Source organism: Streptomyces sp. NPDC107454, assembly GCF_055582885.1.
Map to the genome: position 1 here is coordinate 56372 of NZ_JBVJPA010000008.1, position 230686 is coordinate 287057.

General features: G+C 70.1%; 199 protein-coding genes, 3 tRNA genes, 3 pseudogenes and 1 riboswitch (2 of these 206 cut by a window edge). Of the genes and pseudogenes, 90 read left to right on the plus strand and 115 right to left on the minus strand.

The genetic code is table 11. The features are described from left to right. The 3 genes from ACZ69M_RS21100 to ACZ69M_RS21110 form a co-directional block, all read left to right on the plus strand. Window positions 1-130, plus strand: the end of a protein-coding gene (locus ACZ69M_RS21100; RefSeq protein WP_470051801.1) for a hypothetical protein. 761 nt of this gene lie to the left of the window's left edge; only the last 130 of its 891 coding nucleotides appear in the window; its start codon lies beyond the left edge, outside the window; the stop codon is at window positions 128-130. Between the two features lie 235 nt (window positions 131-365). Next, complete coding sequence (locus ACZ69M_RS21105) at window positions 366-1583, plus strand: ABC transporter ATP-binding protein (protein ID WP_470051803.1); 1218 nt, start codon at window positions 366-368, stop codon at window positions 1581-1583. Then, a complete protein-coding gene (locus ACZ69M_RS21110) occupies window positions 1580-2425 on the plus strand; it encodes an ABC transporter permease (protein ID WP_470051805.1) in 846 nt (281 codons plus the stop codon). Before ACZ69M_RS21105 ends, ACZ69M_RS21110 begins: the two co-directional genes overlap by 4 nt. A 39-nt stretch (window positions 2426-2464) precedes the next feature. Here ACZ69M_RS21110 and ACZ69M_RS21115 read toward each other — a convergent pair whose 3' ends face one another. Next, window positions 2465-2797, minus strand: coding sequence for a hypothetical protein (locus ACZ69M_RS21115; protein ID WP_054233208.1), 333 nt, complete (start codon window positions 2795-2797; stop codon window positions 2465-2467). A gap of 220 nt (window positions 2798-3017) precedes the next feature. On the opposite strand from ACZ69M_RS21115, the gene ACZ69M_RS21120 reads away from it, so the two are divergent. After that, window positions 3018-4046 (plus strand): LLM class flavin-dependent oxidoreductase, encoded by a 1029-nt coding sequence (locus ACZ69M_RS21120; protein WP_470051807.1) that lies wholly within the window; start codon window positions 3018-3020, stop codon window positions 4044-4046. Between the two features lie 257 nt (window positions 4047-4303). Here ACZ69M_RS21120 and ACZ69M_RS21125 read toward each other — a convergent pair whose 3' ends face one another. Next, window positions 4304-4696 (minus strand): SCO5389 family protein, encoded by a 393-nt coding sequence (locus tag ACZ69M_RS21125; RefSeq protein WP_067369067.1) that lies wholly within the window; start codon window positions 4694-4696, stop codon window positions 4304-4306. Window positions 4697-4940: 244 nt separating this feature from the next. On the opposite strand from ACZ69M_RS21125, the gene nucS reads away from it, so the two are divergent. Beyond that, a complete protein-coding gene (nucS, locus tag ACZ69M_RS21130) occupies window positions 4941-5612 on the plus strand; it encodes an endonuclease NucS (protein ID WP_060901300.1) in 672 nt (223 codons plus the stop codon). Window positions 5613-5708: 96 nt separating this feature from the next. Here the strand turns inward: nucS and ACZ69M_RS21135 are convergent, their stop codons facing one another. From ACZ69M_RS21135 to ACZ69M_RS21150, 4 genes are all read right to left on the minus strand, one after another. Further along, a complete protein-coding gene (locus ACZ69M_RS21135) occupies window positions 5709-8273 on the minus strand; it encodes an ATP-binding protein (protein WP_470051809.1) in 2565 nt (854 codons plus the stop codon). Between the two features lie 270 nt (window positions 8274-8543). Then, window positions 8544-8867: an STAS domain-containing protein gene (locus ACZ69M_RS21140; RefSeq protein ID WP_030596935.1), complete on the minus strand. Its 324-nt coding sequence runs from the start codon at window positions 8865-8867 to the stop codon at window positions 8544-8546. 213 nt (window positions 8868-9080) lie between these two features. Continuing rightward, a complete protein-coding gene (locus ACZ69M_RS21145; protein ID WP_470051812.1) occupies window positions 9081-9929 on the minus strand; it encodes a 3-hydroxyacyl-CoA dehydrogenase family protein in 849 nt (282 codons plus the stop codon). A gap of 117 nt (window positions 9930-10046) precedes the next feature. Further along, on the minus strand, window positions 10047-10787 hold the full coding sequence (locus ACZ69M_RS21150; RefSeq protein ID WP_470052439.1) for an RNA-guided endonuclease InsQ/TnpB family protein: 741 nt from the start codon (window positions 10785-10787) through the stop codon (window positions 10047-10049). 253 nt (window positions 10788-11040) lie between these two features. Between ACZ69M_RS21150 and ACZ69M_RS21155 the strand changes: the two genes are divergently transcribed. Continuing rightward, entirely contained in the window at window positions 11041-11613 is a 573-nt protein-coding gene (locus ACZ69M_RS21155; RefSeq protein ID WP_067369052.1) for a cob(I)yrinic acid a,c-diamide adenosyltransferase, read from the plus strand. Here the strand turns inward: ACZ69M_RS21155 and ACZ69M_RS21160 are convergent. Next, window positions 11610-12164, minus strand: coding sequence for a hypothetical protein (locus ACZ69M_RS21160; protein ID WP_470051814.1), 555 nt, complete (start codon window positions 12162-12164; stop codon window positions 11610-11612). The genes ACZ69M_RS21155 and ACZ69M_RS21160 overlap by 4 nt on opposite strands. 152 nt (window positions 12165-12316) lie before the next feature. Here ACZ69M_RS21160 and ACZ69M_RS21165 point away from each other — a divergent pair. From ACZ69M_RS21165 to ACZ69M_RS21175, 3 genes and pseudogenes are all read left to right on the plus strand, one after another. Beyond that, window positions 12317-13575: pseudogene (locus ACZ69M_RS21165) on the plus strand (sensor histidine kinase). Next, window positions 13572-14213, plus strand: a complete 642-nt coding sequence (locus ACZ69M_RS21170) for a response regulator (RefSeq protein WP_095852570.1) — start codon at window positions 13572-13574, stop codon at window positions 14211-14213. The pseudogene ACZ69M_RS21165 and the gene ACZ69M_RS21170 overlap by 4 nt, the downstream one beginning before the upstream one ends. 108 nt (window positions 14214-14321) lie before the next feature. Further along, the gene (locus ACZ69M_RS21175) at window positions 14322-16160 is read left to right on the plus strand and encodes a glycosyl hydrolase family 18 protein (protein ID WP_470051816.1); all 1839 of its coding nucleotides are present in this window, start codon (window positions 14322-14324) and stop codon (window positions 16158-16160) included. 70 nt (window positions 16161-16230) lie between these two features. Here the strand turns inward: ACZ69M_RS21175 and ACZ69M_RS21180 are convergent, their stop codons facing one another. The 26 genes from ACZ69M_RS21180 to ACZ69M_RS21305 form a co-directional block, all read right to left on the minus strand. Further along, on the minus strand, window positions 16231-16677 hold the full coding sequence (locus ACZ69M_RS21180) for a DUF2550 domain-containing protein (RefSeq protein ID WP_402035830.1): 447 nt from the start codon (window positions 16675-16677) through the stop codon (window positions 16231-16233). 129 nt (window positions 16678-16806) lie between these two features. Beyond that, window positions 16807-17181, minus strand: coding sequence for a F0F1 ATP synthase subunit epsilon (locus tag ACZ69M_RS21185; protein WP_470051819.1), 375 nt, complete (start codon window positions 17179-17181; stop codon window positions 16807-16809). Between the two features lie 163 nt (window positions 17182-17344). Continuing rightward, a complete protein-coding gene (gene atpD / locus ACZ69M_RS21190) occupies window positions 17345-18781 on the minus strand; it encodes a F0F1 ATP synthase subunit beta (RefSeq protein WP_470051821.1) in 1437 nt (478 codons plus the stop codon). Next, the gene (locus ACZ69M_RS21195; RefSeq protein WP_403699363.1) at window positions 18781-19695 is read right to left on the minus strand and encodes a F0F1 ATP synthase subunit gamma; all 915 of its coding nucleotides are present in this window, start codon (window positions 19693-19695) and stop codon (window positions 18781-18783) included. Before ACZ69M_RS21195 ends, atpD begins: the two co-directional genes overlap by 1 nt. 21 nt (window positions 19696-19716) lie before the next feature. Beyond that, on the minus strand, window positions 19717-21306 hold the full coding sequence (gene atpA / locus ACZ69M_RS21200; protein ID WP_470051823.1) for a F0F1 ATP synthase subunit alpha: 1590 nt from the start codon (window positions 21304-21306) through the stop codon (window positions 19717-19719). 124 nt (window positions 21307-21430) lie between these two features. Next, window positions 21431-22255 (minus strand): F0F1 ATP synthase subunit delta, encoded by an 825-nt coding sequence (locus ACZ69M_RS21205; protein ID WP_470051825.1) that lies wholly within the window; start codon window positions 22253-22255, stop codon window positions 21431-21433. Then, a complete protein-coding gene (locus ACZ69M_RS21210) occupies window positions 22252-22800 on the minus strand; it encodes a F0F1 ATP synthase subunit B (RefSeq protein WP_168495588.1) in 549 nt (182 codons plus the stop codon). Before ACZ69M_RS21210 ends, ACZ69M_RS21205 begins: the two co-directional genes overlap by 4 nt. Before the next feature lie 39 nt (window positions 22801-22839). After that, on the minus strand, window positions 22840-23076 hold the full coding sequence (locus ACZ69M_RS21215; protein WP_143628119.1) for an ATP synthase subunit c family protein: 237 nt from the start codon (window positions 23074-23076) through the stop codon (window positions 22840-22842). A gap of 76 nt (window positions 23077-23152) precedes the next feature. Then, window positions 23153-23923, minus strand: a complete 771-nt coding sequence (atpB, locus tag ACZ69M_RS21220) for a F0F1 ATP synthase subunit A (RefSeq protein ID WP_143652209.1) — start codon at window positions 23921-23923, stop codon at window positions 23153-23155. A gap of 273 nt (window positions 23924-24196) precedes the next feature. Beyond that, window positions 24197-24634, minus strand: a complete 438-nt coding sequence (locus ACZ69M_RS21225; RefSeq protein ID WP_403699367.1) for a hypothetical protein — start codon at window positions 24632-24634, stop codon at window positions 24197-24199. A gap of 284 nt (window positions 24635-24918) precedes the next feature. Then, the gene (locus tag ACZ69M_RS21230) at window positions 24919-26301 is read right to left on the minus strand and encodes an MraY family glycosyltransferase (RefSeq protein WP_470051827.1); all 1383 of its coding nucleotides are present in this window, start codon (window positions 26299-26301) and stop codon (window positions 24919-24921) included. 126 nt (window positions 26302-26427) lie between these two features. After that, entirely contained in the window at window positions 26428-27669 is a 1242-nt protein-coding gene (locus ACZ69M_RS21235; RefSeq protein ID WP_470051829.1) for a serine hydroxymethyltransferase, read from the minus strand. A gap of 112 nt (window positions 27670-27781) precedes the next feature. After that, window positions 27782-28447: an arsenate reductase/protein-tyrosine-phosphatase family protein gene (locus ACZ69M_RS21240; protein ID WP_054233230.1), complete on the minus strand. Its 666-nt coding sequence runs from the start codon at window positions 28445-28447 to the stop codon at window positions 27782-27784. Continuing rightward, on the minus strand, window positions 28444-29091 hold the full coding sequence (locus ACZ69M_RS21245) for an L-threonylcarbamoyladenylate synthase (protein ID WP_054233231.1): 648 nt from the start codon (window positions 29089-29091) through the stop codon (window positions 28444-28446). Before ACZ69M_RS21245 ends, ACZ69M_RS21240 begins: the two co-directional genes overlap by 4 nt. 53 nt (window positions 29092-29144) lie before the next feature. Next, window positions 29145-29990: a peptide chain release factor N(5)-glutamine methyltransferase gene (gene prmC / locus ACZ69M_RS21250; protein WP_054233232.1), complete on the minus strand. Its 846-nt coding sequence runs from the start codon at window positions 29988-29990 to the stop codon at window positions 29145-29147. A 122-nt stretch (window positions 29991-30112) separates the two neighbouring features. Beyond that, window positions 30113-31189 carry a peptide chain release factor 1 gene (gene prfA / locus ACZ69M_RS21255; protein ID WP_266628644.1) on the minus strand — a complete coding sequence of 359 codons (1077 nt, stop codon included), beginning with the start codon at window positions 31187-31189 and terminating at the stop codon, window positions 30113-30115. A 137-nt stretch (window positions 31190-31326) separates the two neighbouring features. Next, window positions 31327-31548 (minus strand): 50S ribosomal protein L31, encoded by a 222-nt coding sequence (gene rpmE / locus ACZ69M_RS21260; protein WP_033323852.1) that lies wholly within the window; start codon window positions 31546-31548, stop codon window positions 31327-31329. A 180-nt stretch (window positions 31549-31728) separates the two neighbouring features. Further along, complete coding sequence (locus ACZ69M_RS21265) at window positions 31729-32868, minus strand: LCP family protein (protein ID WP_470051832.1); 1140 nt, start codon at window positions 32866-32868, stop codon at window positions 31729-31731. A gap of 208 nt (window positions 32869-33076) precedes the next feature. Then, complete coding sequence (locus tag ACZ69M_RS21270) at window positions 33077-34939, minus strand: trypsin-like serine protease (protein WP_470051834.1); 1863 nt, start codon at window positions 34937-34939, stop codon at window positions 33077-33079. Window positions 34940-35065: 126 nt separating this feature from the next. Beyond that, window positions 35066-37123, minus strand: a complete 2058-nt coding sequence (gene rho, locus ACZ69M_RS21275; protein WP_470051836.1) for a transcription termination factor Rho — start codon at window positions 37121-37123, stop codon at window positions 35066-35068. A 389-nt stretch (window positions 37124-37512) separates the two neighbouring features. Next, window positions 37513-38442 (minus strand): homoserine kinase, encoded by a 930-nt coding sequence (gene thrB / locus ACZ69M_RS21280; protein ID WP_054233236.1) that lies wholly within the window; start codon window positions 38440-38442, stop codon window positions 37513-37515. Between the two features lie 403 nt (window positions 38443-38845). Then, on the minus strand, window positions 38846-39904 hold the full coding sequence (gene thrC / locus ACZ69M_RS21285; protein ID WP_190172741.1) for a threonine synthase: 1059 nt from the start codon (window positions 39902-39904) through the stop codon (window positions 38846-38848). Between the two features lie 6 nt (window positions 39905-39910). Further along, window positions 39911-41209, minus strand: coding sequence for a homoserine dehydrogenase (locus ACZ69M_RS21290; protein ID WP_470052441.1), 1299 nt, complete (start codon window positions 41207-41209; stop codon window positions 39911-39913). Between the two features lie 263 nt (window positions 41210-41472). After that, window positions 41473-42864 (minus strand): diaminopimelate decarboxylase, encoded by a 1392-nt coding sequence (lysA, locus tag ACZ69M_RS21295; RefSeq protein ID WP_470051839.1) that lies wholly within the window; start codon window positions 42862-42864, stop codon window positions 41473-41475. Between the two features lie 17 nt (window positions 42865-42881). Then, window positions 42882-44159: an ArgS-related anticodon-binding protein NrtL gene (gene nrtL, locus ACZ69M_RS21300; protein WP_470051841.1), complete on the minus strand. Its 1278-nt coding sequence runs from the start codon at window positions 44157-44159 to the stop codon at window positions 42882-42884. A gap of 380 nt (window positions 44160-44539) precedes the next feature. Then, the gene (locus ACZ69M_RS21305; RefSeq protein WP_470051843.1) at window positions 44540-45013 is read right to left on the minus strand and encodes a response regulator; all 474 of its coding nucleotides are present in this window, start codon (window positions 45011-45013) and stop codon (window positions 44540-44542) included. A 231-nt stretch (window positions 45014-45244) separates the two neighbouring features. Here ACZ69M_RS21305 and ACZ69M_RS21310 point away from each other — a divergent pair. Next, window positions 45245-45316 (plus strand) — tRNA-Arg (locus ACZ69M_RS21310). A 595-nt stretch (window positions 45317-45911) separates the two neighbouring features. Here ACZ69M_RS21310 and ACZ69M_RS21315 read toward each other — a convergent pair. From ACZ69M_RS21315 to ACZ69M_RS21340, 6 genes and pseudogenes are all read right to left on the minus strand, one after another. Further along, window positions 45912-46058, minus strand: a pseudogene (locus tag ACZ69M_RS21315) (IS1380 family transposase); the annotation flags it as partial. Window positions 46059-47342: 1284 nt separating this feature from the next. Next, on the minus strand, window positions 47343-47651 hold the full coding sequence (locus ACZ69M_RS21320) for a site-specific integrase (RefSeq protein WP_470051845.1): 309 nt from the start codon (window positions 47649-47651) through the stop codon (window positions 47343-47345). A 406-nt stretch (window positions 47652-48057) separates the two neighbouring features. Further along, window positions 48058-48318: a hypothetical protein gene (locus ACZ69M_RS21325; protein WP_470051847.1), complete on the minus strand. Its 261-nt coding sequence runs from the start codon at window positions 48316-48318 to the stop codon at window positions 48058-48060. 790 nt (window positions 48319-49108) lie between these two features. Beyond that, window positions 49109-49939, minus strand: coding sequence for an oxidoreductase (locus ACZ69M_RS21330; protein ID WP_470051849.1), 831 nt, complete (start codon window positions 49937-49939; stop codon window positions 49109-49111). Between the two features lie 57 nt (window positions 49940-49996). After that, entirely contained in the window at window positions 49997-50872 is an 876-nt protein-coding gene (locus ACZ69M_RS21335) for an NmrA family NAD(P)-binding protein (RefSeq protein WP_470051851.1), read from the minus strand. A gap of 454 nt (window positions 50873-51326) precedes the next feature. Continuing rightward, window positions 51327-52754 carry an MFS transporter gene (locus ACZ69M_RS21340; protein WP_470051853.1) on the minus strand — a complete coding sequence of 476 codons (1428 nt, stop codon included), beginning with the start codon at window positions 52752-52754 and terminating at the stop codon, window positions 51327-51329. A 110-nt stretch (window positions 52755-52864) separates the two neighbouring features. Here ACZ69M_RS21340 and ACZ69M_RS21345 point away from each other — a divergent pair, with 110 nt between their 5' ends. Further along, complete coding sequence (locus tag ACZ69M_RS21345) at window positions 52865-53491, plus strand: TetR/AcrR family transcriptional regulator (RefSeq protein WP_470051855.1); 627 nt, start codon at window positions 52865-52867, stop codon at window positions 53489-53491. Between the two features lie 37 nt (window positions 53492-53528). Here the strand turns inward: ACZ69M_RS21345 and ACZ69M_RS21350 are convergent, their stop codons facing one another. Next, window positions 53529-54191 (minus strand): TetR/AcrR family transcriptional regulator, encoded by a 663-nt coding sequence (locus tag ACZ69M_RS21350; RefSeq protein ID WP_470051857.1) that lies wholly within the window; start codon window positions 54189-54191, stop codon window positions 53529-53531. Between the two features lie 384 nt (window positions 54192-54575). Here ACZ69M_RS21350 and ACZ69M_RS21355 point away from each other — a divergent pair, with 384 nt between their 5' ends. The 4 genes from ACZ69M_RS21355 to ACZ69M_RS21370 all read left to right on the plus strand — a co-directional run bounded on the left by ACZ69M_RS21355 (window position 54576) and on the right by ACZ69M_RS21370 (window position 58902). Continuing rightward, window positions 54576-55913: an MFS transporter gene (locus ACZ69M_RS21355; RefSeq protein WP_470051859.1), complete on the plus strand. Its 1338-nt coding sequence runs from the start codon at window positions 54576-54578 to the stop codon at window positions 55911-55913. Continuing rightward, window positions 55910-57469, plus strand: coding sequence for an MFS transporter (locus ACZ69M_RS21360; protein WP_470051861.1), 1560 nt, complete (start codon window positions 55910-55912; stop codon window positions 57467-57469). The genes ACZ69M_RS21355 and ACZ69M_RS21360 overlap by 4 nt, the downstream gene beginning before the upstream one ends. A gap of 248 nt (window positions 57470-57717) precedes the next feature. Beyond that, on the plus strand, window positions 57718-58203 hold the full coding sequence (locus ACZ69M_RS21365; RefSeq protein WP_470051862.1) for a DUF2269 family protein: 486 nt from the start codon (window positions 57718-57720) through the stop codon (window positions 58201-58203). A 195-nt stretch (window positions 58204-58398) separates the two neighbouring features. Continuing rightward, the gene (locus ACZ69M_RS21370; protein WP_470051864.1) at window positions 58399-58902 is read left to right on the plus strand and encodes a hypothetical protein; all 504 of its coding nucleotides are present in this window, start codon (window positions 58399-58401) and stop codon (window positions 58900-58902) included. Window positions 58903-59161: 259 nt separating this feature from the next. On the opposite strand, the gene ACZ69M_RS21375 is transcribed toward ACZ69M_RS21370, so the two are convergent. Both ACZ69M_RS21375 and ACZ69M_RS21380 read right to left on the minus strand, forming a co-directional pair. Then, window positions 59162-59665, minus strand: coding sequence for a CAP domain-containing protein (locus ACZ69M_RS21375; protein ID WP_470051866.1), 504 nt, complete (start codon window positions 59663-59665; stop codon window positions 59162-59164). Window positions 59666-60107: 442 nt separating this feature from the next. Next, window positions 60108-60947, minus strand: a complete 840-nt coding sequence (locus ACZ69M_RS21380) for a patatin-like phospholipase family protein (RefSeq protein ID WP_470051867.1) — start codon at window positions 60945-60947, stop codon at window positions 60108-60110. A 207-nt stretch (window positions 60948-61154) separates the two neighbouring features. Here ACZ69M_RS21380 and ACZ69M_RS21385 point away from each other — a divergent pair, with 207 nt between their 5' ends. The 8 genes from ACZ69M_RS21385 to ACZ69M_RS21420 all read left to right on the plus strand — a co-directional run bounded on the left by ACZ69M_RS21385 (window position 61155) and on the right by ACZ69M_RS21420 (window position 77293). Continuing rightward, window positions 61155-62753, plus strand: a complete 1599-nt coding sequence (locus ACZ69M_RS21385; RefSeq protein WP_470051869.1) for a M1 family metallopeptidase — start codon at window positions 61155-61157, stop codon at window positions 62751-62753. A 370-nt stretch (window positions 62754-63123) separates the two neighbouring features. Beyond that, window positions 63124-65082 carry an N-acetylmuramoyl-L-alanine amidase gene (locus tag ACZ69M_RS21390; RefSeq protein WP_470051871.1) on the plus strand — a complete coding sequence of 653 codons (1959 nt, stop codon included), beginning with the start codon at window positions 63124-63126 and terminating at the stop codon, window positions 65080-65082. A 929-nt stretch (window positions 65083-66011) separates the two neighbouring features. Next, window positions 66012-68594: a Pls/PosA family non-ribosomal peptide synthetase gene (locus tag ACZ69M_RS21395; RefSeq protein WP_470051873.1), complete on the plus strand. Its 2583-nt coding sequence runs from the start codon at window positions 66012-66014 to the stop codon at window positions 68592-68594. Further along, window positions 68591-71839, plus strand: a complete 3249-nt coding sequence (locus ACZ69M_RS21400; protein ID WP_470051875.1) for a non-ribosomal peptide synthetase — start codon at window positions 68591-68593, stop codon at window positions 71837-71839. The genes ACZ69M_RS21395 and ACZ69M_RS21400 overlap by 4 nt, the downstream gene beginning before the upstream one ends. A 93-nt stretch (window positions 71840-71932) precedes the next feature. Continuing rightward, window positions 71933-72937 carry a TauD/TfdA family dioxygenase gene (locus ACZ69M_RS21405; protein ID WP_470051877.1) on the plus strand — a complete coding sequence of 335 codons (1005 nt, stop codon included), beginning with the start codon at window positions 71933-71935 and terminating at the stop codon, window positions 72935-72937. Further along, a complete protein-coding gene (sbnB, locus tag ACZ69M_RS21410; protein WP_470051879.1) occupies window positions 72934-74028 on the plus strand; it encodes a 2,3-diaminopropionate biosynthesis protein SbnB in 1095 nt (364 codons plus the stop codon). The genes ACZ69M_RS21405 and sbnB overlap by 4 nt, the downstream gene beginning before the upstream one ends. A 157-nt stretch (window positions 74029-74185) precedes the next feature. Beyond that, complete coding sequence (gene sbnA / locus ACZ69M_RS21415) at window positions 74186-75271, plus strand: 2,3-diaminopropionate biosynthesis protein SbnA (protein ID WP_470051881.1); 1086 nt, start codon at window positions 74186-74188, stop codon at window positions 75269-75271. A 261-nt stretch (window positions 75272-75532) separates the two neighbouring features. Continuing rightward, window positions 75533-77293, plus strand: a complete 1761-nt coding sequence (locus tag ACZ69M_RS21420) for a beta-ketoacyl-[acyl-carrier-protein] synthase family protein (protein ID WP_470051883.1) — start codon at window positions 75533-75535, stop codon at window positions 77291-77293. A gap of 76 nt (window positions 77294-77369) precedes the next feature. On the opposite strand, the gene ku is transcribed toward ACZ69M_RS21420, so the two are convergent. Continuing rightward, window positions 77370-78464, minus strand: a complete 1095-nt coding sequence (gene ku / locus ACZ69M_RS21425) for a non-homologous end joining protein Ku (RefSeq protein ID WP_470051885.1) — start codon at window positions 78462-78464, stop codon at window positions 77370-77372. 196 nt (window positions 78465-78660) lie between these two features. Between ku and ligD the strand changes: the two genes are divergently transcribed. After that, complete coding sequence (ligD, locus tag ACZ69M_RS21430; RefSeq protein WP_470051887.1) at window positions 78661-79527, plus strand: non-homologous end-joining DNA ligase; 867 nt, start codon at window positions 78661-78663, stop codon at window positions 79525-79527. Between the two features lie 100 nt (window positions 79528-79627). Here ligD and ACZ69M_RS21435 read toward each other — a convergent pair whose 3' ends face one another. Next, window positions 79628-80431 carry a nuclease-related domain-containing protein gene (locus ACZ69M_RS21435; protein WP_403699451.1) on the minus strand — a complete coding sequence of 268 codons (804 nt, stop codon included), beginning with the start codon at window positions 80429-80431 and terminating at the stop codon, window positions 79628-79630. A gap of 97 nt (window positions 80432-80528) precedes the next feature. On the opposite strand from ACZ69M_RS21435, the gene ACZ69M_RS21440 reads away from it, so the two are divergent. From ACZ69M_RS21440 to ACZ69M_RS21475, 8 genes are all read left to right on the plus strand, one after another. Next, window positions 80529-81035, plus strand: a complete 507-nt coding sequence (locus ACZ69M_RS21440) for a protein-tyrosine phosphatase family protein (protein WP_079065052.1) — start codon at window positions 80529-80531, stop codon at window positions 81033-81035. Window positions 81036-81236: 201 nt separating this feature from the next. After that, complete coding sequence (locus tag ACZ69M_RS21445; RefSeq protein ID WP_470051889.1) at window positions 81237-82013, plus strand: hypothetical protein; 777 nt, start codon at window positions 81237-81239, stop codon at window positions 82011-82013. Then, entirely contained in the window at window positions 82010-83347 is a 1338-nt protein-coding gene (locus tag ACZ69M_RS21450; protein WP_470051891.1) for an ATP-binding protein, read from the plus strand. The genes ACZ69M_RS21445 and ACZ69M_RS21450 overlap by 4 nt, the downstream gene beginning before the upstream one ends. A 101-nt stretch (window positions 83348-83448) precedes the next feature. Further along, window positions 83449-83946 (plus strand): SH3 domain-containing protein, encoded by a 498-nt coding sequence (locus tag ACZ69M_RS21455; protein ID WP_470051893.1) that lies wholly within the window; start codon window positions 83449-83451, stop codon window positions 83944-83946. 80 nt (window positions 83947-84026) lie between these two features. Continuing rightward, complete coding sequence (locus ACZ69M_RS21460) at window positions 84027-85421, plus strand: FtsW/RodA/SpoVE family cell cycle protein (protein ID WP_470051895.1); 1395 nt, start codon at window positions 84027-84029, stop codon at window positions 85419-85421. Next, window positions 85418-86872 (plus strand): penicillin-binding transpeptidase domain-containing protein, encoded by a 1455-nt coding sequence (locus tag ACZ69M_RS21465; RefSeq protein ID WP_470051897.1) that lies wholly within the window; start codon window positions 85418-85420, stop codon window positions 86870-86872. The genes ACZ69M_RS21460 and ACZ69M_RS21465 overlap by 4 nt, the downstream gene beginning before the upstream one ends. Window positions 86873-87002: 130 nt before the next feature. After that, the gene (locus tag ACZ69M_RS21470; protein WP_470051899.1) at window positions 87003-88073 is read left to right on the plus strand and encodes a permease; all 1071 of its coding nucleotides are present in this window, start codon (window positions 87003-87005) and stop codon (window positions 88071-88073) included. Next, complete coding sequence (locus tag ACZ69M_RS21475) at window positions 88070-88795, plus strand: TIGR03943 family putative permease subunit (protein ID WP_470051900.1); 726 nt, start codon at window positions 88070-88072, stop codon at window positions 88793-88795. The genes ACZ69M_RS21470 and ACZ69M_RS21475 overlap by 4 nt, the downstream gene beginning before the upstream one ends. 15 nt (window positions 88796-88810) lie before the next feature. Here the strand turns inward: ACZ69M_RS21475 and ACZ69M_RS21480 are convergent, their stop codons facing one another. Both ACZ69M_RS21480 and ACZ69M_RS21485 read right to left on the minus strand, forming a co-directional pair. After that, entirely contained in the window at window positions 88811-89719 is a 909-nt protein-coding gene (locus tag ACZ69M_RS21480; protein WP_470051902.1) for an ADP-ribosylglycohydrolase family protein, read from the minus strand. A 69-nt stretch (window positions 89720-89788) separates the two neighbouring features. Beyond that, a complete protein-coding gene (locus ACZ69M_RS21485; RefSeq protein ID WP_470051904.1) occupies window positions 89789-90895 on the minus strand; it encodes a ferritin-like domain-containing protein in 1107 nt (368 codons plus the stop codon). A 150-nt stretch (window positions 90896-91045) separates the two neighbouring features. On the opposite strand from ACZ69M_RS21485, the gene ACZ69M_RS21490 reads away from it, so the two are divergent. The 4 genes from ACZ69M_RS21490 (at window position 91046) to ACZ69M_RS21505 (ending at window position 94309) form a co-directional block, all read left to right on the plus strand. Then, window positions 91046-91975 carry an AurF N-oxygenase family protein gene (locus ACZ69M_RS21490; RefSeq protein ID WP_470051906.1) on the plus strand — a complete coding sequence of 310 codons (930 nt, stop codon included), beginning with the start codon at window positions 91046-91048 and terminating at the stop codon, window positions 91973-91975. A gap of 83 nt (window positions 91976-92058) precedes the next feature. Next, entirely contained in the window at window positions 92059-92784 is a 726-nt protein-coding gene (locus ACZ69M_RS21495) for a TetR/AcrR family transcriptional regulator (RefSeq protein WP_470051908.1), read from the plus strand. Between the two features lie 25 nt (window positions 92785-92809). After that, entirely contained in the window at window positions 92810-93118 is a 309-nt protein-coding gene (locus tag ACZ69M_RS21500) for a hypothetical protein (protein WP_352046030.1), read from the plus strand. Between the two features lie 102 nt (window positions 93119-93220). Next, window positions 93221-94309, plus strand: a complete 1089-nt coding sequence (locus tag ACZ69M_RS21505) for a C40 family peptidase (RefSeq protein WP_470051910.1) — start codon at window positions 93221-93223, stop codon at window positions 94307-94309. Window positions 94310-94324: 15 nt separating this feature from the next. On the opposite strand, the gene ACZ69M_RS21510 is transcribed toward ACZ69M_RS21505, so the two are convergent. Genes ACZ69M_RS21510 through ACZ69M_RS21530 form a run of 5 tightly spaced genes read right to left on the minus strand, consistent with a single transcriptional unit; the run spans window position 94325 to window position 99999 of the window. After that, a complete protein-coding gene (locus ACZ69M_RS21510; protein WP_470051912.1) occupies window positions 94325-95578 on the minus strand; it encodes a styrene monooxygenase/indole monooxygenase family protein in 1254 nt (417 codons plus the stop codon). Window positions 95579-95602: 24 nt separating this feature from the next. Beyond that, a complete protein-coding gene (locus tag ACZ69M_RS21515) occupies window positions 95603-96277 on the minus strand; it encodes a GTP-binding protein (protein WP_470051914.1) in 675 nt (224 codons plus the stop codon). After that, entirely contained in the window at window positions 96258-96665 is a 408-nt protein-coding gene (locus tag ACZ69M_RS21520) for a DUF742 domain-containing protein (RefSeq protein ID WP_075028888.1), read from the minus strand. Before ACZ69M_RS21520 ends, ACZ69M_RS21515 begins: the two co-directional genes overlap by 20 nt. Further along, window positions 96662-97165, minus strand: coding sequence for a roadblock/LC7 domain-containing protein (locus ACZ69M_RS21525; RefSeq protein WP_054236699.1), 504 nt, complete (start codon window positions 97163-97165; stop codon window positions 96662-96664). The genes ACZ69M_RS21520 and ACZ69M_RS21525 overlap by 4 nt, the downstream gene beginning before the upstream one ends. Beyond that, complete coding sequence (locus ACZ69M_RS21530) at window positions 97162-99999, minus strand: sensor histidine kinase (protein WP_470051916.1); 2838 nt, start codon at window positions 99997-99999, stop codon at window positions 97162-97164. The genes ACZ69M_RS21525 and ACZ69M_RS21530 overlap by 4 nt, the downstream gene beginning before the upstream one ends. A gap of 413 nt (window positions 100000-100412) precedes the next feature. Between ACZ69M_RS21530 and ACZ69M_RS21535 the strand changes: the two genes are divergently transcribed. Then, a complete protein-coding gene (locus ACZ69M_RS21535) occupies window positions 100413-101201 on the plus strand; it encodes a hypothetical protein (protein ID WP_470051917.1) in 789 nt (262 codons plus the stop codon). An 18-nt stretch (window positions 101202-101219) separates the two neighbouring features. Here the strand turns inward: ACZ69M_RS21535 and ACZ69M_RS21540 are convergent, their stop codons facing one another. Both ACZ69M_RS21540 and ACZ69M_RS21545 read right to left on the minus strand, forming a co-directional pair. Continuing rightward, window positions 101220-101669 carry a MarR family winged helix-turn-helix transcriptional regulator gene (locus tag ACZ69M_RS21540; RefSeq protein WP_470051919.1) on the minus strand — a complete coding sequence of 150 codons (450 nt, stop codon included), beginning with the start codon at window positions 101667-101669 and terminating at the stop codon, window positions 101220-101222. Window positions 101670-101681: 12 nt separating this feature from the next. Further along, entirely contained in the window at window positions 101682-102200 is a 519-nt protein-coding gene (locus ACZ69M_RS21545) for a MarR family winged helix-turn-helix transcriptional regulator (RefSeq protein ID WP_470051921.1), read from the minus strand. A 289-nt stretch (window positions 102201-102489) separates the two neighbouring features. Between ACZ69M_RS21545 and ACZ69M_RS21550 the strand changes: the two genes are divergently transcribed. Next, window positions 102490-103317, plus strand: a complete 828-nt coding sequence (locus ACZ69M_RS21550) for a lysozyme (protein ID WP_470051923.1) — start codon at window positions 102490-102492, stop codon at window positions 103315-103317. A gap of 62 nt (window positions 103318-103379) precedes the next feature. Here ACZ69M_RS21550 and lon read toward each other — a convergent pair whose 3' ends face one another. Both lon and ACZ69M_RS21560 read right to left on the minus strand, forming a co-directional pair. Beyond that, window positions 103380-105800 carry an endopeptidase La gene (gene lon, locus ACZ69M_RS21555; protein ID WP_470051925.1) on the minus strand — a complete coding sequence of 807 codons (2421 nt, stop codon included), beginning with the start codon at window positions 105798-105800 and terminating at the stop codon, window positions 103380-103382. Between the two features lie 992 nt (window positions 105801-106792). Next, window positions 106793-107719, minus strand: coding sequence for a rhomboid-like protein (locus ACZ69M_RS21560; RefSeq protein WP_470051927.1), 927 nt, complete (start codon window positions 107717-107719; stop codon window positions 106793-106795). 395 nt (window positions 107720-108114) lie between these two features. On the opposite strand from ACZ69M_RS21560, the gene ACZ69M_RS21565 reads away from it, so the two are divergent. The 5 genes from ACZ69M_RS21565 to ACZ69M_RS21585 all read left to right on the plus strand — a co-directional run bounded on the left by ACZ69M_RS21565 (window position 108115) and on the right by ACZ69M_RS21585 (window position 115306). After that, entirely contained in the window at window positions 108115-108792 is a 678-nt protein-coding gene (locus ACZ69M_RS21565) for a spermine/spermidine synthase domain-containing protein (protein ID WP_470052443.1), read from the plus strand. A 113-nt stretch (window positions 108793-108905) separates the two neighbouring features. After that, window positions 108906-109643 carry a response regulator transcription factor gene (locus tag ACZ69M_RS21570; protein ID WP_054236710.1) on the plus strand — a complete coding sequence of 246 codons (738 nt, stop codon included), beginning with the start codon at window positions 108906-108908 and terminating at the stop codon, window positions 109641-109643. Window positions 109644-109729: 86 nt separating this feature from the next. Continuing rightward, on the plus strand, window positions 109730-110833 hold the full coding sequence (locus tag ACZ69M_RS21575; RefSeq protein ID WP_470051929.1) for a HAMP domain-containing sensor histidine kinase: 1104 nt from the start codon (window positions 109730-109732) through the stop codon (window positions 110831-110833). A 282-nt stretch (window positions 110834-111115) separates the two neighbouring features. Next, window positions 111116-114946 (plus strand): multifunctional oxoglutarate decarboxylase/oxoglutarate dehydrogenase thiamine pyrophosphate-binding subunit/dihydrolipoyllysine-residue succinyltransferase subunit, encoded by a 3831-nt coding sequence (locus ACZ69M_RS21580; RefSeq protein ID WP_470051930.1) that lies wholly within the window; start codon window positions 111116-111118, stop codon window positions 114944-114946. A gap of 177 nt (window positions 114947-115123) precedes the next feature. After that, window positions 115124-115306 carry a DUF6104 family protein gene (locus ACZ69M_RS21585; protein WP_005312030.1) on the plus strand — a complete coding sequence of 61 codons (183 nt, stop codon included), beginning with the start codon at window positions 115124-115126 and terminating at the stop codon, window positions 115304-115306. Window positions 115307-115333: 27 nt separating this feature from the next. Here the strand turns inward: ACZ69M_RS21585 and ACZ69M_RS21590 are convergent, their stop codons facing one another. After that, complete coding sequence (locus ACZ69M_RS21590; protein ID WP_470051932.1) at window positions 115334-116161, minus strand: hypothetical protein; 828 nt, start codon at window positions 116159-116161, stop codon at window positions 115334-115336. A gap of 233 nt (window positions 116162-116394) precedes the next feature. Between ACZ69M_RS21590 and ACZ69M_RS21595 the strand changes: the two genes are divergently transcribed. Both ACZ69M_RS21595 and ACZ69M_RS21600 read left to right on the plus strand, forming a co-directional pair. Then, window positions 116395-117270 (plus strand): DUF4097 family beta strand repeat-containing protein, encoded by an 876-nt coding sequence (locus ACZ69M_RS21595; RefSeq protein WP_470051934.1) that lies wholly within the window; start codon window positions 116395-116397, stop codon window positions 117268-117270. Between the two features lies 1 nt (window position 117271). Continuing rightward, complete coding sequence (locus ACZ69M_RS21600; protein ID WP_470051936.1) at window positions 117272-118336, plus strand: PadR family transcriptional regulator; 1065 nt, start codon at window positions 117272-117274, stop codon at window positions 118334-118336. 106 nt (window positions 118337-118442) lie between these two features. On the opposite strand, the gene ACZ69M_RS21605 is transcribed toward ACZ69M_RS21600, so the two are convergent. The 4 genes from ACZ69M_RS21605 to ACZ69M_RS21620 all read right to left on the minus strand — a co-directional run bounded on the left by ACZ69M_RS21605 (window position 118443) and on the right by ACZ69M_RS21620 (window position 121780). After that, on the minus strand, window positions 118443-119009 hold the full coding sequence (locus tag ACZ69M_RS21605) for a Clp protease N-terminal domain-containing protein (RefSeq protein WP_054236716.1): 567 nt from the start codon (window positions 119007-119009) through the stop codon (window positions 118443-118445). Further along, window positions 119009-119218: a helix-turn-helix domain-containing protein gene (locus tag ACZ69M_RS21610; protein WP_010984411.1), complete on the minus strand. Its 210-nt coding sequence runs from the start codon at window positions 119216-119218 to the stop codon at window positions 119009-119011. Before ACZ69M_RS21610 ends, ACZ69M_RS21605 begins: the two co-directional genes overlap by 1 nt. Window positions 119219-119372: 154 nt before the next feature. Continuing rightward, on the minus strand, window positions 119373-120338 hold the full coding sequence (locus ACZ69M_RS21615) for a zinc-binding dehydrogenase (protein WP_099920701.1): 966 nt from the start codon (window positions 120336-120338) through the stop codon (window positions 119373-119375). A 167-nt stretch (window positions 120339-120505) separates the two neighbouring features. Continuing rightward, window positions 120506-121780: an NAD(P)-dependent malic enzyme gene (locus ACZ69M_RS21620; RefSeq protein WP_470051938.1), complete on the minus strand. Its 1275-nt coding sequence runs from the start codon at window positions 121778-121780 to the stop codon at window positions 120506-120508. 543 nt (window positions 121781-122323) lie between these two features. Here ACZ69M_RS21620 and ACZ69M_RS21625 point away from each other — a divergent pair. Genes ACZ69M_RS21625 through ACZ69M_RS21635 form a run of 3 tightly spaced genes read left to right on the plus strand, consistent with a single transcriptional unit; the run spans window position 122324 to window position 125043 of the window. After that, complete coding sequence (locus tag ACZ69M_RS21625; protein WP_470051940.1) at window positions 122324-123283, plus strand: ABC transporter substrate-binding protein; 960 nt, start codon at window positions 122324-122326, stop codon at window positions 123281-123283. A gap of 33 nt (window positions 123284-123316) precedes the next feature. Continuing rightward, complete coding sequence (locus tag ACZ69M_RS21630) at window positions 123317-124246, plus strand: amino acid ABC transporter permease (RefSeq protein WP_266431582.1); 930 nt, start codon at window positions 123317-123319, stop codon at window positions 124244-124246. Beyond that, window positions 124243-125043, plus strand: coding sequence for an amino acid ABC transporter ATP-binding protein (locus ACZ69M_RS21635; RefSeq protein ID WP_470051942.1), 801 nt, complete (start codon window positions 124243-124245; stop codon window positions 125041-125043). Before ACZ69M_RS21630 ends, ACZ69M_RS21635 begins: the two co-directional genes overlap by 4 nt. A 59-nt stretch (window positions 125044-125102) precedes the next feature. On the opposite strand, the gene ACZ69M_RS21640 is transcribed toward ACZ69M_RS21635, so the two are convergent. After that, entirely contained in the window at window positions 125103-125495 is a 393-nt protein-coding gene (locus ACZ69M_RS21640; protein ID WP_470051944.1) for a hypothetical protein, read from the minus strand. A 315-nt stretch (window positions 125496-125810) separates the two neighbouring features. On the opposite strand from ACZ69M_RS21640, the pseudogene ACZ69M_RS21645 reads away from it, so the two are divergent. Next, window positions 125811-126077 (plus strand): annotated as a pseudogene (locus ACZ69M_RS21645) (hypothetical protein); the annotation flags it as partial. Window positions 126078-126564: 487 nt separating this feature from the next. Continuing rightward, window positions 126565-127194, plus strand: a complete 630-nt coding sequence (locus ACZ69M_RS21650) for a CGNR zinc finger domain-containing protein (RefSeq protein WP_470051946.1) — start codon at window positions 126565-126567, stop codon at window positions 127192-127194. On the opposite strand, the gene sodX is transcribed toward ACZ69M_RS21650, so the two are convergent. Continuing rightward, window positions 127098-127532 carry a nickel-type superoxide dismutase maturation protease gene (sodX, locus tag ACZ69M_RS21655; protein WP_470051948.1) on the minus strand — a complete coding sequence of 145 codons (435 nt, stop codon included), beginning with the start codon at window positions 127530-127532 and terminating at the stop codon, window positions 127098-127100. The two genes, ACZ69M_RS21650 and sodX, sit on opposite strands and share 97 nt — an antisense overlap. 144 nt (window positions 127533-127676) lie before the next feature. Here sodX and sodN point away from each other — a divergent pair, with 144 nt between their 5' ends. From sodN to ACZ69M_RS21685, 6 genes are all read left to right on the plus strand, one after another. Beyond that, window positions 127677-128072, plus strand: coding sequence for a superoxide dismutase, Ni (sodN, locus tag ACZ69M_RS21660; protein WP_004983535.1), 396 nt, complete (start codon window positions 127677-127679; stop codon window positions 128070-128072). A 110-nt stretch (window positions 128073-128182) separates the two neighbouring features. Further along, the gene (locus tag ACZ69M_RS21665) at window positions 128183-128434 is read left to right on the plus strand and encodes an MmyB family transcriptional regulator (protein WP_470051951.1); all 252 of its coding nucleotides are present in this window, start codon (window positions 128183-128185) and stop codon (window positions 128432-128434) included. Then, a complete protein-coding gene (locus tag ACZ69M_RS21670; protein ID WP_054228117.1) occupies window positions 128431-128856 on the plus strand; it encodes a helix-turn-helix transcriptional regulator in 426 nt (141 codons plus the stop codon). The genes ACZ69M_RS21665 and ACZ69M_RS21670 overlap by 4 nt, the downstream gene beginning before the upstream one ends. A gap of 9 nt (window positions 128857-128865) precedes the next feature. Next, on the plus strand, window positions 128866-129282 hold the full coding sequence (locus tag ACZ69M_RS21675; protein WP_403699554.1) for a VOC family protein: 417 nt from the start codon (window positions 128866-128868) through the stop codon (window positions 129280-129282). A gap of 113 nt (window positions 129283-129395) precedes the next feature. Next, window positions 129396-130250, plus strand: coding sequence for an ATP-grasp domain-containing protein (locus ACZ69M_RS21680; RefSeq protein WP_470051953.1), 855 nt, complete (start codon window positions 129396-129398; stop codon window positions 130248-130250). Between the two features lie 20 nt (window positions 130251-130270). Beyond that, window positions 130271-131029, plus strand: a complete 759-nt coding sequence (locus ACZ69M_RS21685) for a VOC family protein (protein WP_470051955.1) — start codon at window positions 130271-130273, stop codon at window positions 131027-131029. A gap of 56 nt (window positions 131030-131085) precedes the next feature. Here ACZ69M_RS21685 and ACZ69M_RS21690 read toward each other — a convergent pair whose 3' ends face one another. The 6 genes from ACZ69M_RS21690 to ACZ69M_RS21715 form a co-directional block, all read right to left on the minus strand. Next, window positions 131086-131418, minus strand: coding sequence for a DUF952 domain-containing protein (locus ACZ69M_RS21690; RefSeq protein WP_470051956.1), 333 nt, complete (start codon window positions 131416-131418; stop codon window positions 131086-131088). Window positions 131419-131449: 31 nt separating this feature from the next. Continuing rightward, the gene (locus ACZ69M_RS21695) at window positions 131450-131863 is read right to left on the minus strand and encodes a YciI family protein (RefSeq protein ID WP_470051958.1); all 414 of its coding nucleotides are present in this window, start codon (window positions 131861-131863) and stop codon (window positions 131450-131452) included. Window positions 131864-131884: 21 nt separating this feature from the next. Continuing rightward, window positions 131885-132169, minus strand: coding sequence for a hypothetical protein (locus ACZ69M_RS21700; protein ID WP_470051960.1), 285 nt, complete (start codon window positions 132167-132169; stop codon window positions 131885-131887). A 96-nt stretch (window positions 132170-132265) separates the two neighbouring features. After that, window positions 132266-132877: a GNAT family N-acetyltransferase gene (locus tag ACZ69M_RS21705; protein WP_470051962.1), complete on the minus strand. Its 612-nt coding sequence runs from the start codon at window positions 132875-132877 to the stop codon at window positions 132266-132268. 225 nt (window positions 132878-133102) lie between these two features. Further along, window positions 133103-134149, minus strand: a complete 1047-nt coding sequence (locus tag ACZ69M_RS21710) for a family 2 encapsulin nanocompartment cargo protein polyprenyl transferase (protein ID WP_470051964.1) — start codon at window positions 134147-134149, stop codon at window positions 133103-133105. Between the two features lie 167 nt (window positions 134150-134316). Beyond that, a complete protein-coding gene (locus ACZ69M_RS21715; RefSeq protein WP_352045997.1) occupies window positions 134317-135723 on the minus strand; it encodes a family 2B encapsulin nanocompartment shell protein in 1407 nt (468 codons plus the stop codon). A 242-nt stretch (window positions 135724-135965) separates the two neighbouring features. On the opposite strand from ACZ69M_RS21715, the gene ACZ69M_RS21720 reads away from it, so the two are divergent. The 3 genes from ACZ69M_RS21720 to ACZ69M_RS21730 all read left to right on the plus strand — a co-directional run bounded on the left by ACZ69M_RS21720 (window position 135966) and on the right by ACZ69M_RS21730 (window position 137982). After that, window positions 135966-136199, plus strand: a complete 234-nt coding sequence (locus ACZ69M_RS21720; protein WP_470051966.1) for a hypothetical protein — start codon at window positions 135966-135968, stop codon at window positions 136197-136199. Window positions 136200-136379: 180 nt separating this feature from the next. After that, window positions 136380-136970 (plus strand): N-acetylmuramoyl-L-alanine amidase, encoded by a 591-nt coding sequence (locus ACZ69M_RS21725; protein WP_352045996.1) that lies wholly within the window; start codon window positions 136380-136382, stop codon window positions 136968-136970. Between the two features lie 55 nt (window positions 136971-137025). Continuing rightward, window positions 137026-137982: a 1-aminocyclopropane-1-carboxylate deaminase/D-cysteine desulfhydrase gene (locus ACZ69M_RS21730; RefSeq protein ID WP_470051968.1), complete on the plus strand. Its 957-nt coding sequence runs from the start codon at window positions 137026-137028 to the stop codon at window positions 137980-137982. Window positions 137983-137998: 16 nt separating this feature from the next. On the opposite strand, the gene ACZ69M_RS21735 is transcribed toward ACZ69M_RS21730, so the two are convergent. Then, complete coding sequence (locus ACZ69M_RS21735; protein WP_470051970.1) at window positions 137999-139594, minus strand: Na+/H+ antiporter; 1596 nt, start codon at window positions 139592-139594, stop codon at window positions 137999-138001. 61 nt (window positions 139595-139655) lie between these two features. Between ACZ69M_RS21735 and ACZ69M_RS21740 the strand changes: the two genes are divergently transcribed. The 3 genes from ACZ69M_RS21740 to ACZ69M_RS21750 all read left to right on the plus strand — a co-directional run bounded on the left by ACZ69M_RS21740 (window position 139656) and on the right by ACZ69M_RS21750 (window position 141682). Beyond that, on the plus strand, window positions 139656-139916 hold the full coding sequence (locus tag ACZ69M_RS21740) for a UBP-type zinc finger domain-containing protein (RefSeq protein WP_352045992.1): 261 nt from the start codon (window positions 139656-139658) through the stop codon (window positions 139914-139916). 261 nt (window positions 139917-140177) lie between these two features. Then, window positions 140178-140591 (plus strand): ATP-binding protein, encoded by a 414-nt coding sequence (locus tag ACZ69M_RS21745; RefSeq protein ID WP_054228129.1) that lies wholly within the window; start codon window positions 140178-140180, stop codon window positions 140589-140591. Beyond that, window positions 140588-141682 carry an RNA polymerase sigma factor SigF gene (locus ACZ69M_RS21750; RefSeq protein WP_470051973.1) on the plus strand — a complete coding sequence of 365 codons (1095 nt, stop codon included), beginning with the start codon at window positions 140588-140590 and terminating at the stop codon, window positions 141680-141682. The genes ACZ69M_RS21745 and ACZ69M_RS21750 overlap by 4 nt, the downstream gene beginning before the upstream one ends. Before the next feature lie 127 nt (window positions 141683-141809). Here ACZ69M_RS21750 and ACZ69M_RS21755 read toward each other — a convergent pair whose 3' ends face one another. Beyond that, on the minus strand, window positions 141810-142259 hold the full coding sequence (locus ACZ69M_RS21755) for a hypothetical protein (RefSeq protein ID WP_470051974.1): 450 nt from the start codon (window positions 142257-142259) through the stop codon (window positions 141810-141812). 158 nt (window positions 142260-142417) lie between these two features. On the opposite strand from ACZ69M_RS21755, the gene ACZ69M_RS21760 reads away from it, so the two are divergent. Both ACZ69M_RS21760 and ACZ69M_RS21765 read left to right on the plus strand, forming a co-directional pair. Beyond that, complete coding sequence (locus ACZ69M_RS21760; protein WP_470051976.1) at window positions 142418-143386, plus strand: diacylglycerol/lipid kinase family protein; 969 nt, start codon at window positions 142418-142420, stop codon at window positions 143384-143386. 319 nt (window positions 143387-143705) lie between these two features. Continuing rightward, window positions 143706-143963, plus strand: a complete 258-nt coding sequence (locus ACZ69M_RS21765; protein WP_006380970.1) for a WhiB family transcriptional regulator — start codon at window positions 143706-143708, stop codon at window positions 143961-143963. A 221-nt stretch (window positions 143964-144184) separates the two neighbouring features. On the opposite strand, the gene ACZ69M_RS21770 is transcribed toward ACZ69M_RS21765, so the two are convergent. Beyond that, window positions 144185-145651 (minus strand): sensor histidine kinase, encoded by a 1467-nt coding sequence (locus tag ACZ69M_RS21770; RefSeq protein ID WP_352045988.1) that lies wholly within the window; start codon window positions 145649-145651, stop codon window positions 144185-144187. Between the two features lie 467 nt (window positions 145652-146118). After that, window positions 146119-147195, minus strand: a complete 1077-nt coding sequence (locus ACZ69M_RS21775; protein ID WP_470051979.1) for an SIS domain-containing protein — start codon at window positions 147193-147195, stop codon at window positions 146119-146121. Window positions 147196-147475: 280 nt separating this feature from the next. Here ACZ69M_RS21775 and nagB point away from each other — a divergent pair, with 280 nt between their 5' ends. Further along, complete coding sequence (gene nagB, locus ACZ69M_RS21780; protein ID WP_470051981.1) at window positions 147476-148261, plus strand: glucosamine-6-phosphate deaminase; 786 nt, start codon at window positions 147476-147478, stop codon at window positions 148259-148261. A 101-nt stretch (window positions 148262-148362) separates the two neighbouring features. On the opposite strand, the gene ACZ69M_RS21785 is transcribed toward nagB, so the two are convergent. The 4 genes from ACZ69M_RS21785 to ACZ69M_RS21800 form a co-directional block, all read right to left on the minus strand. After that, complete coding sequence (locus ACZ69M_RS21785; RefSeq protein ID WP_470051983.1) at window positions 148363-149874, minus strand: glycoside hydrolase family 3 protein; 1512 nt, start codon at window positions 149872-149874, stop codon at window positions 148363-148365. 9 nt (window positions 149875-149883) lie between these two features. Continuing rightward, window positions 149884-150732: a carbohydrate ABC transporter permease gene (locus ACZ69M_RS21790; RefSeq protein WP_352045984.1), complete on the minus strand. Its 849-nt coding sequence runs from the start codon at window positions 150730-150732 to the stop codon at window positions 149884-149886. Beyond that, the gene (locus ACZ69M_RS21795; protein ID WP_470051985.1) at window positions 150729-151715 is read right to left on the minus strand and encodes a carbohydrate ABC transporter permease; all 987 of its coding nucleotides are present in this window, start codon (window positions 151713-151715) and stop codon (window positions 150729-150731) included. The genes ACZ69M_RS21790 and ACZ69M_RS21795 overlap by 4 nt, the downstream gene beginning before the upstream one ends. 913 nt (window positions 151716-152628) lie before the next feature. Next, the gene (locus ACZ69M_RS21800; protein WP_470051986.1) at window positions 152629-153915 is read right to left on the minus strand and encodes an extracellular solute-binding protein; all 1287 of its coding nucleotides are present in this window, start codon (window positions 153913-153915) and stop codon (window positions 152629-152631) included. A 425-nt stretch (window positions 153916-154340) separates the two neighbouring features. Here ACZ69M_RS21800 and ACZ69M_RS21805 point away from each other — a divergent pair, with 425 nt between their 5' ends. The 9 genes from ACZ69M_RS21805 (at window position 154341) to ACZ69M_RS21845 (ending at window position 165779) form a co-directional block, all read left to right on the plus strand. Continuing rightward, window positions 154341-155105: a GntR family transcriptional regulator gene (locus ACZ69M_RS21805; RefSeq protein ID WP_054228140.1), complete on the plus strand. Its 765-nt coding sequence runs from the start codon at window positions 154341-154343 to the stop codon at window positions 155103-155105. A 116-nt stretch (window positions 155106-155221) separates the two neighbouring features. Next, a complete protein-coding gene (locus ACZ69M_RS21810; RefSeq protein ID WP_371645112.1) occupies window positions 155222-155503 on the plus strand; it encodes a DUF3311 domain-containing protein in 282 nt (93 codons plus the stop codon). Further along, on the plus strand, window positions 155500-157110 hold the full coding sequence (mctP, locus tag ACZ69M_RS21815; protein ID WP_470051989.1) for a monocarboxylate uptake permease MctP: 1611 nt from the start codon (window positions 155500-155502) through the stop codon (window positions 157108-157110). Before ACZ69M_RS21810 ends, mctP begins: the two co-directional genes overlap by 4 nt. 220 nt (window positions 157111-157330) lie before the next feature. Beyond that, window positions 157331-157837, plus strand: coding sequence for a GNAT family N-acetyltransferase (locus ACZ69M_RS21820; protein ID WP_470051991.1), 507 nt, complete (start codon window positions 157331-157333; stop codon window positions 157835-157837). A 52-nt stretch (window positions 157838-157889) separates the two neighbouring features. Further along, window positions 157890-158028, plus strand: a riboswitch (cobalamin riboswitch). Window positions 158029-158148: 120 nt separating this feature from the next. After that, entirely contained in the window at window positions 158149-160548 is a 2400-nt protein-coding gene (locus ACZ69M_RS21825; protein WP_470051993.1) for a ribonucleoside-diphosphate reductase subunit alpha, read from the plus strand. Next, window positions 160548-161561 (plus strand): ribonucleotide-diphosphate reductase subunit beta, encoded by a 1014-nt coding sequence (locus ACZ69M_RS21830; protein ID WP_470051995.1) that lies wholly within the window; start codon window positions 160548-160550, stop codon window positions 161559-161561. The genes ACZ69M_RS21825 and ACZ69M_RS21830 overlap by 1 nt, the downstream gene beginning before the upstream one ends. Before the next feature lie 390 nt (window positions 161562-161951). Then, window positions 161952-164033, plus strand: coding sequence for a putative Ig domain-containing protein (locus ACZ69M_RS21835; RefSeq protein WP_470051997.1), 2082 nt, complete (start codon window positions 161952-161954; stop codon window positions 164031-164033). A 107-nt stretch (window positions 164034-164140) separates the two neighbouring features. Next, the gene (locus ACZ69M_RS21840; RefSeq protein WP_470051999.1) at window positions 164141-164599 is read left to right on the plus strand and encodes a hypothetical protein; all 459 of its coding nucleotides are present in this window, start codon (window positions 164141-164143) and stop codon (window positions 164597-164599) included. A 217-nt stretch (window positions 164600-164816) separates the two neighbouring features. Beyond that, window positions 164817-165779 (plus strand): GlxA family transcriptional regulator, encoded by a 963-nt coding sequence (locus ACZ69M_RS21845; protein ID WP_470052001.1) that lies wholly within the window; start codon window positions 164817-164819, stop codon window positions 165777-165779. A 47-nt stretch (window positions 165780-165826) separates the two neighbouring features. Here the strand turns inward: ACZ69M_RS21845 and ACZ69M_RS21850 are convergent, their stop codons facing one another. From ACZ69M_RS21850 to ACZ69M_RS21895, 10 genes are all read right to left on the minus strand, one after another. Further along, the gene (locus ACZ69M_RS21850) at window positions 165827-167197 is read right to left on the minus strand and encodes a bifunctional albaflavenone monooxygenase/terpene synthase (RefSeq protein ID WP_095852678.1); all 1371 of its coding nucleotides are present in this window, start codon (window positions 167195-167197) and stop codon (window positions 165827-165829) included. Further along, a complete protein-coding gene (gene cyc1, locus ACZ69M_RS21855) occupies window positions 167194-168279 on the minus strand; it encodes an epi-isozizaene synthase (protein ID WP_470052445.1) in 1086 nt (361 codons plus the stop codon). Before cyc1 ends, ACZ69M_RS21850 begins: the two co-directional genes overlap by 4 nt. Window positions 168280-168588: 309 nt before the next feature. Beyond that, window positions 168589-169239: a peptide deformylase gene (gene def, locus ACZ69M_RS21860; RefSeq protein WP_470052003.1), complete on the minus strand. Its 651-nt coding sequence runs from the start codon at window positions 169237-169239 to the stop codon at window positions 168589-168591. A 127-nt stretch (window positions 169240-169366) separates the two neighbouring features. Beyond that, window positions 169367-170347 carry a tetratricopeptide repeat protein gene (locus ACZ69M_RS21865; protein WP_054228149.1) on the minus strand — a complete coding sequence of 327 codons (981 nt, stop codon included), beginning with the start codon at window positions 170345-170347 and terminating at the stop codon, window positions 169367-169369. A 153-nt stretch (window positions 170348-170500) separates the two neighbouring features. Next, window positions 170501-171781 (minus strand): HD-GYP domain-containing protein, encoded by a 1281-nt coding sequence (locus ACZ69M_RS21870; RefSeq protein WP_470052005.1) that lies wholly within the window; start codon window positions 171779-171781, stop codon window positions 170501-170503. Beyond that, window positions 171778-173229 carry an HD-GYP domain-containing protein gene (locus ACZ69M_RS21875; protein WP_470052007.1) on the minus strand — a complete coding sequence of 484 codons (1452 nt, stop codon included), beginning with the start codon at window positions 173227-173229 and terminating at the stop codon, window positions 171778-171780. Before ACZ69M_RS21875 ends, ACZ69M_RS21870 begins: the two co-directional genes overlap by 4 nt. A gap of 155 nt (window positions 173230-173384) precedes the next feature. Next, window positions 173385-173687, minus strand: a complete 303-nt coding sequence (rsrA, locus tag ACZ69M_RS21880) for a mycothiol system anti-sigma-R factor (RefSeq protein WP_054228151.1) — start codon at window positions 173685-173687, stop codon at window positions 173385-173387. Beyond that, on the minus strand, window positions 173684-174367 hold the full coding sequence (sigR, locus tag ACZ69M_RS21885) for an RNA polymerase sigma factor SigR (RefSeq protein WP_054228152.1): 684 nt from the start codon (window positions 174365-174367) through the stop codon (window positions 173684-173686). The genes rsrA and sigR overlap by 4 nt, the downstream gene beginning before the upstream one ends. A gap of 255 nt (window positions 174368-174622) precedes the next feature. After that, window positions 174623-175255: an alpha/beta hydrolase family protein gene (locus ACZ69M_RS21890; RefSeq protein ID WP_470052447.1), complete on the minus strand. Its 633-nt coding sequence runs from the start codon at window positions 175253-175255 to the stop codon at window positions 174623-174625. Window positions 175256-175268: 13 nt separating this feature from the next. Beyond that, window positions 175269-176084 (minus strand): SOS response-associated peptidase, encoded by an 816-nt coding sequence (locus tag ACZ69M_RS21895; protein WP_470052009.1) that lies wholly within the window; start codon window positions 176082-176084, stop codon window positions 175269-175271. 50 nt (window positions 176085-176134) lie between these two features. Between ACZ69M_RS21895 and ACZ69M_RS21900 the strand changes: the two genes are divergently transcribed. The 4 genes from ACZ69M_RS21900 to ACZ69M_RS21915 all read left to right on the plus strand — a co-directional run bounded on the left by ACZ69M_RS21900 (window position 176135) and on the right by ACZ69M_RS21915 (window position 179773). Further along, a complete protein-coding gene (locus tag ACZ69M_RS21900; protein ID WP_470052011.1) occupies window positions 176135-176857 on the plus strand; it encodes a M50 family metallopeptidase in 723 nt (240 codons plus the stop codon). 79 nt (window positions 176858-176936) lie between these two features. Beyond that, window positions 176937-178277, plus strand: coding sequence for a 3-phosphoshikimate 1-carboxyvinyltransferase (aroA, locus tag ACZ69M_RS21905; RefSeq protein WP_054228155.1), 1341 nt, complete (start codon window positions 176937-176939; stop codon window positions 178275-178277). A 16-nt stretch (window positions 178278-178293) separates the two neighbouring features. Continuing rightward, complete coding sequence (rsgA, locus tag ACZ69M_RS21910) at window positions 178294-179304, plus strand: ribosome small subunit-dependent GTPase A (protein WP_470052014.1); 1011 nt, start codon at window positions 178294-178296, stop codon at window positions 179302-179304. 145 nt (window positions 179305-179449) lie between these two features. Continuing rightward, on the plus strand, window positions 179450-179773 hold the full coding sequence (locus ACZ69M_RS21915) for a DMT family transporter (RefSeq protein WP_067368647.1): 324 nt from the start codon (window positions 179450-179452) through the stop codon (window positions 179771-179773). A gap of 105 nt (window positions 179774-179878) precedes the next feature. On the opposite strand, the gene ACZ69M_RS21920 is transcribed toward ACZ69M_RS21915, so the two are convergent. Next, the gene (locus ACZ69M_RS21920) at window positions 179879-180484 is read right to left on the minus strand and encodes a TetR/AcrR family transcriptional regulator (protein WP_470052016.1); all 606 of its coding nucleotides are present in this window, start codon (window positions 180482-180484) and stop codon (window positions 179879-179881) included. Between the two features lie 233 nt (window positions 180485-180717). On the opposite strand from ACZ69M_RS21920, the gene hisN reads away from it, so the two are divergent. Then, on the plus strand, window positions 180718-181518 hold the full coding sequence (hisN, locus tag ACZ69M_RS21925; RefSeq protein ID WP_403697193.1) for a histidinol-phosphatase: 801 nt from the start codon (window positions 180718-180720) through the stop codon (window positions 181516-181518). A gap of 158 nt (window positions 181519-181676) precedes the next feature. Further along, the gene (locus tag ACZ69M_RS21930) at window positions 181677-182069 is read left to right on the plus strand and encodes a CBS domain-containing protein (protein WP_067368643.1); all 393 of its coding nucleotides are present in this window, start codon (window positions 181677-181679) and stop codon (window positions 182067-182069) included. A 100-nt stretch (window positions 182070-182169) separates the two neighbouring features. Here the strand turns inward: ACZ69M_RS21930 and ACZ69M_RS21935 are convergent, their stop codons facing one another. Next, complete coding sequence (locus ACZ69M_RS21935) at window positions 182170-183639, minus strand: catalase (protein ID WP_470052019.1); 1470 nt, start codon at window positions 183637-183639, stop codon at window positions 182170-182172. 135 nt (window positions 183640-183774) lie between these two features. Between ACZ69M_RS21935 and ACZ69M_RS21940 the strand changes: the two genes are divergently transcribed. Then, a complete protein-coding gene (locus ACZ69M_RS21940) occupies window positions 183775-184191 on the plus strand; it encodes a Fur family transcriptional regulator (RefSeq protein ID WP_470052021.1) in 417 nt (138 codons plus the stop codon). A gap of 113 nt (window positions 184192-184304) precedes the next feature. Here the strand turns inward: ACZ69M_RS21940 and ACZ69M_RS21945 are convergent. The 4 genes from ACZ69M_RS21945 to ACZ69M_RS21960 all read right to left on the minus strand — a co-directional run bounded on the left by ACZ69M_RS21945 (window position 184305) and on the right by ACZ69M_RS21960 (window position 190175). Further along, a tRNA-Met gene (locus ACZ69M_RS21945) sits at window positions 184305-184378 on the minus strand. A gap of 493 nt (window positions 184379-184871) precedes the next feature. Continuing rightward, entirely contained in the window at window positions 184872-186695 is a 1824-nt protein-coding gene (locus tag ACZ69M_RS21950; protein ID WP_470052023.1) for a tetratricopeptide repeat protein, read from the minus strand. A 265-nt stretch (window positions 186696-186960) separates the two neighbouring features. Further along, window positions 186961-187034 (minus strand) — tRNA-Met (locus tag ACZ69M_RS21955). A gap of 144 nt (window positions 187035-187178) precedes the next feature. Beyond that, window positions 187179-190175, minus strand: coding sequence for a UPF0182 family membrane protein (locus ACZ69M_RS21960; RefSeq protein ID WP_470052449.1), 2997 nt, complete (start codon window positions 190173-190175; stop codon window positions 187179-187181). Window positions 190176-190338: 163 nt separating this feature from the next. Here ACZ69M_RS21960 and ACZ69M_RS21965 point away from each other — a divergent pair, with 163 nt between their 5' ends. Then, window positions 190339-190881 (plus strand): PPA1309 family protein, encoded by a 543-nt coding sequence (locus ACZ69M_RS21965; RefSeq protein ID WP_403697147.1) that lies wholly within the window; start codon window positions 190339-190341, stop codon window positions 190879-190881. 93 nt (window positions 190882-190974) lie between these two features. On the opposite strand, the gene ACZ69M_RS21970 is transcribed toward ACZ69M_RS21965, so the two are convergent. The 4 genes from ACZ69M_RS21970 to ACZ69M_RS21985 all read right to left on the minus strand — a co-directional run bounded on the left by ACZ69M_RS21970 (window position 190975) and on the right by ACZ69M_RS21985 (window position 194384). Then, window positions 190975-192072: a YlbL family protein gene (locus tag ACZ69M_RS21970; protein ID WP_470052025.1), complete on the minus strand. Its 1098-nt coding sequence runs from the start codon at window positions 192070-192072 to the stop codon at window positions 190975-190977. A gap of 84 nt (window positions 192073-192156) precedes the next feature. Beyond that, window positions 192157-192363 carry a hypothetical protein gene (locus tag ACZ69M_RS21975; protein ID WP_470052027.1) on the minus strand — a complete coding sequence of 69 codons (207 nt, stop codon included), beginning with the start codon at window positions 192361-192363 and terminating at the stop codon, window positions 192157-192159. Window positions 192364-192513: 150 nt separating this feature from the next. Continuing rightward, window positions 192514-192975, minus strand: a complete 462-nt coding sequence (locus tag ACZ69M_RS21980) for a molybdenum cofactor biosynthesis protein MoaE (RefSeq protein WP_054228166.1) — start codon at window positions 192973-192975, stop codon at window positions 192514-192516. A 293-nt stretch (window positions 192976-193268) separates the two neighbouring features. Further along, entirely contained in the window at window positions 193269-194384 is a 1116-nt protein-coding gene (locus ACZ69M_RS21985) for an SDR family oxidoreductase (RefSeq protein WP_470052029.1), read from the minus strand. A 191-nt stretch (window positions 194385-194575) separates the two neighbouring features. On the opposite strand from ACZ69M_RS21985, the gene ACZ69M_RS21990 reads away from it, so the two are divergent. Together ACZ69M_RS21990 and ACZ69M_RS21995 are read left to right on the plus strand one after the other, a co-directional pair. After that, window positions 194576-196006: a zinc-dependent metalloprotease gene (locus tag ACZ69M_RS21990; RefSeq protein WP_470052031.1), complete on the plus strand. Its 1431-nt coding sequence runs from the start codon at window positions 194576-194578 to the stop codon at window positions 196004-196006. Further along, window positions 196003-196530, plus strand: a complete 528-nt coding sequence (locus ACZ69M_RS21995; protein ID WP_470052033.1) for an NUDIX hydrolase — start codon at window positions 196003-196005, stop codon at window positions 196528-196530. Before ACZ69M_RS21990 ends, ACZ69M_RS21995 begins: the two co-directional genes overlap by 4 nt. A gap of 128 nt (window positions 196531-196658) precedes the next feature. On the opposite strand, the gene ACZ69M_RS22000 is transcribed toward ACZ69M_RS21995, so the two are convergent. The 4 genes from ACZ69M_RS22000 to ACZ69M_RS22015 all read right to left on the minus strand — a co-directional run bounded on the left by ACZ69M_RS22000 (window position 196659) and on the right by ACZ69M_RS22015 (window position 200533). Then, window positions 196659-197414, minus strand: coding sequence for an AIM24 family protein (locus tag ACZ69M_RS22000; protein ID WP_470052035.1), 756 nt, complete (start codon window positions 197412-197414; stop codon window positions 196659-196661). 16 nt (window positions 197415-197430) lie between these two features. Then, window positions 197431-198111 carry an AIM24 family protein gene (locus tag ACZ69M_RS22005; RefSeq protein ID WP_168495351.1) on the minus strand — a complete coding sequence of 227 codons (681 nt, stop codon included), beginning with the start codon at window positions 198109-198111 and terminating at the stop codon, window positions 197431-197433. Window positions 198112-198122: 11 nt separating this feature from the next. Further along, window positions 198123-199799 (minus strand): TerD family protein, encoded by a 1677-nt coding sequence (locus ACZ69M_RS22010; RefSeq protein WP_470052037.1) that lies wholly within the window; start codon window positions 199797-199799, stop codon window positions 198123-198125. 137 nt (window positions 199800-199936) lie between these two features. Further along, window positions 199937-200533: a M48 metallopeptidase family protein gene (locus ACZ69M_RS22015; protein ID WP_352045935.1), complete on the minus strand. Its 597-nt coding sequence runs from the start codon at window positions 200531-200533 to the stop codon at window positions 199937-199939. Window positions 200534-200750: 217 nt separating this feature from the next. On the opposite strand from ACZ69M_RS22015, the gene ACZ69M_RS22020 reads away from it, so the two are divergent. Beyond that, a complete protein-coding gene (locus ACZ69M_RS22020) occupies window positions 200751-201932 on the plus strand; it encodes a TOMM precursor leader peptide-binding protein (protein ID WP_470052039.1) in 1182 nt (393 codons plus the stop codon). Further along, entirely contained in the window at window positions 201925-203301 is a 1377-nt protein-coding gene (locus tag ACZ69M_RS22025) for an ABC1 kinase family protein (RefSeq protein WP_470052041.1), read from the plus strand. The genes ACZ69M_RS22020 and ACZ69M_RS22025 overlap by 8 nt, the downstream gene beginning before the upstream one ends. Window positions 203302-203341: 40 nt before the next feature. On the opposite strand, the gene ACZ69M_RS22030 is transcribed toward ACZ69M_RS22025, so the two are convergent. The 5 genes from ACZ69M_RS22030 to ACZ69M_RS22050 all read right to left on the minus strand — a co-directional run bounded on the left by ACZ69M_RS22030 (window position 203342) and on the right by ACZ69M_RS22050 (window position 207231). Then, window positions 203342-203566 carry a hypothetical protein gene (locus ACZ69M_RS22030; RefSeq protein ID WP_129592095.1) on the minus strand — a complete coding sequence of 75 codons (225 nt, stop codon included), beginning with the start codon at window positions 203564-203566 and terminating at the stop codon, window positions 203342-203344. Between the two features lie 117 nt (window positions 203567-203683). Continuing rightward, window positions 203684-204007, minus strand: coding sequence for a hypothetical protein (locus ACZ69M_RS22035; protein ID WP_054228177.1), 324 nt, complete (start codon window positions 204005-204007; stop codon window positions 203684-203686). Continuing rightward, window positions 204004-204372 (minus strand): WhiB family transcriptional regulator, encoded by a 369-nt coding sequence (locus ACZ69M_RS22040; RefSeq protein ID WP_467978037.1) that lies wholly within the window; start codon window positions 204370-204372, stop codon window positions 204004-204006. The genes ACZ69M_RS22035 and ACZ69M_RS22040 overlap by 4 nt, the downstream gene beginning before the upstream one ends. Window positions 204373-204547: 175 nt before the next feature. Next, a complete protein-coding gene (locus ACZ69M_RS22045; protein ID WP_470052044.1) occupies window positions 204548-204871 on the minus strand; it encodes a hypothetical protein in 324 nt (107 codons plus the stop codon). 164 nt (window positions 204872-205035) lie between these two features. Next, window positions 205036-207231 carry an ATP-dependent DNA helicase UvrD2 gene (locus ACZ69M_RS22050; protein ID WP_470052046.1) on the minus strand — a complete coding sequence of 732 codons (2196 nt, stop codon included), beginning with the start codon at window positions 207229-207231 and terminating at the stop codon, window positions 205036-205038. A gap of 226 nt (window positions 207232-207457) precedes the next feature. On the opposite strand from ACZ69M_RS22050, the gene ACZ69M_RS22055 reads away from it, so the two are divergent. After that, window positions 207458-207700, plus strand: coding sequence for a mycoredoxin (locus ACZ69M_RS22055; protein ID WP_054228181.1), 243 nt, complete (start codon window positions 207458-207460; stop codon window positions 207698-207700). Window positions 207701-207829: 129 nt separating this feature from the next. Here ACZ69M_RS22055 and nudC read toward each other — a convergent pair whose 3' ends face one another. The 5 genes from nudC to ACZ69M_RS22080 all read right to left on the minus strand — a co-directional run bounded on the left by nudC (window position 207830) and on the right by ACZ69M_RS22080 (window position 218151). Then, complete coding sequence (nudC, locus tag ACZ69M_RS22060) at window positions 207830-208780, minus strand: NAD(+) diphosphatase (RefSeq protein WP_470052048.1); 951 nt, start codon at window positions 208778-208780, stop codon at window positions 207830-207832. A gap of 119 nt (window positions 208781-208899) precedes the next feature. Further along, on the minus strand, window positions 208900-210312 hold the full coding sequence (locus ACZ69M_RS22065; protein WP_470052050.1) for a dipeptidase: 1413 nt from the start codon (window positions 210310-210312) through the stop codon (window positions 208900-208902). 10 nt (window positions 210313-210322) lie between these two features. Continuing rightward, window positions 210323-213928 carry a UvrD-helicase domain-containing protein gene (locus ACZ69M_RS22070; protein ID WP_470052052.1) on the minus strand — a complete coding sequence of 1202 codons (3606 nt, stop codon included), beginning with the start codon at window positions 213926-213928 and terminating at the stop codon, window positions 210323-210325. 141 nt (window positions 213929-214069) lie between these two features. Beyond that, window positions 214070-217483, minus strand: a complete 3414-nt coding sequence (locus tag ACZ69M_RS22075) for an ATP-dependent helicase (RefSeq protein ID WP_470052054.1) — start codon at window positions 217481-217483, stop codon at window positions 214070-214072. A gap of 302 nt (window positions 217484-217785) precedes the next feature. Then, window positions 217786-218151, minus strand: a complete 366-nt coding sequence (locus ACZ69M_RS22080; protein ID WP_470052056.1) for an MGMT family protein — start codon at window positions 218149-218151, stop codon at window positions 217786-217788. Between the two features lie 186 nt (window positions 218152-218337). Between ACZ69M_RS22080 and ACZ69M_RS22085 the strand changes: the two genes are divergently transcribed. The 3 genes from ACZ69M_RS22085 to ACZ69M_RS22095 all read left to right on the plus strand — a co-directional run bounded on the left by ACZ69M_RS22085 (window position 218338) and on the right by ACZ69M_RS22095 (window position 224463). Further along, window positions 218338-221136 carry a lysylphosphatidylglycerol synthase transmembrane domain-containing protein gene (locus ACZ69M_RS22085; protein WP_470052058.1) on the plus strand — a complete coding sequence of 933 codons (2799 nt, stop codon included), beginning with the start codon at window positions 218338-218340 and terminating at the stop codon, window positions 221134-221136. Between the two features lie 99 nt (window positions 221137-221235). Beyond that, window positions 221236-222780, plus strand: a complete 1545-nt coding sequence (locus ACZ69M_RS22090) for an alpha/beta hydrolase (RefSeq protein ID WP_470052060.1) — start codon at window positions 221236-221238, stop codon at window positions 222778-222780. Window positions 222781-222915: 135 nt separating this feature from the next. Then, window positions 222916-224463 (plus strand): alpha/beta hydrolase, encoded by a 1548-nt coding sequence (locus ACZ69M_RS22095; protein ID WP_470052062.1) that lies wholly within the window; start codon window positions 222916-222918, stop codon window positions 224461-224463. 239 nt (window positions 224464-224702) lie between these two features. Here the strand turns inward: ACZ69M_RS22095 and moeZ are convergent, their stop codons facing one another. The 5 genes from moeZ to ACZ69M_RS22120 all read right to left on the minus strand — a co-directional run. Next, complete coding sequence (gene moeZ / locus ACZ69M_RS22100; protein ID WP_168510986.1) at window positions 224703-225881, minus strand: adenylyltransferase/sulfurtransferase MoeZ; 1179 nt, start codon at window positions 225879-225881, stop codon at window positions 224703-224705. A 63-nt stretch (window positions 225882-225944) separates the two neighbouring features. Continuing rightward, complete coding sequence (locus ACZ69M_RS22105) at window positions 225945-226694, minus strand: spherulation-specific family 4 protein (RefSeq protein ID WP_470052064.1); 750 nt, start codon at window positions 226692-226694, stop codon at window positions 225945-225947. Continuing rightward, window positions 226682-227641 carry an NAD-dependent epimerase/dehydratase family protein gene (locus ACZ69M_RS22110; protein ID WP_054228192.1) on the minus strand — a complete coding sequence of 320 codons (960 nt, stop codon included), beginning with the start codon at window positions 227639-227641 and terminating at the stop codon, window positions 226682-226684. The genes ACZ69M_RS22105 and ACZ69M_RS22110 overlap by 13 nt, the downstream gene beginning before the upstream one ends. Before the next feature lie 156 nt (window positions 227642-227797). After that, the gene (locus tag ACZ69M_RS22115; RefSeq protein WP_470052066.1) at window positions 227798-228979 is read right to left on the minus strand and encodes a hypothetical protein; all 1182 of its coding nucleotides are present in this window, start codon (window positions 228977-228979) and stop codon (window positions 227798-227800) included. Continuing rightward, a protein-coding gene (locus tag ACZ69M_RS22120; protein ID WP_470052068.1) for a DUF3492 domain-containing protein crosses the window boundary here: on the minus strand, window positions 228979-230686 show its 3' portion. 35 nt of this gene lie beyond the right edge of the window; the window shows 1708 of its 1743 coding nt (coding positions 36-1743); its start codon lies off the right edge, out of view; its stop codon occupies window positions 228979-228981. Before ACZ69M_RS22120 ends, ACZ69M_RS22115 begins: the two co-directional genes overlap by 1 nt.

The window sequence follows — 230686 nt, forward strand, 5'->3', positions numbered from 1 at the left end:
GCTGGTCTTCGGTGAGGAGGGCTGGGTACTGCCGCAGACGGACTTCCTGCCGTACGTCGACGACACGTCCGAGCTGCGGCTGTACGACGATCTGCCGCCGCTGGACGACTCACTGCCCCGTCGGGCGTGAGGCGTGTTCGGTATCGGGTGCGGAGGTTCCGTTTCCAGCCTGACCAGGCAGGACGGGTACCTGACAAAGGTAGGGTGCGGGTAAGGCCCCAGGTAAGAGCGTTCTCCCGCCCGTCCCCCGCGTGACCTGCACATTTTTACTTCCTCTTGAGTGGAACCGTCAGCGCCCCGCTATCCTCCTAACCCTTACGGGGGCGTGCGCCCCGACGTCCTGAACCTTTCGATGGGTGCGGAGCATGATCGAGGCAGTCGGCCTGACGAAGCGCTACGGCGCCAAGACGGCCGTGTACAACCTTTCCTTCCAGGTGCGGCCGGGTGCCGTCACCGGCTTCCTCGGGCCCAACGGCTCGGGCAAGTCCACGACGATGCGGATGATCCTCGGCCTCGACAACCCCACCTCGGGGCAGGTCACCATCGGCGGCTTCCCCTACCGCAAGCTGCCCAACGCCCCCCGTCAGGTCGGCGCGCTCCTCGACGCCAAGGCCGTGCACGGCGGCCGGCACGCCCGCAACCACCTGCTCTGCCTCGCCCAGCTGTCGGGCATCCCGGCCCGCCGGGTCGACGAGGTGCTCGGCGTGGTCGGGCTGCAGGACGTGGCCAAGAAGCGCTCCAAGGGCTTCTCGCTCGGCATGGGACAGCGGCTCGGCATCGCCGCCGCGCTCCTCGGCGACCCTCAGGTGCTGCTCTTCGACGAGCCGGTCAACGGTCTCGACCCCGAGGGCATCCTCTGGGTCCGCAACCTGATGAAGGCGCTCGCGGCGGAGGGCCGCACCGTCTTCGTCTCCTCGCACCTGATGAGCGAGATGGCGCTGACCGCCGACCACCTGATCGTGATCGGCCGCGGTCAGCTGCTCGCCGACCAGAGCATCAAGGACTTCATCTCGCACAACTCGGCCGACTTCGCCCGGGTCCGCACCCCGGAGACCGAGCCGCAGCAGCGCGAGAAGCTGACCGCCGCGCTCACCGAGGCGGGCGGCCAGGTGCTGCCCGAACAGGACGGCGCGCTGCGCGTGACGGGCCTGCCGTTGCCCCGCATCAGCGACCTCGCGCACTCCGCCGACGTACGCCTGTGGGAGCTCTCTCCGCACCAGGCCTCGCTGGAGGAGGCGTACATGCGGATGACGCAGGGCGCTGTCGACTACCGCTCGACCATCGACCAGAAGGCCGGGCTCCAGCAGGAGCTGCCGCCGGGTGCCATGCCGCCGCAGCTGCCGGTCGCGGGACAGGGCCAGCCGGGCTGGTACGCACCGCCGCCGCCCCAGCAGGGCGGGCAGCCGTTCGCGATGCCCCAGGGCGCCCCGCAGGCGGGTCCCTACGGCGCTCCGGGCGCCCCGGGTGCGCCGGGTGCCGCGGACGTCAACCCGTACGCCCAGCCCGCTCCCCAGACCCCCGCGCCCCCGGCGCCGGCCGCTCCCGCCACCCCCGACCTGACCAAGCCCGAGGACGCCCGATGAGCACGCCCCCGCCCCCGATGCCGCAGCAGGCCGCCGCTGCCCCCACCTGGCAGGCGGCGCCCGGCACTTCGTACAGCTCGCCGATCCCGGTCACCCGCACCCACCTCGGCCACGCGCTCACCTCCGAGTGGACGAAGATCAAGTCGGTGCGCTCGACGCTCTGGACGCTCGGCATCTTCCTGCTCCTGGTGGTCGGCATCGGCTTCCTGGTCGCCGCGCAGACCCACGACTCCGACTTCACCGACGTGCCGTACACGATCCCGGCCTTCTTCGGGCTGATCCTGGGCCAGATCTGCCTGATCACGCTGGGCGTCCTGGTCGTCTCCTCCGAGTACGGCACGGGCATGATCCGCACGACGTTCACAGCCTCGCCGCAGCGCCACCGGGTGCTCACCGCCAAGTTGATCATCTTCTTCGCGGTGGCGTTCGCCGTCTCGGTGTTCTCCATCGGCCTGGTCGGCCTCATGACCTCGGCCATGCACAGCGGCTCCTCGAACGTCTCGTGGGGCGGCACGGTCGTCAAGGGCGCACTGTACGTCTCACTCCTCGGCGTCCTGTCCCTCGCGGTGGGCTCGATGCTGCGGCACTCGGCGGGCGCGATCACCACGATGCTCGGCGTCGTGCTGGTGCCCGCGATCCTGCCCGCCTTCCTGATGATGTCGCAGAGCATGCGCACGATCGGCGAGAAGATGCAGGAGTACGCCGCTCCCAACGCCCTCGCCAGGATGTTCGCGCTGGACAACGAGAGCAGCGGCGGCGGCGCGCAGCTCGGCCTGCTCGCCGGGGTGACGGCGGCGGCGATCGCCGGCGCGTACGTGCTGCTGGAGCGCCGGGACGTGTGAGTCCGCTCCGGGCCGAAGTGGCCCAGAACCCGAAGTGGCCTAGAACCTGGGCGCGTTACGGGACCGCTGCACCCTTGAGGTGCGGCGGTCCTTCGCGTTCCAGCAGGCCTTGTGCCAGTGGCGGCGCTCGTCGACGCCCGAGTGCTCCGGCCAGGCCACCACGTGCGGGACGCCGGAGGGGATCATCTGGTCGCAGCCCGGGCAGCGGTAGGTCTTGCCCTCGGCGCTGGCGCCCGCCACATGACGCACGCTCCACTCCTCGCCCTGCCAGCTCTCCGTGGACTGCCAGCCGCCGTACCGCCCGGAGCGGTCGTCCTCCGCGCTCCGGTCGGAGGGGTCGGAACCCTTGGGACGGTTGCGACGCGGGGACACAGGACACCTCACGGAGCTATACAGGGAGCAGGGTCTGCTCCAGCCTACGCGGAGCAGACAGGGGTAGCCGTACCTCACCAACCCCCTCAGATCGCCCTCCCGTCGGCTCATTCTGCAGACAATCCGCAAATCTCTCCGACAGGCCGTGTCCTCGGCACGTGTCGGGCGGTTATGCCGGTGGGGGAGCTCCGCGTCGGAGCCGAGGAAGCAGGAAAGCACCATGCACGTTGGAAGTTTTGTACTGGCGGCCCAGTTCCCGGGCCAGGGCCAGGGGGAGGCCCTGCACCGCGCGGTGCGCACGGCCGAGGTCGCCGAAGAGGCCGGGCTCGACGCGGTGTGGCTGGCCGAGCACCACTTCGTGCCGTACGGGACGTGCCCGTCGGCGGTCACCCTGGCCGCCCTGCTGCTGGGCCGCACCAGCCGCATCCGCGTGGGTACGGCGGTGAGCGTACTGCCCACCGTCCACCCCGTCGCCCTCGGCGAGCAGACCGCGCTGCTGCACGTGACGTCCGGCGGCCGTTTCACCCTGGGCGTGGGGCGGGGCGGGCCCTGGGTGGACCTGGAGGTCTTCGGCGCGGGCCTGGAGGCATACGAGAAGGGGTTCCCTGAATCACTCGATCTGCTGGTGCGCTGGCTGCGCGAGCCGTCCGTGGAAGCGCGGGGCGAGCGGTTCAGGTTCCGCGAAGTGCCCGTCGTGCCCCGGCCGTCGGAGTCACTGAGCGGCTCCCCCGGCCCCGAGGTCGTCGTCGCGTGCACCTCGCCTGCGAGCGTGCGGCTCGCCGCCGAGCGGGGGCTGCCGATGCTCCTCGGTATGCATGTCGGTGACGAGGAGAAGGCCGAAATGGTATCCCTGTGGCGACAGTTGGCGCGTGTGGCAGGCCGTTCGACGGACGAGATCCTCGGCGCGGCCCATGTGTCGGCCGGCGTCTGCCAGATCGCGGACCGGCGCACCGACGCCGTCGAGACACTCCTCAAGGCGATGCCCGGCTGGCTGAGGCAGGGGCTGGACGCGCATGTGACGGTCGACGGCCGCGCCCGCGGGATGCGGGACCCACTGGCGTACACGGAACTCCTGTGCGGGCTGCACCCGGTGGGCACGCCGCGCCTGTGCGCCGACCGTCTCGCGGCCACCTCGGAGCGCACCGGCATCTCCCGCTTCGCCCTCCTCGTCGAGGGCTCCGGCGACCTGGCGGCGACAGAGGAGAACGTCCGACGGCTCGGCTCCGAGGTACTCCCCCACCTCGGCTGAGACAGGTCACCGCGGACGGCGTGGGCCCGGGAGAGGGTGCGGGCGCCCTGGGCCCACCAAGGGTCTCCAGGGCCCCACAACCGACTTTGTCCCGCCCCGCGGCCCGGACAACCCGGTCTCCCTGACCCGACGCACACACCCACCCACCCACGATCCGCGTCCCGCCGTCGGCCCGGGGATCCGGGGGAGCCTGCCGCCCCGTACAGATGCACCTCCCGCGTACAGAGCGGCAAGCAATGCGGCATCAAGGCGTCACGTCAGCAGTCTCGGAACTCCGGCGACTGATTCAGCAGCTGACTGCGCACCGAGGTGAAGCGTGCCAGTGTGTCGTCCACTGAGGTGTCCAGTGGGAACACCGCCACCCGATGGCAGTTCTGGAAGGCCAGCCGCACACCGAAGTGCCGCTGCAGCGCGCCGCGTATCGCGTCACTCGCGAGCGCACGCAGCAGCTGGCCACGCGCCTGCTCGTCCGGCGGAGGCGTCTGGTTGTCGGCGAAGTTGCCGCCGTCCACCTTCAGCTGGGCCACCAGGGAGCTGATCATCTCCCATGCGTAGGGCAGGGAGGTCCGGACGCAGTCGACGAATTCTGCTTCGTCGACCTCGCCTCGCTCGGCCTTCTCGAGTAGGGCCGGTGAGACGTCGAGCGACATGGGTTCTCCTCTCGCACCCCCAGACCTCGGGGGTTGCCGGACAGGTAAGGGACATTCGCGATGTCGAACACTCTGAGTACACGCATCGCGACCTCCCGTTTATACGGTAAGCAACGTACGGTGACGGCACCAGGAGAATGCGCACATAGCGAACTCCCAGTAGGCCCACAATCAGCCACGACCGAACAGGCGTCTTCCAGGGCGAATCGCGTGGACCTCCGCCCGTCGAGTAGCGTTGCGGACCATGCGTCTCGTCATTGCCCGCTGCTCCGTTGACTACGCGGGCCGGCTCACCGCCCATCTCCCGTCGGCCCCCCGTCTCATCCTGGTGAAGGCGGACGGCAGCGTCTCGATCCACGCTGACGACCGGGCCTACAAGCCCCTCAACTGGATGTCGCCGCCCTGCACCCTGAAGGAGGGCTCGGGCGACGAGGAGGGCGTCTGGACCGTCATCAACAAGGCGGGCGAGAAGCTCATCATCACGATGGAGGAAGTCCTCCACGACTCCTCGCACGAACTCGGCGTGGACCCCGGCCTGATCAAGGACGGCGTGGAAGCGCACCTCCAGGAGCTCCTCGCGGACCGCATCGAAACGCTCGGCGAGGGCTACACGCTCATCCGCCGCGAGTACATGACGGCCATCGGCCCCGTCGACATCCTGTGCCGCGACGGCGAGGGCCAGACCGTCGCCATCGAGATCAAGCGCCGCGGCGAGATCGACGGTGTGGAGCAGCTCACCCGCTACCTGGAGCTGCTCAACCGCGACCCGCACCTCGCGCCGGTCCGCGGCGTCTTCGCCGCCCAGGAGATCAAGCCGCAGGCCCGCGTCCTCGCCACGGACCGCGGCATCGGCTGCACGGTCCTGGACTACGACGCGCTGCGGGGCATCGAGGACGACAAGCTGCGGTTGTTCTGATTCGAACGACTTTGACTCAATCGGCCATGTAGTTCACCGGTCAGAAGTGAGGGCCGGGTCCGAAATCGGACCCGGCCCTCACTGTTGTCGTGGTGCTCAGATCACCGAACCACCGGGCGAGCCGGCGGCGCTGCTGCTCGCGGGCACGCTCGCCGCACTGCTCTGCGGCGCGCCGGCGGTGGTGCTCGCGGGGACGCTGGAGGCGGGGCCGCTGGCGGTGTCGGTGGTGGACGGCGTCGTCGACGGAGTGGGGGTCGGAGTGGGTGTCGGGGTGGGTGTCGGAGTAGGTGTCGGCGTCTGGGTCGGCGTCTTGGACGGCGTCTGCGAGGGCGTCTTGGACGGGGTCTTGGACGGCGGCTTGGAAGTCGACTTGGACGGCGACGTCGACGTACCCCCGCCCCCCTTCGTCCCACTCGGGCTGCCGGAAGGCCGCCCGCTCGTACCCGTCGGCGGCGTCGGGTCGTCCGACGTCCCGTACGTGCCGTCGGGGCCCGGATCCGTCGGCGTGGTCACCACGCCCGCGTCGCCGCTGTCCCCGCCACCCTTCTTCGCCTTGTCGGCGCCGAGGCTGTCGTCCTGGCCGCCCTGGCTGGCCGAGGGGTTGACCCCGACCTTCTCGGACGGGTTGTCGGTGTTGTTGTTCGAGGTCGCGCCGAGCGTCACCACGGTGCCGAGCACCGCGACGAGCAGCGCGCCCGCGCCCGCGGCCACCAGGTTGCGCCGGGTGCCGGCCACCAGACGACTGCCCACGCCCATGCCCACGCGCTTCGACGCCGGACCAGGTTCGGCCCGGTTGGTGACCAGAGTCGAGGGCTCCCCGACCGGAGCGGAGAGCACGAACGCGGCCGGTACGCCGCCGGGCGGCGACGCCGACTCCTCGTGCCGCGCGTCGGGCACCTCCTCGCCCGCCGCCGTGCGCCCGCCGGGCAGTACGGCCCCGGAGCGGTCGGCGACCAGCGCGAGGGCCCGGCGGCCCGCGACGGTGCCACGCTTGTCGGCGAGGGCACCGCGCAGCCCGATGGAGGACTCCAGCTCGGCGCGGGCCCGGTCCAGCTGACCGCCGCAGAGCGCGAGGATGCCCAACTCGTGGTGGAAGTAGGCCTGTTCGCCGACCTCGCCGGCGAGCCGGGAGGCCTCCGCGCCGGAGCGCAGCGCGCGCTCCCAGGCGTTCCAGTTCAGTCCCGCGGCGAAGGCGGGCGCGGCCGTGCGGGCCAGCTGCACGGCGACGCTCTCGTCCTGCTCGTCGGCCGGGACCGTGGTGAGCGGGACCAGGACGGTGAGGGCGGCGAGCACAGCGTCGGCCTCGGCGCAGACTCTCTCCGGGGTGACCGAGGGGTGTCCGGCCCACCAGGTGTAGTGCTGGGCCGCGGTGCGGGCCTGCTCCTCCAGCCCGTCGGCGTATCCGGCGGCCTCCAACTGGGCCTGCACACCGGCGGCGAGCCGGTAACGGGAGCCGACCGGGGAGACCAGCGCGCAGCCCGCCAGTTCGGCGAGCGCGGCGTCGGCGTGGGTGTCGTCCACGAGGGCGGGCAGATGCGTCTGGTGCGGCACCTCACCGCCGAGCGCGATGGCGAAGCGCAGAGTTGCGCGGGCCGACCCGCTCAGGCGGGAGGCGAGCAGCGCGGCGGGCGCGGCCCCCTCGGCGAGCGAGGGCAGCGGTACGTCGTGGCCGTCGGCGGCCTCGAAGGGCGCGTCGACCGGCAGGTCGACCGGGGCGTCATGGAAGACGCCGAAGTCGTCGAAGGCGTTCTCCTTGGCCTGCAGCTTGTCGCGCTGTCGCAGCAGGGCGCCGGCCTGCATGAAGCGCAGCGGCAGACCCTCGGACTCGAACCAGAGGTCGCCCGCCCAGTTCGCCTCGTCCTCGGTCAGCACGCGTCCGACGGTCCGCTCCAGGAGCTCGAGGCCGCCGCTGCGGTCGAGTCCGCCGAGGAAGACCTCTTCGAGGAGGGAGTCGGTGGAGGGCGCGGGGACGTCGGGGGTCGCGGCGATGGCGAAGGCGCACTCGGGGGTGGCATCGAGGAGTTCGTCGAGCGCGGTGCCGCCGATCTCCACGTCGTCGAGGACGACGACCGCGCCGATCCCGTGGACGAGTTCGAGCAGTTCGTCCCGTTCGGGACGGTACAGGGGCGCGTTGTAGACGGCGGCGAACAGGTCGTACAGCAGGTCGGTCGCCGTGCGCCGGTATCCGGAGAGGCGGACGACGCCGTCGGGGGCGAGGTCCGCGCAGTCGTCGGCGACGGCGTCGAGCAGGCTGGTACGGCCGGAGCCGGCGGGGCCGGTGAGGCGTACGGAGCGCCCGCGCGCCAGCAGGCGGACGAGCCGCTCGCGCTCCTCCTGGCGCTCCAGGAGCGGCAGTCGGGGCTGGGCGGGGCCCGGCGGTACGGGCGGCAGGGCGGCGCGGGCCAGATCGGCTCGCTCGGCGGCGCTGAACTTCGTGGGCCGCTGCGGTCGCTCTCCCGGCGGGCAGACCTCTATCTCGCTGCCGTCGACGGGATTGACCGTGAGCAGGAAGTCGCCCGAGACGAGTTGGACGGTACGGGCGAGTGCGGGTGTGTGCTGACCCAGGTCGGCGGTGAGCGCATCACGCGGTGGGCGCGAGCGAGGCGCCTGGCCGTCGTCGTCATGGCCGTAGTCTTCGGGTCCCCGGTTGTTCGGGTCCATGTTCCAAGCCCCCCAAAAGCGTCGTGTGCGGATCTTGTCGCCGGGAGTCCGGTGACAAGGACCCAGGCCCCTCCCGGCCTTGCTGCACACCGCGCTGTCGCTTCTGGTCCGGTGCCCGCTCGTAGGGTTTCGGGTGGCGGGCAGCCGAACCCTAAACCTTCGCACAGTATCTCCGACAGGCCGGGGTACCGCGCCGTCCGAGACGTCACAGTCTCGTGAGGATTGTGCGCGAGATGCGATTCGTACGCCGCTCAGGAGGCGTACGCCGGGTCACACCCGGGGCAGTGACTCGACTCCGATGCCGCCCTCGATCGCGAGGATCCGGTGCAGCCGGGTGGCCACCAGCAGGCGCTGCATCTGCGGTGGTACGCGGCGCAGCACGAGCCGCCGGCCGCACCGCCCGGCCCTTCGGTGGGCCCCCATGATGACACCGAGGCCGGTGGCGTCCCAGGAGTCCAGCTCGGACAGGTCCAGCACCAGGTCGCCGACTCCGTCGTCGACGGCCGAGTGCAGGACCGTACGGGCGTCCGCCGCGCTGCGTACGTCGAGGCGGCCCCCGACGACCAGCTCGGCGTGGTCGCCCCTGATGTACATATGCGCTCCCCGAGAGTGCGTCTCGTGCTCTGCGTCAGTCTCTCTGCGTCAGTGTCGGTGTCAGTCCGCGTTGTGCGTGTGCACCGTCTGACTGGCTTGAGGCCGCAGAGGTTGCCGTCTGTAAGCGAACCGATACCGAATTCACCTCATGGGGTGACACCCCAGAGGCACGTGCGGTTTCCGTGACGGGTGATGCTGGATGACTCGCTTGATTCAGTGCTTGTAGAAGCCCTGCCCGCTCTTGCGCCCGATGTCACCGGCGTCAACCATCCGGCGCATCAGCTCCGGCGGGGCGAACTTCTCGTCCTGGGTCTCGGTGTAGATGTTGCCGGTGGCGTGCAGGAGGATGTCGACGCCTGTGAGGTCGGCCGTGGCGAGCGGGCCCATGGCGTGGCCGAAGCCCAGTTTGCAGGCGAGGTCGATGTCCTCGGCGGTGGCCACGCCGGACTCGTACAGCTTGGTGGCCTCGACGACGAGCGCCGAGATGAGACGGGTCGTCACGAAGCCGGCCACGTCACGGTTGACGACGATGCAGGTCTTGCCGACGGACTCGGCGAACTCCCGTGCGGTGGCGAGGGTTTCGTCGCTCGTCTTGTAGCCGCGCACCAGTTCGCACAGCTGCATCATCGGTACGGGCGAGAAGAAGTGGACGCCGACGACCCGCTCCGGGCGCTCGGTGGCCGCGGCGATCTTGGTGATCGGGATGGCGGAGGTGTTCGAGGCGAGCACGGTGTCGTCCCGCACGATCTTGTCGAGCGCGCGGAAGATGTCGTGCTTGACCTCGAGCTTCTCGAAGACGGCCTCGACGACGATGTCCGCGTCCGCGGCGGCGTCGAGATCGGTGGTCGCGGTGATCCGGCCGAGCGCGGCATCGGCGTCGTGCGCCTCCAGCCTGCCCTTGCCCACGAACTTGTCGTACGAGGCCTTGATGCCGTCGAGGCCTCGCGTGAGCGCCTCGTCGGTGACATCCCGCAGAACGACGTCCCAGCCCGCCTGCGCGGACACCTGGGCGATACCGGACCCCATGAGCCCGGCTCCGATGACGGCGAGCTTCCCTGCCACTGTGCGACTCCCCTGACGCGGTGTATATGTCTGCCTCTCGGGCGGACACTAGCGCTCGTGAGGGCCTGTGTGACGGGTAAGTAATGCGTGTCACGGTCTCACGCCGTGAGACGGTCGTCACGTCTCGACCGACGGACTTGGCGATCCTCCCCCGACCGAAGCCAAGGGGATTCTGACCTCAGCGGTCGGTGCGCCAATTCCTTGCGGTTCAGCGCTGGTTGGCGCTTCACGGACCGGCTGACGCCGAGGTCTCCACGCCCTGTGACCCGCATGCCCGCGGGCCAGTGTGTTCTTCGCGCCGACTGCGTCAGCGTGCTCCTTGTGACCGCAGGCGGTGCACACGGACTTCGCTTGGCTCTTGCGATTGTCCGGATGCACATGCCCGCAAACAGGGCGCGTCGTCGACGTATGAGCGGGATTCACCGTGCGCACCGTGGCACCGGCGCGTCGGGCACGGTTGCGCATTGCCAACTCGAAGGAATGCCACCCTTTATCCAGAATGGCGCGATTGAGTCCGGACTTCTGGCGAATCCTGACACCGGGCTCCGCCACGGATCCCCTGGCAGTGGCGGTCGTGGCCGCGGTATTGAGGTCTTCGAGGACCACGAGGGCATTGCCGTCCACGATCTGACGGGCGCTCTGTGCATGGAAGTCCCGGCGACGGTCGCGGCCCCTGCGCATGATGACCCTCATCCTCGCCCGGCATGCTCTTCGCCTCGTGGATCCCTTCCCGGTGCGGGCAAGCTGTCGCTGGAGACGCCGGTACCGCGCGGCCTCGCCCGGGGAGCCGAAGCCACGGTCAAGGAACTGACCGTCGCTGGTGGCGGCCAGAACGCCAACTCCCCGGTCCACACCCATCCGGCCGCGCTCCAGCGACACCGCGGGCGCCTTCACGCCATCCTCCACCAGAAAACTCTGCGACACGCTTTATCCAAGTCCCGGAGCGTCCGCTGAAGGATGTGGGACGGCGCGGCCTTCAGCCAGGAGTGCTCGACCTTCGCCCCGGCCACCTCACGGGCCTGCTGCACACCTGAGAGGAACGGTGCAGAGAGGCCGAAGCAGTGCTCGGTCACACGTCGTCCCCCCTCGAGAGACCGTCTAAATTGGCCCCATGGTCAATCTGACGCGCATCTACACCAGGACCGGCGACCAGGGCACCACCGCTCTCGGGGACATGAGCCGGGTCGCCAAGACCGATCCCCGGATCTCGGCCTACGCGGACGCCAACGAGGCGAACGCGGTCCTCGGAACGGCGATCGCACTGGGCGGCCTCGACGAGGAGGTCGTCGCGGTCCTCACCCGGGTGCAGAACGACCTCTTCGACGTCGGCGCGGACCTGTCGACCCCGGTGGTCGAGGACCCGAAGTTCCCGCCCCTGCGCGTCGAGCAGTTCTACATCGACAAGCTGGAGGCGGACTGCGACCGCTTCAACGACGAGCTGGAGAAGCTGCGCTCCTTCATCCTGCCCGGCGGCACCCCGGGCGCGGCACTGCTGCACCAGGCGTGCACGGTCGTACGCCGCGCCGAGCGGTCGACATGGGCGGCGCTGGAGGTCCACGGCGACATCATGAACCCGCTGACCGCCACCTATCTGAACCGGCTCTCCGACCTCCTGTTCATCCTGGCCCGCACCGCGAACAAGGAGACCGGGGACGTGCTGTGGGTCCCCGGCGGCGAGCGCTAGCCGCCGGTCCGGCCCTGGGTGACCGGGGCGCGTTTGGGCCAGAGCAGATACGTGAGGGCGATCAGGCCGTGGAGCCCCACCGCCCGTAGCGCCACCCACTGGAAGGCGCGCAGCGACGAGGTGTCGCCGGCGCCCACGAACCAGACCGCGCCCTGGAGGAGGGCGCACGCGACGGTCGCCGCGAGGAGGGTGCGCAGCCACAGGCGGCCCTCGTGCGCGGCCCGGGGCAGGCCGAAGCGCGGGGGCTTCGGCGGGGGCGGGCCACCGGCCAGGCGGTGGGCGGCGTGACCGTCCAGCCGGCGGATGGTGTAGTGGCCGTACGCGACGGTGAAGCCGATGTAGAGCGCGGCCAGGCCGTGTTCCCAGCTCGGCTCGGCGCCGTTTCTGAGGTCGATCGCCGTCACCACGAAGAGCACCACCTCCAGCAGCGGCTCGCACAGCAGCAGGGCCACACTCGTGCGGCGCAGCCCCAGCAGATAGCGCACGGCGAGGCCCGCGGCCAGCAACAGCCAGAAACCGGCCTCGCACGCGACGATCAACCCGACGATCACGGTTCGCTCCTCTCGGTCACCCCTCCAGGCTCGCGTCCGGGGCGGCTCGGATCGTCATCGGCGGTGACGAAGTCCCGGTACATCGAAAGATGCAGTTCCGGACCCTTCCCGGGGATCAGGCGGTGAGCCGGTGCGCCGTGTTGGATGGAGTCATGGCCATGCGACTCCCCCGCCCGCACCGCGACGACGTACGCATCGCGGTCGGTGGACTCCTCGGCGGACTCCTCCTGTGGGGCCTCGGCCTGTTTCCCCGGCGACCGGACGACGCGCTCGTCCTCTGGTCCGGGAACTGGAACGCCCTGGTGCCCCTCGTGGTCACGGCGGCCTGCGAGCTGCTGCGGCGTACCCGGCCCCGCCCGGCCCTGCTGATCGGCACCGCCGCGCTGACGGTCGACACCATCACGCGGGGCAACGTGGCCACCGTCGTGATGTTCACGGACCTGGTGTACGCGGCCGTCCTGTACGGCACCCCCGCCTCCGCCCGGCGCATCCCCTGGATCACCGGGCTGCTCACGGTGGCCGGTGCGGTGGTGCCCGCCGCGCTCTGGCGCGTTCCCGGGGCCCTGCTGATCGGCGTCGGTATCGGCGTCGTGGCTCTGGCGCCCGCAGCCACCGGCTGGGTGGTCCGTAACCACCGCGACACCGCCGTCGCCGAACGACTGCGCGCCGAACAGACCGCCCTGCTCGCCGAGATGGACCGCGCCCAGGCCGTCGCCGCCTGGGGGTACCCCCTGCTCGAAGAGCTTGGGGGAGGGCCCGGATGGCGCGGGAGTTGCACGACATGGTGGCCAACCATCTCTCCGCGATCGCGATCCACTCCACGGCCGCGCTCTCCATCGGCGACCCGAACACGTCCAAGGACGCGCTCACCGTCATCCGTGAGAACAGCGTCGAAGGGCTCGCCGAGATGCGCCGGCTGATCGGGATCCTGCGCGACGGCAGCGGTGACCGCGAGCCGTCCGCCGCCCCCACCCTCGACGGCCTCGGCTCCCTGGTGGCCGGCGCCCGCACCAACGGACTCGACGTCACGCTCACCACCGAACACGGCAAGGTGCCCGCCCCGGTCGAACTCGCCGCGTACCGGATCGTCCAGGAGTCGCTGACCAACGCCCTCAAGCACGCGCCCGAGGGCCATGTCACAGTGACGCTCACCCAGCGCGGCGGCCGGCTCGCCATCGCGGTGACCAGTCCGTACGGCGGTCCGAGCGGCCCCCGCGCCCCCGGTTCCGGCGCCGGTCTGGTGGGGATGCGGGAGCGGGCCGACCTGCTGGGCGGCAGCTTCGAGGCGGGGCCCGAGCCCGCCCCCGACCGCGGGAACGTCAAGAACGGCAAGGCTGGGAAAGACGGCGAGGACGGTGCGATCTGGGCCGTACGCGCCACTCTGCCCCTCGTCCAAGGAGAACCCGAATGATCCGCGTGCTCGTCGCCGAGGACCAGTCCGCCGTACGGGCCGGGCTCGTCCTCATCCTGCGCAGCGCGCCCGACATCGAGGTGGTCGGCGAGGCCGCGGACGGCGAGCAGGCGGTCGCGCTCGCCCGCGAACTCCGCCCGGACCTGGTTCTGATGGATGTGCAGATGCCCCGGCTCGACGGGGTGTCCGCCACCCGTCAGGTCGTCGCCGAGCAGCTCGCCGATGTGCTCGTGCTCACCACCTTCGACCTCGACGAGTACGTCTTCGGGGCGCTGCGCGCGGGCGCCTCCGGGTTTCTGCTGAAGAACACGGAGGCGAGGGACCTGCTGGTGGCGGTGCGGACGGTGGCGAGCGGCGAGGGGCTGATCGCCCCGGCCGTGACGCGTCGGCTGATCGCGGAGTTCGCCGCGAAGCCGGTACGGGAGCCGAGCGCCGACCCGGCCGTGCTCGACGCGCTGACGCGCCGGGAGCGGGAAGTGCTGTCCTGCCTGGGTGAGGGGCTCTCCAACGCGGAGATCGCGGGGCGGCTGGACATGGCGGAGGCGACGGTGAAGACGCACGTCAGCCGTCTGCTGGGGAAGCTGGAGCTGCGGAGTCGGGTCCAAGCGGCCGTCCTTGCCCAGGAGTTGGGGGTCTGACTCACCTCGTGGGCGCACTGGTCCAGACCTATTGACCTATGGTCCAGACCTTTCTATTCTCGCCGCACTGCGCTTGGTCATGCCCCCGACACCTCGAGGAGGCGCAGCATGCGCTTCAGAACCAGAGTCCGACAGCGAACCGTGGCAGGACTCACCACCCTGCTGCTTCCGCTCGCCGCCCTCGTCGGGCTCGCGAGCCCCGCCTCGGCAGCCACCTCCGCCACCGCCACGTACACCAAGACCCAGGACTGGGGTACGGGCTTCGAAGGCAAGTGGACGGTCACCAACACCGGTACCACCAGCATCAGTTCCTGGACGATCAACTGGGACTTCCCCTCCGGTACGTCCGTCACCTCGGCCTGGGACGCGGACGTCACCTCCTCCGGCACCCACTGGACCGCCAAGAACAAGTCCTACAACGGCACCCTCGCCGCGGGCGCCTCCGTCTCCTTCGGCTTCAACGGCGCCGGCACAGGATCTCCGTCCAACTGCACGCTCAACGGCGGCAGCTGTGACGGCGGCACCACCGTCCCCGGTGACAACCCGCCGAGCGCGCCCGGCACCCCCACCGCCTCCGCGATCACCGACACCTCGGTGCAGCTCTCCTGGAGCGCGGCCACCGACGACAAGGGCATCAAGAACTACGACGTCCTGCGCGGCGGCACCAAGGTCGCCACCGTGACCACGACCTCGTACACGGACACCGGTCTGACCGCAGGCACCGACTACTCGTACACCGTCCAGGCCCGTGACACCGCCGACCAGACCGGTCCGGTCAGCGGCGCGGTCGCCGTGCACACCACCGGTGGCGGCACCACCCCGCCGCCCACCGGCAACGCCGTCAAGCTCGGCTACTTCACCGAGTGGGGCATCTACGGCCGCAACTACAACGTCAAGAACCTGGTGACGTCCGGCTCGGCCGCCAAGATCACACACATCAACTACGCCTTCGGCAACGTCACCAACGGCCAGTGCGCGATCGGCGACTCCTACGCCGACTACGACAAGGCCTTCACCGCCGACCAGTCGGTCAGCGGCGTCGCCGACACCTGGGACCAGCCGCTGCGCGGCAACTTCAACCAGCTGCGCGAGCTGAAGGCCAAGTACCCGAACATCAAGATCCTCTGGTCCTTCGGCGGCTGGACCTGGTCCGGCGGCTTCGCCCAGGCCGCGGCGAACCCGGCCGCCTTCGCCCAGTCCTGCTACAACCTGGTCGAGGACCCGCGCTGGGCCGACGTCTTCGACGGCATCGACATCGACTGGGAGTACCCGAACGCCTGCGGTCTGTCCTGTGACACCAGCGGTTCCGCGGCCTACAAGAACCTGATGCAGGCCCTGCGCGCCAAGTTCGGCACGGGCAACCTGGTCACCGCGGCCACCACGGCCGACGGCACCTCCGGCGGCAAGATCGACGCCGCCGACTACGCGGGCGCCTCACAGTACGTCGACTGGTACAACGTGATGTCGTACGACTTCTTCGGAGCGTTCAACGCACAGGGCCCGACCGCCCCGCACTCCCCGCTCACCTCGTACAGCGGCATCCCGACGCCCGGCTTCACCACGGCCGACGCGATCGCCAAGTTCAAGGCGAAGGGCGTGCCCGCGAGCAAGCTGCTGATCGGCATCGGCTTCTACGGCCGCGGCTGGACGGGCGTCACCCAGGACGCGCCGGGCGGCACGGCCACGGGGCCGGCGCCGGGAACGTACGAGCAGGGCATCGAGGACTACAAGGTGCTGAAGACGTCCTGCCCGGTCACCGGCACGATCGCCGGGACGGCGTACGCGCACTGCGGCAGCAACTGGTGGTCCTACGACACCCCGGCGACCATCGGCACGAAGATGGCCTGGGCCAAGAGCCAGGGCCTGGGCGGCGCGTTCTTCTGGGAGTTCAGCGGAGACACCAGCAACGGCGAACTGGTGAGCGCCCTCACCGGCGGGCTCGGATAGCCGCCGGGCGACGCTGGCTCTCCCCCGGACTTCGTCCGGGGACCCCCAACCAGCGAGTGAACGTGGCCTGTCAGGCCACGTTCACTCGCTGTCCGGGCGGGGCTGCCTCCAGCCACGCGAGGAAACCGGTCAGCGCGTCCTCGCTCATCGCCAGTTCAAGTCGGGTGCCCCGGTGCACACAGGCCAGGATGATCGCGTCGGACAGCAGGGCGAGCTCCTCCTCGCCGTCCGGGGTGCGACGGCCGGCCACCTCGATCGCCGAACGTTCCAGGACGCGGCGCGGGCGGGGGGAGTACGAGAAGACGCGGTACCACTCGATGCGGTCGCCGTTGTAGCGGGCGACGCCGTAGCCCCAGCCTTTTCCGTTGGGGTCGCCCTTCTCCGGCACGTCCCAGCGCAGGCTGCAGTCGAAGGTGCCCCCGGAGCGCTGGATCAGCCGGCGGCGGAGGCCGAAGACGAACAGCCCCACCACCACGAGCGCCACTACCAATCCGCACACAGTCAGAGCGAGGACCATCGACACCGACCTCCTCGTCTCCTAGGTAACGGAAAAGAAAAAACCTCCGCATTTGCCTCAGCCGCGGCGGGGTCCGGAGTGATCCGGTCCCCGCCGCGGCTGAGGCAAAGCATCACACAGCGCGGCGACTCAGCGCGCCGACACCGCCCGCAGACGGACGTCCGCGCGGCGCTCGGCGGAGGCATCGCCCTCCGCCTTCGCGCGCTCGAGCTCCCGCTCCACGCGCTGGACGTCGATCTCGTCCGACAGCTCGGCGATCTCGGCCAGCAGTGACAGCTTGTTGTCGGCGAACGAGATGAAACCGCCGTGCACCGCGGCGACGACCGTTTCACCATCACTCGTACGGATGGTCACCGGGCCCGACTCCAGCACACCGAGCAGCGGCTGGTGACCGGGCATGACGCCGATGTCGCCGGACGCGGTACGCGCGACGACCAGGGTGGCCTCGCCGGACCAGACACTGCGGTCCGCGGCGACGAGCTCGACGTGCAGCTCAGCAGCCAAGGTGGGCTCCTCGGGTCACCACCCGGCATGGCCGCCGGGTGTTGGGTCAAAGTCTAATGGGCGTACGGAGGGGGACGGGACGCGCCCCGCGAGGTGCGGTCCCGTCCCCCTCCCTTACGAACACGAGTTCCTCAGGAACCGGAGTCCCTCAGGTACGCGAGATTCAGGAGACGCCGAGCTCCTTGGCGTTGGCCTTGAGGTCCTCAATGCCACCGCACAGGAAGAACGCCTGCTCCGGGAAGTGGTCGTACTCACCGTCGATGATCGCGTTGAAGGCCACGATCGACTCGTCCAGCGGGACGTCCGACCCGTCGACGCCGGTGAACTGCTTGGCGACGTGGGTGTTCTGGGACAGGAAGCGCTCCACGCGACGGGCACGGTGGACAGTGAGCTTGTCCTCCTCGCCCAGCTCGTCGATACCGAGGATCGCGATGATGTCCTGAAGGTCCTTGTACTTCTGAAGAACCGACTTGACGCGCATCGCGGCCGCGTAGTGGTCCGCCGCGATGTAGCGGGGGTCCAGGATGCGGGACGTGGAGTCCAGCGGGTCCACGGCCGGGTAGATGCCCTTCTCGGAGATCGGACGGGAGAGCACCGTCGTCGCGTCGAGGTGGGCGAACGTGGTGGCCGGGGCCGGGTCGGTCAGGTCGTCCGCGGGGACGTAGATCGCCTGCATCGAGGTGATCGAGTGACCACGGGTCGAGGTGATGCGCTCCTGGAGGAGACCCATCTCGTCGGCCAGGTTCGGCTGGTAGCCCACCGCGGAGGGCATACGGCCGAGCAGGGTCGAGACCTCGGAACCTGCCTGCGTGAAGCGGAAGATGTTGTCGATGAAGAACAGCACGTCCTGGTTCTGGACGTCACGGAAGTACTCCGCCATCGTCAGACCCGCGAGAGCCACGCGCAGACGGGTGCCCGGGGGCTCGTCCATCTGACCGAAGACAAGCGCGGTCTTGTCGATGACGCCCGAGTCCGCCATCTCTTCGATGAGGTCGTTGCCCTCACGGGTGCGCTCACCGACACCGGCGAACACGGAGACACCGTCGTGGTTGTTGGCGACGCGGTAGATCATCTCCTGGATGAGCACCGTCTTGCCGACGCCGGCACCACCGAACAGACCGATCTTTCCACCCTTGACGTACGGGGTGAGAAGGTCGATGACCTTGACGCCGGTCTCGAACATCTCGGTCTTCGACTCGAGCTCGTCGAAGCGCGGGGCCTTGCGGTGGATGGACCAGCGCTCGCCGTCGTACTTCTCGTCGGAGTTCAGCACCTCACCGAGGGTGTTGAACACCTTGCCCTTGGTGAAGTCACCGACCGGGACGGTGATGCCCGTGCCGGTGTCGGTGACCGCGGCCTGGCGGACCAGACCGTCGGTGGGCTGCATGGAGATCGTGCGGACCAGGCCGTCACCCAGGTGCTGGGCGACCTCCAGGGTCAGCGTCTTCTTCTCGCCGTCCTTGGCCGGGTCGGCCACCTCGACGTGAAGGGCGTTGTAGATGTCCGGCATCGCGTCGACGGGGAACTCCACGTCGACGACCGGGCCGATGACCCGGGCGACGCGGCCCGTGGCAACGGCCGTCTCAGAAGTCGTCGTCATTACTTGTCACTCCCCGCGGTCGCGTCGGCAAGGGCTGCGGAGCCACCGACGATCTCGCTGATTTCCTGGGTGATTTCGGCCTGGCGGGCCGCATTGGCAAGACGGGAGAGCGTGGTGATCAGGTCTCCCGCGTTGTCGGTCGCCGACTTCATCGCGCGGCGGGTGGCGGCGTGCTTGGAGGCAGCCGACTGGAGCAGCGCGTTGTAGATACGGCTCTCGACGTACCGGGGCAGCAGGGCGTCGAGGACGTCCTCCGCCGACGGCTCGAACTCGTACAGCGGAAGGATCTCGCCCTTGGGCGCCTCTTCCGCGACCTCTTCGAGGCGCAGTGGCAGCAGGCGGCCGTCGACCGCAGTCTGCGTCATCATCGACACGAACTCGGTGTAGACGATGTGGAGTTCATCCACGCCGCCGTCCGCCGTCGCCGTTTCGATGGCCTCGATGAGCGGCGCCGCAACCTTCTTGGCGTCCGCGTAGGTGGGCTCGTCGGTGAAACCCGACCACGACTCCACGACCTTGCGCTCGCGGAAGTGGTAGTGGGCCAGACCACGGCGGCCGACGATGAACGTGTCGACCTCCTTGCCCTCCGCCTCGAGACGGGCGGTCAACAGCTCCGCCGCCTTGATGGCGTTGGAGTTGAAGGCGCCGGCCAGTCCGCGGTCGCTCGTGAGGAGCAGCACCGCGGAACGGGTCGCCGTCTCCGCCTCCGTGGTCAGCGGGTGCTTGGTGTTCGAGCCGGTGCCGACCGCCGTGACCGCGCGGGTGAGCTCGGTCGCGTACGGCGCGGAGGCCGCCACCTTGCGCTGCGCCTTGACGACGCGCGAGGCGGCGATCATCTCCATCGCCTTGGTGATCTTCTTGGTCGCGGTGACGGATCGGATGCGACGCTTGTAGACCCGGAGCTGGGCTCCCATGAGTCAGGTCCCTTCCTTACGTCACTTGGCCGCGGCCGGAACGTCTTCGCCGAGAAGCTTGCCGTCCGAGGTCTCGAACTGCTTCTTGAAGTCCGCGATGGCGTCCGCGATGGCGGTGAGGGTGTCGTCCGACATCTTGCCGCCCTCCTTGATGGAGGTCATGAGTCCCTGCTCCTTGCGGTGCAGGTACTCCAGGAGCTCCTTCTCGAAGCGACGGATGTCGACGACCGGCACCTCGTCCATCTTGCCGGTGGTACCGGCCCACACGGAGACGACCTGGTCCTCGGTGGCCATCGGCTGGTACTGAGCCTGCTTGAGCAGCTCGACCAGCCGCTGACCGCGCTCCAGCTGCGACTTCGACGCGGCGTCCAGGTCGGAACCGAAGGCGGCGAACGCCTCCAGCTCGCGGTACTGGGCGAGGTCCAGACGGAGTCGGCCGGAAACCTGCTTCATCGCCTTGTGCTGGGCGGAGCCACCGACGCGGGAGACCGAGATACCGACGTTCAGGGCCGGACGCTGGCCGGCGTTGAACAGGTCGGACTCCAGGAAGCACTGGCCGTCGGTGATCGAGATGACGTTGGTCGGGATGAACGCCGACACGTCGTTCGCCTTGGTCTCGACGATCGGCAGACCCGTCATCGAACCGGCGCCCAGCTCGTCGGAGAGCTTCGCGCAGCGCTCCAGCAGACGGGAGTGCAGGTAGAAGACGTCACCGGGGTAGGCCTCGCGCCCCGGCGGACGGCGGAGCAGCAGGGACACGGCGCGGTAGGCGTCGGCCTGCTTCGAGAGGTCGTCGAAGATGATGAGGACGTGCTTGCCCTCGTACATCCACTGCTGGCCGATGGCCGAACCGGTGTACGGCGCAAGGTACTTGAAGCCGGCCGGGTCGGACGCCGGGGCGGCGACGATGGTCGTGTACTCCAGCGCGCCGGCCTCTTCGAGGGCGCCACGCACGGAGGCGATGGTCGAACCCTTCTGACCGATGGCGACGTAGATGCAGCGGACCTGCTTCTTGGTGTCGCCCGAGCGCCAGTTGTCGCGCTGGTTGATGATCGTGTCGACAGCCAGCGCGGTCTTGCCGGTCTGACGGTCGCCGATGACCAGCTGACGCTGGCCACGGCCGATCGGGGTCATCGCGTCGACGGCCTTGTAGCCGGTCTCCATCGGCTCGTGCACCGACTTGCGGACCATGACGCCCGGGGCCTGCAGCTCGAGGGCGCGGCGGCCGGTGGTCTCGATCTCGCCGAGGCCGTCGATCGGGTTGCCGAGCGGGTCGACGACGCGGCCGAGGTAGCCCTCGCCCACGGCGACGGACAGCACCTCACCGGTGCGCTGCACCGGCTGGCCCTCCTCGATACCGCTGAACTCGCCGAGGACGACCGCACCGATCTCGCGCTCTTCCAGGTTCAGCGCGAGACCGAGGGTTCCGTCCTCGAACTTCAGCAGCTCGTTCGCCATCGCCGAGGGAAGGCCCTCGATCTTGGCGATACCGTCGCCGGCGACGGTGACCGTACCGACCTCCTCGCGCGAGGCCGCGTCCGGCTTGTACGACTGGACAAAGTTCTCCAGCGCGTCCCGGATCTCCTCCGGCCGGATCGTGAGCTCCGCCATCTGGGTTCCCTGCTCTCCTTGTTGGGCCCGAAGTTTTCTTGGGGGGTCTGGGGTCAGCCCCCAGGAATCCTCTGCACGGCCCAACCAGGGCCGTAAGTACTACGTGGTTACGCGTATTGAGTTGCTACTGGCCGACGATGCGGCGGCGCGCGTCCTCGAGTCGGTCCGCGACGGCACCGTCGATGATCTCGTCGCCGACCTGCACCCGGATCCCGCCGACGACCTCGGGGTCCACGTCGAGGTTGAGGTGCATCGGGCGGCCGTAGAGCTTCGCCAGAGCGGCGCCGAGGCGCTGCTTCTGTCCGTCACTCAGCGGGACCGCCGAGGTGACGACAGCGACCATGCGGTTACGGCGCTCGGCGGCGAGCTTGGACAGGGAGTCGAGTCCCGCCTCCAGGCTACGTCCCCGGGGCGCGGCCACAAGGCGCGTCACCAGGCGTTCGGTGGTCGGCTTGGCCCGGCCGCCGAGCAGGCTGTGCAGCAGCTCGCTCTTGGCCGCCTTCGAGGCGGTGCGGTCGGTCAGCGCGGAGCGCAGCTCGGTGTTCGAAGAGACGATCCGACCGAAGCGGAACAGTTCGTCCTCGACGTCGTCGAGCGCGTTCGCCCGCTGGGCCGCCGTGAGGTCGGCGATGCTCGCCAGCTCCTCCAGCGTGTCCACCAGGTCACGCGGCTGCGACCAGCGCGAGCGCACCAGGCCGACCACCAGGTCCGCGGTCGACCCGCCGACCTGGCCGCCGAGCAGGCGCTGGGCCAGCTCGGCCTTGGCCTCGCCCGGCTGCGCCGGGTCGGTCAGGACCCGACGCAGCGACACCTCGCGGTTGAGCAGCGCGGTGACGGCGGCCAGCTCGTCGGCGAGCTGGACCGCGTCCACGGACGTCGAGTCCGTCAGCGCATCGAGACGCTCACGAGCTGCAGCGAGGGCCTCGCGGCTTGCTCCGTGTGCGGTCATCGAGTCGCCTCGGCCTTCTCCTCGAGCTCGTCGAGGAAGCGGTCGATGACGCGGCTCTGCCGGGCGTGGTCCTCGAGGGACTCACCGACGAGCTTGCCGGCCAGGTCGGTGGCGAGCTTGCCCACGTCCTGACGCAGCGCCTGCGAGGCGGCCTTGCGGTCGGCCTCGAGCTGCGAGTGACCGGCGGCGATGATCTCCTCGCGCTGCCGCTGGCCTTCCGCACGCATGTCGGCGATGAGCGTGGCGCCCTGCTCCTGCGCCTCCTGGCGCAGCCGCGCGGCCTCGTGCCGTGCCTCGGCGAGCTGGGCCTTGTACTGCTCCAGCACGCTCTGGGCTTCGACCTTCATGGCGTCGGCCTCTTCGATACCGCCTTCGATCGCCGCGCGGCGCTCTTCCAGAACCTTGTTGATGTTCGGGAGGAGCTTCTTCCAGAAGAAGAAGAACACGATGGCGAAGGCGATGGCGCCGACGAGCAGCTCGGGGCCGGCCGGGATGAGCGGGTTCTGCTTCTCCTCGGCCGCCAGCTGTACCAGGTTGGCGATCACATCAGTGCCTTTCGTCGATTCGTGTCAGTAAGGGGTGAATTACTGACCGAAAACGAACGGCATGACGATGCCGATGAGGGCGAGCGCCTCACAGAAGGCGAAGCCGAGGATCTGGTTGGCGCGGATCAGGCCGGCAGCTTCGGGCTGACGGGCCAGGGCCTGGGTGCCGTTGCCGAAGATGATGCCGACGCCGACGCCGGGGCCGATGGCGGCGAGGCCGTAGCCGACGGAACCGATCGAACCGGAGAGAGCGGCGAGGGTCTCAGTGGCAGCCATGCTGATTCTTCCTTCTCTTTCTTGGACCGGCGGGGGTTGGCCACCGGACGTTCTGGGGCTTTCGGGGGGCGGTGACTCAGTGGTGCTCGGCGAGCGCGCCCTGGAGGTACGAGCAGGCCAGCAGCACGAAGACGTACGCCTGGACGGCCTGCACGAAAAGCTCGAAGAGGATCATGATGACGGTCATCACGAACGAGACGCCGGCCGCGGGGATCATGTAGCTGTTCAGCAGGTACCAGGAGGCGACCGTGAACATGACCAGCATCAGGTGGCCGGCGAACATGTTGGCGAAGAGTCGGACCGCGTGCGTGAAGGGCCGGACGATCAGGTTCGAGAAGAACTCGATGACCATGACGAGGGGCAGCACGCCGCCGAGCGACTTGTCATAGCCGGTGATGTTCTTGAAGAAGCCGACGAAGCCGTGGCGCTTGAACGTGACCGAGACCCACATGATCCAGACGATCGCGGCGAGCACCACCGGGAAGGCGAAGACCGACGAGACCGGGAACTGCGCCAGCGGGATCACGGACCAGATGTTCATGATCCAGATGAAGAAGAACAGCGAGACCATGATCGGGACGTACTTCTCGCCCTCGCGCTTGCCGAGCGTCTCGTAGACGATGCCGCGGCGCACGAAGTCGTAACCGGCTTCACCGACCATCTGCAGCTTGCCCGGGATCACCTTCGCCTTGCCGAACGCCGCCCAGAAGAAGGCGACGACGACGATCGAGGTGAGCAGGGCGAGCAGCATCACCTTGTTGAACTCGAACCCTCCCACCGTGGCGATCGGCTTGAAGAGGAACGAGTGCAGGCCCGGAGCCGGAAAGCCACACCCGTTGTCGGACATGATCCGACAGCTCCAGTCAAAGGCGAGCTGGGTCTGGTCAGCACTCACCACGGGCTCCTTCGGCGTGACGCATAGGTACGGCAACCTCGTTGTGTCGGCGCGGCGCGCAGCCGCGGTTCGGCACTGGACTGGTGTAACGAATGTGGGGGCGGCTGTGGGGCATCAAGCCTCGCGATTGAGCAGGCGTCAGCTCAGATGCCCGCGCCCGCGATGCCGCAGTTGGCACCGGACGATAGCAGGATCTCCCACATGGCTTTATCCCACCCCTACCCCTCACGACGAGGACCCTGATTTCTCGGGCTTCTCGCTCTTCTCGGGTTCGGGGTCGACATAGAAGATCTTGGCCTTCATGTGCGCCCGCGCCTGCGCCGCCATCCACACGACGGTCGCGAGGACGAGGCCGACCGCGAACGCCTTGGGGTTGAACAGAGACGTGTTCTTGAAGAGTGCCACGAAGATCAGGAGCAGCAGGAGCTGGGCGACGTAGAGCATCAGGCCCATGGCCTGGAACAGCTGCGGGAGCGTTTTTGCCGTCCACTGCAGGACGTAGAGGCCGATCCCCATGAAGAGGATGGCCAGCAGTGTGCCGATGCCCGCGCCGAGCGCGCCTTTGCCACCCGCGACCACGCCACTGACGGCGACGGCGATCGCGCCGACAGCCGCTGTGGGGACAGCGGTGTGCAGTAGGTTCCGGGCGTCATTGGACGGCATGGCGGCAACTCCGCTTGCTTCGGGGGCAGGGTGTCGTCATGGACGAGCGTAGTCCCGGGCTGAGAGAGAACCTCACGCCAAGGGGCCGTCTCACTACGGTCCTTCGGCTCTATCCCGGGTTCTCGTGAACCGTATCACAAACTATTTGATGCGGTCTTTACCTAGAAGGTGTGCTCGCTGTCACACATGAGACTGAACCTGCGCGTTTGTGCAATATCGAGGGCAACTTGTCTGGTATTGACGCGGTTTGCCGAAGATCCCTCTTGCAGGATTCTTACTTTGCGTCAGCGTGAAGATTCGGCTTTGCGCCCCTCCAGGAAGCGCGCACGGGGCCCAATTGCCGTCGCTCCGTTGACTCCTGAGACACCCGTGGTGACCGGCGAACGGTGTTCGCGGACGCCCTCTTCCCGCTCCTGGGCCGCCTTCTCGTGGGACGTCCGCTCCTCGTACGCGACGGAGGCCACGGCCGCCTCCGCCTCGGCCGCCAGGGCGACCCTGCGACGGCGGCGGTAGCGCGGCGGCACCAGGTTCTCGGCCCAGCGCGGGGCACGCGGCGTGAAGCGCGGCAGCAGGAGCAGTACGAGACCCACCGCGCTGAGCGCCGCGATGCCGAGCACGATCCACATGGACGCCGAGTTCACCGAGAAGGCGAGCGCCCCGAAGGCGATCAGCGCCGACCAGAAGTACATGATCAGGACGGCCCTGCTGTGCGAGTGGCCGACCTCCAGGAGGCGGTGGTGCAGGTGGCCGCGGTCGGCGGCGAAGGGCGACTGGCCACGCCAGGTGCGCCGCACGATGGCGAGCACCAGGTCGGCGGCCGGGACCGCGATGATCGTCAGCGGCAGCAGCAGCGGGATGTACACCGGCACCGTCTGGTGCACGGTGTTGCGCTCCGAACCGGAGAACAGGTTCATCGCGTCCGGGTCGATCTGCCCGGTGATGGAGATCGCGCCGGCAGCCAGCACCAGGCCGATCAGCATCGAGCCGGAGTCACCCATGAAGATCCGGGCGGGGTGCATGTTGTGCGGCAGGAAGCCCAGACACATGCCCATGAGGATCGACGCGAAGAGGGTCGCCGGGGCGGCGGCCTCGATGCCGTAGCTGTACCAGATGCGGTACGCGTACAGGAAGAACGCGGCGGAGGCGATGCACACCATGCCGGCGGCGAGACCGTCGAGGCCGTCGACGAAGTTCACCGCGTTGATGGTGATGACGACCAGCGCCACGGTGAGCAGGGTGCCCTGCCACTGGGTCAGCGCGACCAGGCCGACGCCGGGGATGGGCAGCCACAGGATCGTCAGACCCTGCATGACCATCACGCCCGCGGCGATCATCTGGCCGCCCAGCTTGATCAGGGCGTCGATCTCGAACTTGTCGTCCAGGACACCGATCAGCCAGATCAGCGCGGCGCCGGAGAGCAGTGCGCGGGGCTCGTTGGAGTCCGAGAAGACCGCGTTGAGGTTCCGCAGATGGTCGGCGACCAGCAGACCGGCACACAGGCCGAAGAACATCGCGATGCCGCCGAGCCGCGGTGTGGGTTCCCGGTGCACGTCACGTGCCCGGATCTGCGGCATGGCTCCGGCCACGATCGCGAACTTCCGTACCGGCCCTGTCAGCAGATACGTCACCGCGGCCGTGATGCAGAGCGTCAGCAGATATTCACGCACGGGCTTCCCCACAGGTCTCGCTGGCCATCTCAGCCCCACACCCTAGCGATGCACGCATATGGTTGGGGACTTCCGGGTAGCGACGATGGTTGCACGAGTGGCTGTGCACACGTGTGCGTGTACCCCTCACTCGTCCGGATAGGGCGGAAATCTCCCGGCCAGATCCTTTACTTCTTCACGTGCCCGCTTGCTGTCGGCCTCGTCCCGCAGCACCGCCGCGAACAACTTCGCGACCTGCGACATCTCCGCCTCGCCCATCCCCTGCGTGGTCACCGCGGCCGTGCCCAGGCGCAGGCCGCGGGCGTCGCCGTGGGGCAGCGCGCAGGTGTCGAGGACCATTCCGGCGGCGGCCAGACGGCCACGCGCGCTGCGTCCGTCGAGACCGAGCGGAGCGGTGTCCGCGGTGAGCATGTGGGTGTCGGTCCCCCCGGTGGTGAGGGCGAGGCCCTCCGCGGCCAGCCCCTCGGCCAGCACCTGGGCGTTGGCGACCACCTGACGCGCGTACGCCGCGAACGCGGGCGTCGCGGCCTCGCCGAACGCGACGGCCTTGGCGGCGATGGTGTGCATCTGGGCGCCGCCCTGGGTGAAGGGGAAGACGGCCCGGTCGACCCGCTCGGCCAGCTCGCCGCCACAGAGGATCATGCCCCCGCGGGGGCCGCGCAGGACCTTGTGCGTGGTGGCGCAGACGACATCGGCGTACGGCACCGGACTGGGCGCCACTCCCCCGGCGACCAGGCCGATGGGGTGGGCGGCGTCGGCGATGAGATAGGCGCCGACCTCGTCGGCGATCGCCCGGAAGAGCGCGTAGTCGATGTGCCGGGGGTAGGAGATCGCCCCGCAGACGATGGCCTTCGGCCGGTGCGTACGGGCCAGCGCGCGCACCTGCTCGTAGTCGATGAGCCCGCTCTCGGCCTCCACCCCGTACCCGACGAAGTCGAACCAGCGGCCGGAGAAGTTCGCGGGCGACCCGTGCGTGAGGTGGCCGCCGAACGGCAGCCCCATGGCCAGGACGGTGTCTCCCGGCCGCAGCAGGGCGGCGTACGTGGCGAGGACGGCCGAGGATCCGGAGTGGGACTGCACGTTGGCGTGCTCGGCGCCGAAGAGGGCCTTGGCGCGCTCGACGGCCAGGCGCTCGGCGACGTCGACGATCTCGCAGCCGCCGTGGTGGCGGGCGCCGGGATATCCCTCGGCGTACTTGTTCGCCAGCGGCGACCCGAGGGCGGTCAGCACCGCCTTCGAGGTGAAGTTCTCGGCCGCGATCAGCTGGAGCGTCGTCGACTGCCGCGCCAGCTCCCCCATCAGGATCTCGGCGAGCTCCGGGTCCTGCAGACGCAGAACATCCGCTTCCAGCGTTTGTGTGACCGGCATGGTGGACTCCGGGCCTCGGCGGGGTGCGCTACGTCCAATGTAGAACCGGGACCGGTGGGACGCCCGGTATTACGGCCTATCGGGCGCTCCACGAGAAAACGCCCACAACGGCCTACGCCCGCGCCCGCACCCCCGTCAGCGCCGTCACCACCGGATCCAGTGCCTCGTTGATCTCGTCGCCGATCGAGCGGAAGAACGGCAGGGGCGCGCCGTACGGGTCGAAGACCTCGTCCGCCTCCGCCGTCGGAGCCAGCAGCCACCCGCGTAGAGCGGCGGCGGCCCGCACCAGGGCACGGGCACGCTCGACCACACCGTCCTCCAGGGGCGGGAGGGTCGCCGGGTCTATGGCACGGACCAGCCTGGTGAACTCCTTCAGGGTGAAGGTGCGCAGGCCCGCGGAGTGGCCCATGGAGATGACCTGGGCGCGGTGGTCGCGGGTCGCGGTGAGGACCAGGTCGGCCCTGATGACGTGGTCGTCGAGGAGCTCGCGGCCGACGAAGCCGGAGGGATCCGCGCCGAAGTCCGCGAGGACCGTCTCGGCGTTGGCCTCCATGGGGGCGCCCTCGTGCCCCCAGGTGCCGGCGCTCTCGACGATGAGTCCGCCCCACAGGGGGTCGCCCAGCCGGTCCGCGAGGGCATGGCGGGTCAGCCGCTCGGTGATCGGCGAGCGGCACACGTTGCCGGTGCTGACGTGGAGGATGCGGAAGGACCCCCTGGGGGACCCATTGGTCCCCGTGATCCCCGTGCCTATGCCACGCCCCGCGTCAGGGGCTGTCAATTCGCCACCTCGAGGTCGGGTACGACCTTCCGGAGCTCCTCCGCCGACAGGGCACCCGCACGCAGCAGGACCGGCACCTTGCCGGTGACGTCGACGATCGAGGAGGGAACGTTGCCGGGGGTCGGACCGCCGTCCAGGTACACGGAGACGGAGTCGCCGAGCATCTCCTGCGCGGCGTCACAGTCCTCCGGCGCCGGGTGGCCCGTGAGGTTCGCGGAGGAGACGGCCATCGGGCCGACCTCCGTCAGCAGTTCGATGGCGACCGGGTGCAGCGGCATACGGATGGCCACCGTGCCCCGGGTGTCCCCCAAGTCCCACTGCAGGGACGGCTGGTGCTTGGCGACGAGGGTGAGCGCGCCCGGCCAGAACGCGTCGACGAGCTCCCAGGCCATCTCGGAGAAGTCCGTGACGAGACCGTGCAGGGTGTTCGGGGAGCCGATGAGGACGGGCGTGGGCATGTTGCGGCCCCGGCCCTTGGCCTCAAGGAGGTCGGCGACGGCTTCCGAGGTGAACGCGTCGGCGCCGATGCCGTACACCGTGTCCGTCGGGAGGACCACCAGCTCGCCACGGCGGACGGCGGACGCGGCCTCACGCAGACCGGTGATGCGGTCGGTCGCGTCGTTGGTGTCGTATCGCCGTGCCATTTAGCGGGCCTCCTCGTACACGTACTGCTGGCTGGGGGTCACGATGCGCGCGCTCACGGCATCGCCTTGCGGGCGGTCGCGAACCGCGGCCGGTTGTTGAGGTCCGGGTGATCGGCCGCGTCGGCCCAGCCCCGCTCCTCGGTGAAGATCCACGGCACCTGCCCGCCCTGGGTGTCGGCGTGCTCGATGACGACGACACCGCCGGGGCGCAGCAGCCGGTGCGCGGTGCGCTCGATGCCACGGATGAGGTCCAGTCCGTCCTCGCCCGAGAACAGGGCGAGTTCGGGATCGTAGTCCCGGGCCTCCGGCGCCACGTACTCCCATTCCGTGAGCGGGATGTACGGCGGGTTGGAGATCACCAGGTCCACCTGGCCGTCGAGGTCCCTGAAGGCCTCCAGGGCGTCTCCCTGGCGCAGGTCGACCCTGGACCCCTCGACGTTCTTGCGCGTCCACTGGAGGGCGTCCTCGGACAGCTCCACGGCGTGTACACGGGAGCGCGGGACCTCCTGCGCGAGCGCGAGCGCGATGGCGCCCGAGCCGGTGCACAGGTCGACGATCAGCGGCTCGACGACATCCATCGCGCGGACGGCGTCTATGGCCCAGCCGACGACGGACTCCGTCTCCGGACGCGGGACGAACACCCCCGGGCCCACCTGGAGTTCCAGATAGCGGAAGTAGGCGTGGCCGGTGATGTGCTGGAGCGGCTCGCGGGCCTCGCGGCGCGCGGTCACCTCCCAGTAGCGGGCGTCGAAGTCCACGTCCTTGACGGTGTGCAGCTCGCCCCGCTTCACGCCGTGCACGAAGGCGGCGAGCTCCTCCGCGTCGTTGCGCGGCGAGGGCACGCCGGCGTCGGCCAGCCGCTGGGTGGCCTGGGCCACTTCCGCGAGCAGCAGGTTCACGCTGGTCCTCCGGGGCTGAGCTGTTGTCGTACGGCTTGACGAGCAGGGCTTACAGGTACGGCCTCACACAGCTGCGTCCGGCCGTCCGGCCGTTGCGCCGTTCGGCCGTCCGCCGTTCCGCCTTACGCGGCCGCGAGCTTCGCGGCCGAGTCGGCGTCGACGCACGCCTGGATCATCGCGTCGAGGTCCCCGTCGAGCACCTGGTCCAAGTTGTACGCCTTGAATCCGACGCGGTGGTCCGAGATGCGGTTCTCCGGGAAGTTGTACGTACGGATCTTCTCGGAGCGGTCGACGGTGCGGACCTGGCTGCGGCGGGCGTCCGCGGCCTCACGCTCCGCTTCCTCCTGCGCCGCGGCGAGGAGCCTGGAGCGCAGGATACGCATCGCCTGCTCCTTGTTCTGCAGCTGGCTCTTCTCGTTCTGGCAGGAGGCGACGACTCCGGTCGGAATGTGCGTGATGCGCACCGCGGAGTCGGTCGTGTTGACGGACTGGCCGCCGGGGCCCGACGAGCGGTAGACGTCGATGCGCAGGTCGTTCGCGTGGATCTCGACGTCGACCTCCTCGGCCTCGGGCGTGACCAGCACACCGGCCGCGGAGGTGTGGATACGGCCCTGCGACTCGGTCGAGGGCACCCGCTGCACGCGGTGCACCCCGCCCTCGTACTTCAGGCGCGCCCAGACACCCTGACCGGGCTCGGTGGCACCCTGGCCGCCCTTGGTCTTCACGGCGACCTGGACGTCCTTGTAGCCGCCGAGCTCGGACTCGGTGGAGTCGATGATCTCGGTCTTCCAGCCGACGCGCTCGGCATAGCGCAGATACATGCGCAGCAGGTCGCCGGCGAACAGGGCCGACTCGTCGCCGCCCGCGCCCGCCTTGATCTCGAGGATGACGTCCTTGTCGTCGCTGGGGTCGCGCGGGACCAGCAGCAGGCGGAGCTTCTCGGTGAGCTCCTCGCGCTGCTTCTCCAGTTCCTTGACCTCTGCCGCGAAGTCGGGGTCGTCGGCGGCGAGCTCCTTCGCCGTGCCGATGTCGTCCCCGGTCTGCTTCCAGGAGCGGTACGTCGCGACGATCGGGGTCAGCTCGGCGTAGCGCTTGTTCAGCTTGCGCGCGTTGGCCTGGTCGGCGTGGACCGACGGGTCAGCGAGCTTCTTCTCCAGATCGGCGTGCTCGCCGATGAGTTCCTCGACCGCCTCGAACATCTCCGGCTCCAATGGACTGTCCCCAGCTCCATCATGGGCTCAGGGACGTAGGTAAGACGAATGTGGGGGCTGCACCGCAAAGCGCCGGTCCCGGCGCCCCCGTGCCGGGGACGCCGAAGACCGGCGCTGTGGGCTCGCTACTTCTTGGCAGCGGCAGCCTTGCCGAAGCGGGCCTCGAAGCGGGCCACGCGGCCACCGGTGTCGAGGATCTTCTGCTTGCCCGTGTAGAACGGGTGGCACTCGGAGCAGACCTCGGCGCGGATGGAGCCGCTGGAGATCGTGCTACGGGTGGTGAACGACGCGCCACAGGTGCAGCTGACCTGCGTCTCGACGTACTCGGGGTGGATGTCGCGCTTCAAGGTGTCTCCTAGTTTCGGGAGGGCGCCGGGTCGCCACCGCGGGATGCGGGTGCGTGAACCGGAGCCGACGTACCAGTCTGCCAGGACTGGCGCCATCCCCCAAAACCGGGGGCTCGGGCGATCTATTCCCGAGCCTGTGTACGGGGCTCGTACGGGCCCCTGCGGGGCCTGGGTACGGGCTCAGCTCGAACTGACGACGCCCTTCGCGGTGCCCGTGGCCGTGCCCTTCGTGGCCACCCGCGGGATCGTCCGGTCGTTCTTCAGGGCGGTCCACACCAGCTTCGCCTTGGCCTTGTCGACGAGGACGCGGTTGGCGTCCGCGCTGTCGTACTGGACCGGCATCGTCACCATGTTCATGTTCGACGAGCTGATGCCCTTGAGGCCGTTGGCGAAGGACGCGAGGTTCTTGACCGTGCCGAGGTCGGAGTCGGTCGTGACGGTCTTGGTCGCGGTGTCGGCGAGGTCGTACAGCTTGGTGGGGCTGGACAGCACGCCGATGTGCTTGACCTGGTTGACCAGGGCCTTGATGAACGCCTGCTGGAGCTGGATGCGGCCGAGGTCGGAGCCGTCGCCGACGCCGTGCCGGGTGCGGACGAGGCCGAGCGCCTGCTGTCCGTCGAGGGTGTGCGTGCCGGCGGTCAGGTTCAGATGACTGTCGGGGTCCTTGATGTTCTTGGTGGTGGTCACCCGGACACCGCCGAGGTCGTCGATGAGCTTCTGGAAGCCGCTGAAGTCGACCTCGATGTAGTGGTCCATGCGGATACCGGACATGGATTCGACGGTCTTCACCGCGCAGGCGGCACCGCCGGTGGAGTACGCGGAGTTGAACATCACGCTGGTCGCGGCGTCGTGGGTGACGCCCTTGGCGTCGGTGCAGGAGGGGCGCGGGACGAGGGTGTCGCGGGGTATGGAGACCACGCTGGCCTTCTTGTGGCCCTCGTATATGTGCACGATCATCGCCGTGTCCGAGCGGGCGCTGCCGTCGTCGGTGCCGCCGCCGAGCTTCTTGTTGCTGCCGGAGCGGGTGTCGGAGCCCAGGACCAGGATGTTCTCGGAGCCGTTGTCGACCTTCAGCGGCCGGTCGGTACCGAGGGCCTGGTTGATGTCCACGGTCTTGATGTTGCCGTTGAGCTTGAAGTACAGGTACCCGGCGCCGGTGCCCCCCAGCACCACGATGCCCGCGGCGGTCCAGGCCGTGATGAACAGGGCCTTGCGTCGCGTGCTGCGCGGCTTGCGGCGGCTGCCCTTCTCGCGGCGAAGCGGGGCGCTCGTTCCCGGATCACCCGGTGTGCCGGGTTCCGGCATGCTCTCGGCAGGCATGTGCTCCTCTTGTCCTCGTTGCGGTCGGTTACCCCCTGTTTTCAGGGCCAATCCCGGGCCGGTGCGCCATGTGGTGCCTCATGGTCGCTCCGTACGGTCAGACGGGGAAACTCGGGCAAGGGTTGCACAACGCACTGCGCCCACCGCGTGGCGCGATGGGCACAGTGCGTGATGGGCGAGTTCGGGGAAACCCCGCTCACCTGCGGCTTCAGCCGAAGATGTCGTACTGCTTGAAATCAGTGCCGATCTTGATGGCTGTGGCGAAGATCTCGCTGGTCGCCTTGCCGGTACCGGGGTAGAGGTACAGCGTGCCGGCGGGCGTACGGGCCAGGAAGTCCGCCTTGCCGTCACCGGTCACGTCGCCCACCGCGTCGAAGGCGTTGTAGCCGGCCCAGGTGCGCACCTTGATCCGGCTGGAGAACGCGCCGGAGCCCGCCTTGCCGGTGCCCTTGAAGAGATAGACGTACGAGCCGGTCTTGCTGCGCGCGATCAGGTCGGCCTTGCCGTCGCCGGTGAAGTCGCCGTGGGCGCGCAGGGAGTTGTACTGGTTCCAGCCGGAGCTCACCTTGACGCGGGCCGAGAAGGTGCCGTTGCCCTTGCCCGGGTAGATCCACAGGACGCCGCCGGAGTCGACCGAGAGCAGGTCGGGCAGGGCGTCACCGGTGACGTCGCCCGGGGCGACGACGCGGGTGCGGGTCTTCCAGTCGCTGAAGAGCTTGGTGTCGGCCCACTTGCCCGTGGACGGCAGGTAGTGCCACCAGTGGATGTCGCCGTTGGAGGTGTGGCGCTCGACGACGTCCTGGTAGCCGTCCCGGTCGAGGTCGGTCTGCAGGACGACGTTCGACGTGCTCCAGCCGCCCCACGACTGCCGGGCGCCGAACGAGGTGCCGTTGGAGTCCTTCTCGTACAGCGTCTTGGTGGAGGAGTTGCGGACGAACAGGTCGGCCTTGTGGTCACCGCTCAGGTTCGTGTCGTCGACGCGCGGGTAGGCGGCACCGACGTACGAGCTGACCTTGGTGAAGACGCTGTACGCGCCCTTCTCGACGCAGTCCACCACGCCCCAGGAGACGACGCCCACGATGCGGCCGCCCACGATCAGCGGGCCGCCGGAGTCGCCGTTGCAGGCCAGGGTGGTGCCGTTGTCGCTGCCGGTCGCGGGGTTGCCCGCGCAGACCATGTGGCCCTTGATGAACTCGCCGCCGTAGTAGCCGCCGCACGTGGCGTCGGACTTGATGGGCAGCGTGGCCGTCTTCAGGGTCTCGGAGATGTCCTGGGTGGTGGAGGAGGTGCGGCCCCAGCCGTAGAGCGTCGCCTTGGTGCCGGAGGCGTACGAGGCGGTGTCGCCCGACGTCGTCATCCGGATCGGCTTGGCCTTGACGGGCCCGTCCAGCGTGAGGACCGCGATGTCGTTGTCGATGGTCGACGCGTTGTACGAGGGGTGGTTCCACTGCCGCGACACGAGGCTGACGGTGCCGCCGTGCAGATCGGTTCCGTCTGCCGAGGGCAGCTGGGAAGTGCCGGTGACGACGGCGCCGTGGGCCTTCCAGTCGTAGCCCTTGACGCAGTGCGCGGCGGTGAGGATCTTCGTCGGCGAGACGACGGAGCCGGCGCAGAAGAAGCCGACGTCGTCGCTGGTGCTGCTGGTGCCCTTGTCGTCGGAGTACAGGAGCTGGGCCATCCACGGGGCGGTGGTGATGGTGGTCGTGGTGCCGCCGATGATCTTCGGGTCGACGGAGGCGCCGCTCGTGTTCGCGCTCGTGCCGGTGGTCGCGGTCCTGCCCGTACCTGTACCCGTACCCGTGCTGGCGCCGACGCCCGTGCTCGTGCTAGGGGAGGACTTCGTCGTCGGCTGTCCGGCCGTGCCGTCACTCGCGATGGCCCTGGCGATCCGCTTCTCCAGCGTGGCCAGGCTCGGCGAGGTGCCGGTCGTCCTGGCGAGCGGAGCCGGCTGCGCGGAGGCGGCGTTCGCCGACGACATCAGGAGCGCACCCCCGACGGCCGCGGCCAGGGTGGCCGCCGCGACGGGCACGGCGATGCGTATCCGGCGTCTGTGACGACCGCGCCCGGACATGGACGTATCCACTCAAGTCCCCCCTGAGACTCATACGTTGAAAGAGAGCGCGATCGTACATGCGTCCCAGGCAGCACAAAGGGCCGCCCCCGTCACCGGGAGCGGCCCTCAGCTGTGCGGATGTCGTCAGTCGTTGCCCGGCATCGGCGTCGTCTTCTGGATCTGCAGCAGGAACTCGGCGTTCGACTTCGTCTGCTTCATCTTGTCGAGCAGCAGCTCGATCGCCTGCTGCTGGTCGAGCGCGTGCAGCACGCGACGCAGCTTCCAGGTGATGGCGAGCTCGTCGCTGCCGAGCAGGATCTCTTCCTTACGGGTACCGGACGCGTCGACGTCCACCGCCGGGAAGATGCGCTTGTCGGCGAGCTTCCGGTCGAGCTTGAGCTCGGCGTTGCCGGTGCCCTTGAACTCCTCGAAGATCACCTCGTCCATGCGGGACCCGGTGTCGACGAGCGCGGTCGCGAGGATGGTCAGCGAGCCGCCGTCCTCGATGTTGCGTGCGGCACCGAAGAAGCGCTTCGGCGGGTAGAGCGCAGTCGAGTCGACACCACCGGACAGGATGCGGCCGGAGGCCGGGGCCGCGAGGTTGTACGCACGGCCCAGACGCGTGATCGAGTCGAGCAGGACGACGACGTCGTGGCCCAGCTCCACGAGGCGCTTGGCACGCTCGATGGCGAGCTCGGCGACCGTGGTGTGGTCCTCGGCCGGGCGGTCGAAGGTCGAGGAGATGACCTCGCCCTTCACCGACCGCTGCATGTCGGTGACCTCTTCCGGACGCTCGTCGACCAGGACGACCATCAGGTGGCACTCGGGGTTGTTGTGCGTGATCGCGTTGGCGATCGCCTGCATGATCATGGTCTTGCCGGTCTTCGGCGGGGCCACGATCAGACCACGCTGGCCCTTGCCGATCGGCGCGACGAGGTCGATGATGCGGGTCGTCAGCACGCCCGGGTCCGTCTCCAGGCGGAGGCGGTCCTGCGGGTAGAGCGGCGTCAGCTTGTTGAACTCCGGGCGGCCTCGGCCGTGTTCGGGCGCCATGCCGTTGACGGAGTCCAGGCGCACGAGCGCGTTGAACTTCTCGCGGCGCTCGCCCTCCTTGGGCTGGCGGACCGCGCCGGTGACGTGGTCACCCTTGCGCAGACCGTTCTTGCGGACCTGGGCGAGGGAGACGTACACGTCGTTCGGGCCCGGCAGGTAGCCGGACGTACGGATGAACGCGTAGTTGTCGAGGATGTCCAGGATGCCCGCGACGGGAATCAGGACGTCGTCGTCGGCGAGCTGCGGCTCGTTGGTGGCGAACTCGTCGCGGCCACGACGGCCCCGACGGTCGCGGTAGCGCCCGCGACGGCCGCGACGGCCGCCCTCGAAGTCGTCGTCGTCCTGCGGGCCGTTGTCACGCTGCTGGCGGTCCTGACGGTCCTGACGGCCGCCGCCCTGCTGCTGACGGTCCTGCCGGTCCTGGCGCTGCTGGCCGGCACCGCCCTGGCCCTGGCCCTGACCCTGGCCCTGCTGCTGCTCGTCGCCCTTGCCACCGCGGCGGTCACGGTCACGGCCGCCCCGCTCGCGGTCGCCACGCTCGCCGCGGTCACGGCGGTCCCGGCGGCCCTGCCGACCGTCGACGCCGTCACCGGCATCGGTCCTGGTCTCGGCGGGGGCCTCGACGACGGCGGCCTTCGGCTCGCTCTTCGCCTCGGCGGTGACCGTCTCGGGGCTGCCGGCCTCGGCCACGGCACGGCGACGGCGGCGCTCACCCGCGGGGGCGTCGTCGCTGGCCGGCTGGCCGGGGATCTCGATCTGCTGCTGGGCCACGGCCTTCTCGGCCGCGGGCTTCTCGGCGGCCTTCTTCTCGGCGGCCGGAGCGGCGTCGTCGCCGGTACGGGCCTTGGAGGTGGCCCGGCGCTTCGGCTTGGTCTCGGTGGCGGCCTCGGCGGTCTTCGCCGGGGCACCCCCGCCCGCCTGCGCCTCCTTGATGACCTCGATCAGCTGGCTCTTGCGCATCCGCGCGGTGCCCCTGATACCGAGGCCGGACGCGACCTGCTGCAGCTCGGCCAGCACCATGCCATCGAGGCCGGTACCGCGGCGCCGCCGGGAGCCGGCACCGGAGGCAGGCGCGGCAGAGGCGTCCGTGGCGGGCGCGGCAGCGGTCTCCTCGACACGTGCGCCCATCAGATCGGTGGTGTCGCTCACGAAGGGTCCTTCCCTGGAGCGGACGTCGGCCTGTCTGGCTCGGCGACCGGTTGTGCTGTCCGGCATTGGTCCTTGCTGTGTGGACCGTGCCGGGGCGGTGGTCCGCCAAAGAGGCGGAAGACATATCTGGTGATGACGATTCCGGAGCCGTGGCACTGAATTGCGGTGTCATCGGCACGGTCACGCCGGTTTCCGGAGCGTGCTCAGCACTGCTCAGCGCATAGCACCCAATGCATGGCACAAAGCAGTTTGGGAGGCTCCCGGAAGAATGGTTGTCCCGGACGGGGACACGAAGCACCTCGCCATGGTGGGGTCGGGTGCAGACTTGAGGTTAACACTACCGGATCCAACAAACATTCCCCCTCTCCAAATCCGGCAACCGCGCGCTATTAATGGACGCCCGCCGGGGCGAGCGGCAGGACGCACGCCCCCGCCTCGTCGAGGTCCAGCCGATTGGCGGCCCAGCCCTGACCTGCGAGATGAGCGACCTTGTCGGCGGATTCCTCGTCGGCCAGCGCGAGGACAGTGGGGCCCGCGCCGGAGATCACCGCGGGGATGCCGTCGGCCCGCAGCCGCTCCACCAGCGCCGCGCTCTCCGGCATGGCCGGGGCGCGGTACTCCTGGTGCAGCCGGTCCTCGGTGGCGGGCAGCAGCAGCTCGGGGCGCCGGCTGAGGGCCTCGACGAGCAGTGCGGCCCGGCCCGCGTTGGCGGCGGCGTCGACGTGCGGAACGGTGCGCGGCAGCAGACCGCGCGCGGTCTCGGTGAGAACCGGCTTTCCGGGAACGAAAACCACCGGAACGATGGAATCGGCAGGGTCCATCCTGATCGCCCGCGCGGCTCCGGCCTCCATCCAGGAGAGCGTGAATCCACCCAGCAGACAGGCCGCGACATTGTCGGGATGGCCCTCGATCTCGGTGGCGAGCTCAAGAAGCGCGGTGTCGTCGAGTTTGCTGTCGCCGCCTATGGTCACGGCGCGCGCGGCGACGATTCCGGCGCAGATGGCGGCCGAGGAGGAGCCGAGACCCCGCCCGTGCGGAATGCGATTGGCGCAGACGATCTCGAGGCCGCGCGGCTGTCCGCCCAGCAGATCGAAGGCGGTGCGCAGGGAGCGTACGAGGAGGTGGTTCTCGTCGCGGGGCAGCGTCTCGCTGCCCTCACCTGCGATGTCGATGTGCAGCCCGGAGTCGGCCACCCGGACGACCACGTCGTCGTACAGCCCCAGTGACAGGCCGAAGGCGTCGAAGCCCGGCCCGAGGTTGGCGCTGGTGGCGGGGACGCGCACCCGGACGGCGGCGGCGCGGAACGCTGGACCGGCCATCGCTCGATGACTCTCCTTGAGCTGCGTGATGTACGAGATTTTCGATGTGCTGCGAGAGGAACTGCGTGTTTCGGATGAGCTCTGATGAACTGCGAGAGGGACTGCGATACGTACGGAAGACCCGGAGACCGCAGTGACTGTCCTGACTGCACTGACGGCGCGGCACCGCGGCATATGCGGCGGGCGGGTTTGGTACAGCCTATCGAAGGAAGGTTCTGTGGCGACATAGGGCGCACAGGAGGCGCACGATGCGTGTCGTAAGCCCCCCGTGCACCCCCTGTCGGGTTGCGGTAGGGGTGACCTTGGCGGCGGCCGGATTTCGCCAACTTCTGGCGCAATCCGCCCGCCGCTGATGGCCTCTGACAGGCCCCGACGGCTTTTGGCGGATGTGCGCCAGGCGGCTTTACGCCAGTCCGAGCCGCTCCGCCGCCGTGGCCGCGTCCACAGGAACGGTAACCGGCTGCGGGGCGCCCGCAACGGCCCAGTCCGGATCCTTGAGCCCGTTTCCAGTGACCGTGCAGACGATCCGCTGGCCGGGGTCGACCTTGCCCTGCTCGGCGGCCTTCAGCAGACCGGCGACCGACGCGGCGGACGCGGGCTCGACGAAGACGCCCTCCTGCGCGGCCAACAGCCGGTAGGCGCGCAGGATCTCACGGTCCGTCACCTCGTCGATGAAGCCGCCGGACTCGTCCCGCGCGGCCAGCGCGAACTTCCACGAGGCCGGGTTGCCGATGCGGATCGCCGTGGCGATCGTCGACGGGTCCTTGACGACCTCGCCGCGCACGATGGGCGCGGAACCGGAGGCCTGGAAGCCCCACATGCGCGGGGTGCGCCCGGCGATGCCGTCGGCGGCGTACTCCGTGTAGCCCTTCCAGTACGCGGTGATGTTGCCCGCGTTGCCCACCGGCAGGACATGGATGTCGGGCGCGTCGCCGAGCATGTCCACGATCTCGAAGGCGGCGGTCTTCTGCCCCTCGATGCGCACCGGGTTGACCGAATTGACCAGCGCCACGGGGTAGTTGTCGGACAGCGAGCGCGCGAGCGTCAGGCAGTCGTCGAAGTTTCCGTCGACCTGGAGGATCTTCGCCCCGTGCACGAGGGCCTGGCCCATCTTGCCGATGGCGATCTTGCCCTGCGGGACGAGCACGGCACACACCATGCCCGCACGCACGGCGTACGCGGCGGCGGAGGCGGACGTATTGCCGGTGGAGGCGCAGATGACAGCCTTCGCGCCCTCCTCCTTGGCCCGGGTGATGGCCATGGTCATACCGCGGTCCTTGAAGGACCCGGTCGGATTGGCGCCCTCCACCTTCAGGTGGACCTCGCAGCCCGTGCGCTCGGAGAGCACCTGCGCGGGCACGAGCGGCGTACCGCCCTCACGAAGCGTCACGACCGGCGTGCTGTCGGACACCGGAAGCCGGTCCCGGTACTCCTCGATGATTCCGCGCCACTGGTGGGTCATTGCTGGTTACTCTCCTTCAACCCGCATGATGCTGGCGACACCCCGCACGGTGTCGAGGCTGCGCAGCGCCTGCACGGTCCCGTTCAGGGACGCGTCGGACGCTCGATGGGTGACGACGACGAGAGAGGCCTCGCCGCCTCCGTCTTGTCGTCCTTGCTGGCGCACCGTATCGATCGATACGCCGTGCTCGGCGAAAACGGTGGCCACCTGGGCGAGAACACCAGGTTTGTCCGCCACGTCGAGGCTGATGTGGTAGCGCGTCACGACCTCGCCCATGGGCGAGACGGGCAACTGGGTGTACGCGGAGTCGCCGGGCCCGGTGGCGCCGCTGAGCTTGTTGCGGCAGACGGCGACGAGGTCACCGAGCACGGCGGAGGCGGTCGGGGCGCCGCCGGCGCCCGGCCCGTAGAACATGAGCTGCCCGGCGGCATCCGACTCGACGAACACCGCGTTGTACGCGCCGCGCACGGAGGCGAGGGGGTGGCTCAGCGGAATCATCGCCGGATGCACGCGCGCCGTCACCGATCCCCCGTCCGCCGCCCGCTCACAGATGGCGAGCAGTTTGATGGTGCAGCCCATCTCCTTCGCCGAGGCGAAGTCGGCGGCGGTGACCTCGGTCATGCCCTCGCGGTACACGTCGTCGAGGCGCACACGCGTGTGGAAGGCGATTCCGGCGAGGATGGCGGCCTTGGCGGCCGCGTCGAACGCCTCGACGTCGGCGGTCGGATCGGCTTCGGCGTACCCGAGCGCGGTGGCCTCGTCGAGGGCTTCCTGATAGCCGGCCCCGGTGGAGTCCATCTTGTCGAGGATGAAGTTCGTCGTCCCGTTGACGATCCCCATCACCCGGTTGATCTTGTCACCGGCGAGGGACTCGCGCAGCGGCCGGATCAGCGGGATGGCGCCGGCGACGGCGGCCTCGTAGTAGAGGTCCCGGTTGTTCGCCTCCGCCGCCGCGTGCAGGTCTGCCCCGTCCTGGGCGAGGAGCGCCTTGTTGGCGGAGACGACGGAGGCGCCGTGCTCGAAGGCGGTGGTGATGAGGGAGCGGGCGGGCTCGATACCGCCGATGACCTCGACGACGACGTCGATGTCCCCGCGTTTGACGAGGGCGGTGGCGTCGGTGGTGACGAGTTCGGGATCGATGCCCTCGCGCACCTTGGAGGGCCGGCGGACGGCCACGCCCGCCAGCTCGACGGGGGCCCCGATCCTGGCCGCGAGGTCGTCGGCGTGCGTCGTCATGATGCGCGCCACCTCTGAGCCGACAACCCCACAGCCCAGCAGCGCCACCTTCAGCGGACGCGTACGCATCATCCGACCTCGTTTCCTCATACCGTCTACGGTTCGACCAGTCTCACTCACCGGACGGGAGTTTCTATCCCTGGTCCGGATCGTGAGACATCTATTTCATTTTTCCGACAGTCGGCGGCAGGAGATCTTCCACCTGCGCCGACCGTCCCTTCCGACCTGGCCCAGCCGGTCATTGCGACCTCGATCAGCCGGTCATTGCGACCTAGCCCACCCGGTCGTCCCGACCTCGACCAGCCTCGGTCATTCCTCCCTCGACCGGCCGGTCATCCGACGTCGAGACGCAGGAGGTCCTCCTCCGTCTCCCGGCGGACGATCACCCGGGCCTCGCCGTCGCGCACGGCGACGACCGGCGGGCGCAGCGCGTGGTTGTAGTTGCTGGCCATGGACCGGCAGTAGGCACCCGTGGCGGGTACGGCGATGAGATCGCCGGGGGCCAGGTCGGAGGGCAGGAACGCGTCCTTGACCACGATGTCGCCACTCTCGCAGTGCTTGCCGACGACGCGGACGAGCATGGGCTCGGCGTCGGAGGTACGCGAGACGAGGGAGACGCTGTACTCGGCGTCGTACAGCGCGGTCCGGATGTTGTCGGACATGCCCCCGTCGACGGAGACGTACGTCCGCAGCCCTTCGAGCTGCTTGATGGTGCCGACCTCGTAGAGCGTGAAGGCGGTGGGCCCGACGATGGCCCGCCCCGGCTCGACCGAGATCCGAGGCGTCCGCAGCTTCGCGGCCTCGCACTCCCGCGTGACGATCTCGCCCAGCGCCTTCGCGATCTCGTGCGGCTCGCGGGGATCGTCGTCACTCGTGTACGCGATGCCGAGACCACCACCGAGGTCGATCTCGGGCAGCTCGACCCCGTGCTCGTCACGAACGGCGGCCAGCAGCGACACCACCCGCCGGGCGGCGACCTCGAACCCGGCCATGTCGAAGATCTGCGAACCGATGTGCGAGTGGATGCCCACGAGCTCGAGCCCGTCGAGCGCGAGCGCCCGCCGCACCGCCTCCGCGGCCTGCCCGTCGGCCAGCGCGATCCCGAACTTCTGGTCCTCGTGGGCGGTGGCGATGAACTCGTGGGTGTGCGCCTCGACCCCTACGGTCACGCGGATCTGCACCCGCTGCCGCTTGCCGAGGGACTGCGCGATGTGGGCGACGCGGACGATCTCCTGGAAGGAGTCGAGAACGATCCGCCCGACCCCGCTCACGATGGCGGTGGTGATCTCTTCCTCGGACTTGTTGTTGCCGTGGAAGGCGATGCGGTCGGCGGGCATCCCGGCCGAGAGGGCGGTGGCGAGCTCACCGCCGGAGCACACGTCGAGGTTGAGCCCCTCCTCGTGCAGCCACCGCACGACGGCGCGCGAGAGGAAGGCCTTCCCGGCGTAGAAGACATCGGCGTCGTGCCCGAAGGCGGTCCGCCAGGCACGGGCACGATCGCGGAAGTCGGCCTCGTCGACGAAGTAGGCGGGGGTGCCGAACTCCTCGGCGAGTCGGGTGACTTCCATCCCACCGACACGGAGGACGCCGTCGTCCGTACGGCTGACGGTGTGCGCCCAGACCTTGGGGTCGAGGGCGTTGAGGTCGGCGGGCGGGGCGCTGTAGTGGCCCTCGGTGAGGACATCGGCGTGACGGGGCCCGGCGGGGTGTGCGGAACGGCTCATTTTTCTCTCACAGACGGTCACAGATAGTCAGGGGCGCTGATGCCGAGCAGGGACAGGCCGCCGGCCAGCACCGTCCCGGCGGCTTCGGCGAGCGCGAGCCGGGCGCGGTGGGCGGCCGAGGGTTTCTCGTCGCCGAGCGGCAGCACGGTGTGCTGGAAGGCGAGAAGGGCGTCGGCGGTGATGACGAGGTGCCGGGCGAGCCGGTCGGGCGCGCGGTGCAGGGCCGCCTGCGTCAGCACGGCCGGATACCCGGCGAGCGCCCCGACGAGCTGGTCGCCGCCGGGTACGTCTTCGGATACGTCACCGGGGTCGCCGGTGCAGCCGAGCGCGGCGGCGTTACGGGTGAGGGCCCGGGTGCGGGCGTGGGCGTACCGGACCCGGAAGAGAGGGTTGCTCTCCCGCTGAAGCAGGTGATCGGCGCTGATCCGCGGCCGGTCGTGGCACGCGGGGTGCAGCAGGGCCCACCGCGCGGCGTCGGGGCCGAGGGGGGTGGGGTCTTCGGGGGCGGGGGTGGGGCGGAGGGTTGTGGTCCGGGGGTGGTGGGGGCGCGGGGGGGCGGCGGCGTGGGGTGCGTTGGTGTGTGGGGGCTCGGCGTCGGGTGCGTTGATGTGTGGGGGCTCGGCGTGCGAGGGCTCAGCGCCCGCTGACTTGGCCTGCGAGAGGTCGGTGCTCGCGGGCTCGGTGCGCGAGAGGTCGGGGCGTACCGGCTCGGTGCGCGAGAGGTCGGGGCGTACCGGCTCGGTGCGCGAGAACTCGGGGGCCGCCGACCCGGGGGGCGCTGACCCGGGGGGCACCGACCCGGGAGCCTCCGACTCGGCACGCGAGGGATGGATGTGGTGCACCTCCGCACGGCCGCCCTGGGTGGCCACGATCCGTACGAGCGTGTCGGCGACGACTTCGGCCCGGATGTCGTACGGGACCCGGAGGGGGACGATCTGCCCGGCGAGGACGTCGCCGTGTCCATAGGCGTCACGTCGGCGCTGGATCTCCCGTACGAGAGAGGCGCCCGCGCCATCCCCCAGCCGAATGTTGAGGAACCCCGGCCCGGTGATCGCGACGTCGGCGACACCTTCGCTGCGGGTGAGGTGGGGCCGCAGGATCTCCGCGACCTGCCGTGCCGGCCGCCCGGCGGGTCGCGCCAACTGCAACGCGATGTTCGTGGCGTAGTCCCCGCACCCGCCCGGCCCCGGCGGCGTCACCACCGCCCGCACCGGCACGACCACGCTCAGCTCCCCCTCGTCCACGGCACGACGCACCGCGCGCAGGACGGTGCGGGAGAGCTCGACGGGGGTCACGGGACAAGCGTAGGGGAGGAAGGGGGTGGGTAGGCGACTCCGTTTAGCAAGGGTCCGGGATGTGGACGGGGTACGGAGGGCGAGGGTGTTCTCACTGGCGAGGGGGGAGTGACCGTCCACGTCGTCGAGTGTCGACCGTGGTGTCGGAGCAGGGGGAACGACGTGGACGGGGTAGGGGGCACGGCAACCCGGACGGAGTGAAGGGACACCGACGAAGTAGGACCGGAGCAGCACGACGACCGCATCCGAGCGACAACCCCCTCCCCCTCACGCAACACCGATCACAGATCACCGATCACAGATCACCGACACACGGGCGGGCACGCGCCCGCAGGGCCGACCACCGCCGGCTCCTCACCCCTCAGCGGCGCGACGCCCGCTCAATGACCGGCGCGCTGGGCCTCCTCGGCCCCGAGCTCCTCGACACCAAGCTCATCGGGACCGAACTCCTCCCCGCCAAAAGCACCGCCACCACCGGCCGCAGTCCCGCTCCCACTCCCCCGCCGCTCCATCAACTCCCGTACGAGCCGCACGAGTTCGGCAGGTTCGAAGGGCTTGGCAAGAAAGGCGTCAACGCCGACGTCGAGCCCGCTCTCGACCTCGTACTGCGTACAGGCACTGACGATGGCGAGGGGAAGATTCCGGGTCCGTGGATCGGCACGCAGCCGGGCGGCGGTACGCAATCCGTCGAGCCGAGGCATGACCACATCCAGGGTCACCACATCGGGCCGCACGTGATGCACGACGTCCAGGCATTCGGCACCGTCGGCCGCGGTCACGACCTCGATGCCCTCCAGCTCGAGGTTGACCCTGATCAGCTGCCGGATGACCTTGTTGTCGTCCACAACAAGCACCCGACCGGACGCGCCTGGCACAACTCGAGAGTAGGTCCGCGCCCACCGCGCCGTCCGGGTTTTCCCCACTTCCACCCCCGTGCGGGGGTCCCGACCACCCCAAGGACGCCCCTCGCGGACGCGTCCACTCCCCCTCCCTCGAACACCGCCCCGCCCCCACATAAACCCATGCCGGCCCCCCACGAAAGAGCTGGTAGGGTTCTACCCGTCGCCGCGAACAGCGCCCGACACGCCCCCGTAGCTCAGGGGATAGAGCAACGGCCTCCGGAGCCGTGTGCGCAGGTTCGAATCCTGCCGGGGGCACTCGCCACACAGCCAGCAAGAAACAAGCGCCGAGCTGGGCGGATGCCGACATGAGAGAGCGGGAGTCAGTCTCACTGGCTCCCGCTCTTTCTCATTGCCTCTCAGTGTCCACGCGCCATCTGCGATACACGCGACACACTCGCGTGTGGACGCCACGTGGCGGCGGCAGGATGCGGGTATGCCCAAGCCGAAGAGCTTCGCTGCGTGGTTGAAGTCCCACGCCGATCAAGGCAACGCCATTGGTGATCTCGCCTGGGGCGTCTCGCGATCCCGACTGGCCCTCGCGCAAGGCCTTGCCGGGTCGGCGCGCCTACCTTGAAGAGCGTGGCGCTATTTCGGCCGCCGTAGAGACACTCGAACGTGCGTGGACTCAGTACGAGCAGTACAAAGCCGCTCGAGACAAATGACGGCGGCCCGCCCCTTCACGGCTGACCTCGGTCTTTCGTGACGGCTCGTTGGTCCATCTGGCGGGCCGTTTCGGCTTGTTGGGCTGGAAGTGGGCAGGGTGAGGGCCCGGCTGCCGCGTCGGATGGGCGCCGGGTTCCACGGTTTCGGTGGGGTGGTCCAGGTTCGTCGGTACCGGTGGATCTGCTGGTCAACGGGGGTTCGGGAGGGCGTGCAGCCGTTCGCTCGCGTCCGTGATGAGGTCGGTCCGGGGCCAGTGGGCCGCGAACCTCGGGCGCTGTCGGCGGGCGGTGGTGACGAGTTGGGCCGCGGTGGAGAACAGCCGCAGGCGCAGGCGCTCACCTGCGGGCAAGCCTTGACCGACGGGCCTCGCGCCCGACTGAACGGCGTTGCTACCTGGGCACCAGGACTACACCGTTTTTCCCGTTTCTTCCGTGGCGCCCCCTCCTCCCATCGCCCCCCTCGTCCCCATCGATCCCGTCTCTCCCGGCCCGCCCGTCCGTCCCCTTTCTGCCCGGCGGACCGGTGGGGCCGGGCGGACCGGGGGGACCCGCGCGGCCTGGCGGACCGGAAGGGCCCACCTCGACGCCATGCGTCTGGGGCTCGACATTCCGTGCCCACATATCGTCGATCTGCAATTGATGGGCGACTAGCGCGCCCGACTGCGCGACAAGCGCGACGATCAGGGCGGCACCAAGCACGTGGGGGCGCCACTTAAGCAGTTTCTCTTTTACGTTTCTCACATTATCCCTCACGCTACGTGATGGAAAGATGTAGATGGCAATGAGTGGACAAGGCTGTCTCCCTCGTCGCGAGACTGGCCCAGAGCGACCCCGAACGCCGCGAGCTTGTCGATCACCGCGCAGAGGCACTCAAGCCCGTCATCGAGGCGAAGCACGAACGAGGGTGAGCGCCGCCCATAGCCCCGAGGCGGCACGCTCGCGGACGCGTTCCCGACGCGCGGCATACGCGCTCGTCCGCGGGGTACCGGTGCTGATTCCGCGATTCGTCGCGTATTGCCGACCGCAACCGCAAGTTTCCCCGTCCGGTTATACGCTGGTTGAACATCCAGGCGTGGCGGAGGAAATACCCAAGAAAACCCCCTCCTTGATGTCCCCATGGTGACCGCGGGGCTCAGCTGTGCTGGGTGACGGTGACAGTAGGCCTTGGGGTGGCAACAGCGTCCTTGCCGTCCTTGCCGTCCTTGCCGTCCCTGCCGTCCCTGCCGGGCCTCCCCTCCTGCCCGTTCCTCCCCTCCTGCCCGTTCCTCCCGTCCTGCCCGTTTCTTCCTGCCGGGCCAATAGGGCCGGCCGGACCCGACGGGCCTGGCGGGCCGGAGGGGCCGGCTACGACGTTTTGCGTCTCGAGGTCGACGTGCTGTGTCCGCAGATTGTCGATCTGCGTGTCCTGGGCAATGAGCGCAGCCGACTGCACGACGAGCGTGGCGATAAGCATCGTGCGGAGCACAAGGGGGCGTGGGGGTCTACGCATACGCATACGCAGCATTTCGTTTATCTTTCTCACGTCATCTCTCACGCTGTGTGACGGCGAAAGTGTAAAAGGCCAGGCGTCGGAGAAGGTGAACCTCCTCGCCGCGTGTCCGTTTCGGGACGACCGCCGGCTAGGCCATATCGCCGTCTTTTCCCAGCGCCTTTGTGATCTTCGCATTAGCTGCTTCTTCGTGGCTATCGATGCAGCCGTGGTAGCGGCGGTGGATCACCTCGGGAGAGTTGCCGAGCCGCCGGGTCACCTCGGCGATCGGCACCCCCGAATTCAGCCACCGTGTGATGCACGCGTGGCACAGGTCGTACGGGCGCCCGGCCAACGGCGAGTCGACGCGGTCAGGTGGGAGTGCGTACTCCCGAGCTTCCTCCCACACCCGCCAGTAGGTGGAAAAGCCGACCACTCCCCCGCGCTCGTTGCCGGACACGCGCCCTTCTTTGGCGGTGCCGAAGGTCTCCAGTGAGCCCGGAGGATCGCCACGAGGGCAGGCGGGACAGGCGCCGGTCGGTCGCTCTTGGCCTCCCGCGCCCTGAGCCCACGGCGGTCGTGGCGTTCCCCGGAATCGGTTCATTGCTTCCCGGAGGCGGGACGTGTCTCCCGGAGTGGGGGTGTGCCCCATCCTGCGTCCGGGAGGTGGCAGTCAGACCGCCTCAGCCCGACCGCCTCAGCCGGACGCAGTCCCGCGTAAGCCGGACGCAGTCCCGCGTAGTACAGGACGGGGCAGAAGGCCACCAAACGCTCCCACGGCACCGATCCCACGACCCGACGCAGGAGATGCCGCGAGCAACTGACGGGTCTGCAGGGCGTTCACGAGGACACGCGGGTCCACCACCTCATGGGAGCCGACGTGCTTCCGGCGCGCGCTGAAGTGGGTTCCCCGAGAGGTCCCCCGCGACCACCGCGTGTTCGAGAGCGGTGTTCAGGGCCCGGCGGCGGCGCCTGTACGTGTCGCCCGCCACCGGGGTGCCGTCCAGCTTGTACCCGAGGCGGTACGGCACGTCCTCGGACACCTCGGGGTCGGCCAGGTCGACGGCCGAACGGCCCGCCGTCGTGAGCCAGTCATGCGGGGCTTTGAGGTGGGCCGGTGGATCCACTCCCGCATTCGCGGGAACGATCCCTCACCGGAAAGCCAACCGCAATTGCTCATCCGAGGGAACGCCGTCCCCACGCTTGGCCATGCTCAGAGAAACGGCCGCAAGGCCGTCCGCCGTACCCTCTCGGGTCTTGGCTGCGCTCGTACGCCACCGCCCGGCGACATATTTCCGGCAGAACTCGAACCACCGCAACGGCGTCTTTTCTTCTGAGAATTCTGCCGCTTCCGCTGCCGTGCGAACTTCGGACTCAGGCAGTCCGCTTGCAATCTCGAAAGCCTCGCCCCGGCGCATAGCCCGCCGCAATTCCGAGCGCCGGTCCACCAGCTGTTTCCACCCTGCCGAAGGTTCGCAACACTGTCCTGACGATCCTTGAGCCGAGCCAAACGGGTGAGCCGAGTCCGACACACCTGCGACACACTCTGTGCCGCTGGATTCCACGAAAGGGGAATCGGTCGGCCACCCCGCCGACAGCGGTGAGTAGGAAGATCCAGCCGACCCCGGCTTCGCCGGGGAATGGAAGCGGACCAGGCAAGGGCGGCTGAGCACCCGCCGGCACCCGGTGCCCGCCCCAGTGGCGGCGTGGCCGCGGCCGAGCACGACTTCACCCTCGCAGCGTAAGCACCAGCTGTCCAAGATCAGGGGGAACTTCACCTTGTTGCGGCCCCCTATGCCGACGAGCCCCGGTTCCGGGGCCTCGATCAGCTCCCCGCGATCGAAGCGCGGCCGAAGGTCCTGGTCCTGAGTGGCTTCGGACCTTGGTGGCGGGGAAGACGGATTCAGGGGTGTTGTCCTAGTCGTGATCGGTGGCGACGGCGACGTGGCGCCAGGCGTCCATCTCCCTGCGGAAGGTGCCCAGTTTGGCGTCGAAGGCTTGCAGGGTGTCGGCTCCGAGCGGGAGGCGCAGGGGCGGCTCGGGGGCCGCGGCGATCTCTACGATGGCGCGGGCGGCCTTGGCCGGGTCGCCGGGCTGGGCGTGGTTCAGGCTCGCGACGGCTGCACGCATCGCGCCGACGGTGGGCGCGTAGTCCTCGATGGTGTCGGGGCCGGTGTGCAGGCTGGCGGGGTCGAGGAAGTCGGTGCGGAAGAAGCCCGGCTCCACGAGCGTCACATGAATGCCCAGGGGCGCCAGTTCGGTGTGGAGGGTCTCGGTGAAGCCCTCGACGGCGAACTTCGTGGAGGCGTAGATGCCCCAGCCCGGCGCGGTGGCGAAGCCCACGATGGAGCTGATGTTGATCACGTGGCCGGAACGCTGGCGGCGCAGTACCGGCAGTACGGCGCGCTGGACGGCGAGCGGGCCGAACACGTTGGTCTCGTACACCGCGCGGACCGCGACGTCGTCGGACTCTTCGACGGCGGCGAGGAGTCCGGTGCCGGCGTTGTTGACCAGGACGTCGATCCGGCCGAGTCGCTCGACCGCCGTGCGGACGGCCGCTTGGATGCTCTGGTGGTCGGTCACGTCCAGCGACACGGGGAGCAGCGCGTCGCCGGCGTCGGGAAACTGCTCGCGGACGGTTTCGGCCTTCCGCGCGGTCGCGACCACCTGGTGGCCGGCGGCGAGGGCGGCACGGGTGATTTCCCGGCCGAAGCCCCGGGATGATCCGGTGATGAACCAAACGCTCATTGTCTTCTCCAGTGTTCAGGCAGTGGGCAGGTGTGTTCAGGCAGTGGGCAGGAGTGTTCAGGCAGTGGGCAGGTCGAAGGCCGCGCGGTTTTGGGCGATGAAGTCCTCGACGTCGAGGGGGTCGCTGCCGCCGATCGCCTTCACGAGGTCGTTGGTGCCGGCGAAGACGCCGTTGCGGTAGTCGACGGCCACGGCGAGCAGGTGCTGGATCAGGTGGTCAGGCGCGCCGCGCCCGCTCAGGATGGCGGCGAATTCGTCGAGTTCGATGGGGACGTAGGTGACTTCACGGTCCAGCGCCCGTGACATCTTCTCGGCGATCTCGTAGTGGTTGAGTTCCTCGGCTCCGTACAGCGGATAGATCTGGCCGGCGTGCGGGGCAGGGTCTTCCAGGATGGCCGCGATCACCTTCGCCTGGTCGCTCTCCGCGATGGGGGCGTGGCGTCCGTCGGCGAACGGCAGGCGCAGTTCGCCCGTCCCGTCGGCCCAGGTGTCGACCAGCCACGACGTGAAGAAGGTCGGGCGGATGTGGGTGACGGGGACCAGGGCGTGGTCCAGGACGCGTTCGGCGACCCAGTGCTGGCGTGCCGCGTTGCTGGCGGTGGTGCGGCGGGCGGAGACCTGCGACATGTTCACGATCGCCTGGACGCCGTTCTCCTCCGCCGCCTGAGCCACGTTCGCGCTGGCGTCCATCAGGCCGGGGCGGATCGGATAGGTGAAGTACAGGGCGTCGATCCCCTTGGTCGCCTGGGCCAGGGAGTCCAGGTCGAGGACATCGCCTTCCACGACGTCCGCTCCGAGGGCGGCGAGCCGCTCGGCGCGCCCGTCGAGGCCCCGTACGAGTGCGCGGACGCGGTGACCGCGCTGGAGCAGGAGTTCGGTGGTGTGGCCGCCGGTCTTGCCGGTGGCCCCGATCACGAGGAGGTTGCGTTCCATGATGGTGATCTCCGTTTCTTGAGAGGGAGTTGGTGAGGGGGAGTTGGTGAGGGGGAGTTGGTGAGGGGGAGTTGGTTCCTCAGGGAGAGCTGGTTCTTCGGGGAGAGCTGGTTCTTCGGGGAGAGGTGGTTCTTGAGAGGGAGCTGGCGGGAACTCCAGCGTCAGTCCTTCGAGCGGGCCTCGCAGAAGATGAGTGGGGCGGTGCGATGCCCGTCCGGCAGGAGGGTGTGGTTGCGGACCCGACCCGAGTGACCGTGCCCCTGTGGCCAGCCCCACCCGCGTGGCCGCGGCCCTGCGGTCAGCCCGACCCGAGCGACCGCGACCGTGCGGTCAGCCCCACCCGAGCGACCGCGACCGTGCAGTCAACCCCACCCGAGCGACCGCGACCATGCGGTCAGCCCCACCCGAGTGACCGCGACCCAGCCGTCGCAGCCCCGTAGCCGCGGCCCAGTGCTCAGGGTGCCCGGCGGGGCCGGAGGGCGAGCAGCGCGGTGGCCGCGGCGATTCCGGCGCCGGCCTGGACGGACCAGGCGTGGTCGAACCCGGTGGTCGTGGCCTGGGGGGTGAGAGCGACGAGCAGGGCCACGCCCACGGCGCTGCCGAGCTGGCGGCTCATGTTGAGTACGGCGCTACCGGTGGTGGCGCGCTCGGCGGCGAGGGTGTCGGCGGCGGCGAACAGCGGCGCCTGGGCCAGACCGCCGGCCAGGCCGACCAGGATCAGGCCCGGGAACATGCCGCCCCAGTAGTCGGGGGTGGTGTGCACGGCCGCGAGCCAGTAGGCGGCGGCGAGTGCCATGGCCAGCATGCCGGTCACGGCGGGGGCGGTGCGTCCGAAGCGGCGCTGGATGGGTCCGGCGTTCATCGCGAAGGCGATCGAGGCCAGGGGGGCCGGGGCGATGGAGACGCCTGCGCGCAGCGGGCTGAAGTGCCAGACCTCCTGCATGAACAGGGCCGTGCTGAGCAGGACGATGGCGAAGCCGACGGAGAACAGGAACAGGGCCACGGTGGCGGCGGTGAACGGCCGGCCGGCGAACAGCCGCTTCTCGATCACCGGCGCCTTGGCGCGCAGGGTGCGCTCGACGGTCGCGGCCCCGGCCAGGGCGGCCGCGGCGAACAGGACCACGGTGCGGATGTCCGTCCAGCCCCACCCCGGTCCCTGGACGGTGGCGAGCACCAGCAGGCTCACGGCCAGCGGCAGTACGAGGGCGGAAGCCAAGTCCGGCAGTGCGGCGCCCTTGGGCCGGCGCACCTCGGGCAGCAGCAGCGCGCCGGCGACGAGGGTGGCGATGCCGATGGGAACATTGATCAGGAAGATCCACCGCCAGTCGAGGGTGACGAGCAGCCCACCGACGGGCGGGCCCGCCGAGGCCGCGATCGCGCCCACGCCCGCCCACAGGCCGACCACCAGGGTGTGCCGGTGCTTGGGGAAGTTCGGGTAGAGCAGGCCGAGCGAGGTCGGCACGATCATCGCCGCGCCGACGGCCTGGAGAGCCCGGGCACCGACCAGCACGCCGAGACTCGGTGCGGCGGCCGCGACGGCGGAGGTGAGGGTGAAGAGCGTCACTCCGGACAGCAGCATCTTCTTGCGCCCCCAGTGGTCCGCGATCCGGCCCGCGGGCACCAGCACGGAGGCGAACACGATCGCGTAGGCCGACAGCACCCACGACACGCTCGCGACGCCCGTGTCCGGGAACGACCGGCCGATCCCGTCGAGGGCGACGTTGACGACGAAGAAGTCGAGCTGTGCCATGAAGGCGACGGCACCCAGCACCGCCATGATGCTCCAGCGGCGCGGGTGACCCGCCTCGGTGACGGCGGGCGCCGGGGCCGGGCCGGTGTGCGGTGTCGTCGCGACCGCCTGCGGTGCAGCCTGTGTGGACATCCTGTCCGCCTCCCGAGAGGAATGGGCTTGACAGCCCTTTTTTGGTCTCCCTCCAGGAGACATCCCACGGAATGGGTTGTCAAGCCCCTTTTTGCGGTACGGTGGTCACCATGAGCACAACCAGCGAGACGCCGGGCCAGAAGCTGACCGCCAAGGGCCTGGCCACACGCGAACGCATCGTCAGGGCGGCCGCCGAGCTGATCTACGAACACGGCGCACAGAACACCAACAACGAGCAGATCCGGGAGGCCGCCGGAGTCAGCGGCTCGCAGCTGACGCGCCACTTCCCCACCAAGGAGTCCCTGGTGCGCGCGGTGCTCGCCTGGCAGGCCGACACCATCGTCGCCCGCCACCAGGCACCCGAGCTGGGCGAGCTGGACAGCTTCGCCGCCCTGCGCCGGTGGGCCGATTCCTACATCGCCTCGCAGGACATGCTGAGCGGCGGCTGCACGTTCGGCTCCCTGGCCGCCGAGGTCGTCAAGACCGAGCCCTCCCACCGGGACGCGGTGGCCGAAGGCTTCGAGCGGTGGCAGGGGCTGTTCAAGCGCGGCCTGAGCAAGATGCGCGAGCGGGGCGAACTGCGGCCGGAGGCCGACCCGGCCGCGCTGGCCCACCTGCTCGCCGCCGCGTTCCAGGGCGGAGCGCTGCTGGACCAGGCGGCCGGCGAGTCCTCACCCCTGCGTGACGCGCTGTACGGGGCCCTGGCCTACGTCGAGTCGTTCGCCGTAGAACGCTGACCGTACCGCGGAGGACCGACCCTCAAGCAAGCAGCGCTCAGGAAGCGTCGGAGACGACTGGGCGGGGCGTCTGCTGAGACGAGCTGGGCGCCTGCTGGGACCGGGCCCGTGCCGTGAGCGGGAGTCCTGCGAATGCCTGATCGGCAACGCGCTCCAGCGCGACCGCGTCGAGCCCGGCCCTGGCCAGTACTTCCATGCCCCGGTTGACCGCCATGAGCAGTTGGCTGATCTGGGGGGCGTCCGCCTCGGGATCGAGGTCGCCATGCCGCTGCGCAGCCTGAACACACCCGGTCAGTGAGCCTTCGATTCTCGTGAGGGCCTGCCTGACGCGTGCAGCGGCCCGCGGATCGTGGTCGACTCCCTCGACGACGAAGCCGGTCACCATACAGCCGAGCCGGTCGGGGTCATCGTGCACACATCGCGCCGACTGCACGAGATATGCGTGCAGCCGTTCCAGCGCGGCGTCATCGGGGCCTTCGAGTACGGCTGCCCAGGCGGTCTCCGTGCGGTCGCAGTACGCCTGCAGCGTCCGCAGGTACAGCTCGCTCTTGCCGCCGAAGGCGGCGTAGAGGCTGCCGCGGCCCAGCCCGCCCGCCTTGGCGATGTCGTCAACGCTGGTACCGGCGTATCCGGTACGGCGGAACTGTCGCTCGACGGCCTGTACGACCTTGTCCTTGTCGAATCCCGGTGGGCGCCCCATGGGGGCCAGCCTACAGGCCGCACGAGCGTTCTTGACATTCCGTTCCACAAGTTCTTACGGGTTGCCGACAGAGCGGTCCAGAACTCTGGCGTCCGTTACTCACGGCATCCCCGTCGAAGCCGAAGCCCGCCAGGCGCCCCATGGGGCCGGTCCGCAGCCCATGCGCGCATTCTTGACATGTCGTTCCAGAACTTCATAGGGTTCTTGACAAGGCGGTCCAGAACTCTGCCGCCTATCACTCACGGCACCCCTCGAAGCCCAGGAACGGACAGAACACGCATGTCTTCGCAAGATCAGATGGCCCCTGCGGTAGCGCTGAAAGCGCAGAGGGGAGGCGGGGGCACGTCGAACGCACGGCCGGCTCTCATCCTCGCCGTGCTGGCCATGGCGAGTTTCCTCGGCCAACTCGACGTATGGATCACCAACGTCGGTCTGCCGAACATCGGGCAGGGCTTGGGTTCGACCTCTTTGTCGGACCTGAGCTGGGTGCTCAACGGCTACGCGATCGTCTTCGCCGCCCTTCTCGTCCCCGCGGGGCGGCTCGCCGACCGCTTCGGCCGCAAGAGCGGCTTCCTTCTCGGCATGGCCGTCTTCGTGGCGGCGAGCCTCGGGGCGGCGCTGTCCGGCGACGTATGGGTGCTGGTCGTCTTCCGTGCCCTTCAGGCGGTGGGCGCCGCCCTGCTGACTCCCGCCAGCCTCGGCCTGGTGTTGACGAGCGCCCCCGCGGACAAGGTGGAGCGGTATGTCAAGGTCTGGTTCACCGCGGGTGCGCTGTCCGGGGTGTGCGGACCGATTTTCGGCGGGCTGCTGGTCCAGGTCTCCTGGCGGTGGCTGTTCCTGGTGAACATTCCCATCGGACTGCTCGCCATCGCGCTCGCCGCCCGGCTCGTGGCCAACGTCAGGCACGAACAAGACGCCCGCGTACCCGACCTGCTCGGCGGCGTCCTGCTGATCGTCGTGGTCGGCGCCCTGGCTCTCGGCGTGGTGAAGGCACCCGACTGGGGCTGGTCGGACACCCGGGTCATCACGTCTCTGGCCGTGGCAGTGGTCGGGCTGATGGCGTTTCTGTTCCGCTCGTCACGGCACCAGGTGCCCGTGGTCGACCTTTCTCTGTTCCGTGACCGGATCTTCGCCTCGGCGAACCTCGCCGGCATGCTGCAACTGGCCTCGTTCGCCAGCCTCCTGCTGTCGACGATCCTCTGGCTGCAGAACCACTGGCACTACTCCGCCATCAAAACCGGATGCGCCAGTCTTCCCGGCCCGCTCAGCTTCGCGCTGGCCGCTACCGCCAGTGAAACCCTCCAGCGCCGCTTCCGAGTCCCGGCCGGTGTCATCGCCGCGGTCGGCAGTGCGATCGCCTCTGTCGGCATCCTGCTCTTCGCCGTTCTCCTGCACAATGACCCGAACTACGCTTCCGGAATCCTCCCGGCCTGGCTGCTCTTCGGGTTCGGCACCGGATTGGCGCTCCCGACCGTCGTCTCCTCCGCGACGGTCGGTCTGCGCCCGGAGCAGGCCGCTACCGGCAGCGCCGTCGTGACCATGGCAACTCAGATCGGCTCGGTCGTCGGCATCAGCATCCTGGTCGCCATGCTCGGCACCGCCTCCGGTGGAGCCTCTCTGGAGACCTATCGACACGCGTGGTTGGTGGCGATGGCCCTCATGGCCGCCGCGGCTGTGGTGTCGCTGGGCGTATCGCAGAAGAGGGCGGTGGCAGTCCGATGACCATGTCCGTTCCGGCTCAGGCTTCCCGCGCCGCGGCCCCCGGCAGCGGGCGCTGGCTCGGCCTTCTGGTGGTCTGCCTCGGCGTCATGATGGCCTTCGTCGACGTCACCTCCACGATCTCGGCCCTGGGCGACATACAGAGCGACCTCCACGTCACCGCGAGCACGCTGGTATGGATCACCAGCGCGTACAGCCTTGCTGTCGTGAGCTTCGTGATGTCCGCCGGGACCTTCGGCGACCTCGTGGGGCGTCGACGCGTGTTCCGCCTGGGTGCCGCCGTCTTCCTGACCGGCAGCGTGTTCGCCGTGTTCGCCGACAGCGCCGGCATGCTCATCACCGCACAGGCGATCGCGGGCCTCGGCGGCGCGGCCGTGTTGCCGACGAGCCTGGCGATCGTCAGTGCCACCTTCACCGACCCGCACGAGCGCACCGCCGCGATCGGCATCTGGGCCGCGTGCTCCGGAGTGGGCCTGGCCATCGGCCCGATCCTCGCCGGAGCCCTGCTCGAACACTTCTCCTGGCACGCCGTCTACATCGCCAACATCGTCATCGCCGGCCTGGCCCTCCTCCTGACCCCGGTCTTCGTGGCCGAGTCCAGACACGCCACGCGCAAGCCCGATCTTGCGGGCCTTGTCCTGGGCACAGTGGTGACGGCCTCGGCCACCTACGCGATCATTCAGGGTGGCTCCACCGGATACACCAAGGCGCCGATCATCACCATGTATGTGGTCTTCGCCGTATCTCTGTTCATGTTCGTAACCGTGGAACTCCGTCACCCCGATCCCATGCTGGACCTGAGGCTCTTTCGGAGCGCTTCCTTCTCGGCCGTCATGGGCGTGGCCGCTGTCAGCGTTTTCGGACTGGTCGGTGTCGCCCTGCTCAGCGTGCTCTACATGGAACGTGTGGGACTGACCAGTCCCCTCGACGTCGGCGTGCGCCTGCTGCCGCTGTTCGGAACGTTCCTCCTGGTCACCGTGGTGACCGCCCGGGTGCTGGTGCACCGGGTCGGCTTCACCCTCTTGATCACCGCGGGTCTGGTCCTCATCGGAGCCGGGTCCCTCGCGCTGCTCGCGACCGATGCCTCGGGAAGCTACGGGGCGATGTGGCCCGGACTGCTCGTGGCGGGCATCGGAGCGGGCCTGCTGACGGCGCCTTCGACGGCTGCCGCGGTCAACAGTGTCCCGCCCCAACAGGAGGGCATGGCGGCAGCGGCGGTGAACATGGCTCGTCAGCTGGGAACCGTGCTCGGCCCCAGTGTGCTCGGAACCGTCGTCACCAGTCGCTTCCCCCGGAACCTGCATGACCGTCTCGTCGAGGCAGGCATCCCCTCGCCGCAGGCGGACCGGATCGTGGAGGGCGCGTCACACGGCGGCGGCGCGACGAGCCTCCCCGCGTCCCTCGCCCGCGTGGTGGGAACGGCGGTACCGAGGGCGTTCACCGACGCCGTGCACCTGGGCAACGTCATAGGCGGAGTCGTACTGATCGTCATGGCCGTGCCTACGGCGCTGTTCGTCCGCCACAAGGTTCACAGTCCCCGGACATCCGCCGAGGCATAAGCGGTACGTCAACGGGACGGTGTGAGGCGCCCACAGGACTTCCGTCCGCGCAACCTCCCCCCGAACAGCCGGTGTTGATCGTTGAGCACAGCCATCAACACCGGCACCGCCCGCGAACCGAGCACCGGTCGAACGGACGGCCGGACCTCCGGGCGACGCCGCGATCAATCGTCGGGCCACTTCGAACCAGACCGAAACCGTGCGCCTGACGCCCCGCGTCAGCGTGCGCGCGAAAGGGAGACACCGGCATGGCCAAAATCCTGCTCAGCATCCACGTGCTGGCGGCGATCCTGCTCATCGGACCGGTCACCATTGCGGCGAGCTTGTTCCCGCGTTCCGCACGCCAGGCACTGGCCGACGGACCCGGGCAGCAATCGGCCGAGGGATCGGTCCGACTGCTGCACCGGATCTGCCGGGTCTACTCGGTGGTCGGAATATCCGTACCGGTCTTCGGTGTCGGCACCGCCGAGGTGATGGGCGTGATGGGCAGCGCCTGGCTCATCGCCTCCATGGCTCTGACAGCGGTGGCCGCCGTCCTGCTGGGCATCGCGGTGCTCGGCATCCAGGACGACGTGGTCACCGAACTCGACAGGCCCGAACGGACGCCGACCGCCACGCAGGCCCTGATCGCCCGGCTGCCCCGCTTGTCGATAATCACCGGCCTGTTCGCCCTCGCCTGGCTGATCGTGGTGGTCCTGATGATCGTCCGCCCCGGCTCGACGACAGGCGCATGACGGCTCGGCCACCGCAGCGCACCCCGGCGCTGCCGATGGCTGTTGACGCGGTCGCGTGCTGTTCAACAGCGCACGATCTCTCCGGCGATACCGTTGACGCCTCGGCGGACGGCTTTCGTCAAAACCGGATCCGGACTGGGCTACGGCATCATCGGCAACGGACGTCGACGACTCGCCCTGTGGTCGAATACGGGCGTGTCCCTTGACGCCATCGATGCCGTGAACTGGTCGGCGATACCCAACCCGACCTGGCACCAGTGCGACGATCCTGAGCGTGTCGCTCACGCGTTGCGGCTGCTGACGGTGTCCACCACCGCCAACCAGACAGGCGACGCGGCGGCCCTCCTCGCCGGCGGTGGCTTCGTCTGCGGCCACGCCGCCATGGTGTTCCCGGCAGCCTACGCGGCCACTCCGATCCTGCTGGACCTCGTTGAAAACGGCCGACGGCCGTCTGTCAAGGACGCGGCCGTCGGGCTCCTGTCCGAGGCACTGGACTCTTTCCCGGCCGCCGGCCACAACCGCGTGGACACTCCCTATGGCACCGGCGTCCCGCTCTGCTGCGCCATGGCGCGGCACATACGCGGTCATCACGATGTCCTGCTCGCCCACGGACGCGGCGGCAAAAGCCTCCTGGCGGAGGCGGAGCGTCACTGGCGGCTGACCATCGAGGAGATCGAGCCCAGTCCGATGGCACCCTGATCGCCCTCGCCGTCCTCGAAGGCGCACCCTTCGACACACCGGCCGAGGCCCAACCGCACACCCCGCCGTTCCTGCGACCCGCTCCGGCGGTCCGTATCGACACCCTCGCGACCGATGCCACCGGCGCCACGTGCGTCCAGCTCACGCGACCGCCGTCCGGCTCGCTGCCCGTGGGCTCAACTCTTTACCCGGCTGAATGCGGCCTCCGCGAACACTGAAGCTCGGGCGAGACGTGTATTCACGGCTGCCGCACACAGCGTCAGGGTGCGTACTGGCACACCGTGATCGAGCCGGTGGGAACGCCGCTCTTGGTGCCGCAGCCGATCTTCCCGTACCTCTCGCTGATCATGTTGTAGTAGTGACCCCATTTCTTGTAACCGGGGCTGTTGGTGTCGTGGTTGGGGTCGGCGTCGTAGGCGCTCTTCTCCGAGGCCCATCGCCCCGTGGCCTGGGTCGCCGAAGAGGAGGATATGTTTTCGGCGGCGTTGCTGATCGGGCCGTGGTGCAGGCTGCCGCCCTCGGTGGACGCCGGGTTGTCGGCCCAGGCCTGGGCCGCCTTCGCGAGCGAGTCGTCCCAGGTCAATGCCGACTGACCGGCCTGCTGGCGCACGCTGTTGGTCTCGGAGACGATGGCCTGCTGATCGGACGGGCTGACCTCGGAGACGGTCGCGGATGCGCCCGTCGTCAGTACCGTGCCACCGGTCAAGAGCGCTGCCGCGACGAGGGTCGCGGCGCGACGGTGCAGCAGAGTGGGGTTCTTCATTGCGACTCCCTGGTCGCAGGAAAAACAGCAGCGCCGAAAAGGCCTGCTGGGGAGTGTCGGCGTGGAGGACGGCTGCCACGGAAGCGAGCCGCACCGCCGACTCATACCGTGGCTGAACAGCCATCGGCGACAACGTGGTCTCGTCGGCGGCCGCATGGCCGCATTCGGTACGACCAGCCTATGCCCGGGGCGCCCGTGCAGCGACCGGGAGACAGCGACAGGGGGCCAGGGGTTGTGGGTTCACCTGCCGCCGCGGCGAGGCGTCAACGTCGTGGAGGGGGGCGAAAAGCCAAGTAGCAACTCGGGTGCGGTCGCGGTGAGTTCAGTGGGTACGGCGTCACATTCAGCTCGGCCGCCGCGTCACGCAATCGTCCTGCCCCGAGGCCCAGTTGGCTTCGGGCGACCGCAGTCTCCCGACCCGGATCTCGCACCCGGTCGAGGCTCAGCCGTGCCAGACGGCTCGGACCTCTTCGGCGTACTCGGCCGCCTGGCGTAGGCCTGCCTGGGCCGCGCCCGGAATGCGGGACGCGTCCAGCGCGTTGCGGCCGAACGCGCGGCGGGCCGCTCGGTCCGGGACCAGCAGGGCGGCCCGGGTACCGCCCGCATCGAGGGAGGCCACCTGATCGAAGGCGCTCGGGGTCGCGCCCGGCACGTCGGGGACCGGGGCCAGGACCACAACCCGTCGGCAGTCGTGCACCAAGTCGGCGTTGGTCGTGGAACGTACGCCCCCGTCCATCCAGCGGCCCGTCCCGATCGTGATCGGCGGGAACAGCGGTGGCAGTGCGCACGTGGCCGACATCGCCGTCACCAGGTCGACGCCGCTGTCGGCGCTGAAGCCGGTCGGTTCGCCGGTGAGCGCATCCACCGCGAACAGCCGCACATGCCGCTCCGGCCAGTCCTGAACCGGCAGTTGGGGGCGGATCGCGTCGAACACGTCGGCCTCCGTCACGTCGCGCACGTTCAGGGAGAGCCGGCCCAGCCGCTTGACCACGGTCGCCGGATCGCGCGAACCGAGCGCCGCCCACAGGTACTTGACCGTCATGAAGAAGGTGAAGTCCACCTCCATCATGGCTCGCTTCCGGGCGACCTGGACCTCGTACAGGTCGGCGGGCGCCGCTCCCACGGCCAGTTCCACGGCGAGCAGCGAGCCGGCCGACGTGCCGGCGAGCACGTCGGCACCCCCGAGCTCCAGCCCGGCGTCGGCCAGCCCCGCCAGCATGCCGACCTGCCATGCGTACGCGGTCAGGCCGCCCCCGCCCAACACCAGCGCCGTGTCCGCCACGTCCACCCTCCCCACCAACGGGGACCGATCCCCGTTTCTCGCTCCGACGCTAGCACGTAACCGGGGAGCTATCCCCGTTTCTGATGGCGCACCCCATCGCGGTGACCAGCCGCAGTACCCGCACGAGGCGACCGGCCATGAGGTGACCGACGAGGACGTGAGCCGAAATAGTCGGTTATGAGCTGATCCTGCTGACATAGTGCGGCCATGGAGATCCACGACCCCCGGCAGTCGAGTCAGTCCCGTGGCCCCCGGGGTCTCCGTGGCCTCCCGGGCCCCCGCACCCGCCGAACGGCCCTCCTCCTCGCCCTCACCGGCGCCGTCGGGATCGGCGGTGCCGTCGTCCTCGTCGGCGCCCTCCCCCATGGAGACCACCCCTCCCCCGCCCGCCCGGGCACCCTCCCCACCACCGCCCCCTCCAGCACCACCGCCTCCGCCGGATCACCCGGTGCCCCGGGTATCGGCGACCCGCTTCTGCCGCTCGACGGCAACGGGGGGTACACGGTCAGCCGCTACACGCTCGCCTTCGACTGGCGGGCGCCCAGGACGCGCTTCGACGCCAGTACGACCATCGGCGCGAGCGCCACGCAGGCACTGTCCCGCTTCGACCTCGACTTCGCGGGCAACACGCTGCACTCGGTCACCGTGGACGACGTACCGGCGAGGACCGTGCGCGACGGTGACGAACTCGTCGTCACACCCGCGAAGCCGATCCCCAAGGGCGGCGCGTTCACCGTGCGGGTCGCCTACACCGCCGACCCGACACAGCGAAGGCACCGCGGCGACGCGATCGGAGACTACGGCTGGGTGCCCACGCCCGACGGCACCGTGCTCTATCCGCAGCCCGACGGGGCCAAGATGATCTTCCCGGCGAACGACCATCCGAGCCTGCGGGCGCCGGTCACCTTCCTCATCACCACTCCACCGGGTGTCAGCGCGGTCGCCAACGGGCGGCTCGTCGAGCGCGCCCCGCGGCCCGACGGACGGGTCCTGTGGACGTACGACTCCGAGCAGCCGGTCGCGGCGCAGCTGGTGCAGATGGCGATCGGAAAGTTCACGTTCGTCGAGAGCACCGGTCCACACGGGCTGCCCGTCCGGGACGTGGTCCCCGGTGACCTGGTCGCCGAGACCAAGGCCTATCGCGCACTCACGCCCGAGCACCTGGCCTGGCTGGAACAGCGGCTCGGCCCGTACCCCTTTCGCCGTTACGGCGTGCTGGTGGGGGACACCGACCTGCCGGTGGCGCTGGAGACGCAGTCGCTGTCCCTTGTGCCGAAGGGCGACCTACAGGGTGACCGGGTCGACGCCGAGCGCGACCTCGTACACGAGCTGACCCATCAGTGGACCGGTGACAGCGTGGCCATCCGGCGGTGGTCCGACCTGTGGCTGAGCGAGGGTCACGCCCGTTTCTACGAGCGTCTCTACTCCGAGGCGCACGACGGCGACAGCATCGAGTCCGCGATGCGGGCGGCGTACGAGCAGCACGGCCAGTGGCGTCACGACGACGGGGCGCCCGCCGAACCCCGCACGGGGGCGGCCCTGTTCAAGCAGGTGCGGTACGACGGCTCGGCGCTCGTGCTCTACGCCCTCCGGGAGAAGGTCGGCGAGGAGGCCTTCGAGAAGATCGAGCGGTCCTGGGTGACGAAGTACCAGGGGCGGGCGGCCGGTACCCAGGACTTCGTCGCGCTGGCGTCCGAGGTCGCGGGCGAGGACCTGAAGCCGTTCCTGACGCCGTGGCTGTACGGGGACCGCACCCCTCCCATGCCGGGACACCCCGACTGGCAGGTGGACCCGGTCCAGGACTGAGCCGTCACCTCCCCCCCCCCCGTACGGCGGCACTCCCGCGCCTCGTACGGCGGCACTCCCACGCGCCCCGCACGACGGCTCCCACGCGCCCCGTACGACGGGACTCCCGCGTGCCGCGGCGGGCTCGCGTCGACTCCCCGCCGGGGCGGACGTTCTGCCGCCGACCGGGTGGCCTCTGCCGGGTGGCTGGGCCACACCAGTGACGCTTGGCGCGACGGGGCGTGTCGGGCACGGAAACGTACGGGGGGTGATGCAGAGGGCAACTCCTTTGTCCTGATTGCGACGAGCATGATTGGAGACCCTTGCGATGAGAAGACGTGTCGCCCCCCGTGTCCCCAACTCCCCACGTGAGCACCGCCGTACAGTCCGCATGACCGCCTCCGCGGCGCTCCTGATGCCGCTGCTGGCCGGCCCGGCGGCGTGCGCCGGAGGGACATCGGCCGACCGCCAGCTTCAGAACGTCTTCACGGACGCAGCGAACGAATATCACGTGCCGCGCAGTGTGCTTCTGGGCGTGTCCTACCTGCAGTCGAGATGGGACGCCCGGCCGGGCACCCCGAGCGTCGTCGGCGGCTACGGGCCGATGCACCTGGTCGACGCCCGCCAGGCCAAGGGCAAGTCCCCGACACCGGCTCCGTCGGAGTCGCACCGCGGAGGCACCCAGCCGCCCGCGGCCGCGGCGGGGTCCTCGGCCTCGCCCGCGGCGGGCTCCCCGGGCGGACACTCCGCGCAGCCCGCGGACCTGCGCCGGGCCGCCGGCCTGATCGGAGCCCCGGTGGCGCGGCTGCGGACCGATGCCGAGGCCAACGTACGCGGAGGTGCGGCGCTCCTCGCGGAGACACAACGGCAGCTCGGCAAACCGCTCAGCGCAAACCCGGCGGACTGGTGGGAGGCGGTGGCACGCTTCCCGGGGACCGGCGACACCGCGTCGGCGGCGGAGTACGCGAACAACGTCTTCGCGGTGATCCGCAAGGGCGCGCACCGCACCACCGACTCCGGACAGCAGGTCACCCTCCCCGCCAGCCCGGGCGTACACCCCCGCACCCCTCACCCCGAGGCGGCACGGCGGCCCAAGGAGGTCGAGTGTCCCGCGGAGCTGACCTGTGACTGGCTCGCCGCGCCGTACGTCGAGTACGACGACAACGGCGACTACGGCAATCACGACCTGGCCGACCGGCCCAGGGACCAGAAGATCGAGTACATCGTCATCCACGACACGGAGGCGGGCCTGCCGTCCATGCGTCAGACCGTGCAGGATCCGACGGAGGCGTCCTGGCACTACTCGATCCGCTCCAAGGACGGCCATGTCACCCAGCACATCCGGACCAAGGACGTGGCCTGGCACTCCGGGAACCAGTTCGTGAACGCCCGTTCGATCGGCATCGAGCATGAAGGTTTCCTCAGGCAGCCCGACGCCTGGTACACGGAGCAGATGTACCAGTCCTCGGCCAAACTGGTGCGCTACCTGGCGAAGAAGTACGACATCCCGCTCGACCGTCAGCACATCTTCGGGCATGACAACGTGGCGGCGCCGACCACCTCGAGCATCCCCGACATGCACGACGACCCCGGTCCCTTCTGGGACTGGCGGCACTACTTCGACCTCCTCGGCGCGCCCCTGCGTGCCACGGCCGGGCCCGACAGCGACCTGGTGACCGTGCTGCCGGACTTCGCCACCCACAAGCCGCTCTTCACGGGGTGCACCAAGAGCGGTGTGAAGTGCGCACCGCACGGCTCCAGCGCCGTCCGCCTGCACACCGAGCCGGACGAGCACGCGCCACTGATCCAGGACCCGGGCCGGCGCCCCGAAGGCGAGGACTCCACGGAGGACGTCAACGACCTGGGGTCCCGGGTCTCCGCCGGCCAGACCTACGCGGTCGCCGGACGCAGCGGCGACTGGACGGCGATCTGGTACCAGGGCCACAAGGCGTGGTTCAAGAACCCGAAGAACCATCCGACGGCCGTCGGCGCGAGCGGCCGGTTCGTGACTCCGAAGGAGGGCCTGAGCGAGATCCCGGTGTTCGGGCGCGCTCTCCCGGAGGAGGAGGCCTACCCGGAGGGAGTGGAACAGCAGTCCGCGTCCCCGCTCCCGTACACCCTCCTCGCGGGCCAGCGGTACGTGGCGCAGTCTCGGCCTGTCGGTTCTTATATCGACAGATCGACCTTCAGTGACACACCGAGCCTGGTGGTGACGGGGCGCGAGGAGTACTACGAGATCCAGTTCGGCCACCGGATCGCCTACGTCCGCGCGAGCGACGTGGACCTGGTGCGTGTACCCGGCAAGGAGAAGGCGCCGTCGGGACACGCGGCGCCCCCCGCTGGGCAATAGAGCTGAGCCATAAAGGGGTCCCAGTCCGAGCCGGAGGCATCCACGTGGACGCCTCCGGCTCAGGCATACGTGGGGTGCCGAGCGGCTCGGAGGCACTCGGGTGCCCGGACGCTCAGACGTGCTGGGGTACCCGGCGGCTCGGACGTGACGGGGTACCCCGCGGCTCGGACATGACGGGGTACCCGGCGGCTCGGACGACGTGACGGGGCACCCCGCGGCTCGGACATGACGGGGTACCCGGACGCTCAGACGTGCTGGGGTACCCCGCAGCTCGCACGGCGTGACGGAGTGCCCGGCGGCCCCGGCGTGACGGAGTGCCCGGCGGCCCCGGCGTGATGGGGTGCCCGGTGGCAGTTCTCTTCGTGGGCGCCCCCGCGCCCTCTCCTCGCGCCCGTGAACGGCCGCAGGCCCGGCCGCGCCGCGCCCCTCCTCCATATCTCCACAGATTTCCGCGCCTCCACCGATCTCCACGTCCTCGCGGATCTCCGCCCGCCCAGAGCCTCCACGTCCGCGTCCCGACCCCGTCGGTGGCGTCTCCGCCCGCCCTTCCGGATCAGATACACGCCACTCGTACGCAGTAAGGCGAATCCCGTGCGCAACTCCTCGTCGGCCCGTCGATCGGGATCACGGAGGAGGGGTGAAAACGGGTGTCGACCGCTCTGTGCCGCGGGCATCGGACGTCAGCAACGAGAACCCCCTGACGCCGTCGAAGGCCAGTGCCATACCGACACGATCCGGTTCGAGTGGCAGCGCCACGGATGGGCGGCTAAGACTGAGGCAACGGTCCTGTGACCGGGCCGGTTTTGTCACCGGACAACAGATCCCGACCTCATGGCCTCCGGATTACTTGCTCCGGCCATTGAAAAGCGCGCGTGCAGGGCGTCGGCCGTATTGACAGGCTGCGTTCGAAAGTTCCTCAAGGAGCTCTTATGGAGGAGAAGTCCGTCGAAGTCCTGACGCCTGATCCGGGTGAATCCTCACTCGACAAGCGTGAGTGCACCGGACCGAAGAGCGACATCGAGAAGGAGCTCGCCGAGGTGTTGGCCGGCGTCATCGACGTCGAACGAGTATCGGTCGAGAGTCACTTCTTCAACGACCTCGGCGCCAACTCATTGGTGATGGCCCAATTCTGCGCACGAATCAGGAAGCGGCCGGATCTCCCCTCGGCGTCGATGAAGGACATCTACCGGCACCCGACGATCCGAAGCCTGGCGACGGGGCTCGCGGACGCCGAACCGCTTCCGGTGGAGCCGTCGGTTCCGGCGCCGGCCACGGTGGTGACGCGGGCCGGAACGGCGTTGTACGTCCTCTGTGGAGCGCTTCAGTTCTTGTTCTTCATGGGATATTCCTTCCTCGCCGCAATTGTCGCCGACCGGGGCTACGGATGGGTGTCCGCCGGTTCGAACGCGTTCGGCATCTATATGCGATCGCTCGTCTTCGGCTCCATCGGTTTCGTCGCTCTGTGCACCTTCCCGATCGTGGCGAAATGGATTCTCGTCGGCAGGTGGAAACCGCGCGAGTTCCCGATCTGGGGCCTGACGTATCTGCGCTTCTGGACGGTCAAGGCGCTGATCCACGCCAACCCGATGATCTTCTTCGTCGGCAATCCCCTGTACGTGCTGTACCTGCGCGCCCTGGGCGCGCGGATCGGCAAGGGGGTCACGATCCTCTCCCGCCAGACTCCGGCCTGCCCCGACCTGCTCACGATCGGTGCCGGAACGTTGATCCGCAAGGACTCGTTCTTCCACTGCTACCGGGCGCACGCAGGGCGTATCCAGACGGGCCGGGTCACCCTGGGCCGGGACGTGTTCATCGGCGAGAAGACCGTGCTCGACATCGACACGTCGATGGGCGACGGGGCGCAGCTCGGCCACACGTCCACGCTGTACAGCGGCCAGACGGTCCCGGCCGGTCAGCAGTGGCACGGATCCCCGGCACAGCCCACCGAGCACGACTACGTGAGGGTCGAATCGACCGCGTGCGGCACACTGCGCCGGGTCGGCTTCGGCTTCGTCACCCTGCTTCAGGTGTTCTTCCTCTACGTGCCGCTGATGGTCGGGGGCGCGTACATGCTGATCGATCTGATTCCGGCGCTGCACGACCGGCTGGGCCCGGGTTCGGTGGGCTTCACCTCACCGGGTCTCTACGGCGACGCACTGGCGCTGTCCTTCGTGCTGTTCTTCGGCTTCGTCGTCTTCGGCCTGGCGGTGCTGTTCACCCTTCCGCGCCTGCTGAACCTGGTCATCAAGCCGGAGAAGGTCTATCCGCTGTACGGCTTCCACTACTCGACGTTCCGCGCGATCGGGCGCATGACCAACATCAAGTTCTTCAAATGGCTGCTCGGTGACAGCTCCTTCATCGTCTACTATCTGCGCGGCCTCGGATACGACTTGTCCCGGATCGAACAGACCGGGTCGAATTTCGGCACGGAAGTGCAGCACGAGAGCCCGTATCTGTGCTCGGTCGGCAGCGGCACGATGGTCGCCGACGGGCTCTCCATCATCAACGCGGACTATTCGAGCTCCTCTTTCCGGGTGTCCAAGGCCTCGATCGGACCGCGCAACTTCATCGGGAACAACATCGCCTATCCGTCGGGAGCCAGGACGGGCGAGAACTGCCTCCTCGCGACGAAGGTGATGATTCCGCTCGAAGGCGAGGTGCGCGAGGGGGTGGGTCTGTTGGGCTCGCCGTGTTTCGAGATTCCCCGGACGGTCGAGCGCGACTCACGGTTCGACCATCTCCGCAGCGGCGAGGAGTTCCGTCGCAGTCTCGCCGCAAAGAATCGTTACAACCTCCGCTCGATCGCCCTGTTCCTGATGGTGCGGTGGATCTACTTCTTCGTCCTCACGGTGGTCGCTCTCGCCGATGTCGATCTGTACGACTCGTACGGTCATGTGCTGATCGCCGCGTTCCTGGTGTTCAGCCTTGCTTTCACGCCTTTCTACTTCGTGCTGGTGGAACGCAGTATTGCCGCATTCCGCGGACTGCAACCGCAATTGTGTTCCATCTACGAACCGTACTTCTGGTGGCACGAGCGCCTTTGGAAGGTGCCGGAGAACTACCTCAACATCTTCAACGGGACTCCTTTCAAGAGCCTGATCTGGCGGATGCTGGGCGTTCGAATCGGCAGCAGGGTCTTCGACGACGGGTGCCACCTGACGGAGCGGATGCTCACCACCATCGGGAGCGACTGCACGCTCAACGCGGGAAGCAAGATCCAGTGCCATTCGCAGGAGGACGGCACCTTCAAGTCCGACCGCAGCACGATCGGCGCCGGCTCCACGCTCGGTGTCGGCGCCCACGTCCACTACGGCGTGACGATGGGCGACGGCGCGGAGCTCGCCCCCGACTCCTTCCTCATGAAGGGCGAGGAAGTCCCGGAGCGCGCCCGGTGGGGCGGAAATCCGGCGGCCGAAACGCGCGAGGCCCCCTATCAGCCTGCCGCACTGGCGTACGACGCACAGCGTGACCGTTCCGGCCTGCAGGCCCAGTCACACGGGAAGATGCGATGAGAGTGCAAGTGGAAGCCGATCGGGAGTTCTGGCGCGGTCAGCTCGTGGCCGGAGGGTTCACCGGGGTGCCGCGGTGGACGCCCCAGCCGGTGGCGGGCGTCGCCGACCACGAGACGACGGTCCCGGAGGACATCATTGGACCGCTGCGCGGGCTCGCGCAGGACCTGGCGGTACCGCTCGACTCGGTATTGCTGACCGCGCACGCCAAGGTGCTCGCCGCGCTGTCCGGTGAGCGCGAGGTCGTGTCCGGCTATGTCCCCGCCGACGGCGGCCGACCGTTGCCCTGCCGCCTGACGACCGAACCCCCGACGTGGCGGAAGCTGCTGCTGAACGCCCATCGGGCCGCGTCGGAGCTGTTGTCGCACAAGGACTTCCCGGTCGACGACCTCAGGCGCGAACTGGGCCTGACCGAAGCGCCGTTCGAGGCCGTCTTCGATCCGGGCGGTGTGGGCGGTGACCTGGCCGAGGACACCGTGATGTGGATCGGGTTCTCGTGGCGGGACGACCGGCTCGTGCTGCGGCTGCGGTACCGGACCGACGTACTCGACGCGGACTGCGCCGCCCGGATCGCCGGTTACCACGTCACCGCGCTCGCCCGGATCGCCGTCGGTCCGGATGCCGAGCACGGACGGCAGATCCTGCTCTCCGCCGAGGAACTCCACTTCCAGCTCGAAGGGCTCGCCGGACCCCACCGGGAGCTGCCCGACCGCCGCATGCACGAGCTGTTCGAACAGCGGGTGCGGGAACACCCGGACGCCGTCGCGGCCGTACACGGTGAACGGCGATGGACCTATCGCGAACTCAACGCCCGGGCCAACCGGCTGGCACGCGCGCTGCTGGCGCGCGGGCTGCGCCGCGAGGGCGTGGTCGCGGTGGTGACCGAACGCAACCTGGACTGGCCGGCCGCCGTGCTGGCGGTCTTCAAGGCCGGGGGGGTGTACCTGCCCATCGAGCCGCACTTCCCGGCCGGCCGCATCGCCACCACCCTCACTCGCGCCGAGTGCGCCCTCGTGCTGACCGAGCACGGCAGCACCACCACCCTCGACCAGGCCCTGGAGTCCCTGCCCGGGGTCGGGAAGGTCCTCATCGACGCGGCCTACGCGGAGGACCACGCCGACGACGATCCGGGCGTGCCCGTAGCAGCGGACCAACTCGCCTACATCTACTTCACTTCCGGCTCCACGGGTGAGCCGAAGGGCGCGATGTGCGAGCACGAGGGGATGCTCAACCACCTCTACGCCAAGATCGACGATCTGGGACTCGGCGAGGGACAGGTGGTCGCGCAGACCGCGCCCCAGTGCTTCGACATCTCGCTGTGGCAACTCGTGTCGGGGCTCCTGGTCGGCGGGCAGACCCTGCTGGTGGAGCAGGAGGTGATCCTCGACGTCCAGCGGTTCGTCGACAAGATCGTCGAAGGCCGGGTCGCCGTCCTCCAGGTCGTGCCCTCGTACCTGGACGTCGTCGTGTCCTGTCTGCGGCAGCACCCCCGCGAGCTGCCGGACCTGCGATGCGTGTCGGTCACCGGCGAGGCGTTGAAGAAGGAGCTCACGGAGCGCTGGTTCGCCGTCCAGCCCGGGATCAAGCTGGTCAACGCCTACGGGCTGACCGAGACCTCGGACGACACCAACCACGAGGTCATGGACCGGGCGCCGGAGCGCATCCTGCTCGGCCGCGCGGTCAACAACGTGCGCGTCTACGTCGTCGACGAACACCTCACCCCGGTGCCGCTCGGCGCCCCCGGTCTGATCGTGTTCTCCGGCGTCTGCGTCGGCCGCGGGTACATCAACGACCCCGAGCGCACCCGGCAGGCCTATCTGGCCGATCCACACCGTGAGGGCGCCCGGCTCTACCGGGGCGGCGACTACGGCCGCTGGCAGCCCGGGGGCAAGCTGGAGTTCCTCGGCCGCCGGGACACCCAGGTCAAGATCCGTGGCTTCCGGATCGAGATCGGCGAGATCGAGAACACCCTGTTGCGGGTGCCGGGGGTGCGCGACGGCGCGGTGGTCGTCGCCGAGCGGGCCGATCAGAGCAAGCACCTGGTGGCGTTCTACTCGGGCCCGCGGGCCCTCGACGGCGACGCCCTGCCGGCCCGGCTCGCCGAGTCGCTGCCCGAGTACATGGTCCCGTCGGCCTTCCACTGGCGCGAAAGCCTGCCGCTGACCGCCAACAGCAAGATCGACAGGAAGACCCTGCAGGCGCTCGCCGGCGAGCTCGACGTGGTCCAGGACGACTACCACGCGCCGACCACACCGACCGAACACCGGCTGGCGGCCGCCTGGGCGAAGGTTCTCGGCGTCCCACAGGACCGGATCGGACGCAGCGACCACTTCTTCGACCGCGGCGGCACCTCCCTCTCGGCGGTGAAGCTCGCGATCACCCTGGATCGTGCGGTGTCCCTCAAGGACGTCACCCGTCACCCGGTCCTCGCCGACCTGGCCTCGCTGGTAGACGGCAGGTCACAGCGGCGCCCCGGGCTGCTGCACCCGCTGTCGGAATCGGACGACGCGCGGGGCGGGGCCCTGGTGTGCTTCCCGTACGCCGGCGGCAACGCGGTGAACTTCCAGCCGCTGGCCAGGGCGCTGCCACCCGGCGGGCCCGCCGTCTACGCCGTCGAGCTGCCCGGTCACGACGTGGCCGCCGACCGCGAACCGTTCGCACCGATGGAACAGGTCGTCGAACAGGTCGTCGACGAGATCGTCCGGCGTGGCCTGACCAGGATCCTGCTGTGGGGTCACTCCTCGGGCGCCGCGCCGGCCGTGGAGACGGCCAGAAGGCTCCAGGAGCGCGGGGTGGACGTCCAGCGGGTGTTCCTCGGCGCGCAACTGCTCGGCGACGCCGCCCGGCGGCGCGCCGCCATCGACGAGCTGACGCAACTGAGTGACGCCGCGATCGCCGCGAAGCTGAGCGCGGCGGGCGGGTACACCGAACTCGGCGAGCTGGACGCGCGGCACGCCGAGCACGTGGGTGCCGCCTACCGGCACGACTGCGTGTCCGCACACCGCTGTTTCGCCGACCTCCTGGACAACCCGCCGACGCCGAAGCTGTCCGCTCCGGTCACCGTGGTCGTCGCCGCCGACGACCCGAGCACGGCGGACCACCCGCACCGCTACCGCGACTGGCAGCTCCTGGCCGAACAGGTCGACCTGCACGAGCTCGCCGACGGCGGCCACTACTTCCCGCGCACCCGTCCGGCCGACGCGGCACAGGCCGTTCTGCGCGCCGCCGAACTGTTCGCTCCTTCCTGAGTGACAACTGACAGGTGACAACCGACGAATGACAACCGACGAGTGACTGACCCGAGTGACAACCGACTGAGTGGCTACGGAAAGGAAACCGAGATGTCGTCCACTTCCACGGCGTCGATGGTCGACGTGGAACTGCAGCCCGGCAGACCTCCGCTTCTGCGGGCCGAGGTCACCGGTGGCGCGGCGGGCTGGACCGCCGCGCACCGGGACGCGCTGCGCACCGTCGTCGCCGAGCACGGCTGCGTTTTGGTCCGCGGTCTCGGGCTGCGCGACGCGGCCGAGACCAGTGCTGTCTTCTCGAAGCTCGCCACCGGCCTGATGACCGAGAAAGAGGTCTTCGCACCGCGACGGACCTACTCCGACGGCGTGTACTCCTCGACGAAGTGGCCGCCGAACCAGCCGATGTGCATGCACCACGAACTGAGCTACACGCTCGAGTTCCCCAGCCTGATGATGTTCGCCTGCCTGAGCGCGCCCACCGACGGAGGGGCGACCGCGGTGGCCGACGCGCCGACCGTGCTCGAAGCGCTGCCCGCCGAGCTGACCGGGCGGTTCGAGCGCGAGGGCTGGCTGCTCACCCGCAGCTACAACGACGAGATCGGGGCGTCCGTCGCCGAGGCGTTCGGCACCGAGGACCGAGGTGCCGTCGAGAGCTACTGCCGCGCCAACGCCATCGCGTTCGAATGGCAGCCGGACGGCGGGCTGCGCACCCGGCAGCGCCGCAGCGCCGTGGTGCGCCACCCGGTCACCGGCCGCCGCTGCTGGTTCAACCAGATCGCGTTCCTCAACGAGTGGACGATGGCCCCCGAGGTCCGTGAGTACCTGATGGACGTCTACGGGGCCGACGGGCTGCCGTTCAACACCCGCTTCGGCAACGGCGACCCGATCGGCGAGGACGTCGTGGAGCTGCTCAACAGCGTCTACGAGGCCCACACCGCACGCGAACCGTGGCAGGCCGGCGACCTGATGCTCGTCGACAACATCCGCACCGCGCACAGCAGGGAGCCCTTCGAGGGACCACGCGAAGTGCTCGTCGCCCTGGCCGACCCGGTGCGTCTGACCGACTGCTCCCCGACCGTCGAGGTGACCGCGTCATGACCACCACCCGTTCCACCACGCCGGAATCCGCACCGAAATCCGCGCCGAAGTCCGCGCCGGCCGCGCCGATCACCGTGCCGCCGTTCGCGGTGATCCCCGGCGCCCAGGTCCAGCGCGCGCTGCGCGGACACGAGAAGCAGATCGTGGAGCTGGTCGAGGCCACCTACCGGGTGCACGGCGCCGGTGACTCGGTGAACCCGCCGTCGTACTTCCTGCGGTTCCCCGACCGTCCGTCCTCCCGGATCATCGCGCTGCCCGCCTCGATCGGCGGGGAGGTACAGGTGGACGGCCTGAAGTGGATCTCCAGCTTCCCGCAGAACGTGGCGGCCGGTGTCCCCCGGGCCTCGGCCGTACTGATCCTCAACGACCATGACACCGGCTACCCGTTCGCCTGCCTGGAAAGCTCGATCATCAGCGCCACCAGGACGGCCGCGTCGGCCGCGGCGGCCGCCGACCGGCTCAGCCATGACCGGCCGCGACCGGCGCGGGTCGGCTTCTTCGGGGTGGGCCTGATCGCCCGGTACATCCACACGTTCCTGGCCGGCACCGGCTGGTCGTTCGACGAGATCGGTGTGCACGACCTGTCCGCCGACAGCGCGGCGGGTTTCCGGTGCTACCTGGAACAGTCGGGTGCCACCGGCCGGATCACCGTGCACGACAACGCCGAGCAGCTGATCCGCAACAGCGACCTGGTGGTCTTCGCCACTGTCGCCGGGCAGCCGCACGTCAGCGATTTGTCCTGGTTCGAACACAACCCTGTGGTACTGCATGTGTCGCTGCGCGACCTCGCGCCGGAGATCCTGCTCGCCTCGACCAACATCGTCGACGACATCGAGCACTGCCTGAAGGCCGACACCTCGCCGCATCTGGTCGAGCAGCTCACGGGCAACCGGGACTTCGTGCACGGCACGTTGGACGACGTGATGGCCGGACGGGTGACCGTGCCGGCGGACCGGCCGGTGGTGTTCTCACCCTTCGGCCTCGGGGTGCTCGACCTCGCGGTCGGCAAGTACGTCTACGACGAAGTGGTCCGCTGCGGAGAACTGCACGTCGTCGACGACTTCTTCCACGAACTGAGCCGGTACGGATGAGCCGGCCTCGACCCTAGGCCGCAGAAGACAGCGGCCCCTGACGCAGGGCCCTGTCCGACCCGGATGGACACGGCCTCCCGCCCGAAAAAGCGAAGAAGCCCGCCCACGGTCGGACGGACATTCCGAAAGTGCTCTGCTCCAGATTGAGGAGACCGTCGTGCCCGTCATTTCCGTTCCCCAGGCCTACAACGAAGAGGATCTCTATGTCGACCTCCGGGCGATCATCGGGCACTCTCTCTTCCTGAAGTGCGAGGGATTCAACTTCGCCGGCTCGATCAAGTTGAAGGCCGCCATCGAGATGGTGGAGGCCGCCGAGCGGGACGGAGTTCTGAAGCCGGATTCGATCCTGGTCGAATCCTCGTCCGGGAACCTCGGCGTGGCGCTCAGCATGATCGCGGCGAGCAAGGGTTACCGGTTCCTTTGCGTGACGGATTCCCGCGGCAACCTGTCGACCAGGATGATGATGGAGGCCCTGGGCAGCCAGGTGCACATGATCGCCGGTCAGCAGGAGAGCAACGGCGGCTATCTCGGCGCGCGGATCGAGTACGTGCGGGCCCTCTGCGCCTCCGACGACCGGTACGTGTGGCTCAGTCAGTACACCAACCCGAGCAACTGGAAGGCGCACTACCGCAGGACGGCGCCGGAGATCGCCCGTCAGTTCCCGCAGCTGGACGTGCTGTTCGTCGGGGCCGGCACCACCGGCACGCTGATGGGCTGCGCGCGCTACTTCCGGGAGTGGCACCGTCCGGTGCGGGTCGTCGCGGTGGACAGCGTGGGCTCGGTGTCCTTCGGCGGTCCGCCCGGCCGCCGGATGATTCCGGGCCTCGGGATGAGCATGCGCCCGCCCCTGCTCGACGAGTCCTACGTGGACGAAGTGATACGAGTCGAGGAGAGGGACACCGTCCGTACCTGCCACCGGCTGGCCAGGAGAGGTTTCGTGTTCGGCGGCTCCACCGGCACGGTGGTCAGCGGCGCGACGGACTGGTTGAGCCGGCACGACGCACGCGAACTCACCGCCGTGGCCATTGGTCCGGACCTCGGCGAGCGCTACCTCGACACCATCTACCAGGCCAGCTGGCTGCGTGATCTCTACGGCGACAACGTCCTCAACTCCGAGGAGATCGCCGCCGATTCCTGGGCGCCCTCCCCCACGCCACCGACGCGGTGGGGCCGGACGGTCGACCTCCAGGACAGCGAGCGCGGCAAAAGCCAACGCCCTCAGCTCCAGGACCGTAAGAGCTAGCGCCCGTCTTCGCGGGTGGGCGGGGTCCGGCACGCGCCGGGCCCCGCGGCCCGGGCCGCCCACACCGGGGCGGTACTTCGACGAACTCGGCGGCCACGGGATTCGGTTGTCCGACCAGGCGCGGTAGGGGAGGTACGGGAGCGAAATACTGATCACTGTTTTCGGTGACGTTGCCCACTATGTGATGGGGACATCTAGGCAATTCCTACATTGTCACCGAAAGTTGGGGACGGAAATCCCCACAGAAAGCAATCGCTCCCCATGCGCCGTTCGTCCGACGTTCCCGTACAGCCCCACGCCGTCACCGTCGCCGAAGTGATCCCTGGTGAACTGATCGCCCTGTCCGAACAGGATGTGGCGGAGAACACCTGGTACGTGGTGATGCACACCCTGCCCGAGACTCCCCACACCATTCGCCTGACATTGCGGCCGCCACTCGGCGGAATTGATCACCACGAGATATTCGAACGCGGTCACCAAGTGGCCACGGCCTGCCGCCGAATGGATGTCGGGGCAATTCCCGAGATCACCTCCACCGACCTCGGCCCGGTGGAATTCCGGGACGGCGACCGCATCACCTCACTGCGCGCCGTGGACCCCCGGGCCGTCGAGGAGTCGTACACCCGCAGGTGGGGTCACTGGTACCGGGACCTGGACCGCCGGGCCGAGGATCCCGTCCCCGACGAGGAACTGCGGGACCTGGCCGAACAAGTCACACACAAAGGACATGTCGTACGGCATTACCCGCGCCCGAGGCGGGCCGCCGAGGTGTACGCACCCCGCCGGGTCGTCGTCACCGGGCTCGGTGCCGTGACGCCGCTCGGTGTCGGGGTCGAGGAGCTGTGGCGGGGCCTGGTCGAGGGCCGGTGCGGGATAAGCGAGTTGGAGGGCGAGGAGTTCGCCGAACTGCCCGTGCGAGTCGCGGGCAGCGTGCCCGTGGACCCCGTCGGACTGCTGCCCCGGCCGCAGGCGCGGCGGATGAATCGGTCCGCCCAGTTCGCGGTGCTCGCCGCCCGGGAGGCCTGGCAGGACGCCGGGCTCGACCCGGCCGGCACGACGGAGAGCGGGCTGGCGCCCGAGCGGGTCGGCGTCTCGGTCGGGGCCATCCTCGGTGACGCCTCCGTGCTCGTCGGCGGTGACCGCAAGCTGCGGGACAAGGGGCCGCGTGCGGTCTCCCCGCTCACCACTCCGATGACCGTGCCCTCGCAGGCCGCCTCCCAGGTGTCGCTCGCACTGCACATCACCGGCGAGGCCCGCACCGTGACCAGCGCGTGCGCCTCCGGCACCGAGGCCATCGGACAGGCCATCGACCGCATCCGGTACGGCCGGGTGGACGTCGCCCTCGCCGGGGGCGCAGAAGCCGTCGTCACCCCCGCGATCATGGCCTCGTTCGCCGCCATGCGCGCGCTCTCCACCCACGAGCTCGGAGCCATCAGCCCCTCCCGGCCGTTCGCCAGCGACCGCGACGGCTTCGTGAACGGCGAGGGCGCGGGCTTCCTGCTCCTGGAGGCCGAGGAGCACGCCCGGGCACGCGGCGCGCGCGTCTACTGCGAGGCCGCGGGCTGGGGACTGTCCGCCGACGCCCACCACATGGCCGCCCCCGACCCGTCCGGCAGCGGCGTGGCGCTGGCACTGCGCCGGGCCGTCCACGACGCCGGTGCCCATGTCGTGGACGTCGTCCACGTCAACGCCCATGCCACCGCCACGGTCGACGGCGACCTCGCCGAGGCGAGCGCGCTGCGCGCCGTGCTCGGCGGGAGCGTGCCCGTGACCGCGCTGAAGGGCCACCTAGGCCATCTCCAGGGAGCGGCGGGCGGTGTGGAGGCAGTCGCCACGGTGCTCACCCTCCACCACGGCCTCATCCCGCCCACCATCGGCTGCGACGACCAGGACGACGCGATCGACCTGGACGTGGTGACCAAGAACCCCCGCCGGCTGCCCGCGCTCGGCGACCTCGCCCTGAGCAACTCGTTCGGGTTCGGCGGGCACAATGCGGTGCTGGCCCTGCGGCGTACGGGGTGAGCCGGACGGGGTGAGCCGGACGAGGTGAGCCGTACGAGGTGACGGGGCTCCGGGGCCCGCGGGTGCCCCGGGGCGGTCAGGCCGAGGCGCGCCCCCGCGGGGTGGCCTTCTTCGTGGCCGTCTTCTTCCCCGTCGCCTTCTTGGCGGTCGTCTTCTTGGCCGCCGTCTTCTTCGCGGTGGACTTGGTGGCCGCCGCCTTGCCGGCCGCCTGGCCCGTCGGCTTCGCCGTGGACTTCGCGACCGTCTTCTTCGCCGCCGTCTTCCTCGCGGTCGACGTGGACTTCTTCCCGCCGACCTCCTTGGGCGCCGTACGGGCCGACCTGCGCGAGGGCAGCGGGGTGACCTCGGCGGATGCGCCGGTCAGCGCCCCGGCTTCCTCGTCCGTCTCCTCACCCCGGGACACCTTGGCCGCGCGCACGCTCTTCTCCAGGGCGGCCATCAGGTCGAGCACCTTGCCGCCGGCCCGCTCTCCGGCGGGCGGTGCGGCCGGGAGTTCGCCAGAGGCCTTGGCGGCGACGAGTTCCTCGACGGCCTCGCGGTAGTCGTCGTGCAATTCGGTGAGTTCGACCTCGCCGAGGGTGTCCATGAGTGCGTCGGCCAGGTCGAGTTCCTTGTCCCGTACGGTCACGCTCGCGTCCGGGGCGACTTCCTGCGTGGACCGGATCTCGTCCGGCCACAGCAGCCCGTGCATGGCGATCACGTCGTCCACCACGCGCAGCATGCCGAGCCGCTCCCGCCCGCGCAGTGCGAACTTCGCGACGGCGACCTTCTGGCTGCGCTTGAGCGCCTCGCGCAGCAGGACGTACGGCTTGGTGGCGGGGACGCCGTTCGCGGCCAGGTAGTACGCCGTGTCCATCTGGAGCGGGTCGATCCGCTCGGCCGGCACGAACGCCACGATCTCGATCGTCCTCGCGGTGGGGATCGGCAGCGCGGCCAGCTCCTCGTCCGTGATCGGGATCAGCGTGCCGTCCGCGTCCTCGTACGCCTTGCCGATCTCACCGGTGGTGACCTCGCGGTCCTCCAGTTCGCAGAACTTGCGGTACCGGATGCGGCCGCCGTCGTCCAGGTGGACCTGGCGGAAGGAGATCGAGTGGCTCTCCGTCGCGTTCACGACCTTGATCGGGATGCTGACCAGACCGAAGGAGATGGCGCCGTTCCAGATGGATCGCACGTGCGGCACCTTCCTGGTGGTTCCTGCTGACGCGGGTTCTCAGTGGCGCGGGTTCCTGCTGACGCGGGTTCTTGCTGAATCGGGTCGCGGGTGCGGTTGAGAGCCAGGCTAGACGGGTGTGCGCGACCTCACATCCGCACGGGAGCGGGGGGGTGACCTGGGCGCCTTGATACCGATTTCATGCGACTCTCGTCGTATGACGCCGATCACGGAAGTGGAGGGACGGCGGCTCGCGCTCACCCGTCTGGACAAGGTGCTGTACCCCGCGACGGGTTTCACCAAGGGTGAGGTCCTGCACTACTACGCGACGGTCGCGGAACCCCTGCTGGCGCACCTCCACGACCGGCCGGTCTCCTTCCTCCGCTACCCCGACGGGCCGGACGGACAGGTCTTCTTCACCAAGAACGTGCCGCCCGGCACCCCCGACTGGGTCCGGACCGCCGAGGTCCCCCGGACGGAGGGCCCCGCCCGGATGGTCCTGGTCCAGGACCTCCCCTCGCTGATGTGGGCGGCGAACCTCGTCACCGAGTTCCACACGCCGCAGTGGCAGGTGGACGCGCCCGGTCTGGCCGACCGGCTCGTGTTCGACCTCGACCCGGGGGCGCCGGCGACGGTCGTCGAGTGCTGCGAGGTCGCGATGTGGCTGCGGGAGCGGCTGGCTGTGGACGGGATCGAGGCGTACGCGAAGACGTCCGGGTCGAAGGGGCTGCATCTGCTGGCGCCGGTGGTGCGGGTGCCGTCCTCGGACGTCAGCGCGTATGCGAAGGAGCTGGCCGTGGAGGCGGAGCGGGCGTTGCCGGCGCTCGTCACGCACCGGATGACCAAGAGTCTGCGGCCCGGGAAGGTGTTCGTCGACCACAGTCAGAACGCCGCGCGGAAGACGACGGCCACGCCGTACACGCTGCGTGCGCGGTCCGCGCCCACCGTGTCCGCCCCCGTCACCTGGGACGAGGTCGCGTCCTGCGGGGACCCGTCCGGGCTCGTCTTCCACGCCGACGACATCGCCCCACGCCTCCACCGACACGGCGATCTCCTCACCCCCCTCCTCACCCCGCCCCCCTGACCCACCAGGGGGTCTTCAGAGGCGCGGGGAACTGCGCGACCGGCCCACACCCACCCACAGCCGAACAGACACCGGCACGCAGCGATCCAGGGCTACGGAGTCACGTCCGTAGCCATGTGTGACGGTCGCGGGCCATCGCATGCAGGGCCTCCACGTCCGCCGGCTTCAGGACACCCCCGAGGCGGGCCAGCGAGGACAGGTCGGTGTCCTGCAAGACGCGGACCTCGCGGAGGGGGGCGAGGACGTCGAGGTCGGCGGGGCCGGCCACCGCCAGGACGGCGTGGACCTCGGCGGTCAGCGCGTACGAGGCCCGGTCGGCGTCGGCACGAACCCGGCGCAGCAGCGGATACGGCTCCCGGCGGCCGACGGTCACCATGGGGTCGGCGACGAGAACCCGCTGCTTGCGGGCGTACAGCGAGCGCAGGGCGAAGATCCCGCCGGGGCCGATCAGCAAGTGGTGGACGCGGTCGCCGCCAGGGAGCGGGATGGAGTGGACGGTGTGCCAGCCCGCGCCCTCCAGGCGGTCCAGGGCCTCCCCGACCGCCTGCTCGGCGGCGAGCGCACGGCGCCGCGGGTCGGGCCGCAGGCGGCGCGCCGGTCCCGGGTCACGGTCGAGGTCGATCACCAGCGCCTCGCCGGGCCGGTTCGGCGCGAGGTCGTCGTCCGGGTGGAGGGTCAGCCGGGCCAGCTCCGCGGGGGTCGGGACCGGTGGAGGCCCCACCGTCACCGGGCCGGTCAGGAACGGGCCGAGCACGTCGAGCACGTCCTCCCGCCGCTCCTCGCTGAGCAGATTGACGCGGGCTGCCTCACGGTCGTACCAGGCGACGTTCCTCCCGTCGGTCAGGCACACGTACAGGCGCTCCTGCCCGTGGCGCCAGGTCGGTATGACGCGCAGTCCGTTCATGCACCATCACCCCATGACCATGGGAACAGGCGGGGTGCTCCAGGGGCAAGAACCCGGTTACCTTTGTGAGCAGTTGGGGGAGTTGTGGGAGGCGCTGTTGCGGACTCGCAGAAAGCAACCCGATGTGCCCGCTCCGGACAGCCCGTGGAGCGAGATCGTGCCTGGCCTGTGGATGGGCGGACACGCGTTCGCCGGGCGTGCCGGCGAGCCGGAATTCGCGGTCGTGAGGGATGAGTTCGACCTGGTCCTGACGCTGCTGCGGCTGCCGGGGCACGGCCCCGACCCGGGCGTCGAGCACCATGTGTGGCCGATTCCGGACGGTCCCCTGGACGGGACACAGCTCGCGGGAGTGATCCGGCTCGCGCGGGCCGCGGACGACGCGCTGGAGGACGGGCGCCGGGTCCTGGTGCGCTGCTACCACGGCTACAACCGCTCGGGGCTCGTGGTCGCGCACGCGCTGGTCCTCGCGGGGCACACCTCCGACGAGGCGATCCGCCTGATCCGCAGCCGCCGCTCGCCCTGGGCCCTGCACAACGAACTGTTCGTGGAGTACCTGCGCGCCGGTCTGCCCACGGCCCGCCTCCTGGAGGAACTGGCGGAGTAGCCCCCCCCGGCCCCACTCCCTCACACCGTCGCGCCCTCATGCCGTCACGCCCTCACCGGCCCCACCGACCCCACCCGCGAACAAAAAGGACTTCCCTACGAATATGGTGTAGGCCGTCGGTTTCGTCGATTTCACGCCGACCTCGCGCACCGAGCCGTCCCCCTGGCCCCGGATCGAGGCCGGCCCGGACGCAGGAGCGCAGTGACCCCCACCCGGCCCAGCCGTCTCGTGCTCGCCGCCCTCGTCGCCCTGCTGGCGGCGGCCGTGGCGGGCTGTGGCGACTCCGGCGCCCTCCGGGGCGCGGGGGCGACGCCCACCGCCGTCGGCCCGGCCCGGCTCTGGCCCGAGCTGCCGCCCGCGTCGACGGCCGCCCTCGACTACGGCGAGGCGGACACCGAGACGGTCACGGGCATCACGGCACCGGGCGACGACATCCACAAGGTGGACCCGATCGCCGTGTTCCGTGCCGAGGTCGGCCGCCACCCGGACGCGTACAGCGCCGTCCACGCCCCGTACCGTGAGGCGGCCCAGCAGCTCAAGTACTGCACCGGCGAGGACACGCTCGGCGGGAAGTGCCCGATCCTCCATGCGTACTACCGTGATCTCACGGGTGACCGGAAGGACGACCTGGTGCTCGGCATCCGCTTTCCGCAGAATCAGCTGGCGGTGCGTGTGTACACCTTCGAGCACCACAAGCTGGTCCAGATCATGGGCACCGTGGACAGCACGATCAGCGTCGAGATCGCGGGCCGTGACGTGATCATCCGCTCGCCCTCGACCCTGCCGGGTTACGAGTACCGCACGGTGTGGACCTGGGACCCGCACCAGCACGCGATGCTGGCGACCCGGGACGAGATCCTCCGGGTGGGCACGCCCAGCCCCGCCAGGCGCGGCACCACCGCACCCGTCCCCTCGGCACCCCCCGCCCCGCCGGTCTCGCCCTCCCCCACGCCGTCGACCGCCGCGAGCACTCCATGAGGCTGCCCCCGCGCCGCTTCCGGTCGCCCCGCCGTCTCCCCCACTGGGCCGCCACCCTCACCTGGAAGGCCGCCGCCTTCATCACGGTGATGTGCTGCGGTCTCGCCGCCCTGCTCGGCGTCCTCGTGCACGTCTCGGTGACCAACCAGACCGTCGGCGAGGCCCGCGGCCGGGCGCTCGACCGGCTGGCGGAGGTGACGGCGGCCTACGAGGCGGGCGACCGGCTGCCGCCGGGCGCGGGGCTGGATCTCCCGGGCCTGCCGGCGCCGCTGCGCGAGCTGGCGACGGACGGGCACCGCGGCACGATGGTCGGGGACAACGACCCGCACCCCACCATGTGGGCGGCCGGACCCGCGAGCCGCGGGCGGGCGCTCGCCGTGCAGTTCGACTACTCGCAGGGCGCGCACGCCATCGACGCCCTGGACCGGTCGATCGTGTGGTCCTCGGCGCTGGCGATCGGCGCGACCCTGCTGGTGGGAGTGTTCGCGGTGACGCGGGTGACTCGTCGGCTGCACGCGACGGCACAGGTGGCCCGGCGGATCAGCGCGGGCGACCTGGACGCGCGCGTCAACGATCCCCGTACGGCCGTGGACCCCCGTACGCGGTACCCGGCCGGCCCCCAGGACGAGGTGGCCGCGGTCGCCGGGGCCCTCGACACGATGGCGTCCTCCCTGCAGAGCAAGCTGACGAGCGAGCAGCGCTTCACCGCGGACGTGGCGCACGAGCTGCGCACCCCGCTGACCGGGCTGCACGCGGCGGCGGAGCTGCTGCCGCCGGGCCGGCCGACGGAGCTGGTCCGCGACCGGGTGGCCACGCTGCGGACGCTCACCGAGGACCTGCTGGAGATCTCCCGGCTGGACGCCGGGCGGGAGCTGCTGGAGCTGGACTCGGAGCCGCTGGCCCCGCTGGCCGAGCGGGTGGTACGGGCGTCGGGCACCGAGACCGAGGTGCGGGTCGTGGGTGGCGTCCGGGTGGAGACCGACCGGCGCCGTCTGGAGCGGGTGCTCGGCAATCTGGTGGCCAACGCGCACAAGCACGGGGCGGAACCGGTGGTGCTCACCGTCGACGGCCCGGTGGTGACGGTGCGGGACCACGGCAGCGGCTATCCGGAGTACCTGCTGGAGCACGGGCCGCAGCGGTTCCGAACGGAGGGCGGTTCGAAGGGCCATGGGCTGGGGTTGACGATCGCGCTCGGCCAGGCGGAGGTGCTGGGCGCGCGGTTGGTCTTCGCCAACGCTCCCGAGGGCGGTGCGATCGCGACGCTGACGCTTCCTCAGGACGAGCGCGGCGCGCCCGGCCCGACCGGTGAGAAAGGGCCGACCGGGGCACGCTGAGCGTCCTCGCGTCCCCGATGGCGCAGTGCGGCCTGCGCGCGTCCGAGCTCGCTCCTAATGTGGCGATTAGTCAGATTTACCACCTTTCCGGAGGAGCCTCCATGTCCCTGCGCCACACCTTTGCCCGCACCGGGATGGTGCTCGCCACCGGCGCGCTCATCGCGGCCGCGGGCGCCGGACCCGCCCTCGCCGCCGGCAAGCCCACCACGACCATGGGCACCGGACCCGGCATCGCCGACGACTCCGGGATCCGCGACTGGGACAACGGAGACTGGGACAACGGGGAGGACCCCTACTTCGACGACGACGGTCTGGGCGACAGCCACTTCGACCCGTACCGCGACGAACGGCTCGACGACCACCGCCGCTTCGAGGGCCAGATCCTCTCCCGCAACGGCCTCGCGCTGCACAACCGGCCCGACCGCCGCAGCCGGATCATCCGTATCGCGCCGTTCCGCGAGCGGGTCCACATCTACTGCAAGACCACGGGCGAGCGCGTCGGCGGCAACCCGATCTGGTACCTGATCACCGACGGCACCTGGTCCTGGGGATCGGCGCAGCACATCGACAACATCGGCCCGTCCCCGCGCTGGTGCTGACGCCGGGTCGCGCCCACCGGGTCCGCCCGTTTGTCATCACCTAACGGGACATCAGGTTCGGCGCTTGCTACGTTCCGGACATGATTCAGCCCGGAATGCCCGGAATTCCCGGTACGCGGGGAACGACCGTGGCAGCGGACCCGCCCACCCCCGCTGTCCGCCTGCCCCGGCGCCGTGGCATCGAGTTCACCCTGATCGTCATGGCCGTACTGCTGTCCGTGTTCGGCTACTGCGCGGTCGGATACGCCCGGCACGACGCCCTCCCGCCCGGCGCCGCCGTCTACGGCGCCGGGCTCGGCGTGCTCGCACTCCTCGCGCATGTCGCGGTGCGGCTGCGGGCGCCGTACGCCGATCCGCTGCTGCTGCCCATCGCCGTCCTGCTCAACGGCCTGGGCCTGGTGCTGATCTACCGCCTGGACCTGGAGACCCCCGGCGACCGGGCCGCGCCCACCCAGCTCATGTGGTCGACGCTCGGCGTCGCGCTCTTCATCGCGGCCGTCCTCTTCCTGCGCGACCACCGCGTCCTGCAGCGCTACACCTACGTCTCGGTCGTCACGGCGCTGGGCCTGCTGACCCTGCCCATCCTCTTCCCCGCCGTGAACGGCGCCCGCATCTGGATCCGGATCGCCGGGTTCTCCATCCAGCCGGGCGAGTTCGCGAAGGTGCTGCTCGCGGTCTTCTTCGCCGGCTACCTCGCGGCCAACCGCAACGCGCTCGCCTACGCGGGCCGCCCCGTCTGGCGGTTCAAACGGCTCCAGCTCCCCACCGGCCGGGTCCTCGGCCCGATCGTCGCGATCTGGCTGCTGAGCGTGCTGGTCCTGGTCCTGGAGCGGGACCTCGGCACCTCGTTGCTGTTCTTCGGCCTCTTCGTGATCATGCTGTACGTCGCCACCGGCCGCACCGGCTGGATCGCCGTGGGCCTGCTGCTCGCCTGTGTGGGCGCGGTCGCCGTCGGCTGGCTGGAACCGCACGTCCACAGCCGGGTGCAGGACTGGCTGCACCCCTTCGCGACGATCGAGGCGGGCCAGGGGCCGAACCAGCTCGCCCAGTCCCTGTTCGCGTTCGCCGCGGGCGGGATGATGGGCACCGGCCTCGGGCTCGGCCACTCCGTCCTCATCGGATTCGCCGCCAAGTCGGACTTCATCCTGGCCACCGCGGGCGAGGAACTGGGCCTCTTCGGACTCTGTGCGATCTTCCTCCTCTACGGCCTTCTCGTGGAACGCGGCTACCGCGCCGGCCTCGCCCTGCGCGACCCCTTCGGACGGCTCCTCGCCATCGGCCTCGCCTCGATCGTGGCGCTCCAGGTCTTCGTGATCGCGGGCGGCGTGACCGATCTGATCCCGCTGACCGGGATGGCGATGCCGTTCCTGGCCCAGGGCGGCTCCTCGGTCGTCACCAACTGGATCATCGTGGCGCTGCTGATCCACGTCAGTGACTCGGCACGCAGCCAGTACGACGGGACGGCGGCGCCATGACCAAGTACATCCGCCGGGCCGCCGCGCTCTGCGCGGTGCTGCTGCTGGCGCTCCTCGTCAACGCCACCCGCGTCCAGGTCTTCCAGGCCGGGGCGTACGACGACAACCCGGCCAACCGCCGCCAGACGATCGCCCGCTACGGCCAGCCGCGCGGTGACATCCTCGTCGGGGGCCGGCCGGTCACCGGCTCCAGGGACAGCGGCCAGCAGCTCCGTTACGAACGGACGTACACGGACGGCCCGTTGTACGCGCCCGTGACCGGCTTCGCCTCGCAGGTGTACGGGACGACGTTCCTGGAGAACTCCGAGGACGGCATCCTCTCCGGCAGCGACCCCCTGCTCTCGCCGTTCCCTCTGTGGAACGACGCCACCCGCGCCCAGAACCCCGCCGGCAAGGTGGTCACGACGATCGACCCCGCCGCACAGCGCGCCGCGTACCGGGGTCTCGGTGCGCGGCGCGGGGCGGTGGCCGCCATCGAGCCGTCCACGGGCAAGATCCTCGCGCTGGTCTCCACCCCCTCGTACGACCCCGGGGAGCTGTCAGGGACGGGCAAGGCGGTCAGGCACGCCTGGGAGCGGCTGAACGGGGCGGCGGACAAGCCGATGCTCAACCGGGCGATCCGGCAGACCTATCCGCCCGGGTCGACGTTCAAGGTGGTGACGGCCGCGGCGGCCCTCGACGCGGGGGTGGTGACGGACCTCGACACATCGACCACCTCCCCGGACCCCTACCGGCTGCCCGGCACCACCACCCGGCTGACGAACGAGACCGAGGGCTGCGAGGACGCCTCGCTGCGCTACGCCTTCGAGTGGTCCTGCAACACGGTCTTCGCCAAGCTGGGCGTGGACGTGGGACTGAGCGACATGACCCGTACGGCGGCGGACTTCGGTTTCAACGACCGCCTGCGGATCCCCTTCTCCGTCGCCCCCAGCAACTTCGACACGACACTCGACAAGCCGCAGCTCGCGCTCTCCTCCATCGGTCAGTTCAACACCCGGGCCACTCCCCTCCAGATGGCGATGATCTCGGCGGCCGTCGCGGGCGGCGGCTCCGTCAAAACGCCCTATCTGGTGGAGAAGACGACCACCCGGAGCGACAGCACGGTGTCGTCGACCGGTCCCCGCACGCTCCACCAGGCGATGAACCCGGCGACCGCCCTGCGGATGCGCGAGCTGATGACGGATGTGGTGACGGAGGGCACCGGCACCAACGCCGCGATTCCCGGAGCGACGGTCGGCGGCAAGACCGGGACCGCCCAGCACGGCATCGACAACCTGGGGACGCCGTACGCCTGGTTCATCTCCTGGGCCCAGGCGGACGGCTCGATGGAGCCCGCGGTGGCGGTCGCGGTCGTCGTCGAGGACGCGGCGGCCGACCGCGGGGACATCAGCGGGGGCGGGGACGCGGCGCCGATCGCGAAGGCGGTGATGGAGGCGGTCCTCGGGTTCTGAGACGGGAGTTGGGGCCGCCCCCGGGAATGAACGCCCCCGCCTGAACGGACGTACCCATACGGGCGTATTTATGGGGAGGGGAACCCACCCACGAGATTCCAGCCCGTGCCCTGCCGGAGGTACCTCGCCCGTGAGCATCACCAAAGCGGCCCCGCCCGGGGCCGACCACAGCGACGCGGACGCGCCGGACGGTCCACGGGAACTGACGGACGCACCGGACGGTCCGAGGGAACAGGCGGCCACTTCCCAGGGCTGGCAGTTCAACTCGCCGCTCGTCCTGGTCATGCTGCTGCTCGTCCTGGTGGTGGCGCAGGGGCCGATCCGCCGGGCGATGTCGGCGCCGGTGATGCAGAGCTGGATGACCGTGTTCGTCGCGGTGGTCTGCCAGGCTCTGCCCTTCCTCGTGCTCGGTGTGATGCTGTCGGCGGTCATCGCGGTGTTCGTGCCGCCGACGTTCTTCGCCCGGGCGCTGCCCAAGCGGCCCGCGCTGGCCGTGCCGGTCGCCGGGATGGCGGGAGCGGTGCTGCCCGGCTGCGAGTGCGCGTCGGTGCCGGTGGCGGGGGCGCTGGTACGGCGGGGGGTCACGCCCGCGGCGGCGCTGGCGTTCCTGCTGTCGGCGCCCGCGATCAACCCGATCGTGCTGACGGCCACCGCCGTCGCGTTCCCCCGCAACCCCGGGATGGTCCTCGCCCGGTTCGTGGCGAGCCTGCTCGTGGCCTGCGTGATGGGGTGGCTGTGGCAGCGGCTGGGACGTTCGGACTGGATGCGGCCGCCGGCCCGGCCCTCGCACGAGGGGCTCGGCAAGGGCGCCGCGTTCTGGGACTCCGTACGGCACGACGTGATGCACGCCGGCGGGTTCCTCGTCATCGGGGCGATGGCGGCGGCCACGCTGAAGGCCGTCGTCCCGGCGACCTGGCTGCACGCCGCGGCCGCCAACCCGGTGGTGGCGATCCTCGCCCTCGCGGTCCTCGCCGTACTGCTGTCCATCTGCTCCGAGGCCGACGCGTTCGTCGTCTCCTCGCTGACCCAGTTCTCGCTGACCGCGCGGCTGGCCTTCCTCGTGGTGGGACCGATGATCGACCTGAAACTCTTCGCCATGCAGGCGGGCACGTTCGGCCGCGGGTTCGCCCTGCGGTTCGCGCCCGCCACCTTCGCTCTGGCCATCCTCGGCTCGGTCCTCGTCGGGACGGTGCTGCTGTGAACCGGCAGGCACAGGCGGCGGTCCTGTTCCTCGTCGGCGCGGCGGTCCTGCACGCCGGACTCACCGACCTCTACCTGCGCTACGTCAAGGCGGGGTTGCGGCCGTTGCTGCTGGCCGCCGGGGTCGTACTGATCATGGCGGCGGTGGCGACGGTCTGGTACGAGCGACGGGGCCGGGGTGAAGCCGGCCACGGCGACGGGCACGGGCACGTCCACCGCGAACCCCGTGTCGCCTGGCTCCTCGTCCTCCCCCTCCTCGCCCTGATCCTGGTCTCCCCGCCCGCGCTGGGCTCCTACAGCGCCATGCACGCCGGTACGGCCCTGCAGGCGCCCCTCGCCTACCCGTCCCTGCCGGCCACGGACCCGCTCCCGCTCGGCGTCGTCGACTACGCGGGCCGCGCCGCCTACGACCACGGCCGCACCCTGGCCCACCGGCGGGTCGAAGTCACCGGCTTCGTCGCCCTCGCCAAGGACGGCACCCCGTACCTGGTCCGGATGGCCCTCAACTGCTGTGCCGCCGACGCCCAACCGGTCAAGATCGGCCTGACCGGCCACATCCCGCCCGTCCTTCAGCCCGACACCTGGCTCCAGGTCACCGGTACCTACACCGCCAAGCAGACCAAGGACCCCGTCAACGACGGCCGCATCCCGTTCCTCGACGTCACCGCGGCCAAACCGGTCCCGACCCCGCACGACCCGTACGACGAGAGCTGGAACAACTGAGGCGGGCCGGGCCGCCTACCCGGCGCCGGGTAGCGTCTCGCGGCGGCTCAGCCATTCCTCGGGCACGTGTCCCACTCCCGTACGGGCACCCACGATGCCGCCCGTGATGGCGCAGGTCGTGTCGACGTCGCCGAAACCCTCCGCCGTGCTCCACAGGGCCGAGGTCAGATCGTCGGGGTGACGGGCGGCGCACCAGACGGCGAAGGGGACGGTGTCGTCGGCGCGGACGTGTTGGCCGTTGCCGAGGATGTCCGCGGCCTTCCACGGCTCGGTGGTGAAGGGGAGCCGCGCCGCGCGCCGCAGCCCCTCGCGGACAGCGCTGTCGGGCGTGGCCTCCACCACGGTGGCGATATTCAGGTCCCACCGGGTGGACAGCGCCGCCGCGACAGCCACCGCCACCGCGCCCGCGATGCCCTCCGGGTGGGCATGGGTCACCTCTGCCGAGAGCGTCGCCTGTGCGATCACCAGACGCAGGTCGTGCCGGAACCAGGCGCCCAACGGGGCCACCCGCATCGCCGCGCCGTTGCCGAGGCTGCCCTCGCCGTCGAAGAGTCCGCGTGCCAGTTCCGCCCAGCGGTCCGGCTCCTGGAGGAGGCGCGGGAGCAGTTGGTGCATGCCGTAGCCGTAGCCCCGGGCGGGGTCGGCGTCGTAGCCGAGGGCGAAGGCCTGGGCCAGTTCCGCTTGCCGGATCTCGCCGTGTTCGTCGAGGACACGGAGGATGCCGAGTGCCATCGCCGTGTCATCCGTCCAGTGCCAGTCCGGTTCCTCGGGGGTGCGCCGGGCGCGGATCTCCTCGTACGCCTGGGGGCGGTCCCGGAAGAGGGGGAACCAGCGTTCGCCGAAGGCGTCGCCCAGGGCCAGGCCGTCCAGGCTGCGGCGGGCCAGGGCGCGCGGGGTGAGACGGTGGTTCGGGGCGAATGTCATGTTGTGAGCATGCCGGTCCGGGCGGGCCGACGCACGCGTGTTCGGGCAAGCCGCGTCCGGCGGTTCGCCCTACGAGCCCTCCCCCTTCTCGATCATGTCCTCCACCTCCGCCACCCGTTCCCTCTCCTCCGTCGCGAACCGCTCCGCGTCCAGCCGTTCGGCCACCTCCTCGTCCTGGGCCATGAGCAGGTCGAGGTTGGAGTCGCCCATCTCGAAGACGCCCATGTCGACGTACGCACGCTGGAGGCGCTCGCCCCACAGGCCGATGTCCTTGACGCACGGGACGATGCGGCTGAAGAGCAACTGGCGGAAGAGACGGAGGAATTCGGACTGTTCGCTGTATTCCTCGGCCTCGGCCTTGGGAATGCCGAAGTTCTCCAGGACCTCGACGCCGCGCAGCCGGTCCCGCATCAAGTAGCAGCCCTCGATGACGAATTCCTCGCGCTCGCGGAGTTCGGCGTCGGAGAGTTGTGTGTAGTAGTCGCGCAGCGCCATCCGGCCGAAGGCGACGTGGCGGGCCTCGTCCTGCATCACGTAGGCGAGGATCTGCTTGGGGAGGGGCTTGTCGGTGGTGTCCCTGATCATGCCGAAGGCCGCCAGGGCCAGGCCCTCTATGAGGACCTGCATCCCGAGGTACGGCATGTCCCAGCGGGAGTCCCGGAGGGTGTCGCCGAGGAGCGACTGCAGGTTGTCGTTGATCGGGTAGAGCATCCCGATCTTCTCCTGCAGGAAGCGGGCGTAGATCTCGGCGTGGCGGGCCTCGTCCATGGTCTGGGTGGCCGAGTAGAACTTCGCGTCCAGGTCGGGGACCGACTCGACGATGCGCGCCGCGCAGACCATGGCCCCCTGCTCACCGTGCAGGAACTGGCTGAACTGCCAGGACGCGTAGTGCTTGCGCAGCTCACCCTTGTCCCGCTCGGTCATCTTCGCCCAGTACGGGGTCCCGTAGAGGGTCAGCGACTCGTCGGGGGTACCGAGAGCGTCGTGGGGGTCGACCTCCAGGTCCCAGTCGATTCTCTTCTGGCCGTCCCACTGTTTGTCCTTGCCCTTCTGGTACAGGGCGAGGAGTCGGTCGCGGCCGTCGTCGTACTCCCAGCTGAAGCGTGCCGCCCCTGAGGCCGGTACCTGCCAGAGGGGGTCTCCCGGGTCCTTGGCGTACAGCTCGTGCGTCGGCATACCTCGCAGGCTCACACGAGGTAGACGCGTCGTCAACAAGTCGCGCGCAAGGGATTGACGAGCTTGCTGACAAGCAGTCTCATAAGTCGTGACCGTCGGTAACCCAGACGGATCCCGAACCAGATCCCGTACGACGAGGTGGGAACAGCCATGACGACCGTGACGGAAGTGGATGTGCTGCGCGATGCGCTCGGTCTGCTCAAGGACCGGGAGCAGGTCGCCGAGCGGCTGCTCGACTCCTCCGCCAAGCACTCCTTCGACCCGGACAAGGAGCTGGACTGGGACGCGCCCTTCGAGGAGGGCAAGTGGTTCTGGCCGCCGGAGCTGGTGTCGCTGTACGACACTCCGCTGTGGAAGCGGATGGGCGAGGAGCAGCGGATTCTGCTCTCGCACCACGAGGCCGCCGCGCTGGCTTCGCTGGGGATCTGGTTCGAGATCATTCTGATGCAGTTGCTGGTGCGGCACATTTACGACAAGGCGGCGACGAGTGCGCATGTGCGCTACGCGCTGACCGAGATCGAGGACGAGTGCCGGCACTCGAAGATGTTCGCCCGGCTGATCTCGCACGGCGGAACGCCGTACTACCCGGTGAGCCGGACGCATCGGAATCTGGGGCGGGTCTTCAAGACCATCTCGACCACGCCCGGGTCCTTCACGGCGACTCTGCTCGGCGAGGAGATCCTCGACTGGATGCAGCGGCTGACCTTTCCGGACGAGCGGGTGCAGAGCCTGGTACGGGGAGTCACGCGCATCCACGTGGTGGAGGAGGCGCGGCACGTGCGGTACGCGCGGGAGGAGCTGCGGCGGCAGATGGTGACGGCGCCGCGGTGGTCGCAGGAGTTCACCCGGGTGACGTCGGGCGAGTTCGCCCGGATCTTCTCCGTCGCCTTCGTCAATCCCGAGGTCTACACGAACGTCGGCCTCGACCAGCGGGAGGCCGTGGCACAGGTACGGGCGAGCGGGCACCGGCGGGAGGTCATGCAGACCGGCGCCAGGCGGCTGACCGACTTCCTGGACGACATCGGGGTGCTGCGGGGGGTCGGACGGCGCATGTGGAAGGCGTCGGGGCTGCTGGCCTGAGGGGCGGGGGCGCCACGGCCCCTTCCGCGCGTGCCCGGCCGCGGGTGGAAGGGGGCTCGTGTCCTGGCCGTTACGCTGCCGACATGACCTCGCAGGCTCCCACCCCCGCATACCGTCGGCTGAGCGTCGAGGAGCGGCGCTCGCAGCTCCTCGAGGCGGCGCTGTCCCTCTTCGCGCACCGGGCACCCGAGGAGGTCTCGCTCGATGACGTGGCGGAGGCGGCGGGCGTGTCACGGCCTCTGGTGTACCGGTACTTCCCGGGCGGCAAGCAGCAGCTGTACGAGGCTGCCCTGCGGTCCGCCGCCGAGGATCTGGAGCACTGTTTCGCGGAGCCCCCCGAGGGGCCGTTGAGCGAGCGGCTGGCCCGGGCTCTGGACCGGTACCTGGCGTTCGTGGACCAGCACGACGCCGGGTTCACCGCGTTGCTTCAGGGCGGCAGTGTCGTCGAGACCTCCAGGACGACGGCCATAGTGGACGGCGTGCGGCGGGCGGCGGCAGAGCACATTCTGGACCATCTGGGCGTGAAGGATCCGGGGCGACGGCTGCGGATGACCGTGCGGATGTGGATCACGGCGGTGGAGGGCGCCTCGCTGAGCTGGCTGGACGGGGGCAAGGAGCCGCCGTTGGACGAGCTGCGGGACTGGCTCGTGGAGCAGTTCGTGGCGATGCTCGTGGTCAGTGCCGGACGTGATCCGCAGACCGCCGGCGTGGTGCGGGCCGCGCTCGTCCTGGAGGAGCGGGAAGGAGCCTTGGGGAGGCTGGCCCGGGCGGTTCTTCCGGTGATCGGTGATGCCGCTCGGCTGCTGTGACGGGTGCGTTTGTGACACTGGTGCCGTGAAGAGCGAAGACACCCCCTTCGAGGGCGGCCCGCTGGACGGGCGTGTGCTGCCCGTCCTGCTCGGTCTGACCGGACATCCGCCGAAGGTGTACCGGGTTCCGGTTCCGGATGCCGACGGCGGCCCGCCGACCGTGCTCGTCTACCGGCGGGTCCAGGCGCGGGTGAGCAAGCGGCTGGGGCTGCACCAGGCGTGGAAGTACGAGTACGACCCCTCGGGCGACGCGGGGAGCGGGCGCAAGTGGCCCTGGTCCAAGCCCGGCGGCAAGGGTGCGGGAGCCACGCCGGAGTCCCACGCCGACGAGTGAGGTTCTTGGGCCGAACCGGTCAGTCGGCGCGCGCTCGGGATGCGCCTGCCTGATCCTGCCGGTGCGAGGTGGAGGTACCACCTCGACACCGGAGGTGATGGCGTGTCAGGAAGGCTTGTACGTCTGGCTTGTACGGCCGCGATGGCGTCGGGGGTGCTGCTGGCCTCCGGGCCGGCGGTGGTGGCCGCGCCGGATCCCGGGGCCGAAGAGCGGTCCGTCACCCAGCTGCTGACGGATCTTCAACAGCTCTACCAGGACGCCGAGCGCGCCACCGAGACGTACAACGCCACGGCGGAGAAGCTGAAGAAGCAGAAGGCCGAGGTGGCCCGACTCGACGGGAACCTCGCCAAGGCCCGGCTCTCGCTGGACGACAGCCGCGCGGCGGCGGGGCGGCTCGCCCGGCAGCAGTACCAGAACAGCGGCGAGATCTCGTCGTACGTACGACTGCTGCTCGCCCGTGATCCGCAGCACGCCCTGGACGAGGGGCACGTGATCGGGCAGCTGGCGCAGGAGCGGGTCGAGACCGTCGACCGACTGCAGGGGACGGAGCGCAGGACCGACGGTCTCGCACGCAAGGCGCGCAAGGCGCTCGACGGTCAACTCACTCTCGCCGAACGGCAGAAGAAGGAGCGCGACGAGGTGCGGCGGCGGCTCAAGGACGTCGAGCAGCTGCTCGCCTCGCTCAGCGCCGGTCAGCTCTCCGAGCTCGCCCGGCTGGAGAGGTCGGGAGTCGCCGAGGCGCAGCAGAAGTTCGTGGCCTCAGGGGCGCTCAACAGTGCGCGGCCGCCCACACAGGAGGGCGAGAAGGCGGTGCGGTACGCCGTGAAGCAGATCGGGAAGCCGTACGTGTGGGGGGCCGAGGGTCCCGGGGCGTACGACTGCTCGGGGCTGACTTCGCAGGCCTGGGTGCACGCCGGACGGCCCATCCCCCGGACCAGCCAGGAGCAATGGGCCCAGTTGCCCCACATTCCGCTGAGCGAGCTTCGCCCCGGGGATCTGGTGATCTACTTCCCCGAGGCCACCCATGTCGCCCTGTACCTGGGGGACGGCCTGGTCGTGCAGGCCCCGAGACCGGGAACCGACGTCAAGGTCTCCCCCATCGCCGCCAACCCCTTGCTCGGGGCCGTCCGCCCGGACCCGGACGGAAAGCCCCTGCGGCACTACACACCGCCGAGGCTCGCGTCCCACTAGAAGTGCCCGACAGGCTCAGGCCCCGGTCACGGAGGCCAGGTACGCCTCGGTCTTCTCGGGCTCATAGAAGAAGTTCTCGAAGTCCGCAGGGTCGTTGAACCCGTTGGCGAAACGATGCGCCACCGCCGGAATCTGCCCCCCGGCCCCGATCAGGTTGAGGACGTGCTCCGGCGGCACGCCCAGCATGGCGTTCGTCCACTTCGTCACGTGCTGGGCCGTGTCCCAGTACCGGTCGAACGCGGACCGCATCCACGCCTCGTCGAACTCCTTGTCCTCGTGCTCGAGGATCGCGCCGAGGTACGCCGCCGCGCACTTGGAGGCGGAGTTGGAGCCCTGCCCGGTGATCGGGTCGTTGGCGACGACCACGTCGGCAACGCCCAGGACCAGGCCGCCGCCGGGGAGGCGGCCGATCGGGTTGCGGACGGTGGGGGCGTAGCGTCCGGACAGTGTTCCGCCCGCGTCGGTGAGTTCGACCTTGGTGGCCCGGGCGTACTCCCAAGGCACGAACTTCTCCATGAGTTCCAGGGTCAGGGAGAGGTGTTCGGCGGGGTCCTTGATGCCGTTGAAGGCGTCGACCGGGCCGCCGGGTATGCCCTCCCAGAAGAGGATGTCCGCACGGCCGGTGGTGGTGAGGGTCGGCATGACGAAGAGCTCGCCGACGCCGGGCACCAGGTTGCAGCGGACCGCGTCGTAGTCCGGGTGCTCGGGGCGCGGGCCCAGACCGTGGACGTAGGCGACGGCGAGGGCGCGCTGCGGCTGCGCGTACGGGGAACGGGCGGCGTCCCGGCCGAACATGGAGACCAGCTCACCCTTGCCGGCCGACACCAGGACCAGGTCGTACGTACGGGCGAAGTAATCCAGGTCGGAGACCGCCGCGCCGTGGATGACCAGTTGGCCACCGCGCTGGGCGAAGGTCTCCATCCAGCCGGCCATCTTCACCCGCTGGTCGACCGACTGCGCGTAGCCGTCGAGCCTGCCCACCCAGTCGATCGCCCGCTGGGTCGGACCGGGGTCGTGCGAGCCGGGGGCGGCGACCGAGACGCCGAGTCCTTCGATCTTCGGGGCCTGGGACTCCCAGAAGTTCAGCTGGAGATCGCGCTCGTGCTGGAGTGCCGTGTGGAACATGCACTGCGTCGACATGACGCGGCCGGTGCGGATCTCGTCCGCCGTCCGGTTCGACATCAGGGTGACCTCGTACCCGTGCGACTGGAGGCCGAGGGCAAGCTGGAGTCCGGACTGACCGGCTCCGACGACGAGTATCTTCCGCATGCGCGTCCTAACTCCGTGTACGTCTTATTCGGGGCTCGCGTCGAGCGCGTGCCCCACCAGCGCGAGCAGGGTCTCGACGACCGTGATCCGGCGCCTGGCATCCATGATCATGACAGGTATGTGTGGGGGCACGGTGAGGGCCTCGCGCACGTCGTCGGCGTCGAACCGCTCGCTGCCGTCGAAGTGGTTGACCGCGACGACGTACGGCAGTCCGCAGCTCTCGAAGTAGTCGAGCGCCGGGAAGCAGTCCTTGAGGCGGCGGGTGTCGGCGAGGACCACGGCGCCGATCGCGCCGCGCACCAGGTCGTCCCACATGAACCAGAACCGCTGCTGGCCGGGCGTCCCGAAGAGGTACAGGACCAGGTCGTCGGCGAGGGTGATGCGGCCGAAGTCCATGGCCACGGTCGTGGTCACTTTGTCCGGGGTGCCGGTGAGGTCGTCCGTCTCCTCGCTGGCCTGGGTCATCAGCGCCTCCGTCTGGAGGGGCGTGATCTCGGAGACCGCGGTCACCAGCGTGGTCTTGCCCACGCCGAAGCCGCCCGCCACCACGATCTTCGTCGCGATCGGGGCGCGGGTGCGGTCGGTCTGCCAGGCCTGGAGGTTCTCGTCGGACTCGGGCAGCGGCACCGGGGCCAGAGGCATCGGAGCCGAGGCGGGGGAGGCCGTTCTCGGCGCACCCTCAGAGACGACGGAGTCCATTCAGCACCCTTTCCAGCAGAGCGCGGTCCGGCTGTCCCGGGCCGTGACCTGTTCCGTACACACGGATCTTTCCCTGGTCCGCCAGGTCGCTCAGGAGGACGCGGACCACGCCCAGCGGCATCCTGAGGAGGGCGGCGATCTCGGCCACCGTACGCATCCGGCGGCAGAGTTCGACGATGGCCTGCATCTCGGGCATCACCCGGGTCGCGAGGGAGCCGTTGGTCAGCTCCTTGCGCTCCTCGGGGGCCTCGAGCGCCGCCACGAACGTCTCGACCAGCAGCACGTGCCCGAAACGGGTACGGCCGCCGGTGAGCGAGTACGGGCGCACGCGGGCCGGTTTGCGGTCCCCGCCACGTATGGGGAGCTTGGGCGCGGAGGAAGAACTCACTGGGCACTCCCCGTCGGCTTGGCTTCGAGTGACTGGCGTAGCTCGCTGCGGAGTTCGGGCGTCAGGACGTGCCCGGCGCGGCCGACGAACAGCGCCATGTGGTACGCCACCACGCTCATGTCGCAGTCCGGGGCGCCGTGCACCCCGAGCAGCGAACCGTCGCTGATCGACATGACGAAGAGGCTGCCCTCGTCCATCGCGACCATCGTCTGTTTCACGCCGCCCGCGTCCATGAGCTTGGCGGCGCCGATGGTGAGGCTGCCGATGCCGGAGACGATGGTGGCGAGGTCCGCGGAGGATCCCTTGGGGCCGGTGGGGCGCGCCTCCGCCCCGGTGCGGGCCTCCGCGTTCCTCCCGGGGTCGGAGGACAGCAGCAGCAGACCGTCGGAGGAGACGACCGCGACCGACTGGAGGCCCGGCACCTCCTCGACGAGGTTCGTCAGCAGCCAGTGCAGATTGCGGGCCTCACTGCTCAGGCCGAAGGTACTGGGCGCGGTCAACTGCTTGCCTCCTCGACGGTGCCCCCCGATGCGTCTACTGCGTCCTGCTGTCGCACCACGTCCTGCGCTTGGTCCTGCGCGGTGTTCCGTGCGGTGTGGTGCGGGGTGGGCGTCTGGGCCGTCTGTTCGGCGATCTCGGCCTCCACGTCGCGGCGGCCCTCCGTCGCGCCCCGGTGGAAGCCGCCGAGCCTGCGCCGCAGCGCCTCGGCGTCCACACCGCCGACGCGCGGCCGGGGAACCGCTGCGGGCGCCGAGATCTTCGGCGTCCGCTTGGGCAGTCCCTTGTCGGTGACCCGTTCCGTCTCCTCGTCCGACACCCGTTCGTGGGAGTCGGGGCCGATGGCATAGGGGTCGGCAGTGGTGGCGGACACCGCGGGCTCGTGCGCCGGGGCCACCGGTTCGTCCGGCGGGACCAGCGGTGCCAGCAGCTCCATGGTGGTCTCGGAGAGCGTCGGCTCGGGGGCGTACGCGACCTGCGCGGCGGCGTCCGGCCGTACGGCCTCCTCCGCGGCGGCCTCCGCGCGTACGGCTTCCTCAGCGGCGGCGATCAGCGGGTCCTCGTCACCGGCGGGAGCGGTGGGAACGGCGGGGCTCGCCTGGCCCCGTGCCGGAAGGGCCGAACGGCCGCGCAGCACGTTCGAGTTGGCCTCCGCGTCGGCGCCCGGGAGGACGACCGAGGGGGCGGCTCCGGCGACCGGGGAGGCCGAGGGGACCGTGACGGCGGGGGCGGTCGCGAGCAGCGTCTTGGGGAGGACGACCACGGCCGCGGTGCCCCCCTGCTTCTGCTCCCGCAGCTGTACGCGGACGCCGTGCCGGTGGGCGAGCCGGGCCACCACGTACAGGCCGAGCCCGAGTCCCTCGCCGCTCTCCTGGTCGTAGGTGTCCTCCGGGTCGAACTCGGAGAGGCGGCGGTTGAGCTGGGCCATCCGGTCGGCGGCCATGCCGATGCCCTCGTCCTGCACGGAGAGCATCACCTCGCCGTTCTCCAGCAGCCAGCCGGAGACCTCGACGGGCAGGTCGGGTGGCGAGAACGAGGAGGCGTTCTCCAGGAGTTCGGCCACCAGGTGCGAGAGGTCGTCCGCGGCGAACCCGGCGAGGTGCGCGTGCGGCGGCAACACGGCGATACGGACGCGCTCGTACCGCTCGATCTCGCTGACCGCGGCCCGTACGACGTCGACCAGCGGGACGGGGCCCGCGTGGTGCTGGACGTGCTCGTGGCCGGCGAGGACGAGCAGGTTCTCGCTGTGGCGCCGCATGACGGTCGCGAAGTGGTCCAGCTTGAAGAGCGTGCCCAGGCGGTCCGGGTCCTGCTCGCGCTCCTCCAGTCCCTCGATGACCCCGAGCTGCCGCTCGACCAGGCCGAGGGTGCGCAGCGCGAGGTTGACGAAGGTGCCGTGGATGGTGCCGCGCACCTGCTCCAGGTGGGCCGCCGCGTCGGCGAGTTCCGCCCGCAGCCTGTCGCGCTCGTCGGCCATCAGCTGGCGCTGCCCGATGAGGTGCTTGCGGTCCGCTTCGAGGGTGGTCAGCCGTTCGTGGAGCGCGGCGGCGTGCGCGTGCAGCGCGTTGACGGAGCGGACCACCTGGGCGAACTCGTCGTTGCGCCCGGTGAACTTCACCGGCTCCTGCGCTCCCGGGTCCGCGGCGAGGCGGGCCGAGCCCAGGCGCAGCACGGCCAGCGGGCGGGTGAGCGTACGGGCCATGGCCATCGAGACGCCGACCGCGACCAGCAGCAGGGTGCCGATGAGGGCGATCCGGATCTCCAGCGCGGTGACGTCGTCGTCCCGCAGCCGCTCCAGGTCCTTGGTGCGGTGGTCGTTGAGCGAGGCCTCGGCGCCGCGCATCAGCTCGACGCGGGCGGAGAGCGCCGCGTCCACCTTGTTCGTGCGGGAGTCGAGCTCGGAGTCGGAGAGCGTCGGCTGGTCGGTGAGGTCGGTGAGGTACTTGTCCGCGGTCGTGACGTCGGGTCCGGTGACCGTGGAGTCGTACGAGGCCTTGGCGTCCTCGGGGGCCGTCTCGCGGAAGTCCGCGAGGGCCGCGTCCGAGCGGAGCCGGGCCTGCTGGGCGGCGGCGCTGAGCGCGTCGCGCTGCTTGGTGTCGGCGGGGGACGAACCGCTCGTGGTGGACGCCAGGCCGGTGACGGGGTTGATGACCGTCTGGGTGGTGCGCGGGATGTTGAGGGCCGCGAGGAGCAGTCCGCGGGCGGCGGCGGACTGCTGGACCGCGGAGTCCAGCTCGGCGAGGGCGTGCGCGCCGGAGCCCGCGCGGGGCGGCAGCTGCTCGGCCAGATCCTCGGCGAGGGCGTGGAGTTCGGTGATGACGTCGGAGTACGCCTCGTGCGCTTCGAGAGCGGTGCTCTTGCCGGTGAGCGCCGCTCTGCGGGCGGTGCCGATGCCGTCCAGGTCCTTCAGGAGGACGGCGGGCGCGTCCTCGTCCGCCCGCACCTCGTCGACCTGCCGGTCGACCCGGGCGCTGCGCTGCTCGGAGGGCGCCTTGGACTTCGGCCGGCCCGCGGCGATGTACGACGTGACCTCGTCGCGCTCGTCGGCCAGCGAGTGGGCGAGCGTCAGCGCCTGCTGGGTCCGCCCGGCGAGCGTCACCAGGTTCTGGGAGTCGTTCAGCTGCTCGGAGGCCGCGAGGACCGTGGGGGCTCCGGCGCCGGCGATGGCGGCCGCGACGACCGCCACGGCGACGATCAGCCGATTACGCACGTGAGCGGAGCGGCCCTTGCCCGCAGGGGTCTGCCCCGCGGCACCCGGCGTGCGCTCCGCGCCCCCTTCGGAGACCGACTGCCCGGCTCCGGAGGCCGCCTGCTTGCCTGTGCGCCGAGACCGCATCTTCTGCACCGGTGCTCGCATTCCTGACTCGTGTACCCAAGGGCCCGGGTGACGTTCCGTCAACTGGGCGTCCGCCCTCCCCAAGCTCTCGATTTCGCTCGAGCAGGGGGTGTCCCATCGGCTCCCGACCCTCCCAGTGCCGGTGGGCAGTGGTCCCGCATCGTCCGGCCCGCCACCCGAAGGAGTGAACCCCGGACGGGAGTTGGCGGGCAAGTTCCTCTGGCGCGTGCGGCCCCCTTGCGCGGCGGGCCGGTTGGACGTCTGCGGCGCGCTTTGGCAGTATTCGCCGCCACGCCTTGCCGGAGTCGATCATTCCATGTCAAACCCGGCGGCTGAGCTGCTGGTCCGCACCGGTCCTGCGACCGTTGCCAGCCTTTCGTGGGCCTTGTGAAGAGCTGGTGCAGACTGGCTGGATGCGCACCGAACTAGTCTCCGAACCGGGTGACCCGGCCCGCCCCAATGAGGACTTCGCATCGGTCGGCCTTCCGGCGTCAGGACAAGGAGGATCACTGGTCCTCCTCGACGGCGTGACTCCCCCGCCGGGCGACGACGGCTGTCTGCATTCCGTCCACTGGTTCTCCGCGCGCCTCGGCGGAGCCCTGACCGAACTGTCCGTTTCCCGCCGGGATCTGACCTTGCCGGAGATCCTTTCCCGGTCCATCCGGCGCACTTCCGAGGCCCACTCCGGCACCTGTGACCTTTCTCACCCGCGCACGCCTCAGGCAACCGTGGTCCTCGCCCGCTGGTCAGCCGACCTCGTCGAGTACCTGGTCCTCTCGGACTCGGCCCTTTTGCTGGAGTCCCCCGCGGGCGAGGTGACACCGGTCCTGGACGACCGCCTCACCCGTGTCCCCCGAGCCTCTCTCGCCTCGGACGCGATCGCCGACGCGACCGTCCGCAACAAGGAGGGGGGCTTCTTCACGGCCGCCGCCGATCCGTCGGTCGCGGCGCGGGCGGTGACGGGGACCGTGTCCCGGGCCGAGGTCCGTGCCCTGGCCGCCCTGACGGACGGCGCGACCCGCTGGGTGGAGAAGTTCGAGGAGGGCGACTGGGGCGGCCTGTTCACCGTCGTCCGCAAGGAGGGCGCCCAGGCTCTCGTGGACCGCGTACGGACGCTGGAGCGGGCCGACGCGGAGACCCGGGCACGGCTGAGGCGGAGCAAGCCGCACGACGACGCGACGGTGGTCTTCGTGGAGTGGTGAGCGGGGCGGACCGGAGTGTTACTTCTCCATGCCCTGGTTGAGCTGGTGGAGCAACCGGGCCAGTTCGGCGACCTCGCCCGGGTCCCAGCCCGCGAGTTCACGGACGTACCGTGCCCGGCGCGCCTCCCGCACCGTACGGAAGCGGCGCCGGCCCTCGTCCGTGAGACGGACGAGCCAGGCACGCCCGTCGACGGGGTCGGGCTCACGGGCGACCAGACCGAGCTCCTCCAGGGCACGGAGCTGACGGGACATCGTCGCCTTGCCCACGCCGATGTACGCGGCCAGTTCGGTGGCGCGCTGGCGGCCGCACTCGTCGAGGCGGAAGAGGAGCCCGTACGCGGAGGACTCCAGGTCGGGGTGGACCTCGCGGGCCATCTCGCCGGAACTGGCCCGGGCTCGCCGCAGGAACAGGGTCAGCTCCCGCTCCAGCGCGGGGAATTCCTCGTCCACGCCCGCCTCCTCGTCCACGCCCGCCTCCTCCTACTTCTCCATGCCGAGGTTCAGCTGGTGCAGCAGCCGCGCCAGCTCCGCGACCTCGCGAGGATCCCAGTGGGCGAGCTCGCTCACGTACCGGGCGCGCCGCGCCTCACGCACCTGGCCGACCCGGCCGCGGCCCTCCTCGGTGAGGTGGACGAGCCAGGCACGGCCGTCGGCGGGGTCGGGCTCACGGGCGATGAGGCCGAGCTCCTCCAGGGCGCGCAGCTGGCGGGACATGGTGGCCTTGCCGACGCCGATGTAGGCGGCCAGTGCGGTGGCGCGCTGGCGGCCCCACTCGTCGAGGCGTACGAGGAGTCCGTACGCGGCGGACTCCAGGTCCGGATGGACCTCGCGGGCCATCTCGCCCTGGTTGGCGCGGGCACGGCGCAGGAACACGGTCAACTCGCGCTCCAGGGAGAGGAACTCCGGGTCCGGGCCGCCGTGCGCGGCGGGCTGGTCCACACCCCTGCCCGGCCCGTCGAGGCCGGCCGGAAGCCGGTCTCCGTTCCTGTCCTCGCGCACGTCTGCCCCTCACCCGGTTTCCCGACTCTGAAAGTTTCCGCCAAAGGTGGCCATAGCCACAGCTCCGTAAGTATTTCTCAGGCGTAGACCAACGGCAGCCCACGGCCCCTCTTCCCAGCGGGTTCTCCCGGTGCGTAGCTTCGTGAACAGGCACCCAATGGCATGCCCACGCCGTCCAGGTCGACGAGGACCCGCCCCCCATCACGGCGCGCATGCCCGCACCCCTCACGGCACGCATGTCCGCACCATTCCCCCCACCTGGCTCCATCGAGCCCTTCGGAGGCACGTCATGCCCGTGCACAGATCCGGAACGCCCCACCGCCTGCGCCTGCTCGCGCTGGGATCCCTGCTCGCCGCCTTCTCCCTCCTCTCCGCCCTCTCCGCCCCGCCCTCCTCCGCCGCCGACACCCCCGCCCGGGGCTCCGCCCGCATGGGCATGGGCGTCCTCGCGCACGACGGCCGGGCCGGCACACCGAACACGGGTGACGCGACCCAGACGGAAGGCGTGGACGTCAGCGGCTACCAGGGCAACGTCGCCTGGTCGACCCTGTGGAACAGCGGGGTCAAGTGGGCCTACACCAAGGCCACCGAGGGGACGTACTACACGAACCCCTACTTCGCCCAGCAGTACAACGGCTCGTACAACGTCGGCATGATCCGCGGCGCGTACCACTTCGCGACCCCCGACACGACGAGCGGCGCCACCCAGGCCAACTACTTCGTGGACCACGGCGGCGGCTGGTCCGGCGACGGCAAGACGCTGCCGGGCACGCTCGACATCGAGTGGAACCCGTACGGGGCCGCCTGCTACGGCAAGACGCAGAGCGCGATGGTCAGCTGGATCAGCAGCTTCCTCGCCCAGTACAAGGCGCGCACCGGCCGGGACGCCGTGATCTACACGGCCACCAGCTGGTGGAGCGACTGCACCGGCAACTACAGCGGCTTCGCCTCCCTGAACCCCCTGTGGATCGCCCGTTACGCCGCCGACCCCGGCACGCTGCCGGCCGGCTGGGCGTACTACACGATGTGGCAGTACACCTCGTCCGGACCGACGGTCGGTGACCACGACAAGTTCAACGGCGGGCTGGACCGGGTGCGGGCACTGGCCGACGGCTGACGGTACGGCGAAGGCCCGGGCCTCCCTCACGGGACCCGGGCCTTCCCTACCGGCAGCGTCCGTCACGCCGCTACCGGAACCTCCGACGTCGCGCCGTTCGTCGCCGGCGACAGCGCCAGTTCCAGGACCTGGCGGACGTCCGTGACGGCGTGGACGTCCAGCTTCTCCAGCACCTCGGCCGGGACGTCGTCCAGGTCGGCCTCGTTGCGCTTCGGGATGATCACCGTGGTGACACCCGCCCGGTGCGCGGCGAGCAGCTTCTGCTTCACCCCGCCGATGGGCAGGACACGGCCGGTCAGTGAGACCTCACCCGTCATCGCCACGTCCGTGCGGACCAGTCGGCCGGACAGGAGCGAGGCCAGCGCCGTCGTCATCGTGACGCCCGCGCTCGGACCGTCCTTGGGGACCGCGCCCGCCGGGAAGTGGATGTGCACGCCCCGGTCCTTCAGGTCGCCGACCGGCAGTTCCAGCTCGGCGCCGTGCGAGCGGAGGAAGGAGAGCGCGATCTGCGCCGACTCCTTCATCACGTCACCCAGCTGACCGGTCAGGGTCAGACCGGCCGCGCCCGTCTCCGGGTCGGCCAGCGACGCCTCCACGAAGAGGACGTCACCGCCCGCGCCCGTCACGGCCAGACCGGTGGCGACACCGGGCACCGCGGTGCGGCGCTCGGCCGGGTCCTGGGCGGACTCGGGCACGTGGTGCGGCCGTCCGATGAGCCCGCGCAGATCGGCGTCGGTCACCGTGAAGGGCAGCTCCCGCTCTCCGAGTTCGTGCTGCGCCGCGACCTTGCGGAGCAGGCGTGCGACGGCCCGCTCCAGGTTGCGTACGCCCGCTTCCCGGGTGTACTCCCCGGCGAGCTTGCGCAGCGCGCTCTCGTCGAGCGCGACCTCCTCCTTCTCCAGACCGGCCCGCTCCAGCTGACGCGGCAGCAGGTGGTCACGGGCGATGACGACCTTCTCGTCCTCGGTGTACCCGTCGAGCCGGACCAGTTCCATACGGTCGAGCAGCGCCTCCGGGATGGCTTCGAGCACGTTGGCCGTCGCCAGGAACACCACGTCGCTGAGGTCGAGCTCGACCTCCAGGTAGTGGTCCCGGAAGGTGTGGTTCTGGGCAGGGTCGAGGACTTCGAGCAGCGCCGCGGCGGGGTCGCCGCGGAAGTCGGAGCCGACCTTGTCGATCTCGTCCAGCAGGACCACCGGGTTCATGGACCCGGCCTCCTTGATGGCGCGGACGATCCGGCCGGGCAGCGCGCCGACGTACGTACGCCGGTGGCCGCGGATCTCGGCCTCGTCCCGTACGCCGCCGAGCGCGACCCGGACGAACTTGCGGCCCATGGCGTGCGCGACGGACTCGCCGAGCGAGGTCTTGCCGACGCCGGGCGGACCGACGAGCGCGAGCACGGCACCGCCGCGTCGCCCGCCGACGACGACGCCGAGACCACGCTCGGAACGCCGCTTGCGCACGGCCAGGTACTCGGTGATGCGCTCCTTCACGTCCTCCAGGCCGGCGTGCTCGGCGTCCAGGATGCTCTTGGCGCCCTGGATGTCGTACTCGTCCTCGGTGCGCTCGTTCCACGGCAGTTCCAGGACGGTGTCGAGCCAGGTCCTGATCCAGCCGCCCTCGGGCGACTGGTCGCTGGACCGCTCCAGCTTGTCGACTTCCTTGAGCGCGGCCTCGCGGACGTTCCCGGGGAGGTCGGCGGCCTCGACGCGGGTCCGGTAGTCGTCGGACTCCTCGCCCTCCTTGGCGTCGCCGTTCAGCTCGCGCAGCTCCTTGCGGACGGCTTCGAGCTGGCGCCGCAGCAGGAACTCGCGCTGCTGCTTGTCGACGCCTTCCTGGACGTCCTTCGCGATGGACTCGGCGACATCCTGCTCCGCCAGGTGCTCACGCAGCTGCTCGGTGGCGAGCTTCAGCCGGGCGACCGGGTCGGCGGTCTCCAGCAGCGTGACCTTCTGCTCGGTGCTCAGGAACGGGGAGTAACCGGAATTGTCGGCAAGGGCGGACACGTCGTCGATGGCCTGTACGCGGTCCACGACCTGCCAGGCGCCGCGCTTGCGCAGCCAGCTGGTGGCGAGGGCCTTGTACTCCTTGACCAGTTCGGCGACATGGCCGGGCAGCGGGTCGGGCACGGTCTCGTCGACCCGGGTGCCCTCGACCCACAGGGCGGCACCAGGACCGGTCGTCCCGGCGCCGATCTTCACGCGCCCACGGCCGCGGATCAGCGCGCCCGGGTCGCCGTCGGCCAGTCGGCCGACCTGCTCGACGGTGCCGAGCACGCCCGTGCTCGGGTACGCCCCGTCGATGCGTGGCACCAGCAGCACCTTCGGCTTGCCGGGCTCCGACCGCGCGGCGGCCTGGGCGGCCTCCACCGCGGCGCGTACATCGGCGTCGTTCAGGTCCAGCGGAACCACCATCCCGGGCAGCACGACCTCATCATCGAGCGGCAACACGGGCAGGGTGAGCGGTGTGGACGTCGAAGCCATTATCTCTCCCTAGGCAGTCAAGTTGAGCTATGCCGACTCAATGCACGTGAGCCCTGGATTGTTCCCCAGGGCCTGTTCGCTGTGAGCGATCGCTCTGCACGCAGACATCCACGCAGGTCAGCGGGGTATCCGCCACGCTTCCCTCCTGGCCGGCGCCACTCCGCCGTAGATCCGCGGCGAACGCCTGTGGTGCGGTCAACGCCGTCGACCAGCCGTCCCTTCCCGTGCGACCGCGCCCGGTCGACGCGGTCGACGCGGTCGACGCGGTCGCGAGAGCGCACGAGCGCCGCCACACCACCGCAGTCGCACTCACAGCCGGCTCCTTCGCACTGCAGGCTCATCCACAGGCTGTGGAACCACGCACGGGGAGACGGGGCACGACGTGGGCGAGGGGCAGGAACAGGGACGGGGACGGGGACGGGCGACCACCCGGCGCCGGGTGGTCGTGGGTGCCGGGGCGGCGGCCGTGGCAGCGCTCGGGGCGGCTGCGGTGCGCGCGGCGACGGACGCGGACGGGTCCGAGCAGACGGCCGACCGGCGGGCGACCGGCGGGCGACCGCAGCGCCGGGCGGGCCCCGGCGGCCGGCGCGACCGCCGCTCCCGGCGGCAACCGTTCCGGGCGGCCCAACCTCCTCGTCGTCGTCACCGACGACCAGCCCAAAGAGACGCAGTGGGCGACGCCCGAGACCGTCGACCGGCTCGGCAGGCACCGTGTGGCCTTCGAGCGGGCGCACGCCAACACGCCGTTGTGCGCCCGTCCCGCGCCTCGATCATGTCGGGCCGGTACGCCCACCACCACGGCGTCCTCGACACCCGGCACCCCTACCGCCTCGACCAGCACACCACCGTCATCAAGAACCACGCCCTCGACTTCATGGAGCGGTCCCGGAGCGACGACCGGCCGTGGTTCGCGTACGCCGCCACCCGGGCCGCGCACGAACGGAACATCCCGGAGAAGAAGTCCGGCGGACCCGGTCCGACCGCCCAGGATGCTAGGCGGCGGCGGTACCCGGCGACTGAGCGGTGTGTGCAGCGGCGGGGGTGGCGGGGATGGCGGGGCTGGAGGCCGCTTCCGCACGGGCGCGGCGCCAGCGGCGGACCAGCGGCCAGGTCGACACCCCGATCACCAGGGACATCACATGCCCCCAGTCCGTCATCGGGTCGGCGAATTCGATCAGGTCCCCGACGACCATCGAGCCGAAGACGACCAGCATGGGCCAGCGCAGCCAAGGCCTCAGCAGTCCCGCGAGCGCGCCGACGCTCGTGGCGACGCCGAAGCTGATGCCGTAGTCGAGGCGGTGCAGGGAGCTGTCGGGGAGGTCTCCCACCAGCACGGAAAGGCCGACGGGCACCTCGGTGGCCAGGGTGGCCACGACGTGCCCGAGCAGGAAGACTCCGGCGGCCCGCAGGCCGCCTATCCGCCGCTCCAGCGCGGTCAGCACCAGTACGAACCCGATGGCGTACGGCGAGGTGATCCCGCCGGCCATCCACAGCGCACTGGCCAGCAGCACCAGCACCGGTTCGCGTACGAGGTGCGCGACATCGGTGCTGGACCCCTGCTGCAAGGCGTGGACGAGGGAGGGATCCGCGTAGTCGGTGACCATCGCGGTGACGGTGAGCACGACCGCGTAACCGAAGGTGAACGGCGTTCCGGTGGGGGTGGGCAGCAGCCGCCAGGGACGGAGCGACCGGAGCCGGGCGAGGGCACGGGAGACGGGTGGAGCGGGAGGGGCGAGTACAAGGGGTGTCGTCGCCGGGCGGGGGGCGGGCGGCACGGACGTGGCGCCGCGTTGTCGCGGCACCCCGTCCAGGAGAAGCGTGCCCGTCTGCGGGTCCTTGAGCGCGGCATCGGCCGAGGAGGCCGTCGGGGCCGTGGTCGTCGCCACTGCCATCGCCGTCGCGGTCGTGCTCCGGTCCAAGGTGAGGGGCTCCTTCCGTCCCGCTCCACCCTTGGGGGCTCGCGGCGCCGCTGTCTATGACCGACGCCACGTGGGAGGCGATTCATAGCAACCTGATAAGCGCGTACGGCGTCCGGGGTCGCCGTGTCCGCACACGCGTTCGAGTCAGTCCGTGCGCACGTCCGACGCCCGTGGGGTCGAGGGCCCAGGTGCAACTGGATGCCGCCCATGACGGCGGCGGACTCCTCGGCGAGCAGGACGTCGAACAAGCGAAGGAGGACCCGCCCTCACCCGCCGTTCGGGATGTTCGGCCGAGCAGCGGTCCTGGCAACAGGACTGACTCCCGCTCAGTCCGCCAGTCCGCAGGAACGGTTAATTCGGCTACCCATCCCGGTGAAAATGCCAGGATGGGATTCATGACTGCCTCGTACGACATCCCTGTAGTCATCGATCGCCGGGAAGGCCCGTACGGCGAGGTCGTGTTGCGGCGCCACGGCGCGCTGCTGCAGATCATCGCCAACGGGTGCTTCCTGATGGACACCTCCGACGGCCGCTCGGAACGGCTGCTCGTCGACGCCGCACTGGACGCCCTGGACGGACGGGCGGAGCCCAAGGTGCTGATCGGGGGGCTCGGTGTCGGGTTCTCCCTGGCACACGCCGCCGCCGACCCGCGCTGGGGACACATCACCGTCGTCGAACGCGAGGGGGCCATCATCGACTGGCACCGTGACGGACCGCTGGCGGAACTCTCCGCGGCGGCGCTCGCCGACCCCCGGACCGAGATCGTGAGATCCGATCTGCTCGCTCACGTCAATGAGACTTCCGACACGTACGACGCACTGTGCCTCGACATCGACAACGGACCCGGCTGGACCGTCACCGAGGACAACACCGGGCTGTACGGACCGGCCGGACTCGCAGGCTGCGCAAGGGCGTTGAAGCCGGGCGGGGTACTCGCCGTGTGGTCGGCGCAGCCCTCTCCGGAATTTGAAGGAACGCTGCGGAATGCCGGATTCCACCAGGTGCGTACCGAAGAGATCCCCGTTGCCCGGGGCGTTCCGGACGTCGTCCATCTCGCGGTCGGGCCTGGATAGCCGAGCGAAGGTGACTGCCCGTACCCTGCTTCCCTGGCGCAGATCATTCAAGCGTCAAGCGCAGTCATGGGATCACCCCACGGATTCCGGAAAGCACACCTCAGGGGCGGGCGATGGAGCAGACACACACCTCGCACAACGGCACGGCGGCCACGCCAGGCGCTCAGCGCCGGGTGCTGGTGGTCGAGGACGACCCGACGATCGTCGACGCCATCGCGGCCCGCCTGCGAGCCGAGGGATTCCTCGTGCAAACCGCGGGCGACGGACCGGCCGCCGTCGACACGGCCGAGGCCTGGCAGCCCGACCTGCTGATCCTCGACATCATGCTGCCCGGCTTCGACGGCCTGGAGGTCTGCCGGCGCGTGCAGGCCCAGCGCCCGGTGCCGGTGCTGATGCTCACCGCGCGCGACGACGAGACCGACATGCTGGTCGGGCTCGGCGTCGGCGCCGACGACTACATGACCAAGCCGTTCTCGATGCGCGAGCTGGCCGCGCGCGTGCACGTCCTGCTGCGCCGGGTCGAGCGGGCCGTGGTGGCCGCCTCGACGCCGCGCAGCGGAATCCTGCGCCTCGGCGAGCTGGAGATCGACCACGCGCAGCGCCGGGTGCGGGTGCGCTCGGAGGACGTGCACCTCACGCCCACCGAATTCGACCTCCTGGTATGCCTCGCCAACACTCCGCGCGCGGTACTCTCCCGCGAGCAGTTGCTGGCCGAGGTCTGGGACTGGGCGGACGCCTCGGGCACCCGGACCGTGGACAGCCACATCAAGGCACTGCGCCGGAAGATCGGTGCCGAGCGGATCCGTACCGTCCACGGTGTGGGCTACGCCCTGGAGACCCCGACTCCGTGAGCCGGGTCTCCGCAGGGGCCAGGAACCTCATGTAGGGGGCTGATGTCATGAGCGGGCTCGGTGAATCGGGCAGAACCACGGGCGTCATGAGCGGTCCCGGTGAGCCGGGCCGCGGCGAGGGGTTCTGGGGCTCCGTACGCCCCTTCTCGATCAAGACCAAGCTGGGCGCCCTGGTCGTCATCTCCGTTCTCATCACCACGGGTCTGTCGATGATCGCGGTGCACACCAAGACGGAGCTCCGCTTCATCACGGTCTTCTCGATGATCGCCACACTGCTGATAACGCAGTTCGTGGCCCATTCGCTCACCGCGCCGCTCGACGAGATGAACACGGTCGCCCGCTCCATCTCGCACGGCGACTACACCCGCCGGGTGCGTGACGACCGGCGGGACGAGCTGGGCGACCTGGCCCAGACGATCAACCTCATGGCCGACGAGCTGGAGGCCCAGGACCGCCAGCGCAAGGAACTCGTGGCGAATGTGTCGCACGAGCTGCGCACCCCCATCGCGGGCCTGCGCGCGGTCCTGGAGAACGTCGTGGACGGTGTCTCGGCCGCCGACCCCGAGACGATGCGTACGGCCCTGAAGCAGACGGAGCGGCTGGGCCGGCTGGTCGAGACGCTGCTGGATCTCTCCAGGCTGGACAACGGCGTCGTACCCCTGCGCAGGCGCCGTTTCGAGGTGTGGCCGTATCTGTCCGGCGTGCTCAAGGAGGCCAACATGGTCTCCTCCGCGCGCGCGGGCATCGCCTCGGGCTCCGGCAGTCACACCCGCACCGACGTCCATCTGCACCTCGACGTGTCCCCGCCGGAGCTGACCGCGCACGCGGACCCGGAGCGGATCCACCAGGTCGTGGCGAACCTCATCGACAACGCGGTCAAGCACAGCCCGCCGCACGGCCGGGTGACGGTCAAGGCGCGGCGCGGCGACTACCCGGAGTCACTCGCCCTGGAGGTCCTGGACGAGGGCCCCGGCATTCCGCAGTCGGAGTGGCACCGGGTCTTCGAGCGCTTCAACCGCGGCGGGGTGCCCTCGCCGCACGGCCCGGGCAGCGACGGCGGTACGGGCCTCGGGCTCGCCATCGCCCGTTGGGCGGTCGATCTGCACGGCGGCCGGATCGGCGTGGCCGAATCCCAGCGGGGCTGCCGGATTCAGGTCATCCTTCCAGGGCTTCCTTCTCTGCCAAGTTGACGTAAAGTTCGAACCGGAGCCACAAGATCCACCGTCGTCCCGCGCTCGTGGACACGTGTGATCAGGCACAGGGCCGTGTGAGTCGTACCGCGACCCTGGATCGACGTACCCGTTCCGGACCGAAACCCCGCTTGTTTCCCGCCATTTCCTTCCCCGAAACACGCTTTCCGATGTGACTTACACGACGTTGGACCGGCCCGGCCTGACCTTCTCGGCCATGGGGGCGTAGCCTTAATTCCCGCTGTCCATCACCTTGTGAAGCGGAAGAGGGCGGTTGCCGCCGTGTCGCCACAGTCCCCCAGTAACTCGAGCATCTCGACCGATGACCAAGCCGCCGGGAAGAACCCCGCGGCCGCGTTCGGTGCGAACGAATGGCTCGTCGACGAGATCTATCAGCAGTACCTCCAGGACCCGAATTCGGTAGACCGAGCCTGGTGGGACTTCTTCGCCGACTACAAGCCGGGGGCGCCTGCCGCCTCGGCTTCGGCGGGTACTGCGGCCGCGGGGGCCGCAGGGACCACCACCACCCCGTCAGCGACGCCTCAGGCCGCGCCTGCCGCTCCGGCGGCCCCGGCCGCGCCCGTGACGCCCGCAGCCCCGGCTCAGGCCGCTCCTGCGCCCGTCCAGGCCGCCGCTCCCGTGGCCGCTCCGGCGGCGCCGAAGCCCGCTGCCGCCGCCCCGGCCCCCGTGAAGGCCGCTCCGGCCGCCGCGAAGCCGAAGGCCGAGCCCGCGACCGCGGGCCCCGAGGGTCCCGAGTACGTGACGCTGCGTGGTCCCGCCGGTGCCGTCGCGAAGAACATGAACGCCTCCCTGGAACTGCCCACGGCCACGTCCGTGCGCGCGGTCCCGGTGAAGCTGCTCTTCGACAACCGCATCGTCATCAACAACCACCTGAAGCGCGCCCGGGGCGGGAAGATCTCCTTCACCCACCTCATCGGCTACGCGATGGTGCAGGCCATCAAGGCCATGCCGTCGATGAACTGGCACTACGCGGAGAAGGACGGGAAGCCCACCCTCGTCAAGCCCGCGCACGTCAACTTCGGCCTCGCCATCGACCTGGTGAAGCCGAACGGCGACCGCCAGCTCGTCGTCGCCGGCATCAAGAAGGCCGAGACGCTGAACTTCTTCGAGTTCTGGCAGGCCTACGAGGACATCGTCCGCCGCGCCCGCGACGGCAAGCTGACGATGGACGACTTCACCGGTGTCACGGTCTCCCTGACCAACCCCGGCGGCCTCGGCACCGTCCACTCCGTGCCGCGTCTGATGCCCGGCCAGTCGGTCATCATGGGCGTCGGCTCCATGGACTACCCGGCGGAGTTCCAGGGCACCTCGCAGGACACCCTGAACAAGCTCGGCATCTCGAAGGTCATGACGCTCACGTCGACCTACGACCACCGGGTGATCCAGGGCGCCGCCTCCGGCGAGTTCCTCAGGATCGTCGCGAACCTCCTCCTCGGCGAGAGCGGCTTCTTCGACGAGATCTTCGAGGCCCTGCGCATCCCCTACGAGCCGGTCCGCTGGCTCAAGGACATCGACGCCAGCCACGACGACGACGTCACGAAGGCCGCCCGCGTCTTCGAGCTGATCCACTCCTACCGGGTCCGCGGCCACGTCATGGCCGACACCGACCCGCTGGAGTACCGCCAGCGCAAGCACCCCGACCTCGACATCACCGAGCACGGCCTCACCCTGTGGGACCTGGAGCGCGAGTTCGCGGTCGGCGGCTTCTCCGGCAAGTCGATGATGAAGCTGCGCGACATCCTCGGTGTGCTGCGCGACTCGTACTGCCGCACCACCGGCATCGAGTTCATGCACATCCAGGACCCGAAGCAGCGCAAGTGGATCCAGGACCGCGTCGAGCGCCCGCACTCCAAGCCGGAGCGCGAGGAGCAGCTGCGCATCCTGCGCCGCCTGAACGCGGCGGAGGCCTTCGAGACCTTCCTGCAGACGAAGTACGTCGGCCAGAAGCGCTTCTCCCTGGAGGGCGGCGAGTCCGTCATCCCGCTCCTCGACGCCGTCATCGACAGCGCCGCGGAGTCCCGCCTGGACGAGGTCGTCATCGGCATGGCCCACCGCGGCCGCCTGAACGTCCTCGCCAACATCGTCGGCAAGTCGTACGCGCAGATCTTCCGCGAGTTCGAGGGCAACCTCGACCCGAAGTCGATGCACGGCTCCGGCGACGTGAAGTACCACCTGGGCGCCCAGGGCACCTTCACCGGCCTGGACGGCGAGCAGATCAAGGTCTCGCTGGCCGCGAACCCCTCCCACCTGGAGACGGTCGACCCGGTCATCGAGGGCATCGCCCGCGCCAAGCAGGACATCATCAACAAGGGCGGCACGGACTTCACCGTCCTGCCGGTCGCCCTGCACGGTGACGCGGCCTTCGCGGGCCAGGGTGTGGTCGCCGAGACGCTGAACATGTCGCAGCTGCGCGGCTACCGCACCGGCGGCACGGTCCACATCGTCATCAACAACCAGGTCGGCTTCACCGCCGCCCCGGAGTCCTCGCGCTCCTCCATGTACGCCACCGACGTGGCCCGCATGATCGAGGCGCCGATCTTCCACGTGAACGGCGACGACCCCGAGGCCGTCGTCCGCGTCGCTCGCCTGGCCTTCGAGTTCCGCCAGGCGTTCAACAAGGACGTCGTGATCGACCTCATCTGCTACCGCCGTCGCGGGCACAACGAGTCGGACAACCCGGCGTTCACGCAGCCGCTGATGTACGACCTGATCGACAAGAAGCGCTCGGTGCGCAAGCTCTACACCGAGTCCCTGATCGGCCGCGGCGACATCACCCTCGAAGAGGCCGAGCAGGCGCTGCAGGACTTCCAGGGCCAGCTGGAGAAGGTCTTCACCGAGGTCCGCGAGGCCGTCTCGCAGGGGGCCGAGGTGCAGATCTCGGACCCGCAGGCGCAGTTCCCGGTGGCCGTGCAGACCGCGGTCTCCCAGGAGGTCGTCAAGCGGATCGCCGAGTCCCAGGTCAACATCCCCGACAACGTCACCGTCCACCCGCGTCTGCTGCCGCAGCTGCAGCGCCGGGCGGCGATGATCGAGGACGGCACGATCGACTGGGGCATGGGCGAGACCCTCGCCATCGGCTCCCTCCTCCTGGAGGGCACCCCGGTCCGGCTGTCGGGCCAGGACTCCCGTCGCGGCACCTTCGGCCAGCGCCACGCGGTCCTGATCGACCGGGTCACGGGCGAGGACTTCACCCCGCTCCAGTACCTCTCCGACGACCAGGCCCGCTACAACGTCTACGACTCCCTGCTCTCCGAGTACGCGGTCATGGGCTTCGAGTACGGCTACTCGCTGGCCCGCCCGGACGCCCTCGTGATGTGGGAGGCGCAGTTCGGCGACTTCGTCAACGGCGCGCAGACGGTCGTCGACGAGTACATCTCGGCCGCGGAGCAGAAGTGGGGACAGACGTCCGGCGTCACCCTCCTGCTCCCCCACGGCTACGAGGGCCAGGGCCCGGACCACTCCTCGGCCCGCATCGAGCGCTTCCTCCAGCTGTGCGCGCAGAACAACATGACGGTCGCCCAGCCGACGCTTCCGTCGAACTACTTCCACCTCCTGCGGTGGCAGGTGCACAACCCGCACCACAAGCCGCTGGTCGTCTTCACCCCGAAGTCGATGCTGCGCCTCAAGGCCGCCGCGTCGAAGACGGAGGAGTTCACCTCGGGCGCCTTCCGCCCCGTCATCGGCGACGACTCGGTCGACGCCTCGGCGGTCCGCAAGGTCGTCTTCTGCGCCGGCAAGCTGTACTACGACCTCGAGGCCGAGCGGCAGAAGCGCGGCGTCACGGACACGGCGATCATCCGCATCGAGCGCCTGTACCCGCTCGCGGGTGCCGAGCTCCAGGCGGAGATCGCCAAGTACCCGAACGCCGAGAAGTACCTGTGGGCCCAGGAGGAGCCGGCGAACCAGGGCGCGTGGCCGTTCATCGCGCTCAACCTGATCGACCACCTGGACCTGGCCGTCGGCGCCGACATCCCGGGCGCCGAGCGGCTGCGCCGCATCTCCCGCCCGGCCGGCTCGTCGCCGGCCGTGGGTTCGGCGAAGCGGCACCAGGCCGAGCAGGAGCAGCTGGTGCGTGAGGTGTTCGAGGCGTAGCCCTCGACCCGCTCAAGTCCGGTGAAGGGCCCGGCCTCCGAGAACACCGGAGGCCGGGCCCTTCCCTGTGCCACCGTTCCGACGGTGATACGGGGTCCGAGTCCCTCCGGGCGCCCCTTGCGCCCACTTATCCTTTTCTCAGCGTTCCCCTTCACTTTCAGCGACGGAGCACCATCCATGTACTTCACCGACCGTGGCATCGAGGAACTGGAGAAGCGGCGCGGCGAGGAGGAGGTCACCTTCGAGTGGCTCGCCGAGCAGCTGCGTACGTTCGTCGACCTCAATCCGGACTTCGAGGTGCCGGTGGAGCGGCTGGCGACGTGGCTGGCGCGGCTGGACGACGAGGACGACGAGGAGTAGGCCCCCGACGTCGGGAGCGGGTGGGCGTCAGTCGAAGGCGCGCAGCCGGTCGTACGCGAGGCCGAGCGCCCCGTGGAGCATCAGGAGTGTCCCCGCGACGATCCAGCCTGCGCTGTGGCGCCGTACGCCCCACACGGTGAGCGGCAGCCCGGCGGCCAGCTGCCCGGTCGCGACGACACGGGCCCGGCGCCCGCGCAGCCAGGAACCCCCACCGGCGCCTTCCGCCGCCTCCAGCTCCGCCCGGACCGCCGCACGCCACCCGTTCCACTCGATCTGCTCGGCACCGGGCTGGATCCGGGCCACCTCGAGGAGCCGGTCGGCCGGCTCCCCGGGGCCGAGTCCGGCCGGCAGCCGCACCCCCGCGCGCGTGAGGACGGCGAGCAGTCCCCGCAGGCGTGCGCGGGCGTCCGCCCCGGACACCGGCCTGGTCAGCGGGTCGAGCGCCTGCATGTCGAGGACCGGGTCGAGGCCGAGCCGCGCGGCGAAGGTGCGCATCGCCTCGTCCTCGCCGACGGGGGTGCCGTTCGCCAGCCATTCGTAGCCCACGCTGCGCCGGAAGCCCGCCGCGAGGGTAAGCCCGCTGCGGTCCGCGTCCCACCACAGGGCCAGTACGGGCCAGGGGGCGCTGACGGCCAGGGCGGTGGCCCACCCCGTGACCACGCGGTCGACGGGCTCGGCGCCGTGCAGCCAGGGCTCCCCCTCGGGAACGAGCACGCTCCACTCGGGGCCCGCCCCGGTGAGCAGCATCCGCTCCCGCAACAGCTGGGCGGCCAGACCGACGGACTCGTGCCCCGCCCGGCAGAGCAGCAGGGCGCCGGCGGCCTTGGCCTGGAACGAGTCGGGCGTGGTGGACATGGGCACACCGTAGATCGATGAGGACCGGAAATACCCGTTTTGCCCGTCAAATCCCCACCACTCACCCGCAAGCCCCGATCGCGAGGGCGCCACTTCCCCCAAACGAGTGCCTTGACTTTCCGCATCCGCGATATATCGTGAATAGCGGAAGACGCGATATGGCGCGTCGGGTCAGCATTACGTCGAGTCCAGACGCGTACTCGGTCTGGTCGGGTCGTTGGGAGGTCTGCACCATGTCCGAGTGGTCCGTCGCAGAGCCGAGGAAGCTCACCTTCGACGACCCCGTGACGGCGCTTCATGTGCGCGTCGTCAACGGAACAGTGAACGTCGTGGGGACCGACGAGGGTTCCGCCCGCCTGGAAGTCTCCGAGCTGGAGGGTCCGCCGCTGTTCGTGACCCAGCAGGACGGCACACTCACCGTGGCGTACGAGGACCTGCCCTGGAAGGGCTTCCTCAAGTGGCTCGACCGCAAGGGCTGGCGCCGCAGCGCCGTCGTCACGCTGGCCGTCCCGGTCGGCACCCCCGTCGAGGTGGGCGTCGTCGGCGCCGCCGCCGTGGTCTCCGGGATGGAGAACCGGGTGGCGGTCAAGGGCGTCACGGGCGACACGACCCTCGTACGGATCGCCGGCCCCGTCCGTGTGGAGACCGTCTCCGGGAGCCTGGAGGCCCAGGCCGTCACCGGCGACCTCCGCTTCAACTCCGTCTCCGGCGACCTGACCGTGGTCGAGGCCTCGGGCTGCTCCGTGCGCGCCGAATCGGTGAGCGGCTCGATGATCGTGGACCTCGACCCCAGGGGCACCCCCACCGACGTCCAGCTGTCGAACGTCTCGGGGGAGATCGCCATCCGCCTCCCGCACCCCGCGGACGCCGAGGTGGAGGCCAACACCGCCAGCGGCACGGTCTCCAGCGCCTTCGAGGACCTCCGGGTCAGCGGCCAGTGGGGCGCCAAGAAGATCACCGGCCGACTGGGCGCGGGCAACGGCAAGTTGAAGGCGATGACCGTCTCCGGCTCCATCGCCATGCTCCGCAGGCCGACGACGGAGGACGAGCCCCACGAGGACGGGTCGTCCGCTTCTCCGGAGACCCCGACCGACAAGAAGGTGCTCTGACATGCCTCCCGTCTTCGCCCACGGCCGCCTGCGCCTCTACCTGCTGAAGCTGCTGGACGAGGCCCCCCGCCACGGGTACGAGGTGATCCGGCTCCTGGAGGAGCGCTTCCAGGGGCTGTACGCACCCTCGGCAGGCACCGTCTACCCCCGGCTGGCGAAGCTGGAGGCGGAAGGGCTGGTCACCCACACCACCGAGGGCGGCCGCAAGGTGTACGCGATCACGGACGCGGGCCGCGCCGAACTGGCCGACCGCAGTGGCGAACTGGCCGACCTGGAGCTGGAGATCCGCGAGTCGGTCGCGGAGCTCGCCGCGGAGATCCGCGCCGATGTGCGGGGCGCCGCGGGCGATCTGCGCCGAGAGATGCGGGCCGCGGCCACCGAGGCGCGGCGCGGCGGCAAGGGCGGCTCGGGCGCCGGCACCGCAGAACACGAAGGCCCCGCAGGCGAGTTCGGGGACTTCGGAGACTTCCGTGACAAGGATTCGTGGCGGGTCGCCAAGGAGGAGATGCGGCGGGTCAAGCAGGAGTGGAAGGAACAGAACCGGCGCGCGAAGGACGAGAGCCGCCGGGCCCGCGACGAGGCGCAGCGCGCGCGGCGCCAGGCCAAGGAGGCGCAGGAGGAGATGCAGCGCATGGCCAAGCGGGTCCAGGAGCAGGTCCAGGACCGCTTCGCGCGCGGCGACTGGCCGAACGGGGTCCGTGAAGGCCTGAGCGAACTGGCCAAGGAATTCGGCGACTTCGGAAAGACCTTCGGCAAGGACTTCGGTAAGGACTTCGGCTTCGGCCGCGCGGGTGCGGCGGCCGACGGGTCGGCGAAGCCCGAGTACGCCGAGTACACGGACACTCCGGAGGACTTCCCCGCCGACTACACACCCTCCTGGGCCCACGAGGACTCCACCGGCGACCCGGCCCGTGACCTCGAACGCCTCCTGGACCGCTTCCGCGACGACATCCGCGACGCCGCCCGCGACCACGGGGTGACGGAGGACCAGCTCCGCTCGGCCCGGCGTCACTTGTCGACGGCCGCGGCGCACATAGGGGCCGCGTTGCGCACGCCGAAGAGCTGACGCCCCTCGCCGCCCGGGGCTTTCCGAGGCCCGAGGGGATCCCCCGGGCTCCGGCCGGGGGACCTCGGAGAAGCCCCCGGCGAAGCCCCCGGTTCCGGCCGCTCGCTCACCCCGCCTTGGCCTCCCCGCCGCCGTACAGCACGCGCGTGACCGCCTCATAGGTGACCCCGTGGTCGGCGAGCACCTCCGCCGGCACACCGGGCCGAGCGGTCAGGGCCATCAGCAGATGCTCGTCGCCGATGTGCCGGTCATGACGGGCGAGCGCGGCACGAAGGGACCGCGTCAGCACGTCCTTGGCTCCCGGGGCGAACGGCCGACGCCTGGAACGGCGCCCGCCGCCACCCCCGTTCCCCGATCCCAGCGCCCCGACCCCGTGGGCCTCCTCCACCCGGGAGACGATCTCCGAGAGGTCGATCCCGAGCCCGGAGAGCGCCTCCGTGTCGGCGCGGGAGAGCCCACCCCGCCGGCGCGCCTCGGCAAGCGAGCGTTCCATGGAGTCGCGACGACCGGCCGCCCCGAGCGAGGCCAGCGCGAACGACCCACGGCTGCCCTCCCGGTCGAGGAGGGCGAGAAGCATGTGCTCCTCGTCCACCGCCTCGGCACCCGTGCGTTCGGCGTGCCCGACCGCTCCCGCGACCACGGCCCGGGCGTCCTTCGTGAACCGCTCGAACATCACTGCCTCCCGTATTTCTTGTGCACGGCCTGCCTGCTCACTCCGAGTTCCGCGGCGATCTCCTGCCACGACCAGCCCTGATTGCGCGCGCTGCGCACCTGTACCGCTTCCAACTGCTCCAGCAGCCTCCGTAGCGCGGAGACGGCCCGCAGTCCGATCCGCGGATCGCGATCACCCGCACGCTCGGCGAGATCCGTTGCTTCGGTCATGATGTCAATCTAAGTTGACAGCAAGCGGGTGTCAACCCCAGTTGACAAACGGCACGCGAAACGGCGGGCCCGAATCCTCCCGAGCCCGCCGCGACCACCCTGCGCTGCACCGCACCTCGGCCCGAACGGCCGAGGACCTCTCAATCCCTCTCCCTCACCCCACCGTAAGAACGATCTTCCCGAACTGGTCGCCCGCCGCCAGCCGCTCGAACCCTTCCCGGGCCCGGTCCAGCGGAAGCACCTCATCGATGACGGGTCGCACCCCCGTGGCGGCGCAGAAGGAGAGCAGATCCTCCAGCTCGTCCTTGGTGCCCATCGTGGAACCGACGACCTTGAGTTCCAGGAAGAAGATGCGGGTGAGTTCGGCGTGCGAGGGGCGGTCGCCGCTCGTCGCGCCCGAGATGACCAGCGTGCCGCCGGGCCGCAGCGACTTGATGCTGTGCGACCAGGTGGCCGCGCCGACGGTCTCGATGACCGCGTCCACGCGCTGCGGCAGCCGGGCGCCGGACTCCAGCGCCTCCACGGCACCCAACTCGACCGCCCGCTTGCGCTTGGCCTCGTCGCGACTGGTGGCGAAGACCCGAAGACCAGCAGCCTTGCCGAGCACGATCGCGGCGGTCGCCACACCGCCGCCGGCGCCCTGGACGAGGACGGAGTCGCCGGGCCGTACTCCGGCGTTGGTGAAGAGCATGCGGTACGCCGTCAGCCATGCGGTCGGCAGACAGGCGGCCTCCTCGAAGGAGAGTTCCTTGGGCTTGGGGATGACGTTCCACGTCGGGACGGAGACCTGTTCGGCGAACGTGCCCTGGTAGCGCTCGGTGAGGATGGAGCGGGGCTCCTTCGGGCCGACCCCGTGCCCCGTCTGCCCGATGACCGAGTGCAGTACGACTTCGTTGCCGTCCTCGTCGACACCGGCCGCGTCGCATCCGAGGATCATCGGCAGCTTGTCCTCGGAGAGACCGACGCCGCGCAGGGACCAGAGGTCATGGTGGTTCAGGGACGCGGCCCTGACGTTCACGGTGGTCCAGCCCGGCCTCTGCTCGGGGGCCGGGCGCTCCCCCAACTCCAGGCCGGTGAGCGGCTGGTCACGGTCAATGCGGGCGGCGTAGGCAGCGAACATGACCTTGACGATAGGCTCCGCCCCCGCCCGGCGGAACCACGTCCCCCTGTGACACACGTCCCGCCACCCTCACGCTCCACGTCACACCGATCAACTGCGCGACCGGCCCCAGAAAGCAGGGCCCCGCCGGGAGCACCCCGGCGAGGCCCTGAATTCACGCGGCCGCGTCAGCGGCGGGCAACGCCCTCGGCCCGAGCAGCCGCGGCCACCGCCGCGGTCACCGCAGGAGCCACCCGCTCATCGAACGGCGACGGAATCACATAGTCCGCGGCAAGGTCGTCCCCGACGACCGCAGCCAACGCCTCCGCCGCCGCGATCTTCATCCCCTCGGTGATCCGAGACGCCCGCACCTGCAACGCCCCCGCGAAGATCCCGGGAAACGCCAGCACGTTGTTGATCTGGTTCGGGAAGTCCGACCGCCCGGTCGCGACCACGGCCGCGTATTTGTGGGCGATCTCGGGGTGCACCTCGGGATTCGGGTTGGCCATGGCGAAGACGAAGGCCCCCTCGGCCATCGACGCCACCGCCGGCTCCGGCACCGTACCCCCGGACACGCCGATGAAGACGTCCGCGCCCGAGAGCGCCGACTCCAGCGACCCCGTGAGCCCCGCCTTGTTGGTGATCCCGGCGAGCTCCCGCTTGACGTCGGTCAGGTCGTCCCGGTCCGCGGAGACGATGCCCTTGCGGTCCGCGACCGCGACGTCACCGATCCCCGCCTCCAGCAGGAACTTGGCGATGGCGACCCCGGCCGCCCCCGCCCCCGAGATCACCGCACGCAGATCACCCAGCGTGCGCCCGGTCAGCTTCGCCGCGTTCCGCAGCGCCGCCAGCGTCACGATCGCGGTCCCGTGCTGGTCGTCGTGGAAGACGGGAATGTCCAGCCGCTCCTGGAGCTTGCGCTCGATCTCGAAGCACCGCGGCGCCGAGATGTCCTCCAGGTTGACGCCCCCGAACGAGGGAGCGAGCCGGACCACGGTCTCCACGATCTCGTCGACGCCCGTGCAGTCCAGCGCGATCGGCACGGCATCCACCCCGCCGAACTGCTTGAACAGGATGGCCTTGCCCTCCATCACGGGAAGGGAGGCCTCCGGGCCGATGTCACCGAGTCCCAGCACCGCCGTACCGTCCGTCACCACAGCGACGACGGACGACTTCCACGTGTAGTCGTGGACGAGCTCGGGCTGCTCGGCGATGGCGCTGCACACCTTCGCCACGCCGGGCGTGTACGCCAGGGACAGGTCGTCCTTGTCACGGACGGGCACGGTGGCCTGCACGGCCATCTTGCCGCCACGGTGCAGCGCAAAGGCAGGGTCGAAGTCGAGGGAGTCGACGGAACCGTCGGAACCGACGGTGTCGACGGAGCCGGCGGAATTGACCGGTTCCACGTCGCCTTCAAGACCCGTACTGCTGTCGCTGCGAGGATTGACGATCTCCGCTGCCACTTTGTTTTACCCCTTAAGTCTTCATTGATTTGAGGGTGACCACTCCTGGTTGAGGGGTGGGCGGGCACCGCGTAACCCTGCCGCCGTGGTGGTGCGTACGGGCGGATACGCGACGGACGCGCCGCACACGCGCCCTGAGCCCCGGATGAGGGGTGTAGAGAACCTTCTTACCGGACGGACCAGGTCGGCGACGAGTCCATACCGCGAAGCTCACACGCCGGTGACATGACTCATACCTGGATATGTGGACAAGTCCAAGACATGACCTCAAGACACTACAAGTGCGGAGTAGTGACGGCCCGCATCGTGAGATGCGCCGAAGATCTTCCGGCCGGAAGGAGGGATTCCCGCACAAGGTCCGGCCCTGATGGAGCCGCCCGTGGCGGTTCGGGGGTCACCCGTTATCCGATTTTGACATAGCGAGTCCCCTGAAGCGCGTAGTCCGAATGGCAAGATGCCGTCATCACACGAGGTCGCGACACCCAAAGGTGTGTGTTCTCGTCGACCCATCGGCAACTCCCTCATCCGCCGGAGGAACCCACCATGACCGCAAGCTCCACCCGTCGTACGACCGCCGCGCAGTCCCGTATAGCAGCGGTCGGTGCGATCGCGGTCGCCGGGGCCCTGGTTCTCACCGGCTGCGGTGACCAGACCGACAAGAGCAGCAGTTCGGACACGTCGTCGTCCGCCTCGGCCCCGCTCGCCGACAAGCTCCCCAAGGACATCAAGGACGCGGGCGTCGTCAAGGTAGGTTCCGACATCGCCTACCCGCCAGTCGAGTACATGCAGAGCGGCAAGGCTGTCGGCATCGACCCGGACATCGCGGACGCCCTCGGCAAGCAGCTGGGTGTGAAGTTCGAGTTCCAGAACGGCAAGTTCGACCAGCTCATTGTCGGCCTGCAGTCCAAGCGGTTCAACGCGATCATGTCGGCGATGAACGACACCAAGGACCGCCAGAACGGCGTCGACTCGGACACCGGCAAGAAGGCCGGCAACGGCATCGACTTCGTCGACTACTTCACCGCCGGCACCTCGATCCTCGTCCAGAAGGGCAACCCCAAGGGCATCAAGACCCTGGACGACCTGTGCGGCCAGGTGGTCGCCCTGCAGAAGGGCACGACGTCCGAGGGCATCGCCAAGAAGCAGAGCACGAAGTGCAAGACGGACGGCAAGAAGGCCATCACGCTGCAGACCTTCGACACCGACCCCGAGGCGCTGCTCCGCCTGAAGCAGGGCGCGTCCGTCGCGGACCTGAACGACTTCCCGGTCGCGGCCTACAACGCCAAGACCTCGGGCGGCGGCAAGGACTTCGAGGTCGTCGGCGACCAGATCGAGGCCGGCCCCTACGGCATCGGTGTCAGCAAGGAGAGCACCCAGCTGCGGGACGCCCTCCAGGCGGCCATGAACGCGATCATCAAGAACGGCGAGTACACCAAGATCCTGCAGAAGTGGAACGTCACGGACGGCGCGGTGACCGAGGCCAAGATCAACGGCGGCTCCTGACCCTGCCTGACGCAACACTGAAGGGCAGTCACTGTGACTGACACTGTCGACAAGACCCCGGCGCCCGCCGTGCCGCCGGAGCAGATCAAGGCCATCCCGGTGCGCCACTACGGCCGCTGGGTGGCCGGCGCGGTGATCGTCGCGCTGCTGGTGCTGATCGGGATCGCGTTCTCCAACGCGAAGATCAACTACAGCATCATCCCGGACTACCTCACGGACAGCACGATCCTGTCCGGCGTCTGGCACACGCTGTACATCTCCGTGCTCGCCATGCTGCTCGGACTCGTCCTCGGCGTGATCCTCGCGGTGATGCGGATGTCGTCGAACCCGGTCACCAGCACCGTGGCCTGGTTCTACGTGTGGTTCTTCCGCGGCACTCCAGTGCTGGTGCAGCTGCTCCTCTGGTACAACATCGCGCTCGTGTTCCCCATCCTGAATCTGGGGTTCTACAAGGACGAGATGAACCAGGTGATGACGCCGTTCCTGGCGGCCCTGCTGGGTCTCGGCCTGAACGAGGCCGCGTACATGTCCGAGATCGTCCGGGCCGGCATCCAGTCCGTGGACGAGGGGCAGACGGAGGCCTCGCACGCGCTGGGCATGACCCAGGGCAAGACGCTGCGCCGCGTGATCCTCCCGCAGGCCATGCGGGTGATCGTGCCGCCGACCGGCAACGAGTTCATCAACATGCTGAAGACCTCGTCGCTCGCCTACGCGGTCCAGTTCAACGAACTCATCAAGCGAGCCCAGGACATCTCCAGCACCTCTCTCGCGGTCGTCGAGCTCTACTTCGTGGCATCGATCTGGTACCTGATCCTGACCAGCATCTTCAGCGTCTTCCAGTACTACTTGGAGCGCCGCTACGCCCGCGGATCGTCGCGCAACCTGCCGCCGACCCCGTTGCAGCGCCTGAAGAAGAACCTCCGTCTGTTCGGTTCCTTCCGCCGCCCGGAGGTGGCCCGATGACCAGTCTCAGCAAGGACGTCGCCAAGAACACGAGCGGCGGCCCGATGGTCAAGGCCGAGGGCGTGCACAAGTCCTTCGGGCTCGCGCACATCCTCAAGGGCATCGACCTGGAGGTGAACCCGCGCGAGGTGTTCTGCCTGATCGGCCCATCCGGCTCCGGCAAGTCCACCTTCCTGCGGTGCATCAACCATCTGGAGAAGATCAGCGCCGGCCGGCTGTACGTCGACGGCCACCTGGTCGGCTACCGACAGAGCGGCGACAAGCTCTACGAGCTCAAAGAGCGCGAAGTGGCCGCGCAGCGGCGGGACATCGGCATGGTGTTCCAACGCTTCAACCTCTTCCCACACATGACAGCGCTGGAGAACGTCATGGAGGCGCCGGTCCAGGTCAAGGGCGAGTCCAAGGCCGTTGCCCGGGAGCGGGCACAGCGCCTGCTGGACCGGGTCGGGCTCGGCGACCGGGTCGGGCACTACCCTTCCCAGCTGTCCGGCGGCCAGCAGCAGCGCGTCGCCATCGCCCGCGCGCTGGCGATGGAGCCCAAGCTGATGCTCTTCGACGAGCCGACGTCGGCGCTCGACCCAGAGCTCGTGGGCGAGGTCCTCGACGTGATGCGCGACCTCGCGGAGGACGGCATGACGATGATCGTCGTCACGCATGAGATGGGCTTCGCCCGCGAAGTCGGCGACTCGCTGGTGTTCATGGACGACGGTGTGGTGGTCGAGTCCGGCCACCCGCGCGAAGTGCTGACGAACCCCCAACACGACCGCACCAAGTCATTCCTGTCGAAGGTCCTCTGAAACGGAAAGGGTGCGCCGGACGGAAATCCGGCGCACCCTTTGTTCAACCTTCCTCGACCCTACCTTCCGGAAACATATCCGATGACAGCATTGGTGGGGTACTGGTCCGCGCCGTTAGCGCCGTTTCTGGCCACGACTGCGAAGTTGATGAAAATGTTCCGCCCCTCAGGGAAATCGTAGTCGCAGGTGACCGTCTTGCCCGCGCCCTTGGCGTTCTGGCACTCGCCCCGGTCCAGGATCCTGTTCCCGTTGCCGTTGTCCGCGACGTACCAGATCACGACCGAACGGAGCCCGTCGGCGTAGTTGTCGAGCACTTCGATCCGGTCGTCGGAGGAGTAGAAGCACGCGTACCCGGCCTTGGCGAACGGCTGGGTGCAGAACTTTGTCACCGCCGCGGACGCCGGAGTGGTGGTCGAGAGGACCATCCCCGCGGTGGCGGCTGCGGTACCCATCGCGGTCAACATTCGGCGCGTGCGCACGGAAATTCTCTTCACGCTAATCATGCTCCCCATTTTGCATAACACGGTCAGGACATGATCCTGACGAGCACACTTCAGCACGTCAAGAAATCCGGCCACATCTGAGGGAAACTTGAGCCTGGCCCGGAACCCCGGGCCACACCCCCAGGGATCGAATCGCCGGAAATCTGCAGCAATGGCCGTGGCGGCCAACAATTCCGCTATTCCAGCGCGAGGACGAGCGAGTCGGAGGGCGAGGACCGGACGGCGCGATTCTCCCCGAAGCCGGCCCAGCGCAGGGTGCGCGCGTGCCGGCACGATGCGGCGAGCATCGCGATCGGGCGACGCGCCCTCGGCCACCCGATCCGGCGACGGACGGCACCGCCCCGCACCCACCAGAGCGATGGGTGCGTGCATCGGACCGGCCAGGCTGGATCGGGTACTCCTGGGTGCGAGGAAACCCGCCCCCGCATCCCCGGACCACGCACAGGATGCGTGCCGCCTGGACGCGGAGCGAGAGCGGGAGACCAGCGTGCACAACACTGTTCGGGGCACGCGGCCGAGCAGCAGTCCTGACAGCAGGACTCCCTCCCGCTCAGCCCTCAGGAACGGTTCGCTGTGCAGTCAGTGGAGGGCCGTTGCATCAGGACGGCATCGCATACGAGTCGCACGCAAGTCGTACGGCAGCCTCGTGGGCCACTCCGGGTCCTCGAGGTCAACCGTGGGGCAGAAGACCTGATCGTCGCCACAAAGGTGTCCTTGATGATGGCCAGGAGCCCGGCCGCGATGCTTCCCGTGCCGCATGCGAAGTCGAAGACGCGCGGTTCGGAGCCGATGAGGGTCTCCACCGCGTCGAGCATCACCCGCAGTTATTCCTCGCGGTCGGGCATTTACCACTCCTATTGCTGGTCCCAGCCCCCTGCCAGGCGCCCCAGTCGGCCGATCGCAACTGCGCCGGCCCATCGCAAGCCCTCCTCGCGTACGCCACGTAATACCCTGGAAGCGCAATCAGCCGTTACCTGACCGCACGCACGACGATAGAGCGCCTCCGTAAGGACTACAAGTGGAACTGGCCTATTACTCGGATTACGCGGTACGCCTCGTCAACACCGAGGAGCCGGCCCGGGGCAAGGACTCGCTCACCTCGGTCGAGGCGGTCCGGGACCTCTTCGGAGGGAACGCCTCCGCGGCCCGCCGCGCCACGGACGCGGACGTCACCCGCTTCCGGTCGGTCCGCGCCCGGCTGCGCGCCGTCTTCGAGGCGGCCGACGGCGGCGACGAGACCCTGTCCGTGGACCTGCTGAACTCACTCCTCCTGGAGTTCCCCGTCAGCCCGCAGATCTCCGGGCACGACCACCGGGACGACGACGGGCGCCCGCTCTGGCACATGCACCTGGCGGACCACCCGTCGAACGCGACCGCGGGCTACGCGGCGATCGCCGCCATGGGACTCGCCTTCCACCTCACCGAGTACGGCGTGGACCGCCTCGGCCTGTGCGAGGCGGCCCCCTGCCGCAACGCGTACCTGGACACGTCGACGAACCGCTCCCGGCGCTACTGCTCGGACCGCTGCGCGACGCGCGCCAACGTGGCGGCCTACCGGGCCCGCAAACGCCTGGAGGCCGACCGGTCGGAGAGCACCGGCCTCGCGGCGCCGAGCGCCCAGCGGACGACCGCGAACGGCGAGCGCTGACCCGGTAGATGGGGCCGGTAGCGGAAACGCACCTTCCCGAGGACGAGGTCCTCGGGCACGGTTCCGTAGTCGGTGCTGTCCCCACCCGCGTAGGCGTTGTCCCCGAGCACCCACCAACCCCCCTCGCGCCGCTCCGCGATCCGCTTCACGACCAGCAGGTCCTGCTGGAACGGATGGCGCAGAACGACCACGTCACCAGGCCCGACCCGAGCCCCGTACTGCACGACGAGCCGATCTCCGTGCCGGAGCGTGGGCACCATGGAGGGCCCCGTCACCTCGGCCGCCCCGAACGGCAGCACGGCCCTCCCACGCTCGGTCTCCTGCGACAGCTCCGGCATCACCGGCACCTCCCCGGTCCATCCTCCACCAGTCCCAGTCTCACCCTGGACTTTTGTCCTAAGCCCATGGGGGCACTCGAGAAAAGACGTCTCCTACGGAGTAATGTCCCACCTGAGAAGACGATCACGAGGAAGGACAGCTCAATGCTCTCCCGCCTGTTTGCCCCCAAGGTCAAGGTCAGCGCGCACTGCGACCTGCCCTGCGGCGTGTACGACCCGGCCCAGGCCCGCATCGAGGCGGAGTCGGTGAAGGCCGTCCAGGAAAAGATGGCCGGCAACGACGACCCGCACTTCCAGGCTCGCGCCACCGTCATCAAGGAGCAGCGCGCCGAGCTCGCCAAGCACCACGTGTCGGTGCTCTGGAGCGACTACTTCAAGCCCCCGCACTTCGAGAAGTACCCGGAGCTGCACCAGCTGGTCAACGACACCCTGAAGGCCCTCTCGGCCGCCAAGGCGTCCACGGACCCGGCCACGGGCCAGAAGGCGCTGGACTACATCGCCCAGATCGACAAGATCTTCTGGGAGACCAAGAAGGCCTGACCTTTGGTCATACGGCTCGACCCGCGACCTGTTCGGTTTCTCCGGTCACGCGGTCCCTCTGCCCGCACCCGGCCCGCGGGGCGCCCGACACGGCGTCCCTGACGGTCCGGGTGCGGTCTTCTTTCACCGCCGCGTTCGAGGTCCTGGACCAGCTGGTGGGTGAACTCGCCGTCCGCAGTGACGAGTTCGCGGTCCTGTGGGAGCGTCATGACGTGGCGAAGACCACACGCGGCCGGATGCGCGCCGTCTCCAGCTGCTCGGCTCGCCGGCCTGCTCGTCGCCCCCGGCCCGTCGGCCGCGTCCCGTCAGCGGCCTCGACCCACCGGCCTCTGTCAGTGGCGCGTGCCATCCTGAAGAAATGACTCTGGAGGATCTGGTCCGGCTGCGCCGGGCACGCGACCGGATGGACCGCGAGTACGCGGAGCCGCTGGACGTCGCCGCGCTCGCGCGCACCGCGCTGATGTCACCCGGGCACTTCCAGCGGAGCTTCCGGGCGGCGTACGGGGAGACGCCGTACAGCTATCTCATGACCCGCCGAATAGAGCGGGCCAAGGCCCTGCTGCGGCGGGGTGACCTGACGGTGACGGAGGTCTGCCTCGCCGTGGGCTGTACGTCGCTCGGTTCGTTCAGCTCCCGCTTCACGGAGCTGGTCGGCGAGACCCCGAGCGCGTACCGGGCCCGGCCGCACGACCACGGCGCCCCCATCCCGCCGTGCGTGGCCCAGCGCCTGACCCGCCCGACCCGCCACCGCAACCCGGAAGCGGAACCGGGTACGCGCCTCTAGCGTGGGGCCATGGACCTGAAACTCTCACAGTGCTTCATCGCCGTGGACGACCATGACAAAGCGCTCGCCTTCTACCGGGACGTCCTCGGCCTGGAGGTCCGGGGTGACGTCGCCTTCGAGGGGATGCGCTGGGTGACGGTCGGCTCCCCGCTGCAGCCGGACGTCCAGATCGTCCTGGAGCCGCCCGCCGCGAGCCCGGACATCTCCCCCGCCGACAAACAGGCCATGGCCGAGCTCCTCGCCAAGGGCGTCCTGCGCGGTGTCATCTTCTCCACCGCCGACTGCGACGCCCTCTACGAACGCGTCCGCGCCTCCGGTGCCGATGTCCTCCAGGAGCCGATGGACCAGCCGTACGGCGTCCGCGACTGCGCCTTCCGCGACCCGGCGGGCAACCTCCTGCGCTTCACCGAACGCCCCGCTGCCTGACCCCGGCCACCCTCGCACCGGCGGCCGGGAGGCAGACTACGTCCGTGTGTTCCGTGGGAGCGGGTCACCCATGGAACGGAACGTCTGAAGTCCCGTAGTCCGAGGAGTCATCGATGCCGTCCGCGCGCCCCCGCGTCCTCTACGTCAGTGACCTGGCCTACCCGGCCAAGGGGCGGCGGTACTGCGACGAGGACATCTTCCTCACCTCCCGGCTGCGCGAGGAGTTCGACCTCGCCGTGTGCCACCCCCTGGACGCGGCCGCGCTGATGACCGGCTTCGACGCCGTCGTCGTGCGCAACAGCGGGCCCGTACTGCACTACCAGGCGCAGTACGACGCGTTCCGGAAGCAGGCGGTCACGGAAGGTGTCCGCGTGTACAACCAGCTGTCCGGCAAGGGGGACATGGCGGGGAAGGGGTACCTGCTGGATCTCACCGCGGCGGGGTTCCCGGTGATCCCGACCATCGACCGCGCGGACGACCTCGCCCGGCTTCCGGACGTCGACACCTACGTCGTGAAGCCCAAGCTGGGAGCGGACTCCATCGGCCTGGAGTTCGTACGGCGCGACCGGCTGCCCGAACTGTCGTACGGCAACATCCTCGTCCAGCCACGCATCGACTTCCGCTACGAGGTGTCCTTCTACTTCGTCGACCACACCTTCCAGTACGCCCTGTACGCGCCCCGCCCGGACGAGCGCTGGGCCCTGGAACCGTACGAGCCGACCGAGCGGGACCGGGAGTTCGCGCAGCGGTTCGTCGACTGGAACGACATCACGTACGGCATCCAGCGCGTCGACGCCTGCCGGGCCCCCGACGGCGAACTGCTCCTCGTGGAACTGGAGGACCTGAACCCCTATCTGTCCCTGGACGTCCTCACCCCCGACGCGCGGGACGCCTTCGTCTCACGGGTGAAAACGTCGTTGCGCGGGCTGATCGGACAGGAGACGGTACGAGCCGCACACGGCGTCTGAGAGGGAGCGGGAAGCGACCCATGGCTGATCCCATTCGATGGACCTACGCCTTCGTCGACCGGCCCATGAAGGACTTCGATCGCGCCTGCGGCTTCTGGACCGCGGTCACGGCGACGAAGCTGTCCGAACCGCGCGGTGAGCAGGGCGAGTTCGTGACCCTGCTGCCCGACGGCACCGACGCCTGCGTCAAGGCGCAGGGCGTCGACGCGGGCGACGGCGGCGCCCATCTGGACCTCGCCGTCGAGGACGTACCGGCGCTGGCGGAGTCGGCCCGGCAGCTCGGCGCCGAGATCGTCACCACCGAAGAGGACCTGGTCGTCCTGCGCTCCCCCGGTGGTCAGCCGTTCTGCGCGGTCCGTTGGCACGGCGAGTCGGCGCGGCCTGCGGTCGTCCCGGGTCCCGCCCGGGCCACCAGCCGCCTCGACCAGGTGTGCCTGGACGTGGCGCCCACCCGCTTCGAGGCCGAAGTCGCCTTCTGGAGCGCCCTGACCGGATGGGAGTCGCACCCCGGCGCGCTCCCGGAGTTCCACCTGCTCAGGCCGCCCGCCGAGCTCCCCTTCCGCATCCTCCTGCAACGCCTCGGCACCGCCCGCCCCGCCGCCGCCCACCTCGACATCGCCTGCTCGGACATCGAGGCGGTACGCGCCCACCACGAGCGGCTCGGTGCCGTGCTCGTCGGTCACGGCGCCCGCTGGGCCGTCATGCGGGACCCGGTCGGCGGCACGTACTGCCTGACCGGCCGGGACCCGGCGACGGGCAGCCTCCCGGCCCCGGCCTGATCCGAAGAACGAACCGGAGCGGACGACCCGGAGCGGGCGGCCCGAGGCGGACAGCCCTACGCGGGCTCCCACACCTCCACTTCCACCACGGCAGCCACCGGAATCGGCCCGTAGATGTGCGGGAACTCCTCGCCCCCGGGCTTGACCGCCTCGTAACGCACCGGCACGTCCAGCCGTTCGGGATCGATGACCAGGAGCACCAGCTCGTCGGGGCCGTCGTACCCGCCGTACAGGAAGGAGGCGACCCCGGGGACCTGGTGCCGCAGCGAGCAGTGGATGAAGCCCTCCTCCTGGAGGGTGCGGCCACGGGTGGACATCTCATACGCGCCGGACGCGCGCGCCGCGTCCCACAGGGAGCGCTCGGTGAGGTGCAACAAGGGTTCGGACATGCTGCCACGCTACGGCCTCGGCCGGGCCCGCTCAGATGTCTCCGGTGGCGTCCAGGATGGGGCGGATGACCACCGGGTAGTTCGTGGCGCCCTCGGGGCCGGGGCAGCGGGTGACGCGCTCGGCGATCTCGGTGACCCGATCCAGGCTCTCGCACTCCAGTACCCAGTAGCCGGCGATCAGCTCCTTGGTCTCGCTGTACGGCCCGTCGGCGATGACGGCCTTCCCGTCCTGCCCGGCCGTGACCAGGCGGGTCTGTGCCGGTTCGGCCAGTCCCTGCCCGTCGACGAGCTCACCGGACTCCGAAAGGTCGTCGTTGATCGCGCCCATGTACGCGTACATCGCCTGCAGCTCCTGCTCGCTCCAGGCCGGGGCGTGCGCGGAGCCCTTGCCCCGCATGCCCTCGTAGTCCGCCTGCGTGCCCTGCACCATCACCAGGTACTTCACGAGTCGGCTCCCTCGGCTTCCTCATTTTTCCGCGACGGACTCCCCGGTTTGCTCCCGGGGCTCCCCGGTGTCCCTGCCGGGTTCGGATCCGGTCCCGGGCACGGACCGGGACCGCGCGCCGCCTCCGGATCCCGCACCGCCGGACCCGGCTCCGGCTCCGGGCCGGCCGACGTACCTCTCGCACTCCGGGTTGTGGCAGGGGCCGGGACCCCATACGGGAACGAACGCGCCCAGCGTCTTGTGGCGCCGTACGACGGTGGTGACCGGCTGCCGGCAAACGGGGCAGACATGCTCATCGGTGCCCATGCATTCAGGGTAGGGCGAGTGACGCTTCGGCGCTTCCTGCTGTACGTCCGCAACGACGACGCCGTTCTCGCACTCGCCGTCCTCCGACGTGCCCGATCAGGCTCCCTGCCCGGGCTGCGGCTCGCGCCACATCGGCCACATCCGCGGACCGTCCGGCAGGTCGAGAGGACGCCCCGTGAGCTCGAAGCCGAGACGCTCGTAGAGCCGACGGCTGTCGGCGTTGCTCGCCTCCAGGTAGGCGGGCAGCCCCTCACGGTCGCACCGGTCGAGGACCGACCGGACGAGCGCGGTGCCGAGTCCCTCGCCCTGGCGCTGGGGCGCCACGCCGATCATCCACAGGTACTCGTGGGCGCGGCCCGCGGGGTGGATCCCGGCCGTCAGGCGGCCTATCAGCTCGACCCGCTCGTTGTCGGGGTCGACGGCCTCACGCAGCCGTGCGGGACCGTCGTCCTCGTCGTCGGCGTGGCCGGCGTCGGCGGGCACGGACAGCCACAGCGCGCACGCCGTGCCGTCCTCCGTGATGTCGACGCGGCCCTCGGCGAGCACGGCCTCGGTGAACATCCCCATCAGCCCGGGGTGCTTGGCACGGCGGTGCGCCGCGTCCGGAAAGACCCAGCCACTCACCGGGTCGTCCTGGAACGCCTCGTCGAGCAGCCGGACGACCAGCTCCCGGTCGCCCTCGTCCGCCGTCCGGATCACCACGCCCATGTCCCACCCTCTCGCCTCAACCGCCGCTGATCGTGCGGCTGTTGCAGCCTAGGGCCTGTCGGGGCACGAGTGGGGCGGGCCCCGCGCACCGTGGGGATGCGCGGGACCCGCTCCGGCCGGAGCCCGGGACCGTACGGAGGTCAGGTGCCGTACGGTCCCGGAGGCCCCGGGGTCTTCAACCGCCCTCCTGAAGAGTCGAACGGGTCATCCGAAGGTTCGAACGGGTCAGTTGCTGCGCCGCGTGACGAACTCCGCGAGCGCGAGGAGGCCGCCCGCCGCCTCCGGGTCGGGGATCGCCCGGGACAGCTCGTGCATCGCCCGGGACATCCGGTCGGCCGCCTGGAGCTGCGCCCAGTCACGGCCGCCCGCCCGCTCGACGGCCAGCACCGTGCGCTCCAACTCCCCTTCCTCGTAGGGAACTCCGTACAGCTCGGCGAGTTCCGTCGCCGCCGGGGTGCCGGAGGCGAGCGCGGCGACCACGGGCAGGGACTTCTTGCGGGCGATGAGGTCCGCCCCGGCCGGCTTGCCGGTGCGGCTCGGGTCCCCCCAGATCCCGATCACGTCGTCGATCAGCTGGAAGGCGAGCCCGGCCTCCCGGCCGAACGCGTCCAGTGCGTCGACGTCCTCCTCGTCCGCCCCCGCGTACAGCCCGCCGAGCGCGCATGCGCAGCCGAGCAGCGCGCCTGTCTTGGCCTCGGCCATGGCGAGCACTTCGTCGAGGGTGACCTCGGCGGGTCCGCGCTTCTCCATGGCCGTGTCCGCGTGCTGCCCCTCGCACAGCTCGACGACGCAGGAGGCTAGCCGGGCGGCGGCGGCCTGGGACGCGGGGTGCGAGTCCTCGGCGAGCAGCCGCTGGGCGAGCGCCTGCATGGCGTCCCCGGCGAGGATCGCGTCGGCGTCGCCGAACACGGTCCACGCGGTGGGGCGGTGTCTGCGGGTGGTGTCCCGGTCCATGACGTCGTCGTGCAACAGCGTGAAGTTGTGGATCAACTCCACGGCGGCCGCCGCCTGTACGGCGGCCGTGTGCTGACCGCCGAGCGCTCCCGTGGCGGTGAGCACCAGAGCCGGGCGGATCGCCTTGCCCGCGTTGCCCGCCGCCGGGGTGCCGTCCGCGTGCTCCCAGCCGAAGTGGTAGAGCGCGATCCGGCGCATGGATCCCGGCAGCGATTCGACGGCCCTGCGCAGCTCGGGGTCGACGGACGCCCGGGCGTACTCCAGGATGCCCGCCGCCTCCTGTCCGTCCAGCGGGCCGGGCGCGACCTGCCGATCCATGGGCCTCCCGTCCGCGGCCCCGCCGTCCGGGGGACCGCCGTCCGAGGGCCCGCCCTCCATGGGCTTGCCGATGAGACCCCGCCTGTCCAGGGTCTCGGCCGGACTCCGCCTCGTCCCCGGTGTTCCCGCCTGATCGGGCGGGAACACGGCGGCCTGCGTCGGGAAGGTCACCGCCAGCGGCCGATCTCGACGTTCTCCAGGATGCCGAGGGCGTCCGGCACGAGAACCGCCGCCGAGTAGTACGCCGTCACCAGGTAGGAGATGATCGCCTGTTCGTTGATGCCCATGAAACGCACCGACAGGCTCGGCTCGATCTCGTCCGGGATGCCCGCCTGCTGGAGGCCGATGACACCCTGCTCGGCCTCGCCGGTACGCATGGCGATGATCGAGGTCGTCCGGGTGTCGCTGACGGGGATCTTGTTGCACGGGAACAGCGGCACACCGCGCCAGGTCGGGATGCGGTTGCCCGCGATCTCGACGCTCTCGGGGACCAGTCCGCGCTTGTTGCACTCGCGGCCGAACGCGGAGATCGCGCGCGGGTGGGCGAGGAGCAGCTTGGTGCCGCGCCGGCGGCTGAGCAGCTCGTCCAGGTCGTCGGGGCTGGGCACGCCGTCGTGCGGCTGGAGCCGCTGGTCGTACTCGCAGTTGTTGAGCAGTCCGAACTCCCGGTTGTTGATGAGCTCGTGCTCCTGGCGCTCCTTCAGCGCCTCGACGGTGAGGCGGAGCTGCTGCTCCGTCTGGTTCATCGGCTGGTTGTAGAGGTCGGCCACACGCGTGTGCAGGCGCAGCACGGTCTGGGCGATGCTCAGTTCGTACTCGCGCGGCGCGGCCTCGTAGTCCACGAAGGTGCCGGGGATGTCCTGCTCCCCGGTGTGGCCGGCCGCGAGGTCGATCTCCTTCTCGCCGTACTTGTTGGTGCGCTGCTCCGGAATCGCGCGCAGCGACGTGAGGTGCTCGCGCAGGGAGTCGGAGCGCTCGGCGACCTGCTCGAGGTCCTGGCGCGGCAGTGCGAGCACGGTGACCGCGGTGACGGCGCGGGCCGTGTACTCCCAGATGGCGTCCGGGTCGATGAGCGCCTGCTCGCCGAAGTACGCGCCGTCGGCGAGGACGCCGAGGACCGCGTCGTCGCCGTACGGGCCGGTGCCGATCTTCTCCACCTTGCCGTGCGCGAGCAGGAACACCTCGTCGGACGGGCTGCCGAACGAGGCGAGCACTTCGCCCGGTACGAACTCCCGCTGCTGGCACCGCTGGGCGAGCTCGCCGAGCACCTCCTGATCCTCGAACGAGCGGAGCACGGACAGCTCGCCGAGCTCCGCGGGGATGACCTGCACACGGTCACCGGTCTTCACGAACGTCACGCGGCCGTCGCCCACGGAGTAGCTGAGCCGCCGGTTCACGCGGTACGTGCCACCCTGCACGTTCACCCACGGAAGCATGCGCAGCAGCCACCGTGAGCTGATCTCCTGCATCTGGGGCGCGGACTTGGTGGTGGTGGCCAGGTTCCGCGCGGCCGATGTGCCGAGACTCTGCTGCGGCTTGCCCTGACCCGCACGGACCTCTTCGCCTACCGACATGAAAATTGCCCTCCCGGTCATGCGCTGATCTGCGCCGACCAGCCTTCCATCACGGAGTGTGCCGGTGCTATTACACGAATGAGCGGGAATGGATCACGGCGGACTGGGCAGAGGGTCCGCTTTTGTCGATCGATCGAACAGCCGGTGCCGTCGTTCTCGAACGGCGCGGAGCCGTTGCGAGCGGGAACTCCGAGATCAGGCCAACCGTTTGACGCGGTGACGGACGACGACAGGAGACGGCAATGGCAGGCTTCCTGGACCGCGCCAAGGAACAGGCGCAGCGAGGGCTCACGCAGGGCAAGCAGAAGCTCGACGAGGTGCAGGCGCAGCGTGCGGGCAGCGACCTCCTCAAGAAACTGGGCGCGGCGTACTACGCGGAGCGGCGCGGCAGCGGCTCCCCCGAGGCGACCCAGCAGGCCCTGCAGGCGCTGGAGAGCCACATCGCCGTGAACGGGGACGCGTTCCTGCGCTCCTGACAGGCCTCGCGGACGCACCGCGAACGCGCCGTGAACACGCTGGTCGGACACGCCCGCACCCCTGACCGGATCGACTCGCACGCCGTACGAACGGCTGGGCCGGAGCCCCGGGTTCCGGGTACAGCTGCGGTACGAGACGGCCGCGACCGGTGGCCGCCGCGCAGTGCGAAGGAGGCGGTCATGGCCCCACCCATGTCCGCGGGCGGTTTCCTGGACCAGCTCAGGGAGGAAGGCGTCACCGTCGTCGAGGTCGGCGACTGGGAGCATCACAACCGCAATCACAAGGGGCCCTGGGGTCCGGTGTACGGCGTGATGATCCACCACTCGGTGACCTCGGGCAGCGAGCACACCGTCGGGCTCTGTCGTGCGGGCCGACCGGACCTGCCCGGTCCGCTGTGCCACGGCGTCATCACCAAGGACGGTGTCCTGCACCTCGTGGGCTACGGCCGGGCCAACCACGCGGGCCTGGGCGACGACGACGTGCTGCGCGCCGTGATCGCGGAGAAGGCGCTCCCGCCGGACAACGAGGCGAACACCGACGGCAACCGCCACTTCTACGGCTTCGAGTGCGAGAACCTCGGCGACGGAAAGGATCCGTGGCCCGAGGTGCAGCTGGAGGCCATCGAGAAGGTCGCGGCCGCGATCTGCCGCCACCACGGCTGGACGGAGCGTTCGGTCATCGGCCACCTGGAGTGGCAGCCGGGCAAGGTCGACCCGCGCGGCTTCACGATGGCCTCGATGAGAGAGCGCGTCCGCGACCGCCTCAAGTGATGGACGGGCACGGGGTGGCCGCCCGCATACCGGACAGGTGTCCGACAATGGTGGGGTGCCCAGCCCCGCAACCCCGGACGGCCCGACCACCCCGGCCGCTCCGGACGTCCCCGAAGCGCTCGACCCGACCGTTCTGCGGCCGAAGCTGCCCTCGCCGCTGTGTCAGGTCACGGACGAGCGCTTCACGCGCCATGGCGTGCGGCTGCTGCTCAAGCGGGACGATCTGATCCACCCGGAGCTGATCGGCAACAAGTGGCGCAAGCTCGCCCCGAACCTCCGCGCGGCGGCGGGCCGCACGGTGGTCACGTTCGGCGGCGCGTACTCCAACCATCTGCGCGCCACCGCCGCCGCGGGCCGCCTCCTCGGGCTGACGACCGTGGGAGTGGTCCGCGGCCAGGAGCTGGCCGACCGGCCCCTCAACCCCTCACTGACCCGCTGCGCGGCCGACGGCATGCGACTGCACTTCGTCGACAGATCGACGTATCGCCGCAAGAGCGAACCGGAGACGCTGGCCGCCCTGCTGCGCTCGGTGGACGCCCAGGACGCGTACGTCGTCCCGGAGGGTGGCAGCAACTCCCTTGCCGTACGCGGCTGCCGGGAACTCGGCGCGGAGCTGCGGGGCCATGGCGGTGTCGACGTGGCCGCCCTGGCCTGCGGCACCGGCGGCACCCTCGCCGGACTGGCCGCCGGCCTCGCCCCCGACCAGCGGGCCCTGGGGATCCCCGTCCTCAAGGGCGGCTTCCTGGGCAGTGACATAAGAGCCCTCCAGGAAGCCGCCTTCGGCGGCCGGCGCGGCACCTGGTCGCTCGACGACCGCTTCCACTTCGGCGGCTACGCCCGCACCACGCCCGAACTCGACACCTTCGCCGCGGACTTCGAACAGCGCCACGGCCTGCCCGTGGAGCGTCTCTATGTCGCCAAGATGCTCTACGGACTTGTCACCCTGGTGGAGGAGGGGGCGTTCGCACGGGGGACGACGGTGGCGGCGGTGATCACGGGGGCACCGTTCTGAGCCCTCCTCCGGCGCCTCACGCCGCTTCCCGGTAGGCCGCCGCCTCCTCCAGGTCGAGTCTGCGCAGGAGGGTGCGGAGCATTTCGTCGTCGATGTAGCGGTGGTCGCGGAGTTTCACGAACATCTCGCGTTCCGCGCTGATCATCTCGCGGGACAGGCGGCGGTAGGTGTCGTCGGCGGTCTCCCCGGTCACCGGGTTGACGGCGCCCAGCCGTTCCCAGACGGCGTTGCGGCGGCGTTCCAGGACCGAGCGGAGCCGGTCGGCGAGCGGCGGGGGCAGGGCGTTGCGGTCGTCGGCGAGGAGTTCGTCGAGGCGCTCCTCGGCGACCCGGGACGCCTGCGCCTGGGCGTTCGCCTCGGCGAGCGTCTCGGCCTGGACGTCGCGTCCCGGCAGCTTCAGCACGCGGATGAGCGGGGGCAGGGTCAGTCCCTGGACGACCAGGGTCCCGATCACGGTGGTGAAGGTGAGGAAGAGGATGAGGTTGCGATCGGGGAAGGAGGCACCACCGTCCACGGTGAGCGGGATGGAGAAGGCGATGGCGAGCGAGACCACCCCGCGCATGCCGGCCCAGCCGATGATGAACGGGCCCTTCCAGGTGGGGCCTCCCTCGCGCTCCCGGACACGCGCCGACAGGATCCGGGGCAGGAAGGTGGCGGGATAGACCCACACGAACCGGGCGGCGACCACGACCAGGAAGACGGCCACCGCGTACCAGGCGGCCTGCGCTCCCTGGTACTGGCCGAGGCCCTTGAGGACGACCGGCAGTTGGAGTCCGATCAGGGCGAACACCGCCGACTCCAGGACGAACGCGACCATCTTCCACACCGCCTCCTCCTGGAGCCGGGTCGCGAAGTCCACCTCCCAGGCGCGGTGCCCGAGGTAGAGCGCGACGACGACCACCGCGAGCACTCCGGAGGCGTGCACCTGCTCGGCGATCCCGTAGGCGACGAAGGGGATCAGCAAGGAGAGGGTGTTCTGGAGAAGTGCCTCAGTCAGGTGCGTGCGCAGCCAGTGGATCGGAACCATCAGGACGAGACCGACGACCACACCGCCGACCGCCGCGAGGAGGAACTCACGGACACCGCCCGCCCAGGTCGCGCCCGCGCCGACCGCGGCGGCGAGGGCCACCTTGTAGGCGGTGATCGCTGTCGCGTCGTTCACCAGGGACTCGCCCTGAAGGATCGTGGTGATCCGCGAAGGCAGCCCCACCCGGCGCGCCACCGCCGTGGCCGCCACCGCGTCCGGCGGCGCCACCACCGCTCCGAGGACCAGCGCCGCGGGCAGCGGCAGGCTCGGCACGATCAGATAGGCGGCCCAGCCGACGGCCAGCGTCGCGAAGAGCACGTACCCCACCGACAGCAGCGCGATGGGCCGCATATGCGCCCGAAGATCGAGGTACGAGCTGTCGGTGGCCGCCGTGTACAGCAGCGGGGGCAGCACCAGCGGGAGCACGATCTCCGGGTCGAGTTCGTATCCGGGCACCCCAGGGACGTACGAGACGGCCAGGCCCGCCGCGACGAGCAACAGCGGCGCCGGCACCGGGGTGCGACGGGCGAACCCGGCGACCGCCGCGCTCCCCGCGACCAGCAACAGCAGTGGCAATACGTCCATCGTCTTCCGCCCGCCCTCGTTTTCGCGCGACATCCCGCACGCCCGACGTAACCTGGCAATCATGAAACAGTGCACGCACGCCGACGAGCTGCCGCACCCCGAACCCGGGCCCCTGAGCGAGACCTGTCTGGAGTGCCAGGCCGCCGGTACACATCCGGTGCAGTTGCGCCTGTGCCTGATCTGCGGGCACCTCGGCTGCTGCGACTCATCGCCGCTGCGGCACGCGACGGGGCATTTCAAGGAGACCGGACATCCCCTGATGCGGACCTTCGAGCCCGGTGAGAGCTGGCGCTGGTGCTTCGTCGACCACGTACTGGCGTGACCCACGGCCCGGACGGTTCGACCGTCTGACGCCTGGGTACGTCAACCCGGCGCACGCTCTTCCTAATTGGGCCCGCAGACCCCTAGCCACTGTGTGTACTCATAGGCTTACTATGAGTGACAGCAAGGGGCGAGGTCCCCAGGACAGGAAAGTCGGGAGCGCGGTAGCGTCACCGCTGAACCACCTAGCGCGTTACCCCGGGGGGCGACCCTCGGCCCCCGAAAAGAGCTCGAAAGAGCTTGTACCACCTTGGAGGTGAGGGTGTCCCAGATCGCAGGCGAGCCCGCGACGAAGGACTTCGTGGAAGTCCGGCTGCCGGCCGCGGGTGCCTACCTGTCGGTGCTGCGTACGGCTACGGCCGGTCTCGCGGCCCGTTTGGACTTCACCCTCGACGAGATCGAGGACCTCCGCATCGCGGTGGACGAGGCCTGCGCGATCCTGTTGCAGCAGGCCGTCCCCGGATCGGTGCTCAGCTGTGTCTTCCGGCTCATCGACGACTCGCTCGAGGTGACGGTCTCCGCTCCGACCACCGATGGTCACGCTCCGTCACGAGACACGTTCGCGTGGACCGTCCTGTCGGCGCTCGCGGGCAAGGTCGACTCCACCGTCGCCGAGGACAAAACCGTTTCGATCAGCCTCTACAAACAGCGCGGCGCGGGACCCGGGCCGGCGTGAGGAACGGGGACGGGCCGGTGCGGGACGAAGAGCGCGGCACACGGGAGCTTCCCGCCGGACGTGTCGACGGCCTCGACGGGCCGCGGCGCGCGGTGGAAGGCGTCGACGGCATCCCCGAGCAGGCCCGGCCGCACCCGGAGGACGCACAGGAGAGTCTCTCCGGCCAGGACGACGGGCAACGGGATCCGGAGGGTGCCGCGCCGAGCACGTCCTCGGAAGGGCGGCGGCTGGTGACGGGCGGGACTATGAGCGAGCACGAGCGACACGACAAGCCAGGGGTGCAGAGCGTGCAGGGCACGCAGCACGGGCCGAGCACCCAGCACATCCAGCACGACCCGCAGGACCGCAGTGGCGCGCGGGCGATGTTCATCGAGCTGCGCAAGCTGCAGGACGGCAGCGCGGAGTACGCGGAGCTGCGCAATCAGCTGGTCCGCATGCACCTGCCGCTCGTCGAGCACCTGGCGCGCCGCTTCCGCAACCGCGGTGAGCCGCTGGACGACCTCACCCAGGTCGCGACCATCGGCCTGATCAAGTCGGTCGACCGCTTCGACCCGGAGCGCGGCGTCGAGTTCTCGACGTACGCGACCCCGACGGTCGTCGGCGAGATCAAGCGGCATTTCCGCGACAAGGGCTGGGCGGTGCGGGTGCCGCGCCGCCTGCAGGAACTGCGCCTGGCCCTGACGACGGCGACGGCCGAGCTGTCGCAACAGCACGGGCGCTCGCCCACGGTCCACGAGCTGGCCGAGAAGCTGGCCATCTCGGAGGAGGAGGTCCTGGAGGGCCTGGAGTCCGCCAACGCGTACTCCACGCTGTCGCTGGACGTCCCCGACACGGACGACGAGTCCCCGGCGGTCGCGGACACGCTGGGCGCCGAGGACGAGGCGCTGGAGGGCGTCGAGTACCGGGAGTCGCTGAAGCCCCTGCTCGAGGACCTCCCCCCGAGAGAGAAGCGAATCCTGCTCCTTCGCTTCTTCGGCAACATGACGCAGTCGCAGATCGCACAGGAGGTCGGCATCTCCCAGATGCACGTCTCCCGCCTACTGGCCCGCACCCTCGCCCAGCTCCGCGAAAAGCTCCTGGTCGAGGAGTGACCGGGCAGCCGCCGGGCGGGGGCGCGCCGCCGCGGAGCCCCCGTAGGCGCGAAGCCCGACCCCCGGGCGCGGATCCCGCCCTGTCCGCGGGCGCGCAACCGGTAGGGACCCCGTCGGCAGGCCGAAGCTACTCGGTTTCCTCGGCGGCACCGGGGCCACGGATGCCCAGCGCCCGGGTGGTCTCGGAATTGACGAGCAGGACCAGCGCCGTGATCGCGACCACCGCGAGGGCGATTCCGGCGGGGATCGCCACGCTGTCGGCCTGGAGCAGGCTGTAGGCGACGGGCAGCGCCATGATCTGGGTGATGACCGCGGGCCCCCGGCTCCAGCTGCGGCGCAGCAGCAGACCGCGGGCGGCCAGCAGGGGCAGCAGCGCGAGCACGATCAGCGTCACCCCCAGGGTCACGCCCTGCTTCCCGTCTCCCGAGCCATCCGTGGCCCCCAGGACCAGCATCCAGACGCCCCCCACGGCGAGGACCAGTCCCTCCAGCGCGGCCAGCGCGGCCGCGGCGGTCAGCCGTCCGGGACGCGGCTCCGCGGAAGGGGCGTCAGGGGTGGGGATCTGCTCAGCGCTCACCCCCGAAGGGTATCCCTCGGACCCCGGCGCGCGGCCCGGCCCCGGTCGCCACACCGCCGCCTCCCGCACCTCACCGTGTCGAGACTCACGCCCCTATCTCTTACCGGATCCCTAACTCTGTCTGGGACCAGTACCCCTCGGTAGGTACGCTGCATCGCATGCGTGCACTTCTCGTGGTCAATCCGGCAGCTACCACCACAAGTGCGCGCACGCGCGACGTCTTGATCCACGCGCTGGCGAGCGAGATGAAGCTCGAGGTGGTCACGACCGAGTACCGCGGGCACGCCAGGGACCTCGGCCGGCAGGCCGCGGAGAGCGACGACATAGAACTGGTGGTCGCGCTCGGCGGCGACGGCACCGTCAACGAGGTCGTGAACGGTCTCCTGCACAACGGCCCCGACCTGGACCGTCTGCCCCGCCTCGCGGTGGTCCCCGGCGGCTCCACCAATGTCTTCGCCCGCGCCCTGGGTCTGCCGAACGACGCCGTGGAGGCCACCGGCGCCCTGCTGGACGCGCTCAGAGAGGACCGCGAGCGCGCGATCGGCCTCGGTCTCGCCGCGGGTACCCCCGGCACGGAGGACGAAGCCGTCCCCTCCCGCTGGTTCACCTTCTGCGCCGGGCTCGGCTTCGACGCGGGGGTGATCGGCCGGGTCGAACAGCAGCGCGAGCGCGGCAAGCGTTCCACTCACGCCCTCTATTTGCGCCAAGTGGCACGTCAGTTTTTGGACGAACCTCACCGCAGGCACGGAACGATCACACTGGAGCGGCCCGGCCAGGACCCGGTCACCGATCTTGTGATGTCCATAATCTGCAACACCTCGCCCTGGACGTTTCTCGGCAATCGTCCGGTGTACGCGTCACCTAAGGCTTCGTTCGATACCGGGCTCGACGTACTCGCTCTCAACCGCATGTCGACGGGCTCGGCTGCCCGGTATGCCACCCAGTTGCTCACTTCGTCCCCCGAGCGCGGACCCCACGGCAAGCACGCCCTGACTCTCCATGACCTGACCGACTTCACCTTGCATTCGAAGGCGCCGCTCCCCCTCCAGATGGACGGCGACCACCTGGGACTGCGCACCAGCGTGACGTTCACAGGCGTACGCCGTGCACTGCGTGTGATTGTGTGAGCGGAAGGGCCCAAAGTCCTTTCACTCGAACGTTTAGACCAGGGTCCACCCCATGGAAGTACGGCTGTGACCTAGTCGACACCGAGGAATCAAAAAAAACTTTCCAGAAGGGGTTGTATCCGCCGCTGAGGTTTGCGAGTCTCTACGTGGCGATCGGGACGGCCCGCAACATCGGCCCCACAGAGAGCCAGAACCCCTCCTCAAATCACAGGACCACGTCAGGGAATCCTGGCAGTCGGCCCTTCACTTGTTGAGGGATTCGTGAAAGCGTTCACATTCACAAGCAACGTGCATGTAATACCAAGGAGAGGTAGCAGCCATGGACTGGCGTCACAACGCCGTTTGCCGCGAGGAAGACCCCGAGCTCTTCTTCCCCATCGGCAACACCGGTCCTGCGCTGCTGCAGATCGAGGAAGCCAAGGCCGTCTGTCGTCGCTGCCCCGTCATGGAGCAGTGCCTGCAGTGGGCGCTCGAGTCCGGCCAGGACTCCGGCGTCTGGGGTGGCCTCAGCGAGGACGAGCGTCGCGCGATGAAGCGCCGTGCCGCCCGCAACCGGGCCCGTCAGGCCACCGCCTGACACCCCACCCCGTAACGAGCCTGAGCCCGGCGGCGCGTACAGCGAGTACGCATCTCCCGCCCCCGAGCCGCAGCGCGCAGTACCCCCGATGCGCATAGCAACGTAAGCAGTGGCCCCGGACCTTCTGGTCCGGGGCCACTGTCATGCGCGACTTGTGGGTGCGTCAGATACTTCTGCTCGTACTTGCGCTTGCACTTCTGCTCGCGCCCCTCCGTGCACTCCTACTTGTGCGCGCGCACCGGAATGTCCAGGATGACCTGCGTGCCGCGCTCCGGGGCCGCCACCATGTCGAAGCTGCCCCCCAACTCGCCCTCCACCAGCGTCCGTACGATCTGCAGCCCGAGGTTGCCCGAGCGGTGCGGGTCGAAGCCCTCCGGGAGGCCGACCCCGTCGTCCTGGACGGTGACCAGCAGGCGGGCCTCCTTACTGGTGCCGCCGCGCACCGCCGAGACCTCGACCGTGCCCCGGTCGCCCTCGCGGAAGCCGTGCTCCAGCGCGTTCTGAAGAATCTCGGTGAGGACCATGGAGAGCGGGGTGGCGACCTCGGCGTCGAGTATGCCGAAGCGGCCGGTACGGCGGCCGGTGACCTTGCCGGGTGAGATCTCGGCGACCATGGCGAGCACCCGGTCGGCGATCTCGTCGAACTCCACCCGCTCGTCCAGGTTCTGAGACAGCGTCTCATGCACGATGGCGATCGAGCCCACCCGTCGTACGGCCTCCTCCAGGGCCTCACGGCCGCGCTCCGACTCGATGCGCCGGGCCTGGAGCCGCAGCAGCGCCGCCACCGTCTGGAGGTTGTTCTTGACCCGGTGGTGGATCTCCCGGATGGTCGCGTCCTTGGTGATCAACTCGCGTTCACGGCGGCGCAGTTCGGTCACGTCACGCAGCAGGACGAGCGAACCGACCCGGGTGCCCTTGGGCTTGAGCGGGATCGCGCGCAGCTGGATCACCCCGTCGCCGCTCTCGATCTCGAACTCGCGGGGTGCCCAGCCACTGGCGACCTTGGACAGGGCCTCGTCCACCGGACCGCGGGACGGGGCGAGTTCCGCGGTGGTCACACCGAGGTGGTGGCCCACCAGGTCGGAGGCGAGGCCGAGGCGGTGGTACGCGGACAGCGCGTTCGGGGACGCGTACTGGACGATGCCCTCGGCGTCGAGGCGGATCAGTCCGTCGCCGACCCGCGGGGAGGCGTCCATGTCGACCTGCTGGCCGGAGAACGGGAAGGAGCCGGCGGCGATCATCTGGGCGAGGTCGGACGCGCTCTGGAGGTACGTCAGCTCCAGCCGGCTCGGGGTGCGCACGGTGAGGAGATTGGTGTTGCGCGCGATGACACCGAGGACGCGCCCCTCCCGCCGTACCGGAATGGACTCGACCCGTACCGGCACCTCCTCGCGCCACTCGGGATCGCCCTCGCGCACGATCCGGCCCTCGTCCAGCGCGGCGTCCAGCAGCGGGCGGCGGCCGCGTGGGACGAGGTGGCCGACCATGTCGTCCTGGTACGAGGTCGGGCCGGTGTTGGGCCGCATCTGCGCGACGGAGACATAGCGGGTGCCGTCGCGGGTGGGAACCCACAGCACGAGGTCGGCGAAGGAGAGGTCGGAGAGCAACTGCCACTCCGAGACCAGCAGATGCAACCACTCGAGATCGGAGTCACCGAGAGCGGTGTGCTGGCGGACGAGGTCGTTCATGGAGGGCACATCTGCGAGCCTACCTGGGGGTTTGACCCGGCTCCGAAAACACCCGCGGGCCGCGGCGCCTGGGAGGGACCCTCAACCCTCCCGGCACCGCAGCCCGGAGCAGCAACGGCCGCGGGGTGTGCGGTCCCGGTCGGCCGAAGGAGAGGACCCGGAGCAGTCAGGGCAGAGAGCGCCGGTTCCTCGGTCCGCCTTCCTGTGCGGGGAAGACGGATGCTTGTGTGGATCAACGCCTCGCCATAAGCGACGCCGCGTCGATCGAAGGCTTTACCTGCACATTGTGGACTAGACCACGTGCCGCGTCCATGCGCCGGCGGATGTTTGTTGTTGTCTCTTTATCGAACTTCCAACAGCATCCACCACGCAGACTAGCCCGGTTCGGCTCCCGGTGGGGGCCGGATCGGCTCATGAACGGAGCCGGATCACCTTGGCTTCGTACACCCGCCCCGGGGACGCGTAGGTCAGCGGGTCTCCGTCACCTTCGCCAGGGCGCGCGGCGCGTCCGGGTCCTGACCGCGGGCGATGGTGACCTCGTAGGCCAGGAGCTGGAGCGGAAGGATCTCAAGGATCGGCTGGAGCTCCTCGGCCACCCCCTCGGTGGGCAGGACGAACCCGGCCGAGGCCTGCTCCACCTGGGCCCGGGGGCCGATGACGACCAGGTCGGCGCCGCGCCCGCGCAGCCGGTCGAGCACGGGCTGGAGCGCCTCGCCGCCCTTGCCGTCGGTGACGACCGCGATGACCGGGGAGATGTTGTCGACCATGGCGAGGGGGCCGTGCAGCAGATCGGCGCCGGAGTACGAGAGGGCGGGGATGTAGCTGGTCTCCATCAGCTTCAGGGCGGCTTCCTTGGCCGTGGGGTAGCCGTAGCCGCGCGAGGTGATCACCATGCGCTCGGCGAAGCGGTAGCGGGAGGCGAGCGTGCGGATCTCGTCCTGACGGGTGAGGAGGTGCGCGGCGAGATCGGGCAGCGCCTTGGCCGCGGTGCCGTCGCCGCCGCGCAGTCCTTCGACGAAGAGATAGAGGGTGAGGAGGGAGGCCGTGTAGGTCTTGGTGGCGGGCAGGGCCTTCTCGGGTCCGGCCATGATGTCGAGGTGGTACTCGGAGACGGCCGCCAGCGGTGAGTCCGGGTTGTTGGTCACCGCGAGCGTGATGGCGCCGGCCTCACGGGCGGCCCGGGTCGAGGCGACCAGGTCAGGGGAGCCGCCGGACTGACTGACGGTGACGACCAGGACGTCGGTGAGATCGGGCCGCGCGCCGTACGCCGTGGTCGTCGACATCGAGGTGAGCCCGCACGGCAGGCCCAGCTGGATCTCCAGCAGGTACTTCGCGTACAGGGCGGCGTTGTCGGAGGTACCGCGGGCGGTGAGCAGGACGAAGCGGGGCGCGCGGGCCGCGATCTGCCGGGCCACTTCCTGGATCCGCGGCGCGCCCGCCTCCAGGATCCGGCGCAGCACGTCGGGCTGCTCGGCCATCTCGCGGGCCATGATCCGACCCGGGCGGTCGTCGTCGGTCCGGGGGTCCGGGGTAGGGGCGGACATGGGGCCTCCTGGGGACGTTCCGGTCGTACGCGTCGACCGTGGCCGATACGGGATGGTGCGTGCGGTGCGGATCGCGAGGATCGGTATCAGCATCTCATCGCCTGTGGGCAGGGCTTTGCCGGGTGTGCCGCTCCGCACGAGGTGGCGAGCGGGCGGCGGGCGCGGATGCGCCGAGAAGCCGTGACGGGCCGTGGGAGCAACTCCTTTGCTAGATTGGTCTACACCACATGTGTTCCCTCACGGTTCCCGGCGAGCCACTCTCCAGATCGGCAGGCCCAGCGTGGAAGTTGTCATCGTTCCCGACGCCAGGACGGGCGGCGAGCTGATCGCCGAGGCCATGGCGGAGCTGCTCCGGCGCAAGCCCGACGCTCTGCTCGGCGTGGCCACCGGCTCGACGCCGCTGCCCATCTACCAGGCGCTGGCGGCGAAGGTCGGCTCCGGTGCCGTGGACGCCTCGCGGGCGCGGGTCGCCCAGCTCGACGAGTACGTGGGACTGCCGGCCGAGCACCCCGAGTCGTACCGATCGGTGCTGCGGCGCGAGGTGCTCGAACCGCTGGGGTTGGGCATGGACGCGTTCATGGGCCCGGACGGCACCGCCGAGGACGTGCAGGCCGCGTGCCAGGCGTACGACAAGGCGCTGGCCACGGCCGGTGGCGTCGACCTCCAGCTGCTCGGGATCGGCACCGACGGGCACATCGGGTTCAACGAGCCCTGCTCCTCGCTCGCCTCGCGGACCCGGATCAAGACGCTGACCGAGCAGACCAGGGTCGACAACGCGCGGTTCTTCGAGGGCGACATCGAGCAGGTGCCGCAGCACGTCATCACCCAGGGCATCGGCACGATCCTGGAGGCGCGGCATCTCGTCCTGCTGGCCACGGGTGAGGGCAAGGCGGACGCGGTCGCGGCGACCGTGGAGGGGCCGGTGGCCGCGGTGTGCCCCGCCTCGGCGCTCCAGCTCCACCCGCACGCCACGGTCGTCGTGGACGAGGCCGCCGCTTCCAAGCTGAAGCTGGCGGACTACTTCCGGCACACGTTCGCGAACAAGCCGGACTGGCAGGGGATCTGACCCCGAGGGCGCGAAGAAGCGCACGACGGGAAGAAGGAGAACGAGGAAGGTGCCGGGCCCCTGGGGTCCGGCACCTTCCTCGTTCTCCTTCTCGCAGGCCGTCACTCCCCCGCGATGACCTCCGCCGCCGCCCGCCCGCACACCCTCGCCGCGCCGTGCGTGGCGATGTGGAGGGCGCCCCGGGGCGGGGCCTGGGGGATGCCCATCTCGACCACGATCGTGTCGGGGCGTTCCCCCAACAGTGTGTCCAGGGCGGCCGCCATCCAGGGGTGGCGGTGTTCGTCGCGGACGACGGCGACGACGCGGCGGCTGCCTGCGGCGGCCAGGGCCGCCGTTGCCGCCCCCTCCCCCGCGAAGCTGCCCGTCTGCGTGCCGGGCAGCAGCCTGGCCAGTTCCGCGGCCACGCCCCAGGGGGTCTCTTCACCGACGGCGATGTTCGCCACGGGGGTGAAGGCGGCGACGAACGGAGCCGCGTCCACCGGCTCGTACGACGGCGCGCGCGTCACCGTCAGCGCGCGTCGGGCGGCGACGAGCCCCACGTCGGCCGGTTCCCGCCCGGCGGCCGGCGATGCCGCGGAGGCCGCCGCCGTCCAACGGGCCAGCGCCCGTACCCGCTCCGCCGCGTCCGCGAGACGCTCCTCGGGGAGTTCACCGGTGCGCACCGCCGTGACGAGGGCGTCGCGCAGGCGCCGTACCGTCTCGTCGTCCGCGAGCCCGCCGCCCACGCAGATCGCGTCCGCGCCGGCCGCGATGGCGAGGACGCTGCCCCGCTCGATGCCGTACGTCCCTGCGATGGCCTGCATCTCCATGCCGTCGGTGACGATGAGGCCGTCGTAGCCGAGTTCCTCGCGGAGCAGGCCGGTGAGGATGCGGCGGGAGAGGGTGGCCGGGCGGTCCGGGTCCAGCGCCGGGACCAGGATGTGCGCGCTCATCACGGCGCGTGTGCCCGCGGCGATCGCGGCACGGAACGGGGCGAGTTCGCGGGCCTCGATGACCGACAGGTCGGCGTCGATGCGCGGCAGCGCGTGGTGCGAGTCGACCGCCGTGTCGCCGTGGCCGGGGAAGTGCTTGGTGCAGGCCGCGACGCCCGCGGACTGGAGCCCGGTGACGTAGGCGGCGGTGTGCCGGGCCACCAGGCCGGTGTCGGCGCCGAAGGACCGTACGCCGATGACCGGGTTGTCGGGATTGGAGTTCACGTCCGCGGAGGGGGCCCAGTTCAGGTTCACCCCGCAGGCCGCGAGGCGGTGGCCGAGTGCCGAGGCCACCGCACGCGTCAGCTCCACGTCGTCGACCGCGCCCAGCGCGTGGTTGCCGGGGTAGGAGGAGCCGGCGCGGACCTCGAGGCGGGTGACGTCACCGCCCTCCTCGTCGATGGCGACCAGGACGTCGTCGCGCTCCGCGCGCAACTGGGCGGTCAGGGCCGCGAGTTGTTCGGGAGAGGCGATGTTCCGGCCGAACAGGCCGACGGCGGCCAGCCCTTCGCCGAGGCGGCGCAGCAGCCAGTCGGGGGCGGTGGTTCCGGTGAAGCCGGGCTGGAGGACGGTGAGCGCGTCGCGTGCCAAGCCGTTCCGGTCGGAAGGGGACGCGGTCGTACCACTGGCGAGTGTCGTCATCGGGTGGCGTTATCCCTTCACGGCGCCCGCGGTCAGCCCCGCGGCCATCTTGCGCTGGACGATGAGGAAGAGCACGACGATCGGCACGGCCATCATCGTGGCGCCGGCCATCATCGGGGCGTACTCGGTGCCGTGCTTGGTGGTGAAGTTGCCGAGCCAGACGGTGGCGGTCTGGTGCTCCTGGCTCATGAGCATCAGGGCGTAGAGGTACTCGTTCCAGGCCTGGATGAACGCGTACACGGACGTGGCGACCATGCCGGGCGCGAGCAGCGGGAAGACCACCCGTATGAAGGCTCCGGTGCGCGAGCAGCCGTCGACCATGGCCGCCTCCTCCAGTTCCTTCGGGATGTTGACGATGAAGCCGCGCAGCGTCCACACCGTGAAGGGAAGGATGAAGGTCAGGTACGTGATGATCAGGCCGGAGAGCTTGTCGTACTGGTTCAGGTCGTTGAGCAGCAGGAAGACCGGGATGATCATGGCGACCAGCGGGATCATCTGGACCGCGAGGATGCCGACGATCACGACCTTGCGGCCGCGGAAGGCGAAGCGGGAGATGGCCAGCGCGGCCAGCATCCCCACCACGACGCCGATCACGACGACCGACAGGGAGACGATCAGGCTGCGACCGACGGGGCCCCAGAAGTCCGCGATGTCCAGCGCGCGACGGAAGTTGTCGAGCGTGAGGCCCGTGGGGAACAGGCTCGGATCCGGGTCGATGGCGTCCTTCGCCGGCTTGAACGCCGTGTTCAGCATCCAGTAGACGGGGAAGCCCGCGGTGACGAAGACGAGGAGGCCGAGGAGGTTCCAGCCGAGCTTGGACTTCCCCCGGCGCCGGCCCGCCGTGGCGAGGGTGCTCATTCGACCTCTCCGATCTGCAGCATCTGACGCATGTACACGGCGACCACGCCCAGCAGCAACAGCACGGTCAGCAGGGCGATCGCCGACCCCTGCGCGTAGTCGTTGACGACGAAGGCGCGGTCGTAGGAGTACGTGGTGAGCAGTTGGAACTCCGCCTCCGGGTGGCCGCCGCGCATGACGAAGACCTGTGGGAAGACGCCCATGTCCCAGATGACGGAGAGTGTCGTGAGCATCACGACGATCGGCTTGAGGATCGGGAGCGTGACGTAACGGAAGACGCCCCAGGCGCCGGCGCCGTCCAGCCGGGCCGCCTCCTCCAGTTCGCTCGGCACCTGGGTGAGCCCCGCGCTGAGCGTGATGACGACGAAGGGCACCGCGCCCCACACCACCAGGAGCATGATCACGGCCAGTCCCTGGGGGCCACTGGCGAACCAGTTGTGGCCGATCATGTCGACGCCCGGCAGCTTGCTCAGCAGCGCGTTGAAGACGCCGTAGTCGGAGTCGAAGAGCCACTTGAAGACGGTGGTGGCCACGATGATGGGCATGCCCCAGCTGGCCACCAGCACGATGTTGATCAGCATCTTCACCCAGCCCGAGACGCGCTGGAGGAGCAGCGCGATCAGCATGCCGATGACCATGGTGAAGACGACGGACCCGACGGCGAAGACGATCGTGCGGACGACGACCGTCCAGAACTCGCTGTCGCCCAGCACCTTGCTGAAGTTGTCGAAGCCGACCGACTCGGCCGACTGGAAGCCCCACAGCTGGGACTGTCCGAACTTCTGGAAGGAGAGGGTGACCAGGCGGACCAGGGGATAGCCCATGACCAGCGCGAGGATCAGCAGACAGGGCGCGAGCAGGGCCCAGGGGACCGCCGCTCCGCCCGAGGTCCGCCTTCTGCGTGGCGCCTTGGGGACGGCCGGTGGCGGTGCCTGCCGCGGCGGCGGCACCTTGGCGGGGGTGGTCGTGTCTGCGGCACTCATCGCGCGCTCCTCAGCGGTCCCTCAGGTCGTACGTGGTCGAAGCCCCGCACGGGGTCGTACGCGGGGCAGGCCCCACACGGTCGAACACAGGCGAAACACGCCCGGGGCCGTACGCGGCCGGCGCCTCGCACGGTCGTACGCGGCCCGGCTCCGCACGGTCTGCGCGGGGGCGGACCCTCGCGGTCGTGCAGGGCCCAAAGCCGGTGCGGTCACCTCCGGGCGAAAGCCGCCCAGACCACACCCGGCCCGAACCCCGCACAGTCATACGCAATGCGAACCCCACGCGGGTCACACACGCCCCGCCCCGAGCAGGTCGCCCACCGGGGCCCACCCACTCGGTCGCACACCGCCCGAACCCCGCACAGTCATACGCAGTCCGAACCCCACGCGAGTCGTGCAGGGGCAGACCCCTGCGGTCGTACACCGGCCGCGCCCGCGCAGGTCATGCACGGAGGCGGGTCCCCGCGGTCGTGTGCGGGGCGCTCGCCGGGGCGGGTCCTCTCGGGCGTGCGCGAGAGGACCCGCCGGTCCTGGCCCGTCCTGCTCGGTCCGAGTCCGGTGCGGGTCGTGCGTGGTCCGCACCTGGTCCGGTCGGTTCCGGTCGAGGTCCGCCCGGGTCGTGGACCGGCCGGACCCGCCCGGCCGTACGCGGCCCGGCTTCGCACGGTCGTACGGGGCCGGGGCCCCGCGCGGTCGTACGTCGCCGGGTCCCGCTCGGTCGTGCGGGAAGCGGCAGGAACCCGGGCCCGGTGAGGGCCCCGGCAGGCATGTCCGGGAGCATCCCGGGATCGCCCCGGACGCACTCGGACGTACCTCCGCAGCCGCACCCCGGGCGGACCCGGGGCGGACCCTGGACACACCCCGGGTGAAGCCCCGGAGGTGCCCCGGGGTCCCACCACGCCCCGCGCTCACGTCACTTGGTGTTGATGACCTTGTCGATCGCGGCGTCCGCATCCTTCGCGGCGGCCTCGACCGACTTCTTGCCGGTGCCGATGTTCTGCAGCATGGTCTGCAGGACCTGGGCCTTCTCGACCTGACCCCAGCCGGGAGCCATCGGCACGAACCAGTTGGACTCGGCCGCGGTGGCCGGAACCACGGTTGCCGGGTCGTTCTTGAGGGTGGCGAGGTCGGTCTTGTTGTTGGGCAGGTTGCCCTTGGCCATCAGACCCTTCTGACCGGCGGAGCCCGTGAAGGCGTTGATCCACTCGGCGGCGAGCGCCTGCGCCTTGGACTTCACCGGGACGGCGAGGTCGGAACCGCCGAGGAAGACGGGGAGGTTCTTGCCGGACGGGCCGGGCATCACGAAGTTCTCGAGGTTGCCCTTGAGCTTGCCGGTCTTGTCGTTCTTCGGGTCCTCGGTGCTCGCACCCTCCCACGCGGCGCCGAAGATCATGGCGGACTTGCCCTGGCCGTAGACGATGTAACGGTCGGACTCGTCCTTGGTCTTGTCGCCGTGCATGTACTTGTCGACGATGGCCTTCCAGTCGTTGAGTCCCTTGATGGACTCCGGAGACGACAGGTTGGCCTTCCACTGGCCGCCGTCCTCCTTGGCGATGGAGCCGCCGGCGTCGTAGACGAAGGACATCGCGGCGTACCAGTCACGCGTCGGCTGGTACCAGGCGCTGAACTTGCTCCCCTCCTTCTTCTGGATCTTGTCCAGGTCGGAGATGAGCTCCGTGTACGTCTTCGGGGGCGTCTTGACACCGACCGAAGCCGCCACGTCCTTGCGCCAGTTGCCGACGCGGCCACCGGCGTAGTACGGCACGCCGTAGGTCTTGCCGTCGTAGGTGACGGAGGCCTTCAGGCCGTCCAGCCACGCGGCCGAGTTGTCGAGCTTCGACGCGTCGATGGGGGCGAAGGCACCCTTGACCATGTAGCCGAGCATCTCAGTGTTGCCCATCTCGACCACGTCGGGCGCCTTGTCGGTGGCGAGGACCGCGTCGAGCTTGGTGTTCTTGTCCGGCCAGCCGTAGTACTCGTGGTTGATCTTGACGCCCGGGTGCGCCTTCTGCACCGCCGCGTCGGCGGCCTTCACCAGCTCGGGCCAGTTGTTCTGCGCGTCCACCGTGAGCCAGACGGTCAGTGCTTTCGCGTCCGCGCCCTTGTCCGACCCCCCGGACTTGTTGTCGCTGCTCCCGCACGCCGCGATGGAGACCATCATGCCCGCGATACCGATCGCGGCTGCCAGCTTCCGCTTCACGCCACCCTCCTCAGGGATGCCATAAACCCCCCTGCCCACCGCGGTGACACATGCCGAAGCGCTGCCGAGTACGGCCCGTGGGACTGGGACTGGACCAATGGTGTAGACCAGTACGGGGAGCTTGGCCTAGACCTAGAGGGGTGTCAAGGGTGTGTAAGCCCGACTGGTCGTCCGTTATGGGACCTACATATGCAAGGACCTTTAAGTAGGTAAGTGGCATAAACGGCGGGGCCGTTCAGCGGCCTCAGACGCCTCCCGGCCGACCCGAGTCCACACTATGGACTAGACCAACGGGTACGCCGACGGTATATAGAGGGGATCACGGAGCGTGCGGGGGGACACTCGCACATGAAGCCGTGCCACGATGTGAGCCGTGGCCGACGGGATGTCGGTCGCTTCGGCACCCGGAGCCGGGAAGGCAGAGCATGAGCACCGACGTCAGCAGTGCGGAGAACGAGGGTGGGGCCCCCATCCGTACCGCGCGCGTGCCCAAGTACTACCGCCTCAAGAAGCACCTGCTCGACATGACGGAGACACTGCCGCCCGGCACGCCCGTACCGCCCGAGCGCACCCTCGCCGCCGAGTTCGACACCTCGCGCACGACCGTGCGCCAGGCCCTCCAGGAACTGGTCGTCGAGGGCCGCCTCGAACGCATCCAGGGCAAGGGCACGTTCGTCGCGAAGCCCAAGGTCTCCCAGGCGCTCCAGCTCACCTCGTACACCGAGGACATGCGCGCCCAGGGCCTTGAACCCACCTCGCAGCTCCTGGACATCGGCTACATCACCGCCGACGACACCCTCGCCGAGCTGCTCGACATCTCCGCCGGCGGCCGGGTGCTGCGCATCGAGCGGCTGCGACTCGCGAGCGGCGAGCCGATGGCCATCGAGACGACCCACCTCTCCGCGAAGCGCTTCCCCGCCCTGCGCCGCAGCCTGGTGAAGTACACGTCCCTCTACACCGCGCTCGCCGAGGTGTACGACGTCCATCTCGCCGAGGCCGAGGAGACCATCGAGACCTCACTGGCCACCCCGCGCGAGGCCGGCCTGCTCGGCACCGACGTCGGTCTGCCCATGCTGATGCTCTCCCGGCACTCGCTGGACCGGCAGGGCGAGCCGGTGGAGTGGGTGCGGTCGGTGTACCGGGGGGACCGGTACAAGTTCGTGGCACGGCTCAAGCGCCCGCAGGAGTAGCGCACCCGTCGTGTTGCCCCGACCGAGATGGGGACTAGGGGTTCCGTATGACTGACGCCGTCGCCTAGATTGCCTGCGCATTGCACAGGTGAACAGCGAGGGGACGGAGTCGCCGTATGTCAGACGTGTCAGACGTTTCAGACGCGCCGAAGGTCGAACCGCCGGTGGTGACACCGATCCGGGTGGTCATCGCCCTGTGCCTGATCGCCCCGTTCGTGGCGATGCTGTGGGTCGGCTCCTACGCCAGGACCGACCCGGCGTTCATCGGCATCCCGTTCTTCTACTGGTACCAGATGCTGTGGGTGCTCGTGTCCACGGCGCTCACCGTGACCGCGTACCAGCTGTGGCAGCGTGACCAGCGCGCCCGCGCGTCCCAGGGCGGGGGTGCGGCGAAGTGAAGGACGGTGTGAACGGCGTCGCGCTCGGCGTCTTCATCTTCTTCTTCCTGGCCGTCACGGTCATGGGCTTCCTGGCCGCACGCTGGCGCAGGGCGGACGACGAGCACAGCCTCGACGAATGGGGCCTGGGCGGACGGTCGTTCGGCACCTGGGTCACCTGGTTCCTGCTCGGCGGCGACCTCTACACGGCGTACACCTTCGTCGCCGTACCGGCGGCGATCTACGCGGCGGGCGCGGCCGGCTTCTTCGCCGTTCCGTACACGATCCTCGTCTACCCGCTGATCTTCACGTTCCTCCCCCGCCTGTGGTCGGTCTCCCACAAGCACGGGTACGTGACGACCTCGGACTTCGTGCGCGGGCGCTTCGGTTCGAAGGGCCTGTCCCTCGCCGTGGCCGTGACCGGCATCCTCGCGACCATGCCGTACATCGCGCTCCAGCTGGTCGGCATCCAGGCCGTCCTGGACGTGATGGGCGTGGGCGGCGGCGAGAACACCAACTGGTTCGTGAAGGACCTTCCGCTCCTCATCGCGTTCGGCGTGCTGGCCGCGTACACCTACTCCTCGGGGCTGCGCGCCCCCGCCCTGATCGCGTTCGTGAAGGACACCCTGATCTACATCGTGATCGCGGTGGCCATCATCTACATCCCGATCAAGCTGGGCGGGTTCGACGAGATCTTCAAGGCGGCGAGCGACAAGTACACGGCGGCGGGGGCGGGCGGGCTCGTGCCCGCCGAAGCGGGCCAGTGGACCTACGCCACGCTCGCGCTCGGATCGGCGCTCGCGCTGTTCATGTACCCGCACTCGATCACGGCGACGCTCTCCAGCCGCAGCCGTGAGGTGATCCGCCGCAACACCACGATCCTTCCTCTCTACTCCCTGATGCTGGGGCTGCTCGCCCTGCTCGGGTTCATGGCGATCGCGGCCGGGGTCAAGGTCACCAACGGCCAACTCGCCATCCCCCAGCTCTTCGAGAACATGTTCCCGGACTGGTTCGCGGGGGTGGCCTTCGCGGCGATCGGCATCGGAGCGCTCGTGCCGGCGGCCATCATGTCCATCGCGGCCGCGAACCTCTTCACCCGCAACATCTACAAGGACTTCATCAAGCCGGACGCGACGCCGCAGCAGGAGACCAGGGTCTCCAAGCTGGTGTCGCTGCTGGTGAAGGTGGGCGCGCTGGTCTTCGTCCTGACGATGGACAAGACGGTCGCGATCAACTTCCAGCTCCTGGGCGGCATCTGGATCCTCCAGACCTTCCCGGCGCTGGTCGGTGGCCTGTTCACCCGCTGGTTCCACCGCTGGGCGCTGCTCGGGGGCTGGGCGGTGGGCATGCTGTACGGCACGCTCGCCGCGTACGGGGTCGCCTCTCCGACCCAGAAGCACTTCGGCGGCAGCTCGAAGGAGATCCCGGGCATCGGGGAGATCGGCTACATCGGTCTGACGGCCTTCGTCATGAACGTCGTGGTCAGCGTCGTCCTCACCTTCGCCCTCCGCGCCTTCAACGCGCCGGACGGCGTCGACGAGACGTCTCCGGAGGACTACACGGCGGATGCGGGGGACGCGGGCGTCGTGACGGAACTGCCTCCGGCCACGGCGGGTTCCACCCACTGAGCCCGGGGCTGCGCCCCCGGACCTCCGGTGGGTTCTTCGGCTGCGGGCCCGGTGGGGGCTTCTCGCGCAGTTCCCCGCGTCCCTAAAGGCCCGGGGCGCGGGGAACTGCGCGCCAAGCCCCCACGCACCCGCAGCCGCGCAACCGCACCAACAACCCCCCACGGGCCGTCGGACATAAATCCGGCGGCCCGTTCCCGCGTCCTGTTGCACACTCACCGGCATGGACATCCGCATCAGACACGCCCACCCCCACGAATACGACCGCATCGGCGAGATCACCGCACAGGCCTACCTCGGCGACGGCCTGCTCGACTTCGGGGAGAACGACGAGTACCTCGGCGAACTGCGAGACGTGGCGAAACGAGCCACCGCCGCGGAGGTCCTCGTCGCCGTGGACCACGACCGCATCCTCGGCGCCGTGACCTTCGTACCGCGTGGCGGCCCCATGGCCGACATAGCCCGCCCCGGCGAAGCCGAGATCCGTATGCTCGCCGTCGCACGCGAGTCCCGCGGCCGAGGTGCCGGCGAGACCCTCGTCCGCGCCTGCGTCGACCACGCACGCGCCACCGCGGGCTGCGTACGCGTCGTGCTCTCCACCCAGCGCACCATGCATGCCGCCCACCGCATCTACGAACGCCTCGGCTTCACCCGCACCCCCGACCGCGACTGGAACCCCCTCCCGGAGCTCGACGACATCACTCTCCTCACCTACGAGTTGACACTCTGACACCGGCACGACACAACATCTGGTGGTGTCACCGCAGCCCGGCACAAGATGTATGCTCATGCTCGCTGTCGCCGCAGGGGAATCCGGTGCAAATCCGGAACTGTCCCGCAACGGTGTACTTGTACGTGTTCGCACACTCGCGCCCATGTACTCGCGTCAGTCCGAGGACCTGCCGACAGCGCGCCCGGCCATCCGGCCCGGGTGCATGACGTCCGGGCCTCGCGGAATGGGCCGGTGGACGCGACGCCGCGTGCGCTCGTGAGCTGCCCTGCCCTCCGCCAGGCCCCGTGCCGAGCGAGGGAGAGCCCCAAGTGACCATCGCGCCAGCCGACCCGGCTTCAGCTACCGCTTTCGCACAGCAGGAGCGGAAGCAGGTCCCGGTGGAGACGGACGGTCCCGGTACCACTCTGCTGCGTACCCTGACCGACCTCACCGCCGACCTCCCCGGCGCCGACCCCGGCCGGGTCGCCGCCGCCACGCTGCGCGGCCGGTCCGCGCACGCGGACGACACGGAGCTGCGCGAACTGGCCACCGAGGCGGCCGCGGGCCTCATCTCCGAGGACCCCGTCTACTCCCGGCTGGCGGCCAGACTGCTGACGATCAGCATCGCGGCGGAGGCCGCCTCGCAGGGCGTCACGTCCTTCTCCGGGTCGATCGCCGCGGGTCACCGCGAGGGCCTGATCGCCGACCGCACGGCGGAGTTCGTCCGGCTGCACACGGCCCGGCTGGACGCGCTGATCGACATCGACGGCGACGACCGCTTCGGCTACTTCGGCCTGCGCACCCTGCACAGCCGCTATCTGCTCCGGCACCCGATCACCCGCAAGGTCATCGAGACGCCCCAGCACTTCATGCTGCGCGTGGCGTCGGGCCTGGCCGAGGACGACACGAACCGGGCCCTGGACGAGGTCGCGGCGCTCTACGGGCTCATGAGCCGTCTCGACTACCTCCCCTCCTCCCCCACGCTGTTCAACTCCGGTACGCGGCACCCGCAGATGTCGTCCTGCTACCTCCTCGACTCCCCGCTGGACGAGCTGGACTCCCTCTACGACCGCTACCACCAGGTGGCCCGCCTCTCGAAGCACGCGGGCGGCATCGGTCTTTCGTACTCCCGGATCCGTTCGCGCGGTTCGCTGATCCGCGGTACGAACGGGCACTCAAACGGAATCGTCCCGTTCCTGAAGACCCTCGACGCCTCGGTCGCCGCGGTGAACCAGGGCGGCCGGCGCAAGGGCGCGGCCGCGGTCTACCTGGAGACCTGGCACTCCGACATCGAGGAGTTCCTGGAGCTGCGCGACAACACCGGTGAGGACGCCCGCCGTACGCACAACCTGAACCTCGCGCACTGGATCCCGGACGAGTTCATGCGCCGGGTCGACGCCGACGGGCAGTGGTCCCTCTTCTCGCCCTCCGACGTGCCCGAGCTGGTCGACCTGTGGGGCGACGAGTTCGACGCGGCGTACCGCGGGGCGGAGGCGGCCGGCCTCGCCAGGAAGACCATCCCGGCCCGTGACCTCTACGGCCGCATGATGCGCACCCTCGCGCAGACCGGCAACGGCTGGATGACCTTCAAGGACGCCGCCAACCGCACCGCCAACCAGACGGCGGAGCCGGGCCACACCGTCCACTCCTCGAACCTCTGCACCGAGATCCTGGAGGTCACGGACGACGGGGAGACGGCGGTCTGCAACCTCGGCTCGGTCAACCTCGGCGCCTTCGTGGTCGACGGGGACATCGACTGGGAGCGGCTGGACGAGACGGTCCGTACCGCCGTCACCTTCCTCGACCGTGTCGTCGACATCAACTTCTACCCGACCGAGCAGGCCGGCCGGTCGAACGCGAAGTGGCGGCCCGTCGGCCTCGGCGCGATGGGTCTGCAGGACGTCTTCTTCAAGCTGCGCGTCCCCTTCGACTCCCCGCAGGCCAAGGCCCTCTCCACCCGGATCGCCGAACGGATCATGCTCGCCGCGTACGAGGCCTCGGCCGACCTCGCGGAGCGCAGCGGCCCGCTCCCGGCCTGGGAGAAGACCCGTACGGCCCGTGGCGTCCTGCACCCCGACCACTACGGCGTGGAGCTGACCTGGCCGGAGCGCTGGGCGGCCCTGCGGGAGCGTATCGCCGCAGTCGGCATGCGCAACTCCCTCCTCCTCGCCATCGCGCCCACCGCCACCATCGCGTCCATCGCGGGTGTGTACGAGTGCATCGAGCCTCAGGTGTCCAACCTGTTCAAGCGCGAGACGCTCTCCGGTGAGTTCCTCCAGGTCAACTCCTACCTGGTGGACGAGCTGAAGAAGCTCGGCGTGTGGGACGCGCAGACCCGCGAGGCGCTGCGCGAGTCCAACGGTTCGGTGCAGGGCTTCACTTGGGTCCCGCAGGACGTCCGCGACCTGTACCGCACGGCCTGGGAGATCCCGCAGCGCGGCCTGATCGACATGGCTGCCGCCCGCACCCCGTTCCTGGACCAGGCCCAGTCCCTGAACCTCTTCCTGGAGACGCCGACGATCGGCAAGCTCTCCTCGATGTACGCGTACGCCTGGAAGTCGGGCCTGAAGACGACGTACTACCTGCGCTCCCGCCCGGCGACCCGTATCGCCCGTGCCGCCCAGGCGCAGGCCCAGCCCGAGAAGACCATCCCCGTGCAGGCGATCCCCGACGAGGACGCCGTCGCCTGCTCCCTTGAGAACCCCGAGTCCTGCGAGGCCTGCCAGTAATGAGCTCCACCGAGAAGAACCTGCTCGACCCGGGCTTCGAACTCACCCTCCGCCCCATGCGCTACCCGGACTTCTACGAGCGCTACCGGGACGCCATCAAGAACACCTGGACCGTGGAGGAGGTCGACCTCCACTCGGACGTGGCCGACCTCGCGAAGCTCTCGCAGGGTGAGCAGCACATGATCGGCCGGCTGGTCGCGTTCTTCGCGACGGGCGACTCGATCGTGTCGAACAACCTCGTGCTGACCCTCTACAAGCACATCAACTCCCCCGAGGCGCGCCTGTATCTCTCCAGGCAGCTGTTCGAGGAAGCGGTCCACGTCCAGTTCTATCTGACCCTGCTGGACACCTACCTTCCCGACCCGGAGGACCGCGCCGCCGCCTTCGACGCCGTCGAGAGCATCCCCTCGATCCGTGAGAAGGCCGAGTTCTGCTTCAAGTGGATGGACTCGGTGGAGAAGCTGGACCGCCTGGAGACCAAGGCGGACCGACGTCGCTTCCTGCTCAACCTCATCTGCTTCGCCGCGTGCATCGAGGGCCTCTTCTTCTACGGCGCCTTCGCGTACGTCTACTGGTTCCGCAGCCGGGGTCTGCTGCACGGTCTCGCCACCGGCACCAACTGGGTGTTCCGCGACGAGACGATGCACATGTCCTTCGCCTTCGAGGTGGTGGACACCGTGCGCAAGGAGGAGCCGGAGCTCTTCGACGACCAGCTCCAGCAGCAGGTCACCGACATGCTGAGGGAGGCCGTCGAGGCCGAGCTGCAGTTCGCGCGCGACCTGTGCGGTGAGGGTCTGCCGGGCATGAACACCGACTCGATGCGCCAGTATCTGGAGTGCGTGGCCGACCAGCGTCTGCAGCGTCTCGGCTTCGCCCCGGTGTACAGCTCCGAGAACCCCTTCTCCTTCATGGAGCTCCAGGGCGTCCAGGAGCTGACCAACTTCTTCGAGCGCCGCCCCTCGGCGTACCAGGTGGCGGTGGAGGGCTCGGTCGGCTTCGACGAGGACTTCTGACGGACGAGAACTTCCGTCGGCACGAGGTCTTCTGACGGTATGACACCGGTGATGCCGGGCCGCATGTGGCGGCCCGGCATCACCGCGTCTCGTCCATGGGCCGTCCATGCACCGTCCATGGACCCCCTATGGGGCGGCAAAGTTCTTCGGGCGTGGCTATCCGGGTGTCATCGGCCCCGGCTAGGTTCTGGCCGTCCTGACATGTCACGTACAGCGGCACGACAGGGCGAACGAATTGGCATGCCCATGGCACATCCGCACTTCTCTCACGCTACGCGCGTCACGGGCCTGCCACGCAACGCCGAGAACCCCCACTTCCGGCTGTGGAGCCGTGCGCGGCCCGACCCCGGTCCGCACGGCACCCGCCTCAAACCGATGGAGGCAGCACCCATGCGTGAGACACCCCCCAGCAGGCCCGCCCGGCGACTGCGAAGACTTCTGACCGCCGCCGCGCCCGCCCTCGCCCTCACGGTCGCCGGACTCATGGCGGCCCCGGCCGCGAACGCGCAGCCGGCGCCGACCACCGCCAAGCCCTCCCGGGCCGCCCAGAACGCGAAGGCCCTGACTGCCCCGGCCGCACAGGCCGTGCACTCCACGGGCAAGGCGGGCCAGAAGGTGCCGACCACGCACCTGTGCGGCGCCCCGACAGCCGGTCACGCGGCCTGCTTCGCGCAGCGCCGCACCGACATCAAGCAGAAGCTCGCCGCCGCGATCTCGCCGAACGCCGCCGCCGCGGTGTCCGGTCTGAGCCCGGCCAACCTGCACAGCGCCTACAACCTGCCCTCCACCGGCGGCTCCGGCCTGACCGTCGCCGTGGTCGACGCGTACAACGACCCCAACGCGGAGTCGGACCTCGCGACCTACCGTTCGCAGTTCGGCCTGTCGGCCTGCACCAAGGCCAACGGTTGCTTCAAGCAGGTCAGCCAGACCGGCTCGACCAGCTCCCTGCCGACCAACGACACCGGCTGGGCGGGTGAGGAAGCGCTCGACATCGACATGGTCAGCGCGGTCTGCCCGAACTGCAACATCGCCCTCGTCGAGGCCAACTCGGCCACCGACTCCGACCTCGGCACCGCCGAGAACGAGGCCGTGACGCTGGGCGCGAAGTTCGTCTCCAACAGCTGGGGCGGCTCCGAGTCCTCCTCGCAGACCAGCGAGGACACCTCGTACTTCAAGCACCCGGGCGTCGCCATCACCGTCTCCTCCGGTGACTCCGCCTACGGCGCCGAGTACCCGGCCACGTCCCAGTACGTGACCGCCGTCGGTGGAACGGCGCTCAGCACCTCCTCCAACTCCCGCGGCTGGACCGAGTCCGTGTGGAAGACCAGCAGCACCGAGGGCACCGGCTCCGGCTGCTCCGCCTACGACGCCAAGCCGAGCTGGCAGACCGACACCGGCTGCTCCAAGCGCATGGAGTCCGACGTCTCCGCGGTCGCCGACCCCGCCACCGGCGTGGCCGTCTACGACACCTACGGCGGCTCCGGCTGGGCGGTCTACGGCGGTACGAGTGCCTCCTCGCCGATCATCGCGGGTGTGTACGCCCTCGCGGGCACCCCGGGCTCCAGCGACTACCCGGCGAAGTACCCGTACTCCCACACCTCGAACCTGTACGACGTGACCAGCGGCAACAACGGCTCCTGCTCGCCCTCGTACTTCTGCACCGCGGCCACCGGCTACGACGGTCCGACCGGCTGGGGCACCCCGAACGGCACCACCGCCTTCGCGTCGGGCACCAGCACCGGCAACACGGTGACCGTCACCAACCCGGGCAGCCAGTCCACCACCACCGGCGGTTCGGTCAGCCTGCAGATCTCGGCGAGCGACAGCGCGGGCGCGACCCTCACCTACAGCGCGAGCGGCCTGCCGACCGGTCTTTCGATCAGCAGCTCCACCGGTCTGATCTCCGGCACCGCGAGCACGGCCGGTACGTACAGCGTCACCGTCTCCGCCTCCGACAGCACGGGCGCCTCCGGCTCCGCCTCCTTCACCTGGACCGTCAGCACCTCCGGCGGCGGCACCTGCACCTCGGCGCAGCTGCTCGGCAACCCGGGCTTCGAGTCGGGCAACACCACCTGGAGCGCCAGCAGCGGCGTGATCACCAACGACAGCAGTGAGGCCGCGCACGCCGGTTCTTACAAGGCATGGCTGGACGGTTACGGCTCGACGCACACCGACACGCTCTCCCAGTCGGTGACGATCCCGTCCGGCTGCAAGGCCAGCTTCACCTTCTACCTGCACATCGACACCGCGGAGACCACCACAAGCAGCCAGTACGACAAGCTGACGGTCACCGCCGGATCGACCACCCTGGCGACGTACTCGAACCTCAACGCCGCCTCCGGCTACGCCCAGAAGACCTTCGACCTGTCCTCGTTCGCCGGGTCCACCGTCACCCTGAAGTTCAGCGGTGCCGAGGACTCCTCGCTCCAGACCAGCTTCGTCGTCGACGACACCGCCGTCACGACCAGCTGACAAGTGGGGCCCTGGCCGGCGTCGCGGCCAGGGCCCTGTTTCCCTGTGTCCCTGTGTGGATCCTGATGCGGGGGTGGTACGTCCAAGCGACAAGGAGGTGCCACCCCATGCGCCGTACGACCCATCATCGGATCCTCGCCCTCACGGCCCTGACACTGCTCCTCGCGGGCTGCGGCACACAGGGAGGCGGTGACGCGGGCGGCAGCCGCACCGTGTCGCCGTCCCCCACGACGAGCCACCCGAGCTGTGACACGGCTCCCGCGGAGCTCGGCGCCGCCGACACCGGCCACACGTACTGCCTCACGGCCGGCGGCGTACTCCGCCTCACCCTGGACGGCACCACCAGCCGGCCCTGGACGCCCGTCAAGGTCAGCGGCAGCGGGCTAGAGGCCACCAACAGCGGCGTCGTCCTCCAGGCGGGCGACGCGAGCTCCGCCTTCAAGGCGGTCTCGGCGGGAACCGCCCGCCTCAGCTCGTCCCGGCCGCTCTGCGCGACCGCCCCGGGCAAGGTGTCGTGCAAGGGCATTCAGGAGTGGACGGTCACGGTGCTGGTCACGAAGTCCTAGCTGACGGTCGATGCGCCGCTCGTGGGCCACGCCGATCAACGCGGGCAGGGCCAGGACCACGAAGAGCGCGAGGACGGTCAGGATTCCGACGGTCGTGTCCGAGTTGCCGATGAGTGTCTTCATGAACACCACTGTCGTACCGCTCGCCCTTCGGCGTCAGTGGCAGGACTGCCGCACACCCTCGATTTCCTGCCACGGCCGAGGCACACTGGCGGGCATGCTGAAAAACGTGGCCGCGGTCCTGCTCGACGGTGTGCACCCCTTCGAACTCGGGGTCGTCTGCGAGGTGTTCGGCATCGACCGCAGCGACGACGGCCTGCCCGTCTACGACTTCGCGGTCGCCTCCGCCGAGGGCCCGACCCTGAGCACCCACGCGGGGTTCTCGCTGACCACGGAGCACGGCCTGGAGCGACTGGAGAGCGCCGACCTCATCGCTCTGCCCGCCGGGAACTCCTATGTGTCCCGGTCCTATCCGCCCGCACTGCTCGACGCCCTGCACCGCGCCACGGACCGCGGCGCCCGGGTGCTCAGCGTCTGTTCCGGTGTCTTCGTGCTCGGCGCGGCCGGGCTCCTCGACGGGCGGCGCTGCGCCGTGCACTGGCACCACGCCGAGGAGCTGGCCCGGCAGTACCCGAAGGCGATCGTCGAACCGGACGTGCTGTACGTGGACGAGGACCCGGTGATCACCTCGGCCGGCACCGCCGCCGGAATCGACGCCTGTCTGCACATCGTCCGCAAGGAACAGGGCCCCGAGGTCGCCAACGCCATCGCCCGCCGGATGGTGGTGCCCCCGCACCGGGACGGCGGGCAGGCCCAGTACATCGAGCGCCCGCTGCCCCGCTCCACCTGCGACACGGTCGGCGAGGTGCTGGTGTGGATGGAGCGCCACCTCGACCGGGAGGTGACCGTCGAGCAGCTCGCGGCCCGCGCCCACATGTCCCCGCGCACCTTCGCGCGCCGCTTCCAGCAGGAGACCGGCACCACCCCGTACCGCTGGATCCTGCGCCAAAGGGTGCTGCTGGCACAGGAGTTGCTGGAGGCTTCGGACGAGACGATGGACGCGATCGCGGGCCGCACCGGGTTCGGCACCGCGGCCGCGCTGCGCCACCAGTTCGTCCGGAGCCTGGGGACGACCCCGCAGGCGTACCGGCGCACGTTCAGGGGCCCGCGGGCTGCCTGAACGCGCACCGGTACGGACACGGGGTCACCGCGGGCGACGCCGCGCGGTCAGCGCGGCAGGGCCCTCAGCAGCAGCCGGTACGGACGCAGGGTGATGCCGACGCGGGTCGCGTCATTGGACTCGGAGACCTGCTCGAACCGCCACCGGGACGCCACCGTCGCCGTGATCAGGCTGAGCTGCGCCATCGAGAAGTGGTCGCTCGGGCACTTCCGGTTGCCCACGCTGAAGGGGCTCATGGCGTGCTTCGGGACGTCCTTGGCGCGTTCCGGAAGCCAGCGGTCGGGGTCGAAATCCAGATGCCCGTCGTACGAGCGCGGATCACGCTGGATGGCGAACGGACTGTAGACGATGTCGGCACCGGCCGGTATCCGATAGCCGCCGAGTTCGGTTTCGGTCACCGCCCGCCGGGTCAAAATCCATACGGCGGGGCGCAGCCGCATCGACTCGACGACGACATTGTTGGTGTACGACAGCTTCCGGACGTCGTCGAATGCGACGGGCCGGTCTCCGACGACGGATTTGACCTCCTCGGCCACCCGCGCGGCGTGTTCCGGGTGTTCGGTGAGGACTTGCAGCAGCCACATGATCGTGGACGCCACGGTTTCGCTGCCGGGCGTGAGTATCGCTACGACTTGGTCGTGGATCTCCTGTTCGCCGATCGGCTCGCCGTTCTCGTCCTTCGCTTCCAGCAATGCCGTCAGCAAATCGTCCGGCTTTTGACCGGATGCGCGGCGCTCGGCGACGATCTCGTCGACGAGGAGATGCAAATCGGCCAATGCGCGGTCGAATTTGCGGTTGGCCGGAAGCGGCAGCCGATAGAGCGGGCCCGCCGGGATCACCATGCGCCGGTACATGCCGCGGAACACGGTGGCGAGCGCGACGCTCAGCCGCTCGGCGCGCTCATCCATGAACTCGCCGCGCAGCAGACAGCGGGCCGCGATGCGCACGGCGACGCGGAACGACTCGGAGGTGCAGTCGACGGGCTCGCCCGACCCCATGCGCTCGGCGAGCGCGCGCGCCTCCTCCTCCATGATCGGTCCGTACTCGGGGATGATGTCGAGCCGGAACGCGGGCTGGATGGTGCGGCGCTGGCGACGGTGCCTGGGCCCGTTGGCGGTGGCCACGCCCTCCTTGCCGAGCAGGCCTTCCAGGGACTCCCAGAGGGGTCCGTCGATCTTGAAGTCGGTGCTGAGCGCCATCGCTCCGGTGAGGGCCGGCGAGGTGAGCGCGTACACCGTCTTGGGGCCCAGCTTGAGCCGTACGACGTCGCCGTGGTCGCGGAGCCGGGCGAGGAAGCCCAGCGGGTCGCGGACCAGTTTCCAGCCGTGGCCCAGGACGGGTACGCCGCCCCCGGCCAGGGGTGGGACAGGCAGCTGTGGTGCCGCCGGTTGCGCGGGCTTCACGGACTCGACGGTCATGACTCACCTGCCGCTTCGTTGTTGACGTACGGGGGTGTGGAGCGGTCGTCCCAGCTGTCGACGGTGTACCGGCCGGACTCGTGGTGGAACCAGTACACGGAGCTGAACCAGTTCCGCATATTGCCGAGGCACGCTTTCACCGCGAGGCTCAGTTCCTTGCCGTGCACGGTGCCGTCCGCGAGAGTGTCGGCGAACCGGTTGAGGTCCTTTTCCGCGTCGAGGAATTCGGTGATGCATTCCCCGATCCGCCGCCGGATGTCCTGGACCGCTTCTTCGAGTGTCAGCCTCTCGTGATAAATGAGGCTGATTCCGAGATTGTGGACCTCGTCGCCCGCTATTTCTTTCGGGAGCGAGCAGAGATCGTTGTACCAGGCGGCGAATTCCTGACTCAGCAGCGTCGCCCGCCGATATGCGAAATGGTTCCGCACGGCGGTGGGGAGTTCACAGCCCGCGCTCGGTTCCAGAAGGTCGGTCCAGATCCAGTGCGCAAAGGTGAGCCGCCGTAGTTCCAGATATTCCTCGACCGTGGGCACGGTTCCGTTGACACGGTTGCGGAATTCCCGGTCGTACGCCTCGATCACCGCGTGGAAATGCCGGGCGAAGCGCGCGTTCCACTTCTTGGTCAGGAACGAGTACAGGCGCACCATGCTGTCCGCGAACCCCGCGACCAGGGGATCCCGGTGGTGCAGGTGCTCCCTCGGGGAGTCCAGAGCCGCGTGCAGCTGGAACCTGAGCCTCCGCCAGGCGCCGGGCCTGCCGTGGACGACATCGCGGTCGTGGCGGTCGTCCCAGACGAAGAACCACGCGCTGTAGTCCGCTATCGCCTGCATGACCTCGTCGGGAGCGCCAATGTAGTAGCCCGCCATGAGGTCCGTATAGCAAAGGCCGTCGGCATATTCGTCGACCTTGTCCGCCGGCATGAGGCGTTTTTCCCTCAGCCACGAACGTGTGTTCTCCTGGAGCCTCGGCCAATACGGGTGCAGTTGACGGGAAAACGCGGACTCGATCACCGGGAGAGAGAGCGCCGGTGGAACCGCGACCACGGTCGGTGTCGATGAAGTGCCGTGTGAGAATGCATGCACGAACAAACCCCTCTCAGCCGCCAGTTGACGCTGCGCCCCTCCCGCTGTGCCGGGCGTGCGCCGTTGCGTATCCCCGCACTTCCCATTCAGCACCACAACTGACCGTTCTGGGAACGGATTTGCTTCACTCACTACCCCACAGTGCTGAGAATCTCCCCTTGTGTGACTGAATATGGATCACTAGAGGAGCACAAGGGATCGAACGTGCGACGCACATGCGAACGGCGCCTGGTCAGGGAGTTCCCCCTGACCAGGCGCCGCTCGGGCCCACCCACGCGTGCGCGCGGGCCCCAACTGTCCTGCCGCGACTCAGTCGTTCGCGACGATCGGGTAGCGGGGCTCGTTCTCGGCCATCTGCCGCAGGGCTTCCTTGCGCTCACGCTTGGAGAGCCGGTCGATGTAGAGGTAGCCGTACAGGTGGTCGGTCTCGTGCTGGAGGCAGCGCGCGAAGTAGCCGGTGCCGCGCACCTTGATCGGGTTGCCCTTCTCGTCCTGCCCGGTGACCTCCGCGTAGTCCGGGCGGGCCAGCGGCGCGTACGCGGTCGGCACCGAGAGGCAGCCCTCGTTGCTGTCGTCGAGGCGGCGCTGCTCGGCGGGCAGCTCGACGAGGACGGGGTTGCAGACGACACCGACGTGCCGCTTGCCCTCGTCGTCCTGGCAGTCGTAGACGAAGACCTTCAGGTCGACGCCGATCTGGTTGGCCGCCAGGCCCACGCCCTCGGCGGTGCGCTGGCTGGCGAACATGTCGGCGACCAGCTGGTCGAGCTCGGGCCCGAACTCGGTGACGTCCTTGCACTCCTTGTGCAGCACCGGGTTGCCGACGACCGTGATCGGCCGCGAGGTACCGCGCTCACGGTAGGCCGCCTCGCGCTCCTCACCGTCCTCGGTGTCGATGACGAAGCCCTCGTCGTCCACGGGGAGCACTCCAGAGTGCTGCTGCTCGGTGTCCTGCTGCGCCATGACCGACGTACGCCTTCCTCGAAACCAGGGGTGTGGTGCTCATACAGGGTACGGGGGTGGCGCCCCCGTAAGGGGCGCGGGGAACTGCGCGACGAGCCCCCACCGGCCCGCGGCGAACCCGCAGCGCTCAGCAGACCTCTTCGAGATCCCGCCAGTCCCGGGAGTCGGGGCTGTCCGCGACCCACCCGTCCAGCAGCCCCCTGACCAGCGGAGCCGGCGCGGCCACCCCGCACTCCCGCTCCGGCACCCACAACTGCCCGTCGGTGCGGTGACCGAGCGGCCCCGGGTGTCCGGGCTCGCTGTGGTCGTGCGGGTCGAGATGCTCACCGTCGCCCTCGTCGGACGGCATCCGCGACTCGGAACACATCCGGCACAGCAGCCGTACGGACGAGGACCAGTCCTCCGCGGCGAAGCCGGCGTCCGCCGCGAGCTGCTCCAGAGCGTCCCGGTCCTCCTCGGTGGCGGCCTCCAGGAGGACCACCCAGGTGGGCACCGGGGACGGCGCCCACAGCTCGATCTCGTCGAAGACCGGATAGGCGTGCCCGGCGGCGGTCGTCCGCTCCCCGTGCGGGACACCGTCGTGCAGAACGACCTCGCCCCAGCGCCGCCCCGAGGACGGCAGCGGAATGGACAGGACCTCCACCCGGGCCGGATCGAGCCTGCGCCCCCACACGACCTCGGCCTCGCCCTCCGGCGACAACCGTACGGCCGCACTGCCGAGGTCCATGCCCACCGGTTCCCCGGAGACGGCGGCCCCGCCGGGTACCCGCAGCCCGTACGCCTGCCAGGCACGGCGGGCCAGCGGCCAGTCCTGCAAGGCGGTGGCGGCGATCCCGACGTTCCACCAGTCGGGGGCGCCCGCCTCTCGTTCGAGAAGTGCGACGGCCCGCAGGCCCGCGGCCCGCGCCTGCTCCCAGTCGTGCCGGAACTTGTGCAGCAGGGCCAGGTTGAACCAGGACTCCGACAGCCAGGGCTCCAGGTCCGCGGCGCGCGTCAACAGCGCTCCCGCGTCCTCGTACCGGCCGTCGCCGATCAGCGTGAACGCGCGATCGGTGGCCTGCCGCCATGAGGCGGAGGGCCGGTGCCGTCCCTTGCCGAAGATCCTCACGATTCCCGCCTGCCAGTTCCTTGCGTTTCCCGCCTGCCGGTCCCTTGAAGAGTTTCTTGAAGACAGCGCAGCCCCGGGCTGGCCCGTGCCCCCGAACACCCTCTTCCTCGCATCCAACCACGGACCGTTGGACGGGCGCTCATTACCCATGGGTTACCCAGCCTGGGGCAGGGTAAGGGTGCCCCGCAACAGGACCCTGGCCAGCGACTCCACCACCTCGGGCTGATAGTCGCGGGCCGTGGCCAGGCGCAGCTTCTCCAGGGCGGTGAGGGGCCCTCCCGGACCTGCTTCCCTGGCCATCTCCTCGTACGCGTTGACGGCCCGCACGATCCGTGCCGTGACCGGCTGCTCCCGGTACGGATCGGCCTGCCGCTCCACCACCACGGCGACCTCGGCGTCCACGCCGGTCTGACGTACGACGGCGCCGCCGAGGAGAGCGATGCGCCGCTGCTCGTCGGCGGAGAGCACGCAGGTGGCTCCGGCCGGCACCGGGTCGACAAGGCTGAGCTGTCCGATGTCGTGCATGAGCGCCGCGTACTCCAGGACGGTCAGATCGGGCTCGGACAGGCCCAGCTCACGGCCCACGGCCCGGCTGAGCGCGGCGACCCGCCGGGCATGCCCGGTGGGGGTGTACCCGGCGATCTCGGTCGCCCGCGCGAGTGAGGCGATCGTCTGCCGGTACGTGACGCGCACGGCGGCGTACCGCCGGACGGAGAGCTGGGTGAGCAACAGGGGCAGCGAGAAGACGGGCAGCGCCCACAGCCCGACGACCGCCACCGCGAGCGACATCACGGCCCCGGTCGCGCAGACCGCCGACCCGATGCCGAGCGTGGCCCGCAGCTCGTCCCGCAGCAGCGGTCCGAAGGGCCAGCGGGTCCGGGCGTGGGCCATCGCCGCCGCGAGCACGGCGTCGCACAGCGCGGTGAGCACCAGCAGCGAGACCAGCAGCAGGGCGTACGAGGGACCGCCCCAGCCCATCAACCTTCCCTGGTTGTAGAGGGGTTGGAAGCAGACGGCGGCGAATCCGACGGTGAGGACGCGCCGGGTGAGGTGGTCGGCGGTGGGCCCGCGGCCCTGTGCGACATGCGGCACGCAGCCGATGAGGGCTGCGGCCACGACGACGGCGACGATCTCGGGGACGCCGTGGGCGGTGCGGTGTCCCGCGTTCTCGCCGAGCAGCGCGTACGCGAGGGCGCCGGCGGCGGCGAGAGGCGCCGACTCCCGCTCCTCGGCCCCGCTCCAGCGGGTCAGCTCCCCCACGGCGATGAGGATCCCGAAGGCGAGCGCGGCGCCTCGTTCGTCGAGACCGTGCCAGAGGACGACGGCCAGCGAGACAACGGCGAGGAGCAGAGCGACCCCGTGCACGAGGGTGAGGGTGAACGGGGCTCGACCGGCGATCCCGAACCCGGGAATCTCCACCCCGACGGCCCTCATGGACGCCCCCGCCCGACGACGCCACTCGCCGGAGGGTCGACACCTGTTGGGGACGAGTCTTTGTCTGTCGGGTTCCCCTCTGCCCGACTGGAAACGGGCGATGAGGGTCCCCCCTGTTCGAGCGAAGTCGAGCACTCGGGGGAGGGCGGGCAAACCCCTGCGGTCACCGCAGGATGCCACCCGTGTCGGTTCAGCGCCCGCACCAGGGCCCGTACCATCCCCGGATCGAACTGCGCCCCCGCACACCGTTCGAGTTCCGCCAGCGCCACCGGCACCGGACGGGCCCGCCGGTAGGACCGGGTCGACGTCATCGCGTCGAACGCGTCGGCCACGGCCACCACGCGTGCGAACTCCGGGATCTGGCGTCCCACCAGCCCGTACGGGTACCCGCTCCCGTCGATCCGCTCATGGTGGTGCAGGATCGCCGACCTCGCCTCCCCGAGGAAGCCGATGCCGCGCACCATCTCGTGCCCGTACTCGGGATGCAGCTCGATGATCCGCCGTTCCTCCGGCGTCAGCGGCCCGTCCTTGCGCAGGAGCCGCGTGGGCACGCCCAGTTTCCCCACGTCGTGCAGGATCCCGGCGAAGCGCAGTACTTCGACGCGCTCGTCGTCCATACCCAGCTCACGGGCGATCATCATGGACGCCTGCCCGACCCGCTCACTGTGCCCGCGCGTGTACCCGTCCTTGATGTCGACGGCCTGCACGAGGGCCCGGATGGTGGCCTGGTGGGCGGCCCGCTCCCGGTGGTACTGGGCGAACGCCCAGCAGGACACGTACATCGGCAGCAGGACGAGCAACGCGGCGACGGGACCGTACGGACTACGCCACAGCACCGCCATCATCAGCCCGGCGAGCCCGTGCACGGCGACGGAGGCGAGGGAGCGCGAGAAGAGCCCCCGCCAGGCACCCCGCACCGGCACCCGCTCGGCGAGCGCCAGGATCCCGCCGTCGAGCGCGGTCAGCGTCACGCAGAAGGTGAGCACCGCGGCCCCGGCGGGCACGAGCGCGTACGGGAAGTGCGGCAGGGCGACCGCGTCCCCGCCGCCCAGCGCCCAGTGCACCCGGGACGCCGCCCACACCGCGACGGCGAGCTGGGCCGCGCGCCAGACCCGGCGCAGCCACCGCGGCCGCTGCTCCACACGGGCCAGCAGCGCGCCCGGCAGCGCCACGAGCGCGGCGGCCGACGGCGGCAGCAGAAAGGCCCCGGCGAGCAGCACGGGCAGGAAGGTGCCCAGCCCTCTGGGGGCGCCCCGCTCGGCTAGGCGGGCGGCGGCACCCTTGGGGCTGTGCGGGAAGGGGATCCGCTCGCAGCCGGCGTACAGCGCGGCGAGCAGGGCGACGATCCACCAGGGTGCGTGAACGGCGGGCAGCGGAGCCAGGCAGGCCACGGCGGCCAGGACGACACAGACGACGTAGACACGGGCCCACGTCGGAATCGACCCCATCGCCTCGTTCCCTCCCCCGGACGTCCCCTGCCCCGGTCAGGCTCCGGAGCCTAGGGCGGTGGGGACGGTACGAGGGCGGCAATAGCCGAATCCGCGGGCTCTGAGCCCGCGGATTAGCACGTTCGGGTGATAACCGGACGATCTCCCCGGGGAGTTCAGGACTCCTGGGGTGTCGCGGTGACGTCGTGCTCGGGCACGGTCTGACCGGAGCGGATCAGGTCGATGCGGCCCATGACCTTGGCGCGCAGATCGGTCGGCACGTCGTCCTGGCCGCAGCACCGCTTGACCAGCTTCTTGACGGCCTGCTCGAGTCCGTACTTCTCGAGACACGGGGAGCACTCCTCGAAGTGCACCTCGAACTTGGTGCAGTCCGAGTCCGGCATCTCGTGGTCGAGGAACTCGTACAGGTGGTCGAGTACCTCACTGCAATCCGTCTCGTGCGGCTCTCCGCAGCTCATGAGCCCGAGCCTTTCGCTTCGTTCGACTCTCCGGCGCCGGCCGGGACCAGCCCGCGGTCACGGGCGTAGTCCTCGAGCATGCCGCGCAGCTGGCGACGGCCCCGGTGCAGCCGGGACATCACCGTACCGATGGGTGTCCCCATGATGTCCGCGATCTCCTTGTACGCAAAGCCTTCTACATCAGCCAGATAGACCGCGATGCGGAATTCCTCGGGGATCGCCTGCAGTGCAGCCTTGACGTCCGAGTCGGGCAGGTGGTCGAGCGCCTGCGACTCCGCGGAGCGCAGACCGGTCGACATGTGCGACTCGGCACGCGCGAGCTGCCAGTCCTCGATCTCCTCGGCCGCACTGCGCTGGGGTTCGCGCTGCTTCTTGCGGTACGAGTTGATGAAGGTGTTGGTAAGAATGCGATACAGCCAAGCCTTGAGGTTGGTGCCCTCGCGGAACTGGTGGAAGGACGCGTACGCCTTCGCGTACGTCTCCTGCACCAGATCCTCGGCGTCGGCCGGGTTGCGCGTCATGCGCAGGGCGGCCGAGTACATCTGGTCGAGGAATTCGAGCGCGTCCCGCTCGAAGCGCGCGGTGCGCTCGGCGGACGACTCCGTGCTCGTGCCCTGGCCCTCGGGCTGCTCCGCCTGGCCGTGATCGGTCCCTGCGTCGGTCCCAGTGACCGGACCCACCTCCTCCAGCGACGTGGCAGGACCGAAACCGGTCCCACTCGAATCGGAGGATAGACGAACATCCACACCCGCCGCCGCTCGAACGGGGGCGGTCTTCGCCGCGTGCAGCACCGTCCAGTCCAGCTCAGGGCTACTGCTGCGGTTCGGGCAGATGGTCGAACCCATGCGGCGGACTTCCTCTCGTTCGAACGGTTCAGCACGCTCCGTGCTGTCTGCTGGGCACAACAGTGGTCCACCGCCCGGCATTCCCGTGCGTCACCCGAGTGACGCGATCCACCTCACAACGCCGTCGGTGATGATCTCCAGGGCAGCGTTCTGGTCGATCGGTGCCCGTTTCGGCACGGCGAAGCCATGATCTCCGTACGGCACCTCGATCAGCTCGTGCGAGCCCTTCGGGAACTCCGCCGGCTTGCCGAACGGGTCATTGCCGCCCTGGACGACGAGGGTGGGCACCCCGGCGCCGAGGAGTTCGCCGGCGCGGGACTTCTCGGGCTTGCCGGGCGGGTGCAGCGGGAAACTGAGGGCGAGGACGGCGGTGGCGCCGAGTTCCGTCGCCGTACGGCAGGCGACACGGGCTCCGGCGCTGCGCCCGCCCGCGACCACCGGCAGTCCGGGCTTCGCGACCGTGGGCCACAGGCCCCGCCATCCCACGTCCAGGGTCTTGGGCGCGGGCGCCACCTTCTTCCCCGCCACCCGCCAGGGCTGCTCGATGAGCGCGACGCTCACGCCGTGCCCGGGCAGCACCGCGGCCAGCGCCTGGAGATCGCGCGCCTCGATACCGCCGCCCGCGCCGTGACTCACAGCGAGCACAAGGCGTGGCTCCTTGGCCCGGCGCCAGGTGACGCGGGCTGTACCGGCGTCCGTCTCGACCGTCTCGATCGCGTCCATGATCTCCGTCACGTCAGAAGAGTGTGCCCTCTTCGGGGCCCTCCAGCTCCTTCAGCAGCTCCGGCCCGTTGTTGCGGACGTTGCTGACGGCCGTGGAGACGGGATAGGCGCGCATCAGCCCGGCGGGCGGCGGCGCGAGCAGCTCGCGCAGGCCGTCGACGTCCGTACGGGCCGGGTCGAGCCAGGCGTCCCAGCGGTCCGGGGTGAGCATCAGAGGCATCCGGGGGTGGATGTCGGCGAGGGTGTACGGCCCGTCGGCGGGCGCGACCGCGAGCGGCGAGGTCTCCGCCTCGGTCGTGATCACCGAGCACGTCACCCACCAGGCCCGTGGGTGGTCGTCGGGGAGCGTCCGGTCGCGCCAGAACTCGTACAGCCCCGCCATCGCGAAGACCGAGCCGTCCGCCGGGAGCACGAAGTACGGCTGCTTGCGCGGCCGCTTCTTCTTGCCCTCGACCTCGAGATCGCGCTCGGTGGACCCGGTGACCCACTCGTAGTAGCCGTCGGCGGGGACGATGCAGCGCCGGGCGGCGAAGGCACGGCGGTACGAGGGCTTCTCGTGCACGGTCTCCGCGCGGGCGTTGATCATCCGGGCGCCGCCCTCGGGCGTCTTGGCCCAGGACGGGACGAGCCCCCACTTGAGCCTGCGCAGCTGGCGAACCGGCTTCGGGCTCTCCGCGTCCTTAAGGGGGCGGTCGAGGACGGCATAGACGTCCTTGGTCGGGGCCACGTTGTAGTCGGGGTCCAAGGTCTCCTCGGGCTCCCACTTCTCGACCTCAAAGATTCCTGCGAGATCCTCGGGCCTACGACTCGCTGCATACCGTCCGCACATACGTGCCACACTGCCAGATTCCGCGACACCAGAGGGAGCCACCACAGACAATGGACAGCACCGCATCCACCTCGCTGGCCTCGCTCTGGGACCAGGTCTCCGGCACCCAGCCGGACCCCGACCTGTGGGTGGTGATAGCCACCATCGTCGCCGCTCTCGCGGTGATCGTCCCGCACGGCGTATGGCGCGTCTCGCGCAACGCCATCACCATCGCGCACGAGGGCGGCCACGGGCTGGTGGCGCTGCTGACCGGCCGGAGCCTCAGCGGTATCCGGCTGCACTCCGACACCAGCGGCCTCACCGTCAGCCGCGGCAAGCCCACCGGCCTCGGCATGATCCTCACCGCGGCGGCCGGCTACACCGCTCCCCCGCTGCTCGGCCTCGGCGGCGCCGCGCTGCTGGGCCTGGGCCGCATCACCCTGCTGCTGTGGCTGGCCACGGCCCTGCTCGTCGCGATGCTGGTGATGATCCGCAACGCCTACGGGGCGCTCACGGTGGTCCTCACCGGCGGTACGTTCCTGGTGGTGTCGTGGCTCGCCGGACCCCAGGTACAGGCGGCCTTCGCGTACGCCGTGGTGTGGTTCCTGCTGCTCGGCGGCGTCCGTCCGGCCTTCGAGCTCCAGGCCAAGCGCAGCCGCGGCGGCGCCGGCGACTCCGACGCCGACCAGCTCTCCCGCCTCACCCACGTCCCGGCGGGGCTGTGGCTGTTCCTGTTCCACGCGGTGTCCCTGTGCTCCCTGCTGGGCGGCGGCCGCTGGCTGCTGGTGCGTTGAGGCACCTCTGAATCTTTCGCTCACATTCCGTCACTTTTGATCAAGATCTACCCCCACCCCCACCCACTAAAGTGGGCGCATGACCGCGAACCCCGCCCACACCGCCCTCTGGCCCGCCCCGCACGCGAGCGGAGCCGTCGACGCGACGGTCCACGTGCCGGGGTCCAAGTCGGTCACCAACCGCGCCCTGGTCCTCGCCGCGCTCGCCTCGGAGCCGGGCTGGCTGCGCCGCCCGCTGCGCTCCCGCGACACGCTGCTGATGGCGGGCGCGCTGCGCGCGATGGGCGTCGGCATCGAGGAGACGGTGGCGTCCAGCTCCACGGTCGCCGCGGGCCCGGACGCCTCCGGCGAGGCCTGGCGGGTCATCCCCTCGGGTCTCCAGGGCCCGGCCACGGTCGACGTCGGCAACGCCGGCACCGTGATGCGCTTCCTGCCCCCGGTCGCCGCCCTCGCGGACGGCCCCATCCGCTTCGACGGAGACCCCCGGTCGTACGAGCGCCCGCTGAACGGTGTGATCGACGCGCTGCGTCTGCTCGGCGCCCGCATCGACGACGACGGCCGCGGCGCGCTGCCGCTGACCGTGCACGGCGGCGGCGCCCTGGACGGCGGCCCGGTGGAGATCGACGCGTCCTCGTCGTCCCAGTTCGTGAGCGCCCTCCTCCTGTCCGGCCCGCGCTTCAACCAGGGCGTGGAGGTCCGCCACATCGGCTCGACGCTGCCCTCGATGCCGCACATCCGGATGACGGTCGACATGCTGCGCGCGGTCGGCGCGCAGGTGGACACCCCGGAGTCGGGCGGCGAGCCCAACGTCTGGCGGGTCACGCCCGGCGCGCTGCTCGGCCGCGACCTGATCATCGAGCCGGACCTGTCGAACGCCCAGCCGTTCCTGGCGGCGGCCCTGGTGACCGGCGGCACGGTCGTCGTCCCCGACTGGCCCGCCCACACCACCCAGCCCGGTGACCGGCTGCGGGAGATCTTCACCGAGATGGGTGGATCCTGCGAACTGAACGACAGCGGTCTGGAATTCACCGGTTCGGGTGCGATCCACGGCATCGACGTGGACCTGAGCGAGGTCGGCGAGCTGACCCCGGGCATCGCGGCGGTCGCGGCCCTCGCCGACTCCCCGTCCACCCTGCGCGGGGTGGCCCATCTGCGCCTGCACGAGACGGACCGGCTGGCCGCGCTCACCAAGGAGATCAACGAACTCGGCGGTGACGTCACCGAGACCGCCGACGGCCTGCACATCCGCCCGCGCCGACTGCACGGCGGCATCTTCCACACCTACGACGACCACCGCATGGCGACCGCCGGCGCGATCATCGGGCTGGCGGTGGAGGGCGTACAGATCGAGAACGTGGCGACGACAGCGAAGACCCTGCCGGACTTCCCCGATCTGTGGACCGGAATGCTCGGGAACTGACGGGCGGACCGGGATCATGCGCCGCTACGGCAAGCACACCGACGAGGACGACATCCGCCAGCGCCCCAACCGCAAGGGCAACCGTCCGCGTACGAACATCCGCCCCAAACACGAGGAGGCGGTCGAGGGCATGGTCGTCACCGTCGACCGAGGCCGTCTGACCTGCCTCGTCGAGGACCGCCTCGTGATGGCGATGAAGGCCCGCGAGCTGGGCCGCAAGGCCGCCGTCGTCGGTGACCGCGTCGCGATCGTCGGTGACCTCTCCGGCGAGAAGGACACCCTCGCCCGCATCGTCCGCATCGAGCCGCGCAGCTCGGTACTGCGCCGCACGGCCGACGACGACGATCCCTACGAGCGCGTGGTCGTCGCCAACGCCGACCAGCTCGCCATCGTCACCGCCCTCGCCGACCCCGAGCCGCGCCCGCGCCTGATCGACCGCTGCCTGGTCGCGGCGTACGACGCCGGCCTGGAGCCCCTGCTGGTGCTGACCAAGTCGGACCTCGCCCCGCCCGACCAACTCCTCGAGCTGTACGGGGCCTTGGGCGTCCCCTACGTCGTGACGAGCCGTGCGGAGCTGGAGAGCGGCGCGGCGGTGGACCGGGTGCGCAAGCAGCTCGACGGCAAGATCACGGCGTTCGTCGGGCACTCCGGCGTCGGCAAGACGACTCTGGTCAACGCGCTGGTCTCGCAGGAGCGCCGGCGCAGCACCGGCCACGTGAACGCCGTCACGGGCCGGGGCCGGCACACCACGACCTCGGCGCGCGCGATCCCGCTGCCGGGCAGTGAGGGGTGGGTCATCGACACCCCCGGCGTCCGCTCCTTCGGCCTGCACCACATCGACCCGTCCCGGGTCATCCACGCCTTCCCCGACCTCGAACCCGGTACCGAGGGCTGTCCGCGCGCGTGCAGCCACGACGAGCCGGACTGCGCGCTGGACCAGTGGGTGGCGGACGGCCACGCGGACCCGCAACGGCTCTACTCCCTGCGCCGGCTGCTGGCGACGCGGGAACGCACGGAGGGCGACTGAGTCCCCTGAGCCCCCTTGTGACCTCCGCATTGTTTGCGTGGGTGGCCCGTCGGTAAGTGCTTAGCCGGTCGGCAAATGCATAATCGCACCAAGCCGGACCCAGGCCAGGCGAAGCAGTCGACGTGCGGACACGGGAGGACGAGACATGGCGTGGCTGCTGGTCGTTGTGGCGGGACTGCTCGAAACCGGCTTCGCGGTCTGCCTGAAGCTCTCGCACGGCTTCACCAGACTCTGGCCGACGGTCGCCTTCTGCGTCTTCGCGCTGGGCAGCTTCGGTCTCCTGACTCTGGCCCTGCGCAAGCTCGATGTCGGCCCGGCGTACGCGGTGTGGACCGGCATCGGCGCGGCGGGCACCGCCATCTACGGCATGATCTTCCTCGGCGACCTGGTGTCGACGCTCAAGATCGTCTCCATCAGCTTCGTCATCATCGGCGTCATCGGCCTCCAACTCTCGGGCTCCGCGCACTGAGCGCCCCGTCAGGGACATCCTCTTGGGGGCGCGGGGAACTGCGCTACCAGCCACAACGAGCGCCGCACCCGCCGACGCACGCTCCCCGGCACCCCAGCAGGCGAGTCATCTCCACTGCCGCGGCAGCGCACCCCGCACCAGCTCCGTCACTCCCCCCTCCCCCGGCGGAGCCGCCACACACGACAACGACAACCGCACCACCAACTCACAGGCCCCCGTCAACTCCCCCACGTCCCCCCGCATCGCCCCGGGCCCGGACAACGCCGCGACGGCCCGATCCCGTACGAGCGCCACGAAGTCCGCCGGCGAGGGCAACGGCCCGTCCGCCCTGCGCTGCGCGGGCACCGCGGACGACGACGGCACCGCCGAGAGCGTCGGCGACGGCAGCCGCTCACTCCAGCACCCGGTCAGCATGGCCCGTACGAGCACGTTGCCCCTGGCCGCCGACGTGGTCCACTCGGCGGTCGCGACCAACCGCTCGCGCGCGTCCGCGTGGGCGGCCAACGCGCGCTCGACACCGGCGAGATAGCCGTCGGCCTCCCTCCGTACGAGGGCGCGTGCGAGCCCCTCCTTGCTTCCGAACTCGTTGTAGAGCGTCTGGCGGGACACACCGGCCACGGCGGCGACATCGACCATCCGCACCGTGGACCACGGGCGGTGTGCGAGCGCCGTATAGGCGGCATCCAGAAGGGATTCCCGCGCTGCAGGCATCTTTTCGCCTCCCTGGGGGCGAGCGGGCGGCACTGCAGCTCAGATTTGACGCGCACAGGGGCACTGTCAAGGGTTCGCGGCGGCGTCGAGGGGCGTACGCCGACCCCCGCACGCCGCGATGATCAATCCGGCCGTGCGGCCCGCGCCCCGAGGCGCCCCGAGCCCCATGACCGTGCCCGATGATCCCCCGGGCCGTATGGCTGTGGCCCGAGTGGGCCATATACGGTGCAGTCATGCCCGACTATCGCGATGACCTGCGCCTGGCCCATGTCCTGGCGGACGCCGCCGACGCGGCGACGATGGACCGGTTCAAGGCGCTCGACCTCAAGGTCGAGACCAAGCCGGACATGACACCGGTCAGCGAGGCGGACAAGGCCGCCGAGGAGCTGATCCGCGGCCATCTCCAGCGGGCACGGCCACGCGACGCGATCCTCGGCGAGGAGTACGGCATCGAGGGCACCGGCCCGCGCCGCTGGGTGATCGACCCGATCGACGGCACCAAGAACTACGTCCGCGGGGTGCCCGTCTGGGCCACGCTGATCTCCCTGATGGAAGCGGGCGAGGGCGGCTACCAGCCGGTGGTCGGAGTGGTCTCCGCGCCCGCGCTGGGCCGCCGCTGGTGGGCGGCGAAGGGGCACGGCGCGTTCACCGGCCGCAGCCTGTCCTCGGCCACGCGCCTGAAGGTCTCCCAGGTCTCGCGGATGGCCGACGCGTCCTTCGCGTACTCCTCGCTGTCCGGCTGGGAGGACCAGGGCCGCCTCGACGGCTTCCTGGACCTGACGAAGGCGGTCTGGCGCACGCGCGGGTACGGCGACTTCTGGCCGTACATGATGGTGGCGGAGGGCTCGGTGGACATCTGCGCGGAGCCCGAGCTGTCGCTGTGGGACATGGCGGCGAACGCGATCGTGGTGACCGAGGCGGGCGGATCCTTCACGGGCCTCGACGGCCGCCCGGGCCCGCACAGCGGCAACGCGGCCGCGTCGAACGGCGTCCTCCACGACGAGCTGCTGGGTTATCTGAACCAGCGTTACTGAAGAGCCGGTGGCGCGTCCTTGTGATCCATGGGCGCCCCCGAAACTCACCGCACGCCCCCTTGTTGACCCTCCCTTTAACTGCGACTCTGAGAGTCCCCCCACTTGTGAACTTGTGAATCGCTTCTCTTGGCGCTTCACCAAGGAGGTGGCTCCAGCCCATGCTCGTCCGCGACGCCATGAGCACGGTGGTCCTCACCATCGGCCCGGCACACACACTCCGTCAGGCGGCCTGCCTGATGTCCTCCCGCCGCGTAGGGGCGGCCGTCGTCCACGACGAAGACTCCTCCGGCCTCGGCATCCTCACCGAACGCGACATCCTCAACTCGATCGCCCTCGGACAGAACCCGGACACCGAGACCGCGGGCACCCACACCACGACCGACGTCGTCTTCGCCGCCCCCGTCTGGACCCTGGAGGAAGCCGCGGCGGCGATGGCACACGGCGGTTTCCGACACCTGATCGTGCTCGACGACAACGGCCCGGTCGGCATCGTCTCGGTCCGCGACATCATCCGCTGCTGGGCTCCGAAGCGGCAGCGGGTACCCGCGTAGACGCCCCGGCATCGCTGCCCCACGCATGCCGACGGGCCGGACCCTCATCACTCCGAGGGATCCGGCCCACCGCCCACGACAAGCGATCCAGTGCTGGTTGTCAGCCGCGCAGGGCCTGGACCGCGGCCTCCAGCCGCTTGCCGAAGTCTTCGTCAGCCTGACGGAAGTTGTTGATCGCGCGCTCGGCGATGTCGTCACGGGAGACCTTGGCGATGAATCCCGCCAGGTTCGCGATCAGACGCCCCTGCTCGTCCTCCGACATCAGGCGGTACAGACTGCCCGCCTGCACGAAGTCGTCGTCCGCGGAGTGGGACGGCGCCTCGGTCTCACCGGTGTGGCCGGTCACCGCGATCGGCTGCCACAGCGGCCGGCCGGTCTGGAACGGACCGCCGAAGCTGTTCGGCTCGTAGTTCTTCGCGCCCTTGTGGCGACCGTCGTACAGGGAGCCGTCACGGGAGTTCGTGCGCGCCTCGGCGGCGTGCGGGCGGTTCACCGGCAGGTGGTCGGCGTTGATGCCGACGCGGTAGCGGTGCGCGTCGCCATAGGCGAAGAGCCGCCCCTGAAGCATCTTGTCGGGGGAAGGCCCGATACCCGGCACGAAGTGCGCCGGCGAGAAGATGGACTGCTCGACCTCGGCGAAGATGTTCTCCGGGTTGCGGTTGAGTTCCAGCCTGCCGATCTCGATCGGCGGGTAGTCCTCGTGCGGCCACACCTTGGTGAGGTCGAACGGGTTGAACCGGTAGGTAGCCGCGTCGGCCGCCGGCATGATCTGCACCTGCACGGTCCAGGACGGGAACTCACCGCGCTCGATGGCCTCACGCAGGTCGCGCTGGTGGGAATCGGGATCCTCACCTGCGAGCTTGTCGGCCTCCGCCTGGGTGAGGTTCTTGATGCCCTGGTCGGTCTTGAAGTGGTACTTGACCCAGAAGACCTCGCCGGCCTCGTTGTTCCACTGATACGTGTGCGAGCCGTACCCGTTGAGATGCCGGTAGGAGGCTGGGATCCCCCGGTCGCCGAAGAGCCAGGTCACCTGGTGCGTGCTCTCGGGGCTGAGGCCCCAGAAATCCCACACGTTGTCGGCCTCCTGCGAACCGGTGTACGGGTCGCGCTTCTGCGTGTGGATGAAGTCGGGGAACTTGATGGCGTCCTTGATGAAGAACACCGGGGTGTTGTTGCCGACGAGGTCGTAGTTGCCCTCCTCGGTGTAGAACTTCAGCGCGAAGCCGCGGGGGTCACGGACCGCGTCCGCGGAGCCGAGGTTGCCGGCCACCGTCGAGAACCGCAGAAAGGTCTCGGTCTGCTTGCCGACCTCGGAGAGGAACGCGGCGCGGGTGTACCGGGTGACATCCGCGGTGACCGTGAAGGTGCCGTAGGCGGCGGCGCCACGGGCGTGCACGACACGCTCCGGGATGCGCTCACGGTTGAAGTGGGCGAGCTTCTCGAGAAGCAGCTGATCCTGAACGAGCACCGGGCCACCGACGCCCGCGGTCTCGCTGTTCTGGTTGTCGGCCACCGGCGCACCGGCCTCCGTCGTAAGCGGTCCCTGCGTCACGTGCGCCTCCTGCGTCATTCCGGACCGGTCCTGCCCGGTCCCACCCATTGCCCGATGCCGAACCGATCCTACATTAGACAATATCCAAATCAAGCACTCATCCAAAGTCACACCCATTCGGGATCTGGTCACCTTGCTGTTAAGCTGGCCGGCATGAGTGACCTGTTGGAACGACTGCGCGGACGCGGATGGCGAATGACCGCGCAGCGGCGCGTCGTGGCCGAGGTCCTCGACGGCGATCACGTCCATCTGACGGCCGACGAGGTGCACGCCCGGGCCGTCGTCAAGCTGCCCGAGATCTCCCGGGCGACCGTCTACAACACGCTGGGTGAGCTGGTCTCGCTCGGCGAGGTGCTGGAAGTCGCGACGGACAAGCGCGCCAAGCGCTACGACCCGAACGCGCACCGTCCGCACCACCACCTGGTCTGCGCCCAGTGCGGCTCGATCCGCGACGTCCACCCGAGCGGCAACCCGCTCGCCGACCTCCCCGACTCGGAGCGTTTCGGCTTCACGGTCTCGGACGTAGAGGTGACCTACCGGGGCCTGTGCCCCGACTGCGCCTCAGCCTGACTCCCCCGAAGCCCCGGCCTCCATCACGGACGCCGGGGCTTCCCCGTGCCCCCGCACCCCGGTCAAACGCCGAAGGACCCAGATCTAAAAGATCTGGGTCCTTCGCCTTCAAGTAGCGGGGACAGGATTTGAACCTGCGACCTCTGGGTTATGAGCCCAGCGAGCTACCGAGCTGCTCCACCCCGCGTCGATGAACTGAACATTACGTCAACCAGATGGACCAGCGCAAATCCCATAGACGTTCCCCTGAACAGCGGCGAGGAAGCCCCGGGTCGACCCCTGGGATACGAGGAGGAGAGCAGCCCTTACGGGGGCCGGGGCGGGAGCCCCATGGGTACGGAGGCGGGAGCCCCGCGGGGTACGAGGGCGCCGTCCCTGACGGGGTTGCAGGGGCGGAGCCCCCGGGGGTCCAGAGGCACAGCCCGGCGCGGCTCAGGGACAACCCTGCGCAGGTCCAGGCAGGGCCCGGCGGGTACAGGGGCGCAGCCCCGCAGGGGGTGCGTGGTGGGGTGCAGGGGCGCAGCCCCGGCCAGCCCAGTGGGGGCGCAGGGGCGGAGCCCCGCCGGGGTTCAGGGGCGGAGCCCCTGGTGGGGGCCGGGGCGGAGCCCCGGGGATGGGACGGGTAGGGGCGGCGGGGGCGAACAACCCGAGGCCGGCCCCCCCTCCCCACCGTCACCCGCTCACGCAGACAACTCCTGCCGCAACGCATCCCGCAACCGAGCCGCCCGCTCAGCCACCTCCGCCGGCCCCAGCGCAACCGCCCGATCAGCCCACCGCTGCCCCTCCGCCAACTCCCCCCGCCGCGCATACACGAGCGCAAGCCGAAGCGCCGCCCGCCCATGCCCCGCATCCGCCGCCCGGGTCCACCACAACGCGGCCTCCGGCTCACTCCCCTCCCGAGCCAACAGCAGCCCCAGATTGAAGGCCCCGTTCCGAGACCCGGCCTCCGCGGCCGACCGGTACCACCGAGCCGCCTCCACCACATCGCCCCGCGCCGCGGCGAGCATCCCGACCCGCACCTGCGCCCGCCGATGCCCCAGGGATGCCGCCCGCTCGTACCACTCCTCGCACTCACTCTTCTCCTGCGCCGGCTCCCCGAGCTCATGCGCGGGCGCCGGCGGCCGCCGAGCGTCGAGCACGGCGGCCAGCCGGTACGCGGCCTCCGCGCTACCGCCCCCCGCCGCACACCTCAGATGCCGCTCCGCCTCCAGCTCGTCCCCGTCCCGCAGCCGCGCGATCCCGACCTGCAGCGCCGCCTCGGTGTGCCCGGCGGAAGCCGCCCGCTCGTACCACCGCAGCGCCGCCTCCTCGTCGTCCTCGCTCCCCCGCCCGGCATGCAGGATCCCGAGATTGAACGCGGCGTCCACACTCCCGGCCTCCGCGGCCTTGGAGAACCACGGCTCGGCCCCGGCCGAGTCCCCGACCTGAAGCAACAGGATCGCCAGCGCGTTCGCGGCCTCACGGTGCCCCGCGTACGCGGCCCGCCGGTACCACTGCTCGGCCTGCGCGGTCCGCCCCTGCTCGGCGCAGAGCAGCCCGAGGTTGTACGCGCCGTTCACATCACCGGCGTCCATGGCGGCCCGGTACCACCGCTCCGCGGTCTGCGTCTCGCCGCGCTCGGCGTGCAGCGCCCCCAGAGCGTTCGCGGCGTTCCCGTCGCCGTCCTGCGCGGCCCGCAGCCACCACACGGCCGCGCTCTCCGTGTCCCCCGCGTCCCGCAGCAGGAAGCCGAGCGCGCAGGCGGCCCGCGCCTCTCCGTCCTTGGCGGACGTCAGATACCAGCGCCCCGCCTCCTTGAGGTGACCCCGCTTCTCCAGGATCGCCCCGAGGTGCAGCGCGGCCCGCCGGTGCCCGCGCGCGGCGGCCTGCCGGTACCACTGCTCGGCCTCTTCACCGGCGGCTCCTATGACCCCGATGACACCGTTGTCGCCCCTGCCCTCGCCCGCGTCCGCGGCCTTGCGGTCGAGCGTGCGCGCGAGCCGGTACGCCGCCTCGCGGTGCCCCCGCTCGGCGGCCGCCCGCATCCACTGCTCGGCGCCGACGTCACTGCGGTGCTCCAGCAGATCGGCGAGCGCGTACGCCCCGAGGGCATGCCCCTGCTCGGCGGACTGACGCAGCCAGTACTCGGCGGCAGGCTCGTCTCCCCGCTCCCGGTGATAGCGCCCGAGCGCGTGCGCGGCGGCCGCGGACCCCGCGACGGCGGCGATCCGCCACCACCCGGCGGCCTCGTCGGCGTACCCGCGCTGGTGCAGGAGGACACCAAGGTTGTTGGCGGCGGCGCGGTCACCGGCGGCGGTGGCAGCGCGCAACTGAGGCTCGGCTCCGTCGAGATCGCCACGGCGCAGCAGCATCGCTCCGAGGACACTCATCGCCTCGACGTCGCCGGCCTCGGCGGCGAGCCGCTGACGTGCTTCCTCGGCAGCCTCGCCGGTTTCATCCCGGTCTGAAGGCTGCGCAAAACGCCCTGTATCCAACAGAGTTGCCTTGTCCCCCATAACGTCCATCGTCGCACCACCTGCAACCTGGGTACACCTGGTATACCGCAGTCAGTGAGGTCACTTCAGCGTTTTGTCGACATGCCCACAGAGAGACAAGTCAAACACAGTTTTCCCAACTCCCCACGGATGGCGGAGTCTTCGGCGCGTCGCCCATGGTCGCCGCACGCACCCCGCGCACGCGTCCTGCTCAGGTCGCCATACGAGTGCAGTACACGTGTGCGCACACAGCGAAGGCCCGGATCCTGTGAGGATCCGGGCCTTCGCCTTTCAGTAGCGGGGACAGGATTTGAACCTGCGACCTCTGGGTTATGAGCCCAGCGAGCTACCGAGCTGCTCCACCCCGCGCCGTTGTGTTGCAACCGTACCACGGCGCGGAGGGGGCCTCTGACCAGCAGCGGAGGCTTCCTCTGACCAGCGGCTCAGCCAAGAACCGGACCAGGCGCCGACCGGCCCGACGGACCGGTCGGCGCCCTGGCCGCTACCGCCGCCCTAGGTCGTACCGCCGCTGGGACTGCTGCTGCCGCTGGGGCTCGGACTGCTGCTGCCGCTCGGGCTCGGACTACTGCTCGGGCTGCTGCCCTTGTCGTTGCTCTTGCTGCCGCCGCTGCCACCGGTGGCGCTCTTGTCGGCCTTGGCCTGAGCGTCCTCGGCCCGCTTCAACGCGTCCTGAAGATCCTTCTGCGCCTGCCCGTACGCCGTCCAGTCACCCTTCTTCAGGGCGTCCTGGCCCTCGTCGAAGGCCTTCTGCGCGTCGGTGAGCGCCTGCTGGACCGTCGGGTTGCTCGACGTCGGCGGTGGGGTGGTCCCCGTGTCGGCCGGTGGACTGGTCGTACTGTCCGTCCCGAAGATCTTGTTGAGCGCCTGGTCGAGCGTGTCCTCGAAGGCGGTGTTGCCTCCGTAGGTGACCAACACCTTGCGCAACAAGGGGTACTTGAGGTCGCCACCGCGTACGTAGACGGGCTCCACGTAGAGCAGTCCTCCGTCCAGCGGAACCGTCAGCAGATTGCCGTACTCGACTTCCGAGTCCCCGCCCTTCAGAAGTCTGATCGACTCGGCGATGTCCTGTTGGGAGTTGAACTGGCTCTGGACCTGTTTGGGCCCGTCGACGGGTTCGCTGGTCGGCAGTTTCAGGATTCTGATCTTGCCGTAGTCGGGCGTGCCCGCCTCGGAGTCGACCGCCATGAACGCGCTGAGGTTGTCACGGCCGTTGGGAGTGAAGGTCGTCGTCAGCGAGAACGCCTGCGCCGACTGGTCGGGCATCTTCATGCTCAGGTAGTACGGCGGCACCGCATCGCCCGACTTGTTGGTCGGCTCGTCGGGGACCTGCCACACCTCGCTGCCGCTGAGGAACGTCTGCGCGTCCTTCACGTGGTAGCGGGTGAGCAGCTCGCGCTGGACCTTGAACAGGTCCTGCGGGTACCGCAGATGGTCCATGAGCGACTGCGAGATGGCCGTCTTCGGCTCCACCGTGTTCGGGAACGCCTTCATCCAGGTCTTGAGGACCGGGTCCTTGGTGTCCCACTGGTAGAGCTTGACCTCACCGGTGTACGCGTCGACGGTCGCCTTCACCGAGTTGCGGATGTAGTTGACCTGGTTCTGCTGGGCCACCACCGCGCGCTGGTTGTTGGTCGCGGTGAGCGAGTCCGCCGTCGTGTCACCAAGGGTGGTGCGGGAGGCGTACGGGTAGCCGTTGGTCGTGGTGTAGGCGTCGACGATCCACTGGATCTTGCCGTCGACCACGGCCGGGTAGGCGTCGCCGTCGATGGTCAGCCAGGGGGCCACCGCCTCGACACGGTCCTTGGGGGTGCGGTTGTAGAGGATCCGGGAACCCTCGCCGATCGCGCCCGAGTAGAGGATCTGCGGCTCGCCGAACGCCACGGCGTACGCGGCACGGTTGATCGGGCTGGAGAGGCTGACCCCGCTCTTGCCCTGGTAGCTGGTGGTCTTCTCACCGCTGTCGTCGGAGTAGTCGATCTCCTTCTGGGGACCGCCGACGATCGAGTACTGCGTGGTCTTCTCGCCGTAGTAGACCCGCTGCTCGTACGTCCCCAGGTCGCCGTTGGACGGCAGGTCGGACTCGGTGAAGACGGGCCGGCCACCGGAGGTCGCCGTGGTGCCCTTGGCGGCCACCACGCCGTATCCGTGCGTGTAGCGGAAGTGGTCGTTGATCCAGTTGTTCTTCGGAATGCCGTTCAGGTTCAGCTCGCGCAGTCCGATGACCGTGTCTTGATCCCCGACGTTCGTGCCGTCCTTGCTGTACCGGTCGACGTCCAGGTTGGTCGGGAACGCGTAGTAGTTCTTCATCTGCTGCAACTGCTGGAACGTGGGCGAGACGATGTTCGGGTCCAGCAGACGGATGCTCGCCGTGGTGTCGGCGTCGGCGCGCTGCTTGGTCTTGTCCTTGGTGTCGCTCTTGCCCGCGTACTCCGAGACCTGGGTGCCGTCGATGCCGTAGGCCTCGCGGGTCGCCTTCAGGTTCTTCTCGACGTACGGCGCTTCCTTGGCCTGCTCGTTCGGCTGGACCTGGAACTTCTGCACGATGGCCGGGTAGAGACCGCCGATGAGGATCGCCGAGAGCACCATCAGGCCGAAGCCGATGACGGGCAGCTGCCAGGTGCGCCGCCACAGGGTGGCGAAGAACAGCAGCGCGCAGATGACGGCGATGCAGAACAGGATCGTCTTGGCGGGCAGATACGCGTTGGCGTCGACGTACCTGAGACCCGTCCAGTTGCCGGTCGCCTTGAAGTCGCTGGACTTCACGGCGAGTCCGTAGCGGTCGAGCCAGTAGGCGACCGCCTTCAGGGCGACGAAGACGCCCAGCAGCACCGACAGGTGCCCGGTCGCCGCGGCCGTGGCGCGCGCGCCCGGGGAGGTGATCCTGAGCCCGCCGTAGAGGTAGTGCGTGAGCGCGGCGGCGATCAGCGAGAGCACGGCGGCGGCGAAGCCGAAGCCGAGCAGGAACCGGTACCAGGGCAGGTCGAAGGCATAGAAGGAGACGTCGAGGTGGAACTGGGGGTCCTTCTGGTGGAAGGGCACCCCGTTCACCCACATCAGCCATGTACGCCACTGGCCCGACGCCGACGCGCCGGCGATCAGCCCCACCAGGGACGTGATGCCGAGCAGCAGCCATCTCTTGTAGGGCGCGATCCCCATCCGGTACCGGTCGAGGCTCTGCTGCTCCATCGACATCGCGCTCAGCGGCGGTCGCAATCGGTGTGCCAGCCAGATGTTCACGCCGACCGAGGCCGCCATGATCAGGCCGAAGACGAAGAAGAGCCCGATCTTGGTCCACAGGGTGGTCGTGAAGACGGACGAGTAGTGAACCGACCGGTACCAGAGCCAGTCCGTCCAGAACCCCGCGAACATGACGAACGCCATGGCCAGCACGGCCAGCACGCCCAGTGTCATGAGCAGGGTCCGGACCCGCCGGGACGGTCGGCCCACTCTGATCCGTGGCCCCGTCGGGCCTCCGCCGCGGTCCGGCATCTGGAAAGCCAAGGTGCGCACCTCGAAGTTCGCTGTTGATCCGTCAGGTCCCCGTGAGGCGGACCATCCGTCAGGCTCCGTGATCGTGGAGCCTCATCTATGCAACTTACTCACGCTTTACTCGGTTCCCGGATCCGGGTACGAACGAGGCAGGATTGTGACCATGTCCAACACTCCCATGGCAGCGAGCCCGCTCACCCGGGCCGTACTCGAGATCGACGAGTACGCCTCCAGCCTCGGCTGGGACCAGCCCGCTCGCCTCTTCGCCCTCGTAGACACCGCGCGACTGCGGGCCCAGGAGCCCGGTCTCGCGGCCCAGCTCGGCCTGCAGGACGAGCCCGAGACCACCGGTCTCACCCCCATCGAGCAGGACGAGATCCCTGCCGACAAGCCGCTGGACGAGTTCCTCGGCACCATCGCCTGGCCCGACGCCGTGGTCGGCTGCGCGCTCACCGTGGAGCGGCTGATGCTGCCGCCGTCCGCGGAGGCCTCCGTCCCGGAGGGCCTGAGCGACAAGAAGCTCGCGAAGTGGGTCGCCGAGCACCCGGACCGCCAGGAGGTCCGTATGACGGTCGGCGTCCTGCGCGACGGCACCCGCGACTCGGCACTGCGTCTGCGCGAGAAGGACGCGCCGACCGAGGTCCTCACGGGCGCGGGTCTGGTGCCGGGCCTCGCGGAGGCGCTGTCGGCGACGTTCGCGGACTGACGTCCTGGTGTACGCGGATGGGGGCGCCCCCGGACTTCCGGAGGCGCCCCCGTCACGCCGTACGGCCCCTGTGTATCGCCGCCGGTCGGTCCCTCAGCTCTTGGTGGTGCACTTCGGCAGGTCGGCGGTGTTGCCGGAGCTGATGTCCTTCAGGGCGTTCATCGCGTCGTCGATGGTGTTGACCTTGACGAGGGTGAGCCCCTTGGGGGTGTCCTTGGCGGCGGCCGCGCAGTTGTCCTTGGGCGTCAGGAAATACTGGGCGCCCTTCTCGCGCGCTCCGATCGTCTTCAGCTCGATGCCGCCGATCGGACCGACGGTTCCGCTGTCGTCGATGGTGCCGGTGCCGGCCACGAACTTGCCGCCGGTGAGGTCGCCGGGGGTCAGCTTGTCCACGATGCCCAGCGCGAACATCAGCCCGGCGCTCGGACCGCCGACGTCGGCGAGCTTGATGTCGATGCTGAACGGGAACGTGTGATCGGTCCCGGCCGAGATGCCGACGATGGCCCGGGACGCGCCGCTGTCGCTGGACTTCGCCGTGGTGATGGTCACGTCCGTGGTCGCGGTGGCCGTCTTGCCCGCCTTCTCGGCGGCGGCCTGCTCCTTGGCCGGCACCACCGTGAAGACGACCTTCTCGCCGGGCTTGTGCTTGGTGACCAGCTTGGCGACGTCCTCGGGTGCCTTGACGGCCGTACCGTCGACGCTCTTGATCACGTCACCGGCGTGCAGCCGGCCCTCGGCCGGGGAGTCCTTGACGACGGTCGACACGATCACCCAGGACTTCACCGGGATGCGCAGCTCCTTCAGAGCGGCCACCTTGGCGCTCTCCTGGGACTGGCTGAACTCCTCGGCGTTCTCCTGCGTCGACTGCTGCTCGGTCTTGCCGTCCGGGTAGAGGGTGTCGTGCGGCACGACCTTGTTGTCGTGCGCGAGCCACCCGTACACGGCCTCTACGAGGTTCATGTTGTAGTCGGCGCTGGTGACCCGGACAGTGGTCATGTTCAGGTGCCCGGTGGCCGGGTACGTCTTGCGTCCGGAGATCTGCAGCACCGGCTCGCCGTCGTGCTCGCCCAGTGTGTTCACCGTCGGCCCCGGTGACATCTCCGAGTACGGCACTTTGATGAACACTCCCGCGCACAGGAGCGCGATCAGGATCAGGGTGGAGGCGAGCATCGTCGCGGTGCGGCGTGGCATGCCACGACAGTACGGGACGGTGCTGTCAGCGCACTGTCGGGGCCGTCCGTACGGGGCCCGGGCGGCCTCTGCGGGGCCCTGGGCTCAGACGGCGTCGGAGTGCGGCTTCTCCCCGGCACCGGGCCGCACCATGACGGCCTCGGAGCGCTCCATGGCCGCGCGGAAGCGCGCGTACCCCTCGAGCTCGATGCCGTCTCCCACCGTCTTGCGGTTCCGGCTGGCCCAACTGCCCCACAGTCCGGCACCGATCGCAGCCATAAGCGGAATCAGCAACCAGGCGAGCGACGCCATGCCGACCTCCCAACCCCACGAGCAACCGCAACTGACTGATCAGCAGATTAACCATCCGCGTTGTTAACGCTCATACCAGGGGGTCGGTTACGCAACCGGAGCAAGGGTGAGAACCCGGTGAGGCCGGACTCACACGTCCGGCCGACTCCCTCAACAGGCTCCGACCCACTCCTCCGTGCCGTCGGAGAACTTCTGGTGCTTCCAGATGGGCACCTCGTGCTTGAGGTCGTCGATCAGCTTGCGACACGCCTCGAAGGCCTCACCGCGGTGCGGACACGACACGGCGACGATCACCGCGAGATCACCGACGGCCAGGTCACCGACCCGGTGCACGGCGGCCAGCGCCCGCACCGGATACTCGGCGACCACCTTCTCGGCGATCCGCCGCATCTCGGCCTCCGCGCTGGGATGGCACGAATACCCCAGCCCGTCGACGTCGGCACCCCCGTCGTGATTGCGCACGGTCCCCACGAAGAGCGCGGTCCCTCCGGCGGCGTCGTCCCCGACGGCCCGGAAGACCTCGTCCAAGGAAAGCGGCTCGTCCCGAATCGCCAACAGCCGAATCGGATCCTGCGCGCCCAACTCACCCGGATGCTCAAAGGTAGGTGCCATGGCCCCATCGTGCCGCACCCCACGGCACCCACGAAATACGCCGTTCACCCCGCACACACGCGTGACCTTTTGGAGCCTCCTACAGAGCGAACAACCCCGCACCCCACCCACCCCGCCCCGTCCACCACCCGACGACGATCCCATTCCGCCCACCACCGGTGGTGCAGGGGGTGCAGGAGGTGCAGCCCCGCCGGGGGTCCGGGGGCGCAGCCCCCGGGGAGGGGACGGGTAGGGGCGGCGGGGGCGGAACACCGGCCCCCAGCCACGACGCAGCCGCACCCGCACCCCCGGACTCAGATCCGCCGCCGAGCCTTCCGAGCCCTCCGAACCAACGCGGCCGTACCCAAAAGAGCAACCGTCGCCCCCGCAGCCCCCGCCGCCGTCGCATCCTTGCGCCCCAGCCGCCGCCCAGCCACGGTGTGCCGCCCGGCGACCTCCTCCAGCAGCTCCGCGAGAACCTCCTCGTTGGTCCACTGCGGCCGCCACCCGGCGTCATGCATCCGGCTCCCACTCACCACCCAGGGGTACATCGTGTACGCCAGATCCCCGGCGGGCGAAGGAGTGAGCCCAATCCGGTGAAGCCGCGCGGCAGCCCCCAGCGCGACGGCGGACGGCAACTCCATCCGCCGAATCCCGCTGAGCTCCTCGACCTCCTCCTGCTCCAGCCACCCGTCGCACCCGACGGCCAGCTCCCCGTCCACCTTCTCCAGGACGGCGTACTCCAGAGCACTGCACAGATCCTCGACGTGGCAGAACTGCCAGGCAGGCCGCGACCCCGCCACCACAAGGAGTCGAGGAGATTCGAAGTACCTGGTCAGGGCGGTGTCGGTGCCACCACCGACCAAAACCCCCGGCCGTACGACGGTGACATTGAGCCCCGGATGCGCGCGCGGCGCCCGCCGGGCGAGCCGCTCGATCTCCAGCAGGTCCCCGACCCCCGTCGCCTCGGCGGTCGCCCGCAGCTCGGCGTCTTCGGAGAGGGGCAGTTCGTTGTCGGGCAGCGCCCCGTAGACCATCGCGGAGGTGCACAGCACGACGCGGTGCACCCCGGCCGCGGCGGCGGCCGTCAGCACGGTCTGCGTCCCCCGGACGTTGTACGCCGTGCGCGCCGCCGCGTCCGTCTCCAGGTCGAGGTCGAGCGCGAGATGCACCACGACGTCCGCGCCGCGCAGCTTCTCGGCGATCGCCGGGTCCCGCACGTCGAGGATCTGCCACTGGGCGCCCTCGCACTCTCCGCGACGCTCGTCGATGGCGATGACCTGCTTGATCTCCTCGCTGGCGGCAAGCCGCTCGGTCAGCATCGCGCCCACGCCGGACGCGGCGCCGGTGACCGCGACGACGGGCCCGCGCAAGGGCGGGCTGGTTGAGTGGTTTCGCGCTGCGCGAACCTGTGGATCTGGGGAACTCACCGGGCGTCTCCAGCGGTTGTCTTCAGTAACGGATGCGCGTGACGCGTCCGTACCAGGTGGCATCCATCCTGCCGCAGGCCAAGAGTCGGCGAAGCACCGAGGCCCGATCGGGTTCGGGTGTCTACGCTGGGTGGTGTTGTCGGGCAGTCGCCGTCGGAACGAACCGGCGGCCTTACCAGCCGAGGAATCCCGTGAGTGACACCCCATTCGGATTCGGCCTTCCGCCGGAGGAGCCGGAGAACGGCGACGAGGGCAAGAAGAAGGACCAGCAGAGCGGCGGTGGACAGGGACCGTTCGGTTTCGGGCCGCCCGGAGCCGGCGGCCCCGGCGCCGACAATCCGCTCGCAGCGATGTTCGGTTCCATGAACCCCAACGATCTGGGGGCCGCGTTCCAGCAGCTGGGCCAGATGCTCTCGTACGAGGGCGGTCCGGTGAATTGGGACATGGCCAAGCAGATCGCCCGCCAGACGGTCTCCCAGGGCACTTCTGACGGCACCAAGGACGCGAGCGTCGGTCCCGCCGAGCGCACCGCGGTTCAGGATGCCGTACGCCTGGCCGATTTGTGGCTGGACGACGCGACGTCCCTGCCGTCCGGCGCCGCTTCCGCGGTGGCCTGGAGCCGCGCGGAGTGGGTCGAGGCGACCCTGCCGGTGTGGAAGGAGCTCGTCGACCCGGTCGCCGAGCGCGTCGGCGCGGCCATGGGCGATGTCCTGCCGGAGGAGATGCAGGCCATGGCGGGCCCGCTCATCGGCATGATGCGCTCCATGGGCGGCGCCATGTTCGGTACGCAGATCGGGCAGGCCGTCGGCGTGCTCGCGGGCGAGGTCGTCGGCTCCAGCGACATCGGTCTGCCGCTCGGCCCGGCCGGCAAGGCCGCGCTGCTGCCGCTGAACATCGCATCGTTCGGCAAGGACCTGGGCATCCCCCTGGAGGAGGTGCGGCTCTACCTCGCTCTGCGCGAGTCCGCCCACCAGCGTCTCTTCTCGCACGTGCCGTGGCTGCGCTCGCACCTGTTCGGCGCGGTCGAGGGTTACGCGCGCGGGATCAAGGTCGACACGGCCAAGCTGGAGGACGTGGTCGGCCAGCTCGACCCGCAGAACCCCGAGCAGCTGCAGGACGCCCTCCAGCAGGGCATGTTCCAACCGGAGGACACGCCGGAGCAGAAGGCCGCGCTGGCCCGTCTGGAGACGGCGCTCGCGCTCGTGGAGGGCTGGGTGGACGCGGTCGTGCACGCGGCCGCGAAGCCGCGTCTTTCCTCCGCGGACGCGCTGCGCGAGACGCTGCGTCGGCGCCGTGCCACGGGCGGCCCCGCCGAGCAGACATTCGCCACACTGATCGGTCTGGAGCTGCGCCCGCGCCGGCTGCGGGACGCCTCGCGCCTGTGGGCCTCGCTCACCGACGCGCGCGGTGTGGATGGCCGCGACGGCCTGTGGGCCCACCCGGACATGCTGCCGACCGCGTCCGATCTCGACGACCCGGACGGCTTCGTCCACCGTGAGCAGCTGGACTTCTCCGAGCTCGACAAGATGCTCGGCGAGGCGGCGAGCGGCTCCGCCGAGAAGACGAACCTGAAGAAGGACGACGCTCCCGCGGACGACGACAAGGGTGACGGCACCGAGTGACCCTTCACGACGACGCCGTCCTCGTACTGAAGCAGTACGAGGACCAGGAAGAGCTGCGCCAGGTCTATCTGGACCATCTGTCCGAGCATCCGGACGGCATGTGGAAGGCCTGCACGGCGGGGCATGTCACGGCCAGCGCCCTGGTCATCGACCCGGTCGGCGGCCGCGTCCTGCTGACGCTGCACCGCAAGCTGCAGATGTGGCTGCAGATGGGCGGCCACTGCGAGCCGGGCGATCCGACGCTGGCTGCGGCCGCGCTGCGCGAGGCGACCGAGGAGTCGGGCATCGAGGGTCTGGTCCTGCTGCCGGGCGGCCCCGTGACCCTGGACCGGCACGCCATCCCGGCGCCGTGCAACTGGCATCTGGACGTCCAGTACGCCGCGCTCGCCCCGGCCGAGGCCGTGGCGGCGATCAGCGACGAGTCCCTGGACCTGCGCTGGTTCCCCTACGAGGAGGTCGCGGACGTGGCGGACACCTCGGTCGTACGGCTCCTGGAAGCAACGCGCGCACGACTCGCGGCCTGAGGCACGTGTAAGGGGCGACCGCCATGGCGATCGCCCCTTACGTCCGTTTCCCGGACCGTCACCCGGTCATCCGACCGCCGGTCGAACAACCGACCTCGGGTGCGGCCGGTCAACCGGCCATCGGCCGGTCAGCTCCAGACGTTGCCCTGGTTCTGCGCCCGGGCGCCCTGCTGCCCCATGCCGTACTGGGCGCGCAGTCCCTGGCCGATCACCGCGTTCTGCGGCGGCAGCAGTTCGCTGGGCTGGACGAGCGCGAAGCCCTGGCCCAAGAAGCTGAGCTCCCAGCCCTCACCGGTGTTGCCCCGCCGCCGCCACACCCCGGAGGAGTGCGTCTGGGCCTGCATCTGGACACGCAGGCCAGTGGACCAGGCGACGATCGCGTCGGCGTCACAGTTGACGTACTTGTCCGGCGTGACCTGCATCATCAGCGGCATGCCCGAGGTCATCAGGGCGACCTTGCCACGGCCGGTGATGTTGAGCTGGTACTTGCCGGAGCCGGAGATGCCGTACTGGCTGTCCACCGCGATGACCTCGTGGTGCAGCAAGGAGTCCATCGCCAGGACGTAGCTGCTGTCGACGGTCAGCCCGTCCTGCTCCACGTCGACCACGTGCACGTGCTGGGCGAGATTGGCCAGATAGACCGTCCCCTGCCCGTGGCACCTCATCAGGTCGAGGCCTTCACCGGTGTACGCACGTGCGCGGTGCTGGCTGTTGTTCTGGTACTCGGCGTCGAACTCCACGAGCCCCTGGTACGCGACCATGGTGCCCTTGCGGGCCAGGATGTCGTCGTGCCCCTCCATGACGACTCGCAGCATCTGCGAGTTCTGGAGGCTGTAGCGCTCCTGGGTCTGCTGCTCGTTGTAGCCGAAAAGCGGGCTCTGCATGATGTGGTGCCCCCCCTCAGCCCCGGATCCGGAGGCGGTCGGTGCTGTCCTCGCTGGGCTGGACGACGACGATGCCCTGTCCGGAGAACGCCATCTGGTACGCCTCGCCGCTGCCGCGTCCGATCAGCGACTGCGCCTTGAAGCTGCGCTTGCCCTTCACCTTGAGGTTCGGGGACCAGGCGACGAGCGCGTCCGGGTCGACGTACGTCTCGTCCTCACCGCCACCGCAGTCGACCACGATCGGCGTGCCGCGCGAGGTCAGCGCGACCCATCCCTGGCCGGAGATCTTGGTGTTCCACAGGCCCTGTCCGGCGAACTTGGCGAGCCCCTTCACCCGCTCGACGCCCCATTGGAGATGGGCGTCGAAGGCGAGCAGGTTGGTGGCGTTGACGGAGATCGCGTCCCCGTTGAGGTTGATGACGACGACGTTCGCCCCGTAGTCGGCCAGGTAGAGCAGGCCGTCGCCGGTGCACTTCATGAGGGGTGCGCCCTCACCGGTCATCCAGTCCCGCGCGATCTGGCGTACGGCGGGCGGGTTGGGCTCGTACTGGACGAACCCTTCGTAGGCGACCATCGAGCCCACGCGCGCGAAGAGGTCGTTTCCCGTCTGCATGGCGACCTTGAGCATGTGGTTGCCGTGGTTCTCCATGCGGGCGGTGACAGGTGCCGGGGCGAAGCCCGCGAGTGGCTGGTTCATGACGGGCTCCCTCAGACCTCGTATGGCTGGACGACGATGAAATTGCCGGGCGCGCCGCGGAACTGGAGGTTCACGCTCTCCCCGGTGTCGCCGGGGTAGGCGTTGCGGCGCATCCGCACCTGGCTGGAGACGATCACCTGGGAGGCCGCGGACCAGGCGACGACGGCGTTGCAGTCGGCGAAGGTCGTCGGCGTCACGGGCAGCACGACGGGTGCGCCGTGCGTCTTCACGACGATCGTTCCGGTCCCCTGGAACTGCATGGTGAACAGCGCGCCTCCGGGGATGCCGTGCCCCTCGATACGCCGGACCTCGTACTGGAGGGACTCGTCGAAGGCGAGCACGCTCTCCGCGGAGACGCAGATCGCGTCGCCCTGGAGTTCGATGGGATGCACGTGGGTGGCGTTCTCGGCGAGGAACACCTGCCCCTGGCCGGTACAGCGCATGAGCTGCATCTCCTGGCCGGTCGCGTTGCCCACGATCCGCCCGGCGAAGCCGGCGCCCTTGTAGCTGAAGTCGACCTTGCCCTGGTAGAGCACCATGCTGCCCTGGCGGGCCAGCACGGGCTGGCCGCCGATACCGAGGTCGACGCGGATGAGCTTCTTGTTCTGCTGGGTCCACCGCTGACCGGTGGGCGTCTCCTTGTAGGCCCCCAGCGCGGCGGCCACACCGGCACCGCCCTGCGGGGCCCCCTGGGGAACGCCGTACGGGGACGGCGCGCCGGGCTGACCCGGCGCCTGGCCCGGAACCTGGCCGTACGGCGGCTGCTGGCCGTAGCCCGGAGGCGCCGTAGGGGCCTGCTGCCCGTAGCCGGGGGGCGCGGGCGGCGCCTGCTGGCCGTAACCGGGCGGCATGGGAGCCGTCTGACCGGGAGGCTGCTGTCCGTAGCCGGGCGGCGGTCCGGGCGGGCCGGGCGGCTGGATGTACGGAGCGGGGCCCGGCGGCGGCACGGCGCCGCCCGGCGGGGTGTGCAGCGGAGCGATGATGGTCGGCGCGGCGTGCACCGAGGGAGCCGGGGCGGGCGACGGCGTGTACCCCTGCGCGGTGGGCGCCGGCGCGGGAGCCGGAGCCGGGGCGCCGAACGCGGGGGGTGCGGTGGCCTGGGCGGGCGGAGCGAAGGACGGTGCGGCAGTGGCCTGCGGCTCCTGTGCGGCGGGCTGCTCGTCGGCGACCTCACCACCGAAGTTCTTCAGCAGCGCGTCGAGGCCGCCGTCGAAGCCCTGCCCCACGGCGGCGAACCGCCAGACGTCCTTCAAGTAGAAGTCGCCCAGCATCACGGCACGCTCGGTGGAGAACTCCGCGCCACTGAACGAGTACCGGGCCACCTCCTCGCCGCCCGCGACAACACGGAGGTATCCGGGGGCGATCTGCGACATCTGTCCGGCGCCGTCGATCGTCGCCGTGAACGACAGCTTCTGGATCTGCGCCGGGATCCGGTCGAGCGTGACGCGGAAGGACTCTGTGTCACCCGACTGGGCGCCGAGGAGCTGGATGGATTCTTCGGGGGTCTTCGGCTGGTTGAAGAAGACGAAGTACCGGTCGTCCGAAAGCCTTTCGTCGGCGTCCAGACCGAAGCAGCTGATGTCGAAGGTCAGTCCGGGACCGGCGATCTGCACACCTACGTACAGATCCGTGCCCGCGGTGAGGTCACTGATCCTGGCCTTGTGGCCGCGTTGGAATTCCCTGGCCATGCGTAACGACCGTCCCCCATCCCGTGTGCGATTGCGTCGCGTCAGGCTAACGGGAAACTCTGGGAGTGAACGCCGCCGGTACAGACCCGGTACACAATCACCCCCGGGCGAGGACGGTCCGCCGCCGCCCGCGTCCGCTACTCGTCGCTCGCCACGGGCAGATGCGGCAGGCGTTCGGCCGCGACCACCCCTTCGAGATAGCCGCGGGCACGCTCCGTACGCGGATACGCCTCGAGCAGCCGCCAGAAGCGGGGCCCGTGACCGGGCACCAGAAGGTGCGCGAGTTCGTGGACGAGGACGTAGTCGACGACATACTCGGGCATGCCCTGCAGGCGATGCGAAAGACGGATACTGCCCTCGGCCGGGGTGCAGGACCCCCAGCGCGTGTTCTGATTGGTGACCCAGCGGACCGAGGCGGGGCGGGCCCGGCCGTCGAAGTACTGCTCCGACAGCCGCGCGGCGCGCTCGGTCAGCTCGGCGTCGCCGAGCACCCGTTTGCTCTCCTGGGCGGCCAGCTTGTCGAGCATGACGGTGACCCAGCGCTGTTCCTCCGCCTCGGACATACGGGCGGGGATGAGCACGACGGTGCGATCGCCCTCGCGGTACGCGGAGACCGTTCTGCGTCGGCGCGCGCTCCTGCGAACCTCGATCGCGCTCGCCCCCGAGCCGCTTGGCGGCAGGCTCGTCGTGCTGCGCTGTGGCTTTCCGGCGCGGTGCAGTGGGTCGGCGGGCACGCCCCGACGTTACCCGCTGCACATGGAGGAAGTCCCGTCCCCTGGACGGTTCGATGCCGATCCGCACCCCGTGCGCTTGATTTATACGACGAACACCACCGCCTGTGGACAACTTTCGGCACGGTTCGGCCGGGCGGGGCATGCTGGCATTCGATCGGCGGGCCCGGGACGGACCCCGCCGACACACGGGGATGCTCTACGGGTACGGGGGTCGGTCATGCATCCGATGGTGAAGCCCGCGCTGCGGCGCGGCTGGCGGGATCTCAACACGGTGCAGTTCGGGATGGCGCCCGCGCACGCGATGGTGCTGGGCCCGGTGGACACGGCGACAGGCAGCTTTCTCGACCTGCTCAACGGAACACGCGGGCTGCCGCTCCTTCGCGACCTGGGTCGCGCGATGGGCCTGCCCGACGGTCATGTCGACGCACTTGTGGAGCGGCTGGCCCGCTCGGGTCTGCTGGACGACGCGACGGGCGGCGGCCGGGCCGCGGACGCCCTGCGCGAGAAGAAGGCGGTCCTGGACCGGCTCCGCCCCGACCTCGCGTCCCTGTCCCTCGTCGCCCGCGCGCCGGGCGACGCCCTGAAGCATCTGGCCGCCCGCCGCTCCCTGCGGGTGCAGGTGAGGGGCGCCGGCCGGGTGGGAGTCGTCCTGGCCTCCCTCCTGGCCGCCGCCGGTGTCGGCCAGGTCGAAGTGCGCGACATCGGCAGCGTCGAACCCTGGGACGTGGCGCCGGGCGGACTGCCCTCGGCGTCCATCGGCGAGCGCCGGGAGGAAGCCGCCCGGCGCGCGGTGCGCCGAGCGGCACCGGATCGACCACCACGGCCCGCTGCCGAAGGCGAGGAGCTCGGTCTCTCCCTGGTGATCCTCGCGCCCCGGGACGGCCTGGCGGTGCACGCCCCCGATCCCGCCGTCGCCGAGCCCCTGATCACCTCCGGCACCCCCCATCTCTACGCGGGGGTCGTGGAGGGAACGGGTGTCGTCGGCCCCTTGGTGCTGCCCGGCGACACCGGCTGCGCGGGCTGCCTGGACCAGCAGCGCGTCGACCGGGACCCGACCTGGCCACGCCTGATCGCCCAGTGGCGCTCCGGCGCCTCGCACCAGGTCCCGGCCTGCGACCTCGCGCTGGCGACCGGGGTCGCCGGACTCGCGGCGGGACACGCCCTCACGTTCCTCGACGGACGGCTGCCCTCCAGCGCCGGGGCACGCTGGGAGTCCTCCGTGCCGGGCTTCGACTGGCATGCGAAGCCGGTGTGGTCCCATCCCGCATGCCCGTGCGGCGCGGCGGAGAAAAGTAAGAAGGGGGAGCGCGCCGCCGAGGACGCGCAGCCGCACGAGACAATGGCGGGGCAACAGCCGCACGCGGCACGGCTGTCTGGGACTTGGAGGGCGCATGTCTGATCTTCCCCGGAAGGCAGTCACCCGAACTGCCAAACTCGCCGCACTACCGCTCGGCTTCGCCGGGCGAGCGACCTGGGGGCTGGGCAAGAGGATCGGCGGGAAGTCCGCGGAGATCGTCGGCCGCGAGCTCCAGCAGCGCACGGCGGAGCAGCTCTTCAAGGTCCTCGGCGAGTTGAAGGGGGGTGCCATGAAGTTCGGACAAGCCCTGTCCGTCTTCGAGTCGGCGCTGCCCGAGGAGGTCGCGGGACCCTATCGCGCGGCGCTGACGAAGCTCCAGGAGGCGGCGCCGCCGATGCCGACGCGCACGGTGCACTCCGTTCTGCGGGAGCGCCTCGGCGAGGACTGGTCCGAGCTGTTCCAGAAGTTCGAGGACAAGCCGTCCGCGGCGGCCTCGATCGGCCAGGTGCACCGGGCTGTGTGGCACGACGGACGCGAGGTCGCCGTCAAGGTGCAGTACCCGGGGGCGGGCGAGGCCCTGCTGTCCGATCTGACCCAGCTCAGCCGGTTCGCCAGGCTCCTGGGTCCCCTGATCCCCGGCATGGACATCAAGCCGCTGATCGCGGAGCTGCGCGACCGGGTGTCCGAGGAGCTCGACTACGCGCTGGAGGCAGAGGCCCAGGAGGCGCATGCCACGGAGTTCGCGGGCGATCCGGACGTGCTCGTCCCGGCGGTGGTCCACCAGTGCGACCAGGTCCTGGTGACCGAGTGGATCGACGGGATACCGCTGTCGGAGGTGATCGCCGGCGGCACCCAGGAGCAGCGGGACCGTGCGGGCCAGCTGTTGGCCCGCTTCCTCTTCTCGGGTCCCGCCCGTACCGGACTGCTGCACGCCGATCCGCACCCGGGCAACTTCCGTCTCCTGCCGGACGAGAAGAGCGGCTGGCGGCTGGGCGTCCTGGATTTCGGCACGGTCGACCGTCTTCCCGGCGGTCTGCCCTCGACGATCGGCTACTCCCTCCGGATGACTCTCGAGGGCGAGGCCGAAGCGGTCTACGAGCTGCTGCGTGAGGAGGGCTTCGTCAAGGAGTCCATAGAGCTCGAACCCGACGCGGTCCTGGACTATCTCCTGCCGATCATCGAACCGGCCCAGGTCGACGAGTTCACGTTCACCCGCGGCTGGATGCGCAGTCAGGCCGCCCGCATCGCCGACCCCCGCTCCCCCGCGCACCAGTTGGGCAGGCTCCTCAACCTGCCACCGTCGTATCTCCTGATACACCGTGTGACGTTGAGCACCATCGGCGTCCTGTGTCAGCTGGGCGCGACGGTGCGCCTGCGCGACGAACTGGAGGCGTGGCTGCCGGGGTTCGTACCGGGAGAGGACCCGACGGAGGAGCTGCTGGACGAGGAGGAATCCGCGGCCGGAGCGTGACTCGGGCCGCCTTCGGCCCCCGAGCTCGGCCGGGCTCTGCCTACCACCAGGCCGAGTCCAGCCGTCCCTCGATCGCCCTGAGGTTGCTGCGGGCGCAGTTGTCGCAGAAGTAGTGGCGGGTGCCGTTCTCCATGGAACAGGTCCACGTCAGCGGAGGGCCGTCGGCCGGGGTGCCGCAGCGGGCGCACACGATGTGCCGGGCCTCGGCCGTATCGGGCCGCGGCATGGAGCCGGTGCTGTCACTGTCCCCGGGAAGACTCGTCACTTGGCGACGATAACGCCGTCTCGGCAGTTCGCCCGGCACAACGCACCGCGGGGGCCGGTCCGTTCGGACCGACCCCCGCGAGGAGCTGCTTACTGGTACTGCAGCGACTGCCTTCGGCTAGTGCATGACCGCCATGGCCAGCGCGCGCCGGGCGCGCATGGAGGCGCGCTCGGCCCGCCGCTGCATCCGACGGGCGGAGGCCAGGCGCACGGCCAGGCGTTCCCGCTCAGCCTCGTGCAGTCGCTCGTGCATATGCGCACGAGCCAGGGCTTCTGGGATGAGTTGCATCTCGCGGGTCCTGTTCTGACGCGAGTCGTTCGCGCCGGTGGTGGTGAAGTCTGGGATGGCGGAGCCTGCGGGCTCGCTGGTGGACGGCTTCATCGGGGCCTGTTTCTTGGGGTCGTGCGTCAGGGGGCGATCGATCGTTCCTACGGTGTTCATGCCGCAACCGGGTTCTTGCGCGGGCGGCCACGCGGCCGCTTGCGGGCCACGACAACACCCTGGACGAAGAGCTCGCCACCCCAGACACCCCAGGGCTCGCGCCGCTCCTTGGCGCCGGCGAGGCAGGCCTCGATCAGCGGGCAGGTGCGGCAGAGGGACTTGGCGTACTCGACGTCGGCCGGCGACTCGGCGAAGAAGACCTCCGGGTCGTAGGAGCGGCAGGGGACGGGTACGCCGAGGCTCTCGATGGCGTCGTCGAGCGCGGTGAGCGCAGTGAGCGGGATCAAGGTGGAGTCCTCCGTGAGGCCGGGCGGGGGGATCGTTTCGGAAGGCGGTACGGACGGGGCGTGCGCTTCGAGTTGCACGGTTGGTCTTCCTCGTCTGGTCGTGCCGGCCGGGTTGGCCGGTTGGCGGCTGGTACCGGGTTCTGTTCTTGTCCCGAGGCCCCTTCGCTCTGCCGTCCCCGGTCGGGGACAAACAGAAGGGCCGCGGATCCCGGGTGGGGTTCCGCGGCCCTGAAGGCGCCGGCCTGATCGAAGATCAGGCTGGATCACTCCAGGGTTCAGGCCCACGGAAGGCCCACATCGTGTGGTGCTGCTTCGTCTGCTTCAGGGATCCGGCACCGGCTGCCGCAGAGGCATAGGCCTGGGCCTCTGCCACTACTGCCGCTTCCAGTGCCTTCATCGGTCGCTCATTGCGCTCACGGATGGGAAGAACCGCGAGAGACAGAGGGGAGGCCGGCCGGACGGCAGCGATGCCGGACAGACCGGTACCCAGGTTCGAGACGCCGAGCGGGCACGTGGAGACGACCGAGTGATCGGTCATTTTGACGGTGCTGATGGAGCTGATGTTGATGCTGATCACTGGAATCGCCTCCTCTCGGCGTCTTGGGGGACTGGGGTGAGCCAGTCCGACGGCTATTAAGTACAGCACGGAACCAGGGCCTCGGAGAAGGCCGCTGCTGCCGTGGTTAAGAACCTATGGGGATTGCTGGGGCATGCGCAAACTATTTTTTCGACGAGTTTGCATCAGTCACCCTCGCCGCCCTCCGGGGGCTCTTGACCAGCGCAGATGGCCAGAACATCGGCCCCGAACCGGTTGAACTTGCGCACGCCGACCCCGGGGATCCGCGCCAACTCGCCCTCGTCGTCCGGCGCGGCCTCGGCGATCGCCATGAGTGTCTTGTCGGTGAAGACGCAGAACGCGGGCTGCCCACTGCGCTGCGCCTGTACCGCCCGCCACTCCCGCAACCGCTCGTAGAGGCCTTCGTCCATGTCGGAGGGGCAGTCCTCACAACGCATCAGTTTCATCTCGCCGGCGTCGGTCAGCGTGCGTCCGCAGACCCGGCAGCGGGCCGGGGTCCGGCTCGTCCGCCGTACGACCGTGCCTCCGCTGCTTCCGATGCCGCGCTCGATGCCTCCCGGACCGCCGCCGGCGCTGCGGCCCGCCGTGGCGACGGAGCCGGGGCGCAGCCCGTCGAGGAAGCGGCTGGGCCGACGGTTGGGTCTGCCGCCGGGTGAGCGGGACAGGGCCCAGGAGACGAGGAGGTGTTCTCTGGCGCGGGTGACTCCGACATAGAGGAGTCGGCGCTCTTCCTCGATCTGCTCGTCGGTCTTTGCGTAGGTGATCGGCATCATGCCCTCCGCGACGCCGACCAGGAAGACGACGTCCCACTCCAGCCCCTTGGCGGAGTGCAGGGAGGCGAGGGTGACGCCCTGGACGGTCGGGGCGTGTTGGGCGCTCGCGCGCTCGTCGAGCTCGGCCACGAGGTCACCGAGGGTGGCGCCCCGTTTGGCGGCGGCGAAGTCCTGGGCGAGATGGACGAGGGCGGCCAGTGACTCCCAGCGCTCTCTGACGGCGCCGGATCCGGCCGGGGGTTGGCTGGTCCAGCCCTCGCCGGAGAGCACCGCTCGGACCTGGGAGGGCAGGTCGATGGCGTCGTCGAGGAGGGAGTCGTTGGCGCCGAATCGGGCGGCCGCGCGCAGGGCGGCGCCTGCTTTGCGCACTTCAGGGCGGTCGAAGAACCGCTCGGCGCCGCGCAGCTGGTAGGGCACTCCGGCGTCGGCGAGGGCCTGTTCGTAGATCTCGGACTGGGAGTTCGTGCGGAAGAGGATGGCGATCTCGCCCGCGGGGATGCCGGAGGCGATGAGGTCGCGGATGCGGCGGGCGGCACCCTCGGCCTCGGCGGGTTCGTCCGTGTATTCGGCGTAGACGGGCTCGGGGCCCGCGGCACGCTGGGAGATCAGTTCCAGGCGGTGGTCGGCGGCTCGGCCGCGGGCCTGGGAGAGCAGGCCGTTGGCGAGGTGCACCACTTGGGGTGAGGAGCGGTAGTCGCGGACGAGCTTGACGACGGTGGCTCCGGGGTGGCGGGTGCGGAAGTCGAGCAGGTGGTCGGGAGTTGCACCGGTGAACGAGTAGATCGTCTGGCTGGCGTCGCCGACGACGCAGAGGCTGTCGCGCTCGCCGAGCCACAGTTCGAGGAGTCGCTGCTGGAGGGGGCTGACGTCCTGATACTCGTCGACCACGAAGTGCTGGTACTGGGAGCGGACCTGCTCGGCGATGTCGTGACGGTCCTGGAGGATCGCGACGGTCAGCAGCAGGACGTCCTCGAAGTCGATGACGGCGCGGTCGCGCTTGAGGTCCTCGTACGTGGCGTAGAGCTGGGCGATCTCGGCCGGGTCGCGGGGTGAGAGACGGCCGGTCTTGGCCGCGGCGGCCGCGTAATCGGCGGGTACGGTCTGGGTGACCTTGGACCATTCGATCTCGGCGGTGACATCGCGCAGCTCGCCCCGGTCGAGGCGGATGCGGCAGGCGGCTGCCGCGTCGGCGACGAGCTGGATCTTGCGGTCGATGAGCCGGGGCAGGCCGCCACCGACCGCTTTCGGCCAGAAGTACTGGAGTTGGCGCAGCGCGGCGGAGTGGAACGTACGGGCCTGGACACCACCGGCGCCGAGCTGGCGCAGCCGGCCGCGCATCTCGCCCGCGGCCCTGTTGGTGAAGGTGACGGCGAGCACACTGGAGGGCTGGAGGATCCCGGCACGCACCCCGTAGGCGATGCGGTGGGTGATCGCCCGTGTCTTGCCCGTGCCGGCGCCTGCCAGCACGCACACCGGACCGTGCAGGGCGGTGGCGACCTCGCGCTGCTCGGGGTCGAGCCCGTCGAGCACCGCGTCGGCCGTGTCCGGTGCCTGCGGGAAGAGGGTGGAGTGCGTTGCTGCTGTCACCCCGCCATGCTGCCAGGTCGGCGGGGACGCATGAGCCGGTTGTCCACAGGGAGGCCCTCGCAGTCGTACTAATGCGGCAGGCGCTGGGCGTGCTCTTGCTCACCCGTCTGCCGCGAGGTTCACCCGTGTACCGGGCCGGGGTACCCGGGCACGGGAATGGTGGCCCGCTCGCGTACGTTCCACCTCTGCGACAACGCACCCCCAGCAGCAAAGGAGCGCGAGACACATGCCGGGCACTGTGACGATGTACAGCACCACGTGGTGCGGCTACTGCACGCGACTGAAGGGCCAGATGGACCGCGCGGGCATCGCGTACAACGAGATCAACATCGAGCAGGACCCGGAGTCCGCGGCCTTCGTGGAGAAGGCGAATGGCGGAAACCAGACGGTTCCGACCGTGCTGTTCGCGGACGGCTCGACGCTCACCAACCCTTCGCTGGCGCAGGTCAAGCAGAAGATCGGCGCGTAAGCGGTTCACCATCGGTGCGCCCCCGGCGATTGCCGAGGGCAAAAACAGGGGCGGTCCTTGAATCTGGCTCAAGGACCGCCCCTGTTGTGTGACTTGCGCCACTCGTGCGAGTGGGGTCGTGTGTGCCGGTCAGGCGGCTACCGCTCCTGGGCGCGGCAGTGGCTTGCCGTACCAGAGTTCGATCAGGCGGGCGGCGATGGAGATGCCGAACGGAGGCAGTACCTCGCCGGACTCGAAGGCGGTGCGCAGGTCCTCGCGGGAGAACCAGCGGGCCTCATGGATCTCCTCGCCGTCGACGTTGATCTCGGACGAGGTGGCGCGGGCCATGAAGCCGAGCATGAGGCTGGAGGGGAACGGCCAGGGCTGGCTGGCGACGTAGTCGACCTCGCCGACCGTGACGCCCGCCTCCTCGAAGACCTCGCGGCGCACGGACTGCTCGATGGACTCGCCGGGTTCGACGAAGCCGGCGAGCGTGGAGAAGCGGCCCTCGGGCCAGTGCACCTGGCGGCCGAGCAGGATGCGGTCCTCGTCGTCCGTCACCGCCATGATCACGGCCGGGTCGGTGCGCGGGTAGTGCTCGGCGCCGCAGGCGGGGCAGCGGCGGATGTGTCCGGCCGCCGCGATCACGGTGCGCTCGCCGCAGCGTGAGCAGAAGCGGTGCAGCCGCTGCCAGTTCTCCAGGGCGACGGCGTGCACCATCAGACCCGTGTCGCGGGGTGAGAGCAGGAGTCCCGCCTCACGCAGGCCCGCCGAGCGGGCGGACTGGTCGATGCGGCCGGGCAATGCGTCCTTCTGGAGTGCGAAATAGCTCACACCGTCGTCGTCCGTGCCGAGGAAGTAGCGGTGCGCCTCGGTGAGCGGGGCCTCGAAGGAGGGAGTCATGACGAGTTCGGTGGTGCCGTCCGCCGTCTCGTCGATGAGCACCTGACCGCCGGAGACCACGAAGACGCGGGTGGTGGGGTGGCTCCAGGCCGCCGCGAGCCAGGCCTCGTCGAGCCGGTGGTGGGCGGCCCTGTCGATGCCGCTCGGGGCGGTGAGCGAGATGGGACGGTCGGCGGTTCGGTCGGTCCAGGTGGTCACGGGTGCTTCCAACTCCCCCGGTGGAACGGTTGTTTCGGCGGGCGGTTCAGCAGGGCGGGTGCGAAGGGCGCTGTTCGGGGTGGGGACGGACTCTTCAGGAAGGGTGGAGACAGGCTCTTTCAGTGTGCCTCGCGCCAGTTCTCGGCCAGGTCGCCCCACAGATAGGCGCTGGTTTCCACGCCCTTCATGAGGAGGTCCAGTTCGACCTTCTCGTTGGGGGCGTGCCAGCCGTCGGAGGGGACGGAGATGCCCAGGAAGAGCACAGGGGCGCCGAGGACTTCCTGGAGGTCGGCCGCAGGTCCCGAGCCACCCTCGCGGGTGAAACGGATCGGCTGTTCGAAGGCGCGGCCCATGGCGCGCACGACGGACTGCAGGGCGGGGTGGTCCAGCGGTGTGAGGCAGGGGCGGGTGGCGGCGCCGAACGTGATCACGTGCCGGATGCCCGCGGGCAGCCGGTCGGCGGCCCAGGCGCGGACTGCCTTCTCGATGTGGTCCGGGTCCTGGCCCGCCACCAGCCGGAACGAGAGTTTCACGGTCGCCGAGGACGGGATGATCGTCTTGCTGCCGGGGCCTTGGTAACCGCCGCCGATGCCGTTGACCTCGGCGGTGGGGCGGGCCCAGATGCGCTCCAGGGTGGTGTGTCCGGCCTCTCCGTAGGTGGCCGTCGACTTGGCCGTGCTCAGCCAGCGCTCCTCGTCGAAGGGCAGCTCGGCGAAGAGCTCACGCTCGCGTTCGGTGAGTTCGGTGATGCCTTCGTAGAAGCCGGGGACGGCTACGCGCGCGTGCTCGTCGTGGAGGGCGGCGACAAGGCGGGCGGCAGCGGTGGCCGGGTTGGGCACGGCACCGCCGAAGGAGCCCGAGTGGATGTCCTGACGCGGCCCGTACAGCTCGATCTCGCACTCGGCGAGGCCACGCATGCCGGTGCACACGGTGGGGGTGTCCTCGGACCACATGCCGGTGTCGGAGACGATCACCGCGTCGGCGGTGAGCCGGTCGGCGTGGCTTTCGACGAGGTCGCGGAAGTGCGGGGAGCCGGACTCCTCCTCGCCCTCGATCAGGAGTTTGAGGTTCACGGCCGGTGCTCCGCGCCCGGTGGCGGCGAGGTGGGCACGGACGCCGAGTGTGTGGAAGAACACCTGGCCCTTGTCGTCGGCGGCACCGCGCGCGTGGAGACGGTTTCCGTGGATCACCGGTTCGAAGGGGTCGGTGTCCCAGCCGTCCTCGCGGGCCGCGGGCTGCACGTCGTGGTGTCCGTAGACGAGAACCGTGGGAGCCCCGGGGTCCTCGGCGGGCCATTCGGCGAAGACGGCGGGGGCGCCCTCGGTCGCCCAGACCTCGGTGGTCGGGAAGCCGGTCTCCTGCAACTTGGCGGCGAGCCAGTCGGCGCTGCGTGCCACGTCCGCGGCGTGGTCGGGCTGGGCCGACACCGAAGGGATGCGCAGCCACTCCGCGAGGTCGTCGAGGAAGGCCGTGCGGTGGTTCTGGATGTACGTGCGGACGGTGCTGACGGCGTTGTCAACGGGCTTGCTCATGCTCACGAGCCTATCCGCCCACGGAGGCGTGTTCGTCCGGCGGATCCCCGCCAGAAGCTTCCTGTGGGCCCGCCGGGTCCTGTGTGAGCAGTCGTTCCAGTGCCGCGCGGTCCGGGAGCTCGTCCGGGTGGACCACCTCACCGCTGCGGACGTACAGGAACGCGGCCTTGACGGACTCCAGGGGCACGCGTTGCTGTTCGGCCCAGGCCAGGCGGTACAGGGCGAGCTGGAGGGGGTCGGCGGTGCCGGTGCGGCTGGTCTTCCAGTCGACGATCTCGTACGTCGTGCCGACGTCACCCTCCGCCCGGTAGACGGCGTCGATCCGGCCCCGTACGACGCGTCCTGCGATGGCGAGCTGGAACGGTGCCTCGACGCGGTGGGGAGTGCGGTGCGCGTAGGGAGTGCGTTCGAAGGCGTCCTTGAGCTCCTCCAGATCGCGTTCGTCGGCGATCTCGGCGTCGCTGCCGGGGAGGTCCTCTGGTTCCAGCATCGGCAGCTGCAGCTCTTCGAAGCGGGACTCCAGCCAGGCGTGGAAGCGTGTTCCGCGGCGCGCGGCAGGCTGTGGGGGGCGTGGCATGGGGCGCGCGAGCTCCTGCGCGAAGCCGTCCGGGTCGGCGGCCAGGCGCATGAGCTGCGTCACGGTGAGCGAAGCCGGCAGGGGGACATCGGTGACGCCCGCGCGGGCGCGCAGGAGCTCTCCGGTCAGGGCGTCGAGGTCGCGGTCCCAGGAGGCGAGGGTGCGGACCTCCTCCAGGGTGAGGTGCGCGGGTTCCTCCGGATGCGGTTTCGCCGGGTGCGGTTCCTCAGGGTGCGGTTTCGCAGGGTGCGGGCGACCCCCCGGAGCCGATGCCTGGTGCGGGACCGTCGGGCGGTCCTGCGCGGGTCGCGTCGGCCGGTCCTCGGGGCGGTCGGTCGACCAGGAGTCCCAGTCGGACTCGTCCCCGTCGGGGAAGCCGTCGTCGGGGAGGTCGTCGTCCCCGTAGGGCACGTCGTCGTACGCGGGGTCGTCGTCCTCGGGCGGGGGTGGCCAGTCCGGGTCGTCGTACGAGGTGGGGTCGTGGTCGGCCGCGTGCCGGGCTCCCTCCGCCCCGGGGTGGGGCTCTTCGTGGGACGCCACGCGCTCCAGGTGGGCGAGTACGGTCTCGGCGGCGGCGCGACGCCGGGCCAGTGCCGCGTCGTCGAGCGGGAGGGGCCACGCGTGGTCGGCGGCCGCCTCGCGCAGGGCGGGGTTCTCCTCGTCCTCGGCGGGCTCCTCGGCCCAGACCTCGATCTCGCCGTGTCCGGCGGCGCAGTGCTCGTAGAGGGCGTCGAGGAAGTCCGAGGGGCCGCGCGGCTTCTTCTGGGAGGGTCCCCACCAGTGGCCGGAACCGAGCAGCAGTGAGCGGGGGCGGGTGAAGGTGACGTAGCCGAGGCGGAGCTCTTCGGTGTGCTGGTGGTCCTTCATGGCCTCGTGGAAGGCCTTGAGGCCCTTGGCGTCCCAGGTGGCGATCTCGGGGAGCGTGTCGGCGTCGCCGCGCAGCTCGTGCGGCAGGACCTTGCTCTGGGCGGTCCACTTCTCGCGGCCCTGGCCGCTGGGAAAGGTGCCGGTGACGAGTCCGGGGACCGCGACGACGTCCCACTCCAGGCCCTTGGACTTGTGCGCGGTGAGCACCTTGACGGTGTTCTCGCCGCCGGGCAGGGCGTTGTCGAGGCCCTTCTCGTACTGGGCGGCGGTGCGCAGGAAGCCGAGGAAGGCCAGCAGCGTGGCCTCGCCGTCGCCCGCGGCGAAGGAGGCGGCGACGTCGAGGAAGTTCGACAGGGTCTCTCGGCGGCGGGCCGCCAGCGCGTGCGGGGAGGCGGACAGCTCGACCTCGAGGCCGGTGACGGCGAGCACCCGGTGCAGGACGTCCATCAGCGGGTCGGCGAGCGAGCGGCGCAGGTCGCGCAGCTCGGCGGCGAGCCGCGCGAACCGCACCCGCGCGTCCGGCGAGAAGGGCAGCCCGTCGTCGTCCCCTTCGGCCTCGATGGGCATCTCCAGGAACGTGTCGAGGGCGTCGGCGAGCGATATCACCTCGGCCGGGTCGACCCCCTCCACGGCCGCGGCGAGCCGGCGGTCCGGGTCCTCGTCGGCACCCACGCGCGCGTGGGACACGAGCAGGCGTGCGCGCCGCCCCAGGAGGGCGAGGTCGCGCGGGCCGATCCGCCAGCGGGGGCCGGTGAGCAGGCGGACCAGGGACGCGTTCGCCCCGGGGTCCTGGAGGACTTCGCAGACGGCGACGAGGTCGGCGACCTCGGGCAGGTGCAGCAGCCCGGAGAGGCCCACCACCTCGACCGGGATGTCCCGGGCGACGAGCGCGCCCTGGATCTCGGCGAAGTCGCCCGCCGTACGGCACAGCACGGCGATCTCGCCGGGCGCCTTTCCGGTACGTACCAGGTGGGCGATCGAATCGGCGAGCCAGTCGATCTCCTCGGCGTGGGTGCGCAGCAGCGCGCAGCGGACCTGGCCGTCGTGCTCGGCTCCGGGGGCCGGACGGAGGGCCTCCACGCCCTCGTGCATGGCGCGCAGGGGCTCCGCGAGGCCGTTGGCGAGGTCGAGGAGGCGACCGCCGCTGCGACGGTTCTCGCTGAGCGCCTGGCGGGCCGCGGGGCGGCTGTCGGCGTGTGCGAAGTGTTCGGGGAAGTCGTCGAGGTTGGCGACGGAGGCGCCGCGCCAGCCGTAGATGGCCTGGCAGGGGTCGCCGACCGCGGTCACGGGGTGGCCGGTGCCGCCGCCGAAGAGTCCGGCGAGCAGGATGCGCTGGGCCACCGAGGTGTCCTGGTACTCGTCCAGCAGCACCACCCGGAACTCGTCGCGGAGGATCTCCCCGACCTCGGGGCGGGTGCGGGCCAGAGTGGCCGAGAGGGCGATCTGGTCGCCGAAGTCGAGGAGGTCGCGCTCGCGTTTGGCCGCTCGGTAGCGGCTCACCAGTTCGGTCAGTTCACGCCGGGCCGCGGCCGCCTCGGGGACCTTCCGCAGGTCGGCGTTGGTGAGTTTGGCGCCTTCCAGGGAGCGCAGCAGCTCGGCGTCGTAGGCGCGCAGGTCCTCGGGCCGTACGAGGTGTTCGGCGAGCTCGGAGTCGAGTGTGAGGAGGTCGCCGACGAGGTCCGGGAAGGAGCGGGTCAGCGCCGGGTACGGTCCCGGGGCCTCGCGCAGTACGCGGGCGGCGAGCTGATAGCGGGTGGCGTCGGCGAGCAGGCGGGAGGTCGGTTCGAGTCCGATGCGCAGGCCGTGGTCGGTCAGCAGGCGGCCCGCGAAGGCGTGGTAGGTGGAGATCACCGGCTCGCCCGGCGGGTTGTCGGGGTCGATCACGTCCGGGTCGGTGACTCCGGCCTTGATCAGCGCCTTGCGGACGCGCTCGGCGAGTTCACCCGCCGCCTTGTTGGTGAACGTGAGACCGAGGACCTGCTCGGGGGCGACCTGTCCGGTGCCGACGAGCCACACCACGCGTGCCGCCATCACCGTGGTCTTGCCCGATCCGGCTCCGGCCACGATCACCTGCGGGGCGGGCGGTGCGGTGATGCAGACCGTCTGCTCCGGGGTGAACGGGATGCCGAGGAGCTCCTTGAGCTGCTCGGGGTCGGTGATACGGGCGGGCATGTCGGAGAGGCTAGCGGCGCCCACTGACAGCGGAGGCCACATCGGCCGCCGGGACGGAAGAAGTGCTGGTCAACACGTGTGGTGCCGTACGTCACTCGCTGACGTGACGTCGACTTGAGCCCCTCACTCGACTTGCGCCCCTCACTCGACCACGTGGCGTCCCTCGGGCCGAGCGCTGCACGATGCCCGGAAAGCGCAGTGTGTGCAGTGTTGTCCCGTGGTCGGTGAGAACCGTTCGTCGAGGACCTTCCCGGCCGCGGTGGCGAGCAGGTCGCCGACCCACTCGCCCTCGAGGGGCTCCTGGGCCTGCACCTTGGGGAGGGTCTCGCCGCCGTTCTTCTTGGCGGCGCCCTGGCGCAACTGGACGAGTTCCGCGCCGCCCGGCTCGGGGCGTACGCCGTCGAAGGTGTCGTCGACGGCCCCCTCACGGACGGCGAGCTGGTAGACGGCGAGCTGCGGGTGGTGCGCCACCTCCGCGGCGCTGGGTGCGTGTTTGCCGGTCTTGAAGTCGACCACGTAGGCGCGGCCCTCGGTGTCCGTCTCGACACGGTCCATGGAGCCCCGGATGCGCACCTCGTAGTCGCCCGCCTCCAGGGTCACGTCGAAGTCGTGCTCACTGGCCACCGGCACACGTCCCGCACGAACGCCGTTGGAGTCGACGTGCCACTTCAGGAAGCGTTCGAGCGCCGCGCGCGCGTGCTCCTTCTCCTGTGCGGACTTCCAGGGCGCGTCGAAGGCGAGCGCGTTCCACACGGAGTCCAGACGTTCCATGAGGACGGCGAGGTCGGCGGGGGTGCGTCCGGAGGCGACCTCGTCGGCGAGGACGTGCACCACGTTGCCGAAGCCCTGGGCGGCGGTCGCGGGCGCGTCGGCCTTGACCTCGCGGCCCAGGAACCACTGCAGGGCGCAGGTGTTGGCGAGCTGGTCGAGGGCGCTTCCGGAGAGCACGACGGGCTGGTCGCGGTCGCGCAGCGGCACCTTGCTCTCGGTCGGCTCGTACATGCCCCACCAGCGGTAGGGGTGCGCGGACGGCACGAGGGGGCGGCCGTCCTCGTCGCCGAGTGCCGCGAGCTTGGCCAGGCGGTGGGCCGCGGCCTGCCGGAGGGTGTCCGAGACCCGCGGGTCGACCGTGGTGGCGCGCAGTTCGGCGACCAGGGCGGCGACGGACAGCGGGCGGCGGGGGCGGCCGGTGACATCTCTGGGTTCGACGCCGAGTTCGGTGAGGAAGCGGGAGGGCTGGTCGCCGTCGTCGGCGGGGGCCTTCACGGCGGTGACGATCAGGCGTTCACGCGCGCGTGTGGCGGCCACGTAGAACAGACGGCGCTCTTCGGAGAGGAGCGCTCCGGGGGTGAGGGGTTCGGCGAGGCCGTCGCGTCCGATGCGGTCGGCCTCCAGCAGGGAGCCGCGGCGGCGCAGGTCCGGCCACAGGCCCTCCTGGACGCCCGCGACGACGACGAGGCGCCACTCCAGGCCCTTGGAGCGGTGCGCGGTCATCAGGCGTACGGCGGCGGGGCGCACCGCCCTGCGGGTGAGCGTGTCGGCGGCGATGTCCTGGGCCTCGATCTCCTCCAGGAAGTTGAGGGCGCCGCGCCCGCCCGTGCGTTCCTCGGCGCGGGCCGCGGTCGCGAACAGCGCGCAGACGGCGTCGAGGTCGCGGTCGGCGTTGCGTCCGGCCGCGCCACCGCGTCGGGCGGCCCGCTCCAGGCGCTGCGGCCACGGTGTTCCCTCCCAGAGGTCCCAGAGCGCCTCCTCGGCCGTCCCGCCGCCCGCCAGGCGCTCCCGTGCCTTGCGCAGCAGCGCACCGAGGCGCTGGGCTCCCCGGGCGTACGCCGGGTCGTGTGCGACGAGCCGCTCCGGCTCGGCCAGCGCGCGGGTGAGCAGTTCGTCGGAGGGCGGCGGTACGTGGTTGCCCGCGGCGCGCTCCTCCTCGCGCAGCGCGCGCCCCAGGCGCCGCAGATCGGCCGCGTCCATGCTCGCGAGGGGCGAGGCGAGCAGGGTGAGCGCGGTTTCGGTGTCGAGCCAGGGCGCGGCTTGCGCGTCGGCATCCTCAGAGACGTCGATGTCTTCGGGTGCGTCGGCATCCTCAGGTACGTCGGCGTCTTCAGGTACGTCCGCGTCTTCAGGCACGTCGCTGTCGGCGCCGGACGGCGCGGCCGTACCCGACTCCGCGCGCGCCACCGCCCGCAGTGCCGTCAGCAAGGGCGTGACCGCCGGTTCGTGCCGCAGCGGCAGGTCGTCGCCGTCGATGTCGAGCGGCACGCCCGCCGCGGTGAGCGCCCGCCTGATCGTCGGGATCGTGCGGGAGCCGGCGCGCACCAGGACGGCCATGTCGCCCCAGGGGACGCCGTCCTCCAGGTGGGCGCGACGCAGGATGTCCGCGATGTTGTCCAGCTCCGTGCCCGCCGTCGGGTAGGTGTAGACCTCGACGGCGCCGCCGTCCCGTACCGGAGACAGCGCGCGGTGGGCGCGTACCTTCTCCGCCGGAAGGCGGGTCAGCGGCATGCGCTGGGTGATCAGACGGGTGGCGGTCAGCAGGGCGGCGGCGGAGCGGCGGGAGGTGCGCAGCACCTCGACCGGCGCGGGGCGGCCGTCCGCGCGCGGGAAGGCGTCGGGGAAGTCCAGGATGCCGTTCACGTCCGCGCCCCGGAAGGCGTAGATCGACTGGTCGGGGTCACCGAAGGCGACCAGGTTGCGGCCGCCGCCGGCGAGGGCGTGCAGCAGCCGGACCTGCGCGGGATCGGTGTCCTGGTACTCGTCCACGTAGACGGCGTCGTACTGCGCGGCGAGGTGTTCGGCGACGCCCGGACGCCCGGCGAGCAGCACCGCGCGGTGGACGAGTTCCGCGTAGTCGAGCACTCCTTGGAGGTCGAGAACGTCCAGGTACTCGGCGAGGAAGGCGGCGGCCGCGCCCCAGTCGGGGCGGCCGATGCGCCGGGCGAAGGCGGTCAGGGCGTCGGGGCTCAGGCCCAGTTCGCGGCTGCGCGCCAGTACCGCGCGGACCTCGTCGGCGAAGCCGCGCGTGGTCAGGCAGGCGCGCAGCTCGTCCGGCCAGCGGACATGGGCGAGACCGAGCCGCTCCAGGTCGGGCTGGCCCGCGAGCAGTTCGCGCACCGCCACGTCCTGCTCGGGTCCGGACAGCAGCCGCAGAGGCTCCACGAACAGGTCGCTGTCCTGGTGGGCGCGGACCAGGGCGTAGCAGAACGAGTGGAAGGTGGTCGCCCGGGGAGCGCGGGCGGCCCCTATGCGCAGCGCCATGCGGTCGCGCAGTTCGACGGCCGCCTTGCGGCTGAAGGTCAGCACCAGGATGCGTTCCGGGTCGCCGCCCCGCGCGATCCGCGCCGCGACGGACTCGACGAGCGTGGTCGTCTTGCCGGTGCCGGGGCCGGCCAGCACGAGCAGCGGTCCCGCGTCATGGTCAACCACCGCGCGCTGCTCTGCGTCCAGACGAGGGGGCCCCACTCGGACCGGCGCGGTACGTACCAGTCGGTACGCGCCGCGGGTCCCCTGCCGCACCTGGGGGTGCGACAGGCGCCTGGTGGAAGAAGAGGAGCTCACGTGGTTCGCCGGTCCTGGAGGTTGTGCGGGATATCACTGCCGGCGCGGAGCGCCGTCGTTGAGGGGCGGTGGTCGGGCGACGGGCGGGAGGAGCGCCGCGCGTTCAGGGCGGTGGCCGCGGGGTGAAGCGGATGCGTGCCGTCGACGCTACGCCGGTGAGCATCGCGGAAGGAGGGCTTCCCCTTCTTCCCTCACACCACGTGCGTCCCCCGGCTCTCGAACGTACGGCATGTCACGGGCGTGCCCCGTTTCCCCCGTACGGGCCACAGGTTCCCCATCGCCCCGTCCGATGCCGGAAGCTGTCAGGTGTGACCCTGCGCGCGTTCGCCGCCGTCCCATCGTGCCCGTCTCATGTCGATGCGCGGCAGATGCCCCTCGGCGGCCCTGCTCGCCTCCTTCAGGGGTGTGCCCTCGTCGCGGTAGTGACCCAGCGCATCGAGTTCGTGGCCCGGGAGCAGCGCGCCGTCCGCGCGGACGACCCGCCACCACGGGACCGGTCCTCCGTAGAGGGCCATCACCCGGCCCACCTGGCGCGGTCCGCCCTCCTCCAGCCACTCGGCGACGTCCCCGTACGTCATCACGTGCCCCGGCGGGATCGACTCGGCGACCTCAAGGACCCGCTCCGCGTACTCCGGCAGGGCATCCGTCGGCAGGCTCTCCTCGCTCATCCGCCCCATCCTGCCCCATCCCACCGACAGTGCGACGATCCGGTGACTGTGCGTATCCCTCGCCACGAAGGCGCACTTGGGGCAGACTGTGCGCCCCCGTATTTGCACCCTGATGCCCCCGTGTGTCGGTGGGGCATGCCACCATCGTGCGGGCGGTGACTGGTGATACGAGATCAAGAAGAGACGATGAGGCAGCAGGGCGTGCACCCCGAAGACGCGGAGACCACCTCCGCGGCCTCGGCGCGTCCGGACACCGGCGACACCGGCCCGAAGGACCCGGGCGAGGCGGCGGACGAGCCCACCACGAGGGTGGACGAAGAACCCGTTCCTGACACCCACGGACGAGCCCAGAAGCGACTCGATCCGGCGGACGACTGCGGCGACGAGGTCCACAACGACGAGGTCGAGGGCGACGAACCGCTGCTGCCCGCGCGCGTGCACCGTCCGTCGGATCTGATGCGGCTCATGGTCGGCGTCCTCGCGATCACCGTGCTGCTGGCCATCGCCGCGTTCGCCCACGGCACCACCTCGGGGCTCGAACAGGACATCAACAAGGGCACCGGCCAGGCACCCGATCTGCTGATCAAGATCGCGGGTCTGGCGTCGAGCATCGCGATCCTCCTGGTGCCGGTCGCCTTCGCGATCGAGCGGCTGATCAAGCGGGACGGGCTGCGCATCGCCGACGGCGTGCTGGCCGCGGTGCTCGCGCACGGAGTGACCCTCGCCACGGACCTGTGGGTCGCCAAGGGTGCCCCGAACTCCATCCAGGAGGCACTCACCCAGCCCTCGCCGGGTGACATCCACGCCCTGACCGACCCGGTGCACGGCTATCTGGCGCCGGTCATCGCGTACATGACTGCCGTCGGGATGTCCCGTAGACCGCGCTGGCGCGCGGTGCTGTGGGTGGTGCTGCTCCTCGACGCCTTCTCCATGCTGGTCACCGGCTACACCACACCGTTCTCGATCATCCTGACGGTGCTGATCGGCTGGAGCGTCGCGTACGGGACGCTGTACGCGGTCGGCTCACCGAACGTGCGTCCGACCGGGCGGACGCTGATGGCGGGCCTGCGGCACGTCGGCTTCCACCCCGTCAGCGCGGCCCGCGAGGACACGCCCGACACCACGGAGAACGGCGATCGCGGTCGGCGCTACTTCGTCACCCTGGAGGACGGCCCGCCGCTGGACGTCACCGTGGTCGACCGCGAGCAGCAGGCGCAGGGCTTCTTCTACCGAGTGTGGCGCAACCTGACGCTGCGCGGTCTCGCCACCCGTCGCAGTCTCCAGTCGCTGCGCCAGGCCCTGGAGCAGGAGGCGCTCCTCGCGTACGCGGCCATCGCGGCCGGGGCCAACGCCCCGAAGCTGATCGCGACCTCCGAGCTCGGCCCGGACGCCGTGATGCTCGTCTACGAGCACACCGGCGGGCGCACGCTGGACTCGCTGCCCGACGAACTCATCACCGACGATCTCCTGCGCGACACCTGGCATCAGGTGCAGGCCTTGCAGTCGCGACGCATCGCACACCGCAGGCTCGCGGGTGACGCGATTTTGGTGGATCGTTCCGGCATGGTGATCCTCACCGACCTTCGCGGCGGTGAGATCGCGGCCGGCGATCTGCTGCTGCGCATGGACATCGCCCAGTTGCTGACCACGCTGGGGCTGCGCGTCGGCGCCGAGCGCACGGTGTCGTCGGCCGTCGGCGTGCTCGGCCCGGACGCGATCGCCGACTGCCTGCCGCTGCTGCAGCCCATCGCGCTGACGCGCTCCACGCGCGCGACGTTGCGCAAGCTGGCCCGGGAGCGCGCCCAGCGCGAACGCGACGCGGTCCTGGAGGCCTCCCGGCAGAACAAGCTCGCCCGCGCGGAACAGGCCCAGCACGCCGAGGCCGCCGTGGAAAAGCCCGACAAGAAGGCCGTACGCGCGGAACAGCGGGCCGAGAAGCGGGCGATAGACGAGGCACTGGACGAAGCGCGCGAGGAGGATCTCCTCACCCAGATCCGCCATCAGGTGCTGCGGATCCGCCCGCAGGCGCCGGTCGAACCGGCCCGCCTGGAGCGGGTGCGGCCACGCACACTGATCAGTTTCATCGCCGGTGCCATCGGTGGGTACTTCCTGCTGACGCAGCTCACCCACATCGAGTTCGGGACCCTCTTCGACAACGCCCAGTGGGGCTGGGTCGCCGCGGCTGTGCTGTTCTCCGCGGTGAGCTACTTCGCGGCGGCGATGGCGCTGCTCGGCTTCGTACCGGAGCGGGTGCCGTTCATGCGGGCCGTCGCGGCACAGGTCGCCGGCTCGTTCGTGAAGATCGTGGCGCCCGCCGCGGTCGGCGGTGTGGCCCTCAACACGCGCTTCCTGCAGCGTGCCGGGGTGCGGCCGGGGCTCGCGGTGGCGAGTGTCGGCGCGTCCCAGCTGTTCGGGCTCGGCTGCCACATCCTGATGCTGCTGTCCTTCGGCTATCTGACCGGCACCGAGAAAACGCCGTCCCTGTCGCCCTCCCGCACGGTCATCGCCGGTCTGCTGACGGTCGCCGTACTGGTGCTCGTCGTGACGTCGGTGCCGTTCCTGCGCAAATTCGTCAGCACGCGCGTGAGGTCGCTGTTCGCGGGCGTCGTACCGCGCATGCTCGACGTGCTCCAGCGGCCCCAGAAGCTGATCACCGGCATCGGCGGCATGCTGCTGCTGACCGCCTGCTTCGTGATGTGCCTGGACGCGTCGATCCGGGCCTTCGGCCACCAGCAGCCCACCACGCTCAGCCTCGCCAGCGTCGCCGTCGTCTTCCTCGCCGGTAACGCGCTCGGCTCCGCGGCGCCGACCCCCGGTGGCGTCGGTGCCGTCGAGGCGACCCTCACGGTCGGTCTGATCGCCGTGGGGCTCCCCAAGGAGGTCGCCGCTCCCGCGGTGCTGCTGTACCGGCTGCTGACACTGTGGCTTCCGGTGCTTCCGGGCTGGCTGTTCTTCAACCACCTGACCCGCAAGGGCGCCCTCTAGAGCCCCGCGCCGACCGTCCCGTACGAGCCTCCCGCGCGCCCTCACCCGCACGGCCCGCGTCCCGAGCGCCCCGCCCCGCACGACCGCAGGATGGGGAGCATGCCGAACCCGTCTCCGCCGCGCGCCGCTGCGCTGGCGCTCTCCGTCGCTGTGCTGTCCGCCGTGCTGACCGGCTGCAGCGACAACTCGAACAGCGAGGACCTGCCGACCCAGAAGCTGAGCTGGAAGGACTGCCCGGCCCCCGCCGAGTCCGAGGGCGGCGGCAACGCCCCCTCTCCCCTGCCGGGCGGCACACAGTGGCAGTGCGCCACCATGAAGGCCCCCCTCGACTGGGCCGACCCCAAGGGCGACACCATCGGGATCGCGCTGATCCGGGCGCGGACGAGCGGCGACCAGAGCAAACGCATCGGCTCCCTCATCTTCAACTTCGGCGGTCCCGGCGGCTCCGGTGTCACCACGCTGCCCGCCTTCGGCGAGGACTACGCGAAGCTGCGCACCCGCTACGACCTGGTGAGCTTCGACCCGCGCGGGGTCGGCCGCAGCGCGGGCGTGAAGTGCGAGGACGACAGCCGACTCGACGTGTTCTTCCAGCAGGACGCCACCCCCGACGACGCCGCCGAGCAGAAGAACCTCCTCAGCAACACGAAGACGTTCAACGCGGCCTGCGAGAAGAACTCCGGGCGGACCCTCCCCCACGTGCGCACCACCGACGCGGCCCGCGACATCGACCTCATGCGCCAGGTGCTCGGCGACGCCAAACTGCACTACTTCGGCATCTCGTACGGCACCGAACTCGGCGGCGTCTACGCCCACTTGTTCCCCAAGAACGTGGGGCGCGCCGTCTTCGACGCGGTCGTCGACCCGACGCAGAACCCGGAACAGAGCGCGCTCGGGCAGGCCAGGGGCTTCCAGCTCGCGCTCGACAACTTCGCCAACGACTGCACCTCGAAGACCGAGCCCTGCCCGATCGGCGACACCCCTCAGGACGTCAAGGACCGCATCGCCAAACTCCTCAAGGACCTGGACAGCAAGCCCATCCCCGGCGTCTTCCCACGCCAGCTCACCCAGACCGAGGCCACCAACGGCATCGCGCAGGCCCTGTACTCCAAGGACTTCTGGGAGTACCTGACGGAGGGCCTGGACCAGGCGTACAGCGGTGACGGCAAGGTATTGATGCTGCTGTCCGACTCGATGAACGGGCGCAGCCAGAACGGCCAGTACAGCAACCTCTACGCGGCCAACGTCTCCATCAGCTGCGCCGACGACAAACCGCGGTACACGATCCCCGACGTGCAAGCCAGTCTGCCGGCGTTCCGGGCCGCCTCACCGCTCTTCGGCGACTTTCTGGCCTGGGGCATGCTCAGCTGCACCAACTGGGCCGTCCCGGGCGCCGCCGACCACCCTGACGTCAGCGCCACCGGTGCGGCGCCGATCCTCGTGGTCGGCAACACAGGCGACCCGGCCACGCCGTACCAGGGCGCGAAGAAGATGGTCGACGCGCTGGGCAAGGGCGTCGGCGTCGAGCTGACCTACAAGGGCCAGGGGCACGGCGCGTACGACAGCGGGAACAAGTGCGTGCACAACGCGGTGAACGGCTATCTGCTGGACGGGACCGTACCGCCCGCGGGAACCGTCTGCACCTAGAACCGATACCACCCCACCCGAGAAAGTGCAGGTCAAAGGGTTATCCACAGGCCTCCGCGGCGTCGGCCGCGGGCGCCTACCATGGCCTGCATGTGATCCGCGACATCCGGCGGACCACGGGCGAGGGGGAAGTTCATGACGCGTTTCGCACGGTGGACGGCCGCGGCGGCCGCCGCGTTGCTGGTGGCAGGCTGCGGCAGCGGCTCGTCGGGGGACGGCAAGGACGAGGGGAAGAACAGCGGCCGGCCGTCGGCCGGGGTGCCTTCCTCCGGCACCGCCTCGGGACTGCCCGCCTCGCTCACCTCGCAGAAGCTCGACTGGGGCCGCTGCAAGAGCTCCTCCGCGCCGGGCAGCGGCTGGCAGTGCGCGACACTCAAGGTGCCGCTGGACTACGCGAAGCCGGACGGCGAGACGATCGGCCTGGCGCTGATCCGCTCGAAGGCGACCGGCGGCCAGAGCAAGCGCATCGGCTCACTCCTGTTCAACTTCGGCGGCCCCGGCGGCTCGGGCGTCGACACGATGCCGTCGTACGAGAGCGCCGTCGGCCCGCTCCACGAGCGCTACGACCTGGTGAGCTGGGACCCGCGCGGCGTCGCCGCCAGCGAGGGCGTGCGCTGCCGCAGCGACAAGGCGATCCAGGCAGCCGAGTCCGTGGACGCCACCCCGGACGACGCGGCCGAGGAGGCCGCGTACTTCAAGGACGCCGCCGACTTCGGCAAGGGCTGCGCGAAGGCCGCCGGAAAGCTGCTGTCACACGTCTCCACGACCGACACGGCGCGCGACATGGACCTGATGCGCCAGGTCCTCGGCGACGGGACGATGCACTACCTCGGCTTTTCGTACGGGACCGAACTCGGCGGCGTGTACGCCCACTTGTTCCCCAAGAACGTGGGCCGTCTGGTGCTGGACGCCGTCGTCGACCCGAGCGCCGACACGGTCGGCCACGCCAAGAACCAGACCCTGGGCTTCCAGCGCGCCCTGGACGACTACCTCAAGTCCACCGGCCAGAACCCCAAGCAGGGCTCCCAGAAGATCGTGGACCTGCTGAACCGCATCGACGCGAACCCCCTGCCGACGGCCGACGGCCGCAAGCTCACCCAGACGCTCGCGCTCACCGGCATCGTCCTGCCCCTGTACAGCAAGGAGGGCTGGCCCCGCCTGACCAGCGCGCTCAAGGGCGCCGAGGGCGGTGACGGTTCGGGTCTGCTGGCCCTCGCCGACGGCTACAACGACCGCGATTCCTCGGGGCACTACGGCACGACGACCCATTCCCAACGGGTCATATCGTGCTTGGACGACAAGCAGCGGCCGACTCCCGCGGAGACGAAGAAGCTGCTGCCCGAGTTCGAGAAGATCTCGCCCGTCTTCGGGGACTTCATGGGCTGGGACACCGCGGGTTGGTGCCACGACTGGCCGGTCGCCGGCCAGTACGACAACCCGGAGGTCAGCGCGCCGGGCGCCGCGCCCATCTTGATCGTGGGCAACACCGGGGACCCCGCGACTCCGTACGAGGGCGCCCGCAGAATGGCCGACGAGCTGGGCAAGGGCGTCGGAGTGGAGCTCACCTGGAAGGGCGAGGGCCATGGCGCCTACGGGAGTGGGAGCGAGTGTGTCGACTCCACGGTGAACAGCTATCTACTGGACGGAACGGTGCCGAAGGACGGGAAGGTCTGCGCGTCGTAGTGGCGGGTGCGGCCGACGGGCGCGGACCTGCGCCCGGGCCGACCCGGCCGGCAAGCACCCGGCCGGCGAACCCCCGCTGGGCGAGCACCCGGCCGGCGAAGACCCGGCGCACGGATGCCCGGTCGGCGAAGCCCCGGTCGGCGAATCTCCGGCCCGCACGTGACCGGTCAACGGAAAGGGGCCCGGCACGCACGGTGCCGAGCCCCTCCCGAAAAGCCGTTCGCCTGGTACACCGGCGCCTAGTACACCGGCTTCTCCGGCTCGATCTGGTTGACCCAGCCGATCACACCGCCGCCGACGTGCACCGCGTCCGAGAAGCCCGCGGACTTCAGCACGGCGAGCACCTCCGCGCTGCGGACGCCCGTCTTGCAGTGCAGGACGATCTTCTTGTCCTGCGGAAGGGTCTCCAGGGCGGTGCCCATGAGGAACTCGTTCTTCGGGATCAGCTTGGCGCCGGGGATCGAGACGATCTCGTACTCGTTGATCTCGCGGACGTCGATGATCTCGATGTTCTCGCCGTCGTCGATCCACTCCTTGAGCTGCTTGGGAGTGATCGTCGAGCCGGCCGCCGCCGCCTGGGCCTCCTCGGACACGACACCGCAGAAGGCCTCGTAGTCGATGAGCTCGGTGACGGTCGGGTTCTCGCCGCAGACCGCGCAGTCCGGGTCCTTGCGGACCTTGACCTGGCGGTACTGCATCTCGAGGGCGTCGTAGATCATCAGGCGGCCGACGAGCGGCTCACCGATGCCCGCGAGAAGCTTGATCGCCTCGTTGACCTGGATGGAGCCGATGGACGCGCACAGCACGCCCAGCACGCCGCCCTCGGCGCAGGAGGGGACCATGCCCGGCGGCGGGGGCTCCGGGTAGAGGCAGCGGTAGCAGGGACCGTGCTCGGACCAGAAGACGGAGGCCTGGCCGTCGAAGCGGTAGATCGAGCCCCACACGTACGGCTTGTTGAGCAGGACGCACGCGTCGTTGACCAGGTAGCGGGTCGCGAAGTTGTCCGTGCCGTCGACGATCAGGTCGTACTGGCTGAAGATGTCCATCACGTTCTCGGCCTCGAGCCGCTCTTCGTGAAGGACCACGTTCACGTACGGGTTGATGCCCAGCACGGAGTCACGGGCCGACTCGGCCTTGGAGCGGCCGATGTCCGCCTGACTGTGGATGATCTGGCGCTGCAGGTTCGACTCGTCGACCTCGTCGAACTCCACGATGCCGAGCGTGCCCACGCCCGCGGCGGCCAGGTACATCAGCGCCGGCGATCCGAGGCCGCCGGCGCCCACACACAGCACCTTGGCGTTCTTCAGCCGCTTCTGCCCGTCCATGCCCACGTCGGGGATGATCAGGTGGCGGGAGTACCTGCGGACCTCGTCTACGGTGAGCTCAGCAGCTGGCTCAACCAGGGGTGGCAGCGACACGGGGACTCCGTTGGTCGGTCAATCACTACAGTTGTTCTCCCCGTAACACTGCCACGCCCTTCTTCATTCCGAGACACCCGTTCCGATCCGCGAGACGATCTCGTCCCAGTAGCCGGGCATCGTCTCCCAGGGGTCGGCCCGTCCACCGTGATCCGTGCGGTCGGTGAAGTAGATCGTGGCGGCGCCCTGCCAGCGGGCGATGCGCAGCGCTTCGTCGAGATGACCGCGCGGTACCCCGTGCACGAAGTGACAGAAACGCTCGGGCGGATAGTCGGCGGTCCACTCGGCCACCTGCGACCAGCGGTAGTCGCTCCAGGTGCCGGAGAAGGTCACCAGCTGGTCGGCGCTTTCGGCATAGCCGGGGTAGGGGTGGGTGCCGTGGCCGAAGACGAGGTGCGCGTCGTCGAGAAGCGTGCGCAGCGTGGTGACCGCCCGGCGGACCTCGGGGAGCGCGGCGCGCTCGGTGGGGCAGCGGTGCAGAAGGAAGCCACCGACCCGGTACCAGTCGAGATACCGGTGTGCGTCGGAGATCACCTCGGCGAAGGCGCGTGCGCCGTACGTCACGTCCAGGTGCCCCAGGACGCGCACGCCCGCGTTGCGGAGTCGGCCGGCCGCCTCCAGGCAGTGCGGGTCGGGGCGGATGCCCGGACCGTTGGCCACGTTCAGGACGGCCCAGTGCACGGGGGTACCGGGGCGGGTGAGTTCGCCCCACTCGGCCGGAGCGACGAGGGGGTGCGCATAGCCGGGGACGCCGAGGCCGACCCTTAAGCCCGTGCTCGCGATGTCCGTCGCGGCGCTGGTCAGATGCGGCATGCCGCCTCCATCCAGATATCGGCTAGGGATTCCTCGAGGTTGATGCGGGGCCGCCAGCCGAGCCGGTCGCGTGCGGTGCGCACATCGGCCTGCTGCCAGCTGCCGCAGCCGTCCGGGTAGGGGTACGCGACCGGCGCCCCGTGGTCCGCTTCGGTGCGGGGGTGGCCGATGGCCGACCTCATCGGTCCGGGTGGGCCGTCGAGTTCGTGCAGCGTGCCTCCGTAGCCGGCCACACGGGCGAGGACGGCGGCGGCGTCGCGCAGGCGGACGGCACGGCCCGAGCCGATGTTGATGACGCCCTGCGCGGCGGAGAGCGAGGCGGCGTGCACGGCGCGGGCGACATCGCGGACGTCGATGAAGTCGCGCTGGACGCCGAGTCCGCCGAGTTTGAGTTCGCCGTCGCCGGACTGCATGGCGCGGCGCAGGGCCTCGGCGAGGCGGCCGAGCGGGGATCCGGCGGGGGTGCCGGGGCCCGCGGGCGAGAAGACACGCAGGACGACGGCGTCGAGGCCGGAGCCGAGGACCAGTTCGGTGGCGGCGAGCTTGCTGACGCCGTAGGGGCCGCCGGGGCGCGGTACGGCATCCTCGGCCGTGGAGGAGCCGGGCTGGCTGGGCCCGTACTCGGCGCCGCAGCCGATCTGCACCAGGCGGGCACCGCAGCCGCTGCGGCGAAGGGCCTCGCAGACGGTGGCGACGGCGACGGTGTTGTGCCGGGTCAGTTCGCGGGCTCCGCCGCGGGTGGCGCCCGCGCAGTTGATGACGACCCCGGGGTGCACCGCGTCCAGGAAACGGGTGAGGGCGCCGGGGCTGCCCGAGGCGAGGTCGAACCGTACGTCGGCGTCGTCGCCCCGGCCGAGCGCGGTGAGCTGCACGGCCGGGTCGGCGAGCAGCCTGTCGGCGACGAAACGGCCGAGGTATCCGTTGGCTCCGATCAGCAGAACTCTCATCGGGCGGCTCCCGGGGCGGATTCTCCGGTTCGGGAGGTGATCATCTGGCGTTCTCCTTCGGGGTGGTGCCGTGGGTCGGACGGAGCGCCCGCGGTGTCGGCCCCGCGGGAGGGTGCGCCCGGCGCGAGGGCTGGGCCCTCGGGCGCCGGTCGCGGCTCATGGCGTCCCGCCCGGTGTGGCGTGGGCCGAGGCCCGGGTCAGGGTGCGGGTCGCGTGGATCAGGAGGACGAGCGCCGCCGCGCCGCACACCAGGGCCGGGACGGCACCCGGACCCCAGGCGTCGGTGACGGTCTCGACGGGGGTGGCGACGAACGAGCAGCCGGGCAGGCGGGCCGCGAAGACCGTGGTCAGGGCGGTCACTTCGGCCGCGCCCGCGGCGCCGAGGACGACGGCCGGGGCGTGGGTGAAGCCGCGCGTCGTGAGCAGGCGTGCGAGCAGGAGCAGCGCGCCGAGGGCACCCGCTCCGGCGTACGCGCCGGGTCCGTTGTAGGCACCGGGCTCGCTCGGTGCCTCCCGGCACAGTGCGAGCAGCGCGCCCAGGGCGCAGAGGAACAGGGCGAACACTCCCAGGAGCAGGGGCCGCACGGAGACGGCGAACTCCTCCAGGCCCCGGCTCGCGGTCAGTTTGCGGCGGGCGCCCGCGGTGAAGAGGTGGGCGCACCAGACCGCGGGGGCGCACGCCAGGGCGAGGGCCAGCACGGGTGCGGTGGCCGGGGGCCAGGGGCCGTCGGGGCCGCCTTCGATGCCGACGCTCAGCAGTCCGTCGCCGAGCAGGGCGTACGCGATCAGCCAGCAGGTCCAGGCAAGGGTGCCGCTCGTCGTGCGGTGCGTGGTGCTGAGGGGGCCTCGGCGCAGCGCGGCGCGCAGGCCGAGCGTCACCGCGAGGGTGCCGCCGGCGGCGACCGCGAGGCGCGGCTGCCCTTCGGTGAGTCGCAGCCCGGCCACGGTCCCCGCGCACAGAGCGCCCGGCAGCAGGGAGAGCGCTGCCCAGTCGGCGCGCACGCCGGGGTGTTCGGGGCCCGCGGGCCGGGGTGCCGGGTCCGCGTCGCGGGCCACGCGCGCGTACATCTCCTCGGCGAGCGAGAACACGTCCCGGTGCCGGAACCGTGCGGCGGTGCGGTCGGTCACGCCGTGCGCCTCCAGGCCCGCCGCGATCTCCAGGGGGTCGACGGCACGCTCGCAGAGTTCACGATGCCGGTGCATCAGCGCCTTCACGGGGTCCACGGCACCGCGGCGACCACCTCCGAGAGAGGTGCGGGCACCCCCCGAGTCGTTCCCCGGATCACCCCCGGCGTCGCCGCGCGCACCACCCGAGCCGTCCCGTACGAGTTCGCTCATCACGCGCCCTCCCCCGCCGGCAGCGGAGCTGTGGCGCGCACCGGCGCCCCCGCCGCCCAGCGCGGTCGTCCCGTGACCACGAGACGGGCCTCGGTCCAGCGGCCGGGTACGTGGGCCTCGGCCGGCACGCCGAACGGCAGGGGATCCCCCGCGTCGTCCACGACGAGCCGCCGGACCGGGGAACGCGAGACGATCTCCAGGTAAATGCCGTGAAATGCCGCGATGTTCTGCTCGACCGTGAAGAGTTCGAGGGCTCGCGCGCGGGCCGCCGCGCCCAGGCGCGCACGGCGTTCGGGGTCGCGCAGCAGTGCCACGCACGCCTCGGCGAGCGCCCGCGGATTGCGCGGCGGCACCACCAGCCCCGTACCGCCGATGACTTCGACGACCGCGCCGACGTCCGTGGACACGGTGGCGCGGCCGCAGAACATGGCCTCGACCAGGCTGATAGGGAAGCCTTCGACGACGCTGGAGAGGACGACCACGGCGCCGGACGCATACGCCTCCGCGAGGCTCGGGACCTCCGGGCTGCCGATCTCCTCGAAGGACACCGGGTTGTCGCCGACCGCGTGCACGCCCTCCGCCTCGTCGGGGAAGAGCTGGGCGGCCAGCGCCTTGCAGTGGGCCAGGTACAGCGCGCCCTCCGACCCGTCGGCGGGCGCGCCGACGATCCGCAGCCGGGTCTTGGGTGCCTCCTTGCGGACCTCGGCGAAGGAGTGCAGCAGTGAGATCAGGTCCTTGGCCGGTTCGATGCGGCCGACCCAGACCAGGGTGTCCGCGTCCGCGCATCCGGAGCCGTCGGCCCGCTCGCCCACCTCCGCGAAGCGGGCGGCCTCCATGCCGGGGTAGACGGTGCGCAGTTTGGCGCGGTCGGCGCCGCAGCGCTCCTGCCAGCGGCGCGCGTGGGTGTTGCCGGGCGTGATGAGCGCGGCCCTGCGGTAGACCTCGGCGGCCAGCGCGCCGTGGAAGGCCGCGAGCAGTGCCCGTACCGCGGGGGACTCCTCGGCGGCGGCCGAGGCGAGGTAGTGCGCCCGCAGCTGCACGCCGTACTCCGTCACCAGCAGGGGCACCCCGGCGAAGTGCAGGGCGAGCAGGCCGGGCAGGGCGGCCTCGCCGCCGGCCGCCGCGTGGCAGAGGTCGACCGAGCCGAGTCCGTCGTCCTCGTACCAGTCCAGCGAGAGGGGGCGCAGAGCTCGCTCGACATGAGCGGCGACGGACAGCAGGTCGGGCACACGCGCGGTACGCGCGGCGCGCAGTGCGCCGGGCGCACGGCAGGCGCGCTCCAGGGCGCGCACAGCTCCCTCGGAACGCAGCGCCCCGACCAGCCCGCCCTCGTCGCGGGCCAGTTCCGCGAGCCCGTACAGCGCACTGCCGAAACGGTCCGCCACCACTCCGCGAGAGGCCTCCGACGCCGTCACACCGCCGGAGACCTCCGCGCCGTCGAGGACCGCAGGCGTGGCACACACGGCCGCCGCCAACTCCCCGAAGCACTCGGCGAACCGCCGGCGCGCCCGTCGCCCGTGTACCACGCCGTCGTCCTCGGCCGTCCACAGCGGAGCCGTCCGCACCCGGCTGACCTGCGGCGGCAGCTGGATCCAGCCCTCGTCCTCCTGCCGCTCGCTGCGACTGAGCGCGTAGACGTCGAACTCGTGCTGCCCGAGCCCGCGTACGAGCCGGTCGCACCAGAGTCTGGCGTCACCGCTCACATAC

Excerpts from the sequence above, each read along its gene's own strand:
- ACZ69M_RS21105 (WP_470051803.1), top strand. The coding sequence starts at position 366 with ATGATCGAGGCAGTCGGCCTGACGAAGCGCTACGGCGCCAAGACGGCC.
- ACZ69M_RS21110 (WP_470051805.1), top strand. The coding sequence starts at position 1,580 with ATGAGCACGCCCCCGCCCCCGATGCCGCAGCAGGCCGCCGCTGCCCCC.
- ACZ69M_RS21120 (WP_470051807.1), top strand. The coding sequence starts at position 3,018 with ATGCACGTTGGAAGTTTTGTACTGGCGGCCCAGTTCCCGGGCCAGGGC.
- ACZ69M_RS21125 (WP_067369067.1), bottom strand. The coding sequence starts at position 4,696 with ATGTCGCTCGACGTCTCACCGGCCCTACTCGAGAAGGCCGAGCGAGGC.
- nucS (WP_060901300.1), top strand. The coding sequence starts at position 4,941 with ATGCGTCTCGTCATTGCCCGCTGCTCCGTTGACTACGCGGGCCGGCTC.
- ACZ69M_RS21135 (WP_470051809.1), bottom strand. The coding sequence starts at position 8,273 with ATGGACCCGAACAACCGGGGACCCGAAGACTACGGCCATGACGACGAC.
- ACZ69M_RS21140 (WP_030596935.1), bottom strand. The coding sequence starts at position 8,867 with ATGTACATCAGGGGCGACCACGCCGAGCTGGTCGTCGGGGGCCGCCTC.
- ACZ69M_RS21150 (WP_470052439.1), bottom strand. The coding sequence starts at position 10,787 with ATGGGTGTGGACCGGGGAGTTGGCGTTCTGGCCGCCACCAGCGACGGT.
- ACZ69M_RS21155 (WP_067369052.1), top strand. The coding sequence starts at position 11,041 with ATGGTCAATCTGACGCGCATCTACACCAGGACCGGCGACCAGGGCACC.
- ACZ69M_RS21170 (WP_095852570.1), top strand. The coding sequence starts at position 13,572 with ATGATCCGCGTGCTCGTCGCCGAGGACCAGTCCGCCGTACGGGCCGGG.
- ACZ69M_RS21175 (WP_470051816.1), top strand. The coding sequence starts at position 14,322 with ATGCGCTTCAGAACCAGAGTCCGACAGCGAACCGTGGCAGGACTCACC.
- ACZ69M_RS21180 (WP_402035830.1), bottom strand. The coding sequence starts at position 16,677 with ATGGTCCTCGCTCTGACTGTGTGCGGATTGGTAGTGGCGCTCGTGGTG.
- atpD (WP_470051821.1), bottom strand. The coding sequence starts at position 18,781 with ATGACGACGACTTCTGAGACGGCCGTTGCCACGGGCCGCGTCGCCCGG.
- ACZ69M_RS21195 (WP_403699363.1), bottom strand. The coding sequence starts at position 19,695 with ATGGGAGCCCAGCTCCGGGTCTACAAGCGTCGCATCCGATCCGTCACC.
- atpA (WP_470051823.1), bottom strand. The coding sequence starts at position 21,306 with ATGGCGGAGCTCACGATCCGGCCGGAGGAGATCCGGGACGCGCTGGAG.
- ACZ69M_RS21205 (WP_470051825.1), bottom strand. The coding sequence starts at position 22,255 with ATGACCGCACACGGAGCAAGCCGCGAGGCCCTCGCTGCAGCTCGTGAG.
- ACZ69M_RS21215 (WP_143628119.1), bottom strand. The coding sequence starts at position 23,076 with ATGGCTGCCACTGAGACCCTCGCCGCTCTCTCCGGTTCGATCGGTTCC.
- atpB (WP_143652209.1), bottom strand. The coding sequence starts at position 23,923 with ATGTCCGACAACGGGTGTGGCTTTCCGGCTCCGGGCCTGCACTCGTTC.
- ACZ69M_RS21225 (WP_403699367.1), bottom strand. The coding sequence starts at position 24,634 with ATGCCGTCCAATGACGCCCGGAACCTACTGCACACCGCTGTCCCCACA.
- ACZ69M_RS21235 (WP_470051829.1), bottom strand. The coding sequence starts at position 27,669 with ATGCCGGTCACACAAACGCTGGAAGCGGATGTTCTGCGTCTGCAGGAC.
- ACZ69M_RS21245 (WP_054233231.1), bottom strand. The coding sequence starts at position 29,091 with ATGGCACGGCGATACGACACCAACGACGCGACCGACCGCATCACCGGT.
- prfA (WP_266628644.1), bottom strand. The coding sequence starts at position 31,189 with ATGTTCGAGGCGGTCGAGGAACTCATCGGCGAGCACGCCGATCTGGAG.
- ACZ69M_RS21265 (WP_470051832.1), bottom strand. The coding sequence starts at position 32,868 with ATGCCTGCCGAGAGCATGCCGGAACCCGGCACACCGGGTGATCCGGGA.
- ACZ69M_RS21270 (WP_470051834.1), bottom strand. The coding sequence starts at position 34,939 with ATGTCCGGGCGCGGTCGTCACAGACGCCGGATACGCATCGCCGTGCCC.
- thrB (WP_054233236.1), bottom strand. The coding sequence starts at position 38,442 with ATGGCCGGTCCAGCGTTCCGCGCCGCCGCCGTCCGGGTGCGCGTCCCC.
- thrC (WP_190172741.1), bottom strand. The coding sequence starts at position 39,904 with ATGACCCACCAGTGGCGCGGAATCATCGAGGAGTACCGGGACCGGCTT.
- ACZ69M_RS21290 (WP_470052441.1), bottom strand. The coding sequence starts at position 41,209 with ATGCGTACGCGTCCGCTGAAGGTGGCGCTGCTGGGCTGTGGGGTTGTC.
- lysA (WP_470051839.1), bottom strand. The coding sequence starts at position 42,864 with ATGAGCCGTTCCGCACACCCCGCCGGGCCCCGTCACGCCGATGTCCTC.
- ACZ69M_RS21330 (WP_470051849.1), bottom strand. The coding sequence starts at position 49,939 with ATGAGCGTTTGGTTCATCACCGGATCATCCCGGGGCTTCGGCCGGGAA.
- ACZ69M_RS21335 (WP_470051851.1), bottom strand. The coding sequence starts at position 50,872 with ATGGAACGCAACCTCCTCGTGATCGGGGCCACCGGCAAGACCGGCGGC.
- ACZ69M_RS21340 (WP_470051853.1), bottom strand. The coding sequence starts at position 52,754 with ATGTCCACACAGGCTGCACCGCAGGCGGTCGCGACGACACCGCACACC.
- ACZ69M_RS21345 (WP_470051855.1), top strand. The coding sequence starts at position 52,865 with ATGAGCACAACCAGCGAGACGCCGGGCCAGAAGCTGACCGCCAAGGGC.
- ACZ69M_RS21350 (WP_470051857.1), bottom strand. The coding sequence starts at position 54,191 with ATGGGGCGCCCACCGGGATTCGACAAGGACAAGGTCGTACAGGCCGTC.
- ACZ69M_RS21355 (WP_470051859.1), top strand. The coding sequence starts at position 54,576 with ATGGCGAGTTTCCTCGGCCAACTCGACGTATGGATCACCAACGTCGGT.
- ACZ69M_RS21360 (WP_470051861.1), top strand. The coding sequence starts at position 55,910 with ATGACCATGTCCGTTCCGGCTCAGGCTTCCCGCGCCGCGGCCCCCGGC.
- ACZ69M_RS21365 (WP_470051862.1), top strand. The coding sequence starts at position 57,718 with ATGGCCAAAATCCTGCTCAGCATCCACGTGCTGGCGGCGATCCTGCTC.
- ACZ69M_RS21375 (WP_470051866.1), bottom strand. The coding sequence starts at position 59,665 with ATGAAGAACCCCACTCTGCTGCACCGTCGCGCCGCGACCCTCGTCGCG.
- ACZ69M_RS21385 (WP_470051869.1), top strand. The coding sequence starts at position 61,155 with ATGGAGATCCACGACCCCCGGCAGTCGAGTCAGTCCCGTGGCCCCCGG.
- ACZ69M_RS21390 (WP_470051871.1), top strand. The coding sequence starts at position 63,124 with ATGACCGCCTCCGCGGCGCTCCTGATGCCGCTGCTGGCCGGCCCGGCG.
- ACZ69M_RS21395 (WP_470051873.1), top strand. The coding sequence starts at position 66,012 with ATGGAGGAGAAGTCCGTCGAAGTCCTGACGCCTGATCCGGGTGAATCC.
- ACZ69M_RS21400 (WP_470051875.1), top strand. The coding sequence starts at position 68,591 with ATGAGAGTGCAAGTGGAAGCCGATCGGGAGTTCTGGCGCGGTCAGCTC.
- ACZ69M_RS21405 (WP_470051877.1), top strand. The coding sequence starts at position 71,933 with ATGTCGTCCACTTCCACGGCGTCGATGGTCGACGTGGAACTGCAGCCC.
- sbnB (WP_470051879.1), top strand. The coding sequence starts at position 72,934 with ATGACCACCACCCGTTCCACCACGCCGGAATCCGCACCGAAATCCGCG.
- ACZ69M_RS21420 (WP_470051883.1), top strand. The coding sequence starts at position 75,533 with ATGCGCCGTTCGTCCGACGTTCCCGTACAGCCCCACGCCGTCACCGTC.
- ligD (WP_470051887.1), top strand. The coding sequence starts at position 78,661 with ATGACGCCGATCACGGAAGTGGAGGGACGGCGGCTCGCGCTCACCCGT.
- ACZ69M_RS21435 (WP_403699451.1), bottom strand. The coding sequence starts at position 80,431 with ATGAACGGACTGCGCGTCATACCGACCTGGCGCCACGGGCAGGAGCGC.
- ACZ69M_RS21450 (WP_470051891.1), top strand. The coding sequence starts at position 82,010 with ATGAGGCTGCCCCCGCGCCGCTTCCGGTCGCCCCGCCGTCTCCCCCAC.
- ACZ69M_RS21455 (WP_470051893.1), top strand. The coding sequence starts at position 83,449 with ATGTCCCTGCGCCACACCTTTGCCCGCACCGGGATGGTGCTCGCCACC.
- ACZ69M_RS21460 (WP_470051895.1), top strand. The coding sequence starts at position 84,027 with ATGATTCAGCCCGGAATGCCCGGAATTCCCGGTACGCGGGGAACGACC.
- ACZ69M_RS21465 (WP_470051897.1), top strand. The coding sequence starts at position 85,418 with ATGACCAAGTACATCCGCCGGGCCGCCGCGCTCTGCGCGGTGCTGCTG.
- ACZ69M_RS21480 (WP_470051902.1), bottom strand. The coding sequence starts at position 89,719 with ATGACATTCGCCCCGAACCACCGTCTCACCCCGCGCGCCCTGGCCCGC.
- ACZ69M_RS21485 (WP_470051904.1), bottom strand. The coding sequence starts at position 90,895 with ATGCCGACGCACGAGCTGTACGCCAAGGACCCGGGAGACCCCCTCTGG.
- ACZ69M_RS21490 (WP_470051906.1), top strand. The coding sequence starts at position 91,046 with ATGACGACCGTGACGGAAGTGGATGTGCTGCGCGATGCGCTCGGTCTG.
- ACZ69M_RS21495 (WP_470051908.1), top strand. The coding sequence starts at position 92,059 with ATGACCTCGCAGGCTCCCACCCCCGCATACCGTCGGCTGAGCGTCGAG.
- ACZ69M_RS21510 (WP_470051912.1), bottom strand. The coding sequence starts at position 95,578 with ATGCGGAAGATACTCGTCGTCGGAGCCGGTCAGTCCGGACTCCAGCTT.
- ACZ69M_RS21515 (WP_470051914.1), bottom strand. The coding sequence starts at position 96,277 with ATGGACTCCGTCGTCTCTGAGGGTGCGCCGAGAACGGCCTCCCCCGCC.
- ACZ69M_RS21530 (WP_470051916.1), bottom strand. The coding sequence starts at position 99,999 with ATGCGGTCTCGGCGCACAGGCAAGCAGGCGGCCTCCGGAGCCGGGCAG.
- ACZ69M_RS21535 (WP_470051917.1), top strand. The coding sequence starts at position 100,413 with ATGCGCACCGAACTAGTCTCCGAACCGGGTGACCCGGCCCGCCCCAAT.
- ACZ69M_RS21550 (WP_470051923.1), top strand. The coding sequence starts at position 102,490 with ATGCCCGTGCACAGATCCGGAACGCCCCACCGCCTGCGCCTGCTCGCG.
- lon (WP_470051925.1), bottom strand. The coding sequence starts at position 105,800 with ATGGCTTCGACGTCCACACCGCTCACCCTGCCCGTGTTGCCGCTCGAT.
- ACZ69M_RS21565 (WP_470052443.1), top strand. The coding sequence starts at position 108,115 with ATGACTGCCTCGTACGACATCCCTGTAGTCATCGATCGCCGGGAAGGC.
- ACZ69M_RS21570 (WP_054236710.1), top strand. The coding sequence starts at position 108,906 with ATGGAGCAGACACACACCTCGCACAACGGCACGGCGGCCACGCCAGGC.
- ACZ69M_RS21575 (WP_470051929.1), top strand. The coding sequence starts at position 109,730 with ATGAGCGGTCCCGGTGAGCCGGGCCGCGGCGAGGGGTTCTGGGGCTCC.
- ACZ69M_RS21585 (WP_005312030.1), top strand. The coding sequence starts at position 115,124 with ATGTACTTCACCGACCGTGGCATCGAGGAACTGGAGAAGCGGCGCGGC.
- ACZ69M_RS21590 (WP_470051932.1), bottom strand. The coding sequence starts at position 116,161 with ATGTCCACCACGCCCGACTCGTTCCAGGCCAAGGCCGCCGGCGCCCTG.
- ACZ69M_RS21595 (WP_470051934.1), top strand. The coding sequence starts at position 116,395 with ATGTCCGAGTGGTCCGTCGCAGAGCCGAGGAAGCTCACCTTCGACGAC.
- ACZ69M_RS21600 (WP_470051936.1), top strand. The coding sequence starts at position 117,272 with ATGCCTCCCGTCTTCGCCCACGGCCGCCTGCGCCTCTACCTGCTGAAG.
- ACZ69M_RS21605 (WP_054236716.1), bottom strand. The coding sequence starts at position 119,009 with ATGTTCGAGCGGTTCACGAAGGACGCCCGGGCCGTGGTCGCGGGAGCG.
- ACZ69M_RS21610 (WP_010984411.1), bottom strand. The coding sequence starts at position 119,218 with ATGACCGAAGCAACGGATCTCGCCGAGCGTGCGGGTGATCGCGATCCG.
- ACZ69M_RS21615 (WP_099920701.1), bottom strand. The coding sequence starts at position 120,338 with ATGTTCGCTGCCTACGCCGCCCGCATTGACCGTGACCAGCCGCTCACC.
- ACZ69M_RS21625 (WP_470051940.1), top strand. The coding sequence starts at position 122,324 with ATGACCGCAAGCTCCACCCGTCGTACGACCGCCGCGCAGTCCCGTATA.
- ACZ69M_RS21635 (WP_470051942.1), top strand. The coding sequence starts at position 124,243 with ATGACCAGTCTCAGCAAGGACGTCGCCAAGAACACGAGCGGCGGCCCG.
- ACZ69M_RS21640 (WP_470051944.1), bottom strand. The coding sequence starts at position 125,495 with ATGGGTACCGCAGCCGCCACCGCGGGGATGGTCCTCTCGACCACCACT.
- sodX (WP_470051948.1), bottom strand. The coding sequence starts at position 127,532 with ATGCCGGAGCTGTCGCAGGAGACCGAGCGTGGGAGGGCCGTGCTGCCG.
- sodN (WP_004983535.1), top strand. The coding sequence starts at position 127,677 with ATGCTCTCCCGCCTGTTTGCCCCCAAGGTCAAGGTCAGCGCGCACTGC.
- ACZ69M_RS21670 (WP_054228117.1), top strand. The coding sequence starts at position 128,431 with ATGACTCTGGAGGATCTGGTCCGGCTGCGCCGGGCACGCGACCGGATG.
- ACZ69M_RS21675 (WP_403699554.1), top strand. The coding sequence starts at position 128,866 with ATGGACCTGAAACTCTCACAGTGCTTCATCGCCGTGGACGACCATGAC.
- ACZ69M_RS21680 (WP_470051953.1), top strand. The coding sequence starts at position 129,396 with ATGCCGTCCGCGCGCCCCCGCGTCCTCTACGTCAGTGACCTGGCCTAC.
- ACZ69M_RS21685 (WP_470051955.1), top strand. The coding sequence starts at position 130,271 with ATGGCTGATCCCATTCGATGGACCTACGCCTTCGTCGACCGGCCCATG.
- ACZ69M_RS21690 (WP_470051956.1), bottom strand. The coding sequence starts at position 131,418 with ATGTCCGAACCCTTGTTGCACCTCACCGAGCGCTCCCTGTGGGACGCG.
- ACZ69M_RS21700 (WP_470051960.1), bottom strand. The coding sequence starts at position 132,169 with ATGGGCACCGATGAGCATGTCTGCCCCGTTTGCCGGCAGCCGGTCACC.
- ACZ69M_RS21705 (WP_470051962.1), bottom strand. The coding sequence starts at position 132,877 with ATGGGCGTGGTGATCCGGACGGCGGACGAGGGCGACCGGGAGCTGGTC.
- ACZ69M_RS21710 (WP_470051964.1), bottom strand. The coding sequence starts at position 134,149 with ATGGATCGGCAGGTCGCGCCCGGCCCGCTGGACGGACAGGAGGCGGCG.
- ACZ69M_RS21715 (WP_352045997.1), bottom strand. The coding sequence starts at position 135,723 with ATGTCGGTAGGCGAAGAGGTCCGTGCGGGTCAGGGCAAGCCGCAGCAG.
- ACZ69M_RS21720 (WP_470051966.1), top strand. The coding sequence starts at position 135,966 with ATGGCAGGCTTCCTGGACCGCGCCAAGGAACAGGCGCAGCGAGGGCTC.
- ACZ69M_RS21725 (WP_352045996.1), top strand. The coding sequence starts at position 136,380 with ATGGCCCCACCCATGTCCGCGGGCGGTTTCCTGGACCAGCTCAGGGAG.
- ACZ69M_RS21735 (WP_470051970.1), bottom strand. The coding sequence starts at position 139,594 with ATGGACGTATTGCCACTGCTGTTGCTGGTCGCGGGGAGCGCGGCGGTC.
- ACZ69M_RS21740 (WP_352045992.1), top strand. The coding sequence starts at position 139,656 with ATGAAACAGTGCACGCACGCCGACGAGCTGCCGCACCCCGAACCCGGG.
- ACZ69M_RS21760 (WP_470051976.1), top strand. The coding sequence starts at position 142,418 with ATGCGTGCACTTCTCGTGGTCAATCCGGCAGCTACCACCACAAGTGCG.
- ACZ69M_RS21765 (WP_006380970.1), top strand. The coding sequence starts at position 143,706 with ATGGACTGGCGTCACAACGCCGTTTGCCGCGAGGAAGACCCCGAGCTC.
- ACZ69M_RS21770 (WP_352045988.1), bottom strand. The coding sequence starts at position 145,651 with ATGAACGACCTCGTCCGCCAGCACACCGCTCTCGGTGACTCCGATCTC.
- ACZ69M_RS21775 (WP_470051979.1), bottom strand. The coding sequence starts at position 147,195 with ATGTCCGCCCCTACCCCGGACCCCCGGACCGACGACGACCGCCCGGGT.
- ACZ69M_RS21785 (WP_470051983.1), bottom strand. The coding sequence starts at position 149,874 with ATGACGACACTCGCCAGTGGTACGACCGCGTCCCCTTCCGACCGGAAC.
- ACZ69M_RS21790 (WP_352045984.1), bottom strand. The coding sequence starts at position 150,732 with ATGAGCACCCTCGCCACGGCGGGCCGGCGCCGGGGGAAGTCCAAGCTC.
- ACZ69M_RS21795 (WP_470051985.1), bottom strand. The coding sequence starts at position 151,715 with ATGAGTGCCGCAGACACGACCACCCCCGCCAAGGTGCCGCCGCCGCGG.
- ACZ69M_RS21805 (WP_054228140.1), top strand. The coding sequence starts at position 154,341 with ATGAGCACCGACGTCAGCAGTGCGGAGAACGAGGGTGGGGCCCCCATC.
- ACZ69M_RS21810 (WP_371645112.1), top strand. The coding sequence starts at position 155,222 with ATGTCAGACGTGTCAGACGTTTCAGACGCGCCGAAGGTCGAACCGCCG.
- ACZ69M_RS21820 (WP_470051991.1), top strand. The coding sequence starts at position 157,331 with ATGGACATCCGCATCAGACACGCCCACCCCCACGAATACGACCGCATC.
- ACZ69M_RS21830 (WP_470051995.1), top strand. The coding sequence starts at position 160,548 with ATGAGCTCCACCGAGAAGAACCTGCTCGACCCGGGCTTCGAACTCACC.
- ACZ69M_RS21835 (WP_470051997.1), top strand. The coding sequence starts at position 161,952 with ATGCGTGAGACACCCCCCAGCAGGCCCGCCCGGCGACTGCGAAGACTT.
- ACZ69M_RS21840 (WP_470051999.1), top strand. The coding sequence starts at position 164,141 with ATGCGCCGTACGACCCATCATCGGATCCTCGCCCTCACGGCCCTGACA.
- ACZ69M_RS21845 (WP_470052001.1), top strand. The coding sequence starts at position 164,817 with ATGCTGAAAAACGTGGCCGCGGTCCTGCTCGACGGTGTGCACCCCTTC.
- ACZ69M_RS21850 (WP_095852678.1), bottom strand. The coding sequence starts at position 167,197 with ATGACCGTCGAGTCCGTGAAGCCCGCGCAACCGGCGGCACCACAGCTG.
- def (WP_470052003.1), bottom strand. The coding sequence starts at position 169,239 with ATGGCGCAGCAGGACACCGAGCAGCAGCACTCTGGAGTGCTCCCCGTG.
- ACZ69M_RS21870 (WP_470052005.1), bottom strand. The coding sequence starts at position 171,781 with ATGAGGGCCGTCGGGGTGGAGATTCCCGGGTTCGGGATCGCCGGTCGA.
- ACZ69M_RS21875 (WP_470052007.1), bottom strand. The coding sequence starts at position 173,229 with ATGGGGTCGATTCCGACGTGGGCCCGTGTCTACGTCGTCTGTGTCGTC.
- rsrA (WP_054228151.1), bottom strand. The coding sequence starts at position 173,687 with ATGAGCTGCGGAGAGCCGCACGAGACGGATTGCAGTGAGGTACTCGAC.
- ACZ69M_RS21890 (WP_470052447.1), bottom strand. The coding sequence starts at position 175,255 with ATGGACGCGATCGAGACGGTCGAGACGGACGCCGGTACAGCCCGCGTC.
- ACZ69M_RS21895 (WP_470052009.1), bottom strand. The coding sequence starts at position 176,084 with ATGTGCGGACGGTATGCAGCGAGTCGTAGGCCCGAGGATCTCGCAGGA.
- ACZ69M_RS21900 (WP_470052011.1), top strand. The coding sequence starts at position 176,135 with ATGGACAGCACCGCATCCACCTCGCTGGCCTCGCTCTGGGACCAGGTC.
- aroA (WP_054228155.1), top strand. The coding sequence starts at position 176,937 with ATGACCGCGAACCCCGCCCACACCGCCCTCTGGCCCGCCCCGCACGCG.
- rsgA (WP_470052014.1), top strand. The coding sequence starts at position 178,294 with ATGCGCCGCTACGGCAAGCACACCGACGAGGACGACATCCGCCAGCGC.
- ACZ69M_RS21915 (WP_067368647.1), top strand. The coding sequence starts at position 179,450 with ATGGCGTGGCTGCTGGTCGTTGTGGCGGGACTGCTCGAAACCGGCTTC.
- ACZ69M_RS21920 (WP_470052016.1), bottom strand. The coding sequence starts at position 180,484 with ATGCCTGCAGCGCGGGAATCCCTTCTGGATGCCGCCTATACGGCGCTC.
- hisN (WP_403697193.1), top strand. The coding sequence starts at position 180,718 with ATGCCCGACTATCGCGATGACCTGCGCCTGGCCCATGTCCTGGCGGAC.
- ACZ69M_RS21930 (WP_067368643.1), top strand. The coding sequence starts at position 181,677 with ATGCTCGTCCGCGACGCCATGAGCACGGTGGTCCTCACCATCGGCCCG.
- ACZ69M_RS21935 (WP_470052019.1), bottom strand. The coding sequence starts at position 183,639 with ATGACGCAGGAGGCGCACGTGACGCAGGGACCGCTTACGACGGAGGCC.
- ACZ69M_RS21940 (WP_470052021.1), top strand. The coding sequence starts at position 183,775 with ATGAGTGACCTGTTGGAACGACTGCGCGGACGCGGATGGCGAATGACC.
- ACZ69M_RS21950 (WP_470052023.1), bottom strand. The coding sequence starts at position 186,695 with ATGGACGTTATGGGGGACAAGGCAACTCTGTTGGATACAGGGCGTTTT.
- ACZ69M_RS21960 (WP_470052449.1), bottom strand. The coding sequence starts at position 190,175 with ATGCCGGACCGCGGCGGAGGCCCGACGGGGCCACGGATCAGAGTGGGC.
- ACZ69M_RS21965 (WP_403697147.1), top strand. The coding sequence starts at position 190,339 with ATGTCCAACACTCCCATGGCAGCGAGCCCGCTCACCCGGGCCGTACTC.
- ACZ69M_RS21970 (WP_470052025.1), bottom strand. The coding sequence starts at position 192,072 with ATGCCACGCCGCACCGCGACGATGCTCGCCTCCACCCTGATCCTGATC.
- ACZ69M_RS21975 (WP_470052027.1), bottom strand. The coding sequence starts at position 192,363 with ATGGCGTCGCTCGCCTGGTTGCTGATTCCGCTTATGGCTGCGATCGGT.
- ACZ69M_RS21980 (WP_054228166.1), bottom strand. The coding sequence starts at position 192,975 with ATGGCACCTACCTTTGAGCATCCGGGTGAGTTGGGCGCGCAGGATCCG.
- ACZ69M_RS22000 (WP_470052035.1), bottom strand. The coding sequence starts at position 197,414 with ATGCAGAGCCCGCTTTTCGGCTACAACGAGCAGCAGACCCAGGAGCGC.
- ACZ69M_RS22005 (WP_168495351.1), bottom strand. The coding sequence starts at position 198,111 with ATGAACCAGCCACTCGCGGGCTTCGCCCCGGCACCTGTCACCGCCCGC.
- ACZ69M_RS22010 (WP_470052037.1), bottom strand. The coding sequence starts at position 199,799 with ATGGCCAGGGAATTCCAACGCGGCCACAAGGCCAGGATCAGTGACCTC.
- ACZ69M_RS22020 (WP_470052039.1), top strand. The coding sequence starts at position 200,751 with ATGCATCCGATGGTGAAGCCCGCGCTGCGGCGCGGCTGGCGGGATCTC.
- ACZ69M_RS22025 (WP_470052041.1), top strand. The coding sequence starts at position 201,925 with ATGTCTGATCTTCCCCGGAAGGCAGTCACCCGAACTGCCAAACTCGCC.
- ACZ69M_RS22035 (WP_054228177.1), bottom strand. The coding sequence starts at position 204,007 with ATGAACACCGTAGGAACGATCGATCGCCCCCTGACGCACGACCCCAAG.
- ACZ69M_RS22055 (WP_054228181.1), top strand. The coding sequence starts at position 207,458 with ATGCCGGGCACTGTGACGATGTACAGCACCACGTGGTGCGGCTACTGC.
- ACZ69M_RS22065 (WP_470052050.1), bottom strand. The coding sequence starts at position 210,312 with ATGAGCAAGCCCGTTGACAACGCCGTCAGCACCGTCCGCACGTACATC.
- ACZ69M_RS22070 (WP_470052052.1), bottom strand. The coding sequence starts at position 213,928 with ATGCCCGCCCGTATCACCGACCCCGAGCAGCTCAAGGAGCTCCTCGGC.
- ACZ69M_RS22080 (WP_470052056.1), bottom strand. The coding sequence starts at position 218,151 with ATGAGCGAGGAGAGCCTGCCGACGGATGCCCTGCCGGAGTACGCGGAG.
- ACZ69M_RS22085 (WP_470052058.1), top strand. The coding sequence starts at position 218,338 with ATGAGGCAGCAGGGCGTGCACCCCGAAGACGCGGAGACCACCTCCGCG.
- ACZ69M_RS22090 (WP_470052060.1), top strand. The coding sequence starts at position 221,236 with ATGCCGAACCCGTCTCCGCCGCGCGCCGCTGCGCTGGCGCTCTCCGTC.
- ACZ69M_RS22095 (WP_470052062.1), top strand. The coding sequence starts at position 222,916 with ATGACGCGTTTCGCACGGTGGACGGCCGCGGCGGCCGCCGCGTTGCTG.
- ACZ69M_RS22105 (WP_470052064.1), bottom strand. The coding sequence starts at position 226,694 with ATGCCGCATCTGACCAGCGCCGCGACGGACATCGCGAGCACGGGCTTA.
- ACZ69M_RS22110 (WP_054228192.1), bottom strand. The coding sequence starts at position 227,641 with ATGAGAGTTCTGCTGATCGGAGCCAACGGATACCTCGGCCGTTTCGTC.
- ACZ69M_RS22115 (WP_470052066.1), bottom strand. The coding sequence starts at position 228,979 with ATGAGCGAACTCGTACGGGACGGCTCGGGTGGTGCGCGCGGCGACGCC.